The 221546-nt window shown below is 65.3% G+C and carries 211 protein-coding genes, 3 tRNA genes, 4 pseudogenes and 2 riboswitches (1 of these 220 only partly in view); of the genes and pseudogenes, 124 read left to right on the plus strand and 94 right to left on the minus strand.

The annotated features are described in order from the left end of the window. The 3 genes in view from BMW28_RS00805 to BMW28_RS00815 are tightly spaced (at most 2 nt apart) and all read left to right on the plus strand, a layout consistent with a single transcriptional unit that may run on beyond the window. On the plus strand, positions 1–620 hold the 3' portion of the coding sequence (locus tag BMW28_RS00805; RefSeq protein ID WP_091812837.1) for an ABC transporter permease. Its footprint begins 583 nt before the window's first position; only the last 620 of its 1203 coding nucleotides appear in the window; its start codon lies off the left edge, out of view; its stop codon occupies positions 618–620. Positions 621–622: 2 nt separating this feature from the next. Next, positions 623–1339 (plus strand): ABC transporter ATP-binding protein, encoded by a 717-nt coding sequence (locus BMW28_RS00810; protein ID WP_091812838.1) that lies wholly within the window; start codon positions 623–625, stop codon positions 1337–1339. Further along, positions 1336–2004 (plus strand): uracil-DNA glycosylase family protein, encoded by a 669-nt coding sequence (locus tag BMW28_RS00815; RefSeq protein ID WP_091812840.1) that lies wholly within the window; start codon positions 1336–1338, stop codon positions 2002–2004. The genes BMW28_RS00810 and BMW28_RS00815 overlap by 4 nt, the downstream gene beginning before the upstream one ends. A 117-nt stretch (positions 2005–2121) precedes the next feature. Here BMW28_RS00815 and BMW28_RS00820 read toward each other — a convergent pair whose 3' ends face one another. Beyond that, positions 2122–2892, minus strand: a complete 771-nt coding sequence (locus BMW28_RS00820) for a Crp/Fnr family transcriptional regulator (RefSeq protein WP_091812841.1) — start codon at positions 2890–2892, stop codon at positions 2122–2124. 287 nt (positions 2893–3179) lie between these two features. Here BMW28_RS00820 and BMW28_RS00825 point away from each other — a divergent pair, with 287 nt between their 5' ends. The 5 genes from BMW28_RS00825 to BMW28_RS00845 are packed head-to-tail and all read left to right on the plus strand — an operon-like array spanning position 3180 to position 7485. Then, on the plus strand, positions 3180–4826 hold the full coding sequence (locus BMW28_RS00825; RefSeq protein WP_091812843.1) for a cbb3-type cytochrome c oxidase subunit I: 1647 nt from the start codon (positions 3180–3182) through the stop codon (positions 4824–4826). After that, a complete protein-coding gene (locus BMW28_RS00830; protein ID WP_091812845.1) occupies positions 4823–5425 on the plus strand; it encodes a cbb3-type cytochrome c oxidase subunit II in 603 nt (200 codons plus the stop codon). The genes BMW28_RS00825 and BMW28_RS00830 overlap by 4 nt, the downstream gene beginning before the upstream one ends. Before the next feature lie 38 nt (positions 5426–5463). Next, on the plus strand, positions 5464–6051 hold the full coding sequence (locus BMW28_RS00835; protein WP_091815276.1) for a c-type cytochrome: 588 nt from the start codon (positions 5464–5466) through the stop codon (positions 6049–6051). A 13-nt stretch (positions 6052–6064) separates the two neighbouring features. Next, positions 6065–6829, plus strand: a complete 765-nt coding sequence (locus BMW28_RS00840) for an SCO family protein (RefSeq protein WP_091812846.1) — start codon at positions 6065–6067, stop codon at positions 6827–6829. Beyond that, positions 6826–7485 carry a hypothetical protein gene (locus BMW28_RS00845; RefSeq protein ID WP_091812848.1) on the plus strand — a complete coding sequence of 220 codons (660 nt, stop codon included), beginning with the start codon at positions 6826–6828 and terminating at the stop codon, positions 7483–7485. The genes BMW28_RS00840 and BMW28_RS00845 overlap by 4 nt, the downstream gene beginning before the upstream one ends. Before the next feature lie 112 nt (positions 7486–7597). Here the strand turns inward: BMW28_RS00845 and BMW28_RS00850 are convergent, their stop codons facing one another. The 6 genes from BMW28_RS00850 to BMW28_RS00875 form a co-directional block, all read right to left on the minus strand. Next, the gene (locus BMW28_RS00850) at positions 7598–7915 is read right to left on the minus strand and encodes a DMT family transporter (protein ID WP_091812850.1); all 318 of its coding nucleotides are present in this window, start codon (positions 7913–7915) and stop codon (positions 7598–7600) included. A 90-nt stretch (positions 7916–8005) separates the two neighbouring features. After that, entirely contained in the window at positions 8006–8245 is a 240-nt protein-coding gene (locus tag BMW28_RS00855; RefSeq protein WP_091812851.1) for a thioredoxin family protein, read from the minus strand. A 27-nt stretch (positions 8246–8272) separates the two neighbouring features. After that, complete coding sequence (locus BMW28_RS00860) at positions 8273–9277, minus strand: permease (protein WP_091812853.1); 1005 nt, start codon at positions 9275–9277, stop codon at positions 8273–8275. 84 nt (positions 9278–9361) lie between these two features. Further along, positions 9362–10426 (minus strand): ACR3 family arsenite efflux transporter, encoded by a 1065-nt coding sequence (gene arsB / locus BMW28_RS00865; protein WP_200785685.1) that lies wholly within the window; start codon positions 10424–10426, stop codon positions 9362–9364. Continuing rightward, positions 10423–10950, minus strand: coding sequence for an arsenate reductase ArsC (locus tag BMW28_RS00870; RefSeq protein ID WP_091812855.1), 528 nt, complete (start codon positions 10948–10950; stop codon positions 10423–10425). The genes arsB and BMW28_RS00870 overlap by 4 nt, the downstream gene beginning before the upstream one ends. A 28-nt stretch (positions 10951–10978) precedes the next feature. Beyond that, a complete protein-coding gene (locus BMW28_RS00875) occupies positions 10979–11356 on the minus strand; it encodes an ArsR/SmtB family transcription factor (protein WP_091812857.1) in 378 nt (125 codons plus the stop codon). A 168-nt stretch (positions 11357–11524) separates the two neighbouring features. Here BMW28_RS00875 and BMW28_RS00880 point away from each other — a divergent pair, with 168 nt between their 5' ends. After that, positions 11525–11842 carry a DUF1840 domain-containing protein gene (locus BMW28_RS00880; protein ID WP_091812859.1) on the plus strand — a complete coding sequence of 106 codons (318 nt, stop codon included), beginning with the start codon at positions 11525–11527 and terminating at the stop codon, positions 11840–11842. A gap of 131 nt (positions 11843–11973) precedes the next feature. Here BMW28_RS00880 and BMW28_RS00885 read toward each other — a convergent pair whose 3' ends face one another. Further along, positions 11974–12969: a tripartite tricarboxylate transporter substrate-binding protein gene (locus tag BMW28_RS00885; RefSeq protein ID WP_091812861.1), complete on the minus strand. Its 996-nt coding sequence runs from the start codon at positions 12967–12969 to the stop codon at positions 11974–11976. Between the two features lie 231 nt (positions 12970–13200). Between BMW28_RS00885 and BMW28_RS00890 the strand changes: the two genes are divergently transcribed. The 8 genes from BMW28_RS00890 (at position 13201) to BMW28_RS00925 (ending at position 23999) form a co-directional block, all read left to right on the plus strand. Continuing rightward, positions 13201–14448 (plus strand): MFS transporter, encoded by a 1248-nt coding sequence (locus tag BMW28_RS00890; protein WP_091812863.1) that lies wholly within the window; start codon positions 13201–13203, stop codon positions 14446–14448. A gap of 58 nt (positions 14449–14506) precedes the next feature. Beyond that, positions 14507–15892, plus strand: coding sequence for a NarK family nitrate/nitrite MFS transporter (locus tag BMW28_RS00895; protein WP_091812865.1), 1386 nt, complete (start codon positions 14507–14509; stop codon positions 15890–15892). 245 nt (positions 15893–16137) lie between these two features. Further along, positions 16138–19827, plus strand: coding sequence for a nitrate reductase subunit alpha (locus BMW28_RS00900; RefSeq protein WP_091812867.1), 3690 nt, complete (start codon positions 16138–16140; stop codon positions 19825–19827). A 60-nt stretch (positions 19828–19887) separates the two neighbouring features. Continuing rightward, positions 19888–21438 carry a nitrate reductase subunit beta gene (gene narH / locus BMW28_RS00905; RefSeq protein WP_091812869.1) on the plus strand — a complete coding sequence of 517 codons (1551 nt, stop codon included), beginning with the start codon at positions 19888–19890 and terminating at the stop codon, positions 21436–21438. Between the two features lie 10 nt (positions 21439–21448). Further along, positions 21449–22117: a nitrate reductase molybdenum cofactor assembly chaperone gene (gene narJ / locus BMW28_RS00910; protein WP_091812871.1), complete on the plus strand. Its 669-nt coding sequence runs from the start codon at positions 21449–21451 to the stop codon at positions 22115–22117. 17 nt (positions 22118–22134) lie between these two features. Further along, positions 22135–22824, plus strand: coding sequence for a respiratory nitrate reductase subunit gamma (narI, locus tag BMW28_RS00915; protein ID WP_091812873.1), 690 nt, complete (start codon positions 22135–22137; stop codon positions 22822–22824). 127 nt (positions 22825–22951) lie between these two features. Further along, complete coding sequence (locus BMW28_RS00920) at positions 22952–23341, plus strand: Fur family transcriptional regulator (RefSeq protein ID WP_091812875.1); 390 nt, start codon at positions 22952–22954, stop codon at positions 23339–23341. Between the two features lie 97 nt (positions 23342–23438). Beyond that, a complete protein-coding gene (locus tag BMW28_RS00925) occupies positions 23439–23999 on the plus strand; it encodes a gamma carbonic anhydrase family protein (protein WP_091812877.1) in 561 nt (186 codons plus the stop codon). Here the strand turns inward: BMW28_RS00925 and BMW28_RS00930 are convergent. Next, positions 23980–24888, minus strand: coding sequence for a LysR substrate-binding domain-containing protein (locus tag BMW28_RS00930; protein ID WP_234969915.1), 909 nt, complete (start codon positions 24886–24888; stop codon positions 23980–23982). The two genes, BMW28_RS00925 and BMW28_RS00930, sit on opposite strands and share 20 nt — an antisense overlap. A gap of 148 nt (positions 24889–25036) precedes the next feature. Between BMW28_RS00930 and BMW28_RS00935 the strand changes: the two genes are divergently transcribed. Further along, positions 25037–25933, plus strand: a complete 897-nt coding sequence (locus BMW28_RS00935; protein ID WP_091812880.1) for a DMT family transporter — start codon at positions 25037–25039, stop codon at positions 25931–25933. 79 nt (positions 25934–26012) lie between these two features. Here BMW28_RS00935 and BMW28_RS00940 read toward each other — a convergent pair whose 3' ends face one another. Beyond that, positions 26013–26867, minus strand: coding sequence for a DMT family transporter (locus BMW28_RS00940; RefSeq protein ID WP_200785686.1), 855 nt, complete (start codon positions 26865–26867; stop codon positions 26013–26015). Between the two features lie 464 nt (positions 26868–27331). Here BMW28_RS00940 and modA point away from each other — a divergent pair, with 464 nt between their 5' ends. From modA to tsaA, 6 genes and pseudogenes are all read left to right on the plus strand, one after another. Next, positions 27332–28093, plus strand: coding sequence for a molybdate ABC transporter substrate-binding protein (gene modA, locus BMW28_RS00945; RefSeq protein ID WP_200785687.1), 762 nt, complete (start codon positions 27332–27334; stop codon positions 28091–28093). 26 nt (positions 28094–28119) lie between these two features. Continuing rightward, complete coding sequence (modB, locus tag BMW28_RS00950; protein ID WP_091812886.1) at positions 28120–28797, plus strand: molybdate ABC transporter permease subunit; 678 nt, start codon at positions 28120–28122, stop codon at positions 28795–28797. Between the two features lie 4 nt (positions 28798–28801). Beyond that, complete coding sequence (locus BMW28_RS00955; protein WP_091812888.1) at positions 28802–29566, plus strand: ATP-binding cassette domain-containing protein; 765 nt, start codon at positions 28802–28804, stop codon at positions 29564–29566. Positions 29567–29642: 76 nt separating this feature from the next. Then, positions 29643–29975: pseudogene (locus BMW28_RS13080) on the plus strand (nitrogen fixation protein NifQ); the annotation flags it as partial. A gap of 201 nt (positions 29976–30176) precedes the next feature. After that, positions 30177–30944, plus strand: coding sequence for a TOBE domain-containing protein (locus BMW28_RS13085; protein ID WP_234970014.1), 768 nt, complete (start codon positions 30177–30179; stop codon positions 30942–30944). A 63-nt stretch (positions 30945–31007) separates the two neighbouring features. Further along, on the plus strand, positions 31008–31535 hold the full coding sequence (gene tsaA / locus BMW28_RS00965; RefSeq protein WP_234969917.1) for a tRNA (N6-threonylcarbamoyladenosine(37)-N6)-methyltransferase TrmO: 528 nt from the start codon (positions 31008–31010) through the stop codon (positions 31533–31535). A 52-nt stretch (positions 31536–31587) separates the two neighbouring features. On the opposite strand, the gene BMW28_RS00970 is transcribed toward tsaA, so the two are convergent. The 5 genes from BMW28_RS00970 to BMW28_RS00990 all read right to left on the minus strand — a co-directional run bounded on the left by BMW28_RS00970 (position 31588) and on the right by BMW28_RS00990 (position 36314). Next, positions 31588–32262 (minus strand): response regulator, encoded by a 675-nt coding sequence (locus tag BMW28_RS00970; protein WP_091815285.1) that lies wholly within the window; start codon positions 32260–32262, stop codon positions 31588–31590. A gap of 2 nt (positions 32263–32264) precedes the next feature. Beyond that, positions 32265–34181, minus strand: a complete 1917-nt coding sequence (locus tag BMW28_RS00975; RefSeq protein WP_091812890.1) for a type IV pili methyl-accepting chemotaxis transducer N-terminal domain-containing protein — start codon at positions 34179–34181, stop codon at positions 32265–32267. Continuing rightward, positions 34178–34858 (minus strand): carbonic anhydrase, encoded by a 681-nt coding sequence (locus tag BMW28_RS00980; RefSeq protein WP_091812891.1) that lies wholly within the window; start codon positions 34856–34858, stop codon positions 34178–34180. The genes BMW28_RS00975 and BMW28_RS00980 overlap by 4 nt, the downstream gene beginning before the upstream one ends. A 3-nt stretch (positions 34859–34861) precedes the next feature. After that, positions 34862–35863: a GTP 3',8-cyclase MoaA gene (moaA, locus tag BMW28_RS00985; protein WP_091812893.1), complete on the minus strand. Its 1002-nt coding sequence runs from the start codon at positions 35861–35863 to the stop codon at positions 34862–34864. A gap of 73 nt (positions 35864–35936) precedes the next feature. Next, positions 35937–36314 (minus strand): ArsR/SmtB family transcription factor, encoded by a 378-nt coding sequence (locus BMW28_RS00990; protein ID WP_091812896.1) that lies wholly within the window; start codon positions 36312–36314, stop codon positions 35937–35939. A gap of 188 nt (positions 36315–36502) precedes the next feature. Between BMW28_RS00990 and BMW28_RS00995 the strand changes: the two genes are divergently transcribed. The 7 genes from BMW28_RS00995 (at position 36503) to gshA (ending at position 46598) form a co-directional block, all read left to right on the plus strand. Continuing rightward, entirely contained in the window at positions 36503–37594 is a 1092-nt protein-coding gene (locus BMW28_RS00995) for an efflux RND transporter periplasmic adaptor subunit (protein WP_091812898.1), read from the plus strand. Between the two features lie 70 nt (positions 37595–37664). After that, on the plus strand, positions 37665–41006 hold the full coding sequence (locus tag BMW28_RS01000) for an efflux RND transporter permease subunit (protein WP_091815288.1): 3342 nt from the start codon (positions 37665–37667) through the stop codon (positions 41004–41006). Between the two features lie 43 nt (positions 41007–41049). Further along, the gene (locus BMW28_RS01005; protein ID WP_091812900.1) at positions 41050–41259 is read left to right on the plus strand and encodes a YgaP family membrane protein; all 210 of its coding nucleotides are present in this window, start codon (positions 41050–41052) and stop codon (positions 41257–41259) included. Between the two features lie 27 nt (positions 41260–41286). Continuing rightward, entirely contained in the window at positions 41287–41721 is a 435-nt protein-coding gene (gene trxC, locus BMW28_RS01010) for a thioredoxin TrxC (RefSeq protein WP_091812902.1), read from the plus strand. Positions 41722–41725: 4 nt separating this feature from the next. Continuing rightward, positions 41726–43105, plus strand: a complete 1380-nt coding sequence (locus BMW28_RS01015; RefSeq protein ID WP_091812904.1) for a TolC family protein — start codon at positions 41726–41728, stop codon at positions 43103–43105. Positions 43106–43288: 183 nt separating this feature from the next. Then, complete coding sequence (locus tag BMW28_RS01020; RefSeq protein WP_234970016.1) at positions 43289–44680, plus strand: TIGR03862 family flavoprotein; 1392 nt, start codon at positions 43289–43291, stop codon at positions 44678–44680. A gap of 370 nt (positions 44681–45050) precedes the next feature. Continuing rightward, positions 45051–46598 carry a glutamate--cysteine ligase gene (gshA, locus tag BMW28_RS01025; protein WP_091812908.1) on the plus strand — a complete coding sequence of 516 codons (1548 nt, stop codon included), beginning with the start codon at positions 45051–45053 and terminating at the stop codon, positions 46596–46598. 23 nt (positions 46599–46621) lie between these two features. Here the strand turns inward: gshA and BMW28_RS01030 are convergent, their stop codons facing one another. The 9 genes from BMW28_RS01030 to gcvT all read right to left on the minus strand — a co-directional run bounded on the left by BMW28_RS01030 (position 46622) and on the right by gcvT (position 57740). After that, positions 46622–47077 (minus strand): Na+/H+ antiporter subunit G, encoded by a 456-nt coding sequence (locus tag BMW28_RS01030; protein WP_091812909.1) that lies wholly within the window; start codon positions 47075–47077, stop codon positions 46622–46624. Further along, complete coding sequence (locus BMW28_RS01035) at positions 47074–47352, minus strand: K+/H+ antiporter subunit F (RefSeq protein WP_091812911.1); 279 nt, start codon at positions 47350–47352, stop codon at positions 47074–47076. The genes BMW28_RS01030 and BMW28_RS01035 overlap by 4 nt, the downstream gene beginning before the upstream one ends. Continuing rightward, positions 47349–47840, minus strand: a complete 492-nt coding sequence (locus BMW28_RS01040) for a Na+/H+ antiporter subunit E (protein WP_200785688.1) — start codon at positions 47838–47840, stop codon at positions 47349–47351. The genes BMW28_RS01035 and BMW28_RS01040 overlap by 4 nt, the downstream gene beginning before the upstream one ends. Continuing rightward, on the minus strand, positions 47837–49666 hold the full coding sequence (locus BMW28_RS01045) for a monovalent cation/H+ antiporter subunit D (RefSeq protein WP_091812913.1): 1830 nt from the start codon (positions 49664–49666) through the stop codon (positions 47837–47839). Before BMW28_RS01045 ends, BMW28_RS01040 begins: the two co-directional genes overlap by 4 nt. Further along, positions 49663–50004: a Na+/H+ antiporter subunit C gene (locus tag BMW28_RS01050; RefSeq protein WP_091812915.1), complete on the minus strand. Its 342-nt coding sequence runs from the start codon at positions 50002–50004 to the stop codon at positions 49663–49665. Before BMW28_RS01050 ends, BMW28_RS01045 begins: the two co-directional genes overlap by 4 nt. Next, on the minus strand, positions 49992–52946 hold the full coding sequence (locus BMW28_RS01055; protein ID WP_091812917.1) for a monovalent cation/H+ antiporter subunit A: 2955 nt from the start codon (positions 52944–52946) through the stop codon (positions 49992–49994). The genes BMW28_RS01050 and BMW28_RS01055 overlap by 13 nt, the downstream gene beginning before the upstream one ends. A 251-nt stretch (positions 52947–53197) precedes the next feature. Beyond that, positions 53198–56089 (minus strand): aminomethyl-transferring glycine dehydrogenase, encoded by a 2892-nt coding sequence (gcvP, locus tag BMW28_RS01060; protein ID WP_091812919.1) that lies wholly within the window; start codon positions 56087–56089, stop codon positions 53198–53200. 79 nt (positions 56090–56168) lie between these two features. Then, the gene (gcvH, locus tag BMW28_RS01065; RefSeq protein WP_091812921.1) at positions 56169–56540 is read right to left on the minus strand and encodes a glycine cleavage system protein GcvH; all 372 of its coding nucleotides are present in this window, start codon (positions 56538–56540) and stop codon (positions 56169–56171) included. Between the two features lie 78 nt (positions 56541–56618). Next, complete coding sequence (gene gcvT, locus BMW28_RS01070; RefSeq protein WP_091812923.1) at positions 56619–57740, minus strand: glycine cleavage system aminomethyltransferase GcvT; 1122 nt, start codon at positions 57738–57740, stop codon at positions 56619–56621. A gap of 51 nt (positions 57741–57791) precedes the next feature. Continuing rightward, positions 57792–57903, minus strand: a riboswitch (glycine riboswitch). A gap of 12 nt (positions 57904–57915) precedes the next feature. Then, a riboswitch (glycine riboswitch) is annotated at positions 57916–58020 on the minus strand. 161 nt (positions 58021–58181) lie between these two features. Here gcvT and BMW28_RS01075 point away from each other — a divergent pair. The 5 genes from BMW28_RS01075 (at position 58182) to BMW28_RS01095 (ending at position 62686) form a co-directional block, all read left to right on the plus strand. Continuing rightward, positions 58182–58883: a class I SAM-dependent methyltransferase gene (locus tag BMW28_RS01075; protein ID WP_091812925.1), complete on the plus strand. Its 702-nt coding sequence runs from the start codon at positions 58182–58184 to the stop codon at positions 58881–58883. 37 nt (positions 58884–58920) lie between these two features. Continuing rightward, positions 58921–60246, plus strand: a complete 1326-nt coding sequence (locus BMW28_RS01080) for an NAD(P)/FAD-dependent oxidoreductase (RefSeq protein WP_091812927.1) — start codon at positions 58921–58923, stop codon at positions 60244–60246. A gap of 18 nt (positions 60247–60264) precedes the next feature. Next, positions 60265–60615 carry a hypothetical protein gene (locus BMW28_RS01085; protein ID WP_091812929.1) on the plus strand — a complete coding sequence of 117 codons (351 nt, stop codon included), beginning with the start codon at positions 60265–60267 and terminating at the stop codon, positions 60613–60615. Between the two features lie 72 nt (positions 60616–60687). Further along, on the plus strand, positions 60688–62295 hold the full coding sequence (locus BMW28_RS01090; RefSeq protein WP_091812931.1) for a bifunctional aminoglycoside phosphotransferase/ATP-binding protein: 1608 nt from the start codon (positions 60688–60690) through the stop codon (positions 62293–62295). A gap of 166 nt (positions 62296–62461) precedes the next feature. Next, positions 62462–62686 (plus strand): glycine zipper 2TM domain-containing protein, encoded by a 225-nt coding sequence (locus tag BMW28_RS01095; protein ID WP_234969921.1) that lies wholly within the window; start codon positions 62462–62464, stop codon positions 62684–62686. 120 nt (positions 62687–62806) lie between these two features. Here the strand turns inward: BMW28_RS01095 and BMW28_RS01100 are convergent, their stop codons facing one another. Further along, a complete protein-coding gene (locus BMW28_RS01100; protein WP_091812934.1) occupies positions 62807–63301 on the minus strand; it encodes a YqaA family protein in 495 nt (164 codons plus the stop codon). A gap of 176 nt (positions 63302–63477) precedes the next feature. Here BMW28_RS01100 and dusB point away from each other — a divergent pair, with 176 nt between their 5' ends. The 6 genes from dusB to BMW28_RS01130 all read left to right on the plus strand — a co-directional run bounded on the left by dusB (position 63478) and on the right by BMW28_RS01130 (position 70168). After that, positions 63478–64521 carry a tRNA dihydrouridine synthase DusB gene (dusB, locus tag BMW28_RS01105; protein WP_091815293.1) on the plus strand — a complete coding sequence of 348 codons (1044 nt, stop codon included), beginning with the start codon at positions 63478–63480 and terminating at the stop codon, positions 64519–64521. Between the two features lie 42 nt (positions 64522–64563). Beyond that, positions 64564–64815, plus strand: a complete 252-nt coding sequence (locus BMW28_RS01110; RefSeq protein ID WP_091812935.1) for a helix-turn-helix domain-containing protein — start codon at positions 64564–64566, stop codon at positions 64813–64815. 38 nt (positions 64816–64853) lie between these two features. Further along, positions 64854–66455, plus strand: a complete 1602-nt coding sequence (gene purH / locus BMW28_RS01115) for a bifunctional phosphoribosylaminoimidazolecarboxamide formyltransferase/IMP cyclohydrolase (protein WP_200785689.1) — start codon at positions 64854–64856, stop codon at positions 66453–66455. Positions 66456–66581: 126 nt separating this feature from the next. Then, the gene (locus BMW28_RS01120) at positions 66582–66980 is read left to right on the plus strand and encodes a DUF2946 family protein (RefSeq protein WP_143280524.1); all 399 of its coding nucleotides are present in this window, start codon (positions 66582–66584) and stop codon (positions 66978–66980) included. Positions 66981–67176: 196 nt separating this feature from the next. Further along, on the plus strand, positions 67177–69378 hold the full coding sequence (locus BMW28_RS01125; RefSeq protein WP_234969923.1) for a TonB-dependent copper receptor: 2202 nt from the start codon (positions 67177–67179) through the stop codon (positions 69376–69378). A 151-nt stretch (positions 69379–69529) separates the two neighbouring features. Next, on the plus strand, positions 69530–70168 hold the full coding sequence (locus BMW28_RS01130; protein ID WP_143280525.1) for a hypothetical protein: 639 nt from the start codon (positions 69530–69532) through the stop codon (positions 70166–70168). 33 nt (positions 70169–70201) lie between these two features. On the opposite strand, the gene BMW28_RS01135 is transcribed toward BMW28_RS01130, so the two are convergent. From BMW28_RS01135 to hemL, 4 genes are all read right to left on the minus strand, one after another. Continuing rightward, positions 70202–71371: a c-type cytochrome gene (locus tag BMW28_RS01135; protein ID WP_234969925.1), complete on the minus strand. Its 1170-nt coding sequence runs from the start codon at positions 71369–71371 to the stop codon at positions 70202–70204. Positions 71372–71583: 212 nt separating this feature from the next. Continuing rightward, positions 71584–72789 (minus strand): MFS transporter, encoded by a 1206-nt coding sequence (locus BMW28_RS01140; protein ID WP_091812941.1) that lies wholly within the window; start codon positions 72787–72789, stop codon positions 71584–71586. A gap of 19 nt (positions 72790–72808) precedes the next feature. Then, a complete protein-coding gene (locus BMW28_RS01145; protein ID WP_091812943.1) occupies positions 72809–73801 on the minus strand; it encodes an acyltransferase in 993 nt (330 codons plus the stop codon). A 50-nt stretch (positions 73802–73851) separates the two neighbouring features. Continuing rightward, entirely contained in the window at positions 73852–75147 is a 1296-nt protein-coding gene (gene hemL, locus BMW28_RS01150; protein ID WP_091812945.1) for a glutamate-1-semialdehyde 2,1-aminomutase, read from the minus strand. Positions 75148–75364: 217 nt separating this feature from the next. Between hemL and BMW28_RS01155 the strand changes: the two genes are divergently transcribed. Together BMW28_RS01155 and BMW28_RS01160 are read left to right on the plus strand one after the other, a co-directional pair. After that, a complete protein-coding gene (locus BMW28_RS01155; RefSeq protein ID WP_091812946.1) occupies positions 75365–75529 on the plus strand; it encodes a rubredoxin in 165 nt (54 codons plus the stop codon). A 94-nt stretch (positions 75530–75623) separates the two neighbouring features. Continuing rightward, on the plus strand, positions 75624–77390 hold the full coding sequence (locus BMW28_RS01160; RefSeq protein ID WP_143280526.1) for a FimL-related protein: 1767 nt from the start codon (positions 75624–75626) through the stop codon (positions 77388–77390). Positions 77391–77470: 80 nt separating this feature from the next. On the opposite strand, the gene BMW28_RS01165 is transcribed toward BMW28_RS01160, so the two are convergent. Continuing rightward, positions 77471–78952: a cryptochrome/photolyase family protein gene (locus tag BMW28_RS01165; protein ID WP_091812950.1), complete on the minus strand. Its 1482-nt coding sequence runs from the start codon at positions 78950–78952 to the stop codon at positions 77471–77473. Between the two features lie 77 nt (positions 78953–79029). On the opposite strand from BMW28_RS01165, the gene BMW28_RS01170 reads away from it, so the two are divergent. From BMW28_RS01170 to BMW28_RS01195, 6 genes are read left to right on the plus strand one after another with little or no spacing between them, the layout of a single operon-like run. Continuing rightward, positions 79030–79626 (plus strand): YqgE/AlgH family protein, encoded by a 597-nt coding sequence (locus tag BMW28_RS01170; RefSeq protein WP_091812952.1) that lies wholly within the window; start codon positions 79030–79032, stop codon positions 79624–79626. Further along, on the plus strand, positions 79626–80090 hold the full coding sequence (gene ruvX, locus BMW28_RS01175; protein ID WP_091812954.1) for a Holliday junction resolvase RuvX: 465 nt from the start codon (positions 79626–79628) through the stop codon (positions 80088–80090). Before BMW28_RS01170 ends, ruvX begins: the two co-directional genes overlap by 1 nt. Then, positions 80087–80605 (plus strand): bifunctional pyr operon transcriptional regulator/uracil phosphoribosyltransferase PyrR, encoded by a 519-nt coding sequence (gene pyrR, locus BMW28_RS01180; RefSeq protein WP_091812956.1) that lies wholly within the window; start codon positions 80087–80089, stop codon positions 80603–80605. The genes ruvX and pyrR overlap by 4 nt, the downstream gene beginning before the upstream one ends. Positions 80606–80638: 33 nt before the next feature. Further along, positions 80639–81604: an aspartate carbamoyltransferase catalytic subunit gene (locus BMW28_RS01185; protein ID WP_091812958.1), complete on the plus strand. Its 966-nt coding sequence runs from the start codon at positions 80639–80641 to the stop codon at positions 81602–81604. A gap of 12 nt (positions 81605–81616) precedes the next feature. Continuing rightward, positions 81617–82936, plus strand: a complete 1320-nt coding sequence (locus BMW28_RS01190; RefSeq protein WP_091812960.1) for a dihydroorotase — start codon at positions 81617–81619, stop codon at positions 82934–82936. A gap of 30 nt (positions 82937–82966) precedes the next feature. Beyond that, entirely contained in the window at positions 82967–83710 is a 744-nt protein-coding gene (locus tag BMW28_RS01195; RefSeq protein WP_091812962.1) for a lysophospholipid acyltransferase family protein, read from the plus strand. Between the two features lie 122 nt (positions 83711–83832). Here BMW28_RS01195 and BMW28_RS01200 read toward each other — a convergent pair whose 3' ends face one another. After that, positions 83833–84981 (minus strand): iron-containing alcohol dehydrogenase, encoded by a 1149-nt coding sequence (locus BMW28_RS01200; protein ID WP_091812963.1) that lies wholly within the window; start codon positions 84979–84981, stop codon positions 83833–83835. Between the two features lie 52 nt (positions 84982–85033). Further along, the gene (gene exaC / locus BMW28_RS01205) at positions 85034–86554 is read right to left on the minus strand and encodes an acetaldehyde dehydrogenase ExaC (protein ID WP_091812965.1); all 1521 of its coding nucleotides are present in this window, start codon (positions 86552–86554) and stop codon (positions 85034–85036) included. Positions 86555–86888: 334 nt separating this feature from the next. Between exaC (BMW28_RS01205) and BMW28_RS01210 the strand changes: the two genes are divergently transcribed. Then, on the plus strand, positions 86889–88928 hold the full coding sequence (locus BMW28_RS01210; RefSeq protein WP_018714560.1) for a sigma-54-dependent Fis family transcriptional regulator: 2040 nt from the start codon (positions 86889–86891) through the stop codon (positions 88926–88928). A 14-nt stretch (positions 88929–88942) separates the two neighbouring features. Here the strand turns inward: BMW28_RS01210 and BMW28_RS01215 are convergent, their stop codons facing one another. From BMW28_RS01215 to BMW28_RS01225, 3 genes are read right to left on the minus strand one after another with little or no spacing between them, the layout of a single operon-like run. Continuing rightward, the gene (locus BMW28_RS01215; protein WP_159430670.1) at positions 88943–89770 is read right to left on the minus strand and encodes a phosphatase PAP2 family protein; all 828 of its coding nucleotides are present in this window, start codon (positions 89768–89770) and stop codon (positions 88943–88945) included. Continuing rightward, the gene (locus tag BMW28_RS01220) at positions 89767–90612 is read right to left on the minus strand and encodes a metallophosphoesterase family protein (protein WP_091812969.1); all 846 of its coding nucleotides are present in this window, start codon (positions 90610–90612) and stop codon (positions 89767–89769) included. The genes BMW28_RS01215 and BMW28_RS01220 overlap by 4 nt, the downstream gene beginning before the upstream one ends. After that, entirely contained in the window at positions 90609–91646 is a 1038-nt protein-coding gene (locus BMW28_RS01225; protein ID WP_200785690.1) for a diacylglycerol/lipid kinase family protein, read from the minus strand. Before BMW28_RS01225 ends, BMW28_RS01220 begins: the two co-directional genes overlap by 4 nt. A 67-nt stretch (positions 91647–91713) precedes the next feature. Between BMW28_RS01225 and BMW28_RS01230 the strand changes: the two genes are divergently transcribed. The 5 genes and pseudogenes from BMW28_RS01230 to BMW28_RS01250 all read left to right on the plus strand — a co-directional run bounded on the left by BMW28_RS01230 (position 91714) and on the right by BMW28_RS01250 (position 99956). Continuing rightward, positions 91714–92412 carry a transposase gene (locus BMW28_RS01230; RefSeq protein WP_091812971.1) on the plus strand — a complete coding sequence of 233 codons (699 nt, stop codon included), beginning with the start codon at positions 91714–91716 and terminating at the stop codon, positions 92410–92412. Positions 92413–92620: 208 nt separating this feature from the next. Beyond that, positions 92621–97300, plus strand: a pseudogene (locus tag BMW28_RS01235) (glutamate synthase-related protein); the annotation flags it as partial. Between the two features lie 322 nt (positions 97301–97622). After that, positions 97623–99101, plus strand: a complete 1479-nt coding sequence (locus BMW28_RS01240) for a glutamate synthase subunit beta (RefSeq protein WP_091812974.1) — start codon at positions 97623–97625, stop codon at positions 99099–99101. Between the two features lie 146 nt (positions 99102–99247). Next, on the plus strand, positions 99248–99670 hold the full coding sequence (locus tag BMW28_RS01245) for a type II toxin-antitoxin system RelE/ParE family toxin (protein ID WP_091812976.1): 423 nt from the start codon (positions 99248–99250) through the stop codon (positions 99668–99670). After that, a complete protein-coding gene (locus BMW28_RS01250) occupies positions 99654–99956 on the plus strand; it encodes a helix-turn-helix domain-containing protein (RefSeq protein WP_091812978.1) in 303 nt (100 codons plus the stop codon). The genes BMW28_RS01245 and BMW28_RS01250 overlap by 17 nt, the downstream gene beginning before the upstream one ends. A 107-nt stretch (positions 99957–100063) precedes the next feature. Here the strand turns inward: BMW28_RS01250 and BMW28_RS01255 are convergent, their stop codons facing one another. The 4 genes from BMW28_RS01255 to BMW28_RS01270 form a co-directional block, all read right to left on the minus strand. Beyond that, the gene (locus BMW28_RS01255) at positions 100064–101413 is read right to left on the minus strand and encodes a HAMP domain-containing sensor histidine kinase (RefSeq protein ID WP_091812980.1); all 1350 of its coding nucleotides are present in this window, start codon (positions 101411–101413) and stop codon (positions 100064–100066) included. 71 nt (positions 101414–101484) lie between these two features. Further along, on the minus strand, positions 101485–102177 hold the full coding sequence (locus tag BMW28_RS01260) for a response regulator transcription factor (protein WP_091815304.1): 693 nt from the start codon (positions 102175–102177) through the stop codon (positions 101485–101487). 93 nt (positions 102178–102270) lie between these two features. Beyond that, positions 102271–102738 (minus strand): Spy/CpxP family protein refolding chaperone, encoded by a 468-nt coding sequence (locus tag BMW28_RS01265; RefSeq protein WP_091812982.1) that lies wholly within the window; start codon positions 102736–102738, stop codon positions 102271–102273. Positions 102739–102865: 127 nt separating this feature from the next. Beyond that, positions 102866–103798 carry a 2-keto-4-pentenoate hydratase gene (locus tag BMW28_RS01270; protein WP_234969926.1) on the minus strand — a complete coding sequence of 311 codons (933 nt, stop codon included), beginning with the start codon at positions 103796–103798 and terminating at the stop codon, positions 102866–102868. Between the two features lie 203 nt (positions 103799–104001). Here BMW28_RS01270 and BMW28_RS01275 point away from each other — a divergent pair, with 203 nt between their 5' ends. The 4 genes from BMW28_RS01275 to BMW28_RS01285 all read left to right on the plus strand — a co-directional run bounded on the left by BMW28_RS01275 (position 104002) and on the right by BMW28_RS01285 (position 105392). Next, positions 104002–104493: a hypothetical protein gene (locus tag BMW28_RS01275; protein ID WP_091812983.1), complete on the plus strand. Its 492-nt coding sequence runs from the start codon at positions 104002–104004 to the stop codon at positions 104491–104493. A 148-nt stretch (positions 104494–104641) separates the two neighbouring features. Next, positions 104642–104815 (plus strand): SoxR reducing system RseC family protein, encoded by a 174-nt coding sequence (locus BMW28_RS12980; RefSeq protein WP_143280527.1) that lies wholly within the window; start codon positions 104642–104644, stop codon positions 104813–104815. Positions 104816–104911: 96 nt separating this feature from the next. After that, a complete protein-coding gene (relB, locus tag BMW28_RS01280; RefSeq protein ID WP_091812985.1) occupies positions 104912–105136 on the plus strand; it encodes a type II toxin-antitoxin system RelB family antitoxin in 225 nt (74 codons plus the stop codon). Next, the gene (locus tag BMW28_RS01285; protein WP_091812986.1) at positions 105120–105392 is read left to right on the plus strand and encodes a type II toxin-antitoxin system RelE family toxin; all 273 of its coding nucleotides are present in this window, start codon (positions 105120–105122) and stop codon (positions 105390–105392) included. Before relB ends, BMW28_RS01285 begins: the two co-directional genes overlap by 17 nt. A gap of 43 nt (positions 105393–105435) precedes the next feature. Here BMW28_RS01285 and ffh read toward each other — a convergent pair whose 3' ends face one another. Beyond that, a complete protein-coding gene (gene ffh / locus BMW28_RS01290; protein WP_091812988.1) occupies positions 105436–106857 on the minus strand; it encodes a signal recognition particle protein in 1422 nt (473 codons plus the stop codon). A 126-nt stretch (positions 106858–106983) separates the two neighbouring features. Here ffh and BMW28_RS01295 point away from each other — a divergent pair, with 126 nt between their 5' ends. From BMW28_RS01295 to BMW28_RS13090, 7 genes are all read left to right on the plus strand, one after another. Beyond that, the gene (locus tag BMW28_RS01295; RefSeq protein ID WP_091812990.1) at positions 106984–107817 is read left to right on the plus strand and encodes a cytochrome C assembly family protein; all 834 of its coding nucleotides are present in this window, start codon (positions 106984–106986) and stop codon (positions 107815–107817) included. Between the two features lie 147 nt (positions 107818–107964). After that, positions 107965–108219 carry a PP0621 family protein gene (locus tag BMW28_RS01300; RefSeq protein ID WP_091812992.1) on the plus strand — a complete coding sequence of 85 codons (255 nt, stop codon included), beginning with the start codon at positions 107965–107967 and terminating at the stop codon, positions 108217–108219. 58 nt (positions 108220–108277) lie between these two features. After that, complete coding sequence (gene ampD / locus BMW28_RS01305) at positions 108278–108856, plus strand: 1,6-anhydro-N-acetylmuramyl-L-alanine amidase AmpD (RefSeq protein WP_091812994.1); 579 nt, start codon at positions 108278–108280, stop codon at positions 108854–108856. A 513-nt stretch (positions 108857–109369) separates the two neighbouring features. Beyond that, entirely contained in the window at positions 109370–112246 is a 2877-nt protein-coding gene (locus BMW28_RS01310; protein WP_234970018.1) for a ribonucleoside-diphosphate reductase subunit alpha, read from the plus strand. Between the two features lie 49 nt (positions 112247–112295). After that, complete coding sequence (locus BMW28_RS01315; protein ID WP_091812998.1) at positions 112296–112553, plus strand: hypothetical protein; 258 nt, start codon at positions 112296–112298, stop codon at positions 112551–112553. A 327-nt stretch (positions 112554–112880) separates the two neighbouring features. Continuing rightward, positions 112881–114038, plus strand: a complete 1158-nt coding sequence (locus BMW28_RS01320; RefSeq protein ID WP_407640936.1) for a ribonucleotide-diphosphate reductase subunit beta — start codon at positions 112881–112883, stop codon at positions 114036–114038. Between the two features lie 183 nt (positions 114039–114221). Beyond that, complete coding sequence (locus BMW28_RS13090; protein ID WP_143280528.1) at positions 114222–115313, plus strand: hypothetical protein; 1092 nt, start codon at positions 114222–114224, stop codon at positions 115311–115313. 145 nt (positions 115314–115458) lie between these two features. On the opposite strand, the gene BMW28_RS01330 is transcribed toward BMW28_RS13090, so the two are convergent. The 14 genes from BMW28_RS01330 to rodA all read right to left on the minus strand — a co-directional run bounded on the left by BMW28_RS01330 (position 115459) and on the right by rodA (position 129869). Further along, entirely contained in the window at positions 115459–116364 is a 906-nt protein-coding gene (locus tag BMW28_RS01330) for a carbohydrate kinase family protein (RefSeq protein WP_091812999.1), read from the minus strand. Between the two features lie 198 nt (positions 116365–116562). Further along, complete coding sequence (gene prmA, locus BMW28_RS01335; RefSeq protein WP_091813002.1) at positions 116563–117474, minus strand: 50S ribosomal protein L11 methyltransferase; 912 nt, start codon at positions 117472–117474, stop codon at positions 116563–116565. Between the two features lie 65 nt (positions 117475–117539). Beyond that, positions 117540–118895, minus strand: a complete 1356-nt coding sequence (gene accC / locus BMW28_RS01340; protein ID WP_091813004.1) for an acetyl-CoA carboxylase biotin carboxylase subunit — start codon at positions 118893–118895, stop codon at positions 117540–117542. 173 nt (positions 118896–119068) lie between these two features. Next, positions 119069–119539, minus strand: coding sequence for an acetyl-CoA carboxylase biotin carboxyl carrier protein (gene accB / locus BMW28_RS01345; RefSeq protein ID WP_091813006.1), 471 nt, complete (start codon positions 119537–119539; stop codon positions 119069–119071). A gap of 191 nt (positions 119540–119730) precedes the next feature. Continuing rightward, on the minus strand, positions 119731–120300 hold the full coding sequence (locus BMW28_RS01350; protein WP_234969929.1) for a TlpA disulfide reductase family protein: 570 nt from the start codon (positions 120298–120300) through the stop codon (positions 119731–119733). Positions 120301–120332: 32 nt separating this feature from the next. Then, positions 120333–120929 (minus strand): hypothetical protein, encoded by a 597-nt coding sequence (locus BMW28_RS01355; RefSeq protein ID WP_091813008.1) that lies wholly within the window; start codon positions 120927–120929, stop codon positions 120333–120335. Positions 120930–120932: 3 nt separating this feature from the next. Further along, positions 120933–122351, minus strand: a complete 1419-nt coding sequence (gene mpl, locus BMW28_RS01360; RefSeq protein WP_091815313.1) for a UDP-N-acetylmuramate:L-alanyl-gamma-D-glutamyl-meso-diaminopimelate ligase — start codon at positions 122349–122351, stop codon at positions 120933–120935. A 39-nt stretch (positions 122352–122390) separates the two neighbouring features. Beyond that, a complete protein-coding gene (locus tag BMW28_RS01365; protein ID WP_091813010.1) occupies positions 122391–122780 on the minus strand; it encodes a DUF779 domain-containing protein in 390 nt (129 codons plus the stop codon). A gap of 154 nt (positions 122781–122934) precedes the next feature. Beyond that, positions 122935–124455, minus strand: coding sequence for an acetaldehyde dehydrogenase ExaC (exaC, locus tag BMW28_RS01370; RefSeq protein ID WP_091813011.1), 1521 nt, complete (start codon positions 124453–124455; stop codon positions 122935–122937). Positions 124456–124632: 177 nt separating this feature from the next. After that, positions 124633–124944: a hypothetical protein gene (locus BMW28_RS01375; protein ID WP_091815316.1), complete on the minus strand. Its 312-nt coding sequence runs from the start codon at positions 124942–124944 to the stop codon at positions 124633–124635. A gap of 201 nt (positions 124945–125145) precedes the next feature. After that, complete coding sequence (locus BMW28_RS01380; protein ID WP_091813013.1) at positions 125146–126270, minus strand: 3-deoxy-7-phosphoheptulonate synthase; 1125 nt, start codon at positions 126268–126270, stop codon at positions 125146–125148. A gap of 329 nt (positions 126271–126599) precedes the next feature. After that, complete coding sequence (tldD, locus tag BMW28_RS01385; protein WP_200785691.1) at positions 126600–128123, minus strand: metalloprotease TldD; 1524 nt, start codon at positions 128121–128123, stop codon at positions 126600–126602. Between the two features lie 88 nt (positions 128124–128211). Continuing rightward, positions 128212–128550 (minus strand): YegP family protein, encoded by a 339-nt coding sequence (locus tag BMW28_RS01390; RefSeq protein ID WP_091813015.1) that lies wholly within the window; start codon positions 128548–128550, stop codon positions 128212–128214. Between the two features lie 164 nt (positions 128551–128714). Beyond that, positions 128715–129869, minus strand: coding sequence for a rod shape-determining protein RodA (rodA, locus tag BMW28_RS01395; protein ID WP_091813017.1), 1155 nt, complete (start codon positions 129867–129869; stop codon positions 128715–128717). Positions 129870–130005: 136 nt separating this feature from the next. Between rodA and BMW28_RS01400 the strand changes: the two genes are divergently transcribed. The 3 genes from BMW28_RS01400 to gltS all read left to right on the plus strand — a co-directional run bounded on the left by BMW28_RS01400 (position 130006) and on the right by gltS (position 132457). Beyond that, positions 130006–130785, plus strand: a complete 780-nt coding sequence (locus tag BMW28_RS01400) for an enoyl-CoA hydratase (protein WP_091813018.1) — start codon at positions 130006–130008, stop codon at positions 130783–130785. A 112-nt stretch (positions 130786–130897) separates the two neighbouring features. Beyond that, positions 130898–130974 (plus strand) — tRNA-Met (locus tag BMW28_RS01405). A gap of 205 nt (positions 130975–131179) precedes the next feature. Continuing rightward, a complete protein-coding gene (gene gltS, locus BMW28_RS01410) occupies positions 131180–132457 on the plus strand; it encodes a sodium/glutamate symporter (protein ID WP_091813020.1) in 1278 nt (425 codons plus the stop codon). A 9-nt stretch (positions 132458–132466) separates the two neighbouring features. Here the strand turns inward: gltS and BMW28_RS01415 are convergent, their stop codons facing one another. Both BMW28_RS01415 and BMW28_RS01420 read right to left on the minus strand, forming a co-directional pair. Then, positions 132467–132763 carry a BrnA antitoxin family protein gene (locus BMW28_RS01415; protein ID WP_091813022.1) on the minus strand — a complete coding sequence of 99 codons (297 nt, stop codon included), beginning with the start codon at positions 132761–132763 and terminating at the stop codon, positions 132467–132469. Between the two features lie 163 nt (positions 132764–132926). Then, entirely contained in the window at positions 132927–134228 is a 1302-nt protein-coding gene (locus BMW28_RS01420; protein ID WP_091813024.1) for an anaerobic C4-dicarboxylate transporter, read from the minus strand. Between the two features lie 285 nt (positions 134229–134513). Between BMW28_RS01420 and miaB the strand changes: the two genes are divergently transcribed. Further along, on the plus strand, positions 134514–135866 hold the full coding sequence (miaB, locus tag BMW28_RS01425; RefSeq protein ID WP_091813026.1) for a tRNA (N6-isopentenyl adenosine(37)-C2)-methylthiotransferase MiaB: 1353 nt from the start codon (positions 134514–134516) through the stop codon (positions 135864–135866). Positions 135867–135916: 50 nt separating this feature from the next. On the opposite strand, the gene BMW28_RS01430 is transcribed toward miaB, so the two are convergent. Continuing rightward, positions 135917–136228, minus strand: coding sequence for a helix-turn-helix domain-containing protein (locus BMW28_RS01430; RefSeq protein ID WP_091813027.1), 312 nt, complete (start codon positions 136226–136228; stop codon positions 135917–135919). Further along, positions 136221–136592, minus strand: a complete 372-nt coding sequence (locus BMW28_RS01435; protein ID WP_091813029.1) for a type II toxin-antitoxin system RelE/ParE family toxin — start codon at positions 136590–136592, stop codon at positions 136221–136223. Before BMW28_RS01435 ends, BMW28_RS01430 begins: the two co-directional genes overlap by 8 nt. Before the next feature lie 256 nt (positions 136593–136848). Between BMW28_RS01435 and BMW28_RS01440 the strand changes: the two genes are divergently transcribed. From BMW28_RS01440 to BMW28_RS01465, 6 genes are all read left to right on the plus strand, one after another. Beyond that, on the plus strand, positions 136849–137700 hold the full coding sequence (locus BMW28_RS01440; protein ID WP_091813031.1) for an ABC transporter ATP-binding protein: 852 nt from the start codon (positions 136849–136851) through the stop codon (positions 137698–137700). Beyond that, complete coding sequence (gene mlaE, locus BMW28_RS01445; protein WP_091813033.1) at positions 137697–138476, plus strand: lipid asymmetry maintenance ABC transporter permease subunit MlaE; 780 nt, start codon at positions 137697–137699, stop codon at positions 138474–138476. Before BMW28_RS01440 ends, mlaE begins: the two co-directional genes overlap by 4 nt. A gap of 22 nt (positions 138477–138498) precedes the next feature. After that, positions 138499–139119: an outer membrane lipid asymmetry maintenance protein MlaD gene (gene mlaD / locus BMW28_RS01450; RefSeq protein WP_091813035.1), complete on the plus strand. Its 621-nt coding sequence runs from the start codon at positions 138499–138501 to the stop codon at positions 139117–139119. A 60-nt stretch (positions 139120–139179) separates the two neighbouring features. Beyond that, the gene (locus BMW28_RS01455) at positions 139180–140211 is read left to right on the plus strand and encodes an MlaA family lipoprotein (protein WP_091813037.1); all 1032 of its coding nucleotides are present in this window, start codon (positions 139180–139182) and stop codon (positions 140209–140211) included. Between the two features lie 178 nt (positions 140212–140389). Further along, entirely contained in the window at positions 140390–141031 is a 642-nt protein-coding gene (locus BMW28_RS01460) for an MlaC/ttg2D family ABC transporter substrate-binding protein (protein ID WP_200785692.1), read from the plus strand. A gap of 2 nt (positions 141032–141033) precedes the next feature. Next, the gene (locus tag BMW28_RS01465; protein ID WP_091813039.1) at positions 141034–141366 is read left to right on the plus strand and encodes an STAS domain-containing protein; all 333 of its coding nucleotides are present in this window, start codon (positions 141034–141036) and stop codon (positions 141364–141366) included. Positions 141367–141459: 93 nt separating this feature from the next. Here BMW28_RS01465 and BMW28_RS12990 read toward each other — a convergent pair whose 3' ends face one another. Together BMW28_RS12990 and BMW28_RS01475 are read right to left on the minus strand one after the other, a co-directional pair. Next, positions 141460–141942, minus strand: coding sequence for a hypothetical protein (locus tag BMW28_RS12990; RefSeq protein ID WP_200785693.1), 483 nt, complete (start codon positions 141940–141942; stop codon positions 141460–141462). Between the two features lie 262 nt (positions 141943–142204). Then, a tRNA-Leu gene (locus BMW28_RS01475) sits at positions 142205–142291 on the minus strand. A 79-nt stretch (positions 142292–142370) separates the two neighbouring features. Here BMW28_RS01475 and cysM point away from each other — a divergent pair. Beyond that, positions 142371–143273 carry a cysteine synthase CysM gene (gene cysM, locus BMW28_RS01480; protein WP_091813041.1) on the plus strand — a complete coding sequence of 301 codons (903 nt, stop codon included), beginning with the start codon at positions 142371–142373 and terminating at the stop codon, positions 143271–143273. Positions 143274–143285: 12 nt separating this feature from the next. Beyond that, positions 143286–143540, plus strand: a complete 255-nt coding sequence (locus BMW28_RS01485; protein ID WP_091813042.1) for a sulfurtransferase TusA family protein — start codon at positions 143286–143288, stop codon at positions 143538–143540. Positions 143541–143873: 333 nt separating this feature from the next. On the opposite strand, the gene BMW28_RS01490 is transcribed toward BMW28_RS01485, so the two are convergent. Together BMW28_RS01490 and coq7 are read right to left on the minus strand one after the other, a co-directional pair. Next, complete coding sequence (locus BMW28_RS01490) at positions 143874–144338, minus strand: OsmC family protein (RefSeq protein ID WP_091813044.1); 465 nt, start codon at positions 144336–144338, stop codon at positions 143874–143876. Between the two features lie 106 nt (positions 144339–144444). Next, entirely contained in the window at positions 144445–145098 is a 654-nt protein-coding gene (gene coq7, locus BMW28_RS01495) for a 2-polyprenyl-3-methyl-6-methoxy-1,4-benzoquinone monooxygenase (RefSeq protein WP_091813046.1), read from the minus strand. Between the two features lie 456 nt (positions 145099–145554). Between coq7 and BMW28_RS01500 the strand changes: the two genes are divergently transcribed. The 3 genes from BMW28_RS01500 (at position 145555) to BMW28_RS01510 (ending at position 149875) form a co-directional block, all read left to right on the plus strand. After that, positions 145555–146667, plus strand: coding sequence for a porin (locus BMW28_RS01500; RefSeq protein WP_159430672.1), 1113 nt, complete (start codon positions 145555–145557; stop codon positions 146665–146667). A gap of 410 nt (positions 146668–147077) precedes the next feature. Next, the gene (locus BMW28_RS01505) at positions 147078–148268 is read left to right on the plus strand and encodes a porin (protein ID WP_159430674.1); all 1191 of its coding nucleotides are present in this window, start codon (positions 147078–147080) and stop codon (positions 148266–148268) included. 233 nt (positions 148269–148501) lie between these two features. Next, positions 148502–149875, plus strand: coding sequence for an OmpP1/FadL family transporter (locus BMW28_RS01510; protein WP_091813052.1), 1374 nt, complete (start codon positions 148502–148504; stop codon positions 149873–149875). A 124-nt stretch (positions 149876–149999) separates the two neighbouring features. Here BMW28_RS01510 and BMW28_RS01515 read toward each other — a convergent pair whose 3' ends face one another. From BMW28_RS01515 to metK, 3 genes are all read right to left on the minus strand, one after another. Then, positions 150000–150380, minus strand: a complete 381-nt coding sequence (locus BMW28_RS01515) for a PIN domain-containing protein (RefSeq protein ID WP_091813054.1) — start codon at positions 150378–150380, stop codon at positions 150000–150002. After that, a complete protein-coding gene (locus tag BMW28_RS01520; RefSeq protein ID WP_091813055.1) occupies positions 150377–150580 on the minus strand; it encodes a DUF2191 domain-containing protein in 204 nt (67 codons plus the stop codon). The genes BMW28_RS01515 and BMW28_RS01520 overlap by 4 nt, the downstream gene beginning before the upstream one ends. A 128-nt stretch (positions 150581–150708) precedes the next feature. Further along, complete coding sequence (gene metK, locus BMW28_RS01525) at positions 150709–151887, minus strand: methionine adenosyltransferase (RefSeq protein WP_091815324.1); 1179 nt, start codon at positions 151885–151887, stop codon at positions 150709–150711. Between the two features lie 279 nt (positions 151888–152166). Here metK and BMW28_RS01530 point away from each other — a divergent pair, with 279 nt between their 5' ends. The 4 genes and pseudogenes from BMW28_RS01530 to BMW28_RS01545 all read left to right on the plus strand — a co-directional run bounded on the left by BMW28_RS01530 (position 152167) and on the right by BMW28_RS01545 (position 154759). Beyond that, positions 152167–153030 carry a lysophospholipid acyltransferase family protein gene (locus BMW28_RS01530; RefSeq protein ID WP_091815327.1) on the plus strand — a complete coding sequence of 288 codons (864 nt, stop codon included), beginning with the start codon at positions 152167–152169 and terminating at the stop codon, positions 153028–153030. After that, the gene (locus tag BMW28_RS01535) at positions 153027–154037 is read left to right on the plus strand and encodes a lysophospholipid acyltransferase family protein (protein WP_234969931.1); all 1011 of its coding nucleotides are present in this window, start codon (positions 153027–153029) and stop codon (positions 154035–154037) included. Before BMW28_RS01530 ends, BMW28_RS01535 begins: the two co-directional genes overlap by 4 nt. Positions 154038–154111: 74 nt before the next feature. Beyond that, a complete protein-coding gene (locus tag BMW28_RS01540; protein ID WP_091815332.1) occupies positions 154112–154402 on the plus strand; it encodes a nucleotidyltransferase family protein in 291 nt (96 codons plus the stop codon). Between the two features lie 122 nt (positions 154403–154524). Continuing rightward, positions 154525–154759 (plus strand): annotated as a pseudogene (locus BMW28_RS01545) (HepT-like ribonuclease domain-containing protein). Here the strand turns inward: BMW28_RS01545 and yihA are convergent. Then, complete coding sequence (gene yihA, locus BMW28_RS01550; RefSeq protein WP_091813057.1) at positions 154743–155540, minus strand: ribosome biogenesis GTP-binding protein YihA/YsxC; 798 nt, start codon at positions 155538–155540, stop codon at positions 154743–154745. The pseudogene BMW28_RS01545 and the gene yihA sit on opposite strands and share 17 nt — an antisense overlap. 167 nt (positions 155541–155707) lie before the next feature. On the opposite strand from yihA, the gene BMW28_RS01555 reads away from it, so the two are divergent. The 5 genes from BMW28_RS01555 (at position 155708) to BMW28_RS01575 (ending at position 161929) form a co-directional block, all read left to right on the plus strand. Continuing rightward, the gene (locus tag BMW28_RS01555) at positions 155708–156346 is read left to right on the plus strand and encodes a c-type cytochrome (RefSeq protein ID WP_091813059.1); all 639 of its coding nucleotides are present in this window, start codon (positions 155708–155710) and stop codon (positions 156344–156346) included. Between the two features lie 198 nt (positions 156347–156544). Next, positions 156545–158701: a cytochrome c biogenesis protein ResB gene (locus BMW28_RS01560; protein ID WP_091813061.1), complete on the plus strand. Its 2157-nt coding sequence runs from the start codon at positions 156545–156547 to the stop codon at positions 158699–158701. Between the two features lie 13 nt (positions 158702–158714). Continuing rightward, on the plus strand, positions 158715–160088 hold the full coding sequence (ccsB, locus tag BMW28_RS01565) for a c-type cytochrome biogenesis protein CcsB (RefSeq protein ID WP_091813063.1): 1374 nt from the start codon (positions 158715–158717) through the stop codon (positions 160086–160088). Between the two features lie 208 nt (positions 160089–160296). Beyond that, the gene (gene msrP / locus BMW28_RS01570) at positions 160297–161289 is read left to right on the plus strand and encodes a protein-methionine-sulfoxide reductase catalytic subunit MsrP (RefSeq protein ID WP_091813064.1); all 993 of its coding nucleotides are present in this window, start codon (positions 160297–160299) and stop codon (positions 161287–161289) included. Between the two features lie 7 nt (positions 161290–161296). Beyond that, on the plus strand, positions 161297–161929 hold the full coding sequence (locus BMW28_RS01575) for a protein-methionine-sulfoxide reductase heme-binding subunit MsrQ (RefSeq protein WP_327020804.1): 633 nt from the start codon (positions 161297–161299) through the stop codon (positions 161927–161929). 148 nt (positions 161930–162077) lie between these two features. Here the strand turns inward: BMW28_RS01575 and lysA are convergent, their stop codons facing one another. Both lysA and lptM read right to left on the minus strand, forming a co-directional pair. Then, positions 162078–163361, minus strand: coding sequence for a diaminopimelate decarboxylase (gene lysA, locus BMW28_RS01580; protein WP_091813066.1), 1284 nt, complete (start codon positions 163359–163361; stop codon positions 162078–162080). A gap of 61 nt (positions 163362–163422) precedes the next feature. Next, the gene (lptM, locus tag BMW28_RS01585) at positions 163423–163728 is read right to left on the minus strand and encodes an LPS translocon maturation chaperone LptM (protein ID WP_200785694.1); all 306 of its coding nucleotides are present in this window, start codon (positions 163726–163728) and stop codon (positions 163423–163425) included. Positions 163729–163742: 14 nt separating this feature from the next. Here lptM and cyaY point away from each other — a divergent pair, with 14 nt between their 5' ends. After that, positions 163743–164069, plus strand: a complete 327-nt coding sequence (gene cyaY, locus BMW28_RS01590; protein ID WP_091813068.1) for an iron donor protein CyaY — start codon at positions 163743–163745, stop codon at positions 164067–164069. Between the two features lie 52 nt (positions 164070–164121). On the opposite strand, the gene BMW28_RS01595 is transcribed toward cyaY, so the two are convergent. Further along, a complete protein-coding gene (locus tag BMW28_RS01595; protein ID WP_091813070.1) occupies positions 164122–166578 on the minus strand; it encodes a penicillin-binding protein 1A in 2457 nt (818 codons plus the stop codon). 249 nt (positions 166579–166827) lie between these two features. On the opposite strand from BMW28_RS01595, the gene pilM reads away from it, so the two are divergent. The 13 genes and pseudogenes from pilM (at position 166828) to BMW28_RS01660 (ending at position 177966) form a co-directional block, all read left to right on the plus strand. Then, the gene (gene pilM / locus BMW28_RS01600) at positions 166828–167820 is read left to right on the plus strand and encodes a pilus assembly protein PilM (protein WP_091813073.1); all 993 of its coding nucleotides are present in this window, start codon (positions 166828–166830) and stop codon (positions 167818–167820) included. Next, positions 167808–168398 (plus strand): PilN domain-containing protein, encoded by a 591-nt coding sequence (locus tag BMW28_RS01605; RefSeq protein ID WP_091813074.1) that lies wholly within the window; start codon positions 167808–167810, stop codon positions 168396–168398. The genes pilM and BMW28_RS01605 overlap by 13 nt, the downstream gene beginning before the upstream one ends. A 65-nt stretch (positions 168399–168463) precedes the next feature. Then, positions 168464–169066: a type IV pilus inner membrane component PilO gene (locus BMW28_RS01610; RefSeq protein WP_159430676.1), complete on the plus strand. Its 603-nt coding sequence runs from the start codon at positions 168464–168466 to the stop codon at positions 169064–169066. Beyond that, the gene (locus BMW28_RS01615; protein WP_143280529.1) at positions 169063–169578 is read left to right on the plus strand and encodes a hypothetical protein; all 516 of its coding nucleotides are present in this window, start codon (positions 169063–169065) and stop codon (positions 169576–169578) included. The genes BMW28_RS01610 and BMW28_RS01615 overlap by 4 nt, the downstream gene beginning before the upstream one ends. 221 nt (positions 169579–169799) lie before the next feature. Further along, positions 169800–171071: pseudogene (locus tag BMW28_RS01620) on the plus strand (type IV pilus secretin PilQ); the annotation flags it as partial. Between the two features lie 19 nt (positions 171072–171090). After that, positions 171091–171654, plus strand: a complete 564-nt coding sequence (locus BMW28_RS01625; RefSeq protein ID WP_268751057.1) for a shikimate kinase — start codon at positions 171091–171093, stop codon at positions 171652–171654. A 45-nt stretch (positions 171655–171699) separates the two neighbouring features. After that, a complete protein-coding gene (gene aroB, locus BMW28_RS01630; protein WP_091813083.1) occupies positions 171700–173043 on the plus strand; it encodes a 3-dehydroquinate synthase in 1344 nt (447 codons plus the stop codon). Between the two features lie 13 nt (positions 173044–173056). Beyond that, positions 173057–174235, plus strand: coding sequence for a deoxyguanosinetriphosphate triphosphohydrolase (locus BMW28_RS01635; RefSeq protein ID WP_407640937.1), 1179 nt, complete (start codon positions 173057–173059; stop codon positions 174233–174235). After that, the gene (locus BMW28_RS01640) at positions 174232–175440 is read left to right on the plus strand and encodes an MFS transporter (RefSeq protein WP_327020805.1); all 1209 of its coding nucleotides are present in this window, start codon (positions 174232–174234) and stop codon (positions 175438–175440) included. The genes BMW28_RS01635 and BMW28_RS01640 overlap by 4 nt, the downstream gene beginning before the upstream one ends. A 130-nt stretch (positions 175441–175570) precedes the next feature. After that, entirely contained in the window at positions 175571–176221 is a 651-nt protein-coding gene (locus tag BMW28_RS01645) for a DUF1415 domain-containing protein (RefSeq protein ID WP_091813086.1), read from the plus strand. A gap of 118 nt (positions 176222–176339) precedes the next feature. Beyond that, positions 176340–177206, plus strand: a complete 867-nt coding sequence (locus tag BMW28_RS01650) for a class I SAM-dependent methyltransferase (protein ID WP_091813088.1) — start codon at positions 176340–176342, stop codon at positions 177204–177206. A 153-nt stretch (positions 177207–177359) separates the two neighbouring features. Further along, positions 177360–177623 carry a DUF2789 domain-containing protein gene (locus BMW28_RS01655; RefSeq protein ID WP_091813090.1) on the plus strand — a complete coding sequence of 88 codons (264 nt, stop codon included), beginning with the start codon at positions 177360–177362 and terminating at the stop codon, positions 177621–177623. Positions 177624–177705: 82 nt separating this feature from the next. Then, positions 177706–177966, plus strand: a complete 261-nt coding sequence (locus BMW28_RS01660; RefSeq protein ID WP_091813092.1) for a DUF2789 family protein — start codon at positions 177706–177708, stop codon at positions 177964–177966. Positions 177967–178064: 98 nt separating this feature from the next. Here BMW28_RS01660 and BMW28_RS01665 read toward each other — a convergent pair whose 3' ends face one another. Continuing rightward, entirely contained in the window at positions 178065–178418 is a 354-nt protein-coding gene (locus BMW28_RS01665) for a four-helix bundle copper-binding protein (protein ID WP_200785695.1), read from the minus strand. Between the two features lie 194 nt (positions 178419–178612). Here BMW28_RS01665 and BMW28_RS01670 point away from each other — a divergent pair, with 194 nt between their 5' ends. Then, a complete protein-coding gene (locus tag BMW28_RS01670) occupies positions 178613–178918 on the plus strand; it encodes a hypothetical protein (protein WP_091813096.1) in 306 nt (101 codons plus the stop codon). Positions 178919–179069: 151 nt separating this feature from the next. On the opposite strand, the gene BMW28_RS01675 is transcribed toward BMW28_RS01670, so the two are convergent. From BMW28_RS01675 to BMW28_RS01710, 8 genes are all read right to left on the minus strand, one after another. Then, a tRNA-Arg gene (locus BMW28_RS01675) sits at positions 179070–179144 on the minus strand. An 81-nt stretch (positions 179145–179225) separates the two neighbouring features. Further along, a complete protein-coding gene (locus BMW28_RS01680) occupies positions 179226–179726 on the minus strand; it encodes a queuosine precursor transporter (protein ID WP_091815340.1) in 501 nt (166 codons plus the stop codon). An 80-nt stretch (positions 179727–179806) separates the two neighbouring features. Beyond that, positions 179807–180895, minus strand: a complete 1089-nt coding sequence (locus BMW28_RS01685; RefSeq protein ID WP_091813098.1) for an MFS transporter — start codon at positions 180893–180895, stop codon at positions 179807–179809. Positions 180896–180913: 18 nt separating this feature from the next. Then, complete coding sequence (locus BMW28_RS01690; protein WP_091813100.1) at positions 180914–182164, minus strand: MFS transporter; 1251 nt, start codon at positions 182162–182164, stop codon at positions 180914–180916. A 39-nt stretch (positions 182165–182203) separates the two neighbouring features. Further along, positions 182204–183511 carry a guanine deaminase gene (gene guaD / locus BMW28_RS01695; RefSeq protein WP_091813102.1) on the minus strand — a complete coding sequence of 436 codons (1308 nt, stop codon included), beginning with the start codon at positions 183509–183511 and terminating at the stop codon, positions 182204–182206. 163 nt (positions 183512–183674) lie between these two features. Further along, on the minus strand, positions 183675–184214 hold the full coding sequence (locus BMW28_RS01700; RefSeq protein WP_091813104.1) for a MarR family winged helix-turn-helix transcriptional regulator: 540 nt from the start codon (positions 184212–184214) through the stop codon (positions 183675–183677). A 107-nt stretch (positions 184215–184321) separates the two neighbouring features. Continuing rightward, positions 184322–189052 (minus strand): translocation/assembly module TamB domain-containing protein, encoded by a 4731-nt coding sequence (locus BMW28_RS13095; RefSeq protein ID WP_091813106.1) that lies wholly within the window; start codon positions 189050–189052, stop codon positions 184322–184324. Further along, complete coding sequence (locus BMW28_RS01710) at positions 189052–191178, minus strand: autotransporter assembly complex protein TamA (RefSeq protein WP_143280530.1); 2127 nt, start codon at positions 191176–191178, stop codon at positions 189052–189054. Before BMW28_RS01710 ends, BMW28_RS13095 begins: the two co-directional genes overlap by 1 nt. A gap of 315 nt (positions 191179–191493) precedes the next feature. Between BMW28_RS01710 and BMW28_RS01715 the strand changes: the two genes are divergently transcribed. Further along, a complete protein-coding gene (locus tag BMW28_RS01715) occupies positions 191494–192324 on the plus strand; it encodes an outer envelope protein (RefSeq protein ID WP_091813110.1) in 831 nt (276 codons plus the stop codon). Between the two features lie 69 nt (positions 192325–192393). Here BMW28_RS01715 and BMW28_RS01720 read toward each other — a convergent pair whose 3' ends face one another. From BMW28_RS01720 to BMW28_RS01740, 5 genes are all read right to left on the minus strand, one after another. After that, positions 192394–193578: a vWA domain-containing protein gene (locus BMW28_RS01720; protein ID WP_091813112.1), complete on the minus strand. Its 1185-nt coding sequence runs from the start codon at positions 193576–193578 to the stop codon at positions 192394–192396. Then, positions 193572–194192 (minus strand): GNAT family N-acetyltransferase, encoded by a 621-nt coding sequence (locus BMW28_RS01725; protein WP_091813114.1) that lies wholly within the window; start codon positions 194190–194192, stop codon positions 193572–193574. The genes BMW28_RS01720 and BMW28_RS01725 overlap by 7 nt, the downstream gene beginning before the upstream one ends. Positions 194193–194228: 36 nt before the next feature. Further along, positions 194229–195077, minus strand: a complete 849-nt coding sequence (locus BMW28_RS01730) for an AAA family ATPase (RefSeq protein ID WP_091815343.1) — start codon at positions 195075–195077, stop codon at positions 194229–194231. Positions 195078–195183: 106 nt separating this feature from the next. Then, complete coding sequence (locus BMW28_RS01735) at positions 195184–196062, minus strand: PPK2 family polyphosphate kinase (RefSeq protein ID WP_091813116.1); 879 nt, start codon at positions 196060–196062, stop codon at positions 195184–195186. Positions 196063–196091: 29 nt separating this feature from the next. Beyond that, complete coding sequence (locus tag BMW28_RS01740; RefSeq protein WP_200785735.1) at positions 196092–196529, minus strand: DUF1841 family protein; 438 nt, start codon at positions 196527–196529, stop codon at positions 196092–196094. Between the two features lie 278 nt (positions 196530–196807). On the opposite strand from BMW28_RS01740, the gene BMW28_RS01750 reads away from it, so the two are divergent. The 3 genes from BMW28_RS01750 to BMW28_RS01760 all read left to right on the plus strand — a co-directional run bounded on the left by BMW28_RS01750 (position 196808) and on the right by BMW28_RS01760 (position 198973). Continuing rightward, entirely contained in the window at positions 196808–197482 is a 675-nt protein-coding gene (locus tag BMW28_RS01750; RefSeq protein WP_091813120.1) for a ParA family protein, read from the plus strand. 116 nt (positions 197483–197598) lie between these two features. Next, positions 197599–198192 (plus strand): malonic semialdehyde reductase, encoded by a 594-nt coding sequence (locus tag BMW28_RS01755; protein ID WP_200785696.1) that lies wholly within the window; start codon positions 197599–197601, stop codon positions 198190–198192. A 13-nt stretch (positions 198193–198205) separates the two neighbouring features. Beyond that, the gene (locus BMW28_RS01760; RefSeq protein ID WP_091813124.1) at positions 198206–198973 is read left to right on the plus strand and encodes a sulfite exporter TauE/SafE family protein; all 768 of its coding nucleotides are present in this window, start codon (positions 198206–198208) and stop codon (positions 198971–198973) included. Between the two features lie 67 nt (positions 198974–199040). On the opposite strand, the gene trmL is transcribed toward BMW28_RS01760, so the two are convergent. Genes trmL through BMW28_RS01775 form a run of 3 tightly spaced genes read right to left on the minus strand, consistent with a single transcriptional unit; the run spans position 199041 to position 201112 of the window. Further along, positions 199041–199508: a tRNA (uridine(34)/cytosine(34)/5-carboxymethylaminomethyluridine(34)-2'-O)-methyltransferase TrmL gene (trmL, locus tag BMW28_RS01765; RefSeq protein ID WP_091813126.1), complete on the minus strand. Its 468-nt coding sequence runs from the start codon at positions 199506–199508 to the stop codon at positions 199041–199043. A gap of 33 nt (positions 199509–199541) precedes the next feature. Next, on the minus strand, positions 199542–200849 hold the full coding sequence (locus tag BMW28_RS01770; RefSeq protein ID WP_091813128.1) for a HipA domain-containing protein: 1308 nt from the start codon (positions 200847–200849) through the stop codon (positions 199542–199544). After that, complete coding sequence (locus BMW28_RS01775) at positions 200846–201112, minus strand: helix-turn-helix domain-containing protein (RefSeq protein WP_091813129.1); 267 nt, start codon at positions 201110–201112, stop codon at positions 200846–200848. Before BMW28_RS01775 ends, BMW28_RS01770 begins: the two co-directional genes overlap by 4 nt. On the opposite strand from BMW28_RS01775, the gene BMW28_RS01780 reads away from it, so the two are divergent. The 7 genes from BMW28_RS01780 (at position 201111) to BMW28_RS01810 (ending at position 209321) form a co-directional block, all read left to right on the plus strand. Beyond that, positions 201111–201353 carry a hypothetical protein gene (locus BMW28_RS01780; protein ID WP_091813131.1) on the plus strand — a complete coding sequence of 81 codons (243 nt, stop codon included), beginning with the start codon at positions 201111–201113 and terminating at the stop codon, positions 201351–201353. The two genes, BMW28_RS01775 and BMW28_RS01780, sit on opposite strands and share 2 nt — an antisense overlap. Positions 201354–201556: 203 nt before the next feature. Continuing rightward, positions 201557–202240, plus strand: coding sequence for a TetR/AcrR family transcriptional regulator (locus BMW28_RS01785; RefSeq protein ID WP_091813133.1), 684 nt, complete (start codon positions 201557–201559; stop codon positions 202238–202240). An 82-nt stretch (positions 202241–202322) separates the two neighbouring features. Beyond that, positions 202323–204116, plus strand: a complete 1794-nt coding sequence (locus tag BMW28_RS01790) for an acyl-CoA dehydrogenase C-terminal domain-containing protein (protein ID WP_091813134.1) — start codon at positions 202323–202325, stop codon at positions 204114–204116. A gap of 96 nt (positions 204117–204212) precedes the next feature. Continuing rightward, on the plus strand, positions 204213–204650 hold the full coding sequence (locus tag BMW28_RS01795; protein WP_091813136.1) for a DUF2147 domain-containing protein: 438 nt from the start codon (positions 204213–204215) through the stop codon (positions 204648–204650). 89 nt (positions 204651–204739) lie between these two features. Next, on the plus strand, positions 204740–207139 hold the full coding sequence (locus BMW28_RS01800; RefSeq protein WP_091813138.1) for a 3-hydroxyacyl-CoA dehydrogenase/enoyl-CoA hydratase family protein: 2400 nt from the start codon (positions 204740–204742) through the stop codon (positions 207137–207139). Between the two features lie 19 nt (positions 207140–207158). Beyond that, a complete protein-coding gene (locus BMW28_RS01805; RefSeq protein ID WP_091813140.1) occupies positions 207159–208355 on the plus strand; it encodes an acetyl-CoA C-acyltransferase in 1197 nt (398 codons plus the stop codon). Between the two features lie 201 nt (positions 208356–208556). Further along, the gene (locus BMW28_RS01810) at positions 208557–209321 is read left to right on the plus strand and encodes an enoyl-CoA hydratase (RefSeq protein WP_091813142.1); all 765 of its coding nucleotides are present in this window, start codon (positions 208557–208559) and stop codon (positions 209319–209321) included. An 85-nt stretch (positions 209322–209406) separates the two neighbouring features. Here the strand turns inward: BMW28_RS01810 and hemG are convergent, their stop codons facing one another. Then, positions 209407–209934, minus strand: coding sequence for a menaquinone-dependent protoporphyrinogen IX dehydrogenase (hemG, locus tag BMW28_RS01815; RefSeq protein ID WP_091813143.1), 528 nt, complete (start codon positions 209932–209934; stop codon positions 209407–209409). 95 nt (positions 209935–210029) lie between these two features. Between hemG and BMW28_RS01820 the strand changes: the two genes are divergently transcribed. After that, a complete protein-coding gene (locus BMW28_RS01820; protein ID WP_091813145.1) occupies positions 210030–210533 on the plus strand; it encodes a thioesterase family protein in 504 nt (167 codons plus the stop codon). 241 nt (positions 210534–210774) lie between these two features. Here the strand turns inward: BMW28_RS01820 and BMW28_RS01825 are convergent, their stop codons facing one another. Beyond that, entirely contained in the window at positions 210775–211713 is a 939-nt protein-coding gene (locus BMW28_RS01825) for a ComF family protein (RefSeq protein WP_091813147.1), read from the minus strand. A gap of 25 nt (positions 211714–211738) precedes the next feature. Here BMW28_RS01825 and BMW28_RS01830 point away from each other — a divergent pair, with 25 nt between their 5' ends. After that, on the plus strand, positions 211739–212659 hold the full coding sequence (locus BMW28_RS01830) for a class I SAM-dependent methyltransferase (protein WP_091813149.1): 921 nt from the start codon (positions 211739–211741) through the stop codon (positions 212657–212659). Positions 212660–212734: 75 nt separating this feature from the next. On the opposite strand, the gene BMW28_RS01835 is transcribed toward BMW28_RS01830, so the two are convergent. Next, on the minus strand, positions 212735–213511 hold the full coding sequence (locus tag BMW28_RS01835) for a class I SAM-dependent methyltransferase (RefSeq protein ID WP_091815346.1): 777 nt from the start codon (positions 213509–213511) through the stop codon (positions 212735–212737). A gap of 95 nt (positions 213512–213606) precedes the next feature. Here BMW28_RS01835 and BMW28_RS01840 point away from each other — a divergent pair, with 95 nt between their 5' ends. Further along, positions 213607–214281 (plus strand): SCO family protein, encoded by a 675-nt coding sequence (locus BMW28_RS01840; RefSeq protein ID WP_091813150.1) that lies wholly within the window; start codon positions 213607–213609, stop codon positions 214279–214281. 123 nt (positions 214282–214404) lie between these two features. Here the strand turns inward: BMW28_RS01840 and BMW28_RS01845 are convergent, their stop codons facing one another. From BMW28_RS01845 to ftsY, 5 genes are all read right to left on the minus strand, one after another. After that, positions 214405–215385 (minus strand): Bug family tripartite tricarboxylate transporter substrate binding protein, encoded by a 981-nt coding sequence (locus tag BMW28_RS01845; RefSeq protein ID WP_091813152.1) that lies wholly within the window; start codon positions 215383–215385, stop codon positions 214405–214407. A 38-nt stretch (positions 215386–215423) separates the two neighbouring features. Then, positions 215424–215849 (minus strand): ZIP family metal transporter, encoded by a 426-nt coding sequence (locus BMW28_RS13100; protein WP_234969933.1) that lies wholly within the window; start codon positions 215847–215849, stop codon positions 215424–215426. 78 nt (positions 215850–215927) lie between these two features. Beyond that, a complete protein-coding gene (locus tag BMW28_RS13105) occupies positions 215928–216161 on the minus strand; it encodes a hypothetical protein (protein ID WP_234969935.1) in 234 nt (77 codons plus the stop codon). A 197-nt stretch (positions 216162–216358) separates the two neighbouring features. Continuing rightward, complete coding sequence (gene rpoH / locus BMW28_RS01855; RefSeq protein ID WP_091813153.1) at positions 216359–217315, minus strand: RNA polymerase sigma factor RpoH; 957 nt, start codon at positions 217313–217315, stop codon at positions 216359–216361. A 313-nt stretch (positions 217316–217628) separates the two neighbouring features. Further along, positions 217629–219056 carry a signal recognition particle-docking protein FtsY gene (ftsY, locus tag BMW28_RS01860; RefSeq protein ID WP_200785697.1) on the minus strand — a complete coding sequence of 476 codons (1428 nt, stop codon included), beginning with the start codon at positions 219054–219056 and terminating at the stop codon, positions 217629–217631. Between the two features lie 119 nt (positions 219057–219175). On the opposite strand from ftsY, the gene rsmD reads away from it, so the two are divergent. The 4 genes from rsmD to BMW28_RS01880 all read left to right on the plus strand — a co-directional run bounded on the left by rsmD (position 219176) and on the right by BMW28_RS01880 (position 221538). Next, positions 219176–219946 carry a 16S rRNA (guanine(966)-N(2))-methyltransferase RsmD gene (rsmD, locus tag BMW28_RS01865; protein WP_091815351.1) on the plus strand — a complete coding sequence of 257 codons (771 nt, stop codon included), beginning with the start codon at positions 219176–219178 and terminating at the stop codon, positions 219944–219946. 41 nt (positions 219947–219987) lie between these two features. Next, the gene (gene coaD, locus BMW28_RS01870) at positions 219988–220476 is read left to right on the plus strand and encodes a pantetheine-phosphate adenylyltransferase (RefSeq protein WP_091813155.1); all 489 of its coding nucleotides are present in this window, start codon (positions 219988–219990) and stop codon (positions 220474–220476) included. Next, positions 220473–220760: a DUF1294 domain-containing protein gene (locus BMW28_RS01875; protein WP_091813157.1), complete on the plus strand. Its 288-nt coding sequence runs from the start codon at positions 220473–220475 to the stop codon at positions 220758–220760. The genes coaD and BMW28_RS01875 overlap by 4 nt, the downstream gene beginning before the upstream one ends. Before the next feature lie 97 nt (positions 220761–220857). Beyond that, positions 220858–221538 carry a 2'-5' RNA ligase family protein gene (locus BMW28_RS01880; RefSeq protein ID WP_159430678.1) on the plus strand — a complete coding sequence of 227 codons (681 nt, stop codon included), beginning with the start codon at positions 220858–220860 and terminating at the stop codon, positions 221536–221538. The last annotated feature ends 8 nt before the right edge of the window (positions 221539–221546 follow it).

Here is a 221546-nt window from a genome sequence, read left to right on the forward strand (position 1 = left end):
ACGACGCCATCCTGCAGAACCGGCGCCGGACCGAGGCGAATCCGGCCTTCAACCGCCCGGGCGTGCCGGGGCTGCTGGAAGCGGTGCAGGGCTCGCAGAGTTCCAACAATTCCGTCAACGCCGTGCTGGTGACGCTGCAGCCGGGGACGGATGCTGACGCCACGGCCGAGGCGGTGCGGCGCTGGAAGCGGCTCAATGCCTATACGCGCGCCGAGATGGAGGAGATCCTGATCGGCAAGCTGATTGCGACCTCGTCGCGCCAGATCGGCATGTTTCTGGTGATTCTGGCGATCGTGAGTGCGGCCATCGTGGCCTTCATCATCTACACGCTGACCATGGACAAGATCCGCGAGATTGCCGTGCTCAAGCTGATCGGCACGCGCAACCGCACGATTGCCATGATGATCATGCAGCAGGCGCTGGCGCTGGGCCTGATCGGCTTTGTGGTGGGGCGCATCAGTGCGACCTTTGCGGCGCCGATGTTTCCGAAGTATGTGTTGCTGATGCCGAAGGATACGCTGGTCGGCTTTGTGGCGGTGATGGTGATCTGTGCGCTGGCGAGTCTGGTGTCGATCCGGCTGGCGCTGAAGATCGATCCGGCCGAGGCGATTGGAGGTTGACGATGGCAGGTTTCGGTATCCGCATCGAGGGCCTGCGCAAGCGCTATGGCCAAGGGGACACGGCGGTGGATGCGCTAAAGCGCGTGGACATGCAGGTGGCGCCGGGCGAGGTGGTGGGACTGATCGGGCCTTCGGGCTCTGGCAAGAGCACGCTGCTCAAGTGTCTGGGTGCCATCATCGACCCGACCGAGGGGCGCATGACGCTGGGCGACGACGTCATCTACGACAACGGCTGGAAGGTGGGCGACCTGCGCGCGCTACGGCGCGACAAGATCGGTTTCGTGTTCCAGGCGCCGTACCTGATTCCGTTTCTGGACGTGACGGACAACGTGGCGCTGCTGCCGATGCTGGCGGGCGTGGCCAATGGCGAGGCGCGTGCGCGTGCGCTGGAGCTGCTGACGGCGCTGGATGTGCAGCACCGCGCCAAGGCCATGCCCTCGCAGCTGTCGGGCGGCGAGCAGCAGCGCGTGGCGATTGCGCGCGGGCTGGTGAACCGGCCGCCGGTGATTCTGGCGGATGAGCCGACAGCGCCGCTGGACAGCGAGCGGGCGCTGGCGGTGATCCGCATCCTGAACAGCATGGCCAAGCAGTTCCAGACGGCCATCATCGTGGTGACGCATGACGAGAAGATCATTCCGACGTTCAAGCGGATCTACCACATCCGCGATGGGGTGACGCATGAGGAGGCGGGGGAGGGGCGGTCGCTGGGGTTGGCATGAGCACCTTTCCGATTCGCCCGCTGTCGACACAGACTGCGCCCTCACAGGCTTCCGAACTGGAGCGGCTGCTGGGCGAGATCCGCGCCTGCCGCGTCTGTGCGGAGCGGCTGCCGCATGAACCCCGGCCCGTGTTGCAGGCGGGCGCTGCTGCGCGCCTCCTGATTGTGGGTCAGGCGCCGGGAGCCAGGGTGCATGCCAGCGGCATTCCCTGGAGCGATGCCAGTGGCAGGCGCTTGCGCGAGTGGATGGGCATTGACGAATCGGTGTTCTATCACGCCGGGCAGGTCGCCATCGTGCCGATGGGGCTGTGTTTTCCGGGGCGTGGGGCCAGTGGGGACCGTCCGCCGGAGAAGGCCTGTGCGCCGCTGTGGCAGGAGCGCCTGCTGGCGCTGATGCCGCAGATCCGGCTGACGCTGCTGGTGGGAGGCTATGCACAGCAGCATTTCCTGAAGCAGCAGGGGCACCAGTCGGTGACGGATACCCTGCGCAACTGGCAATCGCTGGGGCCGCACATCGTGCCGCTGCCGCATCCTTCGCCGCGCAATGTGGCCTGGTTCAAGGCCAATCCGTGGTTCGAGGGCGAGGTGGTACCGGCGTTGCGGGAGCGCGTGCGCGGTGCGCTGGAGTTGCAGGCTTGCAGGCCTTCCTCTTCCCCGGCGGCGTGAACAGGATTCCTCCGCGGGAGGATGGATACCAGGCAGGACGGTTCCATGGACGGGTCGGCCATCGGAAACCCCGCACAGGAAGAAGGATGCGGGGAAGTTGCTTGTGGCAAGAGCAGGTCAGTTTCCGGTCGTGGGCGGCAACAGCCGGTCGTACTCGCGCCGCACCACGTCGTAGCATTCGCAGCAGCGCGCTTCCAGTCCCGGACGATCCAGCACGGTGATGTGGCCGCGGCGGCGTCCGATCAGGCCGGCGCGCTGCAGCTGGCCGGCGGCTTCGGTCACGCCTTCGCGGCGCACGCCAAGCAGGTGGGCGATGTTTTCGTGGGTGACGGGGACTTCGTTGCCATGCAGGCGGTCGAGGTTGAGCAGCAGCCAGCGGCACAGGTGCTGCTCGATGCTGTGATGGCGGTGGCAGACGGCGTTCTGCGCCATCTGGGTGATCAGCGCCTGCATGTAGCGCAGCAGCATGTGCATCACGGCGGGCTGCGTGGTGAATTCCTGCATCAGGAAGTCGGCCGGCAGGCGCATGGCTTGGCCGGTGTGCTGCACCACGGCGCGGCTGGGGGTGTTTTCGCCGCCAAGCAGGCGCGAAACGCCGACCATGCCGGGGCGGCCGATGATGGCGATCTCGGTGGCGCGGCCGTCCTGCAGCAGGTATTGCAGCGAGACGATGGCGGTGGTGGGGAACACCACATGCGAGATGGCCACGCCGCCGTCATAGAGCACATCGCCGCGCTGCAGTTCGATCAGTTCCAGCTGCGGTTGCCAGCGCTGCCACGCATCGGCTGGCAGGCCGGCCAGCAGCAGATTGCCGCGCGCTTCCTCCAGGGTGGGGGCGCGGGGCGTTGCAGTGGCTGAGGCGCGATCGGATGTGCAGGGAGAACGCATGGCTGCAGCATGCCAGCATTGCCGAATCGACGAAAGCGAGTGACGAGAAGCCCGCGTTTTCATGATGACATCCGTACCGGTGACACGGGGATGTCATGGGGACAACACCACCCACGGCCGGCTCCTCAAGTCATCTCCCGAAACCCTGCTGGCTCAGGCCGGCTGCGAAGTGTGCGCTACCGCACAGACTGCGGCAGCGCAGCCTGTCACGCTAGCGGGTGCGGAGAAAGGGGTAGTTGGCCTGACCGGACCGGACAGGCGACCTTCTCCGCCCTCAGGGTGATTCCATGAATACAGCTTATCTCCTGCTATCGGCCTTCGTGATTTCCTTCGTCGCGCTGATGCTGTTCATCTGGTCGCAGCGCTCCGGCCTGTTCGACCGCACCAGCGCGGGGGCCGAAGTGATTTTTGCGCCCGGCGAGATTGGCCGCGTCGAGGAGCCGGCGGCCACGCCGGGAGAGCGCGCCGAACTGCAGGGCACGGTGAACGAAGCGCGCGAGGCTGCGCCCTGCCCGCCGGATCCGCAGGAACTGGCGGACCGTGCGGAGGCCGATGCCTCCACCGCCACGCTGGTGCTGGTGCTGTTCTGCTGCGCGGTGTTCTGGCTGCTGCTGGCATCGACGGCCGGGCTGACCGCCTCCATCAAGCTGCACGAGCCCGACTGGCTGACGCAGCAGGCCTGGCTCACGTTCGGCCGCATCCGCACGCTGCACCTGAATGCCGTGGCCTATGGCTGGGCGCCGATGGCCGGGCTGGGCATTGCCATGTTCATCCTGCCGCGCGTGCTGAAAACGCCGCTGGCCGGCAGCCGCTATGCGCTGGTGGGCGTGGCGCTGTGGAACATTGCCGTGATGGCCGGCCTGACCAGCATCGCCATCGGCATCAACGATGGCCTGGAGTGGCTGGAGATTCCCTGGCAGATCGACATCCTGATGCTGATCGGCGGTGCGCTGATGGCCCTGCCGCTGCTGTTCACGCTGGTGCGCCGGCGCGTGAAGCACCTGTACGTGTCGGTCTGGTACATGGGTGCGGCCCTGTTCTGGCTGCCGGTGATGCTGGTGGTGGCCAAGTTTCCCGGCCTGCACAGCGGGGTGCAGCAGGCCACGACCAACTGGTGGTATGCGCACAATGTGCTGGGCTATTTCTTCACGCCGCTGGCGATTGCGGCAGTGTATTACTTCCTGCCCAAGGTGATCGGGCGGCCGGTGCAGTCGTACAACCTATCGCTGCTGGGCTTCTGGGGGCTGGCCTTCTTCTACGGGCAGGTGGGCGGGCATCACCTGATCGGCGGGCCGGTGCCGGCCTGGGTGGTCACGCTCTCCATCGTGCAAAGCATGATGATGATCATCCCGGTGGTTGCCTTCACCGTGAACCAGTGGCAGACCATGAATGGCCGCTGGGCCACCATGCGGCATTCGCCCACACTGCGCTTTGTGGTGGCGGGTGCGGCCATGTACACGCTGAGTTCGCTGCAGGGCTCGTTCGGCGCGCTGCGCGAACTGAACGTGGTGACGCACTTCACGCACTACACCGTGGGCCATGCGCATCTGGGCATGTATGGTTTCGTGAGCTTTGTGTTTTTCGGCGCGATGTACTTCGTGATGCCGCGCATCATGGGGCGGGAATGGCCGTATGTGGGCTGGATCACGGCGCATTTCTGGCTGGTGTTTGCCGGTTTCATGGTCTATTTCTGGGCGCTGACCATTGGTGGCTGGCTGCAGGGCACGGCCATGCTGGATGCGGCGCGCAGCTTCATGGATTCGGTGGCGGTGACCTTGCCCTACCTGAAGGCGCGCAGCATTGGCGGCAGCTTCATGCTGGCGGGGCATCTGGTGTTCATCGCGCATTTCGTGATGCTGGTGATGGGTTGGGGGCCGCAGCGTGAAACGCCTGCCCTGTTCCGTGCTGGCAAGGTGGAAGGGGTGTACGCATGAACAGCGAAGCCAGACTGATTTCGGGCGCCATGGTGATGCTGGCGTTTTCGGCGGCGGCGCTGGTGGTGCTGCCCTATGTGCAGGTGCACAAGGCGGCCCCCACGCCAGGCCTGAAGCCCTACGACGATGCGCAGCTGCGCGGGCGCGAGGTGTATATCGCCAACGGCTGCGTCTATTGCCATACGCAGCAGCCGCGGCCCAAGGGCTTTGCGCCCGACTTTGACCGCGGCTGGGGCCGCGCCACGGTGGCAGGCGACTATGCCTACGATGCGCCGCACCTGCTCGGCACCATGCGCACCGGGCCGGACCTGATGAACATCGGCGCACGCCAGCCCAGCGAGCAGTGGCATCTGGGCCATCTGTACCAGCCGCGCGCCTATGTGCCGGGCAGCATCATGCCGTCCTACCCCTATCTGTTCGAGTTGAAGGACAAGGCGCAGGAGGGTGATGTGGTGGTGCAGCTGCCGCCCAGCCATGCGCCCAAGGGGCAGGTGGTGGTGGCCCTGCCGGATGCGGTGGAACTGGTCAGATACCTGCAATCGCTGGACCGCACCGGTCCGGCCGTGGCGACTCCGGCGGTGCCGGCGTCGCGCCCGTGAAGGAGCTGGACATGCAGGCAACAGGCAACAGGCAGGACATGCAGTGCAATCTGCAGCAGCAGCGCGAGTACGGCGAGCCGCACGAGGGAAACGGGGCCGTGCCCTGGTTCGTGACTTCCATCGTGGCGGGCTTGCTGGTGTTTGGCGTGGTGTACATCGTGCGCGCTCCCATCAACAGCATGCCGCCGGCCCGGGGCGATGCCCGCGTGCTGGCCGAGCTGCAGACGCCGCCCAAGGTGGCCGGCGCGGCAGTGGATGGCGCGGCCGTGTACACGGCGCGCTGCGCGTCCTGCCACCAGGCGACGGGCGCCGGGGTGCCGGGGGTATTTCCGCCACTGGCCGGATCGGAGTGGGTGCAGGGCAAGGACAGCACGCTGGCGGCCATCGTGCTGCATGGCGTGAGCGGACCGCTCACGGTAAAGGGTGTGACCTACAACGGCGCCATGCCGGCCTTTGGCGGACAGCTGCAGGATGCCGAACTGGCCGCAGTGCTGACGCATATCCGCAGCCAGTGGGGCAATGCCGGCACGCCCGTGAAAGGGGACGTGGTGGCAGAGATCCGCAAGTCGAGCGCCGCCCGCAAGCAGCCCTTCAAGGGCGATGCGGAGCTGGCGCCGATGAAGTGAGAGGGGCCTGGGCATGGATGCCGTACCTGCCTCCCTGGCGCGCAGCGCACGCCGCCTGAGCGGTGCGCTGAGTGCGATGCTGGCGGCCGGACTGCTGGTCTGGCTGTCGTGGTACACGCAGGGTTTCGAGGTGTGGACCTTCGAGGCGCGCCGGCAGGTGGCTGCGCGGGAGGGGGGCATGCAGGCAGCGGTGGTGCCGGTGCGGCTGGCGGCTTCTGACGGAACGGTGTTGCAGCGTGGAAAGGTGACGGGGGTTCCTGCTGTTGCAGTGCATGCGGACACAGGCGCGGGAAATCGCGGAGCTGCGGCTACTGCGAATGCTGTGCTCCCCTGGTCAGAACCGCAGGCGGGCGCCAAGGCCTATCTGGTCGACTTCATTTACACGCGCTGCCCCACGGTCTGTCTGGCGCTGGGCTCCGAGTTTCAGCAGGCGCAGCGTGCCGTGGCACAGGATCCGGCCTATGCCGGCGTCAGGCTGCTGTCGGTGTCCTTTGATGTGGAGAACGACAGCCCTGCCGCTCTGGCCAGTTACGCGACCAGCCTGCGTGCCGATCCGGAGTGGTGGACCTTTGCCGTGCCAAGCAGTGCGGCCAATGCCGAAGCGCTGTTGCGCTCGCTGGGCGTGGTGGTGATTCCGGACGGCATGGGCGGCTTTGTGCACAACGGCTCCATCCACCTGCTGGATGGCCAGGGGCGGCTGCGTGGCCTGTATGGCTACGACGGCTGGCCGCAGGCACTGGCCGATGCCCGCCGGCTGAGCGAGGAGACACGGCCATGAGTGCCAAGTACACCCCCTGGATCGACGGAATCGCTGCCCTGGTTGCGCGAAAGCGGGTGGCGCCGCGGCTGTCCGTCCTGCTGGCCGTTGCGCCCCTGTTGCTGCTCTGGCCGGACCTGCGCCACTTTGTGGAAAGCCGCATGGCGCTGCACATGCTGCTGGAGTTTCCGCTGCTGATGGCCTCGGGCTGGTGCCTGCGACGCTGGTGGTTGCGCCGACGCCCGGCACAGGGCGGTGCCGGCCGGCTGGAGCGGCTGCTCGACTGGCGGGGCTGGACCGGCGCCACCTTCGTCACCGTGGTGACGGTGGTGTGGATGGTGCCGTCGATGCTGGATGCGGCCTTGCTGTCGCTACCGGTGGCGGCGTTCAAGTACCTGAGCTGGTGGCTGGCCGGCTGGCTGCTGGCCGCCAGCTGGTACCGCATGGATGCCGAGGTGTTGCTGTTCTTTGCCGGCAACCTCGCGTGGATGACGGCGACCGCCGGCCTGCTTTATCTGGAAGCCCCGGCGCAGTTGTGCGTGAGCTATCTGCAGGACGACCAGCAGCATGCCGGGCTGGGGCTGGTGGTGCTGGCTGTGGCGGCCGGGGGGCTCGCGCTGCGGCAGATGATGCGTATCGGCGAGGAGGCCGGAGCAGAAGGCCTGATCGGGCATTGACGATCAGTGCGGCCGAACTGGCTGCTTCCACCGGGTGCGTTGGCGGAGCCCGGTGGCGCGGCGCGCGCTGTCGTCATGGCCGAAAATGCTCGCCGTCACTGCCCCATGGAAGTCAGGTACTCGACATCTTCATCAGCACCAGCCCGCCCACGATCAGCGACCCCGCTACCAGCCGCATGGCCGTGAGCGGCTCTCCCAGAAACAGGATGCCCACCACAAACGCCCCCACCGCACCGATGCCGGTCCAGACCGTATAGGCGGTGCCCAGCGGCAGTGTCTTCATCGCCAGGCCCAGCAGCAGCACGCTGCCGACCATGGCAACCAGGGTGAGCATGGACGGCCACAGGCGCGTGAAGCCCTCCGATTGTTTCATTGCAACCGCCCACACAATCTCGAGCAGACCGGCAAAAGCGAGCCAGATCCAGGCCATGGAAACCTCCTTGTTCCGGGCCGTCCCGCATGGTTGCCCACAGGAGCGTGGGGGAGGTCGTCCTCCGTGAAAAGCAGATGACTGCCGTGCTCAGCGCGCTGCCTGCAGCAGCGGTTCGATTTCCGCTGGCGACAGCACCTTGCCGACCGATACCACCTTGTCGTCGATGGCCAGGCCGGGCGTGGACATCACGCCATGGGCAGCGATTTCACCATAGTCGGTGACCTTGACGATCTCGGCCTGCATGCCGAGGTTGCCGAGTGCAGCGGCCACATTGTCGCCGAGAGTGAGGCAGCGCTTGCAGCCGGATCCGAGTACCTTGATGATCATTGGGTGGTTTCCTTGCAACGGTGGGGCTCAGAGGAGCAGGTGGGAAAAGGCGTTGAACACGTAGCCGATCAGCATGATGCCGCCGGTGACGATCACGAAGAACAGGGCCAGCAGCGGTGGCTCGACCACCTTGCGCAGCATGATGAGCGAGGGCAGCGAGAGGGCGGTGACGGCCATCATGAAGGCCAGCACCGTGCCCAGACCCACGCCCTTGCCGACCAGCGCCTCGGCAATCGGCAGCGTGCCGAAAATGTCCGCATACATGGGCACGCCGATCAGCGTGGCGACGATGACGGACCACCACTTGTCCTGCCCCAGCAGGGCAGTGACGAAGCTCTGCGGAATCCAGTTGTGGATGAAGGCGCCGATGCCGACGCCGATCAGCACGTAGAGCCAGACGCGACTGACGATGTCGCGCACCTGCTCGCGCGCAAAGGCCAGGCGGTCCTTCAGCGTGAGCTGTTCCAGCGGTAATTCGCCCACGCGCTGCTGGCGCACGAACTCGGCCACGTAGCGCTCCATGCCGGCCCGGCCGATCAGCGTGCCGCCGATCACGGCCAGCACCAGACCGACCACCACGTAGGCAATGGCAATCGGCCAGTTGAAGATGCTGGCCAGCAGAATCACCGAGGCAAGGTCGACCAGCGGCGAGGAAATGAGGAAGGAAAAGGTGACGGCCAGCGGCAGTCCCGCACCGGTGAAGCCGATGAACAGCGGAATCGAGGAGCAGGAGCAGAACGGCGTGACGGTGCCGAGCAACGCCGCCATGGTGTTGGCACGCACGCCGCGCATATTGCCCAGGATGCTGCGTGTGCGCTCGGGCGGAAAATAGCTCTGCACCCAGGAAATGCCGAAGATCAGCACCGACAGCAGGATGAAGATCTTGATGACATCGTAGATGAAGAAGTGCAGACTGCCGCCGATGCGGCTGGCCATGCTCAGGCCGAACACCTCCTCCACCAGAAGGCGCACCAGATCGTGCAGCCACTGCATGCGCAGCAGCTGGTCATTGAGCCACTGGAAGATGTTCATGAAAGTTTCCGTTCTGCAGTGCCAGCCGGAGCCAGCACCATTTCATCATAGCCAAAGCCAGTGGTTTGTGGAAAAGCAACCAACTTAGGCCGTCCGCTCGTACCACCCCTTGCTGGCATTCACCACCCGCACCACCAGCAGCATCACCGGCACCTCGATCAGCACGCCCACCACGGTGGCCAGCGCCGCGCCCGATTCGAAGCCGAACAGGCTGATGGCGGCTGCCACGGCCAGTTCGAAGAAGTTGGAGGCCCCGATCAGCGCCGAGGGGCAGGCCACGTTGTGCTTTTCGCCGACGGCGCGGTTGAGCCAGTAGGCCAGCGCCGAGTTGAACAGCACCTGGATCAGGATCGGCACTGCCAGCAGCGCGATCACCAGCGGCTGGCGCAGGATGGCCTCGCCCTGGAAGGCGAACAGCAGCACCAGCGTGGCCAGCAGCGCCAGCATGGACCAGGGACCGATGCGCGCCATGGCGGCATCGAAGGCGGCCTGGCCGCGCCGCAGCAGCGCCTTGCGCCACAGCTGCGCGATGATGACCGGAATCACGATGTAGAGCACCACGGAGGTGAGCAGCGTGTCCCACGGCACATGGATGGAGGCAATGCCCAGCAGCAGGCCCACCAGCGGCGCAAAGGCCAGCACCATGATGGTGTCGTTCAGCGCCACCTGAGACAGCGTGAACAGCGGGTGGCCGTTGGTGAGACGGCTCCACACGAACACCATGGCGGTGCAGGGCGCGGCAGCCAGCAGGATCAGGCCGGCGATGTAGCTGTCGATCTGGTCGGCCGGCAGCATCGGGGCAAACAGGTTGCGGATGAACAGCCAGCCCAGGAAGGCCATGGTGAAGGGCTTGACCAGCCAGTTGACGAACAGCGTCACGCCGATGCCCTTCACGTGCTGGCGCATCTCGCCCAGCGCGCCAAAGTCCACCTTTACCAGCATCGGAATGATCATCACCCAGATCAGCAGGCCCACAGGCAGGTTGACCTGGGCCACTTCCATGCGGCCGATGGCCTGGAACGGCCCCGGAAACAGCTGCCCCAGCGCGATGCCGGCGACGATGCAGAGGAACACCCACAGCGTCAGGTAGCGCTCGAACAGGTTCATCGCCTGCTGCGGGGCAGGCGGGGAGAAGACGGCCTGGTTCATTGTGCGTGCTCCGTGGTGTCGACCGGCGTGCTGCCGATGCGGTCCATCTCGTGCTTGATGGCCAGGGCATCGAGCGACTCCAGCGGCAGGCTGGCGAACTGGCGGATGCGGTTGCTCAGGCCGTGCAGCACGTGGGCGTAGGCAGTGCGTTGCTGGTCGGTGCTGCCCTGCACGGCGGCCGGGTCGGGAAAGCCCCAGTGTGCGCTGACCGGCGTGCCGGGCCAGTGCGGGCAGACCTCGCCAGCAGCGTTGTCGCAGACCGTGATGATGAAGTCCATGACGGGGGCATCGGCTGCGGCAAATTCGTCCCAGCTCTTGCTGCGCAGACCGTCAACCGGAAGGCCGAGTGACTTGAGCAACTCCAGCGCCAGCGGCTGCACCTGGCCGGCGGGATGGCTGCCGGCGCTGTACGCCTGGAATTTGCCCTCGCCGAGGTGGTTGAACAGCGCTTCCGCGAGGATGCTGCGGGCGGAATTGCCGGTGCAGAGGATCAGCACATTGAAGGGGTGGGCAGGAGAGGGCATGGTGGGCGTTCCGGGTGGAGAGATGGGCTCAGGATGCGGCGTCGACTGTTCGGCTTGCCAGCGGCGGCAGCATGTCCGGCGCACAGCCCGAGGCTTCGCGCATGCCGGCGCACTGTTCGGGATGGCCGGCGCAGCATTCTTCGGTGAGGTAGGCAATCAGGTCCAGCATGAGCGGGATTTGGGCGCGGTAGCGCTGGTAGCGGCCTTCCTGTTCCACGCTGAGCAGGCCGGCCTGCGTCAGCGCCTTGGCATGGAAGGACAGGTTGGTGGCAGGCAGGCCGAGTGCGCTGGCGACTTCGCCCGCCACCAGGCCCTGCGGGCCGGTACGTACCAGCAGGCGAAAGATCTCCAGCCGCGGGCCGGAGGCCAGCGCGTCGAGGACCAGGGTAGCTTGTTCCGTGTTCATGGTTTGACTATACAACAATTATTGAAGTGTCAAAATGAAGATCGCATGACACCCTCGGGAAGCCTGGTGGAAGCGTGGTGCGGCAGCGTCATCGTGATGCCACCGAAACGTGCTACATTGGGCCTAGAATGTCTGCATCAGACCGACAACCCGTGAGAGGAGAAAACCATGCTGTACAAGTTCAAATCCCAGGCAGCTGCCGACGTCATCATGATGCAACCCCATGGTGACAAGGTCCTCGCGGCGCTCGGCCGTGAGCCGTCCGAGCGTGGCGTGATCCAGGTCGCCGCCATGCAGGACGCCATCGACGCCCTGCAGCAGGCCATGAAGGCTTCGCACGAGAAGCTGGCAGCTCCCAAGGACGAAGAGCAGGAAGATGATGACGAGCACTACGACGACATCCCCTTCCACGTGCGTGCAGAACCTTTCCTGAACCTGCTCAAGCTGAGCCTGGCCGAAGGCAAGGACGTGGTCTGGGGCGTGTAAGCTCCGCCGCGCAGGCGCTGCGGCCCCCGATGCAGCGACGCAGCGCTGCCTGAAGCAAAAAAGGCTTGCCCTGACCGGCAAGCCTTTTGGTTTTTCAGGGGGGCCGGCATGGCATCCGGCCCGCACCTGCATCAATCGGCGTACTGTCCCGCCGCCTTGATGATCGGGCTCCACTTGGCAGTCTCGGCTGCCACGAACTGCTTGTGCGCTGCCGGCTCCACGCGGCGGTCGGTGGCCACAACGGCACCCAGACCCTGTTGCTTCTGGATGAACACCGGATCCTTGAGCGCGGCCTTGAGCGCCGTGTTCAGCTTGGCCAGCACCGGCGCCGGCGTGCCCTTGGGCGCATACAGACCGTGCCAGATCGTCACGTTGAACCCTTTCAGACCCTGCGAATCCAGCGTCGGCAGGCCCCTGAGCTGCGGCGTGGTCAGTGGCTTGGTGGTGGTCACGGCATAGGCCTTCACCTTCTTCGCCGCAATCTGGCTGGTGGTGTTGGTGGTCTGGTCGCACATGACGTCCACCTGGCCGCCCATCAGGTCGGTCATGGCCGGGGCGGTGCCCTTGTAGGGGACGGTGGTCAGCTGGGTCTTGAGGGCGCTCTGCAGCAGCAGGCCGCACAGGTGCGAGGCCGAACCCAGGCCCGCGTTGGCCATGTTCACCTTGGACTTGTTCTGGCTGATCCAGCCGGCCAGTTCCTTGTAGTTGTTCGCCGGCAGCGTGGGCTTGCCCACCAGCGTCATCGGCACATCGTTGATGATGCCCAGGTACTCGAAGCTGGAATCCACCTTGAACGGCAGGTTGCGGTACAGCGCCGGCATGGTGGACATGGCGATGTGGTTCAGCAGCAGCGTATAGCCGTCGGGCCTGGCGCGTGCGGCCTTGGCGGTGCCGATGGAGCTGCCGGCGCCGGTGGCGTTGTCGATCACGATGCTGACATTGCCCAGCGGCTTGCGCATGGCCTCGGCCAGATCACGCGCCACGCGGTCGGTCGGCCCGCCCGCGGAGAAGGGGACGATGATGGTGATCGGCTTGTCTGCGGCCGGGAAGCTCTGCGCCTGGGCGGGCAGGGCAACAGCGGTCGCGGCGGCCACGGCCAGCAGGGCAGGGGTGAATCGGATCTGCATGGGTCTTGTCTCCTCCTTGTTGTTGGTGCGTTCGATGGTACGAACGGACGTCCGCCGCGCACATTCGCGCTTTCCCGAGGGTGTGGCGCAGCCGGGGGGAGGAGGGCAGGCTAGTCCTTTCGGGGGAGCATGACCCCGCCATCTGCAGGGAATTGGCAGCCTGTGCGGCGGATGGGAGGAATGGGGGGCGCGGCCTATCGTGGACGGTGTTCCATCCACCAGGTGTCAACCATGGCTTCCCAAACCACCAAGCAGTACACGGTGCTCACATCCAGCACCGTGGCGTTCACTGTCTGCTTCATGATCTGGATGATGTTTGCCGTCCTGGGCATCCCGATCAAGCAGAAGCTCGGCCTGAACGAGACCGAGTTCGGCATTCTGGCGGCAACCCCGGTTCTTTCCGGTTCCCTGATACGGGTGCCCCTGGGCATCTGGACCGACCGCTTCGGCGGTCGCATCGTGCTGTTCGCATTGATGCTGGCCTGCGTGGTGCCGATCTACGTGATGCAGTACGCCACCGCCTACTGGCACTTCCTGGTGATCGGCCTGTTCGTCGGTCTGGCTGGCGGCTCCTTCTCGGTCGGCACGCCCTACGTGGCGCGCTGGTTCCGCAAGGACCAGCAGGGCATGGCCATGGGCGTGTTCGGTGCCGGCAACGCCGGTTCCTCGCTGACCAAGCTGATCGCCCCCAGCATCATCGCCGCCTGGGGCTGGCAGATGGTGCCGACCGTCTATGCGGCCATCATGCTGGTGACGGCGCTGCTGTTCTGGTTCTTCTCGTACAGCGATCCCAAACACCTGGTGTCGTCCAAGGTGACGCTGGGTGAGCAGCTGGCACTGATGAAGGATCCGGCCGTGCTGCGCTACTGCCAGTACTACTCCGTGGTGTTCGGCGGCTATGTGGCGCTGGCGCTGTGGATGACCAAGTACTACGTTGGCGAATACGGCTTCGACCTGAAGCACGCCGCCTTCCTGGCTGCTGCCTTCTCCCTGCCCGGTGGCGTGCTGCGTGCCGTGGGCGGCTGGCTGAGCGACAAGTTCGGTGCCTACAAGGTGACCTGGGCCGTGATGTGGATCTGCTGGGTGGCGTTCTTCATCCTGTCCTATCCGCAGACCGACTTTGTCATCCAGACCACCAAGGGTCCGCAAACGTTCCACATCGGCCTGAACGCCACCATGTTCACCGTACTGCTGTTCGGCGTGGGCGTGGCGATGGCCGTGGGCAAGGCCTCCGTCTTCAAGTTCATCTCCGATGAATTCCCCACCAACATCGGCGCCGTCTCCGGCGTGGTCGGCCTGGCCGGCGGTCTGGGGGGCTTCCTGCTGCCGATCATGTTCGGCGCGCTGCTGGACCTGACCGGTGTGCGCACCAGTGCCTTCATGCTGCTCTATGGCTGCGTCTGCGTCAGCCTGGTGTGGATGCACTTCTCCTTCAAGCCGCTGGCGCGCCAGCAACAGGCGCAACTCGCTTCGGCCTGATTTTTCTTCCAACCAATCCTTCACCTGATGGGCCGCGTGGCGGCCCGGGAGACACACCATGAGTGCTCATGTCCTCACGCGCTGGGAGCCGGAAAATTCCGCCTTCTGGCAACAGGAAGGCCGTGCCGTCGCGCGCCGCAACCTGTGGATCTCGATACCGGCCCTGCTGCTTGCCTTTGCCATCTGGCAGGTGTGGAGCGTGGCCGTGGTCAACCTGCCCAACATCGGCTTCAAGTACACGCCCAACCAGCTGTTCTGGCTGGCGGCGGTGCCGGCGCTCTCGGGCGCCACGCTGCGCATCTTCTACTCCTTCATGGTGCCGATCTTCGGCGGCCGGCTCTGGACCACGCTGACCACGGCCAGTCTGCTGATTCCGGCCATCGGCCTGGGGCTGGCGGTGCAGAACCCCAATACCAGCTATGTCACCATGATGATGCTGGCGCTGCTGTGCGGCTTTGGTGGCGGCAACTTCAGTTCCAGCATGGCCAACATCAGCTTCTTCTTTCCCAAGTCGGAAAAGGGCACGGCGCTGGGCCTGAACGCCGGTCTGGGCAACCTGGGCGTGTCGGTGGTGCAGTTCGTGGTGCCGCTGATCATCACCATGGGCGTGTTCGGCGCCGTGGGCGGCGATTCGCAGATCTGGGTGAAGGGCGAGCAGACCAGGCAGATCTGGCTGCAGAACGCCGGCTTCGTCTGGGTGCCGTTCATCATCGTGTCGTCGCTGGCGGCCTGGTTCGGCATGAATGACATCGCCTCGGCCAAGGCCTCGTTTGCCGATCAGGCCGTGATTTTCTCGCGCAAGCACAACTGGCTGATGTGCTGGCTGTACCTGGGCACCTTCGGTTCCTTCCTGGGCTTTGCCGCCGGCTTTCCGCTGCTGATCAAGAGCCAGTTTGCCGGCGTCAACCCGACGCAGTACGCCTTCCTCGGCGCGCTGGTGGGCGGCCTGTCCCGTCCCTTCGGCGGCTGGCTGAGCGACAAGATCGGCGGTGCCAAGGTCACGCAATTCGTGTTCCTCGGCATGATCGCCGGCGTGATGGGCGTGCTGGCCTTCCTGCCGCAAGGCGGCCAGGGCGGCAACTTCTGGGGCTTTTTCGCCTGCTTCCTGGCGCTGTTTGCGCTGACCGGCATTGGCAACGGTTCCACCTTCATGCAGGTGCCGGCCATTTTCTCCACCCTGCACCAGCGTCTGGCCGCTGGCAAGGGCGGCGAAGCGCAGCAGCAGGCCGTGGCCAGTGCCAACAAGGAAGCGGCTGCGGTGCTGGGCTTCTCTGCCGCACTGGCAGCCTACGGGGGCTTCTTCATTCCCAAGAGCTACGGCACCTCGATCGAGATGACTGGCGGCGTGGATGCGGCGCTGTACGGCTTCATCGTGTTCTATGTGAGCTGCCTGCTCATCAACTGGTGGTACTACGCGCGCAAGAACGCCGAAGTGCCGTGCTGAAGCGCGACGGCCGCCGGTAGCAAGGGGTTTCTGGCCGGGTCTTGGCCCTGGCATGGCAACCCTGCAGGCAGCAGGACGGTGGTGAAGGGCATGGGCCTCTCCCCCGAAAGGCGTAGATCCGGTCCACCGTCTGCCGCCTGCGACCGGCCCACCGGCGAATAGGGCAAAACCCCGCGAATTTCTAGACTTGTATCCATGGACCAGGCAGGCGGCGCGGTGCCGCACCTGGCGCAAACGGAGGCACCATGAGCCATTTTCTCGACCGATTGAAATTCATGAGCAAGGTGAAAGCCACCTTCTCGAACGGCCACGGCGCGGTGGTGAAAGAAGACCGCCAGTGGGAAGACGCATACCGCCAGCGCTGGCAGCACGACAAGATCGTGCGCAGCACGCACGGCGTGAACTGCACCGGCTCCTGCAGTTGGAAGGTGTACGTGAAGAACGGCCTGATCACCTGGGAAACCCAGCAGACCGACTACCCCCGCACCCGGGCCGACCTGCCCAACCATGAGCCGCGCGGCTGCCCGCGTGGGGCATCGTATAGCTGGTACGTGTACTCGGCACAGCGCGTGAAGTACCCCATGGTGCGCGGCAAGCTGATGCAGATGTGGCGCGAGGCGCGCAAGAGCATGGGCGCCATCGATGCCTGGGAAAGCATCAGCCAGAACCCCGAAAAGGCCAAGGAATACAAGTCCCGCCGTGGCCAGGGCGGCTTTGTGCGCGCCAGCTGGGACGAAGTGAACGAGATGGTGGCAGCCGCCAACGCCTACACCATCAAGAATTACGGCCCGGACCGCGTGATCGGCTTCTCGCCGATTCCGGCCATGTCCATGGTCAGCTACGCAGCGGGCAGCCGCTATCTGAGCCTGATCGGCGGCGTGCCGCTGTCCTTCTACGACTGGTACTGCGACCTGCCGCCGGCCAGCCCGCAGATCTGGGGCGAGCAGACCGACGTGGCCGAATCGGCGGACTGGTACAACTCCACCTACCTGATGGTGTGGGGCTCCAACGTGCCGATGACGCGCACGCCCGATGCCCACTTCTACACCGAGGTGCGCTACAAGGGCACCAAGACCGTGGCCGTGTCCAGCGATTTCGGCGAGATGGCCAAATTCGGCGACATCTGGCTGGCGCCCAAGCAGGGCACTGATGCTGCGCTCGCCATGGCCATGGGCCATGTGATCTTCAAGGAATTCCACCTCGACAAGCAGAGCAGCTACTTCACCGACTACATCCGCCGCCTGACCGACATGCCCATGCTGGTGCGCCTGAAGGAGGAGGGCGGCCGCTATCTGCCGGAGTACTTCCTGCGCGCCAGCCATCTGGAGGGCGGCCTGGGCGAAGACAACAACCCGGACTGGAAGACGCTGCTGATCGACGAGAACACGGGCGACATCGTGGCGCCCAACGGCTCCATCGGTTTCCGCTGGGGCCAGCCCGAGGGCAAGACCGGCAAGTGGAACCTGGAGCATCGCGACGGCGCCACCGCCCGCGAAATCCAGGGCCAGCTCACGCTGCTGGGGCAGCAGGACGAGGTGGTCGGCGTCGGCTTCCCGTACTTCGGCGCCGAGCATGATGAGCTGCTCACCCGCAACGTGCCGGCCAAGCGCATCACGCTTGCCGATGGTAGTACCGCGCTGGTCGCCACCGTGTTCGACCTGATGGCCGCCAACTACGGCATCGACCGCGGCCTGGGCGGCGGCAATGTGGCAAGCAGCTACATGGACGATGTGCCCTACACCCCGGCCTGGCAGCAGAAGCACACCGGCGTGAAGCCCGAGATGGTGATCCAGGTGGCACGCGAGTTTGCGCAGAACGCCGACCAGACCCAGGGCAAGAGCATGGTCATCGTGGGGGCCGCGCTCAACCACTGGTACCACATGGACATGACCTACCGCGGCATCATCAACATGCTGATGCTGTGCGGCTGTATCGGCCAGAGCGGTGGTGGCTGGGCGCACTACGTGGGACAGGAAAAGCTGCGCCCGCAAAGCGGCTGGGCGCCGCTGGCCTTCGGCGCCGACTGGAACCGACCGGCCCGCCAGATGAACGGCACCAGCTTCTTCTACGCGCACACCAGCCAGTGGCGCCACGAGAAGCTCGGCGTGAACGAGATCCTGTGCCCGACCGCCGACGGCAGCATGGCCAACATGTCCCTGATCGACTACAACGCCAAGGCCGAGCGCATGGGCTGGCTGCCCTCTGCGCCGCAACTCAGCACCAACCCGCTGGACATCACGCGCCAGGCCGAAGCGGCCGGCCAGGATCCGGTGGCCTACACGGTGCAGGGCCTGAAGGACGGCACGCTCGACATGAGCTGCAACGACCCGGACAACCCGAAGAATTTCCCGCGCAACCTGTTCGTGTGGCGTTCCAACATCCTGGGCTCCTCCGGCAAGGGCCACGAGTACTTCCTGAAGTACCTGCTCGGCACGCAGAACGCGCTGATGAGCGACGAGGCCAACTGCATCACGCCGACCGAAATCACCGTGCGTCCGGCTGCCGAAGGCAAGCTGGACCTGCTGGTGGTGCTGGACTTCCGCATGAGCACCACCTGCCTGTACGGCGACATCGTGCTGCCCACGGCCACCTGGTACGAGAAGGACGACCTGAACACGTCCGACATGCACCCCTTCATCCACCCGCTGAGCGAGGCCGTGCAGCCGCTGTGGCAGAGCAAGACCGACTGGGAAATCTACAAGGGTTTTGCCAAGGCCATCAGCGAAGTCGGCGGCGACTACCTGGGCGTGCAGAAGGATCTGGTGCTCACCCCGCTGATGCACGACACCCCGCAGGAACTGGGCCAGGCCTTCGATCCGCGCGACTGGAAGAAGGGCGAGTGCGAACCCATCCCCGGCAAGACCATGCCGGCCATGACGGTGGTGGAGCGCGACTACAAGGCGATCTACCAGAAGTTCACCTCCATCGGCCCGCTGATGGAAAAGGCGGGCAACGGCGGCAAGGGCATGGCCTGGAAAACCGGCCACGAAATCGAGAAGCTGCGCGCCATGAACAAGGTGGTGCAGGACGGCGTGGCCAAGGGCCAGCCGCGGCTGGACACCGCCATCGACGCCGCCGAGATGATTCTCACGCTGGCGCCCGAAACCAACGGCCACGTCGCCGTCAAGGCCTGGGAGTCGCTGAGCAAGATCACCGGCCGCGACCACACGCATCTGGCCATCCCGCGCGAGCATGACCACATCACCTTCCGCGATATCCAGGCGCAACCGCGCAAGATCATTTCCTCGCCGATCTGGTCCGGCCTGGAAAGCGAGGAAGTGAGCTACAACGCCGGCTACACCAACGTGCACGAGCTGATCCCGTGGCGTACCCTGACCGGCCGCCAGCAGTTCTACCAGGATCACCAGTGGATGCGCGCCTTCGGCGAAGGCCTGTGCCTGTACAAGCCGCCGGTCGACCTGAAGACCACGGCCGCCGTGCACAGGCACAAGCCCAACGGCAACACCGAAATCCTGCTGAACTTCCTCACGCCGCACCAGAAGTGGGGCATCCACAGCACCTACAGCGACAACCTGCGCATGCTCACGCTCTCGCGCGGCGGCCCGCACGTGTGGATCAGCGAGAAGGACGCCCAGGAGGCCGGCATTGTCGACAACGACTGGATCGAGGTGTTCAACGTGAACGGCACGCTCACCGCCCGTGCGGTGGTCAGCCAGCGCATTCCCAAGGGCATGACGCTGATGTACCACGCCCAGGAAAAGATCGTGAACGTGCCCGGCGCCGAGATGAGCGGCAAGCGCGGCGGCATCCACAACTCGGTGACGCGCGCCGTGACCAAGCCCACCCACATGATCGGCGGCTATGCCCAGTACAGCTACGGCTTCAACTACTACGGCACCGTGGGCGCCAACCGCGACGAGTTCGTGGTGGTGCGCAAGATGAAGAACGTGGACTGGATGGACCAGCCCAAGTAAGGCACCCGCGGGCGGAGCGATCGGCCCGCTGCCCACAGCAAGAATTCCGGAGAATCAGCAATGAAAATCAGAGCGCAAATCGGCATGGTGCTCAACCTCGACAAGTGCATCGGCTGCCACACCTGCTCGGTCACCTGCAAGAACGTCTGGACCAGCCGCGACGGCGTGGAATACGCCTGGTTCAACAACGTCGAGACCAAGCCCGGCATCGGCTTTCCGAAGAACTGGGAAGACCAGGAGCAATGGAAGGGTGGCTGGGTGCTGGACGACAACGGCAAGCTGCAGCCCAAACAGGGCGGCAAGGCGAAGATCCTGTCCAACATCTTCGCCAACCCCAACCTGCCGCAGATCGACGAGTACTACGAGCCGTTCACCTACGACTACGAGCACCTGCAGAACGCCCCCGAGATGAAGACGCCGCCTACGGCACGTCCGGTGTCGGTGCTGACCGGCAAGAAGATGGACAAGATCGAATGGGGCCCGAACTGGGAAGACGACCTTGGCGGCGAGTTTGCCAAGCGCGCCAAGGATGCCCTGTTCGACGGCATCCAGAAGGAGATGTACTCGGCCTTCGAGAACACCTTCATGATGTACCTGCCGCGCCTGTGCGAGCACTGCCTCAACCCCACCTGCGTGGCATCGTGCCCTTCCGGCTCGATCTACAAGCGCGAGGACGACGGCATCGTGCTGATCGACCAGGACAAGTGCCGCGGCTGGCGCATGTGCATCAGCGGCTGCCCGTACAAGAAGATCTACTACAACTGGACCAGCGGCAAGGCCGAGAAGTGCATCTTCTGCTATCCGCGCATCGAGGCCGGCCAGCCCACCGTGTGTTCCGAAACCTGCGTGGGCCGCATCCGCTACCTGGGCGTGCTACTGTATGACGCCGACAAAATCGAGACTGCCGCCAGCATGAAGGACGAGCAGGACCTGTACCAGGCCCAGCTCGACCTGTTCCTCGACCCGAACGACCCCGCCATCATCGAGGAAGCCCGCAAGCAGGGCATCCCCGAAGCCTGGCTGGACGCTGCGAAGAAATCGCCCGTCTACAAGATGGCGATGGAGTGGAAGGTCGCCTTCCCGCTGCACCCGGAATACCGCACCCTGCCCATGGTGTGGTACATCCCGCCGCTGTCCCCGATCCAGAGCGCCATGGAAAACGGCCTGATCGGCGAGAACGGCGTCATCCCCGACGTGAAGGACCTGCGCATCCCGATCCAGTACCTGGCCAACCTGCTCACGGCAGGCAAGGAGGAACCGGTGATCCAGGCGCTGGAAACCATGGTCGCCATGCGCCGCTACATGCGCAAGAAGAGCGTGGAAAAGGTCAGCGACGAAAGCACGCTGGCCGGCACTCACCTCTCTGGCGCGCAGGTGGAAGAGATGTACCAGATCATGGCCATTGCCAACTACGAAGACCGCTTCGTGATCCCCACTTCGCACAAGGAACTGGTGGAAAACACCTTCGACGAGAAGGCCGCCTGCGGCTTCACCTTCGGCAACGGCTGCTCCACCGGCACCAGCCAGGAAAGCCTGTTCGGCCGCAAGAAGGCTTCGCCCATCGTCTTCCACGACATGCGCAAGCAACTCAAGGCCAACCGCGAGAAATGAGGAGGATGTGATGACTGCTTTGCATTACCGTGCATTCTCTGCGCTGCTGTGTTATCCCGAACAGGAACTGATAGAGGCTTTGCCTGAAATCAAAGCTGCATTGACGGGTACGCCGGCGCTGCTGGCAGCGGTCGAGCCGCTGCTCGCCACGCTGCAGCAGGGCGAGCTGATCACGCTGCAGGAAAGCTATGTGGCGACCTTCGACCGCAACCCTGCGCACTCGCTGCACCTGTTCGAGCACATCCACGGTGAGGACCGCGCGCGCGGCCAGGCCATGGTGGATCTGCTGGAAGAGTACAAGGCGCACGGCTTCGAATCGGTGAGCGACGAGCTGCCGGACTATGTGCCGCTGTTCCTCGAGTTCCTGTCGCAGTGCGAACCGGACGAGGCCGCGCGCCTGCTGGGCGATGCCGTGCACGTGCTGCACCACGTGGCCGACAAGCTGCAGGGCAATGGCTCGCCCTATGCCGGCGTGCTGCAGGCCGTAGTCAGCCTGTCGCCGGTGGCGCCGCTGCCGCTGACCGTGCCGCCCGTGCGCGACATGGACGAAGCACTGGAAACCTTCGGCCCCGGCGCGGACGGTATCGAGCCGCTGCTCAAGCCCGCCATGGGCGGCCTGCCGGCCGTGGCACCGATCAACTTTTATGCGCAGCGGCCCGCCTCGCCGGCCGCCTGCTGAGAGCGGGGAGAATCCTCATGAGCTATCTGCACCAATTCGTTTTCGGAATCTATCCGTACATCGCGCTGAGCATCTTCCTGCTCGGCAGCCTGCTGCGCTTCGACCGCGAGCAGTACTCGTGGAAGAGCGAGTCCAGCCAGGTGCTGTACAGCGGCAACCTGCGCGTGGCCAACATCCTGTTCCACGTCGGCATCCTGGGGCTGTTCTTCGGCCACCTGTTCGGCCTGCTGACGCCGGTTGCCGTGTGGGACGCACTCGGCATCACCCACGGCCAGAAACAGGTGTTTGCCATGGTCATGGGCGGCATCTTTGGCGTCATGTGCCTGATCGGCGTGCTGATGCTGCTGGCCCGCCGCTTCGGCAACGAGCGCCTGGCCGCCAACACCACCTGGCGCGACAAGCTGGTGATGCTGTGGATCCTGGCCACGCTGCTGCTGGGCCTGTCCACCATTGCCGTCTCGGCCAGTCATCTGGACGGCCACGAAATGGTCACCCTGATGACCTGGGCACAGCACATCGTCACCTTCCGTGGTGATGCCGCCAGCTTCATTGCCGAGGCTTCCTGGGTATTCAAGCTGCACCTGTTCATGGGCATGACGCTGTTCGTGATCTTCCCGTTCACCCGTCTGGTGCACGTGTGGAGCGGCTTTGCCAGCGTGAGCTACCTGACGCGCGCCTGGCAGCTGGTGCGCCCGCGCCGCGTGTGATTGCTGTAGAGAAAGAGAAAATCGGTTCACCTCTGGCCGCCCTTCCGGGCGGCTTTTTTTGTGCGGGCTTGTTATAACATTACAGTCGACGCAGTTTTTGGGGACGCGTTACGCTGCAGCCTGTTCCATGCAACTCAACTCCGCCCAGCACCATCTCCTCACGCTTCTGCGTGTCGCCACACGTCCGCTCACGGCTTACGCCTTGCTGGATGGTGCACGTGATGCCGGCGTGCGCGCACCCACGCAGGTCTACCGCGCGCTGGACAAGCTGATGGCGCTCGGTCTGGTGCATCGTCTCGACTCCCTCAACGCCTACGTGGCCTGCACGCAGCCGCTCACCTGCAGGCCGGGCCACGCCGCCTTCGCCATTTGCGATGACTGCGGCGCCGTGGACGAGTTCGACGATGCGGCACTCGGTCGCGCGCTGGGGCGCTGGGCCAGGAGCAGCGCTTTTGCCCTGCGCAAGACCGCCATCGAGCTGCACGGCCAGTGCGCCGCCTGCGCCGGCGCTCCCTGACCCTCCCGTTTTCTCAACCCCGCCGGCCACGCCGTCTGCGGTGTGCCTTGTCACGCCTGCACGCCGGCTCCGGCGCCACCATTCCAGGAAAGTCCCCATGATCCGCAAGAACCCCCGCGGCGACCTGCCGCAGATCCACCCGAGCGCTTTCGTCGATCCCACCGCCATCCTGTGCGGCAAGGTGATCGTGGAAGAGAACGTGTTCATCGGCCCCTATGCCGTGATCCGTGCCGACGAGATGAACGCCAGCGGCGAGATCGAGCCACTGGTGATCGGTGCCCATTCCAACATCCAGGATGGCGTGGTGATCCACTCCAAGTCCGGTGCGGCCGTGACCATCGGCCAGCGCACCTCCATCGCCCACCGCGCCATCGTGCACGGCCCCTGCACCGTGGGCAATGGCGTGTTCATCGGCTTCAACAGCGTGCTGTTCAACTGCACCATCGATGATGGCTGCGTGGTGCGCTACAACGCGGTGGTGGATGGTGTGCATCTGCCGGCCGGCTTTTACGTGCACTCCACCGAGCGCATCGGGCCGGATACCGACCTGGCCTCGCTGCCGCAGGTGCCGGCCGACGCCAGCGAGTTTTCCGAGGATGTGGCACGCACCAACAACGCGCTGGTGCAGGGCTACAAGGCTATTCAGAACGAGTTCTGACATCACGCCGGAAGTCTGCAGCCTCCTGGCGCAACCAGTCGCACACCGCCTGCACCTGGGGGCGGTGCGCAGCCGCCGGAGGGTGCACCAGGTAGTACTCGTAGGGGCCTTTCACGGGGGTTCCGGGAAGGTACTGGAGTTGCCCCAGTTTCAGGGCCTCTCCGGCAAGCACGTCGGAGGCTACCGCCAGCCCTGCACCAGCCGCCGCGGCATCCAGCGTCAGATACGTATGGGAAAACCGCAGCCCCTGACGCAGACGCTGTGCTGGCACCTGCAGGCCCTGCGCGGCGCACCAGCGTGGCCAATCCACTTGTGCCGGAATCCGCTGCTCGTATTCGTCATGCAGCAGGGCAAAAGCGGTCACGTCTGCGGGGCGGCAGATCTGTGCGGCCAGGGATGGATGCGCCACGGCGTGGTAGGTTTCCGGCAGCAGCATGTCCGACACAAGCCCGGGGTAGGTACCGGAGCCCAGCCGGATCGCCAGATCGACGTGGTCCCTGGCGAAATCGACGTGGGGCACCGAGCCCAGCACGCGCACCTCGATGTGCGGTTGCAGGGCCGTGAATCGGCCCAGCCGCGGCATCAGCCAGCGGGTGACGAACGACGGCATGGCCGTGACGGTGACCTGGGTATCGTCGTCCGTCCTGCGGAGCGCCAGGGAAGCACGTTCCAGCTCCTCGAGCAGCTGGTGCACCTCCACAAAGTAGCGGCGCCCTGATTCGTTCAGCTCCACCGAGCGCGCCTTGCGCTCGAACAGCGGGCGCCCCAGCCATTCCTCCAGCAGCCGCACCTGGTGCCCCACGGCGCCGGCGGAAACGCACAGCTCCTCGCCGGCACGCACGAAGCTGCCATGGCGGGCGGCAGCTTCAAACGCCCGGATCGCAAGCATGGGCGGAAGTGTTCTGGACATAGCATCAATTCCATTGAGCCTCAGGCGGCAGAGTATTCATTTGTACTCCAGTTTGGCGCCGGATAAATTAGCGGTGTCTTGAAAAAGGCTCATTGAAATTGAGCCAGCCAGAGGGAGTGGATCTGCCATGGGCGCGTTGTTTGTTCTGATTTCCGCCATCGGCTTCGGCTCGATGGCCCTGTTTGCCAACATGGCCTATGCCGACGGGGTGGATACCTTCAGCCTGCTGACCTTGCGCTTCGTGATTGCGGCTTCGCTGCTGGGAGCCCTCGCGGTGGTGCGGGGTGCGCGTTTTCCGCGTGGCCGGGCCTTGCGCAGCTACGCCGGCATGGGCGTGGTCTATACGGCGATGGCATGGGGCTACTTCGGCGCCCTGCACCATGCACCCTCGGCGACCGTGGCCCTGGTGCTGTATGTCTATCCCATTCTGGTGGCCCTGGCCGCGTTCGCGCTGCGTCTGGATCGTTTCGGCTGGCCCGAAGCAGGCACCCTGGTGCTTTCCTCGCTGGGCCTGTATCTGGTGCTGGGAGGCAGCACACAGGGCTCAGGCACGGGGCTGTTGCTGGCCTTTGTGGCAGCCGTGTGCTACAGCGGCTACATCCTGATCGGCAGCCGCAAGCACATGGAGGGGGACGCCGTGGCCTGTTCCACCGTGGTCTTGAGTACGGCGGCGGTGTGCTGCTTTGCGCTCTCTTTCATGCAGGGCGGGCAGCACTGGCCGAACAGTCCTGCTTCCTGGGCTGCCACCGTGGGGGTGGCGGTTTTCGGGACTGCGGTGGCGATTGCGGCATTTGTCGCCGGCCTGAAACGCATCGGCCCCACCCAGGCAGCCGTGCTGTCCACACTGGAGCCGGTGGTCACCGTGATCCTGGGTGTCGTATTCCTGCGCGAACAGCTCACAGTCTCTGCAGCAGCGGGCGGATGCCTCATTCTGGCTGCAGCCATTGTGCTGACCCTGGGGCGCAACCGGCGGCTGGCGAAGCACGCGCCAGCCGCCGCCGGACAACCCCGGAATGACGCCTGAGGCAGCCTGCCTGGCGGAGGGGCGGAGGGGCGGAGGGGCGGAGGGGCGGAGGGGCGGCGGGGCGGCGGGGCGGCGGGGTCTAGCTTCGCCGGAACACCAGCAGCAGCCCCGCCAGGATGGCCACCATGCCGGCCACGGCCAGGGCCGGCATGGCGTTCCCGAGGATCAGGAAGTCCAGAATCACCGTGACCACCGGTACCAGATAGAACAGGCTGGTCACGTTCACCAGATTGCCGCTGCGGATCAGGCGGTACAGCAGCAGCTGCGCCACCACCGAAATCACCAGACCCAGCCAGAGCAGCGGAATCAGGAAATCGGGGCTCCACTCGAAGTGGAAGGGCTGGGTGGGCAGCACCAGCAGATACAGCAGCAGCGTCACCAGATACTGCAGCGGCAGCACCTGGGCCGGTGCCTGCCGGATGCGCTTCTGCAGCAGCGCGCCGAAAGTAGTGCAGAGCAGAGCACCCAGTGCAAATGCCATGCCGAGACCGGACAGCCTGGTCAGCACCAGACTCTGGTACACCACCAGCACCAGACCACCCAGTGCCAGCAGCAGGCCCGACAGGCGCGCGGCGGAGAAGCGGCGCTCGGTCAGCAGCAGCGTCAGGATGGGCTGCACGCCCAGCAGCGTGGCCAGCAGCCCCGGCGTCACGCCGTGCGCCATGGCCTGGAAGTAGCAGACCGAATAGAAGCCGATCATCAGCAGGCCGGTGCTGGCCACCTGCCAGCGGGTGCCGGGCTCGGGCAGCCATTGCCTGCGTGGCACGCCAATGATCAGCAGCACCCCCAGCGCCATGGCGAAGCGCAGGATCAGCAGGGCAAAGACGGAGCCATGGTCCAGGCCCCAGCGGGTGAAAATGGCCGCGCTGCCCCAGAGCAGCACGAAGGAGGACATGGCGGCAGGCGCCGCCCATCGGGAAGATTGTGAAGACATGAAACCCTCATCTGTCAGAAACGAACCAGCCCCGTTTAGGCGCTGCAAGGCGCAGTGCCACAAAGGATGAAAACGGGGGTGCGAAGTGGCCGGTCAGCCGTGCACAACGACGCGCGGCGGATGGACGCCAGTCACGACGCTGCCGGGCGGTGGCGCGACAGAAGAGGGAAGGGGAGGATTGGCTGCGTGCACGCGCACACCCCTGCTGCGCAGAAATGCGAACGATGGGATGGAGAGTGCGGACGGTGCCATGGGAGATGTCGAAACAGGAAAGTTGTCTGAAATGGTAGCAGCTTCCTGCCCGGAGTGGCAGGTTTTGTGGCGGGTGCGTGCACTGGCAGTTACTGCGATACCGCTGGCGGTGCGGTGCGACGGGACAAGGCCTAGCTCTTTCGGCGGATACCGGAAAAAACGGGGCGTGATATATTCGTCTACATAACGCATTTCCCTAGGAGATTCTGCCCATGTCCCGCTTCCGTCCCGTTCTTCGCGCCGTGTCCGTACTGGCCCTGCTCGGCGCCAGCGCCCTCTCGCACGCGGCCGAAATCACCGTGTCGGCTGCCGCCAGCCTCACGAATGCCTTCAAGGACATCGGCCAGGCCTACGAAAAGCAGTATCCCGATGCCAAGGTGCGCTTCAACTTTGCCGCCTCCGGTCCGCTGCTGCAGCAGATTGCCAAGGGCGCACCGGTGGACGTGTTTGCCTCGGCCGACCAGGAAACCATGGACAAGGCCCAGCAGCAGGGCCTGCTGCAGGCCGGCACACGCCAGGACTTTGCCCGCAACACCCTGGTGCTGATCGTGCCTGCCGACAGCAAGCTGCCGCTGCGCACCCTGGCTGACCTGCGCCGTGCCGACGTCAAGCGCATCGCCGTCGGTAACCCCGACAGCGTGCCGGTGGGCCGCTACAGCAAGCAGGCGCTGGAGACCGCCGGCCAGTGGACGGCACTGCAGCCCAAGGTGATCAACACGCAAAGCGTGCGCCAGTCGCTCGACTATGTGGCGCGCGGCGAGGTCGAGGCCGGGTTCGTTTACGCCACCGACGCAGCCATCATGCCGCAGAAGGTGCGCGCGCTGTTCACCGTGCCCACCACCAAGCCGGTGAGCTACCCGATCGCCACCATCGGCACCAGCCAGCAGCAGGTCGAAGCCAAGCGCTTTGCCCGCTATGTGCTGTCGCCGCAAGGCCAGGCCGTGCTGCAGCGCTACGGTTTCAGCAAGCCCTGAGTCTCCACGCCGGTATCTGAACCACCATGGACCAGGTCGCATCCGCACTGACCCTCTCGCTCAAGGTGGCGGGGCTGGCCACGCTGGTCGATCTGGTGCTGGGCGTGGCTGTCGGCTACCTGCTGGCGCGCAAGCGCTTTCCGGGGCGTGAATTGCTCGATACCGTGCTGACGCTGCCCATGGTGATGCCGCCTACCGTGCTTGGCTACTACCTGCTGGTGCTGCTGGGCCGCAAGGGCTGGCTGGGCGGCTGGCTGCAGGACACCTTCGGCATCAACCTGATTTTCACCTGGCAGGGCGCGGTGATTGCCGCCAGCGTGGTGGCGTTTCCGCTGGTGTTCAAGCCGGCTCGCGCCGCGTTCGAGGCGGTGGACGGCCGGCTGGAACAGGCCGCGCGCGTGCTCGGCGTGAGCGAGTGGGGTGTGCTCTGGCGCGTGACGCTGCCGCTGGCCTGGCGCGGCATCCTGGCCGGCCTGCTGCTGGCCTTTGCGCGTGCCATGGGCGAGTTCGGAGCCACGCTGATGGTCGCCGGCAGCATTCCCGACCAGACGCAGACGCTGTCGATTGCCGTGTACGAGGCGGTGCAGGCGGGGCAGGACGATGTGGCCAACATGCTGGTGCTGATCATCTCCGTCACCTGCGTCGCCATCCTGCTGGCAGCGGGCAAGCTGGCGCCCGGGCGCATTGCGGCGCGGGAGGGCTGAGCGCATGTTCGACATGGCCATCGACAAGGTGCTGCACTCGGGCGAGCGGCATTTTCATCTGCAGTTGCAGTGGCGCTCGGAGCATCGCCGTGTGGTGCTGCTGGGCGGTTCGGGCGCGGGCAAGACGCTCACGCTCAAGGCCATTGCCGGCCTGCTGCAGCCCGATGCCGGCCATATCCGCGTGGCCGGCCGCGCGCTGTTCGACGCCGCGCAGGGCATCAACCTCACGCCGCAGCAGCGCCATGTGGGCTATGTGTTCCAGGACTATGCGCTGTTTCCGCACCTGACGGTGCGCCAGAATATCGGCTTCGGCCTGCAGCGCGGCTGGCGCAATCCCCGCCCGCGCGTGCGCCATCCCGAGGTGGACCAGTGGCTGGAAGCGCTGCACATCGAGCCGCTGGCCGAACAGATGCCGCACCAGCTGTCTGGCGGCCAGCGCCAGCGCGTGGCCCTTGCTCGCGCGCTGGCGGCGCAACCGGGAGCCTTGCTGCTGGATGAGCCCTTCTCCGCGCTCGATCCCGCCCTGCGCCAGGCCCTGCGCGATGAGCTGGACAGCCTGCAGCGACGCCTGCAGCTTCCGATGATTCTGATCACGCACGATCCGGAGGATGCACGCCAGCTGGGCGATCACATCATCCATCTGCAGGACGGGCAGGTGTTGCGCGAGGAACTGGCGGGGGCGCCCGGGGCGCGGCAGATCCGGCCGGAGCGCGCGTCCGCGTCCTCTGGGGTGCCCCATGTCCGCAGTGCCCTGCCTGTTGCGACCTGACGGCCGCCCCTTCACGATGGCGGACCTGGACGCGCCCATGCAGCCGGCCTCGGCAGAGCGCATGGTGATGCACGTGATGCGTGCGGCCCAGCAGGGCGATGTGCCGCTCTACACCTGGACGCTGGGTCTTCCGCAACCGCAGCTGCTGGCCTTGCTGGCCGTTCTCTATCCCGAACTGGCGCCGCTGCAGGGCATTTCCGATGCCAGCTACCGCCTGCTTCACGCGCAGGTGCCGCCCCGGCAGCACCGTCTGGCAGCGCGCCTGCTGGAGTGCGCCGCCCCCCACCCGGACCGGCTGCATCTGGGCGCCATGGCGCGCGCCCTGGCCATGGCCTGCGCCGGCGAAGATGAACTCTGGCAAGATGCCGGATTGTCCAGCCCGCAGGCCTTGCAGGAGCTGTTGCGGGTGCGGTTCCCGGGTGTGCCGCTGGGCGGCCAGCCGGTGGACAAGCCATGGCTCTGGCGCTGGCTGGAGGCCATCCCCATGAATGTTCCCGCAGGAGGATCCCCCGTGTCGCACGATGCATCCCGCGGCGAGCCGCATGACGCTGCCAGCGAGGCAGTGGCGCAGCCCGCCAGCCCGCCCATCGGCCTGCAAGGCCAGCTCAGCATGACGGTGCAGGGCGAACTGCTCGGCGGTGCCCGCCAGGTGGCCCTGCTTGAAGCCATCGCCAGCACCGGCTCCATCACCCACGCGGCCAAGGCCGTCGGCGTCAGCTACAAGGGCGCCTGGGACAGCATCGACCACATGAACCAGCTCGCCGGCGAGCCCCTGCTGGAGCGCAGCAGCGGCGGCAAGGGCGGCGGCGGCACGCGCCTCACGCAGCGCGGCCAGCAGCTGGTGGAAAACTTTCGCCAGATCGAGGCCGAACACCAGAAGTTTCTCGCCTTGCTCTCCCAACAGGCCGCCGGCATGGCGGACGACTATTTGCTCATGAGGAAAATGGCCATGAAAACCAGTGCCCGCAACCAGTTCGCCGGAACCGTGCGTTCCATCCACACCGGCGCGGTCAACGACGAAGTGGTGATCGCCATTGGCGGCGGCCATGAACTCGTCGCCATCGTCACGCACGACAGCGTGGTCAGCCTCGGCCTGCAGGTCGGTGGCCCGGCCATTGCGCTGGTGAAATCCTCCTCCGTGCTGCTGGCGACCGAGGTGGAGAGCGTGCGCTTCTCTGCACGCAACCGACTGAGCGGCCGCATCAGCCGCGTGCATCCCGGCGCGGTCAATACCGAGGTGGTGCTGGATCTGGGCGAGGGTCAGTCCCTTGCCGCCATCATCACTCAGGGCAGCGCCGATGCGCTGGAACTGGCCGAGGGGCAGACGGCCACGGCGCTGTTCAAGGCGTCCAGCGTGATCGTGGCGGTGCCGGTCTGAATACGGCGCTTCCGGACAGCCCACAGTTCTGAAACCACCTGCTCCCGTACAGGCGGCACAGCCATGCCACTCGATCCCATCGTGATGACCCCCATCGCCGTCATCCACACCCCGTTCAGGGAAGTGCGCGACGCGCCCATCCAGCCACTCGGAGGGCAGGGCGTGCGCGGCTCCATCGTACTCGATCCGGCCTATGCCGAGGGGCTGGCCGATGTGGACGGCTTCTCGCACCTCACGCTGGTCTACTGTTTCGACCGCATTCATGCGCCAGCATTGCGCGTGGTGCCCTTCATGGATACGCAGGAGCGCGGCATCTTTGCCACCCGCGCGCCCAAGCGGCCCAATCGCATCGGCCTCTCCACCGTGCGGCTGCGCAGCGTGCAGGGCTGTGTGCTCGAGATCGAGGATGTGGACATGCTGGACGGCACGCCGCTGCTGGACATCAAGCCCTTCTATCCGCGCTACGACAATCGCGCCGATGTGCGTCTGGGCTGGCTGGAGCGGGTCAAGGACCTGCCTGTGGAGCGGCTGAAGGCTGATGAGCGCTTCGTTGACAAGGGAGACGCCTTTCCATCATCGCCGTCACGGTAGAAGCAAGCAGGCCGCCAGGTTCTGAACGGCCGCGCAGCGCTTTCCGTCTGCCTCAGTGGCCTCGAGCCAGCTTGTCAAAGCCGTTCTCCACCGCATACACCGCGGCCTGCACGCGGCTGTGCAGGCTCAGCTTGCGCAGGATGTTCTGCACATGCACCTTGATGGTGCTTTCGGCCACGTCCAGCGTGCGCGCGATCTGCTTGTTGCTGGCGCCCTGGGCCAGCCAGGCCAGGGTTTCGCGCTCGCGCGGGGTGAGCGATTCGTATTCGGACGGTTGCTGCGTGGGCGCTGGCGCCCGCAGGCGCTGCACCAGCTTGGCCGTCATCTCGGGAGACAGCACGCTGTCGCCCTCCACGGCACGGCGGATGCTGCCGAGCAGGAAATCGGCATGGATGTTCTTGAGCAGATAGCCGCGCGCACCCAGGCGCATGCACTCGGCCAGATCCTCGCCATCTTCCGACACGGTCAGCATCAGCACCGCCAGTTCGGGCTGTGAACTGAGGATCTGCTCCAGCGCATCGCGGCCATGCATCACCGGCATGTCCAGGTCCAGCAGCACCGCATCGGGCTTGAGCTGTTCGGCCAGCTTCACGCCTTCCAGTCCGTCGCCGGCCTCGCCGACGATCTCGAAATCGCCCTGGCGCTGCAGCAGGGCCTTCAGGCCGCTGCGGAACAGGGTGTGGTCATCCACCAGCAGGATGCGTAGCGGTGGGGTGTCGGCGGGCATGATCATGTCGCAATCCGTTGATTCTGGGGCAGCAGCAGCGACACTTGCGTGCCGCCCTCTGCCTGGCGGTGAATGGTAACGCTGGCGTGGATGCGGTGGGCGCGCTCCTGCATGATGGACAGGCCCACATGGTGGGCACGGCGCTCTTCCATCTCGTCGGCATCGATGCCGCGGCCATTGTCGGTGATGGTCATGACAAAGTCGTCCTCGTTGCGGATGGCAACGGCCACTGCACTGGCCTGTGCGTGCTTGCGCACGTTCGACAGCGCTTCCTGCAGGATGAAGATCACCTGCAGCTGCTGCTGCGGATCCAGGGGCAGGCCTTCGCCTTCCATGCGCAGCGTGGTGTGCACGCCGGTCTGTGATTCAAAGCGCGCCAGCAGGGAGCGTACGGCCTCGGGCAACTCCTGCTTGCTGATGCGCACGCGGAAGTTGAGCAGCAGCTCGCGCACATCCTCGTAGCTTTCCTGCACGCCGGCACGGATGAAGGCCAGGTTCTCCTGCGCCTGTTCCCTCTCGCCGGCCGCCACGGCCGCTTCCAGCATCTGCACCTGCAGGTTGAGGAAGGAGAGCGACTGCGCGATGCTGTCGTGCAGGCCCTGTGCCATCAGGTTGCGCTCCTCCATCACGGCGAGCTGGCGGTCGCTGGCCGCCAGGCGTGTGTTGGCAATCGCCACGCCCAGATGGCTGCCGAGTGCCTCCAGCAACTGCTGCGTCTCGGCGCCGGGCTGTTCGCCATCGCGGAAGAACAGCGTGAAGATGCCCAGATCCTGCTGGTTGGCACGGATCTGGAACACCGTGACGGCGTCGAAGCCGGCGTTCTGGCAGGGCAGGGAGGGGATCAGCGGCACCTGGTGTTCCGTGCGGTCGATGCGGCGCAGCACGGTTTCGCCGCTCTGTACGCTCTGGCCGCAGTAGCAGGCATTTACGCGCGAGCACTCCTGCTGCGTCAGCAGGGCATCGGGCAGGCCCACCTGCACCACGGCGTCGATCTTGCCGCGTTCGCTGTCCAGCAGGCGCACGGCACCGGCAGTGGCGCCGGTCAGTTGCATCACCTGCTTCAGGAAGCCCTCGCAGGTGTCTTCCAGGTCGTGCGACTGGTGCAGAAAGGTGGTGACCTGGTACAGCGCTGCCAGCTGCCGGTTGTTGCTTTCCAGTTCCTGCGTCTTGGCCGCGACCTTCTGCTCCATGGTGTGTACCAGTCCCTGCAGGCGGCCGGCCATCTGGTTGAAGCCTTCCGACAGCGCACCGAACTCGTCCTGGGTGTCCAGCTCCACACGGCTGCCCAGATCGCCCTGGCTCAGCCGCTGCATGCCCTGGTGCAGCTGGTTCACCGGCAGGATCACCAGCAGGTAGAGCAGATACATCATGCTGAGTGCGCCCACGGTGGCCATGCCGATCAGCACCAGCTGGAACACGCGCAGCATGGAGGTGTTGCGGGCGTTGTCGATCTCGATCAGCTGCACCAGCCGGTCGATGCCGTCCACGAAGGCATCGGCCTCTCGGTCCAGCGTCTGTGCGCCCGTGGCCTGCAACTGGCCGGGCTGCAGCAGCGGCACCATGCGCTGCTGCCAGTGGTTGCGGATCCAGTCGGCCTGGGCGTGCACCTCGGGCGTATCGGGCAGGAACAGCGGGCGCGCCGGATCGCCGGCAATCAGGCGGTCCAGCGTGGTCTGGAATTTCGTGCGCTGCTCCTCGATCACCGCAGGGGGCTCGTTCTGGCTCAGCAGCATCACGGTGCGGTAGGTGCGCATGCGCAGGCTGCCGGCGTCGTTGATGGCGGCAGCGCCCCCCTCGAGCTTCCACGACAGCAGCAGCGTGAAGCCGATGGAGATCATGGCCACGACCAGCCACAGCACCGAGAGCACCAGCAGTTTGGTGCTCAGGCTGTGGCGACTGGGGAGCTGGTCGAGATTCATGCCGCGATCATAGTGCGATCGTGCTTTTCGCGCGCCGCTTCCAGCGGACAGACCAGCGGCACGAACTGGCGTGCATCGGTGTCATAGCCCCAGAGTGCGCCGCTGTGCAGATCGAAATACCAGCCATGCAGGGTCAGCAGGCCCTGTTCCACGCGTGCGGACACCCAGGGGTAGGACAGCAGGTTCTCCAGCGACACCAGCACCGCCGCGCGCTCGGCCAAGGCCTGCTGCCTTTCCGGCGACACGCCCGCATGGTGCGTGCAGACAAAGCGCCGCGCCGGCTCGGCAATGCGCAGCCAGCGTCCGAGCGCGCTGTCGGCCAGGGTGCTGCGCTGCATCAGCGCGCGGATGCCGCCGCAGCCGGAATGACCGAGCACGATCACGTGCTGCACTTCGAGGCTGAGCACGGCAAACTCCAGTGCTGCCGCCACGCTGGCATGTGGATTGTCCGGCTCGTTCGGCGGCACCAGATTGGCCACATTGCGCACGGTGAACACCTCGCCCGGCGCGGCGTCCATCAGCATGGGCGGATGCACGCGCGAGTCGCAACAGCCAATCACCAGCGTGCTGGGATGCTGGCCATCGCGCAGGGTCTCGAACACGCCGCCTTCGGCACCGAAATGCTGGTGCTGGAAGCGCTTGAAGCCGTCAAGCAGGTGGTCGACCGTGTGTTTCATGGCTCAGCCTCCGGTCATCGACATGAAACGCACGATTTTTTCCGGCCGCGCCAGAAAATCATGCCGCTCGGGCTTGCGGGCAATGGCCTGGCGGATCGCCTGCTCCAGCTCGGCATCGCTGCAGCCGGCCCGCAGCAGCTGGCGCAGCTCCACCTTGTCCTCCTGACCGAGGCAGAGGTAGAGCGTGCCATCCACCGACAGGCGCACGCGGTTGCAGGTGTCGCAGAAGTGCTGCGACAGTGGCGTGATGAGACCGAGCGTGAAGCCGGTGCCCGGGCTGGTCCAGTAGCGGGCCGGGCCGCCGCCCATGGGCACGGTGCAGCGCACCAGGCCGAAGCGTTGTTGCAAGTCATCCAGCAGCGGCAGCAGCGGCACGCCTTGCGTGTTGCGCCCGTTTTCGCCCACCGGCATCGCCTCGATCAGGCGCAGCACGAAGCCGTGCTCCATGCAGAAGGCCACCATGGGCTCGATGTCGTGCTCGTTCACACCCGCAATCGGCACCATGTTGATCTTGATGCGCTCGAAGCCGGCACGTTGCGCCGCGCGCAGGCCGTCCAGCACATGATCCAGGCAGTCGTTGCCGGTGATGTGCTGCACGCAGTCGTGGCGCAGCGAATCCAGGCTCACGTTCAGGCGCTGCACGCCGGCCGAGCGCAGCAGCATGGCCTGGCGACCCAGCTGCGTGCCATTGGTGGTGAGCGAGAGATCGTCGATGCCGGGCAGGGCGGCGATGCCGGCCGCCAGCATGGGCAGGCCCTTGCGCAGCAGCGGTTCGCCACCGGTGAGGCGCACGCGGCGCGTGCCCATCCGGCTGAAGGCGGCTACCACGCGCGTGATCTCGTCCAGTGTCAGCCAGTGTTCCGGCTGCTCGAAACCGCGAAAGCGCCGTGGCATGCAGTAGCTGCAACGCAGATCGCAACGGTCAGTGACGGAGACGCGCAGATAGTCGACCGTGCGGCCAAACGGGTCGGAGAGGACGGGGGAGGCGTTGGCGGGAACTTCCATGTCCCGTTTATAGGGAACACGGGCGCGCTTGCCACTTGGCGAGTGGGAGGAGGGGGCTAGTTACTTTGGCGGATCAGCCGCGCTTCTTCGCCTGCTTGCGCGCCTGGTCGAAAGCCTCGCGCTGGCTGTCATGCGCCTCCCAGCGTTGCGCCACCTGATTGCAGACCAGGTCGCACAGGGCAAAGATGGACGGATCGGCCACGCTGTAGAACACGCTGTTGCCCCGGCTCTCGCGCGTGACCAAGCCCTGCTGCGCCAGCAGCAGCAGATGGCGCGACACGTTGGCGGGGCTGGATTCGACCTTCTCCGCAATCTCGCCCACGCTGCACGGACCGGCCCGCAGCACATTCAGGATGCGCAGGCGGGTGGTTTCGGACAGGGTGCGGAAGTAGCTGGCAATGTGTTCCAGCGCTTGCGCGGGCAGATGCTGAAGCAATCCGTCGGATGTCATGCGGGCAGCTCACAATGGCGGTGGGAGAGTTGGCAGTGTACAACTATTCAATTGATTGCGCAATTAAGAATTTGCGTATTCATACAAATACGTATAATGTAAATTGTCATGCGTGGCGGATGCCGTGCTGCTGCGCAGGTGCCTGTGGTTTGCACCTGCCGGATCCCTGAACAAAAGGTGTGTTTCCCATGAAGCCTCAATTCCTTCTGCGCCGCCTGGGCGGCTGGCTGGCCGTCGTGGCCTTGGGTGCCGGTGTCGGCCCTGTTGCACTGGCCGCCACCCTGCCGAGCGTGGCCGTGTCCGGCGCTGCGGACAGCAGCATGAGCAGCTACGAAGGCACGGTGGAATCGCTGCGCCAGACCACCATGGCTGCGCAGGTGCCCGGCGCCGTGGTCGAACTGCCGGTGCGTGCCGGCCAGCGTGTGAGCGCCGGCCAGCTGCTGCTGCGCATCGACGCCCGCGCTGCCAACCAGGCCGCCACTGCCAGCCAGGCCCAGATAGGCGCCGCCCGCGCCCAGCTGGATGTGGCAGCCAAGGATCTGGAGCGCAAGCGCCAGCTCGCCGCCAAGAACTACATCAGCAAGGCCGCGCTGGAGCAGGCCGAGGCCGGCTACCGCGCCGCCGCCGCCCAGGTCAACGCGCTGACGGCCGCTGCCGCTGCCGCCACCACGCAATCCGGCTTCTACGTCGTCAAGGCCCCGTATGCCGGCGTGATCTCGCAACTCTCCATCGAGCTGGGCGACATGGCCATGCCGGGCCGCCCGCTGCTCACCCTCTACGATCCCGCTTCCCTGCGCGTCACGGCTTCGGTGCCGTCCTCGGTCATCGGCCGTGTCGATCCTGCCAAGGCCCAGGTCGAGCTGCCGGATGCCGGCGGCAGCATGATTGGGCCGACGCGCGTCGAGGTGCTGCCTGCGGTTGATCCGCGTTCGCTCACGCAGGCACTGCGTGCCAATCTGCCGGCCGGTCTGGACCGCGCCGTGCCGGGCATGTTCGCCCGCGTCTGGCTGCCGGTGCCGGCTGCGGCCGCAGCGGCGCAGGGCGCTTCCGCCCCCGCCGGTGGCTCTGCCATCCTGGGCCAGAACCTGCGCGTGCCGCTCAAGTCCATCGTGCGCCGCGGCGAGATGACGGGCCTCTACGTGCTCGACGCCAAGAACCGCCCGCTGCTGCGCCAGGTGCGCCTGGGCCGCACCACGGGCGACCAGGTCGAGATCCTGTCCGGCCTGCAGGCGGGCGAGCGTGTGGTGACCCAGCCGCAGGCTGCGGCCCGCGTGCAGTAAGCGCGGCTGAGAGGCAGGCATGAGCGAACAGCACCGCACTCCCCCGACCGACACCGCCAGCGCCACGCGCATGGGCGTGTCCGGCCGCATTGCCGCGTTTTTCCAGTCGGCGCAGATCACGCCGCTGCTGGCGCTGGTGGCCTTTCTGCTCGGCGTGTTCGCCGTGCTGGTCACCCCGCGTGAGGAAGAACCGCAGATCGACGTCACCATGGCCAACGTGATCGTGCCCTTCCCCGGCGCGGCCGTGAAGGACGTGGAATCGCTGGTGGCCACGCCAGCCGAGCAGGTGCTGTCGCAGATGACGGGCGTGGAACACGTGATGAGCGTGTCGCGTCCCGGCGTGGCGGTGCTGACGGTGCAGTTCAAGGTGGGCGTCAAGCGCAACGATGCGCTGGTGCGCCTGTATGACACCGTGGGCGCCAACGCCGACTGGTTGCCGCCCGGCCTGGGCGTGCTCTCGCCCATCATCAAGCCCAAGGGCATCGACGACGTGCCCATCGTGGCACTCACGCTCTACACCAAGCGCACCGATTCCGGGTCCTTCGATCTGGAGCGCGTGGCGCACAGCATCGAGGCCGACATCAAGCGTGTGCCCGGCACGCGCGAAGTCAGCACCATTGGCGGCCCCGGCCATGCCATCATGGTCGAGATCGACCCGGCACGCCTGTCTGCCGCCGGCCTCACCGTGCATGACCTGCGCAACGCCCTGCAATCCGCCAACTTCGGCCTGCCGCTGGGCGACCTGATCAGCGGGAACCAGGCGGTGGCGATCGAATCCGGCCCCTATCTGCGCAACGCCGACGATGTGGCCGAGCTGCTGGTGGGCGCACCGGGCGGCAAGCCCGTGTTCCTGAAGGACGTGGCCACCATCCGCGACGGCACGCCGCCGCCTGCGCGCTATGTCTGGTACGGCGAGCCCGCCAAGGCCGGCGCAACTGCTGCCGAAGGGGCCGCCGCTCCTGCCCAGGGAGCCAGCGCTGCCGGTCCGACGGGTGTCGAATACCCCGCCGTCACCATCGCCGTCACCAAGAAGCCCGGCGAGAACGCCATCGACGTGGCCAATGCCGTGATGGAGCGCGTCGATCAGCTGCGCAACACCGTGATCCCGGCCGATGTCTACGTGGAAGAAACCCGCAACTACGGCGAAACCGCCAACGACAAGGCCACCAAGCTGATCCAGAAGCTGCTGTTCGCCACGCTGTCGGTGGTGGCGCTGGTGTTCATCGCGCTGGGTCGCCGCGAAGCCGCCATCGTGGGCACAGCCGTGGTGCTGACGCTCACCGCCACGCTGTTCGCCTCCTGGGCCTGGGGCTTCACGCTCAACCGTGTCTCGCTGTTCGCGCTGATCTTCTCCATCGGCATTCTGGTGGACGATGCCATCGTGGTGGTGGAGAACATCCACCGCCACCAGCAGCTCTATCCGGGCAAGTCCCTGCGCGAGATCATCCCCGGCGCGGTCGATGAAGTGGGTGGCCCCACCATTCTGGCCACCTTCACCGTGATTGCTGCGCTGCTGCCCATGGCCTTCGTGTCCGGCCTGATGGGCCCGTACATGAGCCCGATTCCGATCAACGCCAGCATGGGCATGCTGCTGTCGCTGGCGATTGCCTTCGTCGTCACGCCCTGGCTGGCGCGCCTGTGGATGAAGGCCACGCATACAGACGACCACGGCAAGGCCGCCGGCCATGGTCTGGCCGGCAAGCTCGATCCGCTGTTCCGCAAGGTGTTCAACCCGCTGCTGCATCCGCAGTCCGGCAAGCGCAACCGCCGCCTGCTGGGGCTGGGCGTGGCCGGCCTGATCGTGCTCTCCGTGCTGCTGCCGGTGGCCGGTCTGGTGGTGCTCAAAATGCTGCCCTTCGACAACAAGAGCGAATTCCAGGTGGTGGTGGACATGCCTGCCGGCACGCCGCTGGAAAAGACGGCTGCCGTCATGCATGAGCTGGGCGCGCATCTGGCCACCATCCCCGAGGTGAAGAACTACCAGGCCTATGCCGGTACCGCCTCGCCCATCAACTTCAACGGTCTGGTGCGCCAGTACTACCTGCGCACCGCCAGCGAAATGGGCGACATTCAGGTCAACCTCGTCGATGCCAAACACCGCGACGACCAGAGCCATGTCATTGCCACGCGCGTGCGTCCCGGCCTGCAGGACATCGGCAAGCGCCACGGCGCCAACGTGAAAGTGGTGGAAGTGCCCCCGGGCCCGCCGGTGCTCTCGCCCATCGTGGCCGAAGTCTACGGACCCGAAGCCGAAGGCCGCCAGCAAGTGGTGAAGGCGCTGCGCAAAGTGTTCGCCAGCACGGCCAACGTGGTCGATGTGGACGACACTACCAGCGTGGCCGCACCCAAGGTGGAACTGATCGTGGACCGCCGCAAGGCCGCCCAGCTGGGCGTGCCGCAGCAGGCCATCGTCGCCACGCTGCGCACCGGCCTGTCGGGCGATGCCGCCACCTTCCTGCATGACCAGAGCCGCTACGCCGTTCCCACGCAGATCCAGTTGCCGGCCGAAGCCATGGGCAGCCTGGATGCGTTGCTGCAGCTGTCCGTGCGCACCGGCGCCGGCACCCTGGTGCCGATCCGCGAGCTGGTCACCGTGAGCGACAGCGTGCGCGAGCAGCCGTCCTTCCACAAGGACCTGCTGCCGGTCAGCTTCGTCATGGGCGACATGGCCGGCGAGGTGGACAGCCCGCTCTACGGCATGTTCAAGATGCGCGGCGAGCTGGACAAGATCCAGACGCCCAACGGTGGCAAACTCGATGAATACTTCATCACCCAGCCGCAGGACCCGTACCGCAACTACGCCGTCAAGTGGGATGGCGAGTGGCAGATCACCTACGAAACCTTCCGCGACATGGGCGCGGCCTATGCCGTCGGCCTGATCCTGATCTACCTGCTGGTGGTGGCGCAGTTTGGCTCCTACCTGGTGCCGCTGATCATCATGGCGCCGATTCCGCTGACCATCATCGGCGTGATGCCGGGCCACGCGCTGCTCGGCGCGCAGTACACGGCCACCAGCATGATCGGCATGATCGCGCTGGCCGGCATCATCGTGCGCAACTCCATCCTGCTGGTGGACTTCATCAACCTGCAGGTGAAGGAGGGCGTGCCCTTCGAGGAGGCCATCGTCAAGTCGGCCATCACGCGCGCCCAGCCCATCATGCTGACCGGCCTGGCCGCCATGATCGGTGCCTTCTTCATCCTCGATGACCCGATCTTCAACGGTCTGGCCATCTCCCTGATCTTCGGCATTTTCGTCTCCACCATCCTGACGCTGGTGGTGATTCCGATGCTGTATTACGTCGCCTACCGCAAGCAGTACAGCCAGCACGGCAACCCGCCGGAGGCTGGCAACCCGGTTGCCGTGGCTTCCCCACCTGCAGAGCCGGCAGCCGGCCCGGGCACCCCTGCCTGAGCAGACCCGACCCCCTCGTTTTTTTCTTCAAGGAGCTTTTCTCATGACATCCTGGCAACTCGTTCGCATGATCGGTGGTACCTTCATCCTGCTGTCCCTGGCACTGGGCGTTGAAGGCAGCCCCATCTTCCACAGCTCCAACTGGCTGTGGTTCACCGCCTTCGTCGGCGTCAACCTGCTGCAGAGCGGTTTCACCAAGTGGTGCCTGATGGAAACCATCATGCGCAAGCTGGGTGCCCGCGCCGGCAACTGATAGACCCACTTCCGCAAGGAGTCCGCCATGCAAATCGTCTGTGCAGCCTGCGGCGCGAAGAACCGCGTCGCCGAAACCGATCTGGACAAGGAAGTCAACTGCGGCCGCTGCAAGGCGGAGCTGTTGCCCCGTCATCCGGTGGCGCTCACCGATGGCAATTTCCAGGCCTTCGTGTCTGGCACCGAAATGCCGGTGGTGGTGGACTTCTGGGCGCCCTGGTGCGGCCCCTGCCGCATGATGGCGCCGCAGTTTGAACAGGCCGCAGCACGCATGCCGCGCGTGCGCTTCGCCAAGCTCGATACCGAGGCCAACCAGCGTACTGGTGCGGCCCTCGGCATTCGCAGCATTCCCACGCTCGCCCTCTATGTGGGCGGCCGGGAGGTGGAGCGCATGAGCGGTGCCATGAGCGCGGCCGACCTGCAGCGCTGGATCGAGGGATCGCTGGCGCGGCACAAGGGATAAATTCATGCGTAGACAGACATTGCTGGCCCTGGCACTGGTGGCCCTTGCCGGGGGCGCTCAGGCCACCACGGTCGACCTGCTGGAAGCCTGGGGCGGCGTGCAGGGCCACGACCGCGAACTGGCCAGCGCGCGCCTGAACCATGCCGCCAGCCAGACCAAGCGCGACCAGGCATCCGCGCTGTGGAAACCCAACGTCATGCTCAGCGGCACCGCCGGTGCTGCCACCAGCGAGACGGCCATGAACGGCGCGGCGTTTTCCATGCCGGGCCAGCCACAGGTGACCGGCGTGAACTTCGCCACCTCGGTCACTGGCGGCAAGATGACACGCTGGGCCGTGCAGGCACAGCAGCCGCTGTACAACCGTGGCCGTTCTGCCGGCAGTGCCCAGCTCAAGCTGCAGGCCGACCTGGGTGACAGTGGCTGGCAGGCGGCCCAGATGGACCTGATGCTGCGCACGGCACAGCGCTACTTCGACGTGGCGCTGGCACAGGAGCGCCAGCGCATCCTGGCCCGGCAGCTGCAGGCGGTGCAACGCTCGGCCGACGAGGCGCACGAGCGCTTCCGTCTGGGCGATGTGGCGGTGACCGACAGTCACGAGGCCGATGCCGCGCTGGCCGGCCTGAAGGCGCAGAAAGTGGCCGCCGACCTCGATCTGGACAACAAGCGCCAGATCCTGGCCGACAGCATCGGCGTGACCCATCCCACCGCCATGCTGCCCACGCGCGTGCCCGCGCTGGTGAGTGACAAGGCGATGGAGCAGTGGCTGCAATCGGTGCAGGGCAGCAACGCCCAGTTGCGCATGCAGCAGATTGCCGCCGAGATCGCACGCCAGGAAGTGCGCAAGCACGATGCACTGTCCTCGGTCACCGTCGATCTGGTGGCCCAGGCCGGCAAGGACCGTGTCTGGGGCAGTGGCGATTTTGGTCAGGCCAGCAACCGCAACACCAACTACATGGTGGGCGTGCAGGTGAACATCCCGCTGTACACCGGCGGCATGCGCAGCGCCAAGGAGCGCGAGGCGGTGGCCCTGGCCGACAAGGCCGAGGCCGACCTGCAGCAGGCGCAGACCACCGTGGGCCAGCAGGCACGCCTGCTCTGGAGTGCGCGCGAGGCCGATGCGGCGCGTGTGCGCGCTCTGGAAGAGGCGCTCAAGGCTGCGGCTTCGCGTCTGGACGCCACCTACCTTGGTCGTGCCGTGGGTGACCGCACCACGCTGAACGTGCTGAATGCCCAGACCGACCATGCCAACACGGCGCAGTCGCTGGCCGAGGCGCGCGTATCTGCCGTGATGAACCAGCTGCGTCTGGCTGCCATGACCAGCCAGCTGGATGAAGGCGAACTGCGCCGCGTGAATGCCACGCTGAAGCCGGTGACGGCGCCTTGACATACGACGGGGGCAGGCTGCATCTTCAGGCCGTCCCCGGGAGCCGAGGCGTATCATTCGGGGCAGGCCGCCCGCATCGAAGGCGGCCACGATTCACCAACCGGCACTCGCGTGACTTCCACCTCCCTTCCCGATTCCTCTTCCGTCCCGGTGGCCATCATCGGCGCCGGTCCGGCCGGCCTGATGGCAGCTGAAAAACTGTCTGCCGCCGGCGTGGCCGTGCATGTGTTTGACGCCATGCCCTCGGTCGGCCGCAAGTTCCTGCTGGCAGGCAAGGGCGGGCTCAACCTGACCCATTCCGAGCCGTTTGCGGCCTTTGCCTCGCGCTATGGCGCACGCCAGCCGCAAATCGAACCGCTGCTGCGTGCCTTCGATGCCGATGCCGTGCGCACCTGGGCGCAGGGGCTGGGCGTGCAGACCTTTGTCGGCACCTCGGGCCGCGTGTTTCCGCAGGAGATGAAGGCCGCGCCGCTGCTGCGTGCGTGGCTGCACCGTCTGCGCCACCCTGCATCCGGCGTGCCGGTGCAGTTCCACATGCGCCACCGCTGGCTGGGTTTTGCGATCCCACCGGAGCCCGGACAGGCGCTGGCGCTGCGCTTCCAGACACTCGAGGGTGAACGCACGGTGCAGGCGGAACAGGCCTTGCTGGCGCTGGGCGGCGCAAGCTGGCCGCGTCTGGGCTCGGATGGTGCCTGGGTGCCGCTGCTGCGGGAGCTGGGCATCGAGGTGGCCGAGTTGCGTCCGGCCAACTGCGGGTTTGATGTGGCCGCGACCCCAGCGCGGCAGGCTGAGACCAACGCCAACGCCAACGCCAACGCCAACGCCAACGCCAACGCCAACGCCAACGCCAACGCCAACGCCAACGCCGGCGCCGGCGCCAACGCCAACGCCAACGCCGGCGCCGGCGCCGGCGCCGGCGCTGGTGCTGGTGCGGAAGCCCCAGGCGGCTGGTCCCGCCATTTCCGCGAGCGTTTCGCCGGCGAGCCGTTCAAGGCGGTGGCGATCGACTGCGATGACGGCCAGGGCGGGCGTTTCCATCGGCGCGGCGAGTTCGTGGCCACGGCCACCGGCATCGAGGGCAGCGTGGTCTACGCGGCCAGCAGCCTGCTGCGCGATGCCATCGAGCGGAACGGGCAGCCGGCAGAACTGCGCATCGACCTGCTGCCCGACCACAGCCCCGAGCAGGTGCTGGCCGCCGTGCGTCATCCGCGCGGCAGCAAGAGCCTGTCCGGCCACCTGAAAAGCCGGCTTGGCCTGCAAGGCATCAAGGCTGCGCTGCTGTACGAGGTGCTGAGCAAGTCAGCCATGCACGATGCCGAACAGCTGGCACGCGCCATCAAGGCCCTGCCGCTGCAGCTGGCAGCGGCGCGGCCGGTGCAGGAAACCATCAGCAGCGCCGGTGGCGTGTGCTTCGAGGCGCTGGATGCGCATCTGCGCGTGCAGGCGTTGCCCCGGCTGGCCGTTGCCGGCGAGATGCTGGACTGGGAAGCACCTACCGGCGGTTATCTGCTGACGGCCTGCCTGGCCAGTGGCGTAGTGGCCGCGGAGGGCATGCTGGCGCAGCACGGCCACTGAACCGCTCCCGTCCGCATTGGCAGCAGCGCAGCGATTGCGACCAGACGCCCTTGCTGCAGCGCAGAGACTGAGAAACGACGGGTTTCCTGTTTGTGCCGGCCCGGATCGTTGAGCCGCGTCAGAGGCAGAGCAGCCAAATCCGGCCAGAATGGGGCAGAGGGCGCCGGGAACAACCCAGTACTGCTCTGGCAGAAACCGGCAAGCTCCGGCAACCGCCACAAAATTCCGCGACAATCACTGACCCGTCCCCCGGAGGCGCTCTCTTGGCATGGCTGTTCCAGCCAGCGCAGGCAGCGCCCGCGGACGGCAGAACCGGTCCGGCCCACGGACAAAGGCGGTGCAGTCGAGGCCGCGAAAAACAGGAAACTACATGGGCTCTCTCGAACAACGGTTGAACACGATCACGGCAGACCGCCTGGCGGGCATGCTGCGCGGCGTGGAAAAGGAAAGCCTGCGCACGCTGCCGGACGGCAAGCTGGCGCTCACGCCGCATCCCAGGGAGCTGGGCTCGCCGCTCACACACCCGAACATCACCACCGACTTCAGCGAATCGCAGGTCGAGCTGGTTACGGGGGCGCACGCCAGTGCCGATGCCTGCCTGGACGAGCTCACGCGCATCCATCAGGAGGTGTACCGTGTGCTGGCGCGCCATGGCGACGAAATGCTGTGGGTGGCCAGCATGCCCTGCGGCCTGCCGACCGATGAAACCATTCCGCTTGGTCGCTACGGCAATTCCAACGTGGGCCGCGCCAAGAGCGTGTACCGCATGGGTCTGGGCCACCGCTATGGCCGTCGCATGCAGACGATTTCCGGCATCCACTACAACTGGTCGCTGCCGGACCTGAGCAATGCCGAGTACTTCGGCCTGATCCGCAATTTCCGCCGCAATGCCTTCCTGCTGCTGTACCTGTTCGGCGCTTCGCCGGCCGTGTGTGCCAGCTTTGTCGATGGCCGCGAGCACGAACTCGAGCTGCTCACGGGGCGCACCATGTACCGCCCTCACGCCACCTCGCTGCGCATGGGGCGCCTGGGCTACCAGAGCGATGCCCAGGCCTCGCTGGCGGTGAGCTACAACGGTCTGGAGGGCTACGCAGCCTCCCTGCACGAAGCACTGACCAAGCCCTATGGCCCTTATGAGGCGATCGGCCTGCGCAATCTGGGGGGCGACTACAACCAGCTCGACACCAGCCTGCTGCAGATCGAGAACGAGTTCTACGGCACCATCCGTCCCAAGCGCGTGATCGCGGCGGGCGAACGCCCGCTGCATGCGCTGCGCCAGCGCGGCGTGCAGTACGTGGAAGTGCGCCTGATGGACCTGAACCCTTTCCTCGACGTGGGCATCGACGCCGAGACCATGCGCTTCCTGGACCTGTTCCTGCTGCATGCGCTGCTCAGCGACAGCCCGCCGGATACGCCCGACGAGATCGCTGCACTCAAGCACAACCAGCACCTGACGGCCGAGCGTGGTCGCGAGCCGGGCCTGCGTCTGGAGCGCAACGGTGCGGAAGTGCTGCTGGTGGACTGGGCTGCAGAGGTGCTGGCCGAACTGGCCCCTATCGCGCAGCATCTGGACGCGATCAAGGGCGGCACCGCCTACGCGCAAGCGCTTACCATGGCGCAGGAGCGCATGGCCAATCCGGCTACACTGCCTTCGGCACAGGTGCTGCAGGGCATTGCTGCGGTGGAAGTGCCGTCCTTCGTCAGTTTTGTGCGTGAGCGCTCGCAGGCTGCGCGCGAGGCGCTGATGGCCTTGCCCTATCCGGTGGGCGAGCAGGCACGCTTTGCCGCGTTGGCGGAAGAATCCGTCGAGGCGCAGAAAGCCATCGAGGCGGCGGACGAGATCCCGTTCGAGCAGTACCGCGCCCACTATGTCTCGCCGGACCGGCTCACGCCCGGTTCGGCTGCTGCGGCCGCCTGAGCGGTAACGACGGGGCCGCTGAGTTAGCGACCCCTGGCAGGCTGCTGGCTATTGCTGGCAGGGCTGGCAGGGCTGGTTTCAGGGTTCTTCGCCGCCGGCGCGCTGGCGGGAGCCTGGGCCGCAGACTCCTCTTCACGCGGCACCAGCACCGGCGGCATGCGCGCATCCCCTTGCTGGCGACGGCGGAACATGGCCGCGCGGGCCAGCAGCACGGTGGTGATGGGCACAGTGATCGACAGCACCACCACGATGATCCAGCTGCGCAGCGACAGGCTCTCCTGTACCCAGCTGAAATAGATGGCCGAGGCCAGCGCCGCACTCCAGGAGGCTGCGGTGAAACCCAGCGCCGGCGGGTGCATGCGCTGGAAGAAGTCCTTCAGCCGCACCATGCCCCAGGCGGCAATCAGCGCAGACAGGCCGCTGATCACCAGCAGGATGGAGACTGTCCATTCAACCCAGAGCGGCAGGGTGGTGTTCATTCGATCACCTCGCCACGCAGCAGGAACTTGGCCATCGCGGCCGAGCTGACATAACCGGTCAGGGCAATCAGCAGCGCGGCCTCGAAATACATGGCGCTGACGTTGTTGATGCCCAGCACCAGCACGGCCAGCAGGGCGATGCAGTAGAGATAGTCCAGCGCCAGCACCCGGTCCTGGGCCGAAGGGCCGACCAGCAGCCGCCACAGCGTGAGCACGGCGGCAATGCCGAAACAGGCCAGCGAAAAGATGAGGGCGACGGTCAGCACGGGGCTCATTGGTAGATCTCCAGCAGGGGCGCCTCGTAGGCCGACTTGTAATGCGCGATGAAGGCGGCTTCGTCCTGCACGTCCCACACATGCAGGCGCACCGCGCTGGCATCACGCGCCAGCTCGCACCAGACCGTGCCCGGCACCACGGTCGTGATCATGGCCAGCGCGGCCAGGCCGGTCGGGTCACGCAGTTCCAGCGGGATGGTGACGAAGGCGCTGTTGGGCACGCGCTGCTGCAGCCGCAGCACACCGGTGCCGACTTCGAGGTTGGAGCGCAGCACGTCGCGCCCCACCAGCAGCACCAGGCGCAGCACGCGCAGCGGACGGCGGATGCGCGGCTGCTGCGGGCGCAACGAGGCGAACAGGACCGGCAGCAGCAGACCCAGCAGCAGCGCCAGCAGCACATGGCCGACGGACCAGGATTCGTTCAGCAGCAGCCACAGCACCACCAGCGCGGCAGACAGCAGCGGGGCAGGAAACAGGCGGCGCATCATGGCTGGCTCCTGCTGGCGGAAAGGCCCTGCAGCGGAGCCGGCGGCTGCAGTGACTCGGCAGCCGGGCGCAGCCGGGCCAGCGCCGAGGGCGCAACGCCCAGGGGCGTGGTGGAGACGGCCGGCGTTACCGGCAGCGGCGCAGGGGGCTTGAGCGGGCCCTGTCCGGGCCGTACCGTGGCCGCCATGACGGCGCCGACATAGGCATCGGGCTGGTGCAGGCCGTGGGCGGTGCGGTAGGTATAGGCCAGCACCGGCTCGGCACGCACCACCAGCAGCAGGCACAGCAGCATCAGCGCCGAGATCGGCAGGAATTCGATCACGCGCAAGCGCGGTGCCGGGCGGTCCTGCGGGGCCCAGAAGAAGCGGATGCCGGCGCGGCTGAAGGCGATCAGGGCCAGCAGCCCGGACAGCACCAGCAGGATCAGCAGCGCCCAGCCGGCCGGCCGGATGGTGGCCACGCTGTCGGTCAGGCCGTAGGGGTTGAACAGCGCCGTCAGCATGGCGACCTTGCCGACAAAGCCCGACAGCGGCGGCAGGCCGGCAATCAGCAGCGCACAGGCGATGAAGGTGGCGCCGAGAAAGGCCATGGCAGCCGGAATGGCGCGGCCGATCAGGGCATCTTCCTGGTCGTCGAGGTTGATCTCCTCCTGCACCAGCATGTCGACCGGGAAGGGCAGGGATTCGTCATCCATGTCGAACGGCGGCAGCGGCTCGTCCGCCTCGCGCGAGCGTTCGACCAGATCGGTGATGAGGAACAGTGCGCACAGCGCCAGCGTGGAGCTCATCAGGTAGTACAGCGCGGCGCCGGTGAGCGTGGACTGGCCGAAGCCGAAGGCGGCCAGCAGCGTGCCGGACGACACCAGCACGGAGAAGCCGGCCAGACGCCCCACCTGCTGCGAGGCCAGCATGCCGATGGCGCCAAAGGCCAGCGTGATCAGGCCGCCCCAGACCAGTACCTCGCTGCCGAACATGGCCGAGCCTTCCGCCGTGGGCGGGAACAGCAGCGTCCACAACCGCAGCAGGGCGTACAGGCCGACCTTGGTCATCAACGCGAACAGCGCCGCCACCGGCGGGCTGGCCGAGGCATAGGCCGGCGTGAGCCAGAAGTTGAGCGGCCAGACGGCGGCCTTGGTCAGGAAGGCGACGGCGAGGATGGCGGCACCGGCATGCAGCAGGCCGCGGTCGGTGGTCGGAATCTGTGGAATCTTGACCGCCATGTCGGCCAGGTTGAGCGTGCCGGTGATGCCGTACAGCAGCGCCGCGCCCAGCAGGAACATCAGCGAGGCCATCAGGTTCAGCGCCACATAGTGCAGGCCCGAGCGCACGCGCGGCCAGCCCGAGCCATGCAGCAGCAGGCCATAGGAGGCCGTCAGCATGATCTCGAAGAACACGAACAGGTTGAACAGGTCGGCCGTGAGGAAGGCGCCGTTCAGGCCCATCAGCTGCAGCTGGAACAGCGGGTGGAAGTGCACGCCCGCCTTGTCCCAGCCTGCGGCCGAGAACAGCAGCGAAGCCGAGGCCACGATGGCCGTGATCAGCAGCATCATGGCGGTGAGGCGGTCGGCCGCGATCACGATGCCGAAGGGCACCGGCCAGTTGCCGGGCAGGTAGACGCCCACGGCCCCGGTGCCGCCGCTTTCCTTGACCCAGGCCAGCAGGGCGATGGCAATGCCCAGGCCCAGTGCGGTGGAGAGCACGCCCAGCAGGCGCTGGCTTTGCGGCATGCGGCGGCCCAGCAGCAGCATCAGCGCGGCCGTGAGCATGGGCAGCAGGATGGGGGCGACCAGCAGGTGCGGCATCAGGGCGTCGAGCCAGTGTCCGTTCATGCGTCCTCCTCGCCATCGACGTGGTCGGTGTCGGACAGGCCGCGCGCTGCCAGCAGCAGCACCAGGAACAGCGCAGTGGTGGCAAAGCCGATCACGATGGCGGTCAGCACCAGGGCCTGCGGCATCGGGTCGGTGTAGTTCTCGAGCGTGGGCTGCAGCCAGGACAGCACGATGGGTTCACGTGCAATCGACAGGCTGCCCGACACGAAGATGAACAGGTTGACCGCGTACGACAGCAGCGACAGGCCGATGATGACCTGGAAGGTCCGCGGACGCAGCACCAGCCAGGTGCCGGAGCCGGCCAGAATGCCGATCACGATGGCCATCAGGATTTCCATCGGGCGGCCTCCATTTCCTGGGCGCGGATGGCGTCATCCACGGATTCCGAAGTGGCCCCCTGGGTCTTGACGGGCTTGCGCTGGCGACGGATGGACAAGTGGGCCAGCGCCGTCAGGATCAGCAGCGTGGCGCCCAGCACCACCGAGAACACGCCCAGATCGAAGAACAGCGCGCTAGGCACATGCATGGCGCCCAGCACCGGCAGCTCCAGATGGGCCGTGTGCGTGGTCAGGTAGGGGTAGCCGAACAGCAGCGAGCCGAGGCCGGTTGCCAGCACCAGCAGCAGCCCGAAGGCGATCCAGCGGCGCAGGTGCAGGTTGATGTGGGCTTCCACCCACTGCGTGCCCGCCACCATGTACTGCGTGATGAAGCCGATCGCCACCACCAGTCCGGCCACGAAGCCGCCGCCCGGCTCGTTGTGTCCGCGCATGAACAGGTGGATCGCCAGCATGGCCGTGACCGGCAGCAGCAGGCGCGCCAGCACCGCCGGCACCAGCAGGTAGCCCACAGCGGTGTCATGCGCCATGCGGGGGTTGATCAAGTCGGTCTGCAGGTCGGCCGGCGTGGCGCGCTGCTGCGCCGGGGCCTGCAGGCTCTCGAGCGGCGGACGGAAGCGGCGCAGCAGGGCATACACGGTCAGCGCCACGATGCCGAGCACCACGATCTCGCCCATGGTGTCGAAGGCACGGAAGTCGACCAGCATCACGTTCACCACGTTGGTGCCGCCGCCCTCGGGCAGGGCACGCTCCAGGAAGAAGGGGGAGATGCTGTAGGGAGCGGGGCGCGTCATCAGCGCATAGGCCAGCCCGGCCAGTCCGAGGCCGACCAGCACCGACAGGCCCAGATCGCGGCCGCGGCGCAGGCGGGCGCGCAGCGGATTGCGGTCTCCCAGCGGCTGGCGCTTGGGCATCCAGCGTAGGCCGAGCAGGAACAGGATGGTGGTGACGACCTCGACCGCCAGCTGTGTCAGCGCCAGATCCGGTGCCGAGAACCAGACGAAGGTCAGGCTGGTGGCCAAGCCGGCGCCGCCCAGCATCAGCAGGGCGGCCAGGCGGTGGAACTTGGCCTGCGTGGCTGCGCCGATGGCACAGGCAATGCCCACGACCCAGATCAGCACGAAATCCCAGCCCAGCGGCACGCGCGGGCGGTTGCCCCAGCTCAGGCCGGAGGACCACAGCGAGGCGGTGATGGCGGCCATGCCGACCAGCACCAGCAGCAGCATCTGCGGCTGCAGCCGGCGCGTGTACAGCGTGCGCTGGACACGGCGCGCGCCCTGGGCCAGCAGGGCCAGAACGCCGTCGAAGATACGCTGGCCATCGAAGCGGCCGAACAGCGGGATGCGCTTCCAGCGCTTGTCGCGCAGCGGCTTGCGCAACAGGAACCAGATGGCGGTGCCGCCACTCATGGCGATCAGGCTCATGATCAGCGGCGCGTTCACGCCATGCCACAGCGACAGGCTGTAGGCCGGCATGGGGCCGCCCACCACCGGCTGCGCCGCCATGTGCAGCACCGGGCCGATGATGGCGGCAGGCGCCACGCCCACTGCCAGGCACAGCAGCACCAGCAGTTCGATCGGCACACGCATCCAGCGCACCGGCTCGTGCGGCTCGCGTGGCAGGCGGGTGGCGCGTGGCCCGAAGAACACGTCCACCACGAAGCGCAGCGAATAGGCGGTGGCAAACATCGAGGCCACCATGGCCGCCAGTGGCAGCGTCAGCTCCACCCAGGGCAGCGAACTGATGTAGACCGTCTCGGCAAAGAACATTTCCTTGGAGAGGAAGCCGTTGAGCAGGGGCACGCCGGCCATGGCGGCACTGGCCACCAGCGCCAGCGTGGCCGTGATCGGCATGGCATGGCGCAAGCCGGACAGGCGCCGGATGTCGCGCGTGCCGCTCTCGTGGTCCACGATGCCGGCCGCCATGAACAGCGAGGCCTTGAAGGTGGCATGGTTGATGATGTGGAACACGGCAGCCACGGCGGCCAGCGCGCTGTTCAGCCCGAGCAGCAGCGTGATCAGGCCCAGGTGGCTGACGGTGGAATAGGCCAGCAGGCCTTTCAGGTCGTTCTGGAACATGGCCAGATAGGCGCCCAGCAGCAGCGTGGCCAGGCCCGCGGTGGCCACCAGCCAGAACCATTCCTCGCTGCCGGCCAGCACCGGCCACAGCCGCGCCAGCAGGAACACGCCCGCCTTCACCATGGTGGCGGAGTGCAGATAGGCAGACACCGGCGTGGGCGCCGCCATGGCGCGCGGCAGCCAGAAGTGGAAGGGGAACTGCGCGCTCTTGCTCAGCGCTCCCAGCAGAATCAGCACCAGCAGCGGGGTGTAGAGTGCATGTTCCTGCACGCGCTGGCCGGCAGCCAGCACCGCATCCAGATCGTAGCTGCCGACCACATGGCCGAGCAGCAGCACGCCGGCCAGCAGTGCCAGGCCGCCGGTGCCAGTGACGGTGAGCGCCATGCGTGCGCCGCGCCGCGCGTCCTTGCGGTGGTGCCAGTAGCCGATCAGCAGGAAGGAGAACAGGCTGGTCAGCTCCCAGAAGAACACCAGCTGCACGATGTTGCCGGACAGCACGACGCCCAGCATGGCGCCCATGAAGGCCAGGAAGAAGGAGAAGAAGCGCGGAACCGGATCCTCGCGCGACATGTAGTAGCGCGCATAGACGGCCACCAGCATGCCGATGCCGGTGACCAGCATGGCGAACATCCAGGCAAAGCCGTCCACCCGCACCACGAAGTTGACGCCGATGGAGGGCAGCCAGCGGAGTTCCTCGCGCAGCACCTGTCCGGCCGCCACATCGGGATAGAGCAGGGCCACCTGCACCATGGCTGCCAACGCCACCAGCGCGGCCCAGGTGGCAGCGGCGGTACGGGCGTGCGTGGGCAGCAGGGCCGCCACGGCGCTACCGATGAACGGCAGCGCAAGCAGGAACAGCAAGGTCATGCAGGCAGAAAACGGAACGCGATGGTGTGGGCGGAGGTGCCCGGGATGGGGTCTTCCGCGTTATGAGTTGCGGAAGGTATGGTCTTGATTCTAATGATAATTCGTCATGAAGCCGGGTTTTCGGCCAGAAAACCTGCCGCTTTTTCCGGGTTCAGCCGCCGGATTTTGCTCCGGATGCAGAAAAAACGGCCTACTGGAATGCCCTGCAGGCCGTTGTCCGCTGGCACCGGTCAGGGCGCCGCGGATGGATTTCAGTACTCGCTCAGCGGAATGCAGCTGCAGAACAGGTTGCGGTCGCCGTAGACGTTGTCCACGCGGCCGACCGGCGGCCAGTACTTGTTGCCCACGGTCACGCCGCTGCCCGGGTGCATGGCCGCAGCCACTTCGCGGGAGTAGGGGTGCGTCCAGTCGCCGCTCATCAGGCTCCTGGCCGTATGCGGGGCGTTCTTGAGCGGGTTGTCATCCTGCGGCCACTCGCCGCGCTCGATCTGGCGGATCTCTTCGCGGATGGCGATCATGGCGTCGATGAAGCGGTCCAGCTCTTCGCGCGTTTCGCTTTCGGTCGGCTCCACCATCAGCGTGTTGGGCACCGGGAAGCTCAGCGTGGGGGCGTGGAAGCCGTAGTCCATCAGGCGTTTGGCCACGTCCTCGGCCATCACGCCGCTGCTGTCCTTCAGGTCGCGCAGGTCCAGAATGCACTCGTGGGCCACATGGCCGTTGGCGCTGGCGTACAGCGTCGGGTAGTGGTCCTTCAGGCGCTTGCTGATGTAGTTGGCGCTCAGGATGGCGGCTTCGGTGGCGTGCGTCAGGCCGTCGGCGCCCATCATGCGGATGTACATCCAGCTGATCGGCAGCACGGCCGCGTTGCCGTAGGGCGCGGCAGACACGGCGCCCACGCCGCGGTGCAGGCCGGCCGTGGCATGGCCGGGCAGGTAGGGCACCAGATCTTCCACCACGCATACGGGGCCGACGCCGGGGCCGCCGCCGCCGTGCGGGATGCAGAAGGTCTTGTGCAGGTTCAGGTGGCTGACGTCACCGCCGAATTCGCCGGGAGCGGCCACGCCGACCAGCGCGTTCATGTTGGCACCGTCCACATAGACGCGGCCGCCATGCTGGTGCACCAGTGCGCACAGTTCCTTCACCTGGGTCTCGAACACGCCGTGCGTGCTGGGGTAGGTGATCATCACGCAGGCCAGGTTGGCGCTGTGCTGCTCGCACTTGGCGCGCAGGTCATCCAGATCCACGTTGCCGTTGCTGTCGCAGGCCGTCACCACCACCTGCATGCCGGTCATCATGGCGCTGGCGGGGTTGGTGCCGTGGGCGGAAGAGGGGATCAGGCAGATGTTGCGGTGGCCCTGGCCTTGCGCCGTGTGCCAGGCCTTGATGGCCAGCAGGCCGGCATATTCGCCTTGCGAACCGGCGTTGGGCTGCAGGCTCACGCCAGCATAGCCGGTGACCTGGCACAGCCAGTCGCGCAGCTGCTGGTCCAGTTCGGCGTAGCCGGCCAGTTGTTCGGCCGGGGCAAACGGGTGCAGGTTGGCGAACTCGGGCCAGGTGATCGGGATCATTTCGCTGGTGGCGTTCAGCTTCATGGTGCAGGAGCCGAGCGGAATCATGCAGCGGTCCAGCGCCAGGTCCTTGTCGGCCAGCGAACGCAGGTAGCGCAGCATGCCGGTTTCGCTGTGGTAGCGGTTGAAGACCGGGTGCTGCAGGTAGGCGCTGCTGCGGCGCAGGGCGGCCGGAATCAGTTCGGGCGCGCTGGCTTCCAGGGTTTCCACGGTCGGCAGGGCCTGACCATCCCTGGCGAAGATGGTCCACAGCAGGGCGAGGTCGTCACGCGTGGTGGTTTCGTCCAGCGAGATGCACAGGTAGTCGCCCCAGGCGGTGCGCAGGTTGGCGCCGTGCTGGCGCGCCTTCTCGGCAATCGCGGCGGTGTCGCCATCGGTCTTCAGGCACAGGGTGTCGAAGGCGCTGCTCTGGTGGAAGGCGCTGTAGCCCAGCTGCTGCAGGCCGGCCTTGAGGATGGCGGTGTAGCGTGCCACGCGTTCGGCAATGCGCTTGAGGCCTTGCGGGCCGTGGTACACGGCGTACATGCTGGCGATCACGGCCGGCAGCACCTGTGCCGTGCAGATGTTGGAAGTGGCCTTCTCGCGGCGGATGTGCTGCTCGCGCGTCTGCAGCGCCAGGCGGTAGGCGGGGTCGCCATGTCCGTCCACGCTCACGCCGACCAGACGGCCGGACATGGAGCGTTTGTAGCTGTCACGGCAGGCCAGGTAGCCGGCGTGCGGGCCACCCGCGCCCATGGGCATGCCGAAGCGCTGCGTGGTGCCGACCACGATGTCGGCATCCATTTCGCCCGGGGCCTTGAGCAGGGTCAGTGCCAGCAGGTCGGCGGCCATGATGAAGGCGGCCTGCTTGCCGTGCACGGTGGCCACGTCATCGCTCCAGTCGTGCACCCAGCCGCTGCTGGCCGGATACTGCACCAGCGCCGCAAAGTAGTCGTCCTGTGCCAGTGCCTGCACCCATTCCTCGTGCGACTGCACCAGCTGCACCTGCAGGCCCAGCGGGGCGGCGCGCGTCTGCAGCACCTCGATGGTCTGCGGATGCACGTCGCCGGAGACGATCATCACGTTGCCCTTGGCCTTGACCGAGCGCTTGGCCAGCGTCATCGCTTCCGCAGCGGCGGTGGCCTCGTCCAGCATGGACGCGTTGGCGATCGGCATGCCGGTCAGGTCGGTGATCATGGTCTGGAAGTTGACCAGCGCCTCCATGCGGCCCTGGCTGATTTCCGCCTGGTAGGGGGTGTAGGCGGTGTACCAGGCCGGGTTCTCCAGGATGTTGCGCAGGATCACGCCGGGAATGTGGGTGCCGTAATAGCCCTGGCCGATGAAGCTGCGGAAGATCTGGTTCTTCTGCGCGATGGCCTTGAGCTCGGCCAGCGCCGCCGCTTCGGTGGTGGCAGGCAGCAGCTGCATGGCGCTGCCACGCGCGATGCTGCGCGGCACGATGGAATCGATCAGCGCCTGGCGCGAAGCCTCGCCGATGACGGACAGCATGTGCTGTTCGTCTTCGGGCGAGATGCCGATGTGGCGGGCGATGAATTCACCGGCGTTTTCGAGGGAGGAAAGAGAGGTCTGGGACATGCGTGGCTCCGGGAGACTCAAGGCACGACAGCGGCCACGCCCCAGCCGGGCGGGCCGCCATGAAGGGCGCAGGGCGCGATCAGGCCGACTTCAGCAGATCGTCGTAGGCGGTGGCGTCCAGCAGCGCGTCCAGCTGGCTGGCGTCGGACAGCTTGACCTTGAAGAACCAGCCGGCGCCCAGCGGATCGCTGTTGATGGCGGAGGGGTCGTCCTGCAGGGCGCTGTTCACTTCGGTGACTTCGCCGCTCACGGGCATGTACACGTCGGCAGCCGCCTTGACGGACTCGACCACGCCGGCCACGTCCTGCTGGGCGTAGCTCTTGCCCACTTCGGGCAGCTCGACGAACACCACGTCACCCAGGGCGTCCTGGGCATGGTGGGTGATGCCGACGGTGGCAACGTCGCCGTCGATCTGGATCCATTCGTGGTCGGGGGTGTACTTGATGGACATGAAAAAACTCCGGTGGGTGTCAATAGAAGAATGAAGGGGAATCGGCGGCCTGATGCTGCATCAGGCCGCCGGAAGGCATCAGCCGCGGTAGTAGCGCGTCGGCACGAACGGCATTTTGGTCACGGTCATCGGCACCGGCTTGCCGCGCACGATGGCGAACAGCTCGGTGCCTTCGATGGAGTATTCGGGGCGCACATAGCCCATGGCGATGGGCTGGTTCAGCGTGGGGCTGAGCAGGCCGCTGGTGACCTGGCCGACCTTCTGGCCGTCCATGTTCTGCAGCTCGGCGGGCTCGCGCACCGGCACGCGCTCCTTGGCGATCAGGCCGACGCGCAGGCGTTCGGTGGGCAGGCGGCCGTCAAGCTGGGCCAGCACGAAATCGGCGCCGGGGAAGCCGCCGGCACGTTCGCCACCGGTGCGGCGCACCTTCTGCATGGCCCAGTTGATGGCGGCCTCGACCGGGGTGGTGGTCTGGTCCAGGTCATTGCCGTACAGGCACAGGCCGGCTTCCAGACGCAGCGAGTTGCGCGCGCCCAGACCGGCGGGCTTGACTTCGGGCTCGGCCAGCAAGGCGCGGGCAAAGGCCTCTGCCTGGTCCTTGTGCAGGGAGATCTCGAAACCGTCCTCGCCGGTGTAGCCGCTGCGCGTGACGAACAGGGGTACCTCGCCCCAGGCAAAGTTGCCGCCGGTCATGAAAACCAGGCTTTCGACGCCGGGTGCCAGGCGCTTGAGCACCTCCACCGCCTGCGGGCCCTGCAGTGCCAGCAGCGCGTGGTCGGGCATGGGGGTGATGGTGCAGCGCGTGCCGATGGTGGCCTGCATGTGGGCCAGGTCGTTCACCTTGCAGGCACCGTTGACGATCACGAACAGATCCTCACCGGTGTTGACAAACATCAGGTCGTCCAGAATGCCGCCGGCTTCGTTGAGCAGCAGGCCGTAGCGCTGCTTGTTCACGCCCAGGCCCTGCACGTCCACGGGCATGAGCGATTCGAAGGCGGCCGCGGCATCGGGGCCGGACAGGCGCAGCTGGCCCATGTGGGACACGTCGAACAGGCTGGCAGCGGTGCGCGTGTGCTGGTGCTCGGCCATCAGGCCGGCGTATTGCACCGGCATGCTGTAGCCGGCAAAGGGCACCATGCGGGCACCCAGTTCGAGGTGCAGCGCGTTGAGCGGGGTGAGGAACAGGTCGTCAGAGGCCATGGCAGTCTCGCTTTCTCGGAATAGGACAGACAGCAACGGGCACACCCGTTGCGGGGCCGCGCTGTCCACTTTACCTGAGAGATTCGCCGCCACGATCGGCCGCTTGCTCCTTCGGTGGCAGGCATCGCTGTGGCAACGCACCGCACTCTCCAGCACGACACACTTTCCTTGCAGAAAGTGGCTGTCAGTCCTCGGTACCTGAGCGTTTCTGGCGGGCATTGCGCCCGCGCGCCTTCGGCGGCCTGCCCCTCGCGGGCCGGCGCTCTCCTGACAATGCGGAATTATAGAAAGGTCAGGGCGCTTGTGCGCAGGAAAACTGCGAGAAAAACAGGGTGCGAGGGATAACCCGCGTTGCAATAATTTACGAACTCATATACTGTAAATACATGAAACTAATTTGAATTTCCGTTACCGAACAGGAAATTACCTGCTGTTATTTCAATGGTCCTTGAAGCTCCACTCCGCCAGCTCACCAACGAGCTGATCCTGCTGAATGAACTGGTGCCGCTGCAGGCGCAGCGCATCGTCGAACTCGGTTGCGGCAACGCGCGGCTCTCGCGTGGCCTGCTGCAGCAGTACCCGCAGTGCCATGTCACCGGGCTGGAGGTGGATCGCATCCAGCATGCGGCTAACCTGGCGAATCCGGCCGAACGGCTGGAGTTCGTGGAAGCCGGCGCGCAGGCCATTCCCGCGCCCGATGCCAGCTTCGATCTGGCCATCATGCTCAAGTCGCTGCATCACGTGCCGCTGGATCTGATGGAGCAGGCGCTGGCCGAGGTCGAGCGCGTGATCCGGCCGGGGGGCTACTGGTATGTGTCCGAGCCGGTGTACGAGGGCGACCTGAACGAACTGATGCGTGTCTTCAACGATGAAGGCACGGTGCGCGCGGCCGCGCAGGCCCTGCTCGACCGGGCCGCCGCCAACGGCCACTGGGAGCGCGTGGACGATGTGTATTTCGACGTGCCGGTGGCCTACCGGGACTTTGCCGATTTCGAGCGCCGCATGGTGAACGTGACCTATGCCGACCGGCGCTTCGACGAGGCCACGCGCACGCGCCTGCTGGCGATTTTCGAGCGCCACATGACAGCCGACGGAGCGCGTTTCGTGCGTCCCATGCACGTCACGCTGCTGCGTCGCCGCTGAAACGGTCCGAAGACTTTGAGAAGAAAGGGTGATTACGATGGATGACAAGGTATCCAACCAAAACCGCCGCAAGCTCTTGCAGGCTCTGGGAGTGGGCACGGTCGTGGCCGGCGCCGCCAGCATCACGCAGCCGGCACAGGCCGCGAGCAAGCTCAAGACGAGTGCGCATATCGCGATTCTGGGCAGCGGCCTGGGCGGCATCGCCATGGCCAACCGCCTGAGCAACATGCTCGATGGCGCGAAGATCACCATCGTGGACGGCAAGGAAGAGCACAACTACCAGCCGGGCTACACGCTAGTGGCCTCCGGTGTCTGGCCGGTCGAGAAGGTGCGCGACCGCAACGCCGATTTCCACCCCTCCGGCATCACCTGGGTGAAGGAGATGGTGGCCGAGATCGATGCGCCCGCCAACACCATCACCACCTCCGGTGGCCAGAAGATCAAGTACGACTATCTGGTGGTGGCGACCGGCCTGGTGATGGACTGGAACCTGATCGAGGGCATGGACCTGAACGCCATCGGCAGCAACGGTCTGGCCAGCGTCTACCCGAGCCCGCAGGCGGCCGCAGCCACCTGGAAGGCCATGCAGGAATATGTGTCCAAAGGTGGTCAGGCCGTCATGACGCTGCCGGCCACGGCGCTCAAGTGCGCCGGCGCTCCGCTGAAGATGACCTTCATGGTGTGCGACCGCCTCAAGCGTGCCGGCATGCTGGACAAGGCGCAGGTCATGTTCAAGTCGGGCGTGAAGAACATCTTCGGCGTGAAGGCCGTGAACGACAACGTGCTGGCGCGCTGGGAGGAGTTCGGCGTCAAGACCGACTACGAAAGCAAGCTGGTGGGCGTGGACATCGGCGGGCGCAAGGCCTACTTCGAGACGCCGGCCGGCCGCGTGGAGCAGGCCTATGACTTCCTGCACGCCGTGCCGCCCATGCGCGCGCCCGACGCCGTCAAGAACAGCGACCTGGCCTGGAAGGAAGGCCCGATGGCTGGCGGTGGCTGGCTCGAGGTGGACAAGGCCACGCTGCAGCACAAGCGCTACCCCAATGTGTTCGGCATCGGCGACGTGAACGGCACGCCGCGCGGCAAGACGGCAGCCACCGTCAAGAAGAGCGCGCCGCTGGTGGCGCACCACCTGGTGCAGACCATTGCCGGCCAGAAGCCGGACCAGGTGTTCGACGGCTACACCTCCTGCCCGATGCTGATCCGCGAGGGCTCGGCCATGCTGATCGAGTTCGACTACGACGGCAAGCTGATTCCGTCGCTGCCGATGATCGATCCGCTGCAGGAAAGCTACATGGCCTGGCTCATGAAATACCGTCTGCTCAAGCCCGCCTATGTGGCGGTGCTCAAGGGCCGCGTCTGATCGGGAGGAGAACACATCATGTATGAAATCTGGCTGACTCTGAACATCCTCTGGGAACTGGGCATGACCATCCTGCCCTGGCTGATTGCCGGTGCCGTGATCTGGGTGCTGCTGATGCTGCCCGCGCTGCGCCGCTCGCGCGCCGACTGGGGCCGCAACTTCAAGCTGGCCTTCTGGCTGGCGCTGGCGTTCGGCATCTTCATCTTTGTCGTGACACCGGCCTGGACCAAGGCCTCGTTCTCCGACATGGGCTACTGGATCGACTGGGGCAACCTGCTGATGATCGGCGTGGCCTGGGCGGCAGGGGCGTTTGCCTTCCTGTGGCCGCTGCTGACGCTGGTACGCGGGCGCGGTCAAGCCCTCGCCTGACAGCAGGGCTCTGGCACAATGAACAGGCAGCCGATTGGCTGCCTGTTTCCGTTCTGGCCGGACCTTTTTGCGATGACTGATGCTGTTTCCCGCGAGCTTGACCTGGCGCAGGCCACCGTGATGGTGCAGGCCTTGCTGGACCGGCTGCGCCGCCACAGCGCCCAGCCCGGGCAGGTGCAGTGCATCGAGACGCATATCTCCTGGGTGCTGCTGGCCGATGATCTGGCCTGGAAGATCAAGAAGCCCTTGCGGCTGGATTTTCTGGACTTCGGCACGCGGGCGCTGCGGCAGGCCTGCTGCGAGGAAGAGCTGCGCATCAACCGCCGCACGGCGCCAGCCCTTTATCTGGATGTGGTGCCGATCACCGGCACGCCGCAAGCGCCGGAGCTTCGCGGCAACGGCCCGCTGCTGGACCATGCCGTGCGCATGCGCCGTTTTCCGCAGGACCAGTTGCTGAGCCGGCTGGTGCTGCAGGGCGGGCTGGATATTTCTCTGATGGACGCGCTGGCGCGGCAGATTGCGGCCCTGCATGCGCAGGCCGACAGGGCCACGCCCGGGCATGCGCATGGACAGCCGCAGGCCATCCAGCATGCCGTGGCCGACAACTTCGTGACTCTGCGCCATGTGCTGCCGCGCGGAGCCGGGCGTGAGCAGCTGCGCACCCTGTTGCGCTGGACGCGCCAGCAGCAGCGCCGCCTGCAGCCCCGGTTTGTGCAGAGACTGGCGGAAGGCCAGGTGCGCGAAGGTCATGGTGATATGCATCTGGGCAACCTGATGCTGCACGAAGGCCAGCCGCTGCTGTTCGATGCTATCGAGTTCGACCCGGCGCTGCGCTGGATCGACGTGATGGCCGACATCGCCTTTCTGGTGATGGACCTGCTGCACCGCCAGCGGCCGGATCTGGCCTGGCGCGTGCTCAACGGCTGGCTGGAGCAGACCGGCGATTACGCGGGGCTGGAGCTGCTGCCGTATTTTCTGGTCTACCGTGCGCTGGTGCGCGCCAAGGTGGCCTCGCTGCGCCTCGGGCAGGCGCAGGGCGAGGTGCGTGCGCAGGCACAGGCCGAGCTGCAGGGCTATCTGGCGCTGGCCGTGCAATGCACGCAGCCCCGCTCGCGCCATCTCTGGATCACCATGGGGCTGTCGGGCTCGGGCAAGAGCTCCCAGACCCAGGGCCTGATCGCCCGTACCGGCACCATCCGCCTGCGTGCCGATGTGGAGCGCAAGCGCCTGTTCGGCCTGGCACCGGAGGCGTCGAGCCGGGCGATCGCCGAGGATATCTACACGCCCGAAGCGTCGCGCCGCACCTTCGAGTGGCTGGGTCAACTGGCCTTGCGTGTGCTGGCTGCCGGTTTTCCGGTGCTGGTCGATGCCACCTTCATCCGGCGCGAGCTGCGCGCGCAGTTCCGCGAGCTGGCGCAGCAGGCGGGTGTGCCGTTCTGCGTCCTGGCCTTCGAGGCGCCTGCTGCGGTGCTGCGCCAGCGCATCCGGCAACGGCTGGAGCAGGGGGGGGATGCCTCCGAGGCGGACGTGCAGGTACTGGAATCCCAGTTGCAGGCGCTGGAGCCGCTCGGGCCGGAGGAGCAAGACCATGCCCTGCATATCGACAGTACGGCGCCGGTGGACTGGGATGACGTGCTGGATGCAGGAGGCGGTTTGACCGCTTCAGCCCCGTCCCGGTGATGACCTATGGGCTGCATGGAGCCTGAATCGGGCACCATGGCGACCGGCAGCTCAGTTGTATCCGCACGTTTTGTTGCAGGGCACCTGCGGGATCGCTCCTACCATCAGAGGGCGCCGGAACGCGGTGGTGATCGCCTCGCGACGGCAACTCTGGAAAGGAATTGATATGCGTAAATGGATTGCCATGATTTCCCTGGCCAGCATGGCTGCCGTGACTGCCGGCTGTTCCACCTGGGACAATCTCTCCCGCGCGGAGAAGGGCGCCGTGATCGGCGCTGGTGCTGGCGCAGCGGTCGGCTCGCAAGTGGGTGACGGCGGCGCGCTGAACACCCTCGGCGGAGCTGCCGTGGGTGGCGTGATCGGTCACGAAGTGGGTCGCCGTACCAACTGAGTCCGCCAGACGGAGAGGGGGCGTGTATTCAGCACGGCCTCCATTCCCGTCAGCACAAGCCCCGGTGCAGGAAGCTGCAGCGGGGCTTTTTTCGTGCCGGGCCGTGTGCGCCCGTTCAGGTCAGAACAGCAGGCGGTGCACCCAGCTGTCCGGCACCGCCCACAGCAGCAGCGAGGTCAGCGTCAGATAGCGCAGGAACTTGCCCGCAGCCATCCAGCCCATGCAGGGCCAGAACGGCAGCTTGAGCCAGCCCGCCACCGCGCAGATCGGATCGCCGATCACCGGCAGCCAGGCAAAGAAGCAGGCCTTGGGGCCGAGCCGCTCCAGCCAGCGCAGCGCACGCACATCGGTGCTGGAATGGCGCGCCTTGTCCACCGCCTTGTGCGCGCCCAGACCCATCCACCAGCTCACCGCGCCGCCCAGGGTATTGCCGGCCGTGGCTACCAGAATAGCCGGCCAGAACAGGGAAGGATTCAGCTCCACCAGCCCGAACACGGCCGGCTCCGAGCCCAGCGGCAGCAACGTGGCAGAGATGAAGGCCACCACGAACACCGTGCTCAGCCCGTACTGGGGCAGCGCCAGTGCCTGCAGCAGCGAGGCAAAGAAGGCTTCCATGGCGCGCAGTATACGGCGCCATCTTGCATAAAAAATGGGCAGGTGTACAATAGCGCCCTTCCCGCACTCCCGATCGATCCAGCCAGTTTGCGCAACCGGCTGGCGCGACGCGTTTCCGCCGTTTTCTGCGGCCTGCCTATCTGATGGCCCGATATGGCCACCCCGACGCTTCCACCATGCAACTGGCCCAGTTCACCCTGCCGAACCCCGTGTTCGTCGCCCCCATGGCGGGAGTGACGGACCGGCCGTTCCGCCAGCTGTGCCGGCGCTTCGGTGCCGGCCATGCGGTCAGCGAGATGGTGACGTCGAAGAAGGAACTCTGGAACAGCCTGAAAACCTCGCGCCGCGCCGACCACAGCGGCGAGCCGGGGCCGATTGCCGTCCAGATCGCCGGCGTGGAAGCCGAGGAAATGGCCGAGGCCGCGCGCTACAACATCGCGCGTGGCGCCCAGATCATCGATATCAACATGGGCTGCCCCGCCAAGAAGGTGTGCAACAAGTGGGCCGGTTCGGCGCTGATGCAGAACGAGACACTCGCGCTGCAGATCGTGGAAAGCGTGGTGGAAGCCTGTGCGCCGCATGGCGTGCCGGTGTCGCTCAAGATGCGCACCGGCTGGGCGCAGGACCACCGCAACGCCGTCAGCATTGCCCGCGCCGCCGAACAGGCCGGCGTGGCGTTGCTGACCGTGCATGGCCGCACGCGCGAGCAGGGCTACAAGGGCGAGGCTGAGTACGACACCATCGCGGCGGTGAAGGCTGCGGTGGGCGTACCGGTGGTGGCCAATGGCGACATCGACAGCCCGCGCAAGGCCGCACAGGTGCTGGCACAGACCGGCGCCGATGCGGTGATGGTTGGCCGCGCCGCCATGGGCCGTCCGTGGATCTTCCGCGAGATCGCGCATTTCCTGCAAACCGGGACCGAATTGCCGCCGCCGCGCGTGGCCGAGGTGCGCGAGGCGCTGCGGGAGCACCTGCACGAGCACTACGGCCTGTATGGCGAGTGGTCGGGCGTGCGCAGTGCGCGCAAGCACATCGGCTGGTACGTGGCCACGCTGCCCGGTGGCGAGGCCTTGCGCCAGTCCATCAACCGCATCGAACAGGCGGAGCAGCAGGCGCGGGAAGTGGATGCCTGGTTTGCCCGGCTGGAATCGGAGCAGGAGTTTTTGACCCCTGTCAATCCGGCGTTCGTCCCGGTGGAAAACTGGCGCCAGGCGGCTTAAACTGCATAAAATTTAATCAAGAAGAAAGAAACCCCCGATACCATGGCACATGAAAAACTGGAAGAGTGCGTTCGCAGCAATCTGCAGCTCTATCTGGATGACCTGCAAGGCCAGGAGCCGAGCAATATGTACGACATGCTGCTGCGTGTGGTCGAAAAACCCATGCTCGAACTGGTGATGGAGCAGACGCGCAACAACCAGAGCCGCGCCGCCCAGTGGCTGGGCCTGAACCGCAACACCCTGCGCAAGAAGCTGGTGGACCACGGCATGCTCACCACCAGCGTGCGCTCCTGAACGATTTCAACATTCCCAAGAAAATTAGAGGACCTCTGATGACCACCCTGACCGCACTGCTGTCCGTGTCCGACAAGACCGGCATCGTCGAACTTGCCAAGGAGCTGAACGCCCTGGGCGTGAAACTGCTCTCCACCGGCGGCACCGCCAAGCTGCTGGCCGAACAGGGCCTGCCCGTGACCGAGGTGGCCGACCACACCGGCTTTCCCGAAATGCTCGATGGTCGCGTGAAGACGCTGCACCCCAAGATCCACGGTGGCCTGCTGGCACGCCGCGATCTGCCCGAGCACATGGCGGCGCTGGGTGAGCACGGCATCGCCACCATCGACATCCTGTGCGTGAACCTGTACCCGTTCGAGGCCACCGTGGCCAAGGAAGGCTGCACGTTGGCCGATGCCATCGAGAACATCGACATCGGCGGCCCGGCCATGGTGCGTTCCGCTGCCAAGAACTGGAAGGATGTGGCCGTGCTGACCGACGCCGGCCAGTACGCAAAGGTGATTGCCGAACTGAAGCAGGACGGCAAGGTCAGCCTGCCGACCAAATTTGCCCTGTCCGTGGCTGCCTTCAACCGCATCGCCCAGTACGACGGCGCCATCAGCGACTACCTGTCGGCCATCAGTTTTGACGAAGCCAAGGTGGACGGTACGCCCGAGCGTGTGCTGTTCCCGGCGCAGAGCAATGGCATGTTCGTCAAGGTGCAGGACCTGCGCTACGGTGAAAACAGCCACCAGCAGGCCGCACTGTACCGCGACCTGTACCCGGCACCGGGCAGCATCGTCACCGGCGAGCAGCTGCAGGGCAAGGAACTGAGCTACAACAACATCGCCGATGCCGACGCCGCCTGGGAATGCGTCAAGCAGTTCGACGTGCCGGCCTGCGTCATCGTCAAGCATGCCAACCCCTGCGGCGTGGCTGTGGGCAAGGACGGTGCCGAGGCCTACAGCAAGGCTTTCCAGACCGATCCGACCAGCGCCTTCGGCGGCATCATCGCCCTGAACCGCACGCTGGACAAGGCCGCGGCCGAGCTGATCGTCAAGCAGTTCGTGGAAGTGCTGATGGCGCCCGACTTCACCCCCGAAGCGCTGGAAATCTTCAAGCCCAAGACCAATGTGCGCCTGATGAAGATCGCGCTGCCCAAGGGTGGCAACACGCCGTGGGACAAGGGCCAGAATGCCATGGACGCCAAGCGCATCGGTTCCGGCCTGCTGCTGCAGACGGCTGACAACCACGAGCTGCAGCTGAGCGACCTGAAGGTCGTGACCAAGCTGCAGCCGACCGAACAGCAACTGCAGGACATGCTGTTTGCCTGGAACGTGGCCAAGTTTGTCAAGAGCAATGCCATCGTTTTCTGCAAGGACGGCATGACCATGGGTGTGGGCGCCGGCCAGATGAGCCGCCTGGACTCCGCCCGCATCGCCTCCATCAAGGCCGAGCATGCCGGCCTGAGCCTCAAGGGCACGGCCGTGGCGAGCGACGCTTTCTTCCCGTTCCGTGACGGCCTGGACGTGGTGATCGACCATGGCGCTAGCTGCGTGATCCAGCCGGGCGGTTCCATGCGCGACCAGGAAGTGATCGATGCGGCCGACGAGCGTGGCGTGGTGATGGTGTTCAGCGGAGTGCGTCACTTCCGCCACTGATGCACCATGCAGGTTTGAGGCCGGTCAAGGCCTCGACAGGAAGGGAAGCTTTCGGGCTTCCCTTTTTCGTGGGCGCTTCGTATGGTGTGACAACTTGTACCGTTTCGTTTCTATAATTTCACTCCTGTGAAACTGTCCCGCCTGCAAACCCTCCGCCGCTCACGCTCCGCGTGGTGGCTAGCCGTGCTCGCTGCCGTGCTGCAGCTGGCCATGGGGCTGCAGAGTGCGCAGCATCAGGTGCGCATGGCAGGGCAGAGCGACCTGCTGGCCGTCTGCACGCCCACGGGCATCGCCTGGGTGGCTGCCGACATGCAGGGCGACGAGTCGGATCCGGTGCCGGCGGCGCAGTCGCAATGCATGGTGTGCGCGGCGGCGGCCTTCCTGCCCCTGCTGCCGGAGATCGCTCCCGGGCTGGCACCGGTGTCGCAGGCAGCCTTCACGCCCCCTGTCTTCCCCCAATGGTGGCCCTCCAGTGGCCCGCCTGTCGGCCTGCCGCTGGCGCGGGCGCCACCGCAACTTTCCTGAAGTCCTCCCCATTGTTCCGCTGACGCATTCCGGAGGCCTAGTGCTGCCCGGATGACGGCTGTACCGGTGCGCGCACGGTTGCGCGGCTGGTGGCGTGTGCACGCGCGTGGATTGCGCTGCACTGGCGGAGCCTCTCCGTTCAGGGGCAGGCTGTCTGCCCCGGCCGGAACCCCTTGTTCTTCAGGAAGTTGTTCCCATGGATTCCCGTACCTTTTTCTCGTTTGCCCTGACGCCCGTTGCCGTTGCCATCCTGTCCATGCCCGCCATGGCGGCTGATACCCTGCCGGCCACTCCCGATGCGGTGGCTGCCGCTCCGGCGGTCACCCAGGGCGCTGTGCCCGATGTGCTGTTGGCCCAGGTTGCTCCCGTCCCGGAGTCGATGCCTGCCGGCTCTGTCCCCGCCGCCGGCACCGCATCTGCCTCCAGCGAAGGCGCCGACTACCGCGTTGTGGTAACCGGTGCCGGCACTGGCGCCAGCAAGCCGCTCACCGTCGTTACCGACCCGCGCAAGGCGCGCCAGCCGATTCCGGCCCAGGACGGTGCCGACATTCTCAAGACCGTGCCCGGCTTCTCCGTCATCCGCAAGGGCGGCACCGATGGCGATCCGGTGCTGCGCGGCATGGCCGGCTCGCGCCTGAACGTGCTGCTCGATGGCGAGCACATCCTGGGCGGTTGCGGCGGCCGCATGGACCCGCCCACCGCCTACGTCTTTCCCGATTCCTATGACCGCCTGACCGTGCTGAAAGGCCCGCAGACCGTTCTGCATGGCCCGGGCAACTCGGCCGGCACCGTGCTGTTCGAGCGCGACCGCGAAGCGCGCCCGGAGCAGCCGGGCCTGAAGGCCAACGTGAGCGGCACCGTGGGCAGCTTCGGCCGCCGCGACGTGATGGGCGACCTGAACTACGCCACGCCTGACTTCTACGTGCGCGGCACTGGCACCCATACCCGCTCGGACGACTACAAGGATGGCAGCGGCAATCCCGTGCACTCCTCCTACGAGCGCTGGAGCGGCCGCATGGCGCTGGGCCTGACGCCCGATGCCAACACCCTGTACGAGCTGACCTACGGCCGTAGCGATGGCGAAGCCGCCTACGCCGACCGCATGATGGACGGCACCAAGTTCGACCGCGAGAACATCGGCCTGCGCTTCGAGAAGCGCAATATCTCCCCGCTGGTGCGCAAGGTGGAAGCCAACGCCTACCGCAACTACGTGGACCACGTGATGGACAACTTCAGCATGCGCCCGGCCACGCCGGCAGCCATGCGCGCCCTGAGCAACCCGGACCGAGAAACCATCGGTGCGCGCGTTGCCGTGACCCTGCAGCCGCTCGAATCCACGCGCGTGATTGCCGGCGTGGACGCGCAGGAAAACCAGCACACGCTGCGCATGTCCAAGGGCGTGATGGCCGGCACCGCCTACGAGGCCATGCCGCGCATCGAGGATGGCAAGTTCCGCCAGCTGGGCCTGTTCGGCGAAGTGCACCACAACCTGGACGACAGGCAGCGCCTGATCGGCGGCGCGCGCGTGGACTGGTGGGAAGCCACCGACCAGCGCATGACGCCCAGCCTGGCCACGCGCGGCCTCAAGCGTGACGACACCCTGCCCAGCGGCTTTCTGCGCTGGGAGCGTGACTTCGACCAGGGCAACGGCACGGTCTACGCCGGCCTCGGCCATGTGCAGCGCTTCCCCGATTTCTGGGAAACCGTGGGTGGCATGCGCCAGAGCACAAGCACCAACAGCGCCTTCAACACCCGCCCGGAAAAAACCACCCAAGTGGACGTGGGCGTGAACTGGAAGAACGAGCGCCTCAGCACCAGCCTGTCGACCTTCTACAACCGCATCGATGACTACATCCTGATCGATGCCTTCAACACGGGAGCGCGCTTTGGCAAGGTGGGCAACCCGGCCGTGGTGCGCAACATCGACGCCAGCAGCTATGGCCTGGAAGCGGCACTCAGCTACGCGCTCACGCCGCAGTGGAAGCTCGACGCCAGCCTGGCCTATGTGCGCGGCAAGAACCGCACCGACGGCACGCCGCTGGCACAGATGCCGCCGCTGGAAGGCAAGCTGGGCCTGAACTGGAACAACGGCACCTGGAGCGCCGGTGCGCTGTGGCGTGTGGCTGCGCGCCAGGATCGCGTCGATCCGGGCAAGGGCAATATTGCCGGTCAGGACGTGGCAACGGCCACGCCGGGCTTCGGCACGCTCTCGCTCAACGGCAGCTACAAGGTCAACAAGCGCGTGCGCATCATCGCGGGGGTGGACAACGTGTTCGACAAGACCTATGCCGAGCACCTGTCGCGTTCGGGCACCATGATTCCCGGCTACATCCAGACCGGCCGCATCAATGAGCCCGGCCGCAACTGGTGGCTGAAGACCACGGTGGCGCTGGACTGAGGCGGGCCAGCAGCGCATGATCCTGGGCGCCCGGGCGTCCCGATGCCGTGCGTATGCCACGATCGTCACCGATCGTCACAGCTGTACGTCGGGTAGCCACGTACATTGCAGGGGAAGCCTTCGGGCTTCCCTTTTTCGTTCGGAGGTGAGCATGCCTGTGGGGTTGGAAAGACGCAGTTTCCTGGTGGTAGTGGCGGGCGCGCCGATGCTGGTGGCGCTGTTGCAGGGCTGTGCAGCGCAGGAAGAGGAGGACACCCCGGATTCGTGGCTGGATACCGCAAGCATCCTGCAGCTGGAAAGGCTGCTCGAGGGCCGGCTGGGCGTGTACGCCTTCAACGCTGCCAACGGCGTGAGCGTGGCGTACCGCGAACAGGACCGTTTCGCCCTCGACAGCGCGCAGGCACGCTCCTTCTTCCGCAAGACCCTGACGGAGGAAGAGGTGTCAGCGGATAGTGCGCAGGAGGCCGGCACATCGCCGCGAGCCCTGCTCGAAACCCTGCTGCGCCTGGCCCCTGCCGGGCCTGCATCCGGCTTGCCCGCGTGGCGCCAGCGCCTCCGGGAGCATGGCAACACACGGCGTCAGCTCGGGGATGCCGTTCCGCAGGACTGGCCGGTGGTCATGCATGCCGCGCAACATGGCGGTTCGGCGTACCGCGCGGTGCTGGTGTTTCCGCCGGGTCGCCCGGCGGTGGGTGCTGTCGCCATGGCCGAAGCGCAGACAGCAAAAAGCCGCAACGATATTCTCGTTGCGGCTTTGCGGCAATCCTTGCGGATGCTCGGCCTGTCGTGAAACCGGACGCCACATGCCGGTGGCGCTGGCGGCTTACTTGGCGGCGACTTTCTGCGCCTTGGCCTCGTCGGACTTTTTCTTCAGTTCGTCCTTCAGTTCCTTCATCTTGTCCTGCAGGGGCTGAAAGGGGCCGAAGCGGTGGTCTTCGGCCGTTGCGCCCGTCACGTAGGGCGGGAAGGCGGCGTCAACCGGCTTGTTCCAGCGTGCCGGGAAGTCCTTGTCCAGGTTGGACTTGATGGGGCGCGGCTTGCTCAGCACATAGCCGGCCACGTCAAAGGCCTGCTCTTCGGTGAGCTGGGGCTTTTCGTGCGAGGTGCCCTGGGGCATGTTGGCCATGATGAAGGCAGAAGCCGTCAGCATGCGGTTCATGCCGGCGCCGTTGTTGAAGGTGTCCTTGCCCCACAGCGGCGGGAAGGTATAGCCGGCCGGCTCACCCGGTTTGGCGGGGGCGCCACGCACGCCCTGGCCGTCCGGGCCGTGGCAGACTGCGCAGGTCTGCTTGTAGATGGCTTCGCCAGCCACCAGATCGACCTTGCGGTTGGGCGGAGTGTACTTCATCAGGCCCTGGCCCGTGACCTTGGTGCCCACCGGCACGTCCTTGGACAGGAAGTGGATGTAGGTGGTGAAGGCCTTCATTTCCTTGCTGTCGAAGGGCAGCGACTTGCCGTTCATGCTGCGCTCCATGCAGCCGTTCACGCGCTCTTCGATGGTGCTGATGGTGTCTTCACGGCCACGGTACTGCGGGAAGGTGGAGTGCGAACCGACCCAGGACATGGCGAAGGGCTTGGTGGCCGATGCCTGGTGGCAGGACGTGCAGGACAGGTTGTTGCCTGCATAGCGCATCTTCACATCCTTCACCTCGGGGCCGATGTGGGCGTAGGTGCGCTCGGTCAGTTCCTTGCCGTACTTGACCATCTTGCCGTAGGCATCGTCAGGCAGGCTGGCCGGATCGTAGGCGGCGGCGGGCTTCATGGCCATTTCGCCGTTGGCTGCCTTGGCTGCCGGGGCAGCAGCAGCTGCGCTGGATGCAGCAGCATCAGCCGAAGAGGCTGCAGCCGATGCGGTCTGCGCAGCGGCAGAAGCCGTATCAGCAGCTGCGCTGGCAGCTTGCGTGGTGGGGGCGGGGGATTGGGACTGTCCACATGCGGCCAGCATGGCGGCAATGGCCATCACGGTGGGGGCCAGATACAGGCGGGTTGACATACTACTACTCCAAGTGGTCAAAGAAAAACGGCGTGCACTGTCCCTGCCCGCGAGTGATTTATATTTTCATGAATTATCTCATTCGAAACCATTGTCATGGTAGGGCAAGCCCTGATTGCGTGGGCCAGGCGGGAACGTGTTGGGGGTCTGACCAGTGGAGATGGCGTTGCCGCGCAGTTCCGAGGACGTCGCGGGAGAGCAGACAGGGGCGATCAGGCAGCGCTCTTGGGCGGCAGCAGGCGATAGCCGATCAGCAGCGCGCCCAGCAGGGCGGCCGTGAGGGCCGCAACGGCGCCATGCCAGTGGCCCCGCGCATAGGCCAGCCCGCACAGCCAGGCACCCAGAAAGCCGCCGCTGTAATAGGCCATGTAGTAGAGGCCGGAGGCGAGTGAGCGGCCTGTTTCCACCTTGTGCGCGATGAAGCTGATGGTGGCCGACTGCGTGATGAAAATGCCGCTGGACATGATCGCCAGGGCCAGCACGATCAGCGGCACGCCGGGCAGCAGCGTGAGCCAGAGTCCGATCAGCGACATGCCCAGCGCCAGCAGGATGGTGCGCCGGAAGCCGAAGCGCGGCAGGAGGCGGCCGGCGACGGGGGTGATCACCACGCCCAGCAGGTAGACGGCGAAGATGTTGCCCAGGGCGCCGGTATCGAGGTGGTAGGGCGCATCCGCCAGGTAGAGGTTGATGTAGGTGAAGCCGCCCACCAGCGTGAACAGCACGCACACCCCGAGGGCGCAGGCCGTGAGCACCGAGCGGTTGCGCAGATGCCTGCCGAGCATCTGCAGGCCACTGCGCATGTCCGGGTTGGCGATGAAGTTCCGCGAGGCCGGCAGGAAGCGCCACACCAGCAGCGCGCCCAGCAGATTCGCCACGGCCATCAGCAGGAAGGCGCTGCGCCACTCCATGACGGCGCTCAGGTGGCCGAGCAGGAAACGGCCCAGAAAGCCGCCCAGCACGGTGCCGGCCACATACACCGACATGGCGCGCGCCATGGCACGGGTGCGAAACTCTTCGCCGATATACGCGATGGTGACCACGGTGATGCCGGGCACGGCCAGCCCCTGCAGAAAGCGCAGCAAGATCATCCACTGGATGTCGGTGACGAAGAACATCAGCGCCGTGGGCACGGCCAGAAAGAACACGGAACCGACGATGATGGGCTTGCGTCCGATGGCGTCCGACAGCATGCCGGTGAAGGGCGCGGTGAGCGCCACGGCCAGCACGGTGGCGCCTACCGTGGAGCCGGCCTGCACCACGCTGGCCTGAAAATCGCGCACCAGCAGCGGCAGGATGGCCTGCACGGCATAGACCTGAATGAAGGCGAAAACGCCGATCAGGCCGAAGGTGAGCAGCAGCATCCCGCCCGGAGTCGCATCGGCCGGGGATGCGGGCGGTGGGGAAACTGCCTGGGACATGGGAACTGCTGGGATGGCGTCAGGTGCTGCGCTGCGCGGCGGCTGCCGGCGACGGGGTCGTTGCGGCCTCAGTGCCTGACGGAGTTTCGGCAGCCGGTTCTGCAGCGGCAGTTTCGGGAGCCGTTTCCGGCTTGGAGACGGGTGCGGCAGCTTGTGCCTGGCCACCGTTCAGGATCTGCTCCAGTTGCGCATCCTTGGCCTTCCAGATGCGCTGGATCCAGCGCTGCAGGCCCATGGGGGAGATGGGCTGGTCGGGCGCCGGGCGCAGGTTGTGCGGCACAGGCAGCTGCTGCACCTGCACCACCACCTCGCTCAGGCGGCCGGCCAGCACGTCGCCGAAAGTCGGCACGCCGTTGGGGTAGGCGATGGTCACATCCAGCACCTGGGTGAACATGTCGCCCATGGTTTCCAGCGCCATGCCCACGCCGCCGCTCTTGGGCTTGAGCAGGTGCTTGTAGGGCGATTTCTGCGCCGTGTGCTTTTCGGGCGTGAAGCGCGTGCCTTCGGCAAAGCTGATCAGCGAGGTGGGAATCAGGCGGAACTTCTCGCAGGCCTTGCGGGCGTTTTCCAGATCCTGCTGCACGGTGGCGGCGCCGCCGCGCTTCATGAAGGGGAAGTCCAGCGCCCACCACACCAGGCCGATCACCGGCACATAGATCAGCTCGTGCTTGATGAAGAACTTGAGGAAGGGCGCGCGGCGGTTCAGGATGGTCTGCAGCACCAGAATGTCGACCCAACTCTGGTGGTTGCTGATGACCAGGTACCAGGATTTGGTGTTGAGGCCTTCCAGCCCGCTCACGCGCCAGCGCGTGCGGTTGATGGCATTGATCCAGGCGCCGTTGACGCTGACCCAGCCGGTAGCGATGCTGTTGAGCGCGTGGTCGCACAGCGCGCGCACCGCCTTGATCGGCAGCAGGAACTTGATCAGGGCAAACGGCAGCATCAGCAGCGCGCCGGCCAGCGTATTGAGGGCCACCAGCAAGCTGGCCAGCACCGTGTGGATTGCGGACATGGACTACGTCAGAAAGAAAGGAACAGGCCGGCTCCGGGCCGACAGGGCCATCAGGCCAGGGTGCGGAATACCTCGGCCGCGACAGCGATGGTCTGGTCGATGTCGGCGTCGGTGTGAGCGGCGCTGACAAAACCGGCTTCGTACAGGGCGGGAGCGATGTAGACGCCACCATCCAGCAGGCCGTGGAACAGCTTGTTGAAGCGGGCACCGTCGGTTTTCATCACCTGCTGGTAATTCTGCGGCAGTTCGTTCATCAGGAAGAAACCGAACATGCCGCCCTGGCTGTCGGTGCAGAAGGGCAGGCCGGCCGCATCGGCAGCAGATTGCAGGCCCTGCATCAGGCGCTGCGTCTTGGCGGACAGCGCCTCGTAGAAGCCGGGCTTCTGGATCTCGCGCAGCGTGGCCAGGCCGCACGCGGTGGCCACCGGGTTGCCGGACAGGGTGCCGGCCTGGTAGACGCCGCCCAGCGGGGAGATGTGCTCCATCACGGAACGCTTGCCGCCGAAGGCAGCCAGCGGCATGCCGCCGCCGATCACCTTGCCCATCACGGTGATGTCCGGCTCCACGCCGAGCACCGACTGGGCGCCGTGCAGCGCCACGCGGAAGCCGGTCATCACTTCGTCGATGATGAGCAGCGCGCCGTGCTGGGTGCACAGCTCACGGATGCGCTGGGCAAAGGCGGGCGTCGGGCGCACGAAGTTCATATTGCCGGCGATCGGCTCCATGATCACGCAGGCCAGTTCGCTGCCGTGCAGGGCAAAGGCTTCTTCCAGCTGGGCCAGGTTGTTGTACTCGAGCACCACGGTGTCCTGCACCACGGTTTCGGGCACGCCGGCGCTGGTGGCCGCGCCGAAGGTGGCCAGGCCCGAGCCGGCCTTCACCAGCAGGGCGTCGGCATGGCCGTGGTAGCAGCCCTCGAACTTGATGATGCGGTTGCGGCCGGTGGCGCCGCGCGCCAGGCGGATGGCGCTCATGCCGGCTTCGGTGCCGGAGGAGACCAGGCGCACCATTTCCACGCTGGGCATGATCTTGATGATTTCCTCGGCCAGCTCGATTTCGCGCTCGGTGGGGGCGCCGAAGGAGAAGCCTTCCAGCACGGCCTTCTGCACCGCCTCGAGCACGGCGGGGTGGCCGTGACCCAGGATCATTGGGCCCCAGGAGCCGATGTAGTCGATGTAGCGCTGGTCATTGGCGTCCCAGAAATAGGCGCCCTGGGCGCGCTGCACGAAGCGCGGCGTGCCGCCGACGGCGCGGAAGGCGCGCACGGGCGAGTTGACGCCACCGGGAATCACGCGCTGGGCGCGTTCGAACAGGATCTGGTTCTGGTCAGGAGTGGAGGTTTGCATCGTGGTCTGGGGCCGGGGGCGCCGCGCAAGGGGCAGCCGGTGGCAAAAGGGAGCAGGGGCAGCCGCGTGGCTGCAAAGCAGCGAGTTTACCGCGGGAGGGAGGATTCGGGTAGTCTGACCGGCTTCTGAACAGGGGCAAGCGATCTCTCCCGCCGCACGGGCAGACTGGATAGAATCAGTTTTTATTTGCCTATATGCGGAGAGCGTTGTGCCCGAAATGAAGACCTGGATGTGCCTGATCTGCGGCTGGATCTATGACGAAGAGGCGGGCGACCCCGAGAGCGGCATCGCACCCGGCACCCGCTGGGAAGACGTGCCCGTGAACTGGACCTGTCCGGAATGCGGCGCGCGCAAGGAAGACTTCGAGATGGCGCAGCTCTGAGGCTGCTCCTCGCAGCCGGGGCGTGCATGCCCGGGCTGTCCGCGCCGGCCCAGTCCGGCAATCCGATCCGTCCGCGTGAGCGAAAGACCCACCCATGACGCAGCACGACCCGGTATCCCCCCAGGCGCCAGCCCACTGGCAGACTCCCCAACGCGGCATGCTGGCGCGCCTGTTTGACGGTGTGCAGTCGGCACTGCCTTCGTGGCTGGGGGAGGGCGCCGAGCAGGCCGATGCCTGGGTGCTGGCGGCGGAGCGGCTGGGGCATGCCGTGCAGGCGCTGGAACAGGCCGGACGACCGGCACCGGCCCAACTGGTGCGTGCCATGGAGCGTGCCGTGGCACGCGTGGCCGCGCAGCCGGAATTGCGCACCATGGACAACGCCAGCCTGATCCAGCAGGCCAGTGTGGCGCTGCGCAGCTATGTGGACCATACCCGCGGCGCTTGCCCGGAAGATGCGCGGGCGCTGTTTCCGGTGTACCAGCCGGTGGCGGCGCTGGCGCGGATGGGGCGCTGCGAGCCGGCGGATCTGTGGCGCTGGCATCCGTTTCCGTGGAAGCCGGTGTCGGCCACCTTGCTGCCTGCGACGGAGGCGGGTGATCTGTATGACAGCGCCTTGCGCGTATTCCGCGAGCAGGAGCCTCCGGCTTTGCTGGCTCTGGCCGATGTGGCGGGAGCGCAGGCATCGGTAGCGGGTGATGGGTCGCTGACCACCTGCTGGCAGTTGCTGGCCGCCGTGCTGCAGCTGCGAGCGGCGGGTGCGCTGGAGTGGGACCATGTGCTGCAACGCGCGGTGTCCGGCATGGTGGCGCAGCACGCCCGTGCCCGTCGTGGCCAGCCGGCCGATGAGGCACAACTGCAGGCGCTGGCGCAGGACATGCTGTTCCTGCTGGCGCAGGGGGTGCCGCTGTTGCCCGAGGGAGAGCAGCCACTGGCGCGTGCGCTGGCGGATGCCTATGGCGTGCTGCCGCAGCCGCCGGTGGTGGTGCGGGTGGATACCACGGAGGTACGCACCTTGCTGGCGCAGGCCGTGCAGGGGCTGCCGGAAGAATCCGTCAAGACACTGGGAGAGCTGCGCTGGCCGCAGGACCTCTACAACGCCTATCTGCAATCGGCCGACGCCTGGTCGCGCGAACTGGTGCAGCAGCTGAACCGCTGGGCGCGTCAGCCTGCGCACCCGGTGCCGCAATCGGCGCTGGTACTGTCGGCACAGCTGGCGCGTGCCTCCGCGCAGCTGGGGCTGGACGAACTGGCCACGCTGGGCCATGCCATCGAGCGGGCGCTGGTGGCGCTGCAGGTGCGCATGGCGCGGGGCGAAGAGGCAGAGTTGCTGCATCAGGCTGCGGGTGTGCTGGGGCATGAGCTGCACCAGGTGGCGGTGGACTTTGTGCGCCCCGTACCGCCAAGCCTGCTGGAGCAGCTGGCGGCGCTGGCGCAGAAGCCGGACAGCGACCGCGTGGTGCTGCCCTTGCCTGATCCCGCGTTGGGAATTGGCGCGGCAACAGGCGAAGCCGAAGCCCTGCCGGAGCAGAAGCAGGGAGAGGAATGGCAGGCCTACCTGAAAGACAGCCTGAAGCAGGTGCAACAACTGCAAGCGGTGCTCAAGCAGTGGGAGGCACGGCCGGAGAACGCGGGCGCGAGCAGCGAGTGTTTGCGCCTGCTGCAGGGCTTGCAGCAGGCCTCGCGCGAGGCGGGGGCCGCGTCGGTGCTGCCCCTGGTGCAGGCGGCGCTGTCTGAGCGGGCGTTGCTGCGGGTGCGGGATGCCAGTGCGCCGGATCGGTTGCAGGCTCTTCAGCAGGCGGTGCTGGGGCTGGAGGCTGGCCTCCGGGAAGAGCTGGTGCAAGCCGGGCATTTGGCAGGCTGACTTCCGGCTATTCGCGTGCTTCTGCCCAGTGGTGCTCGGCCACCCCGGCGCTTGTTGTGCTGATAGCTGCCTGAGGGGACTCAGCGTCGACGTTCCTGCTGGATCGCCGCATGCCGCTGCAACGCCGCCCTTCGCGCCTCCCCCAGATCAACAATCGGCGCCGGATAATCCACCCCCAGCGTAATCCCCGCCGCCTCCAGTTCGATCGGCGAAGCGCGCTCCGGCGCGTGGATTTCCTCATCCGGCAGCCGTGCCAGTTCCGGCAGGTAACGCCGCAGGAATTTGCCCTGCGCGTCGTACTGCAGGCTTTGCGCCGTGGGGTTGAAGATGCGGAACCAAGGCTGGGCGTCGCAGCCGGTGCCGGCGGCCCATTGCCAGTTGCCGTTGTTGCTGGCCAGTTCGTAGTCGTTGAGGTGTTCGGCAAAGTGGCGTTCGCCCCAGCGCCAGTCCACGCCCAGCTGGCGCGTGAGAAAGCTGGCGGCCACCATGCGCAGCCGGTTGTGCATGTAGCCGGTGGCGTGCAGCTGGCGCATGCCGGCGTCCACCAGCGGAAAGCCGGTCTGCCCGGCGCACCAGGCGGCAAACAGCTTGCGGCCGTGCGGGCCGTGGTCCCAGGGCAGGCGGTCCATGTCCTTCTGGAAGGCGTGCTCCACCACATGCGGAAAATGCGTCAGCAGCTGGATGTAGAACTCGCGCCAGACCAGTTCTACCAGCCATTTGGTGGCGCCGGGGTCGCCTTGGCGGTAGCGATCCCAGGCCAGCTGCACCACTTCGCGGATGCTGAGGGTGCCGAAACGCAGGTGTATGCCCAGATAGCTCGGGCCGCGCACGGCGGGGTAGTCGCGCGTGAGGTGGTACTGGTCCATGCGCGCGGCAAACTCCTGCCACTGCGTGAGCGCGCCGGCGCGTCCTGGCAGCAGGGCCAACTGTGCCAGATTGGTGGCATGGAAGCCCAGCTCCTGCAGCGCGGGTACGGGCGTGCGCCAGACTTCGGGGCGGGTGGCCAGCCTGGCCGCATGGGTTTCCACCTCGTAGGCACGCGCATGGAAGGGCGTGAGCTGCGCCAGCCATTGCGCGCAGTAGGCCGAAAAGCGCGTGTGGGGCGTGCCGCTGAGGCTCAGCACCTCGTCGCGCTCGAAGATCACATGGTCCTTGGCAGTGCGCAGCGAGATGCCGACGTTGGCCAGGCCGCCGCGCACCTGGTTGTCGCGCGTGATGGCGGCGGGCTCGTAGTCTTGGTTGGTGTAGACGGCCTGCACATGCAGGGCCTGTGCCAGTTCCGGCAGCAGGGTGCGCGCCGGGCCGTGCAGCACGATCAGGCCGGCATCCGCATTGCCAGCCAGCGCCCGCAAGTCCGCATCCAGCGCCTCCACGCTGCGATGCATGAACTCCACGCGCCGGTCGGCCCGGGGCAGCGGATCCAGGAATTCGGTATCGAACACGAACACGCCGTACACCCGCCGGCAGGCGCGCAGGGCGTGGAACAGCGCCGCGTTGTCCTGGCAGCGCAGGTCGCGGCGGAACCACATCAGGCCGGCATCGAACTGTTCGGGAGCGTGCATCGAAAATCCGCGGGAGAAAGGGGCCGCAAGCAGGCGCCGGGCACGCACGGCCGACGCGAAGCCTCTAGAATGACGGCATGTCTTCCGATTCTGCCTCAACGCTGGATTTGGCGCAGCATTTCCTGATCGCCATGCCGGGCATGGAGGATGATCTGTTCGCGCAAAGCGTGGTGTACATCTGTGAACACGGCGCGCATGGCGCGCTTGGCCTCGTCATCAACAAGCCGGCCGACCTGCTGCTGGATGACCTGTTCGAGCAGGTGTCCATGCCGCTGGGGCGCAAGGATCTGCAGGGCACCTCCATTCTCTGGGGCGGCCCGGTGCAGACGGAGCGCGGCTTCGTGCTGCATCCGCGCGTGGAAGACCCCGAATCCAAACTCTCGGCCTACGACTCGTCCATGACCATGGCCGACGGCCTGCAGCTCACCACCTCGCGCGACATCCTGCAGGAGCTGTCCGAAGGGCGCGGCCCGGAGCGCCTGCTGCTCACGCTGGGCTACTCCGCCTGGGATGGCGGCCAGCTGGAGGACGAACTCAAGCGCAACAGCTGGCTGACCGTGCCGGCCTCGCACGCCGTGCTGTTCGACACGCCGGTGCCGCAGCGCTACGACAAGGCCATGGAGCTGCTCGGCATCCATCCGGGCATGTTGTCATCCGCAGCGGGGAGGGCGTGATGACGCAGACTTCCCTGCAAGGCGTGGCGGTGGACGATCTGTTCCAGGTGCCGGGCCAGCCGCCCGTGGTTGATCCGCAGCCGTTCCAGAGCTTTCTGGCGCTGGACTATGGCAAGAAACGCACCGGCGTGGCTACCGGCAACCGCATGCTTGGGCGCGCCACGCCGGGCAAGAGCATTGCCGCCACCGGCGATGCCCGCTTTGCTGCCGTGGCCGCCCTGATTGCCGAATGGCAGCCGCAGGCGCTGGTGATCGGCATTCCCTATCACCCTGATGGCGCCGCGCACGAGAACACGCGCCGCGCCACCAATTTCGGCCGCCAGCTCTCGCAACGCTTCAAGCTGCCGGTCTACACGGTGGATGAGCGCTACAGCACCACCGAGGCGCTGGCCAGCGGCGCGGCCGATGCCGACGCGGCAGCCGCCTGTATCATTCTTGAACAGTTTTTCAACACCCTGCCATGACCGATTCCACCCCCGCCACCGGCGCCCTGATGCTCGATGCCGAAGCCCTGTACCAGACGCTGGCCAGACAGATCGAGCGCATCCGCACCCCCGAGACGCAGTTTGCCGGCATCACCTCCGGCGGTGCCTGGCTGGCGCAGCGCCTGCAGCAGGACTGGGGTCTGGGGCCGGTCGGCACCATCTCCACCGCCATGCACCGCGATGACTTTGCCAAGCGTGGCCTGGCCGTGACGGCGCAGACGCAGATGCCGTTCGAGGTGGATGGTGCCCACATCATCGTGCTGGACGACGTGCTGTACACCGGCCGTACCGTGCGCGCGGCGCTGAACGAAATCTTCGACTATGGCCGTCCCGCCAGCGTGAAGCTGGCCGTGCTGGTGGACCGTGGTGGCCGCCAGCTGCCGGTGGAGGCCGACATTGCCGCCGCCCGCCTGCAGCTCGCCGCCGGCCAGTCGCTGGCGCTGGCACGCGCCGAGGATGGCAGCTTCAGCTTCCGCCTCAAACCCAGCAAGTAAAGCATTCCGTATCGTCTCCAGGAGCCTCTTCCGATGCGTCCGTCCCGCAACCCGCAGCTCAACAAGAATGGCGAGCTGATCCATTTGCTGTCGCCCGAAGGCCTTTCGCGCGACATCCTCACCCACATCCTCGACACCGCCGCGCAGTTCGTCAGCGTGAGCGACCGCGAGGTCAAGAAGGTGCCGCTGCTGCGCGGCAAGAGCGTGTTCAACCTGTTCTTCGAGAACAGCACGCGCACCCGCACCACCTTCGAAATCGCGGCCAAGCGCCTGAGCGCCGACGTGTTCAACCTGGACATTGCGCGCTCTTCCACCGCCAAGGGCGAGAGCCTGCTGGACACCATCGCCAACCTGAGCGCGATGGCGGCGGACATCTTCGTGGTACGCCACAGCGAAAGCGGCGCGCCCTACCTGATTGCGCAGAACGTGGCGCCGCATGTGCACGTGGTCAACGCCGGCGACGGCCGCCACGCGCACCCGACGCAGGGCCTGCTCGACATGTTCACCATCCGCCACTACAAGGGCGATTTCACGCAGCTGCGCGTGGCCATCGTGGGCGATGTGCTGCACTCGCGCGTGGCGCGCAGCGACATCCATGCGCTGACCACGCTGGGCTGCCCCGAGGTGCGCGTGGTGGGTCCGCAGACGCTGGTGCCGGAAAGCTTTGGCCCCATGGGCGTGCGCGTGTTCCACAACCTGGAAGAGGGCATCCGCGACTGCGACGTGGTGATCATGCTGCGCCTGCAGAACGAGCGCATGAGCGGCGCGCTGCTGCCGAGCAGCCAGGAATACTTCAAGAGCTTCGGCCTCACGCCGGAAAAGCTGCAGCGCTATGCCAAGCCCGATGCCATCGTGATGCACCCGGGCCCGATCAACCGCGGCGTGGAGATCGACTCTGCCGTGGCCGATGGCAAGCACAGCGTGATCCTGCCGCAGGTGACCTTCGGCATCGCGGTGCGCATGGCCGTGATGAGCATTGTTGCCAGCCATGACGCCTGAGGGAGTACCGAGATGAAGACACTGATCCAGGGCGCACGCCTGCTCAACCCGGCCGATGGCACCGACCAGCAGGCCGATATCGCCATTGCGGCCGGCCGCATCATCGCCGTCGGCCAGATGCCCACCGACTTCGTGCCGCAACGCACGCTCGATGCCAGCGGCTGCTACGTGCTGCCGGGGCTGGTCGATCTGGCCGTGCGTCTGCGTGAGCCGGGCCAGGAACATGCGCGCATGCTCGAGAGCGAGATGCACGCGGCGGTGGCCGGTGGCGTCACCAGCCTGGTCTGCCCGCCCGATACCGATCCGGTGCTGGATGAATCCGGCCTGGTGGAAATGCTGCGCTTCCGTGCGGCCCGCCTGCGCCAGGCGCGCGTCTTCCCGCTCGGGGCGCTGACGCGCCAGCTCAAGGGCGAGGTGCTGACCGAGATGCTGGAGCTGACCGAATCCGGCTGCGTCGGCTTCTCGCAGGCCGACGTCACCATCCGCAACACCCAGGTGCTGCAGCGCGCGTTGCAGTACGCTAGCACCTTTGGCTACACCGTGTGGCTGCGGCCCGAGGATGCCTGGCTGGGCGGTGGCGTGGCGGCCAGCGGTGCGCTGGCGCAGCGCATGGGACTGTCCGGCGTGCCGGTGCTGGCCGAAACCATTGCCATCATGACCATCGTCGAGCTGATGAAGGTGACGGGGGCACGCGTGCACCTGTGCCGCCTGTCCAGCGCCGCGGCAGTGGAGCTGGTGCGCCAGGCCAAGACGGCCGGCCTGCCGCTGACCTGCGACGTGAGCATCAACTCGCTGCACCTGACCGATGTGGACATGGGCTATTTCGACAGCCGCGCGCGCCTGACGCCGCCGCTGCGCCAGCAGGGTGACCGCGCCGCACTGCGTGCCGCGCTGGCCGATGGCACCATCGATGCGCTGGTGAGCGACCACAACCCGATCGACGAGGATGCCAAGATCCTGCCGTTTGCCGAGGCCGAGCCCGGCGCCACTGGCGTGGAACTGCTGCTGGCGCTTGCGCTGAAATGGGCGCAGGAAGATGGCGTGCCGCTGATGGAGGCGGTTGCCACGGTGACCAGCCGCCCCGCCGGTGTGCTGGGCGATTCGCTGGGCACGCTGGCGGCCAGTGCGGGCCAGATCGTGCCGGGTGGCGTGGCCGACCTGTGCATCTGGGATCCGGCTGCCGAATGGGAAGTGACGCCCGACGAGCTGGTCAGCCAGGGCAAGCATACGCCGTTCGAGGGGCTGCGTCTGCAGGGCCGCGTGCGTGCGACCGTGGTGGATGGCCAGATCGCCTTCGAAGCAGAACGCAGCAAGGTGGCGCAGCCGGCCTGATTTCCGCAGCCAGAGTCCGGGAAGAAAAAAATGGAGACAAACACCTGGCGTGGCCTGGGGCGCCTGTGGCGTCTGCTGGCCCACATTCTTGCGGGCTTCTGGATCGTCTATACGCGCTTTCCGCGCCTGGGCGAGGCCGAGCGCCGGGCCACCGTGCAGCGCTGGGCGGCCGAGGCGGTGCGCCGCTGCGGCATCACGCTGCAGGTGCGTGGCACTCCGGCCGAGGCCGGGCCGGATGGCCTGATGCTGGTGGCCAATCACATTTCCTGGGTGGACATCCCGACCATCCATGCGATCCGCTTCTGCCGTTTCATTTCCAAGTCGGAAGTGAAGCACTGGCCGGTGGTCGGCCGTCTGGCGGACTCGGCCGACACGCTGTACCTGCAGCGCACCTCGCGCCGGGATGCACACCGTGTGCTGCACACCATGGCGGAGCGGCTGCAGCAGGGCGATGTGCTGGCCTTCTTCCCCGAGGGGACGACCAGCGAAGGCGTGGACCTGCTGCCTTTCCATGGCAACCTGTTGCAGGCCGCGATCAGCGTGGATGCGCCGGTGCAGCCGGTGGCGCTGCAGTTTCTGGATGCGCAGGGAAGGCTGAGTCAGGCGCCATGCTACATCGGGGACGACACGCTGCTGGAATCGCTCTGGCGCACGGTGCGCGCCGAGGGCGTGGTGGCGCGCGTGACCTTTGGCGAGCCGGAACGGGCCCAGGGGCGAAGCCGGCAGCAATGGGCGCAGGATTTGCAGCGAACGGTGGCGGAATTGCGGCGCTGAACGAGCGATAAGGGCGCCCCAAGTTCTGCCGCTATAAAAAACGCCCCCGCGTGCTGCGTCAGGACGCAGGGCAGCGGGGGCAAACGCTGGCATCCAGGCCAGCGCAACAGGAGCCAGGACGATCAGCGCGGACCGTAGGCCTCGGCAAAGATGCCGACGATCTCGGCGTGGCTGGCCTGCACCGGGTTGGTGAATCCGCACACGTCCTTGAGCGCGTTTTCGGCCAGCACGTCGAAGTCCTCGCGCTTCACGCCCAACTCTTCCAGCGATTTCGGAATGCCGACGATATCGGCCAGCTTCTTGATGGCCGCCACCGGATCCAGACCCGCCAGCTGCGGGTTGTTGGCCTGCAGGATGGCGCCGACTTCGTTGAGCTTGCCGGAAGCAGCGCTCATGTTGAAGGCCTCGACATGCGGCAGCAGCAGCGCGTTGCAGACGCCGTGCGGCAGGTCGTAGAAGCCGCCGAGCTGGTGCGCCATGGCATGCACGTAACCGAGCGAGGCGTTGTTGAAGGCCATGCCGGCCAGGAACTGCGCATAGGCCATCTTCTCGCGCGCTTCCTGGTTCTTCGGCTCGCTCACGGCGGTGGGCAGGTAGCGTGCGATCAGCTCGATGGCCTTGACGGCGCAGGCATCGGTCAGCGGCGTGGCGGCGGTGGAGACATAGGACTCGACTGCGTGCGTCAGCGCATCCATGCCGGTGGCGGCGGTCAGCGAGGCCGGCATGCCTTCCATCATGCTGGAGTCGTTTACCGACAGGAAGGGGGTGACGTGCTTGTCGACAATGGCCATTTTCACGTGGCGCGTCTCGTCGGTGATGATGGTGAAGCGCGTCATCTCGGATGCCGTGCCGGCCGTGGTGTTGACCGCCAGCAGTGGCAGCTGCGGCTTGGCGGACTTGTCCACGCCCTCGTAGTCCTCGATCTTGCCGCCGTTGGCCGCGACCAGCGCAATGCCCTTGGCGCAGTCATGCGAAGAGCCGCCGCCCAGCGACACCACCAGGTCGGCTTGCGCCGCCTTCAGTGCTTCCAGGCCGGCGTTAACGTTGCTCACGGTCGGGTTGGGCTGGGCACCGTCGAACACGGAGGCGGGAATGCCCTGGGCTGCCAGCTTGTCGGACACGGTGTTGGCCACACCGATCTTGCTCAGGCCGGGGTCGGTCACGATCAGGGCCTTGCGAAAGCCCATCTTGCCGACGATCTGCAGCGCCTCGTCGAGTGCGCCGGGGCCGATGATGTTCTGCACGGGCATGAAGAAATGGGATACGGACATGGGAGTTTCCTTGTAGGTATGGAAAAAAGCCAGAGGATGGGAACTGCAGGGGTCAGAAGAAGCCCAGCTTGTTTTCGCTGTAGCTGACGAGCAGGTTCTTGGTCTGCTGGTAGTGGTCGAGCATCATCTTGTGGGTTTCACGGCCGATGCCCGATTCCTTGTAGCCGCCGAAGGCAGCGTGCGCCGGATAGGCGTGGTAACAGTTGGTCCATACGCGGCCGGCCTTGATGCCACGGCCCATGCGGTAGGCGACGTTGCCGTTGCGGCTCCACACGCCGGCGCCCAGGCCGTACAGCGTGTCGTTGGCGATTTCCAGCGCCTCGGCTTCGTCCTTGAAGGTGGTCACGGCCAGCACCGGGCCGAAGATTTCCTCCTGGAAGATGCGCATCCTGTTGTGGCCCTTGAACAGCGTGGGCTGCACGTAGTAGCCGCCAGCCAGGTCGCCTTCCAGTTGGGCCGGCGCGCCGCCGATCAGCACCTGCGCGCCTTCCTGCTTGCCCAGTTCCAGATAGCTGCTGATCTTTTCCAGCTGGACCTTGCTCGCCTGTGCGCCCAGCATGGTGTCGGTATCCAGCGGGTTGCCCTGCTTGATGGCGGCCACGCGCTGCAGGCAGCGCTCGATGAAGCGGTCGTAGATCGATTCCTGGATCACGGCGCGCGAGGGACAGGTGCAGACCTCGCCCTGGTTGAAGGCGAACAGCACCAGGCCTTCGATCGCCTTGTCGAGGAAGGCATCGTCCTTGTCCATGATGTCGGCAAAGAAGATGTTGGGGGACTTGCCGCCCAGCTCCAGCGTCGCGGGAATCAGGTTGTTGGCAGCGGCCTGGGCAATCACCCGGCCGGTGGCCGTGGAGCCGGTGAAGGCGATCTTGGCAATGCGGCGGCTGGTGGCCAGCGGCATGCCGGCCTCGCGGCCGAAGCCGTTCACCACGTTGAGCACGCCGGGTGGCAGCAGGTCGGCGATCAGCTCGGTCAGCACCAGAATGCTGGTAGGGGTCGACTCGGCCGGCTTGAGCACCACGCAGTTGCCGGCGCCCAGGGCAGGGGCCAGTTTCCAGGCGGCCATCAGGATCGGGAAGTTCCAGGGGATGATCTGGCCGACCACGCCCAGCGGTTCCTGGAAGTGGTAGGCGACCGTGTTGGCGTCGATCTCCGACATGTGGCCTTCCTGCGCGCGCAGGCAGCCGGCGAAGTAGCGGAAGTGGTCTGCGGCCAGCGGAATGTCGGCATTCAGCGTTTCGCGTATCGGCTTGCCGTTGTCCACGGTTTCCGCATAGGCCAGCTTTTCCAGATTGGCTTCGATGCGGTCGGCGATCTTGAGCAGGATGTTGCTGCGCTCGCCAGCCGAGGTCCTGCCCCAGGCGTCGGCGGCGGCGTGGGCGGCATCCAGCGCGAGTTCGATATCCTCGGCGGTGGAACGGGCTGCCTGGCAGTAGGCCTGGCCGTTGATCGGCGTGATGTTGTCGTAGTACGCGCCCTTCACCGGCGGTGTCCACTGGCCGTTGATGAAGTTGTCGTACTTGGCCTTGAATTGAAGAGGGGCGCCAGCCTGGCCGGGTGCGGGATAGATCATGGGGTGTCTCCTTGGATATCGGTTGTGGTTTGCAACGGCTTGAAGCACGCCGTCGCCCTTTCCGATGCAAGGGGTGTGCCAGGTTGGCCGGAATGCGGGTTTGTCCGGAGATAGGGTGGCCTGAGCGGTGCTGCATGAGCTGTCCGCAGCAGGATTTTTTGTGTCAGGGTGTGCCAGATGTACCAGCGCGGGTGTGCCGGATCTGTACCAGTTGTTCCGTTTTGGCACAGTGCAAACGCCAAGACGGGACAGGAAGCCGCCGTGCTAGCATCGTCCGATCGATGACAGACAAAGAGGCAGGAACCCTTTCCCCGTCCTGCACAAGGAGACAGCCATGAACGCACTTGGCACTGTCGAATCAGAGGCCCTGCTGCGCCGCGCCCGCCATGCGCTTTACGAGCGGGACGCATTGCCCGAGGATTTGTTGCCCGCATCACTGGCGCATGTAACGCGCTCGTGGCGGCGCAGCCTGGACGCTGGTGTGGATGCCTTCACTGCCCGCCCGCATGTGCCGCACCTCTCGCGTTTCGAGGTGGAGCGCGCCACCGAGCGCCAGCACGAACTGCTCGCCCATGCACGCCCGGTGATGGAATACCTGCACGGGCAGACGCGTGGCAGCGGCAGCGTTCTGCTGCTGGCTGATGCCGATGGTCTGCTGCTGCACGCCCTGGGTGATCCGGGCTTCATGACGCGTGCCGAGCGTGTGGCACTGATGCCGGGAGCTTCCTGGCATGAGCAGCACCGCGGCACCAATGCCGTGGGCACGGCGCTGGCCGAGGGAGTGCCAGTGGTCGTGCATGGGGGCGAACACTTTCTGGAGTGCAACAGCTTTCTCACCTGCGCTGCCGCGCCGGTGGTGGCGCCCGATGGCAGCGTGCTGGGTGTGCTCAACATGTCCGGCGAGCGCAGCAGCCGGCATCCGCATACCTTCAGCATGGTGCGCGCAGCCACGCAGATGATCGAGAACCGGCTGTTCGAGGCGTGCCACGGGCGGCATATGCGGCTGCACGTGCATCCGCTGGCGGAAGGAATCGGCACGCTGGCCGAGGGGGTGCTGGCCCTGTCGGAAGCGGGTGTGCTGGTGGGAGCCAACCAGGCGGCACTGGCCTTGCTCAACTTGCGTGCCAGCCAACTGGGAAGGGTACGACTGGACCAGGTAGTGGATGTGGACCGCGAACAATTGCTGCGCGCCAGCTACCGCAATCCTGCGCCCATGCGCGTGCGCTGCCTGAGTGCGCCAGCCGTGCCGGAGTTGCATGTGCGGGTGGAGCAGGGCTGGTCGCGCGCCAGCACGCTGGACATGCCGGCACGCGCCACGATCCGCGAACCCGATGCGCTGCAGGCGCTTGATACCGGCGATGCTGCCTGGCACTGCGTGCTCGAGAAAGCACGCAAGGTGCTGGACAAGCCGATTGCGGTGCTGCTGCATGGGGAATCCGGCTCGGGCAAGGAGGTGCTGGCCAAGGCCATCCATGCCAGCAGCCAGCGTCGCGGGCAAGCCTTTGTGGCGGTGAACTGCGCCGCCCTTCCGGAAAACCTGATCGAGGCGGAACTGTTTGGATACGCGCCCGGTGCCTATACCGGGGCACGGCGCGAGGGGGCCCCCGGCAGCATCCGCCAGGCGCACGGCGGAACCCTGTTTCTGGACGAGATCGGCGACATGCCGCTGGCCATGCAGACCCGCTTGCTGCGTGTGCTGCAGGAGCGCCAGGTGGTGCCGCTGGGCGGCGGGCAGCCCGTGGCGGTGGATTTTGCGCTGGTCTGCGCCACCCACCGGGACCTGAAGGAAGAGGTGGCTGCCGGCCGTTTTCGTGCCGACCTGTACTGGCGCCTGAATGGCCTGACGTTGCGACTGCCAGCCCTGCGCGAGCGCAGTGACTGGGACACGCTGGTGCAGCGCATGCTGCAGCGGCATGCGCCACATCGCGCCATCGAGCTGGATCCGGCGCTGGCGCGCGTGCTGCGGCAGCATCCCTGGCCCGGTAATCTGCGCCAGCTGGACAACACCTTGCGCACCACCGTGGCACTGCTGGACGATGCCTGTGTGATTGGCATGGAGCACCTGCCGGATGACCTGGTGCAGGAACTGCAAGAGGCACGGCAAGCTTCAAGCGCAGATCGCTTGCCGGGTGTGTCCTATAGTCAAGGCCAACGCGTCGCTGAGGGGGATGCCGGAACGCAAGCGGGAGTCCAGGCGGAGGGTGGGCTGTCCCGCCTGCGTTCGGGCTGCGTGCCGCTGGCTCAATACACGCGCGACGTGATGGAGCAGGCCCTGCGCGAGGCGGAGGGCAATCTTTCCCTGGCGGCGCGCCGGCTCGGTATCAGCCGCAACACCTTCTACCGTCGCATCATGCGCAAGCGGCCGGACGCCTGAGCAGGCCTAGAAGGTCAGGTGCGCCGTTCCAGCGCCCGCACCAGCCCGATGCTCCCCAGCAGCCAGATGCTGCCCGACAACCAGCCGCCCAGCACATCGGTGAGATAGTGCACCTGCAGGCCGATGCGGCTATAGCCCACGGCGGCGACGGCGAGCGCGGCCAGGGTGATCAGTGCGGCACGCAAGCCCCGTGGCCAGTGCGGATGCCGGTGCAGCAGGATCCACGCCAGCATGCCGTAGGCCACCAGCGAACCCGAGCTGTGGCCGCTGGGAAAGCTCAGGCCACCGGCCATGGTGTAGCCCTCCAGATGCTCCGGCCGCACGCGGCCCACCCATTGCTTGAGGCCGGTATTCAGCAGCGCGTTGCCGGCAATGGCCCAGACCCAGCCGATGGCCATGGGCCGTTCTCCGCGCCAGATCCAGAACAGGGCACCCGCGATGCAGGCGGCTGTCAGCACGGGCGTATCGGCCAGATGGCTCACGCTGCCAAACAGGTGGAGCAGGGCAGGATGCACATGCAGGCTGAGCGTATGCGCCAGAGTGGTGTCGAGTCGGGTCACCGGGCCGTTGTGCACCACCTGCCAGGCCAGCACGCTCCAGAGCGTCGCGGCGAGGAGCATCCACGCAGTAGCCGAGTTGCCGAGTGGCGCGTAAAGGGGGCGACGGATGGCACTGTCGCGCTGCATGTAGCTGCCCAGGGGCAGGGCGATGGTCACCACCGTCAGCAGCCACAGCACGAAAACATTGCCCGGTGCCTGTCCCCAATGCTGCGCCACGGAAGTCCAGAAAGCGCTGTGCGTGGCCAGTGCGTCGGGGCTGGCCGGTATCGGAACGCCGCTCATCGCAGCCAGGTGGTGGCGACGCAGGCAAAGGCCTGCAGGCTGGCGTCGAAATCCCAGCGCTCCACCTGCCATTGCGGGTTGCGTAGTTGCAGCGGGTTGTGCAGATGCCCCTGGGGCGCGGCGGTGGCGGGTCGGATCAGGTTCACGGAGTTCGGGTAGTTGTCGCGGATGCGGTCGGACAGGGCGGTGCCGGATTGCAGCGCCCACAGTGGGGTGGGAGCGTCCTGCGGCCCCGGCGGAATCAGCTCCACATAGGGTTCATGGATGTGGCCGCCCAGTACCCCGGCGGCACCGGCAGCGCGCCAGCTGGCGTTGGCTTGCACGGCACCGCGCAGCAGGTTCTTGCGCTCTTCCTCCTCGATCACGAGTGCGGGCTGATGCACGGCGACGAGCTTGAGCGCGTCGTCGGGCAGGGCCTGCAGGCGCCGGCTGACGTTGGCAATCTGCGCGGGCGAGGCTTCGCCCTGGATATGCCGGTAGCGCCGCGTGGTGCGCACGCCAATCAGGTGGATAGGGCCCAGATCCCAGTGGATCACGCCATCCGTATCGAAGGCGGTGGGGAAGTATTGCTGGTACAGGCGGTACGGCCACAGAAAGCGGCGCCAGGGCAACCAGAGCGAAATGTCGTGGTTGCCGGGCAGGGTCATGCGTGTCTGCACGGGCAGGCTGTCCATGAAGGCGCGTGCGGCGGCAAACTGGCCGCGGCGCGCGCGCATGGTGATGTCGCCGGCCAGCAGCACATGCTCCACCTGTTCGGCCTGCACCAGTGCGCGCAGGGCATCGGCCACGGCAGGCTGCTCGGTGCCGAAATGCGTGTCGGAGATCTGCAGCAGGCGGCTCATGCAGGGGCTCCCTGGGGCAGCGGCGAGAGCAGGGATGCGAGCAGCGAGGGCTCTTCGGCTGCGGGTTCTGCGGGCACGCGCAGCGGAGTCGGCACGATCAGCTGCAGGGCGTCGTTGTCCACTTCGAAGCGCAGCGGCGCGCGCATCCAGTGCACTTCGCCGTCGGTTGCCACCTTGATGCGGCGTCCGCCCAGATAGCCGCGCGCCTGCACGTCCAGCTGGCGGAACGGGAAATGCAGCACGGCATCCTCCGCATCGCCCAGCGTGCCAAAGGCACCGCGCAGGGCCAGGCCGATCAGGCGCGGCGTGCTGACAGGAGCCAGCAGCACGGCATGCAGGCGTCCGTCGAGTTCGGAGGGCTGTTCCTGCCCGTCTTCGGGTGCGGGCATCAGTCCGGTCTGCTGCAGCTGCAGCGCATTGTTGGCCACGAACAGGGTGGGGGTCTTGCGCACGCTGTCATGGCCTTCGCCGCTCAGGCGCAGGGTCAACTGCACCGGGCGGCGCAGCAGGCTGAACAGGGCGGCCAGGCCGGCCACGAAGCGGCTGCGGCCCAGCGTGGCCTTGAAGCTCTCGCGGTCTTCCAGCACCTGCGGATACAGCCCCAGGCTGGCGTTGACCAGGAACAGGCGGCCATTCACGCGCCCGGCCTGCACCGGGCGCACCACGCCATCCAGCATCTGCTGTACGGCTTCGGCCGGGTCGGGCGAGATGCCGTAGGCACGGCAGAAATAGTTGAAGGTGCCCTGCGGTATCACGCCCAGCACGCAGCCGCTGCCGGCCACTTCATGCGCCACCGTGCTGATGGTGCCGTCACCACCCGCCGCCACCACGATGGCGCCCTGCTCGCAGGCCTGCTGTACCGCGGCGCGGATCTGCTGGGGCAGGGAGCGCCCCGGCTGCAGCGGAATCAGGCGGAAGGCGCGGCCGGAGGCCTCCAGCACGGCGCGGATGGGTTGGGCTGCATCTTCTTCCGCATGGCGCCCGGCGCCCGCGTTGAAAAGAACCAGCAAGGGAGCGTCGGGGACAGGTGTCATGGGCAGACCCGGGCGATACACTGCATCTTGTTCTTGTGGCAATTCATCCAGAAACGGAGTGACAGGCATGGCGCGATTGGCAAGGCTGAGTGTGGCGGGCTATCCGCATCACGTCATCCAGCGGGGCAACAACCGCCAGGCCATCTTTCTGGATGAGACTGATTATGAGCGCATGCTGCAGCTGTTGCGCGAGGCGAGTGCCCGACACCGTGTAGGACTGCATGCCTGGGTGCTGCTGCCCGGCCAGATGCAGTTGCTCGCCACCCCGCAGGACGCCGACGGCCTGCCGCGCATGATGCAGGACGTGGGCCGCGCCTATGTGCGCACCTTCAACAACCGCCACTTGCGCAGCGGCACCTTGTGGGAAGGGCGCTATCGCAACACGGTGGTGGACCCCGACCTGCTGCTGCACGCCATGGCCTGCCTCGACAGCCTGCCGGTGCGTGAGCAACTGGCCCGCTCGCCGCAAGGCTACGCCTGGAGCAGCAGCGCCCATTACACCGGCGAACGCAGCGAACGCATGGTGACGCCGCCCACGCAGATCTGGCAGCTCGGCAACACGCCGTTTGCACGCGAGGATGCCTACCGAGCGCTGCTGCACGAGCACGAGTCGGGGCATGGTTGCGCGCAGTTTCAGGAGGCGGCGCTGGGGGGCTGGGCGCATGGATCGCCCGATTTCGTGCTGCAGCTGCAACAGCTGACCGGACGCAGATTGCAGAAGTCACAGGCTGGAAGGCCGGCCAGAAAGGCTCCTGAGGCCGGGTGAAGGGGTCATCGGGGTATTGGAAAAAGCGGTTTTCTTTTTCAAAACAATGAATTGAATATGTCCCCAATTAAATTGCCTGATGGTTCTTCAAGAAAATTAATAGGTATCTGACCCCATTTATTCTTGATGCAATCCCGCTTTTTTTGCCGTATTCTCCGATCTGTCAAGGGATGCACCATCCCTCCACTCTCTGAACGGGATATTTCGTATGAGCTCTACGACAGAAAAAAACCATCTGGAACAGAACGGCCTGTACTGCGCATCCAACGAGCATGATGCGTGCGGCGTTGGCTTCGTGGCCCACATCCGCGGCGAGAAGAGCCATGCCATCGTCACCCAGGCGCTCAAGATCCTGGAAAACCTCGACCATCGCGGCGCCGTGGGTGCCGACAAGCTGATGGGGGACGGCGCCGGCATCCTGATCCAGATGCCCGATGCGCTGTACCGTCACGAGATGGCGAAGCAGGGCGTGGAGCTGCCGCCCGTGGGCGAATACGGCGTGGGCATGATCTTCCTGCCCAAGGAACACGCCAGCCGCCTGGCCTGCGAACAGGAGATGGAGCGCGCCATCAAGGCCGAAGGCCAGGTGCTGCTGGGCTGGCGCGATGTGCCCACCAACCGCGACATGCCCATGTCGCCTGCCGTGCGCGAGAAGGAGCCGGTGATCCGCCAGGTCTTCATCGGTCGCGGCCCGGACACCATCGTGCAGGATTCGCTCGAGCGCAAGCTGTACGTGATCCGCAAGACCGCCAGTGCCAACATCCAGAACCTCAAGCTCAAGCACAGCAAGGAATACTATGTGCCCAGCATGAGCAGCCGCACCGTGGTGTACAAGGGCCTGCTGCTGGCAGACCAGGTCGGCCAGTACTACGACGACCTGAACGATGAGCGCTGCGTCTCCGCCCTAGGCCTGGTGCACCAGCGTTTCTCCACCAACACCTTCCCCGAGTGGCCGCTGTCCCACCCCTACCGCTATGTGGCGCACAACGGCGAGATCAACACCGTCAAGGGCAACTACAACTGGATGCTGGCGCGCGAAGGCGTGATGTCCTCGCCCGTGCTGGGCGAAGACCTGCAGAAACTGTACCCGATCAGCTTTGCCGGCCAGTCCGACACCGCCACCTTTGACAACTGCCTGGAACTGCTGACCATGGCCGGCTATCCCATCAGCCAGGCCGTGATGATGATGATTCCCGAGCCGTGGGAACAGCACGCCAACATGGATCCGCGCCGCCGCGCCTTCTATGAATACCACGCCGCCATGCTGGAGCCGTGGGACGGCCCGGCCTCACTGGTGTTCACCGACGGCCGCCAGATCGGCGCCACGCTGGACCGCAACGGCCTGCGCCCCGCGCGCTACTGCGTGACCGATGACGGCTTCGTCATCATGGGGTCCGAATCCGGCGTGCTGCCGGTGCCCGACCACAAGATCGTCAAGAAGTGGCGCCTGCAGCCCGGCAAGATGTTCCTGATCGACCTGGATCAGGGCCGCATGATCGACGACGAGGAACTGAAGGCCCAGCTGGCCAACAGCAAGCCCTACAAGCAGTGGATCGAGAACCTGCGCATCCGCCTGACGGATCTGCCGGTGCAGAACGTGGTGCGTGGCCAGACGAATGTGGGCGTGTCGCTGCTGGATGCGCAGCAGGCCTTCGGCTACAGCCAGGAAGACATCAAGTTCCTGATGGCACCCATGGCCGCCAACGGCGAGGAAGGCATCGGCTCCATGGGCAACGACAGCCCGCTGGCCGTGCTGTCCGACCGCAGCAAGCCGCTGTTCAACTACTTCAAGCAGCTGTTCGCCCAGGTGACCAACCCGCCGATCGATCCGATCCGCGAAGCGATCGTGATGTCGCTGGTGAGCTTCATCGGTCCCAAGCCCAACCTGCTGGACATCAACCAGGTCAACCCGCCGCTGCGCCTGGAAGTGAGCCAGCCGATCCTGGACTTTGACGATATGGCGCGCCTGCGTGCCATTGCCGACGAGACCCAGGGCAAGTTCCGCAGCTACACGCTGGACATCACCTATCCCGTGGCTTGGGGCCCGGAAGGGGTGGAAGCCAAGCTGGCCTCGCTGTGCGCCGAAGCCGTCGATGCCATCAAGGCCGGCAACAATTCGGTGCAGGGTCAGCACAACATCCTGATCATCAGCGACCGCGCCATCGGCGCCGACCGCGTGGCCGTGCCGGCGCTGCTGGCGCTGTCCGCCATCCACCAGCATCTGGTGCGCGAGGGCCTGCGCACCACCACCGGCCTGGTGGTGGAAACCGGATCCGCCCGCGAGATCCACCACTTTGCCGTGCTGGCCGGCTACGGTGCCGAAGCCGTGCATCCCTACCTGGCGCTGGAAACCCTGCAGGACATCCACAAGGAACTGCCGGGCGATCTGAGCGCCGAGAAGGCCATCTACAACTACATCAAGGCGATCGGCAAGGGTCTGTCCAAGATCATGTCCAAGATGGGCGTGAGCACCTACATGAGCTACTGCGGCGCCCAGCTGTTCGAAGCCATCGGCCTGAACACCGAGACGGTGCAGAAGTACTTCACCGGCACTGCCAGCCGCGTGGAAGGCATCAGCGTGTTCGAGATCGCCGAGGAAGCCCTGCGCATGCACAAGGCCGCCTTCGGCAAGGATCCGGTGCTGGCCAGCCAGCTGCAGGCTGGTGGCGAGTATGCCTGGCGTGTGCGTGGTGAAGAGCACATGTGGACGCCGGACGCCATCGCCAAGCTGCAGCACAGCACGCGCAGCAACAACTTCAACACCTACAAGGAATACGCGCAGATCATCAACGACCAGAACAAGCGCCACATGACGCTACGTGGCCTGTTCGAGTTCAAGTTCGATCCGAGCAAGGCGATTCCGGTTGAGGAAGTGGAACCGGCGGCCGAGATCGTCAAGCGCTTTGCCACTGGCGCCATGTCGCTGGGCTCCATCAGCACCGAGGCGCACGCCACGCTGGCGCTGGCCATGAACCGCATCGGCGGCAAGAGCAACACCGGCGAGGGCGGCGAGGATCCGGCGCGCTACCGCAATGAACTCAAGGGCATCCCGATCAAGCAGCAGACCACGCTGGGCGCCATCATTGGCGAGGACAAGGTCGAGGCCGACATCGCGGTGCAGGCCGGCGACAGCCTGCGCAGCAAGATCAAGCAGGTGGCATCGGGCCGTTTCGGCGTGACTGCCGAATACCTGAGCAGCGCCGACCAGATCCAGATCAAGATGGCCCAGGGCGCCAAGCCGGGCGAGGGCGGCCAGCTGCCGGGCGGCAAGGTGAGCGACTACATCGGCTTCCTGCGCCACAGCGTGCCGGGCGTCGGCCTGATTTCGCCGCCGCCGCATCACGATATCTACTCTATCGAGGATCTGGCACAGCTGATTCACGACCTGAAAAACGTGGCGCCGCATGCCGACATCAGCGTGAAGCTGGTGAGCGAAGTGGGCGTGGGCACCATCGCGGCCGGCGTGACCAAGTGCAAGGCCGACCACCTGGTGATTGCCGGCCATGACGGTGGCACCGGCGCTTCGCCCTGGAGCTCCATCAAGCACGCCGGCGGCCCCTGGGAGATCGGCTTGGCCGAAACCCAGCAGACGCTGGTGCTGAACCGCCTGCGCGGCCGTGTGCGCGTGCAGGCCGACGGCCAGATGAAGACCGGCCGCGACGTGGCGATCGCCGCGCTGCTGGGTGCCGATGAAGTGGGCTTTGCCACCGCTCCGCTGGTGGTGGAAGGCTGCATCATGATGCGCAAGTGCCACCTCAACACCTGCCCGGTGGGTGTTGCCACACAGGACCCGGTGCTGCGCGCCAAGTTCAGCGGCAAGCCCGAGCATGTGGTGAACTACTTCTTCTTCGTGGCCGAGGAAGTGCGTCAGATCATGGCCCAGCTTGGCATCCGAACCTTCGAGGAGATGGTCGGCCGCAGCGACCTGCTGGACATGCAGCAGGGCCTGAAGCACTGGAAGGCCAGCGGCCTGGATTTCCGCCGCCTGTTCGCCCAGCCCCAGGTGCCCGCCGAAGTGGCACGCCTGCATGCCGAAACGCAGGAGCATGGCCTGGAGAAGGCGCTGGACCAGACCCTGATCCGCAAGTGCAAGCCTGCCATCGAGAAGGGCGAGAAGGTCAAGTTCATCGAGCATGCCCGCAACGTGAACCGCACCGTCGGCGCCATGCTGTCCGGCGCGGTCACCAAGGTGCACCCCGAGGGCTTGCCGGATGACACCATCCACATCCAGCTCGAGGGTACGGGTGGCCAGAGCTTTGGCGCCTTCCTGTGCAAGGGCATCACGCTGAGCCTGATCGGCGAAGCCAACGACTACACCGGCAAGGGCCTGAGTGGCGGTCGTGTGGTGGTGCGCCCGAGCCTGGAGTTTCCGGGTGTGGCCTGCGAGAACATCATCGTCGGCAACACCGTGCTGTACGGTGCCACCACGGGTGAAGCCTATTTTGCCGGCGTGGCGGGTGAGCGCTTTGCCGTGCGCCTGTCCGGTGCCACTGCGGTGGTGGAAGGCACGGGCGATCATGGCTGCGAATACATGACCGGCGGCACCGTGGCCGTGCTGGGCAAGACCGGCCGCAACTTCGCGGCAGGCATGAGCGGCGGCGTGGCCTACGTGTATGACGAGGACGGCCAGTTCGCCAGCCGCTGCAACACCGCCATGGTGACGCTGGAGCCGGTGCTGAGCACCGCACAGCAGAAGGCCACGGTCGATGTTGGCGTGTGGCACCGCGGTCAGAGCGACGAGGAACAGCTCAAGAAACTGCTGCTCGACCACAGCCGCTGGACCGGCAGCCGCCGTGCCCGTGACCTGCTCGAGAACTGGGAAGCCAGCCTGGCGAAGTTCGTCAAGGTGTTCCCCACCGAGTACAAGCGCGCCCTGGCCGAAATCCACGCCAAGGGCAAGACCGATGCCGGCAAGGGCGGTATTCCGGACGACTCGCTGGTGTCTGCTTCGGCAGCCATTCACACCGAAGTCGAGCCGCCTGCTGCCAGCCGCAAGACGGCGGTGCGCCGCGCTCCCGGCCAGACGGCAACCGCCAAGGCAGGCGCCACGCCTTCCACCCGCAAGGTGGCGAAGCCAGTGGCATCCGCCGCTGCTGCCAAGCCGGCTGCTGCTGCCAAGGCCAAGCTCGCCGCCAAAAAGCCTGCCGCCAAAAAGGCGAACTAATCCTGAACCGACCCTGAACAGTCACTAGCTATAACGGAACACGATCATGGGAAAAATCACCGGCTTCATGGAATATGAGCGTCTGGAAGAGGGCTACAAGCCCGTTGCCGAGCGCCTCAAGCACTACAAGGAATTCGTCATCGGCCTGGACGACAAGCAGGCCAAGGTGCAGGCCGCGCGCTGCATGGACTGCGGCACGCCGTTCTGCAACAACGGCTGTCCGGTCAACAACATCATTCCCGATTTCAACAATCTGGTGTATGAAGGCGACTGGCAAGCCGCCATCGAGGTGCTGCACAGTACCAACAACTTCCCGGACTTCACCGGCCGCATCTGCCCGGCACCGTGCGAAGCCGCCTGCACGCTGAACATCGATGCAGCGCCGGTCGGCATCAAGTCGATCGAGCACGCCATCATCGACAAGGCCTGGGAAAAGGGCTGGGTCAAACCGCAGCCGGCTGCCCAGAAAACCGGCAAGAAGGTCGCCATCGTCGGCTCCGGCCCGGCCGGCCTGGCCGCCGCCCAACAGCTGGCGCGCGCCGGCCACAAGGTGACGGTGTTCGAGAAGAACGACCGCGTGGGTGGCCTGCTGCGCTACGGCATCCCCGACTTCAAGATGGACAAGTCGCATATCGACCGCCGCATCGAGCAGATGCAGGCCGAGGGCGTGGAATTCCGCCGTGGCGTGGTGGTGGGCGACTGGCCCAAGGACAGCAAGGTCACCAACTGGGCCAAGGAAACCGTCAGTGCCAAGCAGCTGCAGAAGGACTATGACGCGGTGCTGATCGCAGCCGGCTCCGAGCAGAGCCGCGACCTGCCGGTGCCCGGCCGCGAGCTGGATGGCGTGCACTTCGCCATGGAATTCCTGCCGCAGCAGAACAAGGTCAACGCTGGCGACAAGCTGGCCAAGCAACTGCGCGCCGACGGCAAGCACGTGATCGTGATCGGCGGTGGCGATACCGGCAGCGACTGCGTGGGCACCAGCAACCGCCACGGCGCCGCCAGCGTGACGCAGTTCGAACTGCTGGCCCAGCCGCCGGTGGAAGAAAACCGCCCGCTGACCTGGCCCTACTGGCCGATCAAGCTGCGCACCAGCTCCAGCCACGACGAAGGCTGCACGCGCGAGTTTGCCATCGCCACCAAGGAATTCATCGCCGGTACCGGCAAGGACAAGGGCCGGGTGGTGGCAGTCAAGACCGTGCGTCTGGACTGGACCGACGGCAAGATGACCGAAGTGCCCGGTAGCGAGCAGGTACTCAAGGCCGATCTGGTGCTGCTGGCCATGGGCTTTGTCAATCCGGTGGCGCCGGTGCTGCAGTCCTTTGGCGTGGCGCTGGACGCACGCGGCAACGCCAAGGCCACGACCGACGAGGAGGGCGGCTACGCCACCAACGTCAAGGGCGTGTTTGCCGCTGGTGATGCCCGCCGTGGCCAGTCGCTGGTGGTGTGGGCGATCCGCGAAGGCCGCCAGGCTGCGCGTGCGATCGACCAGTACCTGATGGGTGCCAGCGACCTGCCGCGCTGATCGTATTCAGTTTCTTCATTGCATCCCTCCTTCGGGCCTCGCTGTTGCGGGGCCTTTTTTTGTTTGGGAAGTGGGTTGGAGTGATGGATATACTAAAAAAGTAATAAATAATAGCCGGTCGATTCAAGATCACATGACGCTGAGCTATGGAAGAATATGCCCGTATCGGGTACACTTCGGGTCAGTCCTTCGCTGTCCTGAAGCGGAAGGACTTTGCACGCTGGCAAGTCAGCGAGAGATTGCCTGACACAGCCTTGTGCAAAGCTGTGGAAGAGATGAAGCGTGGATTGATCGATGCCGATCTGGGTGGCTTGCTGTACAAGAAGCGGATTGGCCGTCCGGGTTCGGGCAAGAGCGGTGGCTACCGGACGCTCCTGTCAGCTCGAATCGGCGGACGTTATGTGTTCCTGCACGGTTTTTCCAAGAGCGAGAAGGCCAACATCACGCCAGAGGAACGAAAGGCGCTGCAGTTTGCCGGAAAGGTGTTTCTGGATCTCTCCCGCGAGGCATTGGCGAAGGCGTTGAAGGCGGGAGTGCTATTGGAGGTGCATTGTGAGCAAGATCATTGAGTCCCTGCGCGGTGACCTGGCTGCGCTGCATGAAGCAGGTGCCGTCAGCAAGGTGACGATGCGTCAGTTCGAAGCCATTTGCCCGCCCCCGGTCAGGGAGTTTGCTGCGGACGACATCAGGCGCCTGCGCGAAAGCCTGAAATTCAGCCAGCCGGTGTTCGCACTGCATCTGCACACCACGGCCTCGACCATACGCAAATGGGAGCAAGGAGAAACCAAGCCTGCCGGGCCGGCGCTCAAGCTTCTCAATGTCATTGCGGACAAGGGGCTGCAAGCCATCATCTGATTCCGGATGCGCTGTTTTCCTGCTTGTCGGAAGGCTGTGACGAAGGGTCTGGTTCAGTTCACCAGGCGCAGGCCGGAGAGGGGATATTCTTCCTCCTGCGCAGCAAGTCATCCCTGAAGCGGAAGCGTAATACTGACAGCCAACCCCGGCCGCGCATTGCGCACGGCAAAGCGTCCTCCATGCGCCTCGGCCACCAGCCTGCACAGATACAGCCCCAGCCCCACGCCTCCGCTGCTGCGCTGGCGGGCGCTGTCGGGGCGGTAGAAGGCCTGTGCCAGATGCGGCAGCTGTGCTTCCGGCACGCCGTCGCCATAGTCGCGCACTTCCAGCACCACATTTCCTCTGTCGCCGTGCGCAATCGACACGGCCGGCGACGTGTCAGACGGGCTGTGCCGCAGCGCATTGTCCAGCAGGTTGCGCAGCAGCAATTGCATGCGGGTACGGTCCAGATCGAGTAGCGGCAGATGCGGGTCTGCATTGACGGCAATTGCAGCCGCAGCCGGCTGCGCGCGGGCCAGTTCGGCCACGGCACCATGGGCCAGTTGCGCCAGATCGGTAGACTCGCGCTGCAGCAGGGCATGCGGCGTCGACAGGCGTTCGCTTTCCAGCAGGTCTTGAATCAGGTCGCGCATTAGCGCCAGATCGCGCAACAGGGCCTTGTGCGCGGTGCGTGCTTCGGCATCGTCCGGTTCGGGCAGCAGCTCCACATTCAGGCGTGCCCGCGTCAAGGGGCTGCGCAATTCGTGGCTGACCGCCAGCAGCAGGTCGCGCCGTGCGTCCAGCATCTGCCGAAGGTTGTCGGCCATGCCGTTCACCTCCTGCGCAAGGGTAGTCAGCTCATCGGCATTGCGCTCGTTGCCGGTGGCAATCGGCGTGCCGAAATCTCCCGTACCAAAGCGCCGCGCCCCGGCACTGATGCCCTGCAGCGGCAGCAGCATGCGGTGCACGCGCCAGTAGGCCAGCGCGGTCAAGAGCAGCAGGGCGGCGAGGGTGTACCAGAGGATGGGCGGCGGCCCGTCGCCACGCGCACCGGAAAAGCTCAGCCGAAACACGATGCGATGCCCGTCTGCCGTTTGTCGCGTGAAGAGCGAGGCATCGCGTTCATTGCGTGGCGCGACGCGGCGCCCGCGCGGGGGCTCCGAATCCCAGTTGGTGACGGGCCCGCTGATGTGGATGGCAATCGGCAGCCGCTGCGCCAGCGCCTGCGCGCGTGCCACATCGGGCAGGCTGCCAATGTCCGCCGCGAGGCGATCCACGTAGTCCATGGCCAGCGGCCGCACGGCGGCTTCCCAGCCTTGGTTGAAGCCCTTGCGGATGCCGCTGACAAACACCGCCGCAATGGCCAGGCCCAGCAGCAGGAACAGCAGCACCAGCCGCAGCCGCAGCGAATGCCGCCAGCGCAGCCAGCTGTGTCGGGCAGGGGCAGGGACGGCAGCAACAGGCGTGGAGGACGTCATGAGTTCAGGGCAGCAGAAGCAGCGTAGAGGATGTCATGAAGGCAGGGCAGCAGCCGCAAGCGTGGCGGATGTCATGAGGTCAGCGGCTGCAACGCCAGCGCATAGCCGGCATGGCGCACGGTGCGGATGCAGTCCAGCGGTTCCAGCTTCTTGCGCAGGCGGCTCACCACGATGTCCACCGCGCGGGTGTAGAGGTCGGCATCGTGCCCGCGCAGCGCAGCCAGAATGTCGTCGCGGCTGTGTACCTGGGCCGGCGCGCGCGCCAGCAACAGAAGCAGGTCGAATTCGGTGCTGGTCAGCTCCAGCGTTTCGCCCTGGCGCTTCGCCGTGCGCGTGACGGGATCCACTTCCAGACCCACGAAGCGCAGCGGGCCTTCCAGTGCGGCAGGCGAAGAAGGGGTCGTGCGCATGCGCCGCAGCACGGTCTGCAGCCGTGCCACCAGTTCGCGTGGCTCGAACGGCTTGGGCAGATAGTCATCCGCCCCCAGTTCCAATCCGACCACGCGGTCCATCACGTCGCCCCGCGCCGTCAGCATCACGATCGGCAGTGCGCTCTCGCGCCGGATGGTGCGGCACAGCTCGAAGCCGTCCATTTCCGGCAGCATCACGTCGAGGATGGCGGCATCGAAACCGCCGGCACGCAGCAGGCCCAGTCCTTCCGAGGGTGCAAACGCCTGCACCAGTTCCAGCCCAAAACGACGGAAATAGGCCGCCAGCGGCGGCCCCAGATCCGTATCGTCATCGATCAGCAGAATGCGTGCCATGTCGCTCATTGTGACATTCCGGTGCCAACATAGAGAGCAAGATGCCGGGGACACGATGCGGTTGCACGGTACGTCACCCCGGCTAGCATGCCCTTACATGCGACGACCGCGCTTCTGCTTCTGCATGAAGTCGCGCACCTTCTGCTGCTGCTCGGGGCGCAGGCTGTCATAGAAGTCGCCCATGGCGGCAATCACCTGCGGGCTGGCGGTGCGGATGGCCTCGGTCTTCTGCTGCACCAGGTTCTGGGCGCCGGTGCGGTCGAATTTCGGGCCGGCAATCAGCGCCTGGAATTCGGCACGCGGATTGTCCGCATTGCCGCGCAGGGCCTTGCGCTGCTGTGCCATCACTTCGCCCAAGGCGGCGAGCTTGGTCTTCTGGGTGGCGTCCAGGTCCAGACGGTCGGCCACGCGTTCGATCTGTTTGGCTCGCCAGGCGGTGGCATCGGCATCGCTCATGCTGCCCATGCCGTGATGGCGGGAAACGCCGCAGGCAGTCAGGCCGCCAACGACGAGGGTGATGCCGGCAAAGCCCAGCACTATGCGCTTGATCCAGGGTTTCATGGAAGCTCCTTCAGGAGAGGGTGGAACATGCCTCCATGGTGCCGGGGCACCCCGCCGCGGTCATCTCGGCTGGGTTTCGCTGTGTTTCGTTATATTTCAGCGCCAGCGCCAGCGCCAGCGCCAGCACTCAGCGGAAGTTCACCGTGACCGGTTTTGCGCCGGGCAGCCCTTCGTACTGCACCGTCACCTTCTGGCCGGCCTTGGGCGGGCTCAAGGGCGAGAAGGAACCGAGGCTCACGACCTGACCCGGCTGCAGTTGCAGACCCTGCTGGCGCAGTGCACCTGTGAGCCACACCACGGCGTTGAGCGGATGGCCGAGGGTATCGCTGCCCTTGCCGCTGGAAAGCACGCCGCTGGCATCGGACACGCGCACCGTCATGCCCTGCAGACCATCCAGCAGGCGCTGGCGGGCCGCTGCATCACGCGGCACGGCCATCGGTTGCCCCACCACGCCGAGGCGCGCGCCCACGTTGATGGCGCTCAGCGCTGTGCCGTTCAGCTTGGGTGGCGCTTCCACCATCAGGTCGGGCAGCTCGATGAAAGGAATCACCTGATCCACATTGGCAAGCACTTCCGCAGGTGTGCGCGCCTGGTTGATGGCGGCACTTTTCACTCGCACCAGCATGTCGGCCTCGAACAGCGGGCGGCTCCCGAAGGCCACCGGCACCGTGCTGCCGTTGCGCAGCAGCATGCGCTGGTAGAGCGCGCCCCAGACCGGCTCTGTGGTGTTGAAGCGCTTCTGCACGGCGGGATTGGTCAGCCCGGCCTTGTAGCCCACCAGCGGACCGGCCACGCTGGCCAGTTGCTGCTGCCACTTGGCACGGGTGCAGGCCGCGCTGGCGGCATCGAGATTGGCGGGAGGGTTGGCTGTGGGACGGTGCGCCAGATAGTCGACGAGCCACTGCTTGACCTGGGCATCGCCAAGGCAAGGCGCCGGCGCGGCAGGCGGTTGCGCAACGGGCGTTGCAGGCGCAGGTTTGGTGGCACAGCCGCCCAGCGCCAGCAGGCTGGCGCCCGCAATCAGCAGGGGGAGGGCGAAGGGATGACGCAGAACAGTCATGGCGGGCTTCCGGGAGTGGTCGATCCGGAAAATTCTAGAAAGCCGCCACGCGTCGGCCTATCCGCCACAACCCTGAGGAAACACGGAGCAATGCGGCTTCAGGTAAAAAGTACATATAGAATACTAAAGGTTTATTTTAAAGGAGTTGTCGCATGCGTAGAAATCAATGGGTAGGTAGTTTGGTGATCGGTCTGGGTTTGGGAATGGGCGCATCCGCCGCCGTTGCGGCGCCAGCGCTGCCTGCGGCGGTGAAGGCGCACGTGGCCGACATGCGTGCCAGTTGCAAGGATGCGGGCGGGCGCCCCGGCCGTTCACCGGAACTGGTCCAGATCGCCGATGTGACGGGCGATGGCCGCGCGGATTACGTGATCAACGAAGGCGCATTCGACTGCGTTGGCGCGGAATCGTATTTCTCCGGTGGTTCTGGTGGCTCGTCCGTCAGTGTGTATGTCAGTGACACGACAGGCTCGGCCAAACAGGCGTTCACGCATGGTGTTTTCGGGGTCCACATGGAGCGCAGCGGGCAAACAGCGCGCGTCTGGCTGGGCGTTGGCGGCCCGCTCTGCGGCCAGAAGCAGTTCCGCTCTCGCGCCGAAGCAGAAGATTGCTGGCGTCCGCTGCAGTGGAAGGGCGGCAAGCTGGACTTTGCGCCGGTAAGCCAGAAGCGCCCGTATTCGGCCTTTGCCACACCCTGAGCTGCCAGACTGATCCTTCCGCCAAGCAGAGGGGCTTGAGGCGATCGTGTCGGATCGCACTGACACGCAGCACCGCCACTGGCCGATACGCCACTGCAGCCGGGCTCAGCACAATGCAGGACATGCAAGCACTTCAAGGAGAAAAAACATGTCCTTCCTGCTCTACATGATCGGTTTCCTGATCGTCATCGGCGGTCTCGCCTGGGGCGCAACCGTGGCCGGCGTACCGCAGCTGTACATCATCATCGGTGCCGTGGTCCTGCTGGGCATCGGTATCCTGACAGCGGTGTCCAACACGCGCCATCGCGATCCGCCGAACTAAGGGAAAAGGGGAGAGGGCGACGGTCGTACCCCTCCACATGGCACGCAGAGAAGCGCTATACTTGTATAGCGTTTTTCCATTGCTTGAGGACTGAACATGCTGGCCATTCGCCTGCCCCCCGAAATCGAAGCACGTCTTGCCGCTCTGGCCGAAGCGACCGGGCGCACAAAGACCTTCTATGCCCGTCAAGCCATTCTCGAGCATCTGGATGATCTGGAAGACACCTATCTGGCCGAGCAGCGACTGATTGCCATCCGTGCCGGAAAAACCAGAACGGTCCCGCTGGAAGACGTGATCAGGCGCCATGGCCTGGAGGATTGAGTTCGATCCTGCGGCCGAACGCGAACTCGGCAAGATTGACCGGCAAGCGGCACGCCGTATCGTGCTATTCCTGCGCGACAGGGTGGCTGCGCTGGACAACCCGCGCAGTATTGGCGAAGCACTCAAGGGGTCCAGGCTCGGTGCCTTCTGGAAGTATCGGGTCGGGGATTACCGGATCATTGCCAGCATCGAGGACGGATTGCTGCGCATCCTGATCGTGCGCATCGGCAATCGCAAGGAGGTCTACAAGAAGTAGGTCGCATCAAAGGCGCAACCTGCTGCGCCTTCACGCAAGGGATTCAGCGCGGCAGCCCGCCCCCGGGCGGAAATCCACCCCCCGGAAAGCCGCCACCCCCCATGCCGCCCAGCCCGCCCAGGCCCTTCATGCCTCCCATGCGGCGCATCATCTTCATCAGGCCGCCGCCCTTCATCTTCTTCATCATTTCCTGCATCTGCTCGAACTCCTTGAGCAGACGGTTCACTTCCTGCACCTGCACGCCGGCACCCGCGGCAATACGGCGCTTGCGCGTGGCCTTGATCAGGTCGGGCTTCTTGCGCTCCTGTGGCGTCATGCTGCAGATGATGCCTTCCTTGCGCTTGATGTCCTTCTCGGCACGGTCCAGATCGCCCGGCTTGGCGTTGGCGGTGATCTGCGTCGGCAGCTTGTCCATCAGGCTGGACAGGCCCCCCATCTGCTTCATCTGCTGCAGCTGGCCGAGGAAGTCGTTCAGGTCGAAAGTGTCGCCCTTCTTGACCTTGGCAGCCAGCTTCTGCGCCGCTTCCATATCGACGCCGGAGGTCACCTGCTCCACCAGCGCCACGATGTCGCCCATGCCCAGAATGCGGCCGGCGTGGCGTTCGGCGTCGAACTGCTCCAGGCCGTCCATCTTCTCGCTGATACCGGCGAACTTGATGGGCGCATCGGCAATCTTGCGCACCGACAGCGCTGCACCACCGCGCGAGTCGCCGTCCAGCTTGGTCAGCACCACGCCCGTCAGCGGCAGCGCCTCCTTGAACGCCTTGGCGGTGTTGGCCGCATCCTGACCCTGCATGGCATCCACCACCAGCAGCGTTTCCACCGGACTGACGGCGCCATGCAGTGCCTTGATCTCGGCCATCAGCGCTTCGTCGATGGCCAGGCGGCCGGCCGTATCCACCAGCAGCACGTCGATGTAGTGCCGGCGCGCATAGTCGAGCGCGGCGCGGGCAATGTCCACCGGCTTCTGGTCGGGCGAGCTGGGGAACCACTCGGCGCCCACCTGCTGCGTCACGGTCTTGAGCTGCTCGATGGCGGCCGGGCGATACACGTCGCCGGACACCGTCAGCACCTTCTTCTTGCGCTTCTCGATCAGGTACTTGGCCAGCTTGCCGGTCGTCGTCGTTTTACCCGCACCCTGTAGACCCGCCATCAGGATCACCGCCGGAGGCTGCACCGACAGGTTCAGGTCGCTGATGCCCTCGCCCATGGTGGCGGCCAGTTCGCGGTTGACGATACCGACCAGTGCCTGGCCGGGCTTAAGCGAGCCGAGGACTTCCTGGCCCATGGCCTTGTCCTTGACGCGGGCAATGAAGTCCTTCACCACCGGCAGCGCCACGTCGGCCTCGAGCAGCGCCATGCGCACTTCGCGCAGCATGTCCTGCACGTTGCTTTCGGTGATGCGCGCCTGTCCGCTCAGGTTCTTGACGAGGCGCGAGAGTTTGTCGGTGAGTGCGGAAGCCATGGGGCAGGGCGCTTTCGGAAGGGGAGATGTGCGGCCAGGGAAAAAGCAGCAGGCAGACGGCAGGGATTTGACGCGGAGCAAACCCGCCTGCTACAGGCAATGGCCGGAGAAGATAAACTGTAGTCCATGATTGTAGCCAGTGCCCAGTCTTACGTCCCCATATTGACCTTTGCCAGCGCGCTCGCCTATCTGGCGGCGGCGGGAGTGTGTCATGGCCGTACGCAACTGAGCCGCGGCGGCGCCGTCCTGCTGGGGGTGGCGGCCCTGCTGCATGCGGTGGTGATCGGCCTCGGCCTGACCAATCCGCCGCGCTTCGGTTTCGGCCCGGCCCTGTCGATGACGGCCTGGCTGGCCCTGCTGGCTTATGCGATCGAGAGCATCAATTACCCGCTGCTGCAGCTGCGCTGGCGGCTGGCCGTGACCGGCGCCGTGACGGTGCTGCTGGCATGGTTGTTCCCGGGCGCGCCTTTCAAGACGCCGTCTTCCGACCTGCTGCCGCTGCACCTTGCGCTGGGGCTGGCCTCTTACGGACTGTTTGCCGTGGCCGTGTGGCACGCGTGGCTGATGACCCGGGCCGAGGCGCGCATGCGCGAAGGTCCTGCGCTGCTGCGCGAGGGCGCCGACGAAGGCCCGCGCATGCTGCCCCTGCTCACGCTGGAGCGCCTCACCTTCCACTTTGTCACGCTGGGTTTCGTGTTGCTCACCATCACCATCCTGCAGGGCTGGTTCTTCAGTGAGCAGCTCTATGGGGCCATCACCAGCAGCCAGTGGCGCTGGAGCCATAAGACCATCTTCTCGCTGCTCTCCTGGGTGGTGTTCGCGGCCCTGCTGTGGGGGCGCCACAGCCTGGGCTGGCGCGGACAGCGTGCCGTGCGCATGGTCTATGCCGGTGCTGGCCTGCTACTGCTGAGCTACGTGGGCTACCACTTCGTGCTCGAGGTGATACTGCGCCGTGGCTGAAGCCTGTTGCCTCGCCTCTGATCCGCCAGCCTGGACTTCATGGGCGGCTTTCGCACTGGCGCGTTGGCACCGGGCCATGCCTGATTCCTTTCACTTTGCTGCAAGTCCGTGCCGCGCGCGACGCCTGCAGCCAACCCGACCCTACCGATGAAATACCTGGTGGTGCTGGCGGTCGTCGCGATCGCCTTCTGGATATGGAACAGCAAGCGCAAGGATGCACTGCGCGAGCGCCGTGCCGCGCAGGCGCCGCGCGTGCCGCAGGCCACCGTGCGCTGCGCCCACTGCGGCGTGCACGTGGTGCGGCAGGAGGGCGTACAGCACGATGGCCAGTGGTTCTGCAGCAAGGACCATGCCCGCAAGGGCGCGCGCAGCCCGGCGGAACACAGCGGGGCTTCCTCGTGAAGCGTTTCGGCACCATGCCCCGTCCGCGTCCGGCTGCTCTGGCGGAGCGAACCGCTCCATGAGACAGCTGCTCTGGGACCACGGCTGGTACCGTCACGCCACGCATCAGCCCTCCCCCAACTTCGGCCCGCGCCCCGCAGGTGCCAGCATCGACCTGCTGGTAGTGCACTCCATCAGCCTGCCGCCCGGCCAGTATGGCGGCCCGGAAGTGCTGCAACTGTTCGCCAACACGCTGGACTGGGACGCCCATCCCTATTTCCAGCAGATCCGCGGCCTGGAAGTGTCCAGCCATTTCCTGATCCGGCGCGATGGCAGCCTGTGGCAGTTCGTCAGCTGTGACGACCGTGCCTGGCATGCCGGTGCCTCCTGCTGGCGCGAGCGCAGCAACTGCAACGACGACTCCATCGGCGTGGAGCTGGAGGGACTGGAAGGCGAGACTTTCGAGCCGGCCCAGTACCAGGCACTGGCCGAACTGGGCGAAGCCATCCGCCTGCAATACCCGCTGGCCCACGTTGCGGGCCACGAGCACATTGCTCCCGGCCGCAAGCTGGATCCGGGTCCGGGCTTTGACTGGGCCCGGCTGCAGCAGCTCACGCACTGGCCGCGTGCGTGGTTCCCGCCTGAGGTCGCCGTCTGACTGATGCCGGGTGAGCCTGCCTGCTGGGTTTTCCGGGCTTCCTGCACGGCAGCTTGCTGGCAGATAAACCCTGAATTTTCAGGGTTTAAAGTCAATGCTACCGCCCCCGTCTCCGTAGAAAATCCCCCCGCTTCCGCCCCTTTTCCGGGCTGGCGCGGGCACGCCCCTTCTTTGGGGGAACGAGGCTTGTCGAGCCTCGGAAGGCAAATGGAGAGTCTGACCAAAAAACAGTCAAAAACACCATTGATAGTGTTTACATTTATTTATGACACTAGATATGTGGTTATGATTGCCCTCACGTGCTTTCCTGATTTCCCGTCATGTCCTTGCGCCAGAAGTCGGCAAGGGCACCCGGGGCAGGGCGCGGCTCTCCGGCAGCGCAGTGCAGGGAGGGGCCGGGCCTGGTAAGGCAGGCAACCCCCATTCCCTCCGCCGTCGCTGCGCCGGCCGCTCACGCAGGAAGCTCCCATGTCAGCCACGCTTGACCCCATCACGTCCGCTCCACAAACGCCAATGCGTCCCATTCCATCTGTGGGAGAGGCCGCCAGCGCTTCCCCTTACGCCCACTACCAGATCATCCGCCGCAATGGCGCCGTGGTGCCGTTCGAGCCGCAGAAGATCGCGGTGGCCATGACCAAGGCCTTTCTGGCGGTGCATGGTTCGCAGGGTGCCGCATCCAGCACCGTGCGCGAGGTGGTCGAGCAGCTGACGCAGAGCGTGGTCAAGGCGCTGCTGCGTTCGCGTCCCAGCGGCGGCACCTTCCACATCGAGGATGTGCAGGACCAGGTCGAGCTGCAGCTGATGCGCAGCGACTACCACGAAGTCGCCCGCGCCTATGTGCTGTACCGCGAAAAGCGCGCCCAGGAACGCGCCCAGCACCAGGCGGCCCCACAGGCCACTGCGCCGGTGCTGCATGTGGTGGACAATGGTGTGCGCGTTCCGCTGGACGAGGCCGCGCTGCGCAGCCTGATCACCAGCGCCTGCGCCCGGCTCGGTACCGAGGTGCAGCCCGATGCCATCATCAGCGAAACCCTGCGCAACCTCTATGACGGCGTGCCGCTGGCGGAAGTGCACAAGGCTGCCATCCTCGCCGCACGCACCAAGATCGAACTGGATCCGGACTACACCTATGTCACCGCGCGCCTGCTGCTGCAGACCATGGCACGCGAGGTGCTGGGCGAGGAGGTCACGCGCGAGCGACTGGCTGCGCGTTATGCCGACTACTTCCCGCAGTTCATCAAGCAGGGAGTGGAGGCCGAACTGCTGGACGAAAAACTGCTGCAGTTCGACCTGAAGCAGCTCGGCGCCGCCCTTAAGCCCGAGCGCGACGACCAGTTCGACTACCTCGGCCTGCAAACCCTGTACGACCGCTACTTCCTGCACGTGAAGAAGCGCCGCATCGAGCTGCCACAGGCCTTCTTCATGCGCGTGGCCATGGGGCTGGCGCTGAACGAGATCGAGCGCGAGGCGCGTGCCATCGAGTTCTACGAGGTGCTGTCCTCCTTCGACTTCATGAGCAGCACGCCCACGCTGTTCAACAGCGGCACGCGCCGTTCGCAGCTGTCCAGCTGCTACCTCACCACGGTGCCGGACGATCTGGACGGCATCTACGAAGCCATCAAGGAAAACGCGCTGCTGTCCAAGTTCGCAGGCGGTCTGGGCAACGACTGGACGCGCGTGCGCGCCCTGGGCAGCCACATCAAGGGCACCAATGGCGAGTCGCAGGGCGTGGTGCCCTTCCTGAAAGTGGTGAATGACACGGCCGTGGCGGTGAACCAGGGCGGCAAGCGCAAGGGCGCGGTCTGCACCTATCTGGAAAGCTGGCACCTCGATATCGAGGAGTTTCTGGAGCTGCGCAAGAACACCGGCGACGACCGCCGCCGCACGCACGACATGAACACCGCCAACTGGATTCCCGACCTGTTCATGCGCCGCGTGATGGAGAAAGGCCAGTGGACGCTGTTCTCCCCGTCCGACGTGCCCGACCTGCACGACAAGTTCGGTGCCGAGTTCGAACAGGCCTACGTCGCCTACGAAGAGAAGGCCGCGCGCGGAGAGATCAGCCCGAGCAAGACCCTGCCTGCCGTGGACCTGTGGCGCAAGATGCTGTCCATGCTGTTCGAAACCGGCCATCCCTGGATCACCTTCAAGGATGCCTGCAACGTGCGCAGCCCGCAGCAGCACGTGGGCGTGGTGCACTCCAGCAACCTGTGCACCGAAATCACGCTCAACACCAACGACAACGAGATCGCCGTCTGCAATCTGGGCTCGGTCAACCTGCTGCAGCATCTCATGGATGGCGACAATGGCAAGCAGCTGGACCACGCCAAGCTGCGCAAGACCATCGCCACCGCCATGCGCATGCTCGACAACGTGATCGACATCAACTACTACGCGGTGAAGAAGGCGCGCGATTCCAACCTGCGCCACCGCCCGGTGGGGCTGGGCCTGATGGGCTTCCAGGATGCGCTCTACGCCCTGCGCGTGCCTTATGCCAGCGATGCAGCCGTGCAGTTTGCCGACCAGTCCATGGAAGCCATCTGCTACTACGCCTATGAGGCCTCCAGCGCGCTGGCCGAAGAGCGCGGCCGCTACAGCAGCTACCGTGGCTCATTGTGGGACCAGGGCATTCTGCCGCTGGACAGCCTGAACCTGCTGGAGCAGGCGCGCGGCGGCTATGTGGAGGTGGACCGCAGCAGCACGCTGGACTGGGAAGTCCTGCGCGCCCGCATCCGCCAGCACGGCATGCGTAACTCCAACTGCGTGGCGATTGCGCCCACCGCCACCATCAGCAACATCATCGGCGTCGACGCTTCCATCGAACCGTGCTTTGGCAACCTGTCGGTCAAGAGCAATCTGAGCGGCGAGTTCACCATCATCAATGCGGCGCTGGTGCGCGACCTCAAGCGCCTCGGCTTGTGGGACGAAGTGATGGTGATGGACCTCAAGCACTTCGACGGCTCGCTGCGCCAGATCGACCGCGTACCGGAGGAGCTGAAGGCCCTTTACGCCACGGCGTTTGAAGTGGAGCCGCAGTGGCTGGTCGAGGCCGCCTCGCGTCGCCAGAAGTGGATCGACCAGGCGCAAAGCCTGAACATCTACATCGCCGGTGCCAGCGGCAAGAAGCTGCACGACACCTACACCCTGGCTTGGCTGCGCGGACTCAAGACGACCTACTACCTGCGCACCATGGCCGCCACGCATGCCGAGAAGTCGACCATCAAGGCCGGCAAGCTCAATGCCGTGTCGTCCGATGCGGGGGGCAATGGCATCGTGATGAGCGGCGCCATGCAGGCGGCTACGGCACAGGCGGGCCAGCAGCCCGCCGAGGCTGCCACCGACGTGCGCTTCTGCGCCATCGACGACCCGGGCTGCGAAGCCTGCCAGTGAGTTTCAGGTGCCGCGCCTGCTTTCGCGGCCTTTTTCAAGGAGCACGATCATGAGCATTGCCTTCATCGAGACCGCGCGTTTCCCGAGCCAGTTTGCTGCCGTCGAATGGTCGGCGGCTGCCAGCAGCCCCGAACTGGCGGTGTACCGCCTGCTGTCCGAAGACTGGCCGCCGGCCGGCCGCGGCTGCGACTACATCGCCGTGGCGCGCAGTTCGCAAGCCGTCTACTCCTATTCGCCGCAGCAGCCCGACCAGCTGGGCGAGCCGGTGGATCACCTGCTGTCCATCGGCCCGCTGGCCTGGGTCTGAAGTGGCCGCCGGATGCGCTGCCCGGCATCCGGCATTTCCCCAATTTCCACGCGCTTTTGCCTGCACAGGCGTTTCAGGCGTTGCCTGAATGCGTAACCCCTTTCATAATCAGAAAACAGGACATTCACCATGCTGACTTGGGACGACGAAGCTGCGCTCGCAGACGCCTCACCGACAACCTCTCCTGCTGCCGCACACCCCCAGCAAGCGGCGGCGGCCCTGTCCTCTCCGCAATGGGCAACGCACACCCGGCAGGCGGTGTTTGCTCCCGAGCTGGCTCCCCATGCCTTTGCCGGTGCACCGGCATTTCCGGTGCGCCAGCATGGAATGGAGCAGCAGGCGTCTGGCGACGTTGCTGCTCAACCCGCAGCTGGCACGGGTGCCGCAGCTTTCGGAACAGTGCTGTCTTCCATCCAGGCGGATGCGGCTCCCGGCAACGCCATCCAGTTCGCTGTCTCCCACGCCGCCCACCGCGTCAATGCTGCCGACAAGCGCATCATCAACGGCCACACCGACGTCAACCAGCTGGTGCCCTTCAAGTACAAGTGGGCCTGGGACAAGTACCTCGCCACCTGCGCCAACCACTGGATGCCGCAGGAAGTGAACATGACGCGCGACATCGCGCTCTGGAAAGATCCCAACGGCCTGACCGAAGACGAGCGCCGCATCGTCAAGCGCAACCTGGGCTTCTTTGTCACGGCCGATTCGCTGGCTGCCAACAACATCGTGCTGGGCACCTACCGCCACATCACGGCGCCCGAATGCCGCCAGTTCCTGTTGCGCCAGGCCTTCGAGGAGGCGATCCACACGCATGCCTACCAGTACATCGTCGAGTCGCTCGGGCTGGACGAAGGCGAGATCTTCAACGCCTACAACGAGATCGCGTCCATTCGCAACAAGGACCAGTTCCTCATCCCCTTCATCAACGCGCTGACCGACCCGGATTTCAGCACCGGCACGCCCGAGGCCGACCAGCTGCTACTCAAGTCGCTGATCGTGTTCGCCTGCCTGATGGAAGGCCTGTTCTTCTATGTCGGCTTCACGCAGATCCTGGCGCTGGGCCGCCAGAACAAGATGACCGGCGCGGCCGAGCAGTACCAGTACATCCTGCGCGATGAATCCATGCACTGCAACTTCGGCATCGACCTGATCAACACCATCAAGCTCGAGAACCCGCACCTCTGGACCGCCGACTTCAAGGACGAGATCCGCGCCCTGTTCCGCGAGGCGGTCGAGCTCGAATACCAGTACGCTGAAGACACCATGCCGCGTGGCGTGCTCGGCCTCAATGCATCCATGTTCAAGGGCTACCTGCGCTACATCGCCAACCGCCGCGCGACGCAGATCGGCCTGGAAGAACTGTTCCCGAACGAAACCAATCCATTCCCGTGGATGAGCGAGATGATCGACCTGAAGAAGGAGCGCAACTTCTTCGAAACCCGCGTGATCGAGTACCAGACGGGGGGAGCGCTCTCATGGGAATGAAGTCCGTACACAATTGAGGCCTTCCTGACGCAGGCACCGGCCCGAGGGGCGGTGCGTCGGCAGGCAGTCCAACCACATTCAAGGCGCGCATCCCTGCAGGGGGTGGGCGCCCTGGGTCGTTTCCGGTGTTCCGTGCCGCCGGAAGCGCTGCTTGCCGCACGCTGATACCCCAAGGAGACCCTGATGGCCACTGCCAAGAAACCGGCTACCCCCAAGACCACCGCTGCCAAGGCGGACGACACCACCACTGCCACCACCGCCACCACCGCCACCACCGCCACCACCGCCACCGCCACCGCCACCACCGCCACCGCCACCACCGCCACCGCCAAACCGGCGGCCGCGCGCAAGACCACGGTGGCCAGTAGCGCTGCTGCGACTGCGGTGAAGACCGCTGCGCCGGCAAGGGCGGCTGCTGCCAGCAAGCCTGCGGCGAGTACCAAGGCGGCCGCGCCCAAGGCCGCAGCGAAGCCCGCCACGTCGGCGGCCAGCAAGGCGAAAGCCGGCGGTGCCAAGAGTGCAACGGCTGCTGCAAGCGCAGCTCCCGCCAAGGCAGCGACGCCTGCCAAAGCGACGGCGAAGCCTGCTGCCAGCAAGGCGGCAGCCAAGCCCGCGGCAGCCAGCGCGACTGCCACCAAGTCCCCCGCAGCCAGCAAGGCTACCACCAAGCCCGCCGCAAACAGCAAGACAGCGGCTGCAGCTACACCCGCCGCCGCCAAGGTAAGCACGACCAAGGCTGCTGCAAGCAAGACGACTGCGGCAGCGAAGCCTGCCGCATCTGCTGCCAAGACGGCAGGCGCCACCAAGGCAGCTACAGCTGCGGTGAAAGCCGCACCTGCCAAGGCAGCGCCGAAGGCGACAGCCACCCGGACAACAGCCGACAACAAAGCAACTGCCACCAAGGCAGCAGCAGGCAAGGCCGCCGCCAACCCGGCAGCCAGCGCTGACGCGGTGGCCAAACCGGCTGCGAAGAAGGCGGTCGCCCCGGCCAAGGCAGCAGGCACTGCCGCTTCAACCAAGGCCAGCGCAACAGCTTCCAGGACCACGGCCAAGGCTGCGACTGCCAAGCCGGCTGCAACGAAGGCTGCGGCACCCAAGGCAGCGGCACCCAAGGCAGCGGCACCCAAGGCAGCTGCCGCCAAGAAACCCGCCACCCGCACGGGCGCCAGCAAGGCAGCAACGCCCAAGGCCGCTGCTCCGAAGGCCGCTCCCGCAGCCAAGACCCAGCTCAACCCGCAGGCGGCCTGGCCGTTCCCGTCCGGCCGCAAGCCCTGAACGCAGACGCTTCAGGGCTCTGATGCGTTGACATGATTCGGGTGCCGTTGGCAAGCGCGGCGCCCGGAGTTGCCGCTTTCATCCGCAGGGAGGAAGGCGGCTTTGTTGTGCCTGAAGCAGCATCTCAGGCAGATGCCACCGGGGATCAGCAGGCAGCGACAGCCTCAGCGTCCACCTGGTAGTTCTGCGGCCCGCGATGCGCCACCTTGAGCGCACCCATGTAGTTGCCCAGACGCGCACAGCGCACCAGATCCCAGCCCTGTTCCAGCCCGTGCAGCAGCGCGCCGCGCCAGGCATCGCCACAGCCGGTGGGATCAACCACGGCTGTCGGAGCTACAGGCGGTACCACTTCACAATTGCCATCACGCCAGACTTCGCAGCCGGCCTCGGCCAGCGTCACCACCAGGCCACGCAGCTGGCGCGACAGCGCCGCACGGTCGTAGCCCAGCTTTTCGCACAGCAGCAGGGCTTCGTACTCGTTCAGCGTGGTCCAGGTCGCCAGATCGATCAGGCGCTGCAGTTCCTCTGCATTGAACAGCGGCATCCCCTGGCCCGGATCGAACACGAAGGGAATGCCGGCCGCATGCAGCTGTTCGGAGTGCTGCTGCATGGCTTCCTTGCCGTTGGGCGACACGATGGCCACGGCAATCGGCTTGTCCTGCGGCACCGGATTCAGATGCGCCTGGGCCATGGCACCGGGGTGGAAAGCGGTGATTTGGTTCTGGCGGTTGTCCGTCACGATGGTGCACTGGGCCGTGTAGCAGTCCTGGGCCACGGCAATGTGCTCGGTGGAAATGCCGAGCTGGCGCAGACGCTCCAGATAGTGCCCGCCATCCTGTCCCACAGTGGCCAGCGGCAGCGGCGTGCCCCCGAGCTGGCGCACGGCGTAGGCGATATTGCCGGCGCAGCCGCCGTAATCGCTGCGCATCTGCGGCGTCAGAAAGGACACGCTCAGCTTGTCGAGCTGGTCGGGCAGGATGTGCTCGGCAAAGTGGCCGCCGAATTCGAGGATGTGGTCAAAGGCGACGGAGCCGGAAATCAGGATGGACATGGGTCAGAACGGAAAAGCCGGGCAATGCCGGGTCAGACAGGAGAAAAGGGAGTGGGGGCAGGGGAGACGCCGGGAGCCCGGTGGGGACTCCTGGCATCCTGTGGCGGCTGCCGCAAGAGCGGCAAGAGCCGCAAGAGCCGCAAGTACGCACGCGAGGCCTGCAAGTTGTGCTGCGGAGCGTCACTGCCTAATGGGCGTTCAGGCCGGCTTGCGCCCCGTCATCAGGATCCAGCCGTCTTCGCTGTCGGCCACCTCCAGCGCAATATAGGGCGCATAGGCTTGCTTCAACTCGTCGGCCTGGCGCTCCAGAATACCGGCCAGCACGAGATGGCCACCGGCAGCCACATGCGCCACCAGCAGCGGCGCCAGCACCTTCAGCGGCGTGGCCAGAATGTTGGCCAGCACGGTCTGGTAGCGGCCGTTGGCCGGGTCCACCAGATCCGGCAGGCCGGCGTTCAGCGTCACATGGTTGCTGTCGGCGTTGATGCGCGTCGATTCCACTGCGGCCGGGTCGATGTCCACCGCATCGATCTGCGTGGCACCGAATTTGGCCGCACCGATCGCCAGAATGCCCGAGCCGCAGCCATAGTCCAGCACCGTGCCCAGCTTGCCTGCATCGCCCGGCTGGCCGTTGCGCGCAATCCAGCGCAAGCACATGCGCGTGGTGGGATGGGTGCCGGTGCCAAAGGCCAGACCCGGATCCAGACGGATCACCTGCTTCGCCTCCGCAGGCGGCTCGTGCCAGCTCGGCACGATCCAGAACTCCTGCGTGATGTCCACCGGCGCGAACTGCGACTGCGTCAGGCGCACCCAGTCCTGCTCGGGCACGTTCTGCACGCCCACGATGGTGGATCCGCCAAAGAAGTCCTGCAACTGCAACAGGCGCGCCGCCTCACGTGCCGGCTCCTCCTGCGCAAACAGGGCGACCAGCAGCGAGCGCTGCCAGCCCTCGCGCGGCGCCGGCATGCCCGGCTCGCCGAACAGCGGCTGCTCGGCTTCGGTATGGGCGTCGGCATCTTCCACCGACACGCTCAGTGCGTCCAGCGCATCCAGCGCTTCGCAGATCACGTCGACATCGGCTTCGGGACAGAGCAGGCGCAGTTCGTACATGGCAACCTCGGGGTATCAATCAGGAAAAAGACCCGCTCGGAGGCGGGTCGTAGCAGGTGGCAGGATCAGCGTTCGCGCTGGTGCAGCCACTCTTCCAGGTAGTGGATGTTGGTGCCGCCCTCGACAAAGCGGGCGTCCACCATCAGCTCGCGGTGCAGCGGGATGTTGGTGTTGATGCCTTCCACCACGATCTCACCCAGGGCAGTGCGCATGCGCGCCATCGCCTGCTCGCGCGTGTCGCCATGCACGATCAGCTTGCCGATCATGGAGTCGTAGGTCGGCGGCACGAAATAGTTGGTGTAGACATGGCTGTCCACGCGCACGCCGGGGCCGCCCGGGGGATGCCAAGCCGTGATGCGGCCGGGCGAGGGAATGAACTTGTAGGCGTCTTCGGCGTTGATGCGGCACTCGATGGCGTGGCCGCGCGACTGCTGCAGGATCTGGCGCTGCGTGAACGGCAGTTTCTCGCCCGCCGCAATCTGGATCTGGGCGCGCACGATGTCGATGCCCGTCACCATTTCCGTCACCGGGTGCTCCACCTGCACACGCGTGTTCATCTCGATGAAGTAGAACTCGCCGTTCTCGTACAGGAATTCGAAGGTGCCGGCGCCACGGTAGCCGATCTTGCGGCAGGCAGCGGCGCAACGGTCGCCGATGCGCTCCAGCGCGCGACGGTTGATGCCCGGCGCCGGTGCTTCCTCGATCACCTTCTGGTGGCGGCGCTGCATGGAGCAGTCGCGCTCGCCCAGATAGACCGCGTTGCGATGCGTATCGGCCAGCACCTGGATCTCGATATGGCGCGGGTTCTGCAGGAATTTCTCCATGTAGACCGCGGGGTTGCCGAAGGCGGTGCCGGCTTCGGCCTTGGTCATGGCCACGGCGTTGATCAGCGCTGCCTCGGTATGCACCACGCGCATGCCGCGACCACCGCCGCCACCGGCAGCCTTGATGATGACCGGATAGCCGATCTGCTTGGCAATGCGCTTGATCTCGGCCGGATCTTCGGGCAATTCACCGTCGGAACCGGGCACGCAGGGCACGCCGGCCTTGATCATGGCGTGCTTGGCCGACACCTTGTCGCCCATGATGCGGATCGATTCGGCGGTCGGGCCTATGAAGGCAAAGCCGCTCTTTTCCACGCGCTCGGCAAAGTCGGCGTTCTCGCTCAGGAAGCCGTAACCCGGGTGGATGGCCTCGGCATCCGTCACTTCGGCCGCCGAAATGATGGCCGGCATGTGCAGATAGCTTTGGGCGGAGGGGGCCGGGCCGATGCAGATGGCCTCGTCGGCCAGCTTCACGTACTTGGCTTCACGGTCGGCCTCGGAATACACCATGACCGCCTTGATGCCCATTTCCTTGCAGGCGCGCTGGATGCGCAGGGCGATCTCTCCACGGTTGGCGATCAGAATTTTCTTGAACATGCGTGTTTCTCCTGCCGCTCCCGACCTCCTGGCGCCGCACTGTGCGGCGCGGGGGAGTGGCCTGCCCGGCCAGTTTCAGGGGTCTCTGCGGCAAAGCACCGGGCGCTCAGGCGGGCTGCGGTGCATCCAGGGCAGGAAGTGCCGCCAGCCATCGGGCCGGCAGCGGAAAGGACTTACTCGATGGTGAACAGCGGCTGGCCGAACTCGACGGCATCGCCGTTCTCGCACAGGATCTGCGTCACGGTGCCGGCCTTGTCGGCCTCGATCTCGTTCAGGATCTTCATGGCTTCGACGATGCACAGGGTATCGCCTTCCTTGACGGTGCTGCCCACTTCGACGAAGGGCTTGGCGCCGGGGCTGCTGGCACGGTAGAAGGTGCCCACCATGGGAGACTTGACGCTGTGGCCGGCCGGAGCAGCGGCCGCAGCGGGTTCGGCAGCGGCTGCCGGGGCTGCTGCAGGTGCGGCCGGAGCAGCTGCCATCGGCATGGCCTGCTGCATGGGCATCATGGGCGCGTAGCCCTGCACCATGGCGCCGCCGCCCTTGACGATGCGAACCTTGCCCTCGGCTTCGGTGATTTCGAGTTCGGAAACGTTGGATTCAGACACCAGATCAATCAGGGTCTTGAGTTTGCGTAGGTCCATGTGGGTCTTTCAGGCTGTAGGCTGCGTTAACGTCGAAATGTAGCGTAAAACCACGCATCTTCGGTGATTTTTCGTCAATCATGCGCCAAGTTGTGCTTGCGCAATCGCAGCGGGAGGAATCCGGGTACAGGCGTGTGCTGGACGCACGGCACTGGATATGCGGCTATTTTACCCGCAGATGGCTTCCGTAATTATGATTTTGCCACTTGCACCAGTCCGGCCCAGCGCGTGAGCGTCTTCTGGTCCACCTCGCCGAGGCGGTGTTCCAGGGCCTCGCCCTCGGCATTGAACAGCACGCTGAAGGGCAGGGCATTGCGGTTGTTGCCCAGCGGCTGGGCCAGTCCCATGCCGGCATCGCCCGCCAGCAGCACCGGAAAATCCAGTGGGCGGCCACGCAGGAAACGCTGCACGGCTTCCGGCCGGTCGACAGCAATACCGAGCATTTGCAGGCCGTTATCGCGATGTTGCTGGTAGAAGGCATCCAGCAGGGGCAGCTCGCGGATGCAGGGCGGGCACCAGGTGGCCCAGAAGTTCACCAGCAGGGGCTTGCCACGGAAAGTCTCGAGCGCCACCGTGCCGTCGCCCTGGGGCGGCGCAAGACGATGGCTCCACCAGTCAGATGGGGGTTGCGGCACCGAAGGCGTGGCGCCAAATCGCCAGGCCGCCACACCGGCTGCGCCCAGACCGGCCGCTGCCACCGCCCATCCCAGCCAGCCACGACGCGTTGGAGAGGAGGCGGGGGCTTTCTTGGACGATGTCATGGCGATAGGAGATGAATCAGGTCAGAAGAGGGCTAGCTGGCTGCGTCCGGCTGCATGCGCTCGCGCAACTGGGCCGCATTGCCGCGCGGACGGCGGCCCTGGCTGTCAGGCTGCAGGGCACCGCGCTGGGCGAGCGTATCGTTCACCAGCAGATGCACGCCCACATCCTCGCCCAGGCCTTCGCACCAGGCATGAATGCTCAGCGCGTCGGTCGCACCTTGCAGCCCGCTTACACGGGTTGCCTCATAGTCTACACCTTGATTAAGTAACACGATTTCTACGGCTTTTGGATCATCGCTGAACAGCTGCAGGTAGATATCGCTCAGGCGTGTGGCCGTGCCATGCCAGATGGCGCCGCCGATCAGGGGCTGGAACTCCTGCAGCCGGTCCATCCAGACCAGTGCCAGATCGCGCAGGGCGGCCAGTTCGGCCGGCTGGGTGTCGGCGCAGAACAGCGCGATGTACTCGCGCACCGCGGCTTCCAGCGACTCGTTGTCGGGCAGAGCGGTGCGGGCCGGCAGCTTCAGCTGCTTGACGGCCCGGTGCTTGGCCGCCCCGTATTCCAGCCCTTCTTCCACCACCAGACGGGCTGCCGTCTGCAGCAGCTCCGTCTCAAGCAGGCCGTTCATGGCTCAGCCCCTGGTGGCCAGTTGTTCCAGCAGTTGGCCGTGGATGCCGCCAAAGCCGCCATTGCTCATGCACAGCACATGGTCGCCTGGGCGCGCGGCTGCCAGCACCTGGGCGATGGCAGAGGGCACATCGGTTGCAACCTGTGCACGCGCGCCCATCTCGGCCAGCGCTTCGCCGGCATCCCAGTCCAGCCCGCCGCTGTGGCAGATGGCCAGATCGGCCTGTTCCAGGCTCCAGGGCAGCTGCGACTTCATGGTGCCCAGCTTCATGGTGTTGCTGCGCGGCTCGAACACGGCCAGGATGCGGTCGTCCTTGCGGCCTTCGGCATCCAGCTTGCGGCGCAGGCCGTCCACGGTGGTGCGGATGGCGGTCGGATGGTGTGCAAAGTCGTCGTACACGGTGATCAGGCCACCGTCGCGCTCCACGGTGCCGCGCACTTCCATGCGGCGGCGGGCGTTGGCAAAACGGCCCAGGGCCTCGGCCGCCACGGCAGGGTCCACACCCACATGGGCGGCTGCGGCAATGGCTGCCAGCGCGTTGAGCTGGTTGTGCACGCCGCTCCAGGCCCATTGCACGCGGCCCACCGGCTTGCCCTGGTGCAGCACGGCAAAGTCATGCGGCTCGCCTTCGGCGGTGTAGTCGCTCACGGCGCTGCCAAAGGTCTGCACCGGACTCCAGCAGCCCTGATGCAGCACGCGCGTCAGCGATTCTTCCAGCCCGTTGGCCACCACGCAGCCGGTGGAGGGCACGGTACGCACCAGATGGTGGAACTGGCGCTCGATGGCGGCCAGGTTGTCGAAGATGTCGGCGTGGTCGAATTCGAGGTTGTTCAGGATGGCCGTGCGCGGGCGATAGTGCACGAACTTGCTGCGCTTGTCGAAGAAGGCCGTGTCGTATTCGTCGGCCTCGATCACGAAGTAGTTGCGCGCATGGCCCGGCACCACTTCACCCAGACGGGCAGACACGCCAAAGTTCAGCGGTACGCCCCCCACCAGAAAGCCCGGCTGCAGGCCGGCAGCTTCCAGCACCCAGGCCAGCATGGCGCTGGTGGTGGTCTTGCCGTGCGTGCCGGCCACGGCCAGCACATGGCGGCCCTGCAGCACATGCTCGGACAGCCACTGTGGCCCGCTGGTATACGGCAGGCCCTGATCCAGAATCGCTTCCATCAGCGGGAACTTGGGCGTGCCATCGTCCAGCCGGGCGCGGCTGACCACGTTGCCGATGACGTACATGTCGGGCTGCAGCGCAGTCTGGTCGGCGCCGAAGCCTTCGATCAGGTCGATGCCGAGCGCGCGCAACTGGTCGCTCATGGGCGGATAGACGCCGGCGTCGCAACCGGTGACCTTGTGACCCGCCTCGCGGGCGAGCGCCGCGACACCGCCCATGAAGGTGCCGCAAATGCCGAGAATGTGGATATGCATGGCTGGCATTGTAGGCGCTGCCAACCCTGCCAGCCGGCCTCAGGAAAAGTCCGGCGCCATGTCCTGCGGGGGGTGCTGGTCCAGCCAGGCCTGCTCCTCGGGCGTGAACACGCGCGAGCGGGTATGGAAGGCCTTGCCGGTCGGCTCCTCCAGCGAGAAGGTGCCGCCACGTCCGTCGATCACGTCGAGGATCAGTTGCGTGTGCTTCCAGGTCTCGAACTGGGTCTTGCTGATGTAGAAGGGCACGCCGCCCACTTCGCCCAGCTTCAGATCGCGGATGCCGACGGTGAGGTCGGTGGGCAGGTAGCAGTTGGCCGCGCTGTTGTCGCAGCAGCCGCCGGACTGGTGGAACATCAGCTCGCCATGTTCCTGCTGCAGTTGCCGGATCAGCGCCAGCGCTTCGGGGGTGGCAATGACACGTTCGACCATGATGTGCTCCTCGTTGTTGGCCCCGGGCAGCCCCGGGGCGAACTGGCCGGCGACGACTCCCCCGCAGGAGAGTAGTCGCCGGCTGCAGGCAACTTGCCCGGCGCTCCCGTCCCCGATCAGGGCAAGGCGCGGGAGCGCCCGGGCGGCTGCGACCTCAGAAGAAGCCCAGCTTGTTCTCGCTGTAGCTCACCAGCAGGTTCTTGGTCTGCTGGTAGTGCGCCAGCATCATCTTGTGGTTCTCGCGGCCGATGCCGGATTCCTTGTAGCCACCGAAGGCCGCATGAGCCGGGTAGTGGTGGTAGCAGTTGGTCCAGACGCGGCCGGCCTTGATGCCGCGGCCCATGCGGTAGGCGATGTTGCCGTTGCGGCTCCACACGCCGGCGCCCAGGCCGTAGATGGTGTCGTTGGCAATGGCCAGCGCTTCGGCCTCGTCCTTGAAGGTGGTCACGGCCAGCACAGGGCCGAAGATTTCCTCCTGGAACACGCGCATCTTGTTGTGGCCCTTGAACAGCGTCGGCTGGATGTAGTAGCCGCCGGCCAGGTCACCCGGCATCTGGGCGCGTTCGCCGCCGCACAGCACTTCGGCACCTTCCTGCTTGCCCAGGTCCAGATAGGAGCCGATCTTGGTCACCTGTTCTTCGGAGGCCTGCGCGCCCAGCATGGTCTCGGTGTCCAGCGGGTTGCCGTGCTTGATGGAAGCGATGCGCTGCAGGCAGCGCTCGATGAAGCGGTCGTAGATGGATTCCTGGATCAGCGCACGCGACGGGCAGGTGCAGACTTCGCCCTTGTTGAAGGCAAACAGCACCAGGCCTTCCACTGCCTTGTCCAGATAGGCATCGTCCCGGTCCATCACATCCTCGAAGAAGATGTTGGGCGACTTGCCGCCCAGCTCCAGCGTGGCCGGAATCAGGCTGTTGGCAGCGGCCTGGGCAATCACGCGGCCGGTGGAGGTGGAGCCGGTGAAGGCGATCTTGGCAATGCGCGGGCTGGAGGCCAGCGTCATCCCGGCCGCGCGGCCCGAGCCGTTCACGATGTTGAGCACGCCCGGCGGCAGCAGGTCGGCAATCAGCTCCATCAGCACCAGAATGCTGGTGGGCGTGGCCGAAGCCGGCTTGAGCACGATGCAGTTGCCGGCAGCCAGCGCGGGCGCCAGCTTCCACGCCGCCATCAGGATCGGGAAGTTCCAGGGAATGATCTGGCCCACCACGCCGAGCGGCTCATGGAAGTGGTAGGCGATGGTGGTGGCGTCGATCTCGGAGATGCCGCCTTCCTGCGCGCGGATGCAGCCGGCAAAGTAGCGGAAATGGTCGGCAGACAGCGGAATGTCGGCCGCCATGGTCTCGCGGATCGGCTTGCCGTTGTCCACGGTTTCGGCATAGGCCAGCTTTTCCAGATTGGCCTCGATGCGCTCGGCAATTTTGATCAGGATGTTGCTGCGTTCGGTGGTGGAGGTCTGGCCCCACTTGTCCTTGGCGGCATGGGCGGCGTCCAGCGCCAGCTCGATGTCTTCTGCCGTGCCATCCGGCACCTGGCAATAGGACTTGCCGGTGATGGGGGTGACGTTGTCCGCGTACTTGCCTTTCACGGGGGGCGTCCACTGCCCGTTGATGAAGTTCTCGTAGCGGGCCTTGAATTGCACCGGGGCGCCGTCCTGGCCGGGAGCGGGATAGATCATGGCTGGTCTCCTGTCTGAAAAGGAAAGGAAGCCCTGCACGAACAGCACGTCCGTGCAGGGTCAGGATCCAGCATAGCGGCAGACGTTTGCTGCGTGTCCGCCTTTCAGGGAAAGTCCCGAGCAGCGAAATGCAAGCGTCTGCAAGCGCGCCCGTCTGCAGGGGCGCGCGTCAGGACATCAGAAGGAGATGGCGGTGTTCTCGGCGTCGATGACGATCACGTCCTTGGCCAGGGCCGCGCGGGCTGCGCTGGCGAAGGACTGGGCCCAATCGGCATTGGCAAAGCCGCTGGGACCGGCAGCCTGGGCCACGCGCACCACCTTGTCGGCGTTCAGCACCTTGCCGGAGCCGCGAATCGGTTCGCATTCCATGCGCGTGAACTCGCCGTCCAGCCACTGGCGTGCGGCGTGGGAATCCATCTGCGGCACGTGTTCCAGCGGCAGCACGAATTCGTCGCGCGCATTGAATTTGACCTTGAGTTCGCTTTGCATGGTTGTCTCCGGAATATGTTCTGGTGTGAGGCGTGCCGCAGCCATGGAATGGCCGGCAATGTAAAAGAGCATACCATCTGACGACAATTAGCGCAGGGTCGACAAGGGCTTTGCAGGATAGGAAAAACCCTAGAAGTAGCGCTTTTGCAGAAGAAAAAAGCGCCAGCCCGACAATTGGCTGGCGCTTTCCGGTCTTTGGTATTACTTGCGCTTGCGGCGGGCCTTCACGCCATCCGACAGCAGCTGCAGCGCCTGGATGGAGTCATCCCAGCCCAGGCAGGCATCGGTGATGCTCTTGCCGTATTCCAGATCCTTCACATTGTCCTTGCCGGGCGTGAACTTCTGCGCGCCGCCATGGATGTGGCTCTCGATCATCACGCCGAACACCTGCTTGGAGCCGTCCGCAATCTGGCCGGCAATGTCGCGTGCCACGTCAACCTGGCGCTCGTGCTTCTTGCTGCTGTTGGCGTGGCTGCAATCCACCATCACGCTGCCGTGCAGCTTGGCGCCTTCCAGCTCGTCGCAGGCATGCTTTACGCTGCCGGCGTCGAAGTTGGTGTTCTTGCTGCCGCCGCGCAGGATCACGTGGCAGTCCGGGTTGCCGTCGGTCTGCACGATGGCCACATGGCCGCTCTTGTGCACCGACAGGAAGTGGTGGCCGCGCGAGGCTGCCTGGATGGCGTCGGTGGCGATCTTGATGTTGCCGTCGGTGCCGTTCTTGAAGCCGATCGGGGCCGACAGGCCGCTGGCCAGTTCGCGGTGCACCTGGCTCTCGGTGGTGCGTGCGCCGATGGCGCCCCAGCTGATCAGGTCACCGATGTACTGGGGAGAAATCACGTCCAGGAACTCGCTGCCGGCGGGCAGGCCCATGCGGTTGATGTCGATCAGCAGCTGGCGGGCAATGCGCAGGCCTTCGTCGATGCGGCAGCTCTCGTCCAGGTAGGGGTCGTTGATCAGGCCCTTCCAGCCGACGGTGGTGCGGGGCTTCTCGAAGTAGACGCGCATCACGATTTCCAGCGTGTCCTTGTAGGTCTCGCGCAGCTGCACCAGGCGCTTGGCGTAGTCGATGGCGGCGGCCGGATCGTGGATGGAGCACGGGCCGATGATCACCAGCAGGCGGTCATCCTTGCCGCGCATGATGTCGTGGATGGTTTTGCGCGTCTTGCCGATCAGCGACTCGACGGGCGAACCCTTGATCGGGAAGAAGCGGATCAGGTGTTCCGGAGGAGGCAGCATGGTGAGGTTCTTGATGCGGGCGTTGTCGGTCTGGCTGGTCTTGTCGGCCGGCTGCGCATACAAGGCATTGTCTTGGGACTTGGGAGACATCTGCAAAACTCCTTTGGAGGGAAATGGATCGGGAAGAAACGTTGGGGAACAGGGACGAAAAAAAACCGCCAGGGGGCACCGGGCGGTTCATGAGGGTTGCGCTCTACAGCTGTGCTTAAGCCTCTCGTCCGCCAAAGACTGAGAACCAAAAGCCAAAATAAAAAGCGCGTGAAACTTGCATGGAACCGAATATACCACGAAGTCTGACGCATCTGTCAATTTCAGGTTGCGTTTTTTTACAAATTTACAAATTCGGGCTGCCCATAGCTCGGCCCATGCGCCCTGCTGGGCCGCGTCACACACCCGTCCTGGCGCGCTTCGAGGCTTCTTCAGGCGGTGCCGCCGACGGTCAGTCCGTTGATGCGCATGGTCGGCTGACCCACGCCCACCGGCACGCTCTGGCCTTCCTTGCCGCAGGTGCCGACGCCGCTGTCCAGGCGCATGTCATTGCCGATCATGGCCACGCGCGTGAGCGCATCCGGGCCGTTGCCGATCAGCGTGGCGCCCTTGACAGGGTACTGCAGCTTGCCGTCTTCCACCCACCAGGCCTGGCTGGCGGAGAACACGAACTTGCCGCTGGTGATGTCGACCTGGCCGCCCCCGAAGTTGCTGGCGTACAGGCCCTTCTTCAGGCTGCCGATGATGGCCTGCGGATCCTCGTTGCCGCCCAGCATGTAGGTGTTGGTCATGCGTGGCATGGGGGTGTGGGCGTAGCTTTCGCGGCGGCCGTTGCCGGTGGTCTTGCCGCGCATCAGGCGCGCGTTCATGCGGTCCTGCAGGTAGCCCACGAGGATGCCGTCTTCGATCAGCACGGTGCGCTGCGTCGGGTTGCCTTCGTCATCCACGTTCAGGCTGCCGCGGCGGTCGGGCAGGGTGCCGTCGTCCAGCACGGTCACGCCCTTGGCCGCCACGCGCTGGCCGATGCGGCCGGTGAAGGCGCTGCTGCCCTTGCGGTTGAAGTCGCCTTCCAGCCCGTGGCCGATGGCTTCGTGCAGCAGCACACCGGGCCAGCCGGCACCGAGTACCACGTCCATTTCACCGGCGGGAGCAGGGCGCGCTTCCAGATTGGTCAGGGCCGCGTTGACGGCCTCGTCCACATACTGCGCCAGCAGGGCGTCGTCGAAATAGTCCAGGCCCAGACGGCCGCCGCCGCCGGCGGAGCCCACCTCGCGGCGTGTCTTTCCGCCCTGTTCCTGTTCGGCGATCACCGTCAGGCTCATGCGCACCAGCGGGCGCACGTCGGCCGCCAGCGTGCCATCGGCGCGGGCCACCAGCACCACGTCATGCTCGGCGGCCAGGCCGGCCATCACCTGCTTGATGCGCGGATCCTTGGCGCGCGCCATTTTCTCGATGCGCTCCAGCAGTGCCACCTTGGCGGCGCTGTCCAGCGTGGGAATCGGGTTGAGTGCCGCATACAGCTGGCGGCTGCGCGCCACCTTCTCGGCCTTGGCCTTGACGCTGGTCTTGACGCGGCCCTGCTTGCCGGTGGCACCAATGGCGCGCACCGTGCGCACCGCATCCATCAGCGAGGCAAAGGAGATGTCATCCGAATAGGCAAAGGCGGTTTTCTCGCCGGAAACGGCACGCACGCCCACGCCCTGGTCGATGCTGAAACTGCCCGTCTTGACGATGCCTTCCTCCAGGCTCCAGCCTTCGCTGCAGGTGGTCTGGAAATACAGGTCGGCATCATCCACCTTGCGCGTGTGCATGGCGGCCAGCGCCTTGTGCAGGTGGTGGCGCGTCAGGCCGAAGGGTTCGAGCAGCAGCGATTCGGCAATGGCCAGGCGCTCGCGCGTGCCTTTGACCGAGGGGGAAGCCACTGCAGGAGCGGCAAAGGGGACACTCATGTTCATGCACGGATTGTAGGGGCAGGAAGCAAAACAGCCATTGCCCGCAGGGCGTGCGGGGCAATGGCTGTGCGGAACAGGAACCGGTGCGGAATCAGGCGCTGGTCAGGTCGTTCACGGCGGCGCCGGGCGCGTTGGTCTTGACCGACTCGATGCCGGCATCGCGCGTGGCTTCGCTGGAGTACATCTGGCTCTGGCCGATGACCTGGCCGTTGGTGGCCTTGAGCGTGAAGTAGGGGGAGCCGTCCTTGGCGCTCAGACGGTCATAGCGCGCATCTTCGGGTGCATTCTTCTTGACGGATTCGATGCCGTTGGTGGCGCTGGCCTTGGCTTCGTACATTTCGCTGTTCAGGATGACCTGGCCATTGCCGGCCTTGAGCGAGAAGAAGAATTTGCCGTTGCTGGATTTTTTCAGGTCGAACTGGGCGGCCATGGAGATGCTCCTTGCGTGCTGGAAGAAGAGGGGGCAAAGCCCTGCCGGGCTTGCGTGGAAACTGCCAGCACCATGGTAGCGTGCTCCCGAGGCGGTTGTGCCATTGCCCGCTTGATGGTTCTCCCGCATTTCGCGGCATTTGTCACGCCGCGACCATGCCGGAGTCAGGTGCGGAAGGTGCGCTTGTCCCGCGCGATGGCAAACAGGATGCCGAGCGACAGCCCCAGCGTCACCATGGCGGTGCCGCCGTAGCTGACGAAGGGCAGGGGCACGCCCACCACCGGCAAGATGCCGCTGACCATACCCATGTTCACGAAGGCGTAGGTGAAGAAGATGACGCCGATGGCCCCGGCCAGCAGGCGACCGAACTGCGTGCTGGCGTTGGCGGCAATGTAGAAGATGCGGAAGATCAGGAACAGGTAGGCTGCCAGCAGTGCCAGATTGCCCACCATGCCGAACTCTTCGGAATAGGCGGCGAAGATGAAGTCGGTGGTGCGCTCGGGAATGAATTCGAGGTGCGTCTGCGTGCCCTGCATGAAGCCCTTGCCCCAGATGCCGCCCGAGCCGATCGCGATCATGCCCTGCAGGATGTGGAAGCCCTTGCCCAGCGGATCGCGTGTGGGGTCGAGCAGGGTGCAGACGCGCTGGCGCTGGTACTCGTGCAGCACATGCCAGTCCACGCCCGGCTTGCACAGGCTGGGCTCGAAGGCGATCAGCAGGCCAATGCCGACGGCGCCCAGCAGCACGGGCGGAATTACCAGCTTCCAGCTCAGGCCGGCGAAGAAGATGACGGCGCCGCCGGCCATCATCACCAGCAGCGAGGTGCCCAGGTCGGGCTGCTTCATGATCAGTCCCACCGGCAGCATCAGCAGCAGGCCGGCGATGATGAAGTCCATGGCGTAGAGCGTGCCCTCGCGCCGCTGGAACCACCAGGCCAGCATCAGCGGCATGGAGATCTTGAGCAGCTCGCTGGGCTGGATCACCACGCCCACGTTGATCCAGCGTGTGGCGCCTTTCTTGGTGATGCCGAACAGCAAGACCGCCACCAGCAGCACCACGCCCAGCGTGTATAGCGGCACGGCCAGCTGGGCCAGGCGCTGCAGCGGAATCTGCGCCACCACGAAGATGATGCCGGCCGCCAGTAGCATGTTGCGGCCGTGATCGACAAAGCGCGTGCCGTGGTCGAAGCCGGACGAGTACATGGCCGTGAGGCCAATGCCCATCAACAGCAGGATCGCCAGGGTGAGCAGGGGATCGAACCCCTTGAACAGCGCAAAAGCAGACCGCCACAGCGGCGGCCGGTCGAGAACAGCAGACATGGGGCTGCATTATCCCAGTTCCGGCCTGTGCGCGGGTGCGCTTTTGGGGGCTGCGGCGTGCATGGAGTACCCGCGCAACAGGGTATAGTCATGGAGTCCATTTTTTCACTCACAAAAACCCTGCGAGGAGCGACCCATGACCTATGAATGCATTACCACCCGCGTCGAAGCCGAGAAGGTTGGCGTTATCACGCTGAACCGTCCCAAGGCGCTCAACGCCCTGAACGACACGCTGATGAACGAGCTGGGCCAGGCCCTGCAGGCGTTTGACGCCGACGACGCCATCGGCTGCATGGTCATCACCGGCAGCGAGAAGGCCTTTGCCGCTGGCGCGGACATCACGCTGATGGCCAAGTACGGCTTTGCCGACGCCTACGGCGGTGACTTCATCACCCGCAACTGGGAAACCATCCGCACCATCCGCAAGCCGGTGATCGCTGCCGTGAGCGGCTTCGCCCTGGGCGGTGGCTGCGAACTGGCCATGATGTGCGATTTCATCATCGCTGCTGACAACGCCAAGTTCGGCCAGCCCGAAATCAAACTGGGCGTGATTCCTGGTGCCGGTGGCACGCAGCGCCTGCCGCGCGCCGTGGGCAAGAGCAAAGCCATGGACATGTGCCTGACCGCCCGCATGATGAACGCCGAGGAAGCCGAGCGCGCCAGCCTGGTGAGCCGCGTGGTGCCGCTGGACAAGCTGATGGAAGAGACCCTGGCTGCCGCCATCACCATCGCCAGCATGCCGCGCCTGACGGCCATCGCCTGCAAGGAATCCGTGAACCGTGCCTTCGAAGGTTCGCTGAACGACGGCGTGTGGTTCGAGCGTCGCCTGTTCCACAGCCTGTTCGCCACCAACGACCAGAAGGAAGGCATGGCCGCCTTCGTCGAGAAGCGTCCGGCCAACTTCACCAACAACTGATGGTTGTTGCAGCCCGCCGGCAGGGATGCTGGCGGGTGTCTGCGAAAATTTTGCAACACAGCAGGCAAACATGACGCAGGCATGAAAAAACGCTGCTACAATAGCGGTCTTCGGCGCTTTAGCTCAGTCGGTTAGAGCGATGGAATCATAATCCACAGGTCCGCGGTTCGAATCCGTGAAGCGCCACCAAATCTGAAAAGCACCTCGGTGAGAAATCACCCAGGTGCTTTTTCTTTGCCCGCGCCGGCACTCCTCTTTTCTTGATTCCAGCGGCATTAACGCCAGTGGCATTCGGCGCAAATGGCAACCCGTGCCAAAATCGGCCGAAATTGCATTGCATTCAGTATGGGCGAGTCACAAGCACGTCCCCATTGACAAGAGGAATCCCACACCCATGGAAATCGCACTCAACGGCTACTACACCATGATTCTGGCCACGCTGGTATTGCTGCTAGGCCGCTTCCTGATCGTGAAGATCAGGTTTCTGTCGGACTTCAACATTCCCGAGCCGGTGGCGGGCGGCCTGGTGGCCGGGTTGCTGGTGGTGGTGCTCAATGCCTTTTTCGGGCTGACCTTCAAGTTCGAGACGCAGCTGCAGACCGCCTTCATGCTGATGTTCTTCTCGTCGATCGGCCTGAGTGCGGATTTCAGCCGGCTGAAAGCGGGCGGCAAGCCCCTGGCCATTTTCCTGATGGTGGTGGCCGCCTTCATCCTGCTGCAGAACGTGGTGGGCGTGGGCATGGCGTCCGTGCTGGGGCTGGAGCCGCTGATCGGCCTGGTGACAGGCTCCATCACGCTGACTGGCGGGCATGGCACGGCCGGTGCCTGGGGGCCGGTGCTCGAGAGCCGCTACGGCATCACCGGTGCCACCACGCTGGGCATTGCAACGGCCACCTTCGGTTTGGTGGCTGGCGGCCTGATCGGCGGGCCGGTGGCGCGCTACCTGATCAAGAAGATCGGCCACCAGAAGCTACCCAAGCCCGAAAACCAGACCGAAGTGGAAGCCGTGGCCGCGTCGCAGTCGCTCTACAGCACGCGCCATACCGAAGAGGGTGATCAGCCCGACGAAGCCATGTTCGACAAGCCGGACGAAATCCGCCTGATCACGGCCTCGTCCACCATCGAGACGCTGGCGCTGTTTGCGGGCTGCATGGCCTTTGCCGGCGTGATGACCACGGTGGCCAAGGGCACGGCATTCGAACTGCCCACCTTTGTCTGGGCGCTGGCCGGCGGCGTGATCATCCGCAACGTGCTGACCAACTTCTTCAAGTTCGACATGTTCGACCGCGCCATCGACGTGTTCGGCAACGCCTCGCTGTCACTGTTCCTGGCGATGGCGCTGCTCTCGCTGCGCCTGTGGGAACTGACCGATCTGGCCCTCCCGGTGATGGTGATCCTGGTGGTGCAGACGCTGGTGATGATGCTCTACGCCAGCTTCGTTACCTTCCGGGTGATGGGCAGCGACTATGACGCGGCGGTGCTGGCAGCGGGCCACTGCGGCTTCGGCATGGGCGCCACGCCCACCGCCATTGCCAACATGCAGGCCATTACCGACCGCTACGGGGTGTCTTACAAGGCCTTCCTGATCGTGCCCATGGTGGGGGCGTTCTTTGTGGACTTGGTGAACGCGGCGATTCTGCAGGTGTTCACGCAGCTGCCGTTTCTGCGTTGAGCCCAAGCCCTACGCGTGATGCTTCACCCAGGCTTTCAACGCTTCGTTGATGCGCGTTTGCCATCCAGCGCCGGAGGCCTTGAAGACATCGAGCACGGCGCTGTCAATGCGCAAGGTCACTTGCGTCTTGTTACCGCTACCTGCGGGGCGGCCACGACGTAGCCTGGGACGGGCCTCTTCCCATTCGGCATCAGTCAGTGGGCGTGCGTCCTGGTCAGCTTGTGCTGCTGCGGTAATCGTGGCGTCTTCAGCAGCAGAGGGGATTCGAAGCACTCTGCCCGTGCGGCTCTTGATAGTCTGTGGCATAGCGTAGCACCTCTCTCGCGTTCGCTTTTCTCAGGCTGATGATGCGACGTTCTGCGGGAGCAGAGGCAGGAAACGGGCCTCTGGGACGCGGATTGAAAAACGATTCTACCCAAATAAATACTAAAGAATTAATTTATTCGTGTTATTGTGCGTTGCTGCCGACTCACAGCACCCAGTTGCCCACCAGAAATCCCAGCGCCACGCTCAGCGAAATCGCCACCACCCCCGGAATCATGAACGGGTGGTTGAATACCCAGCGCCCTATGCGAGTGGAGCCGGTGTCATCCATTTCCACCGCGGCCAGCAGCGTGGGATAGGTGGGCAGCACGAACAGGGCGCTGACGGCCGCGAAGGACGCGATGGCCGTGACCGGGCTCACGCCCAGCAGCAACGCAGAAGGAACCAGCGCCTTGGCCGTGGCAGCCTGCGAGTACAGCAGCATGCTGGCAAAGAAGAACACCACCGCCAGCAGCCAGGGAGACTGCTGTAGGATGGTGCCCGAAACGGCCTTGATGTCCTCGATGTGGGCGCTGATGAAGGTGTCGCCCAGCCAGGCCACGCCCAGAATGCAGATGCAGGCGCTCATGCCGGACTTGAAGGTGGCAGTGGAGGTGATCTTGCCGGTGTCGATGCGGCACAGCAGGCAGATCAGCGTGGCGGCAGAGAGCATGAACACCATGATGGCCTCGTTGCGCGGCAGCACCGGATTCTGGATCAGCCCGACCTTGTCGCTGATCAGCGTGGCATACAGCACTACCGCAACGATGGCGGCGAGGAAGATGGCGACGGATTTCTTCGCGCCCGGCAGGATCTGCATGCGGGTTTCACCGCGCAGCGTGACCAAGCCCTTGGCCAGACGGTCCTGGTAGACCGGATCCTGGGCCAGTTCCACGCCCAGATGGTTGCACAGCAGGGCGGTGAGCATGCAGGCCACGAAGGTGGTGGGGATGCAGATGGCCAGCAAGGTCAGATAGCCCACGCCCAGCGGCTCCAGCGCGCCGCTCATGAACACCACGGCGGCGGAGATGGGCGAGGCCGTGATGGCGATCTGCGAAGCCACCACGGCGATGCTGAGCGGGCGCGAGGGGCGGATGCCCTGTTCCTTGGCCACCTCTGCGATCACCGGAAGCGTGGAAAACGCGGTATGGCCGGTGCCGGCCAGCAGCGTCATGATGTAAGTCACCATCGGAGCCAGCAAGGTCACATGGCGTGGATTGCGGCGCAGGATGCGCTCGGCGATGTGCACCATGAAATCCAGTCCGCCCGCCACCTGCATGGCGGCAATCGCGGCAATCACCGACATGATGATCAGGATCACATCCATGGGGATGTGGCCGGGCTTGAGCCCGAAAACCAGGGTCAGCACCAGCACCCCCAGACCCCCCGTATAACCAATGGCGACACCGCCCAGACGCGTACCCAGCACGATGGCAGCGAGTACCACTGCCAACTCCATTACCCACATGAACACACTCCATGGAACTACACAACCCCTCCACTCTACGCCTCGTGTTTCACAGGGGAGCGCTGCGCCGGTTTGAAATTTCGAGCGTTGCGTGCACATGTTTTGAAAATCGGGCAACCGTCCACCCCATCGGTGACGCGCTGCGGCAACTGCAGAAAGCCGGCGGCAGCCGCAAAACCTGACGCAAACCGGCGCATCCGATAAAATCAATCCTTTGTCTGCGCTGCATCCTGCAGCGCATTTTCTTTTCCAGCCTCTGGATCAACACCACGAACCGCTGACACCATGACCGACATCACCACCGCCCCCAAGAAAGTCTTCATCAAAACCTTCGGCTGCCAGATGAACGAGTACGACTCGGACAAGATGGCCGACGTGCTGGGCGTCGCCCAGGGCTACGAGAAGACCGACAACCCCGAAGAGGCCGACCTGATCCTGTTCAACACCTGCTCCGTGCGCGAAAAGGCGCAGGAAAAGGTGTTCAGCGATCTGGGCCGCGTCAAGCACCTCAAGGCCAGGGGCGTCAAGATCGGCGTGGGCGGCTGCGTGGCCAGCCAGGAAGGCGAGGAGATCATCAAGCGCGCGCCCTTCGTGGATGTGGTGTTCGGCCCGCAAACCCTGCACCGCCTGCCCGAGCTGCTCACCGAAAGCGTCGCGCAGCAAAAGGCACAGGTCGACATCAGCTTCCCCGAAATCGAGAAATTCGACCACCTGCCGCCCGCCCGCGTGGAAGGCGCCTCGGCCTTCGTCTCCATCATGGAAGGCTGCAGCAAGTACTGCAGCTACTGTGTCGTGCCCTACACGCGCGGCGAGGAATTCAGCCGCCCGTTCGAGGAAGTGTTGGTCGAAGTCGCGGGCCTGGCAGAGCAGGGCGTCAAGGAAATCACGCTGCTGGGCCAGAACGTGAACGCCTACCGCGGCAAGATGGGCGACAGCGACGAAATCGCCGACTTCGCCATGCTGATCGAGTACGTGGCCGAAATCCCCGGCATCGAGCGCATCCGCTACACCACCAGCCACCCGAACGAATTCACCCAGCGCCTGATCGACGTCTACGCCAGGGTGCCGCAACTCGTCAGCCATCTGCACCTGCCGGTGCAGCACGGCAGCGACCGCATCCTGATGGCCATGAAGCGCGGCTACACCGCGATGGAATACAAGAGCATCATCCGCAAGCTGCGCGTGGTGCGCCCGGACATGTCCATGAGCAGCGACTTCATCGTCGGCTTCCCCGGCGAGACGGAAGAAGACTTCCAGAAGATGATGCAGCTGATCGACGATGTCGGCTACGACAGCTCCTTCAGCTTCATCTTCAGCCCGCGCCCCGGTACGCCTGCGGCCAACCTGCACGATGACACCCCGCACGAAGTCAAGCTCAAGCGCCTGCAGCAGCTGCAGGCCAGGCTCGAAGAAAACGTGCGCCGCATCAGCGAAAGCCGCGTCGGCACCATCCAGCGCATCCTGGTTGAAGGCCCCTCGCGCAAGGACCCGAACGAACTGATGGGCCGCACCGCCTGCAACCGCATCGTCAACTTCCCCGCCGGCCCGCAGCGCGATCGCCTGATCGGCCAGATGCTGGACGTGCGCATCACCAGCGCACTGCCGCACTCGCTGCGGGGTGAAGTGGTGGTGGCCTGAATACCGGGAGAGGGTCCACTCGTCCTCCAGTAAAGAATGGCCAGCGAGCGTCAGTGAGTCAGCTCGAAGGGGTGCACCAGAATGTCCGCATCAGGAAAGGATGCGACCAGCTTCAACTCCCCTCCCAGCGCCTTGACGTACTCACGCAGTGTGCTGACATACATGTCGTCGCGGCGCTCCAGCTTGGAGATGGCGGCTTGTTCCACGCTCATGGCTTTGGCAACCTCGACCTGAGTCACCTTTCTCGCCTTGCGCAGTTCCTGCAACTGCATCTCAACCAGCATGGCTTCGGCGCGTGCAGCAGCGCGCGCTTGCGCCTCCGGCGACATGCGGGCACGCAATTCGCTGAATTTTTTAGCCATTGATCTGCCCTTCCTTTCTCAGTATCGCGATATGCGTGTCGTACAAGCGGTCGGCAAGCGGCACTTGACTGAGGTACCAGCGATCATTGCCGGTCTTGTCGCCTCCCAGCAGGAGAATGGCGCAACGGCGAGGGTCAAACGCATACAGAATCCGGTACGGTCGACCTTCGTGCTGGATGCGCAGCTCCCGCATGTGGGGGTGCCTTGAACCCTTGATTCCCGAACTGTGAGGGAATCCAAGACCAGGTCCTTTTTCTTCCAGAAGACGCACTGATGCATCAATGGATTCCTGCTCTGCTTCAGTCAAACTTGCCCACCAATCACCCAGCTCGTCCGTGTATTCCACCTCCCACTTGACTGGCATTATTCCTCCTGAAGACTATTCCGTCAAGGTTATAAACTATTTCTAAAGTATTATATTATTGAAGAGCCGAGGATCGAATGAGTGAAGGTGGGACGGCGTAAGTTGCATTGGCCCAGTGCGTATCTGGAGAGGTCGCATGGGTTCGGTGTTTAACGAGGTCTTTCCAAGGCAGCAATAAACGTAATCACTTCTTTCTCAGTGACAATTTCACGGCCGCTGCCAGGGATGATTTCGTCCGCGATTTAGAATGCCGCATATGTCATCCGTTTCCCCCGCGCCCATCGCCATGCCGGCTGCGCCCTTGGTGCAGCTGCAGCACGTCCATTTCGGCTACGGCGGCCCGCGCAAGATCCTCGAGGATGTTTCGCTGGACGTACCGCGCGGCAAGGTCACGGCCATCATGGGCGCTTCTGGCGGCGGCAAGACCACCGTGCTGCGCCTGATCGGTGGCCAGCAACGCGCCCAGCAAGGCCAGGTACTGTTCGATGGGCAGGACATCGGCAAGCTCAGCCAGACCGAGCTCTACGCCGCCCGCCGCCGCATGGGCATGCTGTTCCAGTTCGGCGCGCTGTTCACCGACATGAACGTGTTCGACAACGTGGCCTTCCCGCTGCGCGAGCACACGCGCCTGCCCGAATCCATGATCCGCGACATCGTGCTGATGAAGCTCAACGCCGTCGGCTTGCGTGGCGCGCGCGACCTGATGCCGAGCGAAGTCTCCGGCGGCATGGCGCGCCGCATCGCCCTGGCCCGCGCCATCGCGCTCGATCCCGAACTGGTCATGTACGACGAGCCCTTCGCCGGCCTCGACCCGATCTCGCTCGGCACCATCGCGCGTTTGATCCGCGAGCTCAACGACGCCATGGGCCTCACCAGCATCATCGTCTCGCACGACCTGGTGGAAACCTTCCTGATCGCTGACCATATCGTCATCCTGGCCAACGGCGGCGTCGCCGCGCAAGGCACGCCGGAAGAAGTGCGCAACAGCAGCGATCCGCTGGTGCACCAGTTCGTCAACGCCCAGCCCGAAGGCCCGGTGCGCTTCCACTACCCCGGCCCCACCCTGGGCGAAGACTTCGGCCTCGCCCGCCAGAAAGGCCGCCCATGAGCCTGCTCAATCCCGCCGACATCGGCTACGCCATCCGCCAGCAGATCGTGCGCCTCGGCACCGGCGCGCGCCTGTTCGCGCGGCTCATCACTTCCTTGGGCGCCTGGCGCCGCTTCGGCCTGATCCGCGATCAGGTGCACTTCCTGGGCAACTACTCGCTCTCCATCATCGCCATCTCCGGCCTGTTTGTCGGCTTCGTGCTCGGCCTGCAGGGCTACTACACGCTCAAGAGCTTCGGCTCGTCCGAATCGGTTGGTCTGCTGGTGGCGCTCAGCCTGCTGCGTGAACTGGGCCCGGTCGTCACCGGCCTGCTGTTCGCCGGCCGCGCCGGCACCTCGCTCACCGCCGAAATCGGCCTGATGAAGGCCGGCGAGCAACTCGACGCCATGCAGATGATGGCCGTCGATCCGGTGCAGCGCATTCTGGCGCCGCGCTTCTGGGGCGGTGTCATCGCCATGCCCATCCTGGCTGCCATCTTCAGCGCCGTCGGCATCATCGGTGCCTGGCTGGTCGCCGTGCAGCTGATCGGCCTCGATCCCGGCTCCTTCTGGAGCCAGATGCAGAACGGGGTCGACGTCTGGAAAGACGTGGCCAACGGCGTCATCAAGAGTTTCGTGTTCGGCATTGCCGTCACCTTTATTGCCCTGCTCGAAGGCTACAGCGCCCGGGCCACGCCCGAAGGCGTGTCGCGCGCCACCACCCGCACCGTGGTGGTGGCATCGCTCACCGTGCTCGCGCTCGACTTCCTGCTCACCGCCATGATGTTCAGCATCTGACCGCATTCCAAGGAAAGCTTCCATGCAACGTTCCAAAATCGATATCTGGGTCGGCCTGTTCGTGCTGCTGGGTGCAGCCGCATTGCTGTTCCTGGCCCTGCAAGCCGGCAACTTGCTCAGCCTCAGTGGTGGCGGCGGCTACCAGGTGCAGGCCCAGTTCCAGGACATCGGCGGCCTCAAGCCCAAGTCTGCCGTCAAGAGCTCCGGCGTGGTCGTCGGCCGCGTCAAGAGCATCGACTTCGACGACAAGACCTACCAGGCCACCGTCACGCTCGACATGAACGAGCGCTACCACTTCCCCAACGACAGCTCGCTCAAGATCATGACCAGCGGCCTGCTGGGCGACCAGTACATCGGCATCGAGGCCGGCTACAGCGACACCAACTGGAAAGCCGGAGACAAAATCACCAACACCCAGTCCGCTGTCGTGCTCGAGAACCTGATCGGCCAGTTCATGAACAGCAAGGCGCTCGAAGCCGGCACGCCGCCGGCCGGTAGCGAAAGTGCCGAGCCGGCCACAGACGCAACACCGGCGGATGCCGAAGCCGCGCCCGCAGCGTCTGCCGTGCACGCTCAGGCAAGCGCCGATGATCCGGCCACCGCTGCAGGCGCTGCCTCTGCGGCAAGTGCAGCCGCACGCTAAGCAACTGCCATCCTGGAAAAACCCGGCGCCGCCGCTCACAACCGCGTTTCGAGCCCCATCATGAACCATCCGTCCACCGCCATCCGCCGTACAGCCCTGCGCCGCACCACCGCCGTGCTCTGCCTCGGCAGCGCCGCCGTACTCGCCGGTTGCGCCACCGGCCCCAACGCCCACCCGCGCGATCCGCTCGAGCCCTGGAACCGCGGCGTCTACAAGTTCAACGACGCCGTTGACCAGGCCGTGCTCAAGCCGGTCGCCACCGTCTACACCAAGGTCACGCCCAACTTCGTGCAAAGCGGCGTGCGCAACTTCTTCAACAACCTGACCGATGCCTGGTCGGCGATAAACAGCGCGCTGCAGTTCAAGGGCCAGGAGGCCATGGACAACTTCTGGCGCTTCACCATCAACACCACCTTCGGCCTCGGCGGCGTGTTCGACGTCGCCAGCGAGGCGCAGATTCCGCGCGTCAAGCAGGATTTCGGCCTCACGCTCGGCCGCTGGGGCGTGGGCACCGGTCCGTACCTGATGCTGCCGCTGCTTGGCCCCTCCACCGTGCGTGACACCGTGGCCCTGCCGGTCGACATGAACGGCAACCCCATCGGTGCCATCGAGCACGTGCCCACGCGCAACCAGGTCAACGCCCTCAGCGTGATCAACCAGCGTGCCCAGCTGCTCGATGCCAGCGACCTGCTCAACCAGGCCGCGCTCGACCCCTACAGCGTCCTGCGCGATGCCTACCTCCACACGCGCGATGCCGGCAAGCGCAGCGCGGCCCTGGCAGCGTCCGCAGGCGCCTCGGCCCCTGCCGATGGCGCCGACAGCGATGGCTACGAGCCGCCGCCGGAAGGCATGGAGGGCGAGGCGCCGGCAGCCACGCCGGCAAGCGCCGCCTCCGCCTCCGTGCCAGCCGCCCCGGCCGCTCCCTCCGGCCCCGGCGCGGATTCCGACGGTTACGAGCCCCCGCCGGAAGGCTTCGAACCCGAGAGCGGCGCCCCGGTGCAAAAAGGCCCGACTCCCTACTATGTGCCCGCCGTGCCGCAGCTGCTGGAGCATCTGGATCCGAACTGGGGCACCAACTTCTGGCGCCGCTAAACCACAGTATTTGTAACAATGACGGCAAGGGAAGCAACAAGGCACATCGCCGCCACGGCTGGCGTTGCACCGTGTTGCAACTCGGCCCCGCGCTGGCGGAAACCCTTGCCATGATCAGGTATCCAATGCCTGTCCGCGCAAACCGCACAGTGCACGCAACCAACAAGGAGCAAAGAACATGATGATGAATCGCCGTACCCTGACCCGTATCGCTGGTGCCGCCGCCCTGGCCGCTGCAGTGGCCACGCCGTCCTTCGCCGCCGACCTGGCTCCCGATGCCATGGTGCTGAAGGTTTCCGGCGAAACCCTGGCTGCCATCAAGGCCGACAGGGCGCTGCAGGGCGGTGACATCAACAAGATCATCGCGCTGGTCGACAGCAAGGTCATGCCCCATGTCGATTTCGCCCGCATGACGGCCTCGGCTGTCGGCCCGGCCTGGCGCAACGCCACCCCGGCCCAGAAAGGCCAGCTGCAGCAGGAATTCAAGCGCCTGCTGGTGCGCACCTATGCCGGCGCTTTCAATGCCGTCGGCAACCGTGAGGTCAAGGTGCTGCCCATGCGTGCTGGCTCCGCGGGTGCCAATGACGTGGTCGTGCGCAGCCAGCTGGTCGGCTCCGGCGACCCTGTCAGCCTCGACTACCGCCTGACCCGTACCCCGGGCAAGGGTCTGGGCTGGAAGGCCTACAACCTGAACATTGGCGGCGTCTGGATGATCGACTCCTACAAGCAGCAGTTTGCCCAGGAAGTCAACACCAAGGGCATCGACGGCCTGATCGCCACCCTGGCGGCCAAGAACAAGTCCAACGCAGCCGGCAAGTAAGCATGACCACCCGCGAGCCTTCCGCCGGCAGTACGCCCGTCATCAGCCTGGCCCTGCCGGCCCGGCTGGATGCAACCAATGCCGGCACGGTCACGCAGGCCCTGATGGCGCGCCTGCGCGAGGGCGGGCAAGGGCAGCAGGCCCAGGTCGACGCAAGTGCGCTGCAGAGCTTCGACTCTTCGGCGCTGGCGACCTTGCTGGCCCTGCAGCGGCAGGCGATGGAGCGGGGCGCCAGCCTGCACCTGCACGCTGCGCCGCTGCGCTTGGTCGAACTGGCGCGCTTGTATGGTGTGCATGAGTTGCTGCTCCCCGCGCCGGCCGCACAGCCTGCCTGAGCGCCTGCCTCGCGCAACGCACGAAAAAAACGCCCCGGTCTGCCTTGCGGCATCGGGGCGTTGTCACGTATGGCCCTGACGGGGCCGGCGTGCTTACGACTTGCTGCTGTCCTTGGCGGCGGCAGCTGGTGCTGCCGGCTCGGCTGCAGGCGGCACGGCTTCAGCCTTGGCCGGTTCTGCCGCCTTCTTCGGGGCCGCTGCCTTCTTGGCAGCAGGCTTGGCAGCCTTGGCTGCGGCTTTCATCGCTTCGGACGGCTTGGTGCTGGCGGCCTTCTTCTTCGGTGCCGGCTTGACAGCAGCCTTCGGGGCGGCCGGAACGTCGCCCGCCGCCGTCATGCCGGCCAGATGCATGGAGGCATCGTACAGGCGGGACTTGCCGGCAAAGTGGCGATCCAGGCGCCACTCCTGCAGGATTTCCAGGGCCAGCTTGAACTTGTCATAGTCCAGCAGATAGATGTCGGTGATCGGGAAGTCGATTTCCGACTCCAGCGCCAGCACCAGACGCGACAGGGTAATGGCGTCGGCACTGCTGGAGTTGCTTTCGATGAGCTTCCGCGCTTCTTTGATGGCACGCATGTTGAAATTTCCTAGGCTGTGGGTTCTGGTATCCGATTCTCGCCGGGCAATCCGCATTATCCAGATACCGTCCGACCGATACGGGCGGGTTAGCCGGATTTTAGGGGCAACCCTGATACGCCAGAAGGGGGTGTCATGAATCTTTCACACCGGTGTCGCAGAGAGGCCCTTGTGCGCCAAGTCCGCGCCGGAAAAAAGAAAAACCCGCATGCCTGATGAGGGTATGCGGGCTTGTCTGCTGGCTGTTGTCCAGTGCCATAACTGGTGCCGAAGGCCGGAATCGAACCGGCACGAGGTCGCCCCCGGCAGATTTTGAATCTGCTGCGTCTACCAATTTCGCCACTCCGGCAGGAGAAGTAGAATCAAGCCGATAATTATGACATAAAGCCGTTCCCACGGCGTGGCCTCTACACCACTGCGAGCAGAGCATGCACTACCCCACCATCGAACATTTCATTGGCAAAACCCCGCTGGTGCGGCTCCAGCGCATCGGCGCCCAGGCCAACGCGGCACGCGGCAACGTGGTGCTCGGCAAGCTCGAGGGCAACAACCCCGCAGGTTCGGTCAAGGACCGTCCTGCGCTGTCCATGATTCTGCAGGCCGAGGCGCGCGGCGAGATCCGCCCCGGCGATGCCCTGATCGAAGCCACTAGCGGCAACACCGGCATCGCGCTGGCCATGGTAGCCGCCATCCGCGGCTACCGCATGATCCTCATCATGCCCGAGGATCTCAGCATCGAGCGCGCCCAGTGCATGCGCGCCTATGGCGCCGAACTCATCCTCACCCCGCGCAGCGGCGGCATGGAATACGCGCGCGACCTGGCCCTGCAGATGCAGGCCGACGGCAAGGGCCGCGTGCTCGACCAGTTCGGCAACAGCGACAACCCGCTCATCCACTACCAGACCACCGGCCCCGAGATCTGGCAGGACACCCGTGGCCAGATCACCCATTTCGTCAGCGCCATGGGCACCACTGGCACCATCACCGGCGTGGCGCGCTACCTCAAGGAGCAGAATCCCGCCATCCGCATCATCGGCGCGCAGCCGGCCGATGGCTCGCGCATTCCCGGCATTCGCAAGTGGCCGCAGGAATACCTGCCCAAGATCTATACGCCCGAGCTGGTGGACGAACTGGTGCTGGTCTCCCAGTCTGACGCCGAGGACATGTGCCGCCAGCTGGCGCGCGAAGAGGGCATCTTTGCCGGCATCTCGGCAGCCGGCGCCTGCTGGGTGGCCCAGCAACTGGCCGCTACCGTCGAAACTGCCACTATCGTCTTCGTCGTCTGCGACCGCGGCGACCGCTACCTGTCTACCGGTGTCTTCCCCGCCTGAGGATCCTGTTTCATGCCTACCGATGCAAGCGCAACCCCCCTGCACCACGACACCGAAATCGACACCAGCGGTCTGCAGTGCCCGCTGCCCATTCTGCGCGCCAAGAAGGCGCTGAATGCCATGGAAAGCGGCCAGGTGCTGCGCGTCATCACGACCGACCCGGGTGCCGAGCGCGATTTCCAGGCCTTTGCCGTGCAGACTGGCAACACCTTGCTCAGCCAGCAGATGGACGGCCAGCGCGGCGTTCACTATCTGCGCCGGCGCTGAGCCGCCGGAGGAGGGCCGCACACAGGCAGCCGCGCCTGCCCTCCGGGCTTGTCTCCTTGCCCCCGACGAAGCAAAAAAAGCCCCAAGTCTTGTGGACTTGGGGCTGAATCCACCTGATAGGAGGGTGGAGGAGACAACTATTGCATGAAACTGAATAATGCAACGGTTCAAAGTTTAGCCAAAATTTTGCTGCAGCGCACATAAGCAGCGTGACCAAATGCACGGCGCTGCCCAAAAACCTCGTTTTTTTGCGAACGTCTGTGCTTTCCTGGCAACACTTTGGGGGCTAAGTCCGCATTTTTCCGAGAAATTCAGAAAAATTTCACAAATTTGTCATGGCTGAGCCTGTTTGCTGTCGATCAGGGTGAGGCTGGTCGTGATCTCTGCCGTGCGGCCGAGCATGGCGCTGGCAGAGCAGTATTTTTCGTGGCTCATCGCAATGGCGCGCTCCACGGCGGCTTGCGGCAGGCCCGCGCCACGCACCTCGAAAGCCATGTGGATGCGGGTAAATACCTTGGGATCGGTCTCGGCGCGTTCGGCCTCGATCGCCACGCTGCAACCCTCCACGGCATGGCGCCCGCGCTTGAGAATCAGCACCACGTCATAGCTGGCGCAGCCGCCCAGGCCGGCCAGCAGCATTTCCATCGGGCGCGGCGCCAGGTTCTGTCCGCCATTTTCCGGACGCACGGCATCCGGCGCGCCATCCATCATCACCGTATGGCCGCTGCCGGTTTCAGCCACAAACCCCATGCCCGACCGTGTGGCCAGGCCGCCAGTCCAACTCACCCTGCATTCCATCGTGCCTCTCCTGAAAGATCCGGAGCGCTGATTGTAGGGGCCAGCCGGTTGCCCGGGCCGAAGCGGGGCTGTTCGACGGGAAAATGCCGGGGCCGGCCCGCGGCGGTCAGAGGCGGTGCGCCACCGTCGTCATCACCTTGGCGGCGAGCCGCATCAGGCCCTGCACTGGCGTGCTCAGGGGTGCGGCACCGGCATTGAGGGCGGCATCGGCGTGGCGCTGTTCGTCTTCCTTCATCTGTTGCACGATCACGCGCGAAGCCGCGTCGCCGGCAGGCAGGCGCTCCAGATGGCTGTGCAGGTGCGACTCGACCTGGCGCTCGGTTTCCACCACAAAGCCCAGGCTGTTGCGGTCGCTCACGCGGCCCATCACCATGCCCAGCGCAAAGGCGCCGGCATACCACAGGGGGTTGAGCAGGGAGGGGCGGTCGTTCAGCTCGTCCAGGCGCTGTTTGGTCCAGGCCAGATGGTCCATCTCCTCGCGGGCCGCTTCCTCGAAGTGGGCGCGCAGTTCGGGATCGCGTGTGGCCAGGGCCTGCGACTGGTACAGCGCCTGGGCGCAGATCTCGCCCACATGGTTCACGCGCATCAGCGCACCTGCCAGGCGCTTGTCGGCATCGGACAGCTTGGCATCCTGCACCAGGCTGTGCATGCCCTCGCGCTCGGGCGGGTAGGGCGCGCTGGCGTGAGGGGGCGCGAACAGCACGCGCAGCGAGGCATCGGCGGCGTGCAGCCAGGAATCCAGGGCAGAGGGGTGTTGCATGGACAGGTTGAAATTCGTTGAAGGGGAAAGCCGCCGAATGTTGCGTCGGGGATAAAGGTGATTGTAAGGACGGGCTTTGGGGTGCGTCATCACGCGTCTGGCGAAACCGGCGCGGCGGGAATCAGGGCAAGCTGAAACATGAGACGCCGCATACGATGTCGCGCATACCGCGAGGATAGTCCGGACCTTGGTGATGTGTCCGGGTGGTGTAATATGTTGTAAGTAAACTACGTAATTGTCATCTTTTTACAAGAAAAGAGTGAAAAGCGTAACTTTTTTGGCGGTGATGCAGCGATATCTGCTGCAATAAAGGTGCCTTTCGAGTTGGGGCCAGAAGCTCGGATGCGGTGGTGGAAATGCCCGCCATGCGCGTTCTGCAGCAAACTGGTATCCCATGATTAACCTTGGAGAACTTGCAATAAAAAAACACTGATCGCCATCGCCGCTCTGGCTGCCGTGGGTGCCGCTTCTGCCCAATCTTCCGTCACGCTGTATGGCGTGGCTGATGTCTATGCTGGCCAGACCAAAACAACGCTTACCCTGCCGGCGTGGGGGCAGGAGATGCCGACGGCGGTCGCTGTGCGCCCTATCCCGATGCGTAAAATCGTGAACAAGGACACCGGCTTCAAGTCCGGCGGCCTGCAGGGCAGCCGCATTGGCGTGAAGGGTGTGGAAGACCTGGGCAATGGCCTGAAGGCCGTGTTCAACTACGAAATGGGCTTCAACGCTATTGATGGTGATCTGGCTAACCACAGCGGCACCGGCGTTGGTTTTGGTCGCCGTGCTGTCGTTGGTTTGGAAGGTGGCTTCGGCAGCGTGCTGCTGGGTACCGACTACACTCCGCTGTTCAACCTGCTGGATGCCAGCTCTGTAGACGGCCTGTCCTCTTTCGAAACCGTAAGCGCCCACATCTACACTCCGCGCGCCTCCGGCGTGCACTACGCCGGCAACTTCTCCGGCGTGGGCATCCAGGCTTTCGCTGGCTACAACAAGGTAAGCGAAACCGAGAGCGGTGCTTGGGGTTCTTACAATGAAACCACCAAGGAGCAGGGCTACGGTCTGGGCGTGAGCTATGCCAATGGCCCCTTCATGGTGGGCGTGGCCGGCCAGGAGTTCAAGAACAGCTATTCCGACAGCGATCCTTCCTCTTTCCAGATCAAGCGTACGGAAGCCGCCGTAGGCGCTACTTATGACTTCGGCGCAGCCAAGCTGTTCGCCAACTACATCAATGCTCGCCTGCGCGCTACCGACGGTGGTGCCTCCATGGGCAAGCTGAAGGCTGAAGAAGCCAACATCGGCGTGCGCGTGCCGTTTGGTGCTGCTTCCGTCATGGCTGGCTACGGCCATAACCGTGTCAAGGCCTACAACGGTAACGGCGATCAGCTCGGCAGCGCCAAGGGCAACGACTGGGTGGTGGGCGCCAACTACGCTTTCAGCAAGCGTACCGATGTATACGCCCGCGTTGGCCGTACGGATGATTTGAAAGTGAAAGCCAAAGTGGCCAATGGTCGTGAAATCGGTTCTTACAAGGTTGAAAACGTGGCCGTTGGCCTGCGTCACAAGTTCTGATTTATGAGGCCGGCTGCTGGCTGGCCTGAAATCGGAATGACGGAAAGCCACCCGGTCGGGTGGCTTTTTCTTGGTTTGCAACGGGTTGGCATGCTACTTCAAGTGATTTGTAAGCTGTGGGTGGCAATCAGGCGTCAGTTCTCAAGCCTTGCTGCAGCCGCCCCCGGATGCAAATGCCACGGAATGCGTGGATTGTCCAGTTTCCCGCCGACTTGTTGCGGCCAGGCAACGCAATTGTTGTCGGTGTGCGACATGGGGCGAATAAAAGTGTGTTTTCCTTGGCTGAAAGGGGAAACCTCTGGTGCAATAGAGACAACTTCCGAAAAGGAGGTTGGCCCGGGGAACCGGGGGCTGCGCAAAAAAGGCACAACGCCAGCGCAAGCCCACGAACCGGTGCCCTATGTTTAACCTTGGAGAAACTTGCAATGAAAAAATCTCTGATTGCTATCGCTGCTCTGGCTGCTGTGGGCGCCGCTTCCGCTCAGTCTTCCGTGACCCTGTATGGTCTGGCTGACGTCAACCTGGGCTACAGCAAGGATACCGTTACCGTAACCACCCCCGATGGCTCTGGTAAGCTGACCAACCGCAAGACCGGCTTCCAGTCCGGTGGCCTGCAGGGCAGCCGTCTGGGCGTGAAAGGTGTTGAGGACCTGGGCAACGGTCTGAAGGCTGTGTTCAACTACGAGCTGGGTTTTGACGCCATCAATGGCGCCTTCACCGACAACAGCAAAGACGGCATCGGCTTCAGCCGCCGTGCTGTGGTGGGCTTGCAGGGTGGTTTCGGCAGCGTGCTGTTCGGTAAGGACTACACCCCCCTGTACAACCTGATCACCGCCACCTCCGCTGACGGTCAGTCTTCGTTCGATGCAGGCGCACTGACGACTGGCGCCCCGAACCTGAACGGCGTGGGCGGCAGTTCGTACAAGCTGGGCGGCTACAAAGAGCGTGCTTACGGTGTGCACTACGCTGGCAACTTCTCTGGCGTTGGCGTGCAGGCTTTTGGCGAATACAGCAACTCCAAGACTGAATTGGCCGTGACCGGCCAGCAAACCAATGTTTCGGCAAACACCAAGAGCCAAGGTTACGGCCTGGGTGTGAGCTACGCTAACGGCCCGTTCATGGTCGGCGTTGCTGGTCACCAAGTGAAAGATACGGCGGCGGGTACGACTGTGTCCAAGATCACTGAGTATGGCGTGGGCGGTACCTACGATTTTGGTGCAGCCAAGCTGTTCGCTAACTACCTGTACAGCAAGAACCGTCCCAACGCTGTTTTGGATGCCCTCAATGCAAACGTGAATACCAAGGCTGAAGAAGCCAACATTGGCGTTCTGGTACCTTTCGGAGCCGCTTCCCTGGTTGCTGAATACGGCCACAACCGTGTGAAGTTCTACGACGGCGTGAGCGGTGAGCAAATGGCCAAAGGCAAGGGCAACGACTGGATGATCGGTGCCAACTACGCTTTCAGCAAGCGCACCGACGTATACGCTCGCGTTGGCCGCAGCAACGACCTGAAGGTTGAAGGCGTGAACGGCTATTTCGACGACATTACTGCTCGCGCCAAGACTGAAAAGGCTGCCATCGGCCTGCGTCACAAGTTCTAATTCACGGCTGGCGTCAGCCAGCTTTGAATCAGCTTGATGCGAAAGCCACCCTTCGGGGTGGCTTTTTTGCGTCTGCCATTAAGCTGGGCAGTGTCCAAAACACAACGATTTAGCACGATCGTTCGGGATTGTCCCTATTCGAACTTTCCGCGTGCTTTTTACAATTTGATCCAGCGAATCAATGGGATACGCTGTATCGAAAAGCGTTGTTTGGACACAGTTTAGGAGACAAGATGAAACGTAATGCTATTGGCGCCGCCGTTCTGCTGGCCATGCTGCCTGTCACGGGTGCATTTGCAGCCGGCCTCGATCGTTCCGGCCAGCCGGTGGCCCCGATTTTCCAGCAGGGCAACCTCATCGAGCTGGGCTGGACCTCGCTCTTTCCTACTGTGGAGGGCAAAGAGAGCATCGGCCTGAAGCGCGACATTCCCAACATGGCTGACAAGTACTCCTTCCCGTCCGGAGCCATCAAGTACCAGGCGAATGACCAGTGGTCGTTCTCCTTCCTGTACGACCATCCGTTCGGTGCAGATGCTGCCTATGAAGGTACCAATATCTTTACCACCACTCCGGCCGAGCGCGGGGCGGCTGCCACGCTTCCATTGGCAGCCAAGCTGGCGGCCGCCAACCCCACATGGAGCCAAGACCAGATCAAGGCGGCCGTCCAGGGTTTGCTCGCGCCCACGCCCACGCCTAGCCCCGAACAAATTGCAGCACGTCAAGCCGTAGCGAAGTATTCGACCTTGGCAACGGGTTCCGATGCGACCAACGTCAGCGTTACCACACAGAGTTTCTCCCTGATTGCCGGCTTCCAGCCCAACAAGAACTGGCACTTCTACGGCGGCCCGGTCTACCAGACCGTCAAGGGTGACTTGAGCCTGCGCGGTGCGGCTTACTCCGTTTTCAACGGCTACGACGCCACCTTCCATAACTCGGGTGCCTGGGGCTTCCTGGCGGGTGCCGCCTACCAGATTCCCGACATCGCCTTCCGCGCTGCGCTGACTTACCGTTCGGCCATCAAGCATGATGTGGACACCACCGAAAACTTCGTCAACTACCAGAAGCTGGGCGGTGCAGCCGGCACCAGCGGCACCACGCGGATCAAGACGCCGCAATCCGTCAACCTGGACCTGCAAAGCGGCGTGGCGCCCAACACGGTGGCCTTTGCCAACCTGCGCTGGGTGGACTGGTCCAGCTTCAGCATCCGTCCGGGCCAGTTCGGCGCCGTTTCGAAGGATCTTGGCCCGTACGTTGGCAAGCCCAACGGCTTCAACCTGGTCGAGTACGGCAAGGACCAATACAGTGCCACCGTAGGTGTGGGCCGCAAGTTCAACGAGCAATGGGCCGGCAACATGTCCCTGGGCTGGGACAGCGGCACGGGCGAATACGTGACCACCCTGGGCCCGACCAAGGGCAACTGGAACCTGGGCATCGGCGCGCAGTACAGCCCGACCAAGAACTTCTACGTGGGCGTCGGCGCCAAGTACTTCTGGCTGGGGGATGCCAAGGCCCAGGTCGCCTCCAATGTCGGTAGCACAACGTATCAGGCCGACTTCAAGGACAACAACGCCGTGGCCGTGGGCGTGAAAGTGGGTTACCGCTTCTGATCCCGGTCCGCTGACCCAGTTGGAAAGAGCGTCGCTTGTGCGGCGCTCTTTTTTTAACCAATCACCCTCCCCGAAACCTTGGGTGGTTCAAAATTGCGTGGCGAGATCGAATCCGCTCTGCACCCTAATGCAATGCCGGCTCGTAAGCGACGAAAAATCGTTGTGCGAGCTTGGCAAGACGTTTGTCGGCTGTCCACAGCAGGGCTCCGGCTGTGAGCAGGGTGGACGACAGCAGCAACAAATCCACCAGGCCGCAGCCCAGGCCATACAAGTGCTCACGCTGGATGAAATCGAGGACTTCCGGCAAGGCCGCTTGCTGGGGCTGCGGAAGGAGCAACAAGCTGCTCAGGGTTTGGTCCCGCTGGGGGGGAGTGCCGCAGGCTATTTCGCCGATCACGAGCGGGTGTGCCATGACCCGGTTGAGACTCAGCAACTCAACCAGCGTGGAGTTTCCATGCCTGAAGTGTTCGACCCAGATCGAAGTGTCAACCAGAACCTGTTTCATTGCTCGCCACTTTCGCGGCGGCGTGGAATCTCCTGCATCTGAGGGGCGGTGCCGCCCAGTGCGGCCAGCCGTTTTCCGGCCTGCACCTGGATGAAAATCTTGATGGCCTCCCGGAACAGGTCAGCCTTGTCCATGGAAGCGTCCGCAACTTCCAGCGCTTGCCTGTACAGCCGATCATCAATCGTCACGGTGGTTCTCATACTTGCTCCTGCATCAAATTTGTTATCACATTACATCATATTTGATGCGACTTCAAGTGGCTCCCGTATGTTGGAACAAAAAGAGGCGCTTGCGCGCCTCGTTCGTATTCAGGGTCGTCAATCAGGTGTCATAGCCCGGCTGCCGCCCGCAGCAGCGCCGCCTTGTCCGTCTGCTCCCAGCTGAATTCCGGCTCGCTGCGGCCAAAGTGGCCATAGGCGGCGGTCTTGGTGTAGATCGGGCGCTGCAGGTTCAGCATCTCGATGATGCCCTTCGGACGCAGGTCGAAGTGGTCCTGCACCAGCTTTTCGATGGCATGGTCCTCGATCACGCCGGTGCCTTCGGTGTACACCGTCACGTTGATCGGGCGCGCCACGCCGATGGCGTACGACACCTGGATCTGGCACTGGCGCGCCAGGCCGGCCGCCACGATGTTCTTGGCCACATAGCGCGCGGCATAGGCGGCAGAGCGGTCCACCTTGGTCGGATCCTTGCCGCTGAAGGCGCCACCGCCGTGCGGGCAGGCGCCGCCGTAGGTGTCCACGATGATCTTGCGGCCGGTCAGGCCGCAGTCGCCCTGCGGGCCGCCCACCACGAAGCGGCCGGTGGGGTTGATCAGGAATTCGGTGTCCACCAGCATCTCGGCCGGAATCACCGGCTTGATGATGCTCTCGACGATGGCCTCGATGAACTCGGGCTTCATCTTGTCGCCCACGCTCATTTCGGGCGTGTGCTGGCTGGAGATGACCACGGTCTGCACGCTCTGCGGCTTGCCGTCCAGATAGCGCATGGTGACCTGGGCCTTGGCGTCCGGGCGCAGGAAGGGCAGGGTGCCATTCTTGCGCAGTTCGGCCTGGCGTTCCATCAGGCGGTGGGCGTAGTGGATGGGCGCGGGCATCAGCTCGGGCGTTTCATCGCAGGCGTAGCCGAACATCAGGCCCTGGTCGCCGGCGCCGGTGTTGAGGTGGTCGTCGCTGGCGTGGTCCACGCCCTGGGCAATGTCGTTGCTCTGCTTGTCGTAGCAGACCATCACGGCGCAGCCCTTGTAGTCGATGCCGTAGGCGGTGTCGTCGTAGCCGATCTGCTTGATGGTGTCGCGCGCCACCTGGATGTAGTCCACGTTGGCATTGGCGGTGATTTCGCCGGCCAGCACCACGAGGCCGGTGTTGGTCAGCGTTTCGGCCGCCACGCGCGCGCGCGGGTCCTGCTCGAGCAGGGCGTCGAGGATGGCATCGGAGATCTGGTCGGCAACCTTGTCGGGGTGGCCTTCGGAGACGGATTCGGAAGTGAAGAGAAAGTCGTTCGCCATGCGGGGAAGCTCCATTTTTTGTTGGCACGGTTGAAACAGACGCGTTGCCAATCGAGAGCCTGGCGAACGCTTTAGCAGTAGGCCGCTGTGCCGGTGGGCAGGCCCTGGATGGTTGGCGGCCGGGGGTTCCGGTCTGCCTTCCCGCATCCCCGTGCGACAATGTCGGAGGATGGATCGCCCTGCAAGTTGCTCGTTTAACTCGGCGATGGGGGCTATTGTAATGAATCCGTCAAAACCCGGCCAGAAGTGCAGGTTCTGCCCTGGCTGCAAACACTTGCCATGGATCAACTGTTTCGATTTTTTGCCCGTTTTCCTCTCTGGCTGCTGCACGGCATGGGCGCCGTGGTGGGGTGGCTGGTGTATGGCCTGTCGTCGCGCTACCGCCAGCGCTGGGCCGAGAACCGCGATCAGGCCGGCCTGAGCAAGGCGCAGGTGCGTGGCGCCATTGCGCACGGCGGACGCATGATTTTCGAGTTGCCGCGCATCTGGTTCGGCAAGCCCGCGCCCTATCAGTGGCAGGGTGTCGAACATGTGGAGCGCGCCTATGCGGCTGGCAAGGGCGTGGTGTTCCTCACGCCGCACATGGGCTGTTTCGAAATCACGGCGCAGGCGCTGGCCGAGAAATTCGGCCCGCAATATGGCGATCTCACCGTGCTGTACCGCCCCGCGCGCCAGGCCTGGCTGGCCGAGATGATGAAGCATGTGCGCCACCGTCCGGGGCTGAAGTCGGCGCCAACCACGCTGGCCGGCGTGCGCCAGATGATCAAGGCCTTGCGCAAGGGCGAGGCCGTGGGCCTGCTGCCCGATCATGTGCCGCCGGAAGGGCAGGGACTGTGGGTGCCATTCTTCGGGCGCCCGGCCTACACCATGACGCTGGCGGCCAAGCTGGTGCAGCAGACCGGGGCCGAGGTGATCGTGATCTGGGGCGAGCGACTGCCGCACGGGCGGGGATTCCTGCTGCATTGCAACCCGCTGTCCGAACCCCTGCCGGCCGAACTGGAGCCTGCGGTGGCGCAGATCAACCGCGAGATGGAAAAGGTGATCCTGGCTGACCCCAATCAGTACATGTGGAGCTATGCGCGCTATCGCCAGCCGCGGCCGCAGCCGGCGGTGGAGCAGGCGGGCAAGGAGCCTGTGGCATGAGCGAGCCGTCGCAGCGTGACATGACGCCCCCGGTTGCGGGAAGTACACCCGTGGGCGAGGCGCGGGCGCCCGCTCAGGCGGCGAAGGCTTCGGAGCGCCCGCTGAAGCCGCAGGAAAAGGAGTTGCCCCCGCTCGGCGGCCGGGAGCGTCTCTGGTACGCGGTGCTGGGCGTGCTGGCGTATCTGCCGTTGTGGGTGTGGCGCGCCCTGGGGGCTGCGCTGGGAAGCCTGTTGTACTGGGCCATTCCGCGTCGCCGCCATGTGGCGCTGGTGAACCTGGCGCTGTGCTTTCCGGAGTGGAGCGAGGCCGAGCGCAAGCGCGTGGTGCGGCGCCACTTCATCGTCTTTGTGCAGACCTTTTTCGACCGCATCTGGCTCTGGCATGGCAGCCCGGAGCTGTTGCGCAAGCGCCTGCGCATGGTGGGCGATGTGCAGGCCCTGCAGGGCGATGAGCCCACCATCCTGTTTGCGCCGCATTTCGTCGGGCTGGATGCCGGCGGCATGGCCTTGTCGGGGCAGCTGCCGCAGCGCGACTTCATCTCCATCTACACGCCGCAGCGCAATGCGGGGGCCGACCGCTGGCTGCGGCGCGGCCGCACGCGCTTCGAGAATGCGCGCGTGGTGTGGCGGCGTGACGGGGTGAAGCCCATCATTGCGGCGCTGCGGCAGGGGGGCATGCTCTACCTGCTGCCCGACATGAACTTCGGCCCGCAGGAGTCGATTTTCGTGACCTTCTTCGGCCAGCCCGCGGCCACCGTGCCTTCGCTGTCACGCTTTGCACGGCTGGGCAGGGCGCAGGTGGTGACCACTGTCACCTTTCTCGATCCGCATGGCTACACCATGCATGTGGAAGGGCCGTGGAAGGACTTTCCCACGGCCGATGTCGAGGCCGATACCCAGCGCATGAATACTTACCTCGAGGCCTGGGTGCGCAAGCGCCCGCACGAGTATTTCTGGGTGCACAAGCGCTTCAAGACGCGGCCGGAGGGGATGCCGCCGGTGTATTGAGGGTGAGCGCGGAATTTGACTTTTGGCATCAATGTGGAATGATGCAATTGTCTTTTCGCATTCTTCTGATGACCATGCGTCCTTCCGTAGCCCTCCACGCCAGACGATATGCTGTGCTTGCAGCAACGCAGCGTTTTGGTGTGTCCAATCCGCGCGTGTTTGGCTCGGTGTTGCGGGGCACTGATACAGAGGGCAGCGACCTGGATCTTCTGGTGGATGCGAAGCCGGGAACGACCTTGTTTGACCTTGGGGGGCTCAAGGACGAGCTTGAGGAGGCTTTGGGAATCACCGTGGATGTGCTGACGCCGGCCGATTTGCCCGCCAAGTTCCGCGCCGCTGTTCTGGCGGAGGCGCGGGCCATATGAGCATCAACCGGTTGCCGGACTATATCGAGCACATGCAGCAGGCTGCGTCGGATGCCTGAGTCTTTACAGCGGGGCTGTCCAAGGCGGATTTTCTTGAGGACAAGCGCACGCAGCAAGCAGTCATCATGAGTCTCATCATTCTTGGCGAAGCGGCCACCAAGGTGATGGATGGCTATCGTGATTTTGCGGCCAGCCATGCAGAAATTCCATGGCGCGGCATGGGGGATGCGTAATCGCATCGCGCACGGCTACTTCGAGATCAATCTGGAGCTTGTTTGGGATACTGTGCAGCAGGCTTTGCCCGAGCTGTTGGCGCAGCTGCCTCGGGTGCATGCCGCTGCTATGGAGCAGGGCTAGCGTCGTCTCCCATGTTGTCGGGGTCGTCAAGACATTCCGGCTCATCGGGAGCATCTGCATCAGGGAACCCGCTCTCGGATGTGGGCAGGTCACCATTGTCGTGCGTCCAGTCCCACAGCAGTTGCGCCACTTCGGCCACGCCCTGCTTCTTCAGGGCCGAGAACAGCATCACGTCGCCGCCGCCAGCCTGCAGGCGCGTGATGGAGAGCACCTTGGCGGCTTCGCTGCGGGTGAGCTTGTCGGACTTGGTGAGCAGCACCAGGAATTTCAGGCCTTCCTCCACGCGCGGGCGGATGGCTTCCAGCAACAGTTCGTCCAGCTCCGTCAGGCCCAGACGCGGATCACTCATCAGCACCACGCCCTTGAGGTTCTTGCGCGTGACCAGGTAGTTGGCCATGACGCGCTGCCAGCGCTGCTTGTCGGCCAGCGGCACCGAGGCGTAGCCGTAGCCGGGCAGGTCGGCCAGCACCGCATCGGTCTCGCCCTGGCGGCCGAGCGCGAACAGGTTGATGTGCTGGGTGCGGCCCGGCGTCTTGGAGGCGTAGGCCAGCTGGCGCTGCTGCGTGAGCGTGTTGATGCAGGTGGACTTGCCGGCGTTGGATCGGCCGACGAAGGCAATCTCGGGAACGTCCAGCTCGGGCAGCTGGTGCAGCTGCGCGGCAGTGGTGAGGAAGCGCGCGGTGTGCGTCCAGCCCAGCGCGGTTGGCGTCTTGGGCGGTTTGGCGGGAGCGGCGGGCTTGCTGCGGGACGCAGACTTGGGGGAGCGCGGAGAGGCGGCCATGGCGGAATCGCTGTGAAGGGTCTTGCCCGGGAGCAAGCATTGCTGCGCGAATGGCAACAGAAAATGAAGGCAGGGTTATTTTTGGTTACCTTGCGTTGTAGAATGAAAGAGTTTACCCGGATTGAGCGGTCTTCCGGGGTCTCTGTTCACTACGGACCCATGCAACCATGAAGCCTGTTATCTCTTTTGCTGCTTCCCTGATTTCCGCCGCGATGCTGGCTGCTGCCGGTTCGGCCGTGGCTGCCACGCCCGCTGCTGCTCCTGCTGCTCCCAACCTGGAAAAGGGCAAGGCATCGTTCAATGCAGTGTGTGCTGCCTGCCACGCGGCTGACGGCAACTCCACCATTGCTGCCAACCCGGTGCTGGCCCAGCAGCACCCCGAGTACATCATCAAGCAGCTGCAGGAATTCAAGGAAAACAAGCGCAAGGGCACCGTCATGGCCGGCTTTGCCGCTCCGCTGAGCGATGAAGACATGCGCAACATCGCCTACTTCGTGCACAGCCAGAAGGCCAAGCCCCAGGCCGCCACCAACAAGGATACGCTCGCCCTGGGCGAGAAGATCTGGCGCGGCGGCATCATCGCCCGTGGCGTTCCTGCCTGCGCAGCCTGCCACAGCCCCAACGGCGCCGGCATGCCGATCAAGTATCCGCGTCTGGCAGGCCAGCACGCCGGCTACACCGAGCTGCAGCTCAAGGAATTCCGCGACGGCATCCGCACCAACGACAAGGTCATGCCCGAAGTGGTCAACGGCATGAACGATGCCCAGATCAAGGCGGTTTCCGACTTCATCCAGGGCCTGCGCTGATCCTGACGCTTTCGGCGGCCAGCAGTTCGCGCTGCCGGAGCAGCAGGTGCAGGGCTCCTGCCATACCTCAAGAGCGGGCTGCGGCCCGCTTTTGTGTTTTTTGAATCTGGTTAAGACCGGCTTCAGTGAATACCCGTATCATGTGCGCGGGTGCGGTGCGCGCCTGATGTTTGCCCCAGACCACAGATTTTCCCGAGCATGACGACTTTTTCCACACAAGGCCTGCAGGTACGCAGCGGCGGACGCTGGTGGCGCTCTGCCGTCGAACTGGTGTCGTCCATGCGCTTTGCCATTGCGCTGCTGACCATCATCTGTGTGGCGTCGGTAATCGGCACCGTGGTCAAGCAGCACGAGCCGTTCAACAACTACATCAACCAGTTCGGCCCGTTCTGGGCGCGCGTGTTCGAGGCGCTCAGCCTGTACAGCGTGTACAGCGCCTGGTGGTTTCTGCTGATCCTGGCGTTTCTGGTGGTGAGCACCAGCCTGTGCATTGCCCGCAACCTGCCCAAGATCGTGCAGGATCTGCGCAACTACAAGGAAAACATTCGCGAGCAGGCGCTCAATGCCTTCGGCCAGAAAGCCACAGCGCAGTTTGGCGAACAGCCCGAACAGGCGGCCCAGCGTATCGGCCGCACCCTGGCCAGCGGCGGCTGGAAGGTGAAGCTGCAGCAGCGCCAGACCGCGCAGGGCGCAGGCTGGATGGTGGCGGCCAAGGCGGGCGGCATGAACAAGATCGGCTATCTGGCTGCGCACAGCGCCATCGTGCTGATCTGCATCGGCGGCCTGTTCGATGGCGACCTGATGGTGCGTGCCCAGACCTGGTTCAACGGCAAGAGTGCCTACACCGGCGGCGGCATGATTGCCGACATCAAGCCCGAACACCGCCTGAGCGCCAGCAACCCCAGCTTCCGCGGCAACCTGTTCGTGCCGGAGGGCACGGCGGCCGACAACGCCATCCTCAACCAGAAGGATGGCGTGCTGATCCAGGAGCTGCCCTTCATCCTGGAGCTGAAGAAGTTCATCGTCGAGTATTACCCCACCGGCATGCCGCGTGTGTTTGCCAGCGAGGTCGTCATCATCGACAAGGAAACCGGCAAGCGCGAGGACGCCCGCATCGAGGTGAACAAGCCGGCCAGCTTCAAGGGCATCGAAATCTACCAGTCCAGCTTCGAGGATGGCGGCTCCGAGATCACGCTGCAGGCCATCGGCATGGGCAATCCCACTGCGCCGTTCGAGGTCAAGGGCGCGGTCGGCACTTCGCAGACCATGGTGGGCGGCAGCGACAAGCGCACGCTGGAGATCACCAACCTGCGCACCATCAACGTCGAGAACTTCGGCGACGATGGCAAGGGCGACCGTGGCGTGGACGTGCGCAAGGTCGACCTGCAGCAGACCCTGAAGCAGAACCTGGGTTCGGCGCAGAACAAGAAGGAACACCAGTTGCGCAACGTGGGCCCGAGCGTGACCTACAAGCTGCGTGATTCTTCTGGCCAGGCGCGCGAGTTCAACAACTACATGCTGCCGATCAACTCAGGCGAAGGCGTGCCAGAGTTCATGTTCGGGGTGCGCGCCAATACCGCCGAGCCCTTCCGCTACCTGCGCATTCCGGCTGATGAGAAGGGCGAGCTGAACGAATTCCTGCGCCTGCGCGAGGCGCTGATGGATCCGGCGCTGCGCGCCGAGGCCGTCAAGCGCTACGTGGCGGCCAATGCCGGCACCGAAAGCCCCGAAATGACCGAGCAGCTCAGCGCCTCGGCCGAGCGCGTGCTGTCGCTGTTCGCCGGCGACCCGGCGCTGTTGCCGCAGGCGCGCCTCGATCCCAACAGCGAGGCCGCCCGCAGCTTCGGCCTGCAGGCGATTGCCGCCTTCATCGAGAAAACCATCCCGCCGGACCAGCAGACGCGCTTTGGCGATGTGCTGCTGCGCATTCTCAATGGCACGCTGATCGAGCTGCTGCAGGTGGAGCGTGCCAGGGCCGGCCTGCCCGAGCTGGACTTGAACAAGGAACAGAACCGTGCCTTTATGGCCCAGGCCGTGGTGGCGCTGAGCGATGCGCCGCTGTATCCTGAACCCCTGCTGTTCCACATGAAGGAATTCAAGCAGGTGCAGGCCAGCGTGTTCCAGGTGACGCGCAGTCCGGGCAAGTGGGTGGTCTATCTGGGCTGCCTGTTCCTGATCCTGGGCGTGTTTGCCATGCTCTATATCCGCGAGCGCCGCGTGTGGGTGTGGATTACCCCGACAGGTGAGCAGGGACAAGCGAGCAGCGCTACCATGGCGCTGTCCAGCAACCGTCGCAATATCGACAGCGACAAGGAATTTGCAGTGCTTAAAGACAAACTGCTGGGAGTCCGATGACATGAGTACCCCTATGAGCACCACCAGTCCGCAGGCGCCCATTGGCGCTCCGGTCACCATCACGCTGAGCGAAGGCTATTTCAGCCGGCGCAACTGGTTCGACTGGCTGTTTGCCCTGCTGGTCGTGGCAGGCGGCGTGTTTGCCTTCCTGCAATACAACCACGCCATGGATGGCTACGAGAAGGGCATCCTGATCGGTACCGTGCCGGTGCTGATCTGGCTGGGCTGGTTCTGGCGTCCGGCGGCTGTCCTGATGCTGGTGGTGGCGGCGTTTTCGCTGCTGTCCATCTCGCTCTATGACGGCGACCTGAAGCGCGCCGACAGCGTGTTCCTGCTGAAGTATTTCCTCTCGAGCCAGTCGGCCATCCTGTGGATGTGCATGCTGTTCTTCATCAGCACGATCTTCTACTGGATCGGCATGTTTACCGGCAAGATCGAGTCCGATGGCGTGGACGCCTACCGCAGCAACACCATGGAAGTGCTGGGTTCGCGCATCACCTGGACGGCAGTCGGCATGGCGCTGATCGGCACCATGGTGCGCTGGTACGAAAGCCACCACATCGGAGCCGGCATCGGCCACATTCCGGTCAGCAACCTGTACGAAGTGTTCGTGCTGTTCTGCTGGATGACGGCGCTGTTCTATCTGTATTACGAGATGCAGTACCGCACGCGGGCGCTGGGCGCCTTCGTGATGCTGGTGGTGAGCGCAGCCGTGGGCTTTCTGCTGTGGTACACGCTGGTGCGCGAGGCGCAGGCCATCCAGCCGCTGGTGCCGGCACTGCAGAGCTGGTGGATGAAGCTGCACGTGCCCGCCAACTTCATCGGCTACGGTACCTTTGCCCTGGCTGCCATGGTGGCCTTTGCCTATCTGATCAAGAAGCAGGCGACCGAGACCAAGTGGTACAAGCTGGCGCCGCTGTGGCTGCTGGGCATCGTGCTGTGCCTGGAGCCGGTGGTGTTCCGCCAGAGCGGCATGCAGACGCTGAGCACCTACTGGGCGATCTATTTCGGCATTTCCGCGCTGATCGTGGCCGGCATCCTGCTGGGCCGCAAGGCGATTGCGGCGCGCCTGCCGGCACTGGAAGTGCTGGATGACGTGATGTACAAGTCCATCGCCGTCGGCTTTGCCTTCTTCACCATTGCCACCGTGCTGGGTGCCCTGTGGGCGGCCGAGGCTTGGGGCGGCTACTGGAGCTGGGACCCGAAGGAAACCTGGGCCCTGATCGTGTGGCTGAACTACGCGGCCTGGCTGCACATGCGCCTGATGAAGGGCCTGCGCGGCACCGTGGCGGCCTGGTGGGCGCTGGCCGGTCTGGCAGTGACGACCTTTGCCTTCATCGGCGTGAACATGTTCCTGAGCGGCCTGCACAGCTACGGTACGCTCTGATCGCGGCGACGCACGGCAGGAACGGGCATCCGGTGACGGGTGCCCGTTTTTCATGGAGGGTGCGACTGGATACCTTGCTTGGTGCACAGCGTACGGATTGCCGCTGCGGGCGCTATCCCTGACACCGTGGTGAGGACTCTGCCCCCAGGCCGGGGCGGGGAGTTGCATGTCTGCAAGAATGACGCTTCCACGTTGCAAGGAGCCAGCCATGCATTACCACCGCGAGCGGGGATTCGAGCACCGGATCTCCAGCGAGATCACCGATCCTGCACAGTACGCCGCACGGCGCCAGTGGCTGCGCGAGGCGGGGCTGCTGGCGACAGCAGCCGTTGCCGGAGGCATGGGCGTGGCCGGCGTGGCGCACGCCCAGGCGACGGGCACACCCGGGGCACGCAAGCTGGCAGCCAGCAAGTCGCGCGTGCTGGGTGCCAGCAGCAGCGAAGCGCAGACGAGCTACCGCGACGCCACGCGCTACAACAATTTCTATGAATTCGGCACCGGCAAGGATGATCCTTTCCGCCACGCAGGCCGCCTGCGGACCTCGCCCTGGACGGTCCGCATCGAAGGCGCCGTGCACAAGCCGGTCACCCTGGGGATCGAGGACCTGCTGAAGCTCGCTCCGCTGGAGCAGCGCGTGTACCGCCTGCGTTGCGTGGAAGGCTGGAGCATGGTGATTCCGTGGGTGGGCTATTCCCTGTCCAGCCTGCTGCGGCGTGTGGAGCCTACGGGCAGCGCGCGCTTCGTGGAGTTCGTGACGCTGGCGGATGCGAAACAGATGCCGGGGCTGCGCTCCTCGGTGCTGGAATGGCCGTATGTCGAAGGCCTGCGGCTGGACGAGGCCATGCACCCGCTGACGCTGCTGGCGCTGGGCATGTATGGCGAGGTGCTGCCGGCGCAGAACGGGGCACCGGTGCGCCTCGTGGTGCCGTGGAAATACGGTTTCAAGAGTGCCAAGAGCCTGGTCCGCATCCGCCTGACCGAGCAGATGCCGCGCACGGCGTGGAACAAGGTGGCGCCGAACGAGTACGGGTTCTATTCGAACGTGAATCCCTCCGTGCCGCACCCGCGCTGGAGCCAGGCGACGGAGCGCCGTATCGGCGACAGCCTGTGGACGCCGCGGCGCAAGACGCAGCTGTTCAACGGTTACGCGCCGCAGGTGGCCAGCCTCTACACTGGCATGGATCTGACGAAAAATTTCTGAAGGAACGATGATGGATGTGATCAAGCGCATGCTGGCCAGCCGCAAGGCCAAGCCCGTGCTGTGGATGCTGGGGCTGTTGCCGCTGGCCTGGATGGTGTGGCAGACGATGCAGGGCGCTTACGTGAACCCGGAAGAGTCGCTGGTGCGCGGGGCGGGGGACTGGGCGCTGCGCTTTCTGTGCCTGACGCTGGCCGTCACGCCGGCGCGGGTGACTTTCAAACTGCCGCAGGTGCTGCGTTTCCGGCGCGTGCTGGGCTTGCTGATGTTCAGTTATGCCGTGGTGCATCTGGTGCTCTACATGGGGCTGGCCATGGGCTTCAGCTTGGGCGAGATCGCCACCGACATTGCCGACCGGCCCTTCATCCTGGCCGGGATGCTGACCTTCCTGCTGTTGCTGCCGCTGGCGCTGACCTCGAACAACGCCGCGATCCGGGCGCTGGGGGCGTCCAACTGGCAGGCGCTGCATCGCCTGATCTATGTGGCGGCCGGCACGGCGGTGCTGCATTTCCTGTGGATGCGCGCCGGCAAGAACGATACGGCCGAGGTGTGGGTCTACACCGCCATCCTCGGCCTGCTGCTGGGCTGGCGGCTGTGGTACTGGAACCGCAGCCAGCCGGCGGCGGGGGCTTGCGGACATTGAATGTAGATCACACAGATACCGAATCCGGGCGGCTGTGGTGGAATGTCGCCCTCCGCCAAAGACAGCCAAGGCAAGCCCCAAATCAGCTGAGCCTGGCCACTCGGAACAGGGCTTGGGCAGCACTGTCCTTCGTGGCTGCCTTGCTAGATCAGAGCAGGCGCTCGCGCGCGTAGATGGCGCTTACGGTTTCGCGTTCGGCCACCAGATGCGCCTTGCCGTCGGCAATCAGCACTTCGGCGGCACGGCCACGGCTGTTGTAGGTGCTGGACATGCTCATGCAGTAGGCGCCGGCAGACAGCACGGCCAGCAGGTCGCCCTGCTGCACGGACAGGGCGCGGTCGCGACCCAGCCAGTCGCCGCTTTCGCAGACCGGACCGACCACATCGTAGGTGGTGGCGGCTGCGTCCGCTTGCGCCTGTTTCACCGGCACGATCTGGTGGTAGGCCTCGTACATGGCGGGGCGCGGCAGGTCGTTCATGGCAGCGTCGACGATGCAGAAATTTTTGGCTTCGGCATGCTTGAGGAACAGCACTTCGGCCACGCAGATGCCGGCGTTGCCGACCAGCGAGCGACCGGGTTCGATCAGCAGCTGGCGGTCGCCCATGCCGCGGGCGTCCATCTCGGCCAGCAGCTCCTTCCACAGGTCGTTGGCGGCAGGCGGGGTTTCATCGGCGTAGGTGATGCCCAGACCGCCCCCGAAATCGAAATGCGGCAGCGGGATGCCGTGTGATTCGATCAGCTGCACCAGATCCAGCATGCGCTGCATGGCGTCGAGGTAGGGGCCGGGCTGGGTGATCTGCGAGCCTATGTGGCAGTCGATGCCGACTACCTGCAGGCCCGGCAGGCTGGCGGCCAGCTGGTAGGCGCCCAGCGCCTCTTCGTGCGCCACGCCGAACTTGTTGCCCTTCAGGCCGGTGGAGATGTAGGGATGGGTGCGGGCGTCGACGTTGGGGTTGACGCGGATGCTGATGGGCGCCTGGCAGCCCAGCTCCACGGCAACCTCGTTGAGCACGTGCAGTTCGTTGATGCTTTCGACGTTGAAGCAGCCGATGCCGGCCTGCAGCGCCTGGCGCATTTCGCTGCGTTTCTTGCCGACGCCGCTGAAGATGATCCTGGCCGGGTCGGCCCCGGCTGCCAAGGCGCGCTCGAGTTCACCGCCGGAGACGATGTCGAAGCCGCAGCCGGCCTGGGCAAACACCTGCAGCACGGCCAGCGTGGAGTTGGCCTTCATGGCGAAGCAGATCAGGGCGTTGCGGCCGGCAAAGCCCTGCTGGTAGGCCTGCAGCGCGCGCAGCATGGTGGCCTTGGAATAGATGAACAGCGGCGTGCCGTGCTCGCGCGCCAGATCGGCGACGGACACGCCGTCGACACAAAGCTGGTTGTTGGCATCGTAGGCCAGGGAGGGGGCGCCGGGGAGTTGCAGGGTGGTCATGATGGCGGTGCTTCGCAGGAGGGAAGGGGATCGGGGCCGAAGGCCGAAAGGGGACGGGGCGTCAGCGGATGTCGTCGTGTTGCAGCGGGTCTGCTTCAACGTCTGGCGCGAGGATGGGGGCCGGTAGAGGGGCAACGGCCGGCGTGGCGCCCGAAGCCGTGACGGAAGCGGACGCCGCGCTGGCGGCGGGCGTGGCTGCCCTGGCGCGTGGCAGTACCGGGCCAAGCAGTGTTTCGGGCAGCGTGGCACGGTGGGCCGCTTCCGGCGCGGTGGGCAGATACAGAGGCCCTTTCTGGCCACAGCCCATCAGCGGGGTACAGCACAGGCCGAGCAGGGCGCTGTTTACAATGATTCGGACATTCAACATAGGCTGGAATTGTAATGACTGACCTGGAATACCTGGAAGCGGCGGAGCAGGTGTTGCGCCGTATCGAAGCAGCATGCGACCGCATCAATGACGACACCGACGCCGATATCGACAACCAGCGCGTGGGCGGCATGATCACGCTGGTGTTCCCCAACCAGAGCCAGATCGTGATCAACCTGCAGAAGCCGCTGCACGAGATCTGGATGGCGGCCCGTGCGGGCGGTTTCCATTACAAGTTTGATGGCAGCCAATGGCAGGACACCAAGGGCCATGGCGAATTCTTTGCCCACCTGAGCCGCTGTGCCAGCGAGCAGGCGGGCCTGGCGCTGGAATTTGCCTGAACCCTGCCCAGACGAATCAGGCAGCCCGCGGGCTGCCTGAAGGGGTGCGGCCTCAGTTGCCGCGGAAAACGTCATCGGTGGCCAGCGGACTGTTGGAGGGGGCGCCGGCCGGGTCGGCTCCCTGGGGTTCGCCGTCACTGCTGTCGCTGCCCTGGCCTCCCGACTTGGAACGGCCGGGATTGGGGTTGTAGTTGGAGACGCCGATCCGGCTGATGCCGCGTCCGCCGGCGTATTCCTCATAGACCCAGTCGCCCTGGCGCGTCACGCCTTCCGGCGCCTTGCGGTTGAGATCGGTGACCGGCACGCCCTTGAGCGCCGTCTGCATGTACTGGATCCAGATCGGCAGGCTCAGGCCGCCGCCGGTTTCGCGGTCGCCCAGGTTGCGCGGGTTGTCGAAGCCCATCCAGACCACCGCGACCTGGGTAGCCTGGAAGCCGGCAAACCAGGCGTCTTTCGAGTCGTTGGTCGTGCCGGTCTTGCCATACAGGTCGGAGCGGCCCAGCGTGCCGGTGGCGCGTGCGGCGGTGCCACGGGTGGTCACCTCGTTCATCAGGCTGTTCATGATGAAGGCATTGCGCTCGGGGATGGCGCGGCGGTCTTCGGTCAGTTCGACCGGCTTGACTTCGGAGATGGTGTTGCCGCGCTGGTCCTTGATCAGCGAGATGATGTAGGGATTGACGGCATAGCCGCCGTTGGCAAACACCGAGTAGCCCACCGCCATTTCCAGCGGCGTGACGGTGCCGGCGCCCAGCGCCATGGTCAGGTAGGGCGGGGTGCGTTCGGCCGGGAAGCCGAAGCGGCCGGCCCATTCCTGGGTTTTCTGCGTGCCCACGGACTGCAGGATGCGGATGGACACCATGTTCTTGGACTTGGCCAGGGCCTGGCGCACGGACAGCGGCGGACCGTTGCCTCCATCGTAGTTCTTGGGCGCCCAGGGTTTGCCGCCAGTGACGTCGGAGCCGAAGTACAGGGGCGAGTCGCTGACGATGGTGCCCGGCATGATGCCCGTTTCGAGGCCGGCCGAGTAGATGAAGGGCTTGAAGCTCGAGCCCGGTTGGCGGTAGGCCTGCGTGACGTGGTTGAACTTGTTCTTGTTGAAGTCGAAGCCGCCGACCAGGGCCTGGATGGCGCCGGTGCGCGGGTCCATGGCAACGAGGGCGCTTTCCACTTCGGGCAGCTGGCGGATTTCCCAGCCGCCCTTGCCCTTGACGATGCGGATGACGGCACCGGGGCGGATCTTCTGCGTGGCCGAGGCCTTGGACGACAGCGCAAAGCTGGCAAAGCGCAGGCCGTTGCCGGTGATGGCGATGTCCTCGTTGTCGCTGCGGCGCACCACGACCTTGCGCGGCGAGGCTTCGGTGACGATGGCAGCGACCATTTCGCCGGCATCCGGATAGTCGGTCAGGGCATCGGAGATGGCTTCTTCCAGCAGCTCCTTGTCCTTGGGCAGCGTCACGAAGTGCTCGGGGCCACGGTAGGCGCGTCGGCCATCATAGGTGAGGATGCCGCGGCGCACGGCCTCGTAGGCGGCATTCTGGTCGCGGGTGGAGATGGTGGTGTAGACGTTCAGGCCGCGCGTATAGGCTTCGGGGCCGTACTGGTCGTAGATGAGCTGGCGCACCATCTCGCCCACATAGTCGGCGTGCACGGTATCGCCGAAGCTGGCGCGCTTGTACACCAGCTGTTCATTGCGGGCTTCCTCGGCCTGTTCGGGCGTGATGAAGCGGTTCTCGACCATGCGTTCCAGGATGTAGACTTGGCGCGTGCGGGCGCGGCTGGGGTTGACGATGGGGTTGTAGAGCGAGGGGGCCTTGGGCAGGCCGGCCAGCATGGCGGCCTCGGCAATGCTCACGTCCTTGATCGACTTGCCGAAATAGGCTTCGGAAGCCGCGGCAAAGCCGTAGGCACGATTGCCCAGGAAGATCTGGTTGAGGTAGATCTCGAAGATCTGGTCCTTGGTCAGCGAGTGCTCGAGCTTGAATGCCAGCAGCATCTCGTAGATTTTGCGCGTGAAGGTCTTTTCGGAGGAGAGATAGACGTTGCGCGCCACCTGCATGGTAATGGTGGAGGCGCCCTGGCTCTTGGACTTGCTGAAGTTGGCCAAGCCGGCACGGGCCACGCCGACGTAGTCGATGCCGCCGTGCTCGTAGAAGCGGGCGTCCTCGATGGCGAGCACGGCGTCCTTCATGACCTTGGGAATTTCATTGAAGGGCACGTAGCTGCGGCGCTCCTCGCCGAATTCGGAAATCAGGTTGCCTTCGGAGCTGTAGATGCGCAGCGGCAGCTTGGGCTGGTAGTTCTGCAGGCTTGTGACGTCGGGCAGGTTGGGATAGGCCACCGACAGGGCCACCAGCACCAGCAGCGCCAGCGTGGCCGCACCTGCCACCGCCAGGCCGAACAGCCACATCAGCAGGCGGACAAACCAGTGCCGTTTTTGGGGTGGAGGGGGAGCGGGGGGCTGTGCCCGATTGGAGGAGCCGGAAAGGACGGGATCGATCGGAGAGGTCATGGGTGCATTGGGTACTGGGCGCAAGACTGCACGTTGCGCGCATGGCAAGGGTACGGGCAGGCCCAGGCCCCCGCCGGATCACGACATTGTGCATCAGAGGGGAAGATCTGTGTCGCGGCCGGGCAGGGGGCTTGTAACAAGGACTTGCGGTTGTGGGGTGTTCGCCACTGGACTGCGAAATTGCAATCTGCTCCATTCTGGTCGATTGTTTGCGAATAAAATAAATCAAAAGTATTATTTTATTCAAAGATGAAATGGAACAAGCAAGGAGCTGGCTGGCCCTGGAGGCGGGCTGCCGTGCCGCTGCCTGGGGCGCTGGGGCTGGCGCGGGATGCGCGGGGCTGGCACATGGTGCAGCTGGCACGGGAGCCCGACGGCGGTGTGCGCCTGCTGGCGGCGAGCCGGCTGGGGCCGGTCGCTGCCGGTGATCCGGAGAGCATGGGGGCGGACAGTCTGCGGCTGCAGGACTGGATGGCCGATTGCGCCTGTGTGCGGGAGTCGAGGGTGGTTGCAGGCTTGCCGCGCTCGTCCGTGCGCGTGTGGCGCATGACGGCGCCTGCGGGGCTGGAGGAAGCAGATCTGGAGCACATGGCACGCGTGGATGCCCAGAGCCGTCACGGCCTGTTGCCGGATGTGTGGCAGCTGGACTTTGGCGTGGTACCTGCGTCGGCGGAGGGGGGAGAGGTCGAGCTGCTGGTGGCGGCAGCGCCGCGGGCGGAAGTGGAAGGCTGGCAGCAGGTTCTGGGCGGCGCGGGGTTGAAGCTGGGGGTGCTTGAGGTGGCCGCCCATGCTGCCCGGGCCGCTGCCCTGCGGGCGTGGCGGGTGCAGGCCGGGGAAGTGGCGGGCAGGCATGGCATCGTGGTGTGGACCGAGGGCGGCGCCTCGCTGCTGTGGATGCTGGATGGTGCGTTGCTGGCGGAGCAGGCTCTGGAAGTGGAAGCACTGGCGGATCTGGCCGGCGTGCTGGGGCATGCGTGCCGGGGGCATGTGACGTCGCTGCGAGGCATATGGCTGGCGAGGGATGAGGCGGCAGAAGAGGCATTGATGCAGCAGGTGCGGGAGGCACTGCATGGGGGCGTGGCTGGCACCGAGGTATCGCGAGTCTCCGTGCAATGGCTGCATCCCTGGGCGGGGATGCGGGTGGAGGACGCTGGCTTGCAGCGGCTGTCGGCCATCGAGGCTTCGGGGTGGTGGGCGGCTTGCGGGCTGGCGCTGCGGGGAGTGGATGCATGGTCCCGCTGAACCTGTTGCCGCACCGCGAGGCGGCGCGCAAGTTTCATCGACGGCGCTGGCACGCCATGCTGGGCGCGGCCTTGGTGGTCGCGATGCTGACCGGCGGGCTTCTGCATCTGCAGGCGCAGCAGCGCATCAGCCGGGAGGAACAGGCGACGCAGGTGCTGGAAGCTGCCCTGGCGCAGCAGGGGCCGAAGGCTGCAGAGGTGCAGAAACTGGAGGCGGCATTGCGTCAGGGGCGTGAGCGCCTGCAGCAGTGGCAGGCCTGGCAGCAGAAGGCACAAGCCCCCTTGCGCTTGCTGGAGGTGGTCGTGCGTGAACTGCCGGCAGGCGGTAGCCTGTCGCGGGTGGAACTGGAGCCGGGGCAACTGCTGGTGCAGGGCACTGTGCCATCGCGTGAAGCGGCCACGGCTTTGCGCGAGGGGATTGATGGCGCCGGTGTGACGCGGCAGCCGGCTTTGCTGGCCGATGTGCGGGAGGACAAGGACGGGGCGGTGTTCCGGCTGGTGCTGCCACTGGAGAAGGAGGCCTTGCCTGGGCGCTTGTCTGCTGCCGGTGCCGTTGACGGTGGGGAGGCTGCAGAGTGATCGGGATACGGGAGGGGGCTGCGGATGGCTGGCGTGGCAGCTGGCAGCGGCTGCAGGGGCGGCCCTTGGGCGAGTGGCCTGTCAAGGCGCAGGCGGGGGTGGCGGTGCTGCTGGCGCTCGGGGTGTCTGTGGCTGCGGGCGTGGTGGTGCTGCGGCTTGGGCAGGAAGACCTGACCCTGCAGCGGGAGCGCCAGTTGAAACTGCAGCAGGACTACCGGTTGCGCGTGGACGCCGTGGCGCGCTTGCCCGCCTTGCGCGGGCAGGCCCGAGAGATGGCGGAGCAACAGGCGGTGCATCCTGCACTTGCGCCAACGGCGGCCCGGGAGGCGGCGCTCCTGTCGGCCCTGCATCAGGCTGCAGCCAGGCAGGGCTTGCAGGTGGGGCGGCTGCAGCCTGGCAAAGAGAAGCTGCAGGACGGCCATGCGCGGCAGGGGCTGCAGATGCGCGTCGAGGGAGGCTACGAAGGGGTGCAGGGCATGCTCGGCGCCTTGCAGCGCTTGCCGTGGAGTGTCGTGGCGGAGCGCTGGAGTCTGGCACCCGAACGCAGCAAGGCAGGGCGCAGTCGGGGCACGCTGGTCTTACAGGGCAAGTTTTCCGTGTACCGGTTCACGTTGCCGGGCGAGCGTCCGGTACGCAAGACGCGCAAGAGCGGAGGAAAGACGCCATGAGGATGAGAGCAAGCGTTGGAGGCATGGTGCTGGCGGTCTTGACGCTGGCGGGATGTGCCGATCCGGCCGATCCGGTAGCTGGCATGCATGCCTGGATTCAGGCGCAAAAGCCGGGGCCGGTGCAGACGCTGGAGCCGTGGCCGGAACTGGCTGCGGGTGGCGAGTCGGGGCGCGGGGAGATGGGGCGGCCGGCGGATGAGATCGGGCGTGATCCGTTTGCTGCGGCGCCGGTGATGGGCGCTGCCAGTGATGCAGCAGCTTCGGGAGCGGCATCCGCCGGTCCCGTCTATCTGGGCTTGTTGCGTCGTGGTAGCGAGACTGCAGCAGTGGTACGACAGGGGGATGCCGTGGAGCTGGTGCGGGTGGGGCAACGGGTCGGGCGCAGTGGGGCCAGAGTCAGCGGCATTGACGCACAGGCCTTGACGCTTCGGCTGGAGGGCCGAGGCAGCACTGGCCCAGACGGCGAACAGCGTCTGCAGCGTTTGCCGCTGGCGCAGGAAGGAACACGATGAAACAGAAGCAGCAGGGGAGTGGGCGATGGCGGCAGGCTGTGGCGCTGGTCGCGATCGGATTGGCGGGAGTGGCGGCGCAGGCGGCTCCTTTGCGCGGGGATGTCAATGTGCCGGCACAGACGGGCGAATATGCACCGGTGGCGGAGGAGCAGGAGCAGCCGGTGTTGAAGGGCAGCACACCGTCCGTGCGTGGTGTCATTCCGCGTGGCGCCAGAAGCAGGGGAGCGCGCAGTGAGCGCATCTCGCTGCATTTCCAGAATATCGAGGTCCGTGCGCTGCTGCAGGTGATAGCCGACTTCACCGGCCTGAACGTGGTGGCGTCGGATTCGGTCACCGGCAGCATGACGGTGCGCCTGAAAGACGTGCCCTGGGAGCAGGCGCTCGACATCATCCTGCAGGCGCGCGGGCTGGCCATGCAGCGCAAGGACAATGTGCTGTGGGTGGCGCCGCGGGAAGAGCTGGCGGCCAGGCAGAAGCTGGAGCTGGAGGCGGGTTCCGCCATTCAGGGGCTGGAGCCGGTGCGCACACAGGGCTTTGCGCTCAACTATGCGCGGGCGTCGGACCTGGTGCGGCATCTGGCTGGCAGCGGTTCGGGAGCTTCGCGCATGCTGAGTGCGCGCGGGCATGCGTTTGCCGAGCCGCGTACCAATCAGCTGTTCGTGACGGATGTGCCAGCGGTGCTGGAGCAGGTACAGGGCTTGCTGTCCCGGCTGGACATTCCGGTGCGGCAGGTGATGATCGAGGCGCGGATCGTCGAGGCGGGCGACAGCTGGGGGCGTTCGCTGGGTGCGCGCCTGTCGATTCTGGGGCAGGGTCAGGGTAGTGCTTCGCTGGGGTCGATCAACGGGCGTGACTACCGGATCGGTGTGGCCTCGAAACCTGGAGCGGCAGAAACCACCCTGTACAACCTGCCCGCCATGGGGCAGAACGGCTATGCGCCGGCGGCGCTGGGGCTGAGCATCTTCAGCCCGGCAGCGGCGCGTTTCCTGAGTCTGGAAATTTCGGCACTGGAGGCTGACGGCAAGGGCAAGCTGGTGTCCAGCCCGCGCGTGGTGACGGCAGACCAGACCAAGGCACTGATCGAGCAGGGTACCGAGCTGCCGTATCAGGTGGCGACGGCCAGCGGGGCGACTTCGCTGGCTTTCCGCAAAGCCAACCTCAAGCTGGAGGTCACGCCGCAGATCACGCCCGAGGGCAATGTGGTGCTGGATCTGGATGTCAACAAGGATTCGGTAGGGCGCGCGACGCTGGATGGTTTTGCCATCGACACCAAGCATATCCAGACCAATGTGCTGATCGAGGATGGCGGTACGCTGGTGATTGGCGGCATTTTCGAGATGAGCGAACGCAACGATGTGAGCCAGGTGCCGCTGCTGGGGGACATTCCCGTACTGGGCAACCTGTTCAAGACGCGCACGCAGGCCACCGAAAAGAAGGAGATGCTGGTGTTCATCACGCCTAAAATCCTGTCAGGCGGCGTGGCAATGCGCTGACCGGACAGGAGACGCAAGAGTGATCGTACTGGTAGGCATGCCCGGCTCGGGCAAATCATCGGCAGGGCGGCAGGTGGCACGCCGCTTTGGCCTGCCCTTCATCGATTCGGACCACCTGATCGAATCGGGCATCGGCATGCCGATCAAGGACTATTTTGCGCAGCAGGGCGAGGAAGCCTTTCGCGATCTGGAGACGGCGACCTTGCGCCGCATTGCCGAGGATCCGCGCCAGTGCGTGCTGTCCACCGGCGGCGGTTCGGTGCTGCGGCCGGAGAACCGCGCGCTGCTGCGCGAGAAGGGCACGGTGCTGTACCTGCGCGCCTCGCCCGATGAAATCTACCGCCGCCTGCGCCATGACACCAAGCGTCCGCTGCTGCAGGTGGCCGATCCGCGTGCCAAGCTGCAGGAGCTGTTCCAGGCGCGTGACCCGCTGTACCGCGAGACGGCGCATTTCGTGATCGATACCGGGCGCAGCTCGGTGCAGGGGCTGGTGCATCACATTGCCATGCAGCTGGAGGTGGCGGGCATCCTGCCGGCACGTGCGCGGCGTGCGCCGGGCGACAAGGCAGAACGGCAATCCTGAGGGAGCGCCGAGGGCGCCTGCACATTCTTGCGTCACAATGGCAGCATGAATGCTGCATCCGCCCTGACCCGTTTCGACATCACTGCTTCCCTGCCCGCTTTTGATCCTGTTCCTGCCGCTGACGGCGATACGGTGCAGATCGATCTGGATGCGCGCAGCTATCCGATCCGCATCGGCAGCGGCCTGCTGGGGCAGCCGGAGACCTGGGACGGCCTGCCCAAGGCGCGGCAGGCGGTGATCGTGACCAACACCACGGTGCAACCGCTGTATGCCGCGCAGCTGGAACAGGCGCTGGCACCGCATTACGCGCAGGTGCGCACCGTGGCGCTGCCGGATGGCGAGCAGTACAAGACCTGGGAGTCGCTGAACCAGATTTTCGACGCGCTGCTGGGAGGCCAGTGCGACCGCAAGACGGTGCTGTTTGCCCTGGGCGGTGGCGTGGTGGGTGACATGACCGGCTTTGCCGCGGCCTGCTACATGCGCGGCGTGCCCTTTGTGCAGGTGCCGACCACGCTGCTGGCGCAGGTGGATTCGTCCGTGGGCGGGAAGACGGCCATCAACCATCCGCTCGGCAAGAACATGATTGGTGCCTTTTACCAGCCACGCCGCGTGGTGTGCGACATGGACACCTTTGCCACGCTGCCGGACCGCGAGCTGAGCGCCGGTCTGGCCGAGGTGATCAAGTACGGCCCGATTGCCGACATGGCCTTCTTCGAGTGGCTGGAACAGAACATGGAGAAGCTGCGTGCCCGCGATGCTGACGCCTTGCGCGTGGCGGTGCGCCGCAGTTGCCAGATCAAGGCCTGGGTGGTGGGGCAGGACGAGCAGGAAAGCGGCATGCGGGCGATCCTGAACTATGGCCATACCTTTGGTCACGCCATCGAGGCGGGGCTGGGCTTTGGCACCTGGCTGCACGGCGAAGCGGTGGGGTGTGGCATGGTGCTGGCGACCGAGTTGTCGGCACGCCTGGGGCTGGTGGATGGCGCCTTTGTGCAGCGCGTGCGCAATCTGGTGCAGCGTGCCGGGCTGCCGGTGCTGGCGCCGCAGCTGGAAGAGGATTCGCCTGCCAGTGCCAGTGCCAGTGCCAGTGCCAGTGCCAGTGCCAGTGCCAGTGCCAGTGCCAGTGCCAGTGCCAGTGCCAGTGCCAGCAACGGCAACGGCAACGGCAACGGCAACGGCAACGGCAACGGCAACGGCAACGGCAACGGCGCAAACGCCGAGGCCTGGCTGCACCACATGCGCGTGGACAAGAAGGCCGAGGCGGGCCAGATCAGGTTTGTGGTGATTGCGCAGCCGGGAGAGGCGGCGCTGGCGACGGCTCCCGATGCCCTGGTGGCCGAGGTGATCGCGGCCCACAGCAACCCGCACGCCTGCCTCATGCAGCGCTGAGCGCATCGTGGCGATCTTTGTTCCGGACCTGCCAGACAGCCTGCGTGGCGATGCGCCGGCACAGGAACACGCCCCGTGGGCGGCGCATCCGCTGCAGTCGCGCGGGCGCCGCCATGCCGAGCCGGAGGCCCCGACGCGCGGCATGTTCCAGCGCGACCGGGATCGCATCGTGCACTCCTCGGCCTTTCGCCGGCTGGTGTACAAGACGCAGGTATTCCTGAATCACGAAGGGGACCTGTTCCGTACGCGGCTCACGCATTCGCTGGAAGTGGCCCAGCTGGGCCGCAGCATTGCGCGCGCGCTGGGGCTGGACGAGGATCTGGTGGAGGCGATTGCGCTGGCGCATGACCTGGGCCACACGCCGTTCGGCCACGCCGGTCAGGATGCGCTCAACGCCTGCATGGCGGATTACGGCGGCTTCGAGCACAACATGCAGAGTCTGCGGGTGGTGGATGTGCTGGAGTTGCGCTATCCGGAGTTCGACGGTCTGAACCTGTGCTTCGAGGCGCGCGAAGGAATTCTCAAGCACTGTTCGGCCCGCAATGCGCGCTGGCTGGAGCAGCGCGAGCCGGGAGGTGTCGGGCAGCGTTTTCTGCAGGGCACGCAGCCGAGCCTGGAAGCGCAGTTGTGCAATCTGGCGGACGAGATTGCCTACAACGCCCACGATATCGACGACGGACTGCGCAGCGGCCTGCTGACCTGGGAGCAGGTGCTGACGGTGCCGCTGGTGGCGCGCCACCATGCCAGCGTGCAGCGCGATCATCCGCAGCTGACCGGGCGCCGCCTGCTCTACGAAACCATCCGCCGCATGCTGAGCGAGCAGGTGTATGACGTGATGCGCGCCACGCGTGCGGCGCTGGCACAGCACCGGCCGCAGCATGTGGACGAGGTGCGGCAGTGCCCGCCCCTGGTGGGCTTCAGTGCGGACATGCGCGCCGAATCGTTGCAGCTCAAGCAGCTGTTGCTGCATGCGCTGTATCGCCATCCGCAGGTGATGCAGACCATGGGTGTGGCGCAGCAGGTGGTGCGCGAGCTGTTTGCCATCTACCTGCAGCAGCCCGGCGAGATGAAGCCCGATTTTGCCGCGCGCACCGATACCGAACGCGCCGTGGCCGACTACATCGCCGGCATGACGGACCGCTTTGCCCTGCGCGAACACGCGCGCCTGACCGGCCAGCAGGTGCTGATGTGACAGGGACGGCCGGGCGCGGCATGGGGGCCGCCCGGGTGGTGATGGTCACCGGCGTGTGCGCGGCGATGATCATCGGCAAGCTGCCGCCGGCCGTGCCCGCGCTGCAGCGCGAACTGGGCATGACGCTGATGCAGGCGGGCTGGCTGCTGTCGCTGGTGCAGGTGGCATCGCTCAGCATGGGACTATTTCTGGGGCTGGCGAGCGACCGGTTCGGCCTGCGCCGCTCCATGCTGACGGGCCTGAGTTTGATGAGCCTGGCCAGTCTGGTCGGGGGCTTCACCGAAAGTGCTTCCGTGCTGCTGGTGTTGCGCGCCTTCGAAGGGCTGGGTTTTCTGCTGACCTCGCTGTCTGCGCCCGCAGTGCTGCGCCGGCTGGTGCCGCCGGAGCGTCTCACGCAGGTCATGGGCATCTGGGGCGCCTATGTGCCGTTTGGCACGGCGCTGGCCATGTTGCTGGGGCCGGCGGTGATTCTGGCGGGAGGCTGGGAAAGCTGGTGGTGGCTGATTGGCCTGTTGTGCGTGCTGTGCCTGGCGGCCGTGTGGCGCTGGGTGCCGGCCGATCCATCGCGCGCAATAGCGCAGGCGGGAGAGGGCGGACTGGGCAGCAAGCTGCGCCTGACGCTCTCCAGCACTGGCCCGTGGCTGCTGTTCCTGACCTTCTGTGTCTATGCCGCGCAGTGGATGGCGGTGATCGGTTTTCTGCCCACCATTTATGCCCAGGCGGGCGTCACGGGCTGGACGTTGGGGGTGCTGATGGCGCTGGTGCCGGCCATGAACATCTTCGGCAACGTCGCTGCCGGCATGCTGCTGCACCGCGGTGCGCAGCCGGGCAGCCTGTTGATCGCGGGCTTTGTGGTGATGGCGCTGGGCTCCTGGCTGGCCTTTGTCGGACTGGAACTGTCGCCTGCCGTGCGCTATGGCGGCATGCTGCTGTTCTCGCTGGTGGGCGGGCTAGTGCCGGGGACCCTGTTTGCACTGGTGCCGCGGCTGGCACCCAACACCGGACTGATTTCCACCACGGTGGGGTGGATGCTGCAGGGCTCGTCGACTGGCCAGTTCTTCGGGCCGCTGGTGGCGGCCTGGCTGTCGGCACAAGTGGGGGGCTGGCACTGGACCTGGGTGGCGACCGGCGCCTGTGCCCTGGCCGGTTGCCTGCTGGCCACGCGCTTCGGCCGGCTGGCCAGTGGTCATCCGGTGCGGCATTGAGGCTGACAGGGGTGCACAGTGGTCATCCGGCGCGGCATCGAGATTGACAGGGTTGCGCAGCGATCATTAGTGACTGGATCTGCCGCCGCACGTGGTACCGCAGCAGTCCCCTGCGTGGCACAATGCGCGCATGACTACCGAACTCGCCGCCACCGTCGTCGCAGATGTCCGCCACTGGCTGGAGCAGGCCGTGATCGGCCTCAATCTGTGCCCCTTTGCCAAGGCCACTTACGTCAAGGAGCAGGTGCACTATGCCGTGTGCGGTGCGCAGACCGAGGACGAGGCGTTGCAGGCCGTGCACGATGAGCTGATCGCGCTGATGGAAACGCCGATGGAAGAGCGTGAAACCACGCTGATGATCTTTCCGGCGATGTTCGACGACTTCCTGTATTTCAACGATTTCGCCGGTGCGGCGGATGACATCCTGGCCGACCTGGGATTGGAAGGCGAACTGCAGATTGCCTATTTCCACCCGCGCTTCCAGTTTGATGGCACCGAGCCGGAAGAGATCAGCAACGCCACCAATTGGGCGCCGTATCCCATCCTGCATTTGCTGCGCGAGGAGAGCATCGACCGCGCGGTGGAGACCTATCCCGAAGTGGATGACATTCCCGATCGCAACATCGAATTGTTGGAGCATCTGGGTGTGGAAGGCTGGAACAAGCTGGGCATCGTCACGCGCGTGAGTGCGGACGAGTGGGTGAAGCAGTGCCCGGTGCATGGTCAGGCACCGGCAGACGATGCGCAGGACAAGCACGAAGGTGAAGACCACCATGGCTAAGGCCGCGCGTGGAGAGCGTGGCGGAGCCGTTGCCGCTCGCGGGCCGGGGACGGCGCCAGCCCGTCGCTCCGAACGCCAGCCGGGCCAGGTTGGTGGCCGCACGGCCAAGGCCGATGTCATGGCACGTCAGGTGCAGGAAGCGCTGCGCCCCGGCCAGTCGGTCGAGCTGCTGCAGGAGTTGCACATCCTCACGCGCGAGGGTGGCCTGAACCAGGATTCGCGCCGCAAGCTCAAGCAGGTGTACCACCTGTTCGGTTTCATCGAGAAGATCCTGCTGCAGCTGGAAAGCGCGGGCCACGCGAACATCACGCTGGCCGACCATGGGGCGGGCAAGTCCTATCTCGGCTTCATCATCTACGACCTGTTCTTCCGCCAGCGCGAGGCCGGCACCATCTACGGCATCGAGACGCGGCAGGAACTGGTCGAGAAGTCGCGCGAGCTGGCGCAGCGGCTGGGTTTCGAGCGCATGCGCTTTCTGCCGCTGACGGTGCAGGAGTCCGCGCAGAGCGATGAGCTGCCGGCGCAGATCGATGTGGTGACGGCGCTGCATGCCTGCGACACGGCCACCGATGATGCGATTGCCTTCGGACTGCAGAAGCAGGCACGCCACATGGTGCTGGTGCCGTGCTGTCAGGCGGAGACGGCGGGATTCCTGCGCAAGCACAAGGCGCTGAACCTGTCGCGCACGCCGCTGGCCGAGCTGTGGCGCCACCCGCTGCACACGCGCGAGATGGGCAGTCAGCTCACCAACGTGCTGCGCTGCCTGTACCTGGAGTCGCAGGGCTACAGCGTGACTGTGACGGAGCTGGTGGGCTGGGAGCACAGCCTGAAGAACGAGCTGATCCTGGCCGAATACACGGGCCAGAAGAAGCGCAGCGCGGCGCATCGCATGCACGAGATCGTGCAGCAGTTCGGCCTGCAGGAGTTGCTGGCGGCGCGCTATCCGCTGGTGGCCGGCAGCGCGCCTGCACCCGAGATGGCCTGAGCGACGCACCACCGCGATTCGCGCATCGTCGAAACGGCAGTAGCCCCAGACCCAGTGCCGGAATTCGTGCCGGCGCTTGGTGTATTTGGCCCTTCCCGCCTAGCATCAAGCGCATGCGCCAGCGTGGCGCGGTCTTTGCGTGGAGGAGCGCTTATGTACACATCCGGCTACGACATGCCCGCCCTGTTCAAGCAGCTGGGCCTGGACAACGACCAGGCCTCCATCGACGCCTTCATTCGCCAGCACAACCCGCTGCCGGATGGTGTGCGCATCCACCAGGCAGCGTTCTGGAACGAGAGCCAGGCGCGCTTCCTGTGCGAGGAGATCGCCCGCGATGCCGCCTGGACCACCGTGGTGGACGAACTGTCGGAGCGCCTGCGTTGCTGCATGCCGGCAGATCCATGCGCATCTGTCTGACACGCGGCGCCGGAGTTCCTGCTTACAGTGACTGTGTGGACCGGTTCTGATTGACCCGGCCGGTAATGACAAGGAGAGCACCATGTATACCGACAGTTTTGACCTGCGCGCCCTGTTCGATCAACTGGGACTGGAGAGCAGTGCAGCCGCCATCGAGTGCTTCTGCGCCCAGAACAAGCTGCCTGACGGATTGCCTTTGCACAAGGCGGCCTTCTGGAGCGAGCACCAGTCGCGCTTCCTGCGCGAGGAGATTGCCTGCGATGCGGCCTGGGCTCCGGTGGTGGATGAGCTCAACGCGCTGTTGCGCGGTTCGCCCGAAGATACCGACGCGTGCCGCATCTGATGGCGGTGGACGGCAGCAGAAAGCGGACCTTCGGGTCCGCTTTTTCGTGTGCAGGCTTTTCCGCCTGAGCCGGGCGCCAGGCGGGGGTCATGCTGCCTTCAGTGGGCTGTTGCCATGGCACGGCAGGCTTCGGCACAAGCGCGGCAGGCCTTGGCACAGGCTTGGCAATGCGCCATGTCATGGCGTGCGCATTCGGCGCCGCAGGCATCGCAGATCTCGGCACACAGCTCACACAGTGCGACGGCATGCTGACTGCCACGCGCAGTGAACGCGGCGCACAGGCGGCAGATCTGGGCGCAGTCCATGTCGCTGCGGATGCAGGCGGCCATGGGGGTGACGTCGGCCTCCTGCAGACAGGAAGCGGCGCAGAAATCGCAGGCCTGGGCACAGGCATTGCAGGCATCGATGCAGGCCTGCATGGCGGGAGAAAGGGCGTGGGTGGCTTGATTCATGAGAATCTCCTTGTTCCGGTGGAGGAGTCCTTTCACCGTAGCCCTGTGCGCATGGCGTGGCTGTAGGACGTCGCCGCTTGCCATGGCAGGCCGGCTTCAGGGGCGGAATTCGGGGTTATCCTGATCGGGCAGGGACGGGATGCCGAGGCATGATGGTCCTGTCCGTGTTTCACATCCCATCTCAGGAGCCTGTCATGACGCTTGCCCATCCGATCGCCACCGAGAACGACATCCTCCGCCCCGAGCGCAACTGGGATCATCATCCGCTGTACCTGACGGTGCAGCCCGATCCGGACATGGACGGCCAGTGGGAGTGGGTCATCGTCGAGCGCGACGGCAACGAGATGATCATGCACGCCGAGTCGGAAGGCAGTTACCCCGTGTTTGCCGATGCCCTGCGCGCCGGTGCCGTGGCGTTTGCCGTGCACACGGGGCAGGACTACGAGGACGAGGCTGCCGAGCCGGTGGGCAATGTGGCCGGCGTGGGGTATACGGAGTAGGCGCTGCCAACGAAAAATGCCGGAACTGCGCTGCAGCTTCCGGCAAGTTCATGGCATTGCGACGATGGGGTCTGCCTTGATGGCGGCACACCGTTGCCTGTGGGGGCCTCGGGTTCAGGATGGCAGCCATTCGGCCAGACAGTCGGGCTGCTGGCCTCCCCGGCAGGAATCGAACCTGCATTTGAGCCTTAGGAGGGCCCCGTTCTATCCATTGAACTACGGAGAGATGGTGCTGCGGTATTGTAAAGCCGGACGCACCCTCTGGCAGACGGCAGCCAACTCCGGCCGTGTCACGCAGTTTGCCGGCTCAGTGCGACGCTTGCGCCGGCCCCTTGACCATCACGCGTGCCATCAGCAGGCGGAAGGGCAGCAGCAGGCCCACGCCAAGTACCAGCTTCACGCCCAGATCGCCCAGCGCCCAGGTGACCCAGGGCTCGGCCACGCCGTAGAAGGCGATGCTCCAGAACAGGAAGGTGTCCAGCAGCGCGGCGAGCAGGGTGGCGACCAGTGGCGCGCGCCACCAGCGGCCGTGGCGCAGGCGGTGGAATACGCCCACGTCCAGCCACTGTGACAGCAGAAAGGCGGTGCCGGATGCCACGGCGATGCGCACCGGGGCCAGCACCAGCGAGGCGGCCACGGCCACGGCAAAGCCGACCCAGACCACGCGGCGGGCCGCATGCGGGCCATGGGCGCGGTTCATCAGTTCGGTGACCAGGAAGGCGAACGGATAGGTGATGGCACCCCAGGTCAGCCAGTCGTTGATGGGGTATTGCACCAGGATGTTGGAGGCCAGCACCACGGATGCCATGTAGAGCGCCGCGATCACGAAGCGGCGCAGGGTGGGCGCCACGAAGGCGGGTGCGGAGGAGGTAGCGGAGTCGAGAGTGATCACGTTGTTCTGTTCCAGCGCCAGTACAGGTAGAGGACAGCCGCCAGCAGCGCCGCCAGGGGCAGCACGTACAGGGTCTGGCTGACTGCCAGCGAGTCGGCATGGCGCATCAGGTATCCGGGAATGAAGACAAAGAAGGCACCGGCAAGAAACTGGCTGCCGTTCACCAGGGCCGCGGAGGTGCCAATGTAGCGCACATCCACGGCACTGGCTGCGATGGCGAAAGGCAGCATGGAGGTGCCGGCAAAGAATCCGAAGAGCAGCAGCAGGGGGCCGGCCACCGAGAGCGTCTGGACAGGCATCGTCACCAGAATCACCAGCAGCAGAACCTGACCGGCAAGACCATAGCCCAGTGCACGCACGTCATCCTGCATCCAGCGGCCCAGCCAGCTGAAGAAGGGGGCGCCCAGTGCCAGACCGAGCCAGCTCAGCGCGATCGCCACGTTAGCCTGTTTTTCGTCCATGCCGTAGGAGCGCAGCAGGTGCCCGCCCCAGACGATGCTGAGGCACAGCATCACGCCGAAGGACACGGCGCCGACCGCCATGGACAGGCGCACTTCGCGCTTCTGCAGCGTCGCCCACAGATCCTGCAGGCAGCCCTGCAGCAGGTGGCGGGTGGTGGCCAGGCTGAAACGCTCGGCCTGGAAGCCCGGCGGGTTGTTCAGACCCATCACCATGGCCAGCACCACGCACAGGCCCATCATGCCGTAGCCGTTTATGACCCAGTCCCAGGGCAGGCTTTCCAGCATGCGGATGAAGACCAGCTGCGTGAGGAAGGCAGAGAGGGAGGCGACGAACTGCACCCAGGCGAACATGGTGCCGTATTTCTCCTTGGAGAACCACAGCTTGCCGGTGAAGGCCGCGCCGATGAAACCGAAGGAAGCGCCCAGTGCCACCAGGATCTGTGCGGCGACAAAGCCGCCGACAGTGGTGGAGAACGCGAAACTGAAAATGCCCAGGGTCAGCAGGGCGCAGGCCACGGGCAGGACGGTACGGATGCCGAGCCGGTCGAGTACCGAGCCGGAGAAGATCTGGAACAGGGCGAAAAAGAACGTGTAGGTGGCGCCGCTTTCCTCAGGGTTTTTCAAGAAACGGGTGGAGGAATCTTAGCGCTTGGGATAGCGCTCCTTGATCAGCAGGGCGACCAGCAGGGCCAGCACCAGGGCGGCAATCGGAACCAGCATGGCGTGCTGGTAGTCGGCCAGGGCTTCCTGGGTACCGGCCAGCAGCTTGCCGGGCAGGCCCATCAGGATGCCGCCGAACACGAACATGGAACCGTTCACGATGGAGGCAGAGGTACCGATCAGGCGGGGCGGAACGTTGTCGGCTGCGGCCGTGAAGTTCAGCATGTGGCCGGCGTTGCATAGACCGAAGATGAAGTACAGCACCATGGCCATCACGCTCGTTACGGGCAGGTAGACCACTGCCAGCAGCGCCACCAGTTGCACCAGCGTGGTACCCAGGATGGGCAGCTTGCGGGACTTCATGGCGTTGGAGAGCTTGTCCACCATCGGGCTGCCGACGGCCAAGCCCAGCCACAGGCAGGCGGTTGCGTAGTTGGCGGAACGTGCGTCCAGACCGTGGGCGAGCAGCAGTTTCGGACCCCACACCACGCCCAGCGCCAGGATCAGGCCGAACACCAGGGCACCCTGGATGCTGATGAACCAGATCTGGGGCTTCTTCAGCACTTCGGCGATGGAGGCGAACACGGAGCTGACGAACTGGCCGATGCTCTGCTTCTCGGAGTGGATCTCGGTCGGGTTACGGACGAACAGGATGGCAACCAGCAGCAGCAGCGCGCCGAAGATGCCGAAGCCCGTGATGATGGTGCGCCAGTCCCAGTTGGCCAGGGCGAAGTCGAAGCCAGCCTGACCAAAGGCCGAGGACAGGGCTGCAACCAGCTGCACCAGACCGAACATGAAGCCGAACTTGGCCATGCCGAACCAGGTACCGCCCACGTAGCCGGCGCCCACGAATCCCGCGCTGGAGCCGATCGCGAGGATCACCTGCGACAGCAGCAGCATCTCGAAGCTCTGTGCAAAGGCGAACAGGAACACGCCGATGGCCACCAGGGTGATGGCAGGCAGCAGTACCTTGCGGCTGCCCAGCTTGTCCAGCAGGGCGCCGGAGAACATCTGGGCAATGGCGAACGACCAGGTGTAGGTCGCCGCGATCAGGCCGATCTGGTCGATCGACAGGTTCAGGGATTTCTGGACGCTGCCGTTCACGATGGCATAGCCGGTCTGGACGTTGAACAGCCAGACCACGAAGGTCACGGCGATCGTCCAGACAATCCAGGCGCGTGCGCCGCCCAGTGCGAACTGGGGCTGGGCCGCGGGCATTGTGGTGGTACTCATGGTTTTACTCCTTGTTATTGTTCAGGCGGGCCTGCGCGCTCATTGCGCGGCGTAGACCTCTTTGCCGGCCACGTAGGTGGCGGCGATGGCACGGTCATCGGCCAGGGTCATCTGGATGAACAGCACTTCTTCCAGGCTCTTGGCGTAGCGCATGCGGTAGTCGATGATCGGGGTCGATTTCAGGTTGATCACGGCCAGGTCGGCTTCCATGCCGGGTTCGATGGAACCGATCTTGTCGGACAGGCGCAGTGCCTCGGCGGTGCCGCGGCTGGCCAGGTAGAAGGCGTGCAGCGAGCTGTAGGGCGCGTTGTTCATCTGCGCGGCCTTGTAGGCCTCGTTCATGGTCTGCAGGATGGAGAAGCTGGTGCCGGCACCCAGGTCGGTGGCCAGGCCGATGCGGACCGGACGATCGGCGTTCTTGAGCTTCTTCACGTTCAGGCAGCCGGAACCGAGGAAGAAGTTGGACGTGGGGCAGTGCGCGATGGCAGCGCCGGTTTCGCTGAACACGTTCAGTTCACGCTCGGTCAGGTGGATGCCGTGGCCGTAGATGGCGCGGTCACGCAGCAGGCCGTACTTGGCGTAGGCGTCGGTGTAGTCCTGGGCTTCGGGGCACAGTTCCTTCACCCAGGCCACTTCGTTCACGTTCTCGGAGACGTGCGACTGGATCAGGGTGTCGGGGAATTCCATGGCCAGCGCGCCGACGGCTTCCATCTGCTCGGGCGTGGAGGTGGGGATGAAGCGCGGGGTGATCACGTATTCGGCGCGGCCGTTCTTGTGCCACTTCTGGATCAGGGCCTTGGATTCGTCATAGGCGCGCTGGGCGGTGTCGAGCAGCTCCGGCGGGGCATTGCGGTCCATGCAGACCTTGCCGGCCATCACGCGCATGTTGTGCTTGGCGGCTTCCTCGAACAGGGCATCGACGGACTGCGGGAAGATGGTGCAGTACACGGTGGAGGAGGTCACGCCGTTGCGGAACTGCTCCTTGATGAACACCTCGGCCACTTCGGCGGCGTGGTCCTTGCTGGCAAAGCCCTGCTCGGCGATGAAGGTGTAGTTGTTGAGCCAGTCGATCAGCTGCTCGCCGTAGGCGGCAATCATCTCGGTCTGGGGGTAGTGCACGTGGCTGTCGATGAAGCCGGGCACGATGATGCTGTCGGTGTAGGCCTTGACGGGGACATCACCCAGTGTGGGCAGGATCTGGCTGGCGGCGCCGGCCTGAACGATCTTGCCGTCTTCCATGACGACGATGGCGTCGGATTCATACACCATGCATTCGGACATGTCGTGAAAGAACGGGTCCTTCTTGAACGTCAGCATGGCTCCGCGAATGGCAGTCTTGGTACTCATCTCTGATCTCCTGGTGTGGGGTTGAACGCAAACTCTCAGTGCGTTCATCATGCGCCGGTTTTATCTTGAAGTCAAGATAAATGTGCAAATCTTCGCGTGTTGCTGAAACCGCACAGGCGGTGGCGTCTTTTCAGGAGGAGATGGGGATGGGGCGTGCCTGGTGTCAGGCAGCCAGGGCGCTGCGGTCTGCGGGGTTTTCCAGCGCCAGCAGCAGCGTAGAGAGGCGTGCGTTGAGTTCGGCCAGCATGTGCGCGGGCATCACGGAGAGGATGCGGCGCTCGTTCTCGACATGTCTGTCGACCGCGCGGTCGATCAGCTTCAGACCGGTGTCGGTCAGCTGCACCAGCATGCTGCGGGCGTCCTGTTCATTGGGTTTGCGCGCGATCAGGCCACGCTGCTCCAGGCGCTTGAGCCGGTGTGTCATGGTGCCGGAAGTGACCATGAGCGCGGAGAAAAGGGCGGTCGGGCTCAGGCAATAGGGGGCGCCGTTGCGTCGCAGCGTGGCCAGCATGTCGAACTCCCAGTAGCTCAGGTCGAACTCGGCCAGACCCGCCTCCAGATACTGCTCCAGCAGGGCCGCGCAACGCTTGATGCGGCCGATTGGGCCCATGGGGCGGGCGTCCAGATCGGGGCGTTCGCGCTCCCAGTGCTTCAGAATGAGGTCCAGCGAATCGAAGGGTTGGGGGGCAGGGGGAGGTGTCATAATATCTTCACATCAAGCTATATCATTTTGGCCATGATAGTGGATATGGCCTTTTTTGGAAACCTGAAGGGCGGGGGCAAACTGCCAACTCTTGACGGAAATCGGCTTCAGTCATAGCTGATGGTGTAGATCAGGTCGATGGCGCTTTCGGTGCCGGTTTCGCCCCGCAGCTTGAGCCGGCGGCTGATGTCGTAGAAGAAATACAGCGTACCCATGGTGGCGTCCAGACCACGTTCGTAGGCCACATAGAAGTTGCGCGAGAAGCGCTTGCCCAGGGTGACGCTGCCCGAGGCCACGCCGTTTTCACCGCCCTTGAAGGACAGCTCGTCCAGCCCCAGCGCGTCGGCCAGTTCGCCGGTGATGCCCCGGCCGCTGCCGGAGAGCAGGGCGAGTGCCGCCTGTTGCAGCAGCGCGGCATCTGCGGCGCCGGCGGAAGAACGGCCCAGCACCAGCCAGGAGAGTTTTTCCGAATCCGGCATGGCAGGTTCGGAGAACAGTTGTACCCAGGGCAGTTGCGCCGTGCCGTGCACATGCACGCCCACGCGCATGTCGCCCAGGTTGGGGCGGATGGCGATGATGTCCAGCGTCGGGTTGTCTAGCGCGCCGTTGAAGGTGATGCGGCCACGCTCGACCTGCAGATCCTGACCGTAGGCGCGGAAGGTGCCGCGGTCGGTGCGGATGGTACCGGTAAGGCGCGGCATGGATTGCAGCGTGGGGCCGTTCACCACGGTGAGCTTGCCGCGCAGGCGCGTGTCCAGCCCGCGGCCGCGTACGCGCAGGTCGTCGCCCAGGTCGATGTCGATATTGATGTCCGGCGTGATGCTGGCGTTGGTGCGTGCGGTGCCGGCCTTGACGCGCGGATCCTGCAGCACGGCGCGGGCTTCGGGGGTGAGTGACGGTTTGGTCGCGGGCGTCTTGCCGGAACCGGTGCGGCTGCCAGTTGCAGGCTTGGCGGTCTGGGTGCCCGAAGAACGCGTGCCAGAGTTGCTCACGGTTGCGGCAGGAGAAGTCGGGGCAGGTGTTCCGGTGCCGGAACGGCTCGGCCGGATCACGATATCGCTGCCATCAGCCACTGCAGCAGCCTGGGCCGCCTGCTCGGGCTGCGCCAGCACCGCCTTGGGATGCCTGCGGCTCGGCAGGATCACCACGTCCTTGTCCAGCTTTGGGGCGGTGTCAGTGGACAGTTCGATCAGGGCATGATCCACCTTCAGGCCGCCGCGCATCACCAGGCGCAGATTGGCCAGCTGGGTGCTGATATTGCCGGAGAGCACGATCTGCCGCTCCGGCATGCTGGAGAGTTGCAGTTCGCGCAGCTGCGCGGTCAGATCCATGCGCATGGACTGCAGCAGCGATCCGCCGCCACCCCATTGCACATGACCCGTAATGCTGGCCGAACCGCCGGCACGGCGGTTCACGCTCGGGCCTTGCAGCGAGAATTCGTCGATATCCAGCCGCTGGCCACTCAGGCGCGTACGCAGGCGGCCCCGGCTGAACTCGATGCCGTCCACCACCGAACGCACGCCGAGGTCGTCGGCATTGAGTGTGCCGTGCACCAGCGGTGCACGCAGGGTGCCGCCCAGTGTGGTGTCGGCCTGCAGCGTGCCGCGCAGGCGCCAGCCTGGCGGCGCAAACACGCTCCACAGGCCCATGCGTGGCAGGTTGGCCTGCAGGCTGCCGCTGAGCGGGGCGCTGTCGGGCAGGGTCCAGCCACCGCCGGCGCGCGCCAGACGGGTGTTGACCACGGCATTGGCCGTGCCCGCATTGCTGCTGTCCCAGGTGAATTTGGTCTGGATGGCGCCGCCGCTGCCCGTCACATCCAGCCGCGCGGTGCGGATGCCGGCCTGCACGCGGCCGCGGCCTCCCATGCCGTCGGCCTGCACGATCAGGTCGCCCTGGCTGCGCTCCAGCGTGGCGTTGATGCGCATGGCGTTGCCCAGTTGCACATCCCAGTTGCCGCCCAGCATCAGGTCGCCGGTCAGGCCGGAACCGCTGATGGAACTGCTCATCAGCGCGTCCACCCATTCCAGCGGAACATCGCTCAGGCGGCCCTTGCTGCTCAGCGTGTAGCCGCCGCCGCTCTGCACGTAGCGGATCGGTTCGGCCAGGATCTGTGCGCTGCCCGGCACCGAGCCGGTCAGGTCGATGCGGAAGGCGCTGGTGCTGGCCTGCAGCGTGCTGCCGGATTGCTGCAGGCGGATCTGCACCGGGTTGGCCAGGGCGGCCTGCCAGGCCTTGTTCTGCAGGGTGTCGCGCAGCTGCAGTTGCGTGGCCTGCAGGTTGGCCTGCCAGCCGTTGGCCAGCTTGCCGCCGCTACCGCGCAGCGCCACCGTCATGTCGCGCGTGCCCTGCTGCATCTCGCTGCGGCCGTCGAGTGCGGCATTGGCCAGCGTGCCATTAACGCTCAGGCGTGTATTACGCAGATAGGTGGCCGATTCGGCGGGTTTGCCGGCCGTGTTGAGGGTGATGGCCGGGGCGTCGAGCAGGGCGTTGAGATGCAGGTTGCGCCCGTTGTTCTGCCAGCCGCCGCGCCAGTTGCCGTTCAGGCGGATGCTGCCGCTGGCAATCTGCCCGCGCAGCCCTTCGGTGCCGGGCCACTGCTGCAACCAGTTCAGGGTCTGCTGCAGGTTGCCCACTGCCAGTTGCAGCTGACCCTGGCCGCTGGTTTCGCTCAGCGTGCCCTTGACGTTGCCGCTGGTGCCGGGCAGGGCCAGCTGCAGATCGGCCTGAGCCGCCTGGGTGGCGATGGCATAGCTGCCGCTGCCCTTGAGTTCGGCATCGTGCGAACGCGCCAGCAGGCGGGGCAGCGTCAGGGTCTCGTTCTGCCAGCGTCCCTGCACGTCGATCACGTCGACGGCCAGACCCTTGGCAGCGCGCGCTGCCTTGCCCTTGCTGCCGCCATCCGAGCGCAGCAGGATGGTGAAGTCGATCGGCGCCTGTGCCACGGCCTGGCCGGCGCCGAGGTCGGATGTGGCCTTGAGCGTGCCGCTGATGGGCGCTGCCGCGAAACGGGTGTCGATCAGGCCGGGGTTGAGGTGGTTGACCGTCACGTCGCCAGTCCAGCCCTGTTCGGGCAGGTAACGCCCCTGGCCCTGCAGCGTGCCGCCGTTGCGGCCCTGGGCCAGCAGCAGGCGCCGGATATCGAGCGCGCCGCGCTGGTAATGCAGTTCTGCATCCAGCTGGCTCAGGGGCAGCAGGCCCTTGTCCCAGGCGCCGCTGTCGTCGTTGCTGGCCTGGATCCAGGCTTTCCACTGCTGGTCGCCGAGGAAGCCGAGCATGCCGGGGGCCTGATCCGGGGCGCTGGAGGATGCGGCAGCGGTTGCCGTACGCGGCACACTGGCTGCGTCCTGTCGGGCTTGCGAACGGCTGGCAGCTTGCGCGGGCGGAAGTGCCGGCGTATTGCCGGTGGCGACCGGTTCCAGCGCCAATGCACCATGCAGCCGTGTGCGGGGCGCGCTGGGCCAGAAGGCCTGCACATCGAGTTGCTGCCATTGCGCACGCGCACGCGCCAGCGGCTGGGTTTTCCAGGGATGAATGCCGGCCTGCAACTGCAGGCGGGTGCCCGCCGACGCCGAAGCAGCCCCTCCCGCAACCGGAGTCACCTGCAGCGGCACCACCGTGGCGTCCACATCCAGCAGCGCATCTGGCCCCGCCAGCGTACCGCGGATTTGCGCGCTGGCTTGCAGGCGCTGCGCGGGCATGGTGGCGCTGGCCGGCAACTCCAGCAGACCCTTGGCGCTGATGTCAGCGCGCATGGGGGCTTTGCCGTCGATTTTGGCATCGGCCTCGTAGGTGCCGTTGGCCACGGTGAGGGAATCCAGACGCAGCGTGTGCTGCGCCGTTACGCGGTCGTAGTCGTAGCGTCCGCGCAGATGGGTGATGACGGTGTCCTGCGCGGCGGCCGGCCCGGAGATTTCGGTGTCGCTGGTCGCCAGGGCCTCCCCGCGGGCCGCAGAGGCGGCGAGTCCGGCCGCCGACGCCACCAGCTCTGCCGGTGTGGCTGCGCTGCCGGAAACGGCAGGTGCCTGCAGGCGCTTGCGTTCGCTGGCCTGCTCCTGATGGTCCTGCGCGCGCTTGGCGGCAGATGCCTTGGCAGCGGCCTCCTCGGGAGACTGGTACTTGATGTCCTCGGCTTGCGGACGCCCCACGATGCGCAGCGTGTCGATGCGGAAGGGCAGTTCCACGCTGACGGGCAGGGTGAAGGATTGCAGCGGCTCCTTGGGCGCCGTCAGCGGCTTGGCGATGCGGGTGTCCTGCAGTGTGGCGGTACGCACGTCCACCTTGCTGAAGCGCGTGGCGCGATCCCACAGCGCAGCCAGCTCCCAGGCCACGTCCACATCGTCGAGTGTCACCACCAGTTCGCCGCCGGTGTAGCCGCCTTCGTCCGTGCCCTGGCTGGTCCAGATCAGCCGGTCGATATGGCCACCCTGGCGCACCGTGCCGCTCACGCCCTCGGCCTGCAGCGTCATGGTGGCGGGCATGTAGCCCTGGATGATGCGCAGCACCGTCGCCAGCGACTGGTCGCGCGCCGACCAGTACCAGATTCCGCCACCAATCAGTCCGATCAGCAGGATCAGCCCGAAGATGGACCAGGCGCTCCAGCGTGCAGTGCGGCGGGCTGCACGACCCAGTCGCTGGCGCCGCGTCAACGCGGGGGGAGCGGCACCCTGCGTGGCAGCACCGGCAGCACCGGCAGCACCGGCAGCACCGGCAGCACCATCCGATGGACCGGAAAACGCTCCTGCATCGACCGATGCTGCTTCGGGCAGACCGGAGGCCTGCACCGCATCAGTCGGCACGGCAGGGCTCGAATCAGGAGAGGAACGGGGCGGCTGTGCCATCAGAACGTGAATCCCAGGTTCATGTGCAGCCGCACCTTCTTGCTCTGGATGCCATAGGCGACCGACATCTGCACCGGCCCCACAGGGCTGCGCCACAGTGCGCCGGCGCCCACGCCGACTTTCAGCGGGCGCAGATCCTGCGGCCGGTTGGCGACCGAACCGGCATCCACATACAGCACCGTATCCCAGTCGGACGGCCTGCCGCGCAGGAATAGCGGGCGCCGGTATTCCAGGCTGCCGGCCACCATGTAGCGGCCAGGCGTGATGAAGCCGTTGGCATCTTCCACGCCGATATCCTGGTAGCCATAGCCGCGCACGGTGGCGTCACCGCCGGTAAGGAACAGCAGGTTGGAGGGAATCACCGCGCCCTGCTTGGCATACAGGCCGGCACCTTCCAGCCGTACCACCAGTTCGCCGTTGCGGCGCTTGAGCACACTGGAGGAAGTGGGCGCCTGCAGCAGCGGCTGATCGCTCAGGCCCGCAGCATTGCCGGTGGCCACCGCCTTCAGGTCCTTGGGCAGCGGCAGGGCCTTGCCCACGCCTTCGCGCAGGCCTTCGTCCAGCGACAGGAAACCCAGATAGCGCGCGGCAACGCGGCCAAAAGGCGTGTGCTGCGGCTGCAGCGTGACACCGCCTCCCAGCTCCAGCCCGATGCCGTAGCCGCTGGTCGGATAGGTCTGGCTGTTGAAGCGGCGGTAGGTCCACACATAGTTGGCACTCAGCGCCTGCGAAACATCCCTGGTGCCGTCGTTGAAGCGCACGCTGTCGTGGTCGTACTGCAGGTAGTAGGTGCGGTCAATGCTTTTCTCGAGCTTGGTGCGGCCGAAACGCAGCTGCTGCGTGTTGTAGGTCACATCGCCGTACTTCTCGCGCGTGACCGAGGCGTTGGCCAGCCAGCGCCACAGCTTGTCGTCGGGCGGAGCCAGCAGGGCGGTGCTGAAGGCCTGCCGCACCTTGTCCACCTGCAGCTTGTTGATGCCGCGCCAGCCGAACACCGGCTCCTTGTTGTGCGTATGGTCGATGGAGACGCGCGGCCCGCGGTCGGTGCTGAAGCCCACGCCGAATACCAGTTTCTGCAGCTTGGCTTCCTGCACCTGCACCAGCACCGGGGCGTCCTCGGGATTGGATTCGGGGCTGGTATCGACACTGACAAAGGCGCCCGTGTAGTAGCCGCTGTCGAGCAGGCGCTGCTGGGCATCGACCATGTCGCGCTGCTTGTAGTCGGCGCCGCGCGGCACGCGCGTGAGGCGTTCGATGATGACCGGATCGTAGCGCTCGGCTCCCTTGATCTGCACCGGGCCGTACTTGTAGACCGGGCCCGAGTCGTAGCTGATGCGCAGACTGGCGCTGCTGGTGTCCGGGTCGATCACCGCCTGGCTGTCGGTCAGCTTGGCGGTGGGGAAACGCTCGGCCTGCAGTCCGCGCAGCGCCAGCGTCTTGGCGTCGCTCCAGGCGTTCTGCATGAAGGGGTCGCCCTGCGGCAGGCCCCAGCCGTTGTAGATTTCGCCGAGCTGCGGCAGGGCAGGGGGATAGTTGGTGATGGCACCGGCAAAGTTCAGGTCCACCTGTTTCACGGTGGTGCGCGGTCCGGGGTCGACGGTGATCACCACCTCGGGCAGCGGGCCGCCCGCAGCGGCGGCGCTGCTGGCCACATGGGCCTGCAGTTCCTGCCTGATCTCGGGCGTGAAATAGCCCTGCGTGCCGAGCAGCTGGCGGATATTGGTTTCGGAATTGGTCAGCAGCTGACGCAGTTCGGCATCGTCCAGGTCGGATACCTTCTGGTAGCGCTTGAGTTCCAGATGGCGATCCAGCAGCTTGCGCACCTCGTCATCGGGGGATTCGATGCGGATGTCGAAGGACTTGCCCTGGGAAATGGGGGAGAAGGCCGGATCTTCGCTGGCTGGCGTGGAGCCATCGCCGTCGGTTGCCGTGCCGGTTTGCGCCAGATCGGCAGCCGGTTTCGCCTGGGCAGAGCTGCTGGTGTCGCCGGATGCCGGCTGCGGAGCCAGTTCGCTCGCCGTATTCATCTGGGCCTGCGCGCCGGTGCAAGCGCCGGCCAGCACGACTCCCGCCAGCAGGGGCAGGGGCCAGGAGAAGGAACGGCAGGACGAAGGCGTAAATCGCAAGGGACAGGGCAGACGGGCGGTGGCTGACAACAGGGCACGCTGCCTGAAATGCACGCACACGCGACCCTGCCTCGGGGCAACGCACACTGTAGCGCATTCTGCGCCGCTGCCCGGTGCCCAGATGTAAACAGGAATCTGTCAGGCCAGGATGCCTGCCTGAGCTGCCGGCCTCCATGACCTGTCGCTTTGCCGATACGCTGGCGGCGCCGGCAGTGCCATTTCCCTGATCTGCCAGACAAGTGCGACGTGCCGGCTGGCACAATGCCCGGCGCGATCTGCCGGGGATCAGCCCGGTCATCTTTCCTTCAACACACCATGTCCCTCTTCACCCCCACGCGTGCGGCGCTGGCCGCCGCACTGAGTCTGACCACGCTGGCCGCCAGCGCTGCCGAATGGCGCGATTTCTCGCTCGCCTACACCTATGGCACGCGCTTCAAGGAGCCCTATGTGGCCGATGGTGGCAACATCGCCAAGAACATTGTTACGGCCCGCTATGTGGACGGCGACAGCTGGGGTGGCAACTTCTTCAACGCCGATGTCATGAAGTCCGACGCGGTCGACAACAAGGCGACCGAGGTGTTCGTGATGTACCGCCGCCTGTTCGATTTCGGCAAGATCAGCCAGCGCGACCTGAGCTTCGGCCCGGTGAAAAGCGTGGGGGCCACGGTGGGCTTTGACTGGAACACCAAGAACAGCCCCGAATACGGTTCGCGCACACGCACCCTGGTGGCCGGTCCGACGCTGGTCATGGATGTGCCGGAGGGCTTTCTGAACGTGAGCGTGCTGGCGATCTGGGAAAGCAACCGCCCCACAGCCGCCAATCTGCCCGAGCGCTACTGGTACAAGACGCACCCAGCGCTGGACCTGTCCTGGGGCATTCCGCTGGGCAACAGCCACTGGCAGTTCGGCGGCTACGGGCAGTACATTGCGGCGAAAGGGCAGAACGAGTTCGGCGGCCCCACCTCGCCCGAGACCCATATCAACGCCAACCTGATGTATGACCTGGGTCCGAAACTGGGCCTGCGCCAGGGGCAGCTGAAGGCCGGCTTCGGCTACGACTACTGGCGCGCCAAGTTTGGCAATCCGGCCAGCGTACCGGGCGCCGTGGCCAGAACGCCGTACCTGAGCGCCGAATACCACTTCTGACGCGGGGGATTCCGCGCGCAAGAGACAGCGCTTCCGCGCGAGGGCTTTGTCACACGTGCTTTTTCGCGCTTACAGCAGCGTCTTCATCCCCGTTTCCAGCCCCTGCAGCGTCAGCGGCACCATCTTTCCGTGCCCGACGATCTGCTGGATGATGTCGATGCTCTGGCGGTACTGCCACACGCCCTGCGGCTCGGGGTTGATCCAGATGTGCTTGGGGAAGGCCTGCAGCAGCCGCTGCAGCCACACCGCGCCGGCTTCCTCGTTGTTGTATTCCACGCTGCCGCCGGGCTGCAGGATCTCGTAGGGGCTCATGGTGGCGTCGCCCACGAATATCAGCTTGTAGTCCTTGTTGTACTTGCGGATGATGTCCCAGGTCGGGAATTTCTCGGCGTAGCGGCGGTGGTTGTTCTTCCACATGTAGTCGTAGACGCAGTTGTGGAAGTAGTAGAACTCCAGGTGCTTGAACTCGGTCTTGGCCGCGCTGAACAGCTCTTCCACGCGCTGGATGTGGTCATCCATGGTGCCGCCCACGTCCATCAGCAACAGCACCTTCACCGTGTTGTGGCGTTCGGGCTGCATGCGGATGTCGAGCCAGCCGGCATTGGCTGCGGTGGCGCGAATGGTGTCGTCCAGCGCCAGTTCCTCGTGCGCGCCCTGGCGCGCGAACTTGCGCAGCTTGCGCAGCGCCATCTTGATGTTGCGCGTGCCCAGTTCCTGGCTGTCGTCGTAGTCGCGGTAGGCGCGCTTTTCCCACACCTTGACGGCGCTGCGGTTGCGGCTGGCGCCCCCGATGCGGATGCCGGCCGGGTTGTAGCCGCCATGGCCGAAGGGCGAGGTGCCGCCGGTGCCGATCCACTTGCTGCCGCCGGCGTGGCGCTCCTTCTGTTCTTCCAGACGCTTCTTCAGCGTCTCCATCAGCTCGTCCCAGCCCATGGCCTCGATCCTGGCCTTTTCCTCGGGCGTGAGCAGCTTCTCGAAAGTCTGCTTCAGCCAGTCGGCAGGAATTTCCTTCAGGATTTCGCCCACATGCTCGATGCCCTTGAAGTACAGGCCGAATGCCTGGTCGAACTTGTCGAAATGGCGCTCGTCCTTCACCAGGCAGGTGCGTGCCAGGAAGTAGAAATCGTCCATGCTGCAGGCGTCGCTTTCCGGGCCGACCACATTGGCCTGCAGCGCTTCGAGCAGCGTGAGGAATTCGCGTACCGAAACCGGCACCTTGGCGTTGCGCAACGCCTGGAAGAAGGGGATCAGCATGGTGTCGATTCCTTGTAGAAGGCCAGGCGGTACAGCAGCTGTGCTTTCGCCTCGGGCCACTCGCCAGCCGTCATGCTGTACATGACGGTATCGCGCACGGTGCCGTCGCGGCGCAGTGCGTGGTGGCGGATCACGCCATCCTTTTTCGCGCCGAGGCGCTCGATGGCGCGCTGGCTGGCGAAGTTGAAGTTGTCGGTGCGCCAGCCCACCACGCCGGCCTGCAGTGTCTCGAAGGCATGCGTCAGCAGCATCAGCTTGGCCGTGGTGTTGACATGGCTGCGCTGGGCACTGCGGGCGTACCAGGTGTAGCCAATCTCCAGCCGTTTCACCGCGGGGAGGATGTCGTGGTAGCTGGTGCTGCCCAGCACGCGGCCGCTGGCCTCGTCGATCACGGCGAAGGGCAGGCGCGAGCCGGCGTCCTGCATCTGCGTCGCCGTGGCGATGTACGCGGCCTCGTCACCGGGATCGGGCACGCCGGTCACGCGCAGCTTCCACAGTTCGCCATCGCGCGCGGCCGCGGCCAGTCCCTCGGCATGCTGCGGGCCGAGCGGCTCCAGCCTCAGGCCGTTCCGGCACAAGGTGACAGGGCTGATCCAGGGCGTGGTGTCGGTCATGGTGCTTGCTGTGAGCGGTGGAACGGTGGCAGCGGCTCAGCGGTTGCGATTCTGCATCGCCACCAGCTTCTCGAACAGGGCCAGATCCTGCTCGTTCTTCAGCAGCGCGCCCAGCATGGGCGGCACCTGCATCTTGCCGCCTTCGCTGGCCTTGAGCGCAGCGGGTGGCACGTCTTCGGCCAGCAGCAGCTTGAGCCAGTCCAGCAACTCGGAGGTGGAGGGCTTTTTCTTGATGCCCGGAATGCTGCGCAGCGTGGAGAAGGACTCGATCGCCGCGGACAGTAGTTCCTGGCGCAGGTTGGGAAAGTGCACTTCCACGATCTTTTCCAGCGTCGGCGTATCGGGAAACTGGATGTAGTGGAAGAAGCAGCGGCGCAGGAAGGCGTCCGGCAGTTCCTTCTCGTTGTTGGAGGTGATGAACACCAGCGGGCGGTGCCTGGCCTTGATCAGCTCGCGCGTTTCGTAGCAGTAGAACTCCATGCGGTCCAGTTCGCGCAGCAGGTCGTTCGGGAATTCGATGTCGGCCTTGTCGATCTCGTCGATCAGCAGGGCGACCGGCTGGTCGGCCGTGAAGGCCTGCCACAGCACGCCCTTGACGATGTAGTTCTGGATGTCCTTGACGCGGTCATCGCCCAGCTGCGAGTCGCGCAGGCGGTTCACGGCATCGTACTCGTACAGGCCCTGCTGCGCCTTGGTGGTGGACTTGATGTGCCACTGCAGCAGCGGCATGTTCAGCTCGCTGGCGACTTCCTCGGCCAGCATGGTCTTGCCGGTGCCGGGCTCGCCCTTGACCAGCAGCGGGCGCTTGAGCGTGATGGCGGCGTTGACCGCGAGTTTCAGGTCGTCGGTGGCGACGTAGTGGGAAGAACCCTGGAATTTCTGCATGGTGGAGGATCCGGTGGTCACGGGGTTGAACACAAATGGAAAAGGAAAACCCGGCTCCGCCTGCCGGATGCGGAATGCGTCCGGCGCGGGCCGTCAGGCAGCCGCCTTACTCGATCTTCATGCCCCTGAGTTCCTTCTTGGCGGGCGGGTAGCTCAGGTTCAGGCTCTGCAGCGTATCGCGCACCACGGTGGCAATCATCAGGTTGCGGTGGGTCTTGCTGTCGGCGGGCACCACGATCCAGGGCGCCCATGGCGTGCTGGTGGCGCCGAGCAGGGCGGCATAAGCCGCCTGGTATTCGTTCCACTGCTTGCGCACATCCAGATCGCCCAGACTGAATTTCCAGTGCTTGCTTTCTTCGTCGATGCGTTCCTGCAGGCGCTCGCGCTGCTCGTCCTTGCTGATGTGCAGCATGAACTTGAGGAGGATGGTGTCGTTCTCGGTAAGCATGCGCTCGAAATCGTTGATCTGCGCGTAGCGCTGGCGCGTCTGCTCCTTGCTGATCCAGCCGTTCACCGTGGGTACCAGCACGTCTTCATAGTGGCTGCGGTTGAACACGGTGATCTCGCCGGCCGCCGGCATGGCGCGGTGGATGCGCCACAGGTAGTCGTGCGCCAGCTCTTCCTCGCAGGGGGCCTTCCAGCCCACGGTGTGCACGCCCAGCGGGCTGGTGCGCGCAAACACGCCGCGCAGCGTGCCGTCCTTGCCGGAGGCGTCGGTGCCCTGCAGGATCACCAGCAGGCGCTTTTTGCGGTTGGCCAGCAGGATGTCCTGCAGCGTGTCGATCTCGCCGGCGAGCTGGTCCACGCGCGCCTTGTCGGCCTCCTTGTCGCCGCTGGAGTAGGGCTTGGCGCCGGGATCGTAATCCTTCAGGTCGACCGGCTTGGCCTGCGCGTAGGCGCCGTAGCCTTCATCGGCATTGCCGGCCTTGGCGGGCGCGGGTTGCCAGTCCTTGAGCAGATTGCCGTTTTTCTTGTTGTTGGCCATGTGTTTTTCCTTGTGCTGACAGAGAGAAATCAGTTCTGCGTGGCCTTGCGCTGCACGCAGTCGAGGTAGGACTGCCCGTCCGGCGGGCGGCCGGCGCGCTGGCTTTCCCACAGCATGCGGCCCAGGCAATCCATCACCGCGTGATGCGCATCGTGCAGATCGCCACGGCGGGCCGCCAGCAGTTCCACCGCCTGACGGATGCCGCGCGGCTGGTCGATGCTGCACTGCTCGCTGATGGTGAGATGCATGGACAGGTGCAGGAAGGGGTTGGTGCTGCCGGCCACGTCGGGCTTGTGCATGCTGGCAATGGCCGCATCGACGTCGGCAAAGTCCGCGTGGTATTCGGGATGCTCGTCCATCCAGCCGGCGATCAGCGTCTCCATGGCATCCAGCGGCTGGCTGGCACGCCACTTGGCGTAGGTGGCGCAGAAGTAGCGGCGCACATCGGTCTGGCTGGGTTGCATCAACATGGAAAACGGCTCTCGCAATGGGTTCTCCGTCTATTCTTACATGCCTGCGTCAGGCGTGCAGGGAGCTGGGGGCGTGCTGCAGCGCCTGTTTCCTGTCCAGGGACACGAAAAACAGCAAAAAGCGATCCCGAACGACCGTTTTACGGTAGATGACAAAGCCGTTTAGGGGGTACAGTGCGCTGATGCCCCGCAGGGGCGACGCCCGGTGCGTCCGGTTGCCGTTTTCCATGGCCGGCACGCAGGCAAGGGTGCCGTGTTCACGAGGAGGTCATTTCATGCCAGTTGTCGTTGTTGTCAATCCCAAGGGGGGAGTCGGCAAGTCCACGGTGTCCACCAATGTGGCGGGGTATTTTGCATCCAAGGGGGCCCAGGTGATGCTGGGCGATGTGGACAAGCAGCAGACTTCGCGCTGGTGGCTCGAGCATCGTCCGGCCAATGCCAACCCCATCCATCCCTGGGACATCGATGACGATCACAAGCTCAAGGTGCCCAAGGGCGTGACCCACGTGGTGCTCGATACGCCGGCCGGCCTGGAAGGCAAGGCACTGAAGGAAGTGCTCAAGCTGGCCACCAAGGCCATCGTGCCGTTGCAGGCCAGCGTGTTCGACATGCACGCCACACACGAATTCCTGCATGCCCTGGCTGACTACAAGAAGGCGGCCCGCATCGACATCGGCCTGCTGGCCATGCGCGTGAAGGACAACACGCATTCCTTCCAGCACCTGCAGGACTTCTGCAAGGAGCTGCCGTTCCCGCTGCTGGGCGCCGTGCGCGACACGCAGAATTATGTGCATCTGGCCGCACAGGGCCTGACCCTGTTCGACGTGACGCCGGGCCGTGTGCAGCGCGACCTGCAGCAGTGGGAACCGATCACCCGCTGGCTGGACGAGCCGGCACGGCCGCAGATGGGCAAGGGCAAGGGCGCATCAGACCCCAACGCCTGGTACTGAGGGCAGCAGGGCGGCGGGATACCCCTACGCCCCTGTAAGGATGTAGCTCCTGCCATCCGCATAAGCGTTGCGCCCATGCGCATACTGCGCGTTTTGGCTTTTTCTGCATGAATCCCATGTCATCCAACCGCCTGAACGACGCCGCCCTGGCGCAACTGTTTCTCGATGCCCGCACCGCCAACGGCTTTACCGATGAGCCGGTGGCGCCCGAACTGCTGCAGCAGATTTACGACCTGGCCAAGATGGGCCCGACCTCGATGAACTGCCAGCCGGCACGTTTCGTTTTCCTGACCACGCCCGAAGCGCGCGAGCGCCTGCTGCCCTACCTGATGGAAGGCAACAAGGCCAAGACGCTGCATGCGCCCGTGTGCGTGATCGTGGCCACCGACACGCGCTTTCACGAGCACATGGACAAGACCTGGCACGACCCGTCCGGCCAGCAGCTGTTTGCCGGCAACGAGGCGCTGGCTGCAGCCACGGCGCAGCGCAACGGCACGCTGTCGGGCGCGTACTTCATGCTGGCAGCGCGTGCGCTGGGGCTGGATTGCGGTCCGATGAGCGGCTTCGATGCCGCCGGTGTGAACCGCGAGTTCTTCCCGGATGGACGCTTCCAGGCCAACTTCCTGCTGAACCTGGGCCATATCGACTCCAGCAAGACCTTCCCGCGCAACCCGCGCCTGGCTTTCGACGAGGCTTGCCAGGTCCTGTAAGCGGCTGCGTGCGATGTCCCTTCCCCTGATCACCGACTGGCATTTCTACGCCTTTGCCATTCCCGCCGTGCTGCTGCTTGGCATCAGCAAGAGCGGTTTCGGCGCGGGCTTCGGCTCGCTGGCCGTGCCGCTGATGGCGATGAGCGTGAGCGTGCCCAAGGCAGCGGCCATCCTGATGCCGCTGCTGCTGGTGATGGACCTGATGGGCATCCACGCCTTCCGCCGCCATGTGGACTGGCCGCTGTTCAAGCGCCTGATTCCGTGGGCGCTGCTGGGCACGGTGATTGGCACCGTGCTGTTCGGCTACCTGAGCGCGCCGGTGGTGGCGGGCATCGTCGGCATCCTGACGCTGCTGTTCCTGGCGCAGCGCCTGCTGTTTCCGCCGCGTGCCGACAGCCCGGCGCCGCCGCACTGGCTCGGTAGCCTGCTGACCACCACTTCCGGCTTCACCAGCTTCGTGGCCCATGCCGGAGGGCCGCCGCTCAATGCCTATGTGATTCCGCTCAAGCTGCCGCCGCTGCTGTTCACCGGCACCATGGCCTACATGTTTTTCATCATCAACCTGAGCAAGTGGGTGCCCTACGGCTTCCTCGGCCTGCTCAACTGGGAGAACCTGGGCACTTCACTGGCGCTGCTGCCGTTCGCGCCGATCGGCGTGTTCATCGGCGTGCGCATCGCGCACCGCATCAATCCGCTGTGGTTCTATCGGCTGGTCTATACCGGCATGTTTCTGACTGGCTGCAAGCTGGTGTGGGATGGGGCGAAGCACCTGCTTGGCTAAGTGCTGACCGAGGCCTGCCGGATGCGGCATCAGGCGCTTGAAGGCCAGGCGGCAGGAGTGCAGCTGACTACGGCGTGGCAAACCCGCACTGCCGCCACGCCTCGTACACCACCACCGCCACCGCATTGCTCAGATTGAGACTGCGTTGCCCCGGCAGCATCGGCAGGCGCAGCCGCTGTCCGGCAGGGAACTGCTCGCGGATCTCCGGTGGCAATCCCGCCGTTTCGCAGCCGAACACCAGCCAGTCGCCCGGCTGAAAGGCCATTGCATGCGCCGGCTGCGAGCCCTTGGTAGTCAACGCAAACAGGCGTGCCGCATCCGGCTGCGCATCGCGCAAAAAGCTCGCCCAGTCCGCATGCCGCTGCACGCTGGCGTATTCGTGGTAGTCCAGCCCGGCCCGGCGCATCTGCTTGTCTTCCATGCTAAAGCCCAGCGGCTCGATCAGGTGCAATTGGCAGCCCGTGTTCGCCGACAGGCGGATCACGTTGCCGGTGTTGGGCGGGATCTCGGGGTGGACCAGGACGATGTGGAACATGGGGCGCAAGTGTACGGCAGGGGTGGCAGGGGATTACGCGATACGCAGCGCCATTTCCTTGATGACGGTATGCACCACCGCCCTCAGGCAACGTGCTTCGCCTGCGAGGGTGGCGCTGAGGTGTGGCTGTGCTGCTGCCAGCCGCGCATTTTCCGCAACGGTTTCGTCGTAGAGACGCACCGCTGCTGGCAGCATGCGTGCGCGCATGCTTTCCAGGATGCGTTCGGCCGTTCCCCGCGCCAGGCCCAGGGCACCACCTGCCTGCAGCAGTACTTCCCGGGTGATGCCGGCAAAGTGGTGAACGCCCAGTACCGGCCAGGCCAGACGGGTATGCGTGGGCCAGCCCGGCTTGTCAAAGGCGGTGGAGTCGTAGACTGCAACGCTCAGCAAGTCATACAGTGGCGCCAGTTGTACGCCTTCATGCGACACTAGGAAGCTGAGGTTTTTCAGGTGGGCATCGCTGTTGCCGACCAGCATGTTGAACGCCAGCCAGCCAAACAGGCGCGAGCGTGCGACGGCCGGGCTGCGGCAGGCATTGGCTAGGGCAGCCAGGCTGTCCATGCTGCCCTGGCTGTACTTGAAGCTGCGATCCAGCCCGAGAAGCTGGCAGGCATCGATCACATGGCGGCGTTGCCATCCCTGACTGTCTTCCAGCCTGTCAAACCGCTCGATTACGTAGACCGGCGAAGGCACGTAACGCCGATGGACGCGTGGCACATCCAGCCCAAGCCGACCCGCCAGGCGCATCACGAACCATTCGTTGATGACCGAATGGGGGTAGTCTTCGTCGGGATGATCCGGCTTGAGGATGTGAGTGGATGGCGTGGCCCCGGCGGGTTCGAGCAGCGCGTCATGCTGCATCACCACTGCCAGCTTGTGCTGCGCTCCCGCCAGTGACATGCGCTTGATGGCGCCGCGCGTCAGCGGAGCCTTGGGGAGCAGGCGGATGCGTGCTTCAAGAGCAGCGTCCGGCAAGGGGCGCAGGGGAGTCGCGAGCGGGGGAGGGGCCTCCGGTGGCAGCAGGGTCAGGGAGCCAGCGGACTCCGCGCCATACCAGGCGAGCAGGCCAAAGGCGTCTGCAGCTTCTATCCTGGCGTCACTGGCCAGCAGCAGGCGCTGCCCTTCCTCGGGAAGCAGATTGTCAAAATACCACTGCACCGGACGCAGGCTGGCACCGTCCACTACCCGCCCGGCGGTGAGTGGAAGGTGCGGACTGAGGGGATAGCGTTGCGGGTGCTCCAGCCAGCTACTTGCATACTGGAAACCCCAGAGCCCGCTCTCCTCCTGCAAGTTGCCCACATCGATCTGGTTGATGAAAGCGCGCAGGACCCGGCTGCTCATGGCGTGCTTTCGTCGGGGCTGGCATGAGGCAGATGCCTGGCGACCTGTTCGGGTACATCGACGATCAGGCGAATGCCCAGGCCTTCGAGGACCTGAAACAGCTTGCCCCAATGTACCGAATCGGCGCCGCGTTCGACCTTGCCGAGGAAGTTCTCACTGACGCCCATGCTGCCAGCAGCATCATCCTGCCGGATGCCTTGGGCCTTGCGACTGGCGCGCACTACCTTGCCGATGGCGGCTGCGTTGGAAATCGGTATTTGCATGGTCAATCCTCTCGATCATGAGGATTCTGAAGTGTTTGAAGTGCTCTTGCAAGAAAATCCTTACGGTCGAAAGGATTTTTTGATGGGAATGAAGTCCAGCCCGAAAATCCTTGTGATTATGTGGATTTCATCGGTGCGCCGCCATGTGAATTTGTGCATCCGTGGATGCATGGAGCTGCCCGCAAGCGCCCCTAACCGGAAGTTGCAATGGATGCATCCGGCCCTCCACAAATCGGGCTAACCCCATCCTGCGCACGGCCGTACGTGCTATACCATCGCATCCGGGAGAACTGTTACATCTCGCATGTTGCATCTGCACATGCGGGGCAGCAATCCCGGGCGTCATCCCGGCACAACGTGAACGGATCGGGATAAACCCGGAATTTACCGGCTGACGCCCATAAATAGCACGACCGTTCGCATTCTTTGTTATAGTCTCCAGCCATGTCCAACCCCAAGCACCTTTCTTCGCAAACCGCTGACAGCGCCGACGGCGCCAAGCGACGCGTCCTGCAAAAAGGTCAGCAGACCCGTGCGGTGCTGCTGGATGCAGGCCTGTCGCTGGCCAGCCAGCTCGGCTTGGAGGGCATCAGCATTGGTGCCCTTGCGGAAATGGTGGGCATGAGCAAGTCCGGCGTGTTTGCCCATTTCGGCTCGCGCGAGGACCTGCAGATTGCCATCGTGGACGAGTACTACCGCCGTTTCGAGCATGAGGTCTTCCAGCCTGCGCTGGAAGTGCCGCGCGGCCTGCCGCGCGTGCGCGCCATGTTCGAGAACTGGATCCGCCGCGTCACCGAGGAGGAAGTGCAGTCCGGCTGCATCTTCATCAGCGGTGCGGTGGAATTCGATGACCGGGAGGGTCCGGTACATGACGCGCTGCAGCGCGCCATCAATACGTGGCTCACCGCCCTGCAGCGCGCCGTCGAGCAGGCCAAGCAGGAGGGCCATCTGCGCCCCGATGCCGATGCCCTGCAGATGGTGTTCGAAGTGCACGGACTGATCCTGTCCGTGCACTACGAAGCCCGCTTCCTGCAGAACCCGGCCGCCATCGACCGCATCCATCGCGGCTTTGAACGAATTGTGGCGTACTACGCCTCGCCCGCTGCTGCCACTGGCGGCGGCACCTGACAGGATGTGCGTGCAGCCGGGCTGGCCGGATGGCACCACGTTTGGATTGATTGACCCAGATACCGCAACAGGAGACTGAACGATGCCTAGCTACAACCCGCCGCTGCGCGACATGCAATTCGTACTGCATGAAGTGTTCAACGTCGCTGAAGACTTCAAGCAGATGCCGGCCTACGCCGAAGTCGATGCCGACACCATCAATGCCGTGCTGGAAGAGGGTGGCAAGTTCGCCTCCCAGGTGATCCAGCCGCTGAACATCAGCGGCGACACCGAGGGCTGCACGCTGGACAAGGCCACGCACGAAGTGACGCCGCCCAAGGGCTACAAGGAAGCCTACCAGCAATACATCGAAGGTGGCTGGCCGGCATTGAGCTGCGACCCCGAATACGGTGGCCAGGGTCTGCCCGCCACCATCAACGGCTGCTTCTACGAGATGCTGAACGCCGCCAACCAGGCCTGGACCATGTACCCCGGCCTGAGCCACGGCGCCTACGAGGCATTGCTGGCGCACGGCACCGACTGGCAGAAGAAGGTCTACCTGCCCAAGCTGGTGAGCGGCGAGTGGACCGGCACCATGTGCCTGACCGAACCCCACTGCGGTACCGATCTGGGCCTGCTGCGCACCAAGGCCGAGCCCGATGGTGACAGCTACCTGATCAGCGGCGAGAAGATCTTCATCAGCGCCGGCGAGCACAACATGGTGGACAACATCGTGCACCTGGTGCTGGCACGCCTGCCCGACGCACCGGCCGGCAGCAAGGGCATCAGCCTGTTTGCCGTGCCCAAGTTCAACGTGGACGAGAACGGCACCATCGGTGAGCGCAACGGCATCTACTGCGCCGGCCTCGAGCACAAGATGGGCATCCACTCCAACGCCACTGCCCAGCTGGTTCTGGACAAGGCCCGTGGCACCCTGATCGGCCAGCCGAACAAGGGCCTGCAGGCCATGTTCGTGATGATGAACGCGGCACGCCTGGGCGTGGGCAACCAGTCCCTGGGCCTGACCGAAGTAGCGTTCCAGAACGCACTGGCCTATGCCAAGGACCGCATCCAGATGCGCAGCCTGTCTGGCGTGAAGGCCAAGGACAAGCCGGCCGATCCGATCATCGTGCACCCCGACGTTCGCCGCATGCTGCTGACGGCCAAGGCCTACGCCGAAGGCGGCCGTGCGCTGAGCGTGTACGCCGGCATGCTGCTGGACAAGGAACACCATCACCCCGACGAGAAGGTGCGCAAGGACTCCGGCGAGATCCTGGCCCTGCTGACCCCGATCGTGAAGGCCTTCCTGACCGAGAACGGCTTCAAGGCCACGGTGGAATGCCAGCAGGTGTTCGGCGGCCACGGTTACATCAAGGAATGGGGCATGGAGCAGTTCGTGCGCGATGCCCGCATCAACATGATCTACGAAGGCACCAACACCGTGCAGGCGCTCGACCTGCTGGGCCGCAAGGTGCTGGGCAACCAGGGCGCCACGCTGAAGAAATTCGGCAAGGAAATCGCCGTGTTCATCGAGGCCGAAGGCGTGAACGAGAAGATGGCCGAGTTCATCAACCCGCTCGCCATGCTGGCCGACCAGATGACCAAGTTCACCACCGAGATCGGCTTCCGCGGCTTCCAGAACGCCGATGAAGTGGGCGCCGCCGCCTTCGACTACATGAAGGTCGCCGGCCATCTGGTGTTTGCCTACATGTTCGCCCGCATGGCCCAGGTGGCCCTGCAGAAGATTGCCGAAGGCAACACCGATCCGTTCTACCAGGGCAAGCTGCAGACGGCACGTTTCTACTTCGCCAAGCTGTTCCCCGAAACGCTGACGCTGATGAAGACGGCGCGCAACGGCGTGAAGGTGCTGCTGGATACCGACGCGGCCCTGGCCTGATCGATGACTGCCGCAGGCGGGACATGCCTGCCTGCGGAACTTTCCCTTTCCTTTCCATCCCCCTACATACGCATTACATATTTCCAGGAGACAAGGATGAAAAAGATCACCACTTTCGCTCTGGGCCTGCTGCTGGCAGGCGTTTCCTTCGCTTCCGACATGACGCCCGTGGGCACCTGGCGCAGCATCGATGACAAGACCGGCGCTGCCAAGGCACAGATCGTCATCAGCGACAAGGGCGGCGTGCTGAGCGGCCGCATCGAGAAGCTGCTGCGCAAGGAAGCCGACCAGAACGCCGTGTGCGAGAAATGCACTGACGACCGCAAGGGCAAGCCCATGGTGGGCCTGGAAATCATCCGTGGTGCCAAGAAGGCCGACGGCAAGGATGTGTGGGAAGACGGCAAGATTCTTGACCCGGAAAGCGGCAAGAACTACACGCTGCGCCTGACCCCGAAGGACGGCGGCAGCAAGCTGGATGTGCGTGGCTCGGTGCTGGGCATCGGCCGTACGCAGACCTGGGTGCGTGTGAAGTAAGCCGCGCGCCTGACCAACCGACAACCGACTGCCGGAGCCGGCGCTGCAGCATGGGCTGACAGCCCGCCCGGCGGATCAGAAAGAGAGCCATGTCCCGATTCCAAGTGAAGAAAGTCGCCGTGCTGGGCGCCGGCGTGATGGGTGCGCAGATTGCCGCCCACCTCGTCAACGTGAAGGTGCCGGTGGTGCTGTTCGACCTGCCCGCCAAGGAAGGCCCGAAGAACGGCATCGCGCTCAAGGCCATCGAGAACCTGAAGAAGCTCAAGCCCTCGCCGCTGGGCGTGGCCGATGATGCCGGGCTGATCCAGCCCGCCAACTACGAAGAGCACATGGGCCTGCTCAACGAGTGCGACCTGGTGATCGAGGCGATTGCCGAGCGCATGGACTGGAAGACGGACCTGTACCACAAGATTGCGCCGCACGTGGCCCCGCACGCCATCCTGGCGTCCAACACCTCCGGCCTGAGCATCACGCAACTGAGCGAGGCGCTGCCCGAGAGCATCCGCCCGCGCTTCTGCGGCATCCACTTCTTCAACCCGCCGCGCTACATGTACCTGGTGGAGCTGATTGCCACCCCGAGCACGCAGCCGCAGATCCTGGACGATCTGGAAACCTTTGCCGTCAGCGTGCTGGGCAAGGGCGTGGTGCGCGCCAAGGACACCCCCAACTTCATCGCCAACCGCGTCGGCATCTTCGGCATGCTGAGCACCATGATCGAGGCCGAGAAGTACGGCCTGACCTACGACGTGGTGGATGACCTGACCGGCAAGAAGCTGGGCCGTGCCAGCTCCGGCACCTTCCGCACCGCGGACGTGGTGGGCATCGACACCATGGCGCATGTGATCAAGACCATGCAGACCAACCTGACGGAGGAGAGCGATTCGTTCTACCGTCACTTCGGCACGCCGGGTGTGGTGGCCAAGCTGATCGAGAAGGGCAATCTGGGCCAGAAGACCAAGGCCGGTTTCTTCAAGAAGGTCGGCCGCGACATCCTGCGCTACGACTTCGAGAGCGACGAATACGTGCCTTCCGGCGAGAAGAGCGACGAGGTGTATGGCCGCATGCTGAAGAAGCCCGCTGCCGAACGCCTGAAGCTGCTGCGCAATGCCGAAGGCAATCAGGGCAAGTTCGTCTGGGCCGTGCTGCGCGACCAGATGCACTACGCCGCCGTGCACCTGCAGGACATCGCCCACAACGCCCGCGACGTGGACTTTGCCATGCGCTGGGGCTACGGCAGCAAGCAGGGCCCGTTCGAGCTGTGGCAGGAAGCCGGCTGGCTTGACGTGGCGAAGATGATCCAGGAAGACATCGACAAGGGCGAAACCCTGAGCAGCCAGCCGCTGCCCGAATGGGTGTTCAAGGGCCCGGTGGCGGACGCTGGCGGCGTGCACACGGCGCAGGGCTCGTTCAACCCGACGACCGGCCAGTTCGAGCCGCGCTCCGGCCTGCCGGTGTACCAGCACCAGCACTTCCCCGAGAACGTGCTGGGCAGCGAAGCACCCGATCCGGCCACCGCCGGCAAGACGATCCACGAAGACGGCGCCGTGCGCCTGTGGACGCTGGATGACGAGGTGCTGATCGCCACCATCAAGACCAAGATGCACACCATCAGCCCCGACGTGGGTGAGGGTCTGGCACAGGCGGTGGAACTGGCCGAGAAGGACTACCAGGGTCTGGTGATCTGGTCCAACGACGAGTGGTTCAGTGCCGGTGCCGACCTGCAGACCGTGCTGCCCGCCTTCATGGCCGGTGGTGCCATCACCGTGAACGGCATGGAGCAGGAACTGCAGGAACTGATGCTGCGCCTGCGCTATGCCCAGGTGCCCACCATCTCCGCCGTGCGCGGTCTGGCGCTGGGCGGCGGCTGCGAAATGGCCGTCTACAGCAGTGCCCGTGTGGTCGCCATGGAAAGCTACATCGGCTTGGTGGAAGTGGGCGTGGGCCTGATTCCGGGTGCCGGCGGCCTGACCTACATCGCCCGCCGCGCGGCCGAGAACGCCGAAAAGAGCACCGGCAAGGACCTGCTGCCCTTCCTGACCGAGGGCTTCACCAGCGCCGCCATGGCCAAGGTGGGCACCAGCGCGCTGGAAAGCCGCAAGCTCGGCTACGTGCTGGACAGCGACGTGATCGTGGCCAACAAGGACGAGCTGCTCTATGTGGCGATCCAGCAGGCCAAGGCCATGTTCCAGATGGGCTACCGCCCGCCGCACAAGCGCCTGTTCAAGGTGGCCGGCCGCGACGGCATCTCCACCATCAAGGGCTCGCTGGTCAACATGCGCGACGGCGGCTTCATCAGCCAGCACGACTATGACATCGCCGGCATGATCGCCCACATCGTCTGCGGTGGCGACGTCGATCCCGGCACGCTGGTGAACGAGGAATACCTGATGCAGCTCGAGCGCGAGGCCTTCACCACGCTGCTGGGCCACCCCAAGACGCAGGATCGCATCATGTACATGATGAACACCAACAAGCCGCTGCGCAACTGAGCGAGGACAGAGAATCACCATGAGCAAGCAAATGCAAGACGCTTACATCGTTGCGGCCACCCGTACCCCCATCGGCCGCTCGCACAAGGGCTTTTTCCGCAACACCCGTCCCGAAACCCTGCTGGTCAAGGCGATCCAGTCGGCCATGGCGCAGGCGCCGGGGCTGGATCCGAACAGCATCGAGGACGTGATTTGCGGCTGTGCCATTCCCGAGGCACAGCAGGGTCTGAATGTGGCGCGCATCGGCGCCGTGCTGGCCGGCCTGCCCACCAGCGTGGGCGGCATCACCGTGAACCGCTTCTGCGCTTCCGGCCTGAGCGCCGTGGCCATGGCGGCCGACCGCATCCGCGTGGGCGAAGCCGACGTGATGATCGCCGCCGGTGTGGAAAGCATGAGCATGGTGCCCATGATGGGCAATGCGCCCTCGCTGCACCCCGACATCTTCAAGAGCGATGACGTGGGCATTGCCTACGGCATGGGCCTGACCGCCGAGAAGGTGGCACAGCAGTGGAAGGTCAGCCGCGAGGCGCAGGACGCCTTCGCCGTCGAATCGCACCGCCGCGCCATCGCCGCCATGCAGTCCGGCCAGTTCAAGGACGAGATCACGCCGGTCGAGATCGAGGAGCGCAGCCTGGACCTGGCCAGCGGCAAGGTCAACATCAGCACGCGCATCGTCGATCTGGACGAAGGCGCCCGGCCGGACACCACCATGGAAGGCCTGGCCAAGCTGCGCACCGTGTTTGCGGCGCGTGGCACCGTCACCGCCGGCAACAGCTCGCAAACCTCGGACGGCGCCGGTGCGCTGATCCTGGCCAGCGAAGCCGCGGTGAAGAAGTACAACCTGCAGCCGCTGGCGCGCTTCGTCAGCTTCGCCAGCAAGGGCGTGCCGCCGGCCATCATGGGCATCGGCCCGATCGAGGCGATTCCTGCCGCGCTGCGCTATGCCGGCCTGAAGCAGGACGATATCGACTGGTTCGAACTGAACGAGGCGTTTGCCGCCCAGTCGCTGGCCGTGGTCAACACGCTGGGCCTGGATACCGCCAAGGTCAACCCCATGGGCGGTGCCATTGCGCTGGGCCACCCGCTGGGCGCCACCGGTGCCATCCGTTCCGCCACCGTGGTGCACGCGCTGCGCCGCAACAACCTGAAGTACGGCATGGTCACCATGTGTGTCGGCATGGGGCAGGGCGCTGCCGGCATTTTCGAGCGCGTCTGATCGTCCTCGGCAATGCGCAGAGAGGCCGCCGCGTGCGGCCTTTTTTCCGGGCAGGGATCTGCCACTGATCACACTGTGCGGTTGCGGGTGCTGCCGGGCCCCGCAAGCAGTTGTCGAGGGCTGCCGTATCATCCCTCCATCCACATTCATGGTCTGGGCCGTTCCGGGGTCCGCCAGAGTCCTTTTACAGAGAAGCAACGCATGTCCGACATCCTGTTCCATACCGAAAACGGCGTAGCCACCATCACCTTCGACCGCGTCGAGAAGAAGAACTCCTTCACCGCTGCCATGTATGCGGCGATGGCGCAGTTCCTGAAAGAGGCAGCGCAGGACGATGCCGTGCGCGTCGTCGTATTCCAGGGCCATCCCACGGTGTTTTCTGCCGGCAACGACATTGCCGATTTCCTGCACAATCCGCCGTCCACACCCGAGGCGCCGGTGTTCCAGTTCCTGCAGCAGATCAGCGGTTTCCCCAAGCCGGTGGTGGCAGCGGTAGCCGGCCCGGCGGTGGGCATCGGCACCACGCTGCTGTTCCATTGCGACCTGGTCTATGCTGGCGACAACGCGGCCTTTGCCATGCCCTTCGTGAACCTGGGCCTGTGCCCCGAGGCTGGCTCCAGCCTGCTGGCACCGCGCCTGATGGGCCATGCCCGCGCGGCCGAGGCGTTGCTGCTGGGCGAGCCTTTCCAGGCCGAAGCGGCGCTGGAAATGGGCCTGGTGAACCGCATCGTGCCGCCGACCGAGGTGAACGCGCTGGCCCAGCGCCAGGCCGCCAAGCTGGCGAGCAAGCCCATGTCTTCGCTGCTGGAAACCAAGCGTCTGCTCACGCAGACACTGGCCAATGACATTCAGGTGCGCATGGCAGAAGAAGCCACCAGCTTCGGCCGCATGCTGCAGGAGCCGGCAGCGAAGGAGGCGTTTACAGCATTCATGGAGAAGCGGGTTCCCGATTTCAGCAAGTGCTGAAATCTGTGTGCCTCGCAAGAGGCACATCCGTGCAGCGGGGCGGGACTTTCGTCAAAACGGTGCCGGATTCAGCAAAATGCTGAGCTTACTGTTCCGCCAGCTTGCGCCCGAACGCTTCCACCTGCGCCCAGTCGGTAAAGTCCGTCACCGAGCGCGGATCGGTCGGGCCCTTGGTCATCCACATGATGAAGCGGATCACATTGCGGTCCAGCGGACCGAGCTGCGGGTAGTTGATCTTGCCGCCGAACACGCCGACCAGCGCGGGCTTCCACGGCACCTTGGCCAGAAACTTGCGCGTGTAGGGGTTGGTTTCGGCGGTCTGCTTGGCCGGCTTGCGCGCCACGGCATTGACGGCATAGAAGGCGCTCGGCTTGCTTGCCAGCAGGGCAGCGTTGCGCTCGACGAACTGGTACAGCGCCGGCCGGAAATGCCCGTAGCGGATGCTGGCGCCGATCACGATCTGGTCGTAGTCGGCCAGCGGCAGCGAGGGAGTCTGCTCCAGCTGCACCAGTTCGGGCGTGTGGCCAAGGGCAGCCAGCTGTTCTTGCAGGCGGCGGCCGATCTCCACGGTGTGGCCATCGACGGTGGAGCAGGCAATCAAAATTCGTTTCATGGAGCGGGCCGCTTGGGCGGCAATCAGGAAAGACAGCGCCGACGCTGCCTACAATTCGACACAATAGCGATCATACCCACGCAGGACATTCCATCATGACAACAGCCCCCCGTTCCCTTCCCTTCGACCAGCTGTCCCAGGTCATTCTGGAGGAGGAGTTCCTGCGTGCTTCGGTCGAGATCTTCGAAGAAAAGATCACCTTCAACAAGCTGCTCGGCCTGCGCGCCACCCGCTGCACCCCGCTGGTCAGCGAAGCCATGCTGGAGATGCGCCCCGAGCTGATCGGCCATTATGGCCACAATCGCATCCACGGCGGCGTGATCAGCGCCTCGCTGGATACCGTGGGTGGCCTGGCGGTGATGAACGCCATCGGCGCGCGTTATGCGCATGAACCTGTCGAGCAGCGTCTGCAGCACTTCTCGCGCCTGGGCACCATCGACCTGCGTGTGGACTACCTGCATCCCGGCATTGGCACACGCTTCCGCATGCGCGCCGAGGTGCTGCGACTGGGCGCGCGGCTGGCCAGCACGCGCATGGAATTCATGTCGGAAGAGGGCAAGGTGCTGTCGTTGGGGACGGCGTCCTATATCGTCTCCTGACGGGGGGCAGGGCGGGGATCGGGAAGCTCTGCGGGGCGTAGTCTCAGGTGGGCGCTGGCTGCCGGTCTGGAAAATTCGGCTCCCAAGCTCCCAAGCTCCCAAGCTCCCAAGCTCCCAAGCTCCCAAGCTCCCAAGCTCCCAAGCTCCCAAGCTCCCAAGCTCCCAAGCTCCCAAGCTCCCAAGCTCCCAAGCTCCCGAGCTCCCGAGCTCCAGGCACTCAGGCACTCAGGCACTCAGGCACTCAGGCCGCCGTCTCGCGATCGAAGCTCGGTTTCTCGGTGGGCGCCAGCACCACGCCGACCACGGTGGAACAGCCAGCGCGCTGCAGCGCACGCGCAGCTTCCTGCAACGTCGTGCCGCTGGTCATCACGTCATCCACCAGCACTGCTCGGGCGCCATACAGTCGCGGGGCGTGCAGCGCCTTGGCCGCAAATGCATCCTGCAGGTTGCGCAGGCGCTCCTCCAGCGGCAGCGTGCTTTGTGCCGCGGTGTGCCGGGTACGCACCAGCCAGTCATGACGCAGACGCGCCTGTTGCGGTGCCAGTCCATGGTCGCGGGCAACCTGCCGGCGCAAGGCACGGGCGAGCAGCAGGGTCTGGCTGAAGCCGCGTTCAGCCAGGCGTTCGCGGTGCAAGGGCAGGGGCACCAGCACATCACATTGCTGCACCGCCTGCACGATGGCCGGCTGTGCTGCCATGCGCTCGGCCAGGGCAGCAGCCCAGCCCGGCTGTCGGCCAAACTTGAAGGCGTCGATACAGCCCTGCCATGGCCATTGGTAGGAGAGGGCAGCGTGCACGGCATCCAGACCATCGAGTGGCTCTGTCTCACAGTCGCTGCAGAGTGGCGGTGCATTTTCGGTTGCATCAGGCACATCAAGTGCGAGGGCGGCTCCGCCATGCATCGGCGTTTCGGATGGAGCCAGGGAACTCTGCTTGCCGGGGAACTGGCTTTCCAGCCTGTCCTCCGGCAGCCGGATCGCACAACCCGGGCAGCGCAGCACCGGGCGTGCCTGCGCCGCAATGCATTCTGAGCAGATCAGCTCACGCGGCCAGCCGTGGCACACGGCGCAGCGTGCCGGCAGATGCAGGCCGCTGGTGAGACGTTGCAGCCAGCCCTGGCGATGCGCGGGGCGCAGGCGGGCGTGACGTGATGGCTTGTCCTTTTCCGAAGCAATGTTCATGCCGGAACTATATACTCCGTGACCTGTGAAACCGAGCACCACGCCCCCTTCGATCGACCCTGTTGCCGCCCGCCGCTGGCAGCAGCTTTCCCTGCCCCACAGCCCCTGGCTGCACGAGGAGGTCGCGCGCCGCATGGAAGAGCGCCTGCAGTGGATCACGCTGCAACCGAAGAGCTGGCTGCACTGGCAGCCGCTCAAGGGCGGCACGCAGGCCCACGGGCTGCTGCAGCAGCGCTATCCGCAGGCCACGGCCTGGGCGCTGGAGCCGGATGCCGCCCCCGCAGTGCAGGCGCAACTGTTGCAGCGGCTGGAATCGCCAACGGGGCAGAGCGGCTGGCTGGAACGGACGCTGTCGCGCCTGCGGGGACAGCGCCTGGGCACCCGCACCGATGCCGTGGAACCGGGCAGCGTGGACATGCTCTGGGCCAACATGGCGCTGCATGGCGCGGCCGATCCGCAGGCCTTGCTGGCGCAGTGGCGCAGCCTGCTGGCGGTGAACGGTTTCGTCATGTTCTCGGCGCTGGGCCCGGATACGCTGCGCGAAATCCGCGATCTGTACCAGCGCCTGGGCTGGCCCGCACCCACGCATCAGTTCACCGACATGCACGACTGGGGCGACATGCTGATGCAGGCCGGCTTTGCCGAGCCGGTGATGGACATGGAGCGCATCACGCTCACCTTCAACTCGCCCGAGCGCGTGCTGCAGGAGCTGCGCGAACTGGGGCGCAACCTGTCCGTGGAGCGCGACGCCACCACGCGCGGACGCCACTGGCTGGGGCAGCTGCACCATGCTTTGCGCACGCTGGAGCGTGACGGCAGCATCCCGCTGACCTTCGAGGTGATCTACGGCCACGCCCTGCAACCCGAGCCGCGTCACAAGGTGGAAGGCACCACAGCCATCACACTGGACCAGATGCAGCAGATGCTGCGCAAGCCGCGCAACTGACCACGGCGGTCGCTTCCGTGGCTGTGTCATCATGGCCGCAAGCCGCAAGCCGCAAGCCGCAAGCCGGTGGCGGAATCAGCCGGCCTTGACGGCCTGGTATTCCGAGAAAATGCCCAGCTCCACATGCCGCTGTGCGCTTGCAAAGCCGCAGCTCTGCAGCGTAGCCAGAATCTGCGCCGGCGGCGCGCAGGCCTCGATGCTGTCCCAGTAGTAGCGCCACATGCGCGGCGTGTGTGCCTGGGCGCGGCTCAGCCATGCCAGCGTTGGCACCCAGCCGCGCATATAGCCCTTGAGCAGCGCGGTGCCGAGGGCACTCTCCGGCTTGGTGATTTCCAGGATGCAGACGCGTCCACCCGGCCGCAGCACACGGTGGAACTCGCTGAACGCCGCTTCCACATCGGACACATGGCGCAGCGCATAGCCCATGCTGACGAAATCCACGCTGGCATCGGGCACCGGCAGCTTTTCGGCCTTGCCCTCGAGCAGGCGCACCTGGTTCAGCAGCGGGCTGGCCTGCATCATGGCCGGGCTAGGATCCACGCCGGTCACCAGCGCCGGATCGCCCACGATGCGGATCGCCTGGGCCGACACCAGCCCGGTGCCGAAGCCCACATCCAGCACCTGCATGCCGCGCTTCAGCCCGGCGCGCTCCAGCGCCTTGCCGCGGTAGCCGGGGCCGGTGCCGAAAGCCAGCATGCGTTCCACCCGGTCGTAGTCCGCGGCTGTGCTGTCGAAAATGCCGCGCAGGAAACCGGCGCGCTCCTGCTCGCTGCGATAGTACTCGGTCAGCGGGGCATGCGGCTGATGCACGGGTTCGGTGGCGGCGGGCGATGTGTCGTTGGACTGGGGCATGGCAAAGGCAATCGTGGTCAAGGAAACGGCACACCTTACCATGGATGAAGTATGACCCGGACACCGGTTTTACCCCCCGCCCGTACAATGCCCGCATGCAAAGCCTTCAATTTCCAAGCATTTCTGCAGCGCAGCCGGAACGGCGTATCGCACTGCGCTGGCTCGGCGCCGGTGCAGGCAGCCTGCTGCTGGCCGGTTGCGATGTCGGCAGCCTGAGTGATCTGGGCAAGGCAGGCGGCCTGCCCAGCGCCAAGTTCAACAGCCTGGACATCAGCGGCGGCAAATACGCCAAGGACTTTTCGCTGCTGGACATGAACGGCCAGCGCCGCACCGTGGCCGACTTCCGCGGCAAGGTGGTGGGCATGTTCTTCGGCTACACACAATGCCCCGACGTGTGCCCGACCACGCTGACAGAAATGGTGCAGGTCAAGCAGCTGCTGGGGGCCGATGCCGATCGTTTCCAGGTGATCTTCGTGACTGTCGATCCCGAGCGTGACACCCCGGCACTGCTCAAGGAATACATGGCCAACTTCGGCCCGGACTTCCTGGCACTGGTGCCGACACAGGAAGAGCTGCGCAAGACGATTGCACCGGGCTTTCGTGTGTACTACAAGAAAGTGCCCGGCAGCCAGCCCGAGCACTACACCATGGACCACACTGCCGGCACCCTGCTGATCGACAAGCAGGGCCGCATGCGACTGCACAGCAACTATGGTGCCAAGCCCGAGCTGGTGGCCGCCGACGTGAAGGCGTTGCTCGCCGAGGAGTGACCGGCGCAGCGGCTTGGCGCACGCTCCGGCACCACGTCGAAGCGCCCGCGCAGTGCGGCGCGCCTGCTTCAGATCCCGGCTCCCGTCAAATCTGCGTAGGCACTGTGTCCCGGCCCGCGCCGCTTACTGCGGCCGGATATTGTTGCGGCGGATGATGTCGCCCAGCGCGCGCGTTTCGCCCTGAATGCGGCTGGCCAGTCCTTCCGCCGAGCTGCCCACCGGCTGCCAGCCCTGCTGCATCAGCTTCTCGCGGATGGCCGGCTGGCGCATCACGTCGGCCAGCGCGCGGGCAAAAGTCTGCACGGCCTGCGGCGATGTCTTCTTCGACGTGGCAACCGCGTTCCAGATTTCCAGTTCGAAGTTCGGCAGGCCCAGCGGCGGCACGCCCGGAGCCAGGCTGCTGCGTCCCCTGGACGTTACGCCGATCGCCTTGAGCTTGCCGGCTTTCACCTGCGCCAGCGCCAGCGCAGGCGGCAGCATGCTCATGTGCAGGTCGCCTGCCAGCATGGCCTGGGCTACCTGCGCATAGCCGGGGTAGGGCACATGCAGGGCGCGGATACCGGTCTGGCTCTTGAGCAGTTCCATGCCCAGATGGCCGATGGTGCCGACGCCGGGTGAGCCGTAGTTCCACTTGTCGCCACCCGCGCGGGCCTGCTGCAGGAAGGCGGCGGGCGTGGTTGCGGTCGTGCTGGCCGGTGCGGCCAGCAGCAACGGGGCGGTGCCGATCAGGCTGACCGGCTGCAGGTCCTTGAGCGGATCGTAGGGTGCACGCGGGTTGAGGATCCTGGCAATCGTCAGGTTGCCGTTGATCATCAGGCCGAAGGTGTGGTCATCGTTGGCGTTGACCACGGCGGCAGCACCGACGTTGCCGCCGGCACCGGGACGGTTTTCCACCACCACCGGCTTGCCCAACGCCTTGGCCAGGGGTTCGGCCAGCAGGCGTGCGGTCAGGTCGGGCGAACTGCCGCCAGGAAAGCCCACCACCAGACGCACCGGGCGCGAAGGCCAGGCATTGGCGGCCTGCGCAGACAGCGGCAGCAGGGTGGCAGCAGCGAGGGCCGAGCAGGCCAGGGCGAGGGTACGACGGCGGGAATCACAAGGCATGAACGATTTCCTTTGCGAAAACAACAGTGCCAGGACATTCAGCCCTGGCCGAACAACTGGATGGCCCAGAACACCAGAAAGCCTGCAAACAGCACCAGGGTGAAGAAAGGCTTTTCTTCCACCTCATGCGCTTCCATCAGCAACTCTTCGGTGACCAGATAGAGCAGGGCAGCCGCACTGAAGGCCAGCACCGTGCCAATGGTATCGTGCGAGGCCTGCGCCAGCAGCATGCTGCCCAGTATCGCGCATCCCAGCACTGTCAGGCCGAGCGCGCCCGAGACGGCAACGATCTTCCAGCCGCGGATGCTGTCGGACGCCAGCGCCAGCCCGAGAAACAGCAGTTCCACCGACAGGCCGATCGCGAGGATGGTTCCTGTTTCGCCACCGGCCGCAAAACCCGCGCCGATGATGAAGCCGTCCACCGCCACGTCGATGAAGGTGGCCAGCAGCAGGCCGGTGGCCATGCCGGCGGCTGCCTGACCGCTTGCCGCTGCACGCTGTTCTGCGGCGTGTTCGAGCCGGAGTGTCCAGAGCTTGAGCCCTTACATGAACAGGCTGCCTGCTGCAAAGGCGGCCAGCACATGCCAGGGTTCGGGATGCTCGCGGGCGATTTCGGGCAGCAGCTCCACCGCCAGTGCCGCCAGCACCACGCCCGCGGCAAAGTGCTGGATCATGCTGCGTGTCTGGTGGCTGGGCGCCCAGACAGCGGCCAGCAACCCTCCGGCCAGTGCCACGAGGGCGGGAATGGCCATCAGCATCAGGGCATGGGAGTTCATGGTGAATTCGCTTTCCGCAAAAACGTGCCGTTCATTGTAGAACTGCGCGTTTGCGCCCGACATGGCGAATGCAATGAAAAACACCCGGCAACCGAAGGGCCGGTTGCCGGGTGTGATCAAGTTGGCATCCGCTCACGGGCTGCCGGAAAAGCAGCGTGACCGGATGGCCGGAGCAGGCTCCGGCCGGGTTGTTTCGCTCAGGCGTATTCCACCAGCGCGGTCTTCATCTTCTTCATGGCCGCCGATTCGATCTGGCGGATGCGCTCGGCACTCACGCCATACTCGGCTGCCAGCTCGTGCAGCGTCATGCCGCCGGAGCCGTCGTCGTTCACCCTGAGCCAGCGCTCTTCCACGATACGGCGGCTGCGGGGGTCCAGCGTGTCGAGCGCGGCAGCGATGCCGTCGGTCGCCATCACGTCGCGCTGCTGGGCTTCCAGCATGGCGGTAGGCTCGTGGCTGGCGTCGCTCAGGTAGGCGATGGGGCCGAAAGCCTGCTCGCCATCATCGCTCGGTGCCGGATCCAGCAGCACGTCGCCACCGCTCATGCGGGTTTCCATCTCCATCACTTCTTCGCGCTTGACGTTGAGGTCTTTCGCGATGATGTCGATTTCCTGCTCGGTGAGCGTGTCGCGGTGCATAGCGGCATCGTCCAGGCCGGCAATGGCCTTGAAGCCCTGCTTCTTGCTGCGCAGGTTGAAGAACAGCTTGCGCTGCGCCTTGGTGGTGGCCACCTTGACCATGCGCCAGTTCTTCAGGATGTACTCATGGATCTCGGCCTTGATCCAGTGCATGGCGTAGCTTACCAGGCGCACGCCCTGGTCGGGGTCGAAGCGCTTGACGGCTTTCATCAGGCCGATGTTGCCCTCCTGGATCAGGTCGCCGTGCGGCAGGCCGTAGCCCAGGTACTGGCGCGATACGGCCACCACCAGACGTAGGTGCGACATGATGAGGCGACCGGCAGCGTCCAGGTCGTTGTTGTCCTTCAGTTTTTTGGCGTAGTCGTGCTCCTGCTCGGGCGTGAGCATGGGCATGCGGTTGACCGCAGAAATATACGCGTCCAGATTGCCCAGTGCGGGCAATGTGGCCACTGCCGACCAGTTCGGGGCAATGGCAATGTCTCGAGCTTTGGTGGAGGCAACAGCCCTATCAGCCATGTGTCTTCACTCCTTTCAGGGTATTGGATTCATCTCTTGCGGAGATGTTCCTCATCGGCGAAAGATATTAGCACTCCATGGACCGGAGTGCTAAGTTCGCCGGGAAAACCTGTAACAAATCAGGGGCTGTCCTGCGGGATCGAGAGCCAGTGCGGCGGTTTTCCCTACGCCTTGTTGCACATTCTGACGCCGGGGCAGGAGGGTGCGGCGTAGGACTTGACGCCAGATGCCGGCCGGAACAGGGTGCGGTCTCGAGCATCACAAATGCCGTTGCCGAGTCGGGCGAAGTTTCCCGCACTGGCCGTAGGCCTTGTCAGCCCAGCAGCGCCTGCGCAAACTCGCGCGCATTGAAGGTTTCCAGATCCTCCAGCTTCTCGCCGACGCCGACGAAGTACACCGGTACCGGCTTCTCGCGGGCAATGGCGCACAACACGCCGCCCTTGGCCGTTCCGTCGAGCTTGGTCACGATCAGGCCGGTCAGCTCCAGCGCCTCGTCAAAGGCCTTGACCTGTGCCAGCGCATTCTGACCGGTGTTGCCGTCGATCACCAGCAGCACTTCGTGTGGCGCGGTAACGTAGGCCTTGGTGATGGTGCGGCGGATCTTCTTCAGCTCGTCCATCAGGTGCAGCTGCGTGGGCAGACGGCCGGCCGTGTCGACCAGCACCACGTTCTTGCCACGCGCGCGGCCGGCGGCCACGGCATCGAAGCTCAGGGCGGCTGGGTCACCACCGGCATTGCTGACGATCTCGACCGTGTTGCGGTCGGCCCAGATGGCTAGCTGCTCGCGGGCCGCGGCGCGGAAGGTGTCGGCAGCGGCCAGCAACACGCTTTGCTGATGGTCGCTCAGATGCTTGGTCAGCTTGCCGATGGACGTGGTCTTGCCCGCGCCGTTGACGCCGGCCACCATGATGACCGTGGGCGTGTGCTCGCCGATCACCAGCTGTTTTTCCAGCGGCTGCAGCAGTTCGGCGATGGCGTCGGTCAGCAGGGTGCGTACCTGCGCCGGATCGGTGGCCTTGGCGGCCTTGACGCGGCGCTTGAGGTCTTCCAGCAGGTATTCGGTGGCCTGCACGCCGGCATCGGCCATGAGCAGGGCGGCTTCGAGGTCTTCGTACAGTTCCTCGTCGATCTTGGTGCCGGTAAAGACTGTCGTGATGCTGCTGCCGGTGCGACGCAGGCCGGTCTTGAGGCGGTTGAACCAGCCGGCACGGGCCGCAGTGGCTGCCGCATCTGTGGCCTCATCCTCGCTGTCACCGGCTTCGGACGGGGAACTTGCAGCGCTGGTGAGATCTGCGTCGGCATTGCTGGCTGCCGGGGGGGCTTCCGCCTCGTCCACACCCTTTGCATGGTCCAGTGCATCTTCCGGCACGGCGGCCAGTGCCGCTTCGGTCAGTGCGGCTTCGTCGATCGGGGTGGGCTCCAGGGCGGCGGAGCTGCTGTCCATCGCGTCATGCTGCAGGGCCTGGATCAGGGCCTGCTCGGCCAGCGGCAGTTCGCCGGCGGGGGCGGTCTCGGGCGCCGCGCTGTTGCCGGCTGCAGCATCGTCACCACCAAAGCTGCGGCGGAGCCGGTTGAGCCAACCGCCGGATGCCGGTGCCACTTCTGCCGCGGCAGGAGCTTCAGGCGCTGCCGGAGCCGCCTGCACTTCCGCTGCTGCAGGCGTCGCTGGCGCTGCCTCGGCAGCGGGAGTTTCGACGGCAGGATCGGGGGTGGCAGGTTTTTTCTTGAAGAAGCTGAACATGGCGGAGTGGAGTGGGCGCGACGCGGGCAATCCCCTCATTGTACGAAGTGCGTGGGTCTGCGGCATGACAGCCGGCAAGTTATCGGGCTGCGTCGGCTTTTTCCCCTATGATTCCGGCCATGGGACGTTCCAGCCTGTCTTTGTCAGCCATCGAAAAACGCCTGCGCAGCCAGGCGGGGTCTTCGCTTTCTGCGCCGGACGCTGCCTCTGGGGCCGAAGAGGGGCGCGTCGGCAAGGCCATCGGGCAGCGTGCTTCAAGGGCATCCGGAAGGCCGCCAACCACAGGCAAGGGGCAAGCCGGAAGAGGCGCCTCTGTGCATGCTGCGGGGCAGGTCCGCATTGTCGGTGGCGCATGGCGCCGGCGCTTGCTGCCGGTGGCGTCCGGCCCGGGTGTTCCCGCCGGCCTGCGCCCCACGCCAGACCGTGTGCGCGAAACCCTGTTCAACTGGCTGGGCCAGGATCTGGGCGGCTGGCACTGCGTCGACCTGTGTGCCGGCACCGGCGCACTGGGGCTGGAGGCAGCGTCGCGCGGTGCTGCCAGCGTGCTGCTGCTGGAGCAGCATGCGGCGCTGGTGCGCCAGTTGCGCGACCTGAAAACCTTGCTGAATGCCGGCACCGTGCAGGTACGCCAGGGCGATGCACTGGCCGTGCTGCGCGAACTGGCACGTCGTCCCGCCAGCATCGACCTGCTGCTGCTCGATCCTCCCTTCGATGCCGACTGGTATGCCCCGGCGCTGGAAGCGGCCCGTCCCGTCGTGCGCGATGGCGGCTATCTGTACCTGGAAGCTGGCCGCGAATGGACGGACGAGGAACTGGCCGGACTGGGCTGGCAGCGCTGGCGCTATCTCAAGGCCGGACAGGTGCATGCCCATCTGCTGCAGCCCGTCTGAACGCGCCTTCCCCGAACATTGACCGAATTGCAGGAGACACCATGCCCAACATCACCGCCATCTACCCCGGCACCTTCGACCCGCTCACCCTCGGCCATGAAGAGCTGGTGCGCCGCGCCTCGCAGCTGTTCGATCACCTGATTGTGGCGGTGGCAGCCGGCCACCACAAGAAGCCCATGTTCGACCTGCAGGAGCGGCTGGACATGGTGCGCCAGGCAGTGGCCAAGTACGGCAACGTGACGGTGGAAGCCTACGACGGCCTGCTGCGTGATTTCGTGGTGGCGCGCGGCGGCAAGGCCATGGTGCGCGGCCTGCGCGCCGTGACCGACTTCGATTACGAATTCCAGCTGGCCGGCATGAACCGCCACCTGATGCCCGAGGTGGAAACCGTGTTCCTCACCCCCAGCGTGCAGTACCAGTTCGTCAGCAGCACCTATGTGCGCGAGATTGCCACCCTGGGTGGCGAGGTGGACGTGTTCGTGTCGCCGGGAGTGTTCCGCCGCCTGATGGACAAGGTGGGCCGCGCATGACCCTGGCCCGCTGGCTGGTGGTGGTCTATGTGTCCGCCAGCCTGTGCGCCTTCATTGCCTATGCCTGGGACAAGGCCGCGGCGCGCGCCGGCAATCAGCGCATCCCGGAGAGTTTTCTGCATCTGCTGGCGGTGATCGGCGGCTGGCCGGGTGCCTGGCTGGCACAGCAACTGTTCCGGCACAAGACGGTCAAGCAGCCGTTTCGCAGCATTTTCTGGCTCACCGTGCTGCTGAATCTGGCAGCAGTGGCCGGTGTTCTGTACTGGCTGGCGCAGGGTGGCTGAAGTAGTTCAAGACTTCAGGGCGCGTGGAGACGCGTGGAAGTCGGCACGTCTACAGCGCAATGTGCGCGGGGATTTTTCGGCATGGCATCGCGGGCGGGTGTGGTTTCTGCTCTGGGCGCTGGATGTGGACGTGCCGGCATTGCGTCCCCTGTTTGCACAGGCCAGACAGCAGCTGGCGCCCTGGCTGCTGCATGGCTATCGGCGCCAGCCGCATGTGACGCTGGGGCTGTGTGGCTTTCCAGGGCAGACGCGAGCGCAGTCGTCGCTAGGCGATCGCATGCAGGAGCATCACGTGGCGGGGGAGTCCGATAGCCTGCCGGATGCCTGCAGTCTCGCGGGATTGCGGAGGCAGGTGGAGGGTCTGGAGCGTTCCATTGCCTTGTCGCCCTTCAGGATGGACGTGGGAGGAGCCGGCAGCTTCACTTCTGCGCCATTTCTTGCCGTGCATCAGGGAGGTGAACTGCAGGCGCTGCGCGCTGCACTCGCTCTGGATCCGGCCTTGCAGCATCTGGAGGACTATGTGCCGCACGTCACGCTGGGGCTGTACCGGGAGTCCTGGCTGCGCTCTCAGCTGCAGCAAGGGCTGCGAGCCGTCGATGGCTTGCCCACTGTGTCGTTGCAGGTGCGGCAGGTGCAGCTGATGGCGTATGCGGCGGCCGATGTGGGCGGGCCGCTGGTGACGGTGGCGGCGTTTGATCTGCGCAGCCGCCGCTTGCGCTGGAATCCCCCCGCTTGCCGTGTGCTGGGCGAGTCCTGGTTGAAAACCTGGGATGGATAGCTGACGAG

It is taken from the genome of Allobrachymonas denitrificans DSM 15123 (assembly GCF_900110225.1).
Taxonomy (GTDB): domain Bacteria; phylum Pseudomonadota; class Gammaproteobacteria; order Burkholderiales; family Burkholderiaceae_C; genus Brachymonas; species Brachymonas denitrificans.

What these genes read in the sequence shown, in the direction of transcription:
- BMW28_RS01780 (WP_091813131.1), top strand. Translation starts at nt 201,111, where the DNA reads ATGGTCAATCCTCTCGATCATGAGGATTCTGAAGTGTTTGAAGTGCTC.
- rpoH (WP_091813153.1), bottom strand. Translation starts at nt 217,315, where the DNA reads ATGGCTGATAGGGCTGTTGCCTCCACCAAAGCTCGAGACATTGCCATT.
- BMW28_RS00995 (WP_091812898.1), top strand. Translation starts at nt 36,503, where the DNA reads ATGAAGCCTCAATTCCTTCTGCGCCGCCTGGGCGGCTGGCTGGCCGTC.
- cyaY (WP_091813068.1), top strand. Translation starts at nt 163,743, where the DNA reads ATGACTGACCTGGAATACCTGGAAGCGGCGGAGCAGGTGTTGCGCCGT.
- BMW28_RS01265 (WP_091812982.1), bottom strand. Translation starts at nt 102,738, where the DNA reads ATGAAACCCTGGATCAAGCGCATAGTGCTGGGCTTTGCCGGCATCACC.
- BMW28_RS00890 (WP_091812863.1), top strand. Translation starts at nt 13,201, where the DNA reads ATGGCTTCCCAAACCACCAAGCAGTACACGGTGCTCACATCCAGCACC.
- BMW28_RS00860 (WP_091812853.1), bottom strand. Translation starts at nt 9,277, where the DNA reads ATGAACATCTTCCAGTGGCTCAATGACCAGCTGCTGCGCATGCAGTGG.
- BMW28_RS00900 (WP_091812867.1), top strand. Translation starts at nt 16,138, where the DNA reads ATGAGCCATTTTCTCGACCGATTGAAATTCATGAGCAAGGTGAAAGCC.
- BMW28_RS00845 (WP_091812848.1), top strand. Translation starts at nt 6,826, where the DNA reads ATGAGTGCCAAGTACACCCCCTGGATCGACGGAATCGCTGCCCTGGTT.
- BMW28_RS01085 (WP_091812929.1), top strand. Translation starts at nt 60,265, where the DNA reads ATGTATGAAATCTGGCTGACTCTGAACATCCTCTGGGAACTGGGCATG.
- dusB (WP_091815293.1), top strand. Translation starts at nt 63,478, where the DNA reads ATGCAACTGGCCCAGTTCACCCTGCCGAACCCCGTGTTCGTCGCCCCC.
- tldD (WP_200785691.1), bottom strand. Translation starts at nt 128,123, where the DNA reads ATGAACATGAGTGTCCCCTTTGCCGCTCCTGCAGTGGCTTCCCCCTCG.
- BMW28_RS00990 (WP_091812896.1), bottom strand. Translation starts at nt 36,314, where the DNA reads ATGACATCCGACGGATTGCTTCAGCATCTGCCCGCGCAAGCGCTGGAA.
- BMW28_RS01845 (WP_091813152.1), bottom strand. Translation starts at nt 215,385, where the DNA reads ATGCCTTGTGATTCCCGCCGTCGTACCCTCGCCCTGGCCTGCTCGGCC.
- BMW28_RS01790 (WP_091813134.1), top strand. Translation starts at nt 202,323, where the DNA reads ATGCCTAGCTACAACCCGCCGCTGCGCGACATGCAATTCGTACTGCAT.
- rodA (WP_091813017.1), bottom strand. Translation starts at nt 129,869, where the DNA reads ATGTCTGCTGTTCTCGACCGGCCGCCGCTGTGGCGGTCTGCTTTTGCG.
- ccsB (WP_091813063.1), top strand. Translation starts at nt 158,715, where the DNA reads ATGAGCACCACCAGTCCGCAGGCGCCCATTGGCGCTCCGGTCACCATC.
- BMW28_RS01750 (WP_091813120.1), top strand. Translation starts at nt 196,808, where the DNA reads ATGCCAGTTGTCGTTGTTGTCAATCCCAAGGGGGGAGTCGGCAAGTCC.
- rsmD (WP_091815351.1), top strand. Translation starts at nt 219,176, where the DNA reads ATGGGACGTTCCAGCCTGTCTTTGTCAGCCATCGAAAAACGCCTGCGC.
- coq7 (WP_091813046.1), bottom strand. Translation starts at nt 145,098, where the DNA reads ATGCAACACCCCTCTGCCCTGGATTCCTGGCTGCACGCCGCCGATGCC.
- BMW28_RS01100 (WP_091812934.1), bottom strand. Translation starts at nt 63,301, where the DNA reads ATGGAAGCCTTCTTTGCCTCGCTGCTGCAGGCACTGGCGCTGCCCCAG.
- BMW28_RS01875 (WP_091813157.1), top strand. Translation starts at nt 220,473, where the DNA reads ATGACCCTGGCCCGCTGGCTGGTGGTGGTCTATGTGTCCGCCAGCCTG.
- BMW28_RS00975 (WP_091812890.1), bottom strand. Translation starts at nt 34,181, where the DNA reads ATGAATCTCGACCAGCTCCCCAGTCGCCACAGCCTGAGCACCAAACTG.
- BMW28_RS01140 (WP_091812941.1), bottom strand. Translation starts at nt 72,789, where the DNA reads ATGTCCCAGGCAGTTTCCCCACCGCCCGCATCCCCGGCCGATGCGACT.
- guaD (WP_091813102.1), bottom strand. Translation starts at nt 183,511, where the DNA reads ATGAGTACCAAGACTGCCATTCGCGGAGCCATGCTGACGTTCAAGAAG.
- BMW28_RS01090 (WP_091812931.1), top strand. Translation starts at nt 60,688, where the DNA reads ATGACTGATGCTGTTTCCCGCGAGCTTGACCTGGCGCAGGCCACCGTG.
- BMW28_RS01715 (WP_091813110.1), top strand. Translation starts at nt 191,494, where the DNA reads ATGTCCCTCTTCACCCCCACGCGTGCGGCGCTGGCCGCCGCACTGAGT.
- BMW28_RS01350 (WP_234969929.1), bottom strand. Translation starts at nt 120,300, where the DNA reads ATGACATCGTCCAAGAAAGCCCCCGCCTCCTCTCCAACGCGTCGTGGC.
- yihA (WP_091813057.1), bottom strand. Translation starts at nt 155,540, where the DNA reads ATGGCCGCCTCTCCGCGCTCCCCCAAGTCTGCGTCCCGCAGCAAGCCC.
- BMW28_RS01645 (WP_091813086.1), top strand. Translation starts at nt 175,571, where the DNA reads ATGACTACCGAACTCGCCGCCACCGTCGTCGCAGATGTCCGCCACTGG.
- BMW28_RS01665 (WP_200785695.1), bottom strand. Translation starts at nt 178,418, where the DNA reads ATGAATCAAGCCACCCACGCCCTTTCTCCCGCCATGCAGGCCTGCATC.
- lysA (WP_091813066.1), bottom strand. Translation starts at nt 163,361, where the DNA reads ATGACCACCCTGCAACTCCCCGGCGCCCCCTCCCTGGCCTACGATGCC.
- ruvX (WP_091812954.1), top strand. Translation starts at nt 79,626, where the DNA reads ATGACGCAGACTTCCCTGCAAGGCGTGGCGGTGGACGATCTGTTCCAG.
- BMW28_RS13090 (WP_143280528.1), top strand. Translation starts at nt 114,222, where the DNA reads ATGGCCACTGCCAAGAAACCGGCTACCCCCAAGACCACCGCTGCCAAG.
- BMW28_RS01430 (WP_091813027.1), bottom strand. Translation starts at nt 136,228, where the DNA reads ATGGCTAAAAAATTCAGCGAATTGCGTGCCCGCATGTCGCCGGAGGCG.
- BMW28_RS01840 (WP_091813150.1), top strand. Translation starts at nt 213,607, where the DNA reads ATGCAAAGCCTTCAATTTCCAAGCATTTCTGCAGCGCAGCCGGAACGG.
- ampD (WP_091812994.1), top strand. Translation starts at nt 108,278, where the DNA reads ATGAGACAGCTGCTCTGGGACCACGGCTGGTACCGTCACGCCACGCAT.
- BMW28_RS01125 (WP_234969923.1), top strand. Translation starts at nt 67,177, where the DNA reads ATGGATTCCCGTACCTTTTTCTCGTTTGCCCTGACGCCCGTTGCCGTT.
- BMW28_RS00930 (WP_234969915.1), bottom strand. Translation starts at nt 24,888, where the DNA reads ATGCTTGCGATCCGGGCGTTTGAAGCTGCCGCCCGCCATGGCAGCTTC.
- BMW28_RS01690 (WP_091813100.1), bottom strand. Translation starts at nt 182,164, where the DNA reads ATGAGTACCACCACAATGCCCGCGGCCCAGCCCCAGTTCGCACTGGGC.
- BMW28_RS01330 (WP_091812999.1), bottom strand. Translation starts at nt 116,364, where the DNA reads ATGTCCATCCTGATTTCCGGCTCCGTCGCCTTTGACCACATCCTCGAA.
- BMW28_RS01355 (WP_091813008.1), bottom strand. Translation starts at nt 120,929, where the DNA reads ATGAACGGCCTGCTTGAGACGGAGCTGCTGCAGACGGCAGCCCGTCTG.
- BMW28_RS01460 (WP_200785692.1), top strand. Translation starts at nt 140,390, where the DNA reads ATGATGATGAATCGCCGTACCCTGACCCGTATCGCTGGTGCCGCCGCC.
- BMW28_RS01650 (WP_091813088.1), top strand. Translation starts at nt 176,340, where the DNA reads ATGGCACGTCAGGTGCAGGAAGCGCTGCGCCCCGGCCAGTCGGTCGAG.
- BMW28_RS01165 (WP_091812950.1), bottom strand. Translation starts at nt 78,952, where the DNA reads ATGCACGCTCCCGAACAGTTCGATGCCGGCCTGATGTGGTTCCGCCGC.
- BMW28_RS01215 (WP_159430670.1), bottom strand. Translation starts at nt 89,770, where the DNA reads ATGAGCGGCGTTCCGATACCGGCCAGCCCCGACGCACTGGCCACGCAC.
- BMW28_RS01260 (WP_091815304.1), bottom strand. Translation starts at nt 102,177, where the DNA reads ATGGCACGCATTCTGCTGATCGATGACGATACGGATCTGGGGCCGCCG.
- BMW28_RS01310 (WP_234970018.1), top strand. Translation starts at nt 109,370, where the DNA reads ATGCGTCCCATTCCATCTGTGGGAGAGGCCGCCAGCGCTTCCCCTTAC.
- BMW28_RS01185 (WP_091812958.1), top strand. Translation starts at nt 80,639, where the DNA reads ATGCGTCCGTCCCGCAACCCGCAGCTCAACAAGAATGGCGAGCTGATC.
- BMW28_RS01390 (WP_091813015.1), bottom strand. Translation starts at nt 128,550, where the DNA reads ATGGCCGCCCAGTTCGACCTGAAAAAATCCAGCAACGGCAAATTCTTC.
- BMW28_RS00895 (WP_091812865.1), top strand. Translation starts at nt 14,507, where the DNA reads ATGAGTGCTCATGTCCTCACGCGCTGGGAGCCGGAAAATTCCGCCTTC.
- BMW28_RS01255 (WP_091812980.1), bottom strand. Translation starts at nt 101,413, where the DNA reads ATGACGTCCTCCACGCCTGTTGCTGCCGTCCCTGCCCCTGCCCGACAC.
- gcvP (WP_091812919.1), bottom strand. Translation starts at nt 56,089, where the DNA reads ATGTCCCAGACCTCTCTTTCCTCCCTCGAAAACGCCGGTGAATTCATC.
- BMW28_RS01800 (WP_091813138.1), top strand. Translation starts at nt 204,740, where the DNA reads ATGTCCCGATTCCAAGTGAAGAAAGTCGCCGTGCTGGGCGCCGGCGTG.
- BMW28_RS13100 (WP_234969933.1), bottom strand. Translation starts at nt 215,849, where the DNA reads ATGGCCACCGGCCTGCTGCTGGCCACCTTCATCGACGTGGCGGTGGAC.
- BMW28_RS01775 (WP_091813129.1), bottom strand. Translation starts at nt 201,112, where the DNA reads ATGCAAATACCGATTTCCAACGCAGCCGCCATCGGCAAGGTAGTGCGC.
- trxC (WP_091812902.1), top strand. Translation starts at nt 41,287, where the DNA reads ATGCAAATCGTCTGTGCAGCCTGCGGCGCGAAGAACCGCGTCGCCGAA.
- BMW28_RS01170 (WP_091812952.1), top strand. Translation starts at nt 79,030, where the DNA reads ATGTCTTCCGATTCTGCCTCAACGCTGGATTTGGCGCAGCATTTCCTG.
- BMW28_RS01380 (WP_091813013.1), bottom strand. Translation starts at nt 126,270, where the DNA reads ATGTCTCCCAAGTCCCAAGACAATGCCTTGTATGCGCAGCCGGCCGAC.
- msrP (WP_091813064.1), top strand. Translation starts at nt 160,297, where the DNA reads ATGCATTACCACCGCGAGCGGGGATTCGAGCACCGGATCTCCAGCGAG.
- mpl (WP_091815313.1), bottom strand. Translation starts at nt 122,351, where the DNA reads ATGCATATCCACATTCTCGGCATTTGCGGCACCTTCATGGGCGGTGTC.
- BMW28_RS01155 (WP_091812946.1), top strand. Translation starts at nt 75,365, where the DNA reads ATGAAGACCTGGATGTGCCTGATCTGCGGCTGGATCTATGACGAAGAG.
- gshA (WP_091812908.1), top strand. Translation starts at nt 45,051, where the DNA reads ATGGGCTCTCTCGAACAACGGTTGAACACGATCACGGCAGACCGCCTG.
- BMW28_RS01730 (WP_091815343.1), bottom strand. Translation starts at nt 195,077, where the DNA reads ATGCAGAAATTCCAGGGTTCTTCCCACTACGTCGCCACCGACGACCTG.
- BMW28_RS01520 (WP_091813055.1), bottom strand. Translation starts at nt 150,580, where the DNA reads ATGAGAACCACCGTGACGATTGATGATCGGCTGTACAGGCAAGCGCTG.
- BMW28_RS01230 (WP_091812971.1), top strand. Translation starts at nt 91,714, where the DNA reads ATGGCGCGATTGGCAAGGCTGAGTGTGGCGGGCTATCCGCATCACGTC.
- BMW28_RS13095 (WP_091813106.1), bottom strand. Translation starts at nt 189,052, where the DNA reads ATGGCACAGCCGCCCCGTTCCTCTCCTGATTCGAGCCCTGCCGTGCCG.
- coaD (WP_091813155.1), top strand. Translation starts at nt 219,988, where the DNA reads ATGCCCAACATCACCGCCATCTACCCCGGCACCTTCGACCCGCTCACC.
- BMW28_RS00820 (WP_091812841.1), bottom strand. Translation starts at nt 2,892, where the DNA reads ATGCGTTCTCCCTGCACATCCGATCGCGCCTCAGCCACTGCAACGCCC.
- BMW28_RS01440 (WP_091813031.1), top strand. Translation starts at nt 136,849, where the DNA reads ATGTCATCCGTTTCCCCCGCGCCCATCGCCATGCCGGCTGCGCCCTTG.
- BMW28_RS01130 (WP_143280525.1), top strand. Translation starts at nt 69,530, where the DNA reads ATGCCTGTGGGGTTGGAAAGACGCAGTTTCCTGGTGGTAGTGGCGGGC.
- BMW28_RS01825 (WP_091813147.1), bottom strand. Translation starts at nt 211,713, where the DNA reads ATGAACATTGCTTCGGAAAAGGACAAGCCATCACGTCACGCCCGCCTG.
- BMW28_RS01245 (WP_091812976.1), top strand. Translation starts at nt 99,248, where the DNA reads ATGGAAGAATATGCCCGTATCGGGTACACTTCGGGTCAGTCCTTCGCT.
- BMW28_RS01015 (WP_091812904.1), top strand. Translation starts at nt 41,726, where the DNA reads ATGCGTAGACAGACATTGCTGGCCCTGGCACTGGTGGCCCTTGCCGGG.
- BMW28_RS01835 (WP_091815346.1), bottom strand. Translation starts at nt 213,511, where the DNA reads ATGCCCCAGTCCAACGACACATCGCCCGCCGCCACCGAACCCGTGCAT.
- accB (WP_091813006.1), bottom strand. Translation starts at nt 119,539, where the DNA reads ATGGACCTACGCAAACTCAAGACCCTGATTGATCTGGTGTCTGAATCC.
- BMW28_RS01220 (WP_091812969.1), bottom strand. Translation starts at nt 90,612, where the DNA reads ATGAGCCGCCTGCTGCAGATCTCCGACACGCATTTCGGCACCGAGCAG.
- BMW28_RS01040 (WP_200785688.1), bottom strand. Translation starts at nt 47,840, where the DNA reads ATGATGCGCCGCCTGTTTCCTGCCCCGCTGCTGTCTGCCGCGCTGGTG.
- BMW28_RS00980 (WP_091812891.1), bottom strand. Translation starts at nt 34,858, where the DNA reads ATGAAACACACGGTCGACCACCTGCTTGACGGCTTCAAGCGCTTCCAG.
- BMW28_RS12990 (WP_200785693.1), bottom strand. Translation starts at nt 141,942, where the DNA reads ATGCGTGCCATCAAAGAAGCGCGGAAGCTCATCGAAAGCAACTCCAGC.
- BMW28_RS01490 (WP_091813044.1), bottom strand. Translation starts at nt 144,338, where the DNA reads ATGGAATGCAGGGTGAGTTGGACTGGCGGCCTGGCCACACGGTCGGGC.
- BMW28_RS01050 (WP_091812915.1), bottom strand. Translation starts at nt 50,004, where the DNA reads ATGGAAATCCTGATGGCCATCGTGATCGGCATTCTGGCCGGCTCCGGC.
- BMW28_RS01435 (WP_091813029.1), bottom strand. Translation starts at nt 136,592, where the DNA reads ATGCCAGTCAAGTGGGAGGTGGAATACACGGACGAGCTGGGTGATTGG.
- BMW28_RS00870 (WP_091812855.1), bottom strand. Translation starts at nt 10,950, where the DNA reads ATGCCCTCTCCTGCCCACCCCTTCAATGTGCTGATCCTCTGCACCGGC.
- narJ (WP_091812871.1), top strand. Translation starts at nt 21,449, where the DNA reads ATGACTGCTTTGCATTACCGTGCATTCTCTGCGCTGCTGTGTTATCCC.
- BMW28_RS00880 (WP_091812859.1), top strand. Translation starts at nt 11,525, where the DNA reads ATGCTGTACAAGTTCAAATCCCAGGCAGCTGCCGACGTCATCATGATG.
- miaB (WP_091813026.1), top strand. Translation starts at nt 134,514, where the DNA reads ATGACCGACATCACCACCGCCCCCAAGAAAGTCTTCATCAAAACCTTC.
- BMW28_RS01210 (WP_018714560.1), top strand. Translation starts at nt 86,889, where the DNA reads ATGAACGCACTTGGCACTGTCGAATCAGAGGCCCTGCTGCGCCGCGCC.
- BMW28_RS01810 (WP_091813142.1), top strand. Translation starts at nt 208,557, where the DNA reads ATGTCCGACATCCTGTTCCATACCGAAAACGGCGTAGCCACCATCACC.
- BMW28_RS01270 (WP_234969926.1), bottom strand. Translation starts at nt 103,798, where the DNA reads ATGACTGTTCTGCGTCATCCCTTCGCCCTCCCCCTGCTGATTGCGGGC.
- BMW28_RS01510 (WP_091813052.1), top strand. Translation starts at nt 148,502, where the DNA reads ATGAAACGTAATGCTATTGGCGCCGCCGTTCTGCTGGCCATGCTGCCT.
- modA (WP_200785687.1), top strand. Translation starts at nt 27,332, where the DNA reads ATGTCCCGCTTCCGTCCCGTTCTTCGCGCCGTGTCCGTACTGGCCCTG.
- BMW28_RS01195 (WP_091812962.1), top strand. Translation starts at nt 82,967, where the DNA reads ATGGAGACAAACACCTGGCGTGGCCTGGGGCGCCTGTGGCGTCTGCTG.
- BMW28_RS00935 (WP_091812880.1), top strand. Translation starts at nt 25,037, where the DNA reads ATGGGCGCGTTGTTTGTTCTGATTTCCGCCATCGGCTTCGGCTCGATG.
- BMW28_RS01555 (WP_091813059.1), top strand. Translation starts at nt 155,708, where the DNA reads ATGAAGCCTGTTATCTCTTTTGCTGCTTCCCTGATTTCCGCCGCGATG.
- BMW28_RS00855 (WP_091812851.1), bottom strand. Translation starts at nt 8,245, where the DNA reads ATGATCATCAAGGTACTCGGATCCGGCTGCAAGCGCTGCCTCACTCTC.
- BMW28_RS00920 (WP_091812875.1), top strand. Translation starts at nt 22,952, where the DNA reads ATGCAACTCAACTCCGCCCAGCACCATCTCCTCACGCTTCTGCGTGTC.
- accC (WP_091813004.1), bottom strand. Translation starts at nt 118,895, where the DNA reads ATGTTCAAGAAAATTCTGATCGCCAACCGTGGAGAGATCGCCCTGCGC.
- exaC (WP_091813011.1), bottom strand. Translation starts at nt 124,455, where the DNA reads ATGATCTATCCCGCTCCCGGCCAGGACGGCGCCCCGGTGCAATTCAAG.
- BMW28_RS00970 (WP_091815285.1), bottom strand. Translation starts at nt 32,262, where the DNA reads ATGCCCGCCGACACCCCACCGCTACGCATCCTGCTGGTGGATGACCAC.
- BMW28_RS01595 (WP_091813070.1), bottom strand. Translation starts at nt 166,578, where the DNA reads ATGACCTCTCCGATCGATCCCGTCCTTTCCGGCTCCTCCAATCGGGCA.
- prmA (WP_091813002.1), bottom strand. Translation starts at nt 117,474, where the DNA reads ATGTACGAACTGCGCCTGCTCTGTCCCGAAGCCGATGTCGACGTGATC.
- hemL (WP_091812945.1), bottom strand. Translation starts at nt 75,147, where the DNA reads ATGCAAACCTCCACTCCTGACCAGAACCAGATCCTGTTCGAACGCGCC.
- BMW28_RS13085 (WP_234970014.1), top strand. Translation starts at nt 30,177, where the DNA reads ATGACGGTGCAGGGCGAACTGCTCGGCGGTGCCCGCCAGGTGGCCCTG.
- BMW28_RS01375 (WP_091815316.1), bottom strand. Translation starts at nt 124,944, where the DNA reads ATGCAAAGCGAACTCAAGGTCAAATTCAATGCGCGCGACGAATTCGTG.
- BMW28_RS01455 (WP_091813037.1), top strand. Translation starts at nt 139,180, where the DNA reads ATGAACCATCCGTCCACCGCCATCCGCCGTACAGCCCTGCGCCGCACC.
- BMW28_RS01035 (WP_091812911.1), bottom strand. Translation starts at nt 47,352, where the DNA reads ATGAGCCCCGTGCTGACCGTCGCCCTCATCTTTTCGCTGGCCTGTTTC.
- BMW28_RS01145 (WP_091812943.1), bottom strand. Translation starts at nt 73,801, where the DNA reads ATGTCCGCAATCCACACGGTGCTGGCCAGCTTGCTGGTGGCCCTCAAT.
- BMW28_RS01110 (WP_091812935.1), top strand. Translation starts at nt 64,564, where the DNA reads ATGGCACATGAAAAACTGGAAGAGTGCGTTCGCAGCAATCTGCAGCTC.
- BMW28_RS01225 (WP_200785690.1), bottom strand. Translation starts at nt 91,646, where the DNA reads ATGACACCTGTCCCCGACGCTCCCTTGCTGGTTCTTTTCAACGCGGGC.
- exaC (WP_091812965.1), bottom strand. Translation starts at nt 86,554, where the DNA reads ATGATCTATCCCGCACCCGGCCAGGCTGGCGCCCCTCTTCAATTCAAG.
- BMW28_RS01295 (WP_091812990.1), top strand. Translation starts at nt 106,984, where the DNA reads ATGATTGTAGCCAGTGCCCAGTCTTACGTCCCCATATTGACCTTTGCC.
- BMW28_RS01680 (WP_091815340.1), bottom strand. Translation starts at nt 179,726, where the DNA reads ATGGCATCCGTGGTGCTGGCCTCCAACATCCTGGTGCAATACCCCATC.
- BMW28_RS01415 (WP_091813022.1), bottom strand. Translation starts at nt 132,763, where the DNA reads ATGCCACAGACTATCAAGAGCCGCACGGGCAGAGTGCTTCGAATCCCC.
- BMW28_RS00875 (WP_091812857.1), bottom strand. Translation starts at nt 11,356, where the DNA reads ATGAACACGGAACAAGCTACCCTGGTCCTCGACGCGCTGGCCTCCGGC.
- mlaE (WP_091813033.1), top strand. Translation starts at nt 137,697, where the DNA reads ATGAGCCTGCTCAATCCCGCCGACATCGGCTACGCCATCCGCCAGCAG.
- BMW28_RS01420 (WP_091813024.1), bottom strand. Translation starts at nt 134,228, where the DNA reads ATGTGGGTAATGGAGTTGGCAGTGGTACTCGCTGCCATCGTGCTGGGT.
- BMW28_RS01560 (WP_091813061.1), top strand. Translation starts at nt 156,545, where the DNA reads ATGACGACTTTTTCCACACAAGGCCTGCAGGTACGCAGCGGCGGACGC.
- narH (WP_091812869.1), top strand. Translation starts at nt 19,888, where the DNA reads ATGAAAATCAGAGCGCAAATCGGCATGGTGCTCAACCTCGACAAGTGC.
- BMW28_RS01400 (WP_091813018.1), top strand. Translation starts at nt 130,006, where the DNA reads ATGACCTATGAATGCATTACCACCCGCGTCGAAGCCGAGAAGGTTGGC.
- modB (WP_091812886.1), top strand. Translation starts at nt 28,120, where the DNA reads ATGGACCAGGTCGCATCCGCACTGACCCTCTCGCTCAAGGTGGCGGGG.
- BMW28_RS00815 (WP_091812840.1), top strand. Translation starts at nt 1,336, where the DNA reads ATGAGCACCTTTCCGATTCGCCCGCTGTCGACACAGACTGCGCCCTCA.
- cysM (WP_091813041.1), top strand. Translation starts at nt 142,371, where the DNA reads ATGCACTACCCCACCATCGAACATTTCATTGGCAAAACCCCGCTGGTG.
- narI (WP_091812873.1), top strand. Translation starts at nt 22,135, where the DNA reads ATGAGCTATCTGCACCAATTCGTTTTCGGAATCTATCCGTACATCGCG.
- BMW28_RS01805 (WP_091813140.1), top strand. Translation starts at nt 207,159, where the DNA reads ATGAGCAAGCAAATGCAAGACGCTTACATCGTTGCGGCCACCCGTACC.
- BMW28_RS01030 (WP_091812909.1), bottom strand. Translation starts at nt 47,077, where the DNA reads ATGAACACCACCCTGCCGCTCTGGGTTGAATGGACAGTCTCCATCCTG.
- BMW28_RS00925 (WP_091812877.1), top strand. Translation starts at nt 23,439, where the DNA reads ATGATCCGCAAGAACCCCCGCGGCGACCTGCCGCAGATCCACCCGAGC.
- BMW28_RS01820 (WP_091813145.1), top strand. Translation starts at nt 210,030, where the DNA reads ATGACAACAGCCCCCCGTTCCCTTCCCTTCGACCAGCTGTCCCAGGTC.
- BMW28_RS01760 (WP_091813124.1), top strand. Translation starts at nt 198,206, where the DNA reads ATGTCCCTTCCCCTGATCACCGACTGGCATTTCTACGCCTTTGCCATT.
- BMW28_RS01465 (WP_091813039.1), top strand. Translation starts at nt 141,034, where the DNA reads ATGACCACCCGCGAGCCTTCCGCCGGCAGTACGCCCGTCATCAGCCTG.
- gcvH (WP_091812921.1), bottom strand. Translation starts at nt 56,540, where the DNA reads ATGTCCATCAAGTACACCCCCGACCACGAATGGATCCAGATCGACGGC.
- relB (WP_091812985.1), top strand. Translation starts at nt 104,912, where the DNA reads ATGCTGGCCATTCGCCTGCCCCCCGAAATCGAAGCACGTCTTGCCGCT.
- BMW28_RS00940 (WP_200785686.1), bottom strand. Translation starts at nt 26,867, where the DNA reads ATGTCTTCACAATCTTCCCGATGGGCGGCGCCTGCCGCCATGTCCTCC.
- purH (WP_200785689.1), top strand. Translation starts at nt 64,854, where the DNA reads ATGACCACCCTGACCGCACTGCTGTCCGTGTCCGACAAGACCGGCATC.
- BMW28_RS01190 (WP_091812960.1), top strand. Translation starts at nt 81,617, where the DNA reads ATGAAGACACTGATCCAGGGCGCACGCCTGCTCAACCCGGCCGATGGC.
- BMW28_RS01615 (WP_143280529.1), top strand. Translation starts at nt 169,063, where the DNA reads ATGAGGATGAGAGCAAGCGTTGGAGGCATGGTGCTGGCGGTCTTGACG.
- pilM (WP_091813073.1), top strand. Translation starts at nt 166,828, where the DNA reads ATGAAATGGAACAAGCAAGGAGCTGGCTGGCCCTGGAGGCGGGCTGCC.
- BMW28_RS01240 (WP_091812974.1), top strand. Translation starts at nt 97,623, where the DNA reads ATGGGAAAAATCACCGGCTTCATGGAATATGAGCGTCTGGAAGAGGGC.
- BMW28_RS00955 (WP_091812888.1), top strand. Translation starts at nt 28,802, where the DNA reads ATGTTCGACATGGCCATCGACAAGGTGCTGCACTCGGGCGAGCGGCAT.
- ffh (WP_091812988.1), bottom strand. Translation starts at nt 106,857, where the DNA reads ATGGCTTCCGCACTCACCGACAAACTCTCGCGCCTCGTCAAGAACCTG.
- BMW28_RS01660 (WP_091813092.1), top strand. Translation starts at nt 177,706, where the DNA reads ATGTATACCGACAGTTTTGACCTGCGCGCCCTGTTCGATCAACTGGGA.
- BMW28_RS01005 (WP_091812900.1), top strand. Translation starts at nt 41,050, where the DNA reads ATGACATCCTGGCAACTCGTTCGCATGATCGGTGGTACCTTCATCCTG.
- BMW28_RS01075 (WP_091812925.1), top strand. Translation starts at nt 58,182, where the DNA reads ATGGTCCTTGAAGCTCCACTCCGCCAGCTCACCAACGAGCTGATCCTG.
- mlaD (WP_091813035.1), top strand. Translation starts at nt 138,499, where the DNA reads ATGCAACGTTCCAAAATCGATATCTGGGTCGGCCTGTTCGTGCTGCTG.
- metK (WP_091815324.1), bottom strand. Translation starts at nt 151,887, where the DNA reads ATGGCGAACGACTTTCTCTTCACTTCCGAATCCGTCTCCGAAGGCCAC.
- BMW28_RS01725 (WP_091813114.1), bottom strand. Translation starts at nt 194,192, where the DNA reads ATGACCGACACCACGCCCTGGATCAGCCCTGTCACCTTGTGCCGGAAC.
- BMW28_RS01315 (WP_091812998.1), top strand. Translation starts at nt 112,296, where the DNA reads ATGAGCATTGCCTTCATCGAGACCGCGCGTTTCCCGAGCCAGTTTGCT.
- BMW28_RS01770 (WP_091813128.1), bottom strand. Translation starts at nt 200,849, where the DNA reads ATGAGCAGCCGGGTCCTGCGCGCTTTCATCAACCAGATCGATGTGGGC.
- BMW28_RS00850 (WP_091812850.1), bottom strand. Translation starts at nt 7,915, where the DNA reads ATGGCCTGGATCTGGCTCGCTTTTGCCGGTCTGCTCGAGATTGTGTGG.
- BMW28_RS01160 (WP_143280526.1), top strand. Translation starts at nt 75,624, where the DNA reads ATGACGCAGCACGACCCGGTATCCCCCCAGGCGCCAGCCCACTGGCAG.
- pyrR (WP_091812956.1), top strand. Translation starts at nt 80,087, where the DNA reads ATGACCGATTCCACCCCCGCCACCGGCGCCCTGATGCTCGATGCCGAA.
- BMW28_RS01535 (WP_234969931.1), top strand. Translation starts at nt 153,027, where the DNA reads ATGAGCGAGCCGTCGCAGCGTGACATGACGCCCCCGGTTGCGGGAAGT.
- BMW28_RS01285 (WP_091812986.1), top strand. Translation starts at nt 105,120, where the DNA reads ATGGCCTGGAGGATTGAGTTCGATCCTGCGGCCGAACGCGAACTCGGC.
- BMW28_RS01020 (WP_234970016.1), top strand. Translation starts at nt 43,289, where the DNA reads ATGGCAGCTGAAAAACTGTCTGCCGCCGGCGTGGCCGTGCATGTGTTT.
- BMW28_RS13105 (WP_234969935.1), bottom strand. Translation starts at nt 216,161, where the DNA reads ATGAACTCCCATGCCCTGATGCTGATGGCCATTCCCGCCCTCGTGGCA.
- BMW28_RS12980 (WP_143280527.1), top strand. Translation starts at nt 104,642, where the DNA reads ATGTCCTTCCTGCTCTACATGATCGGTTTCCTGATCGTCATCGGCGGT.
- BMW28_RS01365 (WP_091813010.1), bottom strand. Translation starts at nt 122,780, where the DNA reads ATGGTCGAACGTGTCATTGCCACCCCCGAAGCGCTGGCGCTGATCCGG.
- BMW28_RS01530 (WP_091815327.1), top strand. Translation starts at nt 152,167, where the DNA reads ATGGATCAACTGTTTCGATTTTTTGCCCGTTTTCCTCTCTGGCTGCTG.
- BMW28_RS01700 (WP_091813104.1), bottom strand. Translation starts at nt 184,214, where the DNA reads ATGACACCTCCCCCTGCCCCCCAACCCTTCGATTCGCTGGACCTCATT.
- BMW28_RS00830 (WP_091812845.1), top strand. Translation starts at nt 4,823, where the DNA reads ATGAACAGCGAAGCCAGACTGATTTCGGGCGCCATGGTGATGCTGGCG.
- hemG (WP_091813143.1), bottom strand. Translation starts at nt 209,934, where the DNA reads ATGAAACGAATTTTGATTGCCTGCTCCACCGTCGATGGCCACACCGTG.
- aroB (WP_091813083.1), top strand. Translation starts at nt 171,700, where the DNA reads ATGAATGCTGCATCCGCCCTGACCCGTTTCGACATCACTGCTTCCCTG.
- BMW28_RS01755 (WP_200785696.1), top strand. Translation starts at nt 197,599, where the DNA reads ATGTCATCCAACCGCCTGAACGACGCCGCCCTGGCGCAACTGTTTCTC.
- BMW28_RS01605 (WP_091813074.1), top strand. Translation starts at nt 167,808, where the DNA reads ATGGTCCCGCTGAACCTGTTGCCGCACCGCGAGGCGGCGCGCAAGTTT.
- BMW28_RS01540 (WP_091815332.1), top strand. Translation starts at nt 154,112, where the DNA reads ATGCGTCCTTCCGTAGCCCTCCACGCCAGACGATATGCTGTGCTTGCA.
- BMW28_RS01575 (WP_327020804.1), top strand. Translation starts at nt 161,297, where the DNA reads ATGATGGATGTGATCAAGCGCATGCTGGCCAGCCGCAAGGCCAAGCCC.
- BMW28_RS01655 (WP_091813090.1), top strand. Translation starts at nt 177,360, where the DNA reads ATGTACACATCCGGCTACGACATGCCCGCCCTGTTCAAGCAGCTGGGC.
- arsB (WP_200785685.1), bottom strand. Translation starts at nt 10,426, where the DNA reads ATGAACCAGGCCGTCTTCTCCCCGCCTGCCCCGCAGCAGGCGATGAAC.
- lptM (WP_200785694.1), bottom strand. Translation starts at nt 163,728, where the DNA reads ATGTTGAATGTCCGAATCATTGTAAACAGCGCCCTGCTCGGCCTGTGC.
- BMW28_RS00810 (WP_091812838.1), top strand. Translation starts at nt 623, where the DNA reads ATGGCAGGTTTCGGTATCCGCATCGAGGGCCTGCGCAAGCGCTATGGC.
- moaA (WP_091812893.1), bottom strand. Translation starts at nt 35,863, where the DNA reads ATGGAAGTTCCCGCCAACGCCTCCCCCGTCCTCTCCGACCCGTTTGGC.
- BMW28_RS00885 (WP_091812861.1), bottom strand. Translation starts at nt 12,969, where the DNA reads ATGCAGATCCGATTCACCCCTGCCCTGCTGGCCGTGGCCGCCGCGACC.
- BMW28_RS01055 (WP_091812917.1), bottom strand. Translation starts at nt 52,946, where the DNA reads ATGACCTTGCTGTTCCTGCTTGCGCTGCCGTTCATCGGTAGCGCCGTG.
- trmL (WP_091813126.1), bottom strand. Translation starts at nt 199,508, where the DNA reads ATGTTCCACATCGTCCTGGTCCACCCCGAGATCCCGCCCAACACCGGC.
- BMW28_RS00835 (WP_091815276.1), top strand. Translation starts at nt 5,464, where the DNA reads ATGCAGTGCAATCTGCAGCAGCAGCGCGAGTACGGCGAGCCGCACGAG.
- BMW28_RS01670 (WP_091813096.1), top strand. Translation starts at nt 178,613, where the DNA reads ATGACGCTTGCCCATCCGATCGCCACCGAGAACGACATCCTCCGCCCC.
- BMW28_RS01000 (WP_091815288.1), top strand. Translation starts at nt 37,665, where the DNA reads ATGGGCGTGTCCGGCCGCATTGCCGCGTTTTTCCAGTCGGCGCAGATC.
- BMW28_RS01515 (WP_091813054.1), bottom strand. Translation starts at nt 150,380, where the DNA reads ATGAAACAGGTTCTGGTTGACACTTCGATCTGGGTCGAACACTTCAGG.
- BMW28_RS01200 (WP_091812963.1), bottom strand. Translation starts at nt 84,981, where the DNA reads ATGTCCGTATCCCATTTCTTCATGCCCGTGCAGAACATCATCGGCCCC.
- BMW28_RS01795 (WP_091813136.1), top strand. Translation starts at nt 204,213, where the DNA reads ATGAAAAAGATCACCACTTTCGCTCTGGGCCTGCTGCTGGCAGGCGTT.
- BMW28_RS01045 (WP_091812913.1), bottom strand. Translation starts at nt 49,666, where the DNA reads ATGAACGGACACTGGCTCGACGCCCTGATGCCGCACCTGCTGGTCGCC.
- BMW28_RS01095 (WP_234969921.1), top strand. Translation starts at nt 62,462, where the DNA reads ATGCGTAAATGGATTGCCATGATTTCCCTGGCCAGCATGGCTGCCGTG.
- ftsY (WP_200785697.1), bottom strand. Translation starts at nt 219,056, where the DNA reads ATGTTCAGCTTCTTCAAGAAAAAACCTGCCACCCCCGATCCTGCCGTC.
- BMW28_RS01275 (WP_091812983.1), top strand. Translation starts at nt 104,002, where the DNA reads ATGGGCGCATCCGCCGCCGTTGCGGCGCCAGCGCTGCCTGCGGCGGTG.
- BMW28_RS01300 (WP_091812992.1), top strand. Translation starts at nt 107,965, where the DNA reads ATGAAATACCTGGTGGTGCTGGCGGTCGTCGCGATCGCCTTCTGGATA.
- gltS (WP_091813020.1), top strand. Translation starts at nt 131,180, where the DNA reads ATGGAAATCGCACTCAACGGCTACTACACCATGATTCTGGCCACGCTG.
- BMW28_RS01720 (WP_091813112.1), bottom strand. Translation starts at nt 193,578, where the DNA reads ATGCTGATCCCCTTCTTCCAGGCGTTGCGCAACGCCAAGGTGCCGGTT.
- BMW28_RS01080 (WP_091812927.1), top strand. Translation starts at nt 58,921, where the DNA reads ATGGATGACAAGGTATCCAACCAAAACCGCCGCAAGCTCTTGCAGGCT.
- BMW28_RS00840 (WP_091812846.1), top strand. Translation starts at nt 6,065, where the DNA reads ATGGATGCCGTACCTGCCTCCCTGGCGCGCAGCGCACGCCGCCTGAGC.
- BMW28_RS01735 (WP_091813116.1), bottom strand. Translation starts at nt 196,062, where the DNA reads ATGGCCAACAACAAGAAAAACGGCAATCTGCTCAAGGACTGGCAACCC.
- gcvT (WP_091812923.1), bottom strand. Translation starts at nt 57,740, where the DNA reads ATGGCCTCTGACGACCTGTTCCTCACCCCGCTCAACGCGCTGCACCTC.
- BMW28_RS01320 (WP_407640936.1), top strand. Translation starts at nt 112,881, where the DNA reads ATGGAGCAGCAGGCGTCTGGCGACGTTGCTGCTCAACCCGCAGCTGGC.
- BMW28_RS01485 (WP_091813042.1), top strand. Translation starts at nt 143,286, where the DNA reads ATGCCTACCGATGCAAGCGCAACCCCCCTGCACCACGACACCGAAATC.
- BMW28_RS01135 (WP_234969925.1), bottom strand. Translation starts at nt 71,371, where the DNA reads ATGTCAACCCGCCTGTATCTGGCCCCCACCGTGATGGCCATTGCCGCC.
- BMW28_RS01785 (WP_091813133.1), top strand. Translation starts at nt 201,557, where the DNA reads ATGTCCAACCCCAAGCACCTTTCTTCGCAAACCGCTGACAGCGCCGAC.
- BMW28_RS00825 (WP_091812843.1), top strand. Translation starts at nt 3,180, where the DNA reads ATGAATACAGCTTATCTCCTGCTATCGGCCTTCGTGATTTCCTTCGTC.
- tsaA (WP_234969917.1), top strand. Translation starts at nt 31,008, where the DNA reads ATGCCACTCGATCCCATCGTGATGACCCCCATCGCCGTCATCCACACC.